The 202,059-nt window shown below is 69.1% G+C and carries 184 protein-coding genes, 2 tRNA genes and 1 pseudogene; 88 read left to right on the top strand and 99 right to left on the bottom strand.

The features are described 5' to 3' along the window. The 10 genes and pseudogenes from J5Y09_RS08690 to J5Y09_RS08645 all read left to right on the top strand — a co-directional run. Positions 1 to 277 (top strand): annotated as a pseudogene (locus J5Y09_RS08690) (hypothetical protein); the annotation flags it as partial. Positions 278 to 279: 2 nt separating this feature from the next. Continuing rightward, complete coding sequence (gene fliG, locus J5Y09_RS08685) at positions 280 to 1,275, top strand: flagellar motor switch protein FliG (RefSeq protein WP_209351351.1); 996 nt, start codon at positions 280 to 282, stop codon at positions 1,273 to 1,275. Position 1,276: 1 nt separating this feature from the next. Continuing rightward, entirely contained in the window at positions 1,277 to 1,930 is a 654-nt protein-coding gene (locus J5Y09_RS08680; RefSeq protein ID WP_209351350.1) for a hypothetical protein, read from the top strand. A gap of 4 nt (positions 1,931 to 1,934) precedes the next feature. Continuing rightward, on the top strand, positions 1,935 to 2,264 hold the full coding sequence (fliN, locus tag J5Y09_RS08675) for a flagellar motor switch protein FliN (protein ID WP_245216957.1): 330 nt from the start codon (positions 1,935 to 1,937) through the stop codon (positions 2,262 to 2,264). Position 2,265: 1 nt separating this feature from the next. Continuing rightward, entirely contained in the window at positions 2,266 to 3,678 is a 1,413-nt protein-coding gene (locus tag J5Y09_RS08670) for a sigma-54-dependent transcriptional regulator (RefSeq protein WP_209351349.1), read from the top strand. A 3-nt stretch (positions 3,679 to 3,681) separates the two neighbouring features. Further along, positions 3,682 to 5,742 carry a flagellar biosynthesis protein FlhA gene (flhA, locus tag J5Y09_RS08665; RefSeq protein WP_209351348.1) on the top strand — a complete coding sequence of 687 codons (2,061 nt, stop codon included), beginning with the start codon at positions 3,682 to 3,684 and terminating at the stop codon, positions 5,740 to 5,742. After that, positions 5,742 to 6,689 (top strand): flagellar biosynthesis protein FlhF, encoded by a 948-nt coding sequence (locus tag J5Y09_RS08660; RefSeq protein WP_209351347.1) that lies wholly within the window; start codon positions 5,742 to 5,744, stop codon positions 6,687 to 6,689. The genes flhA and J5Y09_RS08660 overlap by 1 nt, the downstream gene beginning before the upstream one ends. A gap of 1 nt (position 6,690) precedes the next feature. Continuing rightward, the gene (locus J5Y09_RS08655; protein WP_209351346.1) at positions 6,691 to 7,458 is read left to right on the top strand and encodes a nucleotide-binding protein; all 768 of its coding nucleotides are present in this window, start codon (positions 6,691 to 6,693) and stop codon (positions 7,456 to 7,458) included. 53 nt (positions 7,459 to 7,511) lie between these two features. Then, on the top strand, positions 7,512 to 8,675 hold the full coding sequence (locus tag J5Y09_RS08650) for an OpgC family protein (protein ID WP_209351345.1): 1,164 nt from the start codon (positions 7,512 to 7,514) through the stop codon (positions 8,673 to 8,675). 5 nt (positions 8,676 to 8,680) lie between these two features. Further along, positions 8,681 to 9,433: an SGNH/GDSL hydrolase family protein gene (locus tag J5Y09_RS08645; protein WP_209351344.1), complete on the top strand. Its 753-nt coding sequence runs from the start codon at positions 8,681 to 8,683 to the stop codon at positions 9,431 to 9,433. Between the two features lie 315 nt (positions 9,434 to 9,748). Here J5Y09_RS08645 and J5Y09_RS08640 read toward each other — a convergent pair whose 3' ends face one another. Beyond that, a complete protein-coding gene (locus J5Y09_RS08640; RefSeq protein ID WP_209351343.1) occupies positions 9,749 to 11,419 on the bottom strand; it encodes a formate--tetrahydrofolate ligase in 1,671 nt (556 codons plus the stop codon). 134 nt (positions 11,420 to 11,553) lie between these two features. Between J5Y09_RS08640 and J5Y09_RS08635 the strand changes: the two genes are divergently transcribed. The 4 genes from J5Y09_RS08635 to J5Y09_RS08620 all read left to right on the top strand — a co-directional run bounded on the left by J5Y09_RS08635 (position 11,554) and on the right by J5Y09_RS08620 (position 15,303). Further along, on the top strand, positions 11,554 to 12,366 hold the full coding sequence (locus J5Y09_RS08635) for a MipA/OmpV family protein (protein ID WP_209351342.1): 813 nt from the start codon (positions 11,554 to 11,556) through the stop codon (positions 12,364 to 12,366). A gap of 127 nt (positions 12,367 to 12,493) precedes the next feature. Further along, on the top strand, positions 12,494 to 13,153 hold the full coding sequence (locus J5Y09_RS08630) for an OmpW/AlkL family protein (protein WP_209351341.1): 660 nt from the start codon (positions 12,494 to 12,496) through the stop codon (positions 13,151 to 13,153). Between the two features lie 81 nt (positions 13,154 to 13,234). Further along, complete coding sequence (locus J5Y09_RS08625; RefSeq protein ID WP_209351340.1) at positions 13,235 to 14,200, top strand: Bug family tripartite tricarboxylate transporter substrate binding protein; 966 nt, start codon at positions 13,235 to 13,237, stop codon at positions 14,198 to 14,200. 89 nt (positions 14,201 to 14,289) lie between these two features. Beyond that, positions 14,290 to 15,303 carry a glycosyltransferase family 2 protein gene (locus J5Y09_RS08620; protein WP_209351339.1) on the top strand — a complete coding sequence of 338 codons (1,014 nt, stop codon included), beginning with the start codon at positions 14,290 to 14,292 and terminating at the stop codon, positions 15,301 to 15,303. On the opposite strand, the gene J5Y09_RS08615 is transcribed toward J5Y09_RS08620, so the two are convergent. Continuing rightward, complete coding sequence (locus J5Y09_RS08615; RefSeq protein WP_209351338.1) at positions 15,222 to 16,925, bottom strand: DUF6311 domain-containing protein; 1,704 nt, start codon at positions 16,923 to 16,925, stop codon at positions 15,222 to 15,224. The two genes, J5Y09_RS08620 and J5Y09_RS08615, sit on opposite strands and share 82 nt — an antisense overlap. 172 nt (positions 16,926 to 17,097) lie before the next feature. Between J5Y09_RS08615 and J5Y09_RS08610 the strand changes: the two genes are divergently transcribed. From J5Y09_RS08610 to J5Y09_RS08570, 9 genes are all read left to right on the top strand, one after another. After that, positions 17,098 to 17,790, top strand: coding sequence for a sugar transferase (locus J5Y09_RS08610; RefSeq protein WP_209351337.1), 693 nt, complete (start codon positions 17,098 to 17,100; stop codon positions 17,788 to 17,790). A 220-nt stretch (positions 17,791 to 18,010) separates the two neighbouring features. Further along, positions 18,011 to 19,522, top strand: a complete 1,512-nt coding sequence (locus J5Y09_RS08605) for a flippase (protein ID WP_209351336.1) — start codon at positions 18,011 to 18,013, stop codon at positions 19,520 to 19,522. Further along, positions 19,519 to 20,595, top strand: a complete 1,077-nt coding sequence (locus J5Y09_RS08600; RefSeq protein WP_209351335.1) for a glycosyltransferase family 4 protein — start codon at positions 19,519 to 19,521, stop codon at positions 20,593 to 20,595. Before J5Y09_RS08605 ends, J5Y09_RS08600 begins: the two co-directional genes overlap by 4 nt. Next, positions 20,592 to 21,692 (top strand): glycosyltransferase, encoded by a 1,101-nt coding sequence (locus J5Y09_RS08595; protein WP_209351334.1) that lies wholly within the window; start codon positions 20,592 to 20,594, stop codon positions 21,690 to 21,692. The genes J5Y09_RS08600 and J5Y09_RS08595 overlap by 4 nt, the downstream gene beginning before the upstream one ends. Beyond that, the gene (locus J5Y09_RS08590; RefSeq protein WP_209351333.1) at positions 21,689 to 22,564 is read left to right on the top strand and encodes a glycosyltransferase family A protein; all 876 of its coding nucleotides are present in this window, start codon (positions 21,689 to 21,691) and stop codon (positions 22,562 to 22,564) included. Before J5Y09_RS08595 ends, J5Y09_RS08590 begins: the two co-directional genes overlap by 4 nt. Next, a complete protein-coding gene (locus J5Y09_RS08585; protein ID WP_209351332.1) occupies positions 22,564 to 23,433 on the top strand; it encodes a glycosyltransferase family 2 protein in 870 nt (289 codons plus the stop codon). The genes J5Y09_RS08590 and J5Y09_RS08585 overlap by 1 nt, the downstream gene beginning before the upstream one ends. 70 nt (positions 23,434 to 23,503) lie before the next feature. Further along, complete coding sequence (locus J5Y09_RS08580) at positions 23,504 to 23,920, top strand: Zn-ribbon domain-containing OB-fold protein (protein WP_209351331.1); 417 nt, start codon at positions 23,504 to 23,506, stop codon at positions 23,918 to 23,920. Positions 23,921 to 23,924: 4 nt separating this feature from the next. Further along, complete coding sequence (locus J5Y09_RS08575; protein ID WP_209351330.1) at positions 23,925 to 25,076, top strand: thiolase C-terminal domain-containing protein; 1,152 nt, start codon at positions 23,925 to 23,927, stop codon at positions 25,074 to 25,076. A gap of 70 nt (positions 25,077 to 25,146) precedes the next feature. Further along, the gene (locus J5Y09_RS08570) at positions 25,147 to 26,109 is read left to right on the top strand and encodes a tripartite tricarboxylate transporter substrate binding protein (protein ID WP_209351329.1); all 963 of its coding nucleotides are present in this window, start codon (positions 25,147 to 25,149) and stop codon (positions 26,107 to 26,109) included. Here the strand turns inward: J5Y09_RS08570 and J5Y09_RS08565 are convergent. Both J5Y09_RS08565 and J5Y09_RS08560 read right to left on the bottom strand, forming a co-directional pair. Then, positions 26,090 to 27,310, bottom strand: coding sequence for an LLM class flavin-dependent oxidoreductase (locus J5Y09_RS08565; protein WP_209351328.1), 1,221 nt, complete (start codon positions 27,308 to 27,310; stop codon positions 26,090 to 26,092). The genes J5Y09_RS08570 and J5Y09_RS08565 overlap by 20 nt on opposite strands. A 13-nt stretch (positions 27,311 to 27,323) precedes the next feature. After that, a complete protein-coding gene (locus J5Y09_RS08560; RefSeq protein WP_209351327.1) occupies positions 27,324 to 28,031 on the bottom strand; it encodes an NUDIX hydrolase in 708 nt (235 codons plus the stop codon). Positions 28,032 to 28,127: 96 nt separating this feature from the next. On the opposite strand from J5Y09_RS08560, the gene J5Y09_RS08555 reads away from it, so the two are divergent. Beyond that, entirely contained in the window at positions 28,128 to 29,666 is a 1,539-nt protein-coding gene (locus tag J5Y09_RS08555) for an AMP-binding protein (protein ID WP_209351326.1), read from the top strand. Here J5Y09_RS08555 and J5Y09_RS08550 read toward each other — a convergent pair. The 12 genes from J5Y09_RS08550 to J5Y09_RS08495 form a co-directional block, all read right to left on the bottom strand. After that, complete coding sequence (locus J5Y09_RS08550) at positions 29,653 to 30,621, bottom strand: Bug family tripartite tricarboxylate transporter substrate binding protein (RefSeq protein ID WP_209351325.1); 969 nt, start codon at positions 30,619 to 30,621, stop codon at positions 29,653 to 29,655. The two genes, J5Y09_RS08555 and J5Y09_RS08550, sit on opposite strands and share 14 nt — an antisense overlap. Positions 30,622 to 30,652: 31 nt before the next feature. After that, positions 30,653 to 31,813, bottom strand: coding sequence for an acyl-CoA dehydrogenase family protein (locus J5Y09_RS08545; protein ID WP_209351324.1), 1,161 nt, complete (start codon positions 31,811 to 31,813; stop codon positions 30,653 to 30,655). A 31-nt stretch (positions 31,814 to 31,844) separates the two neighbouring features. Further along, on the bottom strand, positions 31,845 to 32,978 hold the full coding sequence (locus tag J5Y09_RS08540; protein ID WP_209351323.1) for a CaiB/BaiF CoA transferase family protein: 1,134 nt from the start codon (positions 32,976 to 32,978) through the stop codon (positions 31,845 to 31,847). Positions 32,979 to 32,981: 3 nt separating this feature from the next. Continuing rightward, positions 32,982 to 33,722 carry an enoyl-CoA hydratase/isomerase family protein gene (locus tag J5Y09_RS08535; RefSeq protein ID WP_209351322.1) on the bottom strand — a complete coding sequence of 247 codons (741 nt, stop codon included), beginning with the start codon at positions 33,720 to 33,722 and terminating at the stop codon, positions 32,982 to 32,984. Positions 33,723 to 33,753: 31 nt separating this feature from the next. Next, a complete protein-coding gene (locus J5Y09_RS08530) occupies positions 33,754 to 34,626 on the bottom strand; it encodes an MBL fold metallo-hydrolase (RefSeq protein ID WP_209351321.1) in 873 nt (290 codons plus the stop codon). After that, entirely contained in the window at positions 34,623 to 35,843 is a 1,221-nt protein-coding gene (locus J5Y09_RS08525; protein WP_209351320.1) for an MFS transporter, read from the bottom strand. The genes J5Y09_RS08530 and J5Y09_RS08525 overlap by 4 nt, the downstream gene beginning before the upstream one ends. Before the next feature lie 64 nt (positions 35,844 to 35,907). Continuing rightward, positions 35,908 to 37,224 carry a TRAP transporter large permease gene (locus J5Y09_RS08520; RefSeq protein ID WP_209351319.1) on the bottom strand — a complete coding sequence of 439 codons (1,317 nt, stop codon included), beginning with the start codon at positions 37,222 to 37,224 and terminating at the stop codon, positions 35,908 to 35,910. Between the two features lie 4 nt (positions 37,225 to 37,228). Continuing rightward, positions 37,229 to 37,783 (bottom strand): TRAP transporter small permease subunit, encoded by a 555-nt coding sequence (locus J5Y09_RS08515; protein ID WP_209351318.1) that lies wholly within the window; start codon positions 37,781 to 37,783, stop codon positions 37,229 to 37,231. A gap of 21 nt (positions 37,784 to 37,804) precedes the next feature. Beyond that, positions 37,805 to 38,878 carry a C4-dicarboxylate TRAP transporter substrate-binding protein gene (locus tag J5Y09_RS08510; protein ID WP_209351317.1) on the bottom strand — a complete coding sequence of 358 codons (1,074 nt, stop codon included), beginning with the start codon at positions 38,876 to 38,878 and terminating at the stop codon, positions 37,805 to 37,807. Positions 38,879 to 38,903: 25 nt separating this feature from the next. Then, positions 38,904 to 41,300, bottom strand: coding sequence for a xanthine dehydrogenase family protein molybdopterin-binding subunit (locus tag J5Y09_RS08505; RefSeq protein WP_209351316.1), 2,397 nt, complete (start codon positions 41,298 to 41,300; stop codon positions 38,904 to 38,906). After that, complete coding sequence (locus J5Y09_RS08500) at positions 41,297 to 41,779, bottom strand: (2Fe-2S)-binding protein (protein ID WP_209351315.1); 483 nt, start codon at positions 41,777 to 41,779, stop codon at positions 41,297 to 41,299. The genes J5Y09_RS08505 and J5Y09_RS08500 overlap by 4 nt, the downstream gene beginning before the upstream one ends. Then, positions 41,776 to 42,648 carry an FAD binding domain-containing protein gene (locus J5Y09_RS08495; protein ID WP_209351314.1) on the bottom strand — a complete coding sequence of 291 codons (873 nt, stop codon included), beginning with the start codon at positions 42,646 to 42,648 and terminating at the stop codon, positions 41,776 to 41,778. Before J5Y09_RS08495 ends, J5Y09_RS08500 begins: the two co-directional genes overlap by 4 nt. A 109-nt stretch (positions 42,649 to 42,757) precedes the next feature. On the opposite strand from J5Y09_RS08495, the gene J5Y09_RS08490 reads away from it, so the two are divergent. Further along, positions 42,758 to 43,366, top strand: a complete 609-nt coding sequence (locus tag J5Y09_RS08490) for a TetR/AcrR family transcriptional regulator (protein WP_209351313.1) — start codon at positions 42,758 to 42,760, stop codon at positions 43,364 to 43,366. A 9-nt stretch (positions 43,367 to 43,375) separates the two neighbouring features. Here J5Y09_RS08490 and J5Y09_RS08485 read toward each other — a convergent pair whose 3' ends face one another. The 20 genes from J5Y09_RS08485 to J5Y09_RS08390 all read right to left on the bottom strand — a co-directional run bounded on the left by J5Y09_RS08485 (position 43,376) and on the right by J5Y09_RS08390 (position 65,905). Continuing rightward, the gene (locus J5Y09_RS08485; protein ID WP_209351312.1) at positions 43,376 to 45,553 is read right to left on the bottom strand and encodes a serine/threonine-protein kinase; all 2,178 of its coding nucleotides are present in this window, start codon (positions 45,551 to 45,553) and stop codon (positions 43,376 to 43,378) included. A gap of 88 nt (positions 45,554 to 45,641) precedes the next feature. After that, positions 45,642 to 46,091, bottom strand: coding sequence for an ATP-binding protein (locus J5Y09_RS08480; protein ID WP_209351311.1), 450 nt, complete (start codon positions 46,089 to 46,091; stop codon positions 45,642 to 45,644). Then, a complete protein-coding gene (locus J5Y09_RS08475; RefSeq protein WP_209351310.1) occupies positions 46,088 to 46,426 on the bottom strand; it encodes an STAS domain-containing protein in 339 nt (112 codons plus the stop codon). The genes J5Y09_RS08480 and J5Y09_RS08475 overlap by 4 nt, the downstream gene beginning before the upstream one ends. 16 nt (positions 46,427 to 46,442) lie before the next feature. Further along, positions 46,443 to 48,524 (bottom strand): PP2C family protein-serine/threonine phosphatase, encoded by a 2,082-nt coding sequence (locus tag J5Y09_RS08470; RefSeq protein ID WP_209351309.1) that lies wholly within the window; start codon positions 48,522 to 48,524, stop codon positions 46,443 to 46,445. Beyond that, positions 48,524 to 49,519: an ABC transporter substrate-binding protein gene (locus tag J5Y09_RS08465; protein WP_209351308.1), complete on the bottom strand. Its 996-nt coding sequence runs from the start codon at positions 49,517 to 49,519 to the stop codon at positions 48,524 to 48,526. The genes J5Y09_RS08470 and J5Y09_RS08465 overlap by 1 nt, the downstream gene beginning before the upstream one ends. Next, entirely contained in the window at positions 49,516 to 51,561 is a 2,046-nt protein-coding gene (locus J5Y09_RS08460; RefSeq protein ID WP_209351307.1) for an MFS transporter, read from the bottom strand. The genes J5Y09_RS08465 and J5Y09_RS08460 overlap by 4 nt, the downstream gene beginning before the upstream one ends. Continuing rightward, on the bottom strand, positions 51,558 to 52,298 hold the full coding sequence (locus J5Y09_RS08455; protein WP_209351306.1) for a hypothetical protein: 741 nt from the start codon (positions 52,296 to 52,298) through the stop codon (positions 51,558 to 51,560). The genes J5Y09_RS08460 and J5Y09_RS08455 overlap by 4 nt, the downstream gene beginning before the upstream one ends. Further along, on the bottom strand, positions 52,298 to 53,113 hold the full coding sequence (locus J5Y09_RS24590; RefSeq protein ID WP_209351305.1) for a formyltransferase family protein: 816 nt from the start codon (positions 53,111 to 53,113) through the stop codon (positions 52,298 to 52,300). Before J5Y09_RS24590 ends, J5Y09_RS08455 begins: the two co-directional genes overlap by 1 nt. Positions 53,114 to 53,190: 77 nt before the next feature. After that, the gene (locus J5Y09_RS08445; protein WP_209351304.1) at positions 53,191 to 53,565 is read right to left on the bottom strand and encodes a PilZ domain-containing protein; all 375 of its coding nucleotides are present in this window, start codon (positions 53,563 to 53,565) and stop codon (positions 53,191 to 53,193) included. Then, on the bottom strand, positions 53,565 to 54,815 hold the full coding sequence (locus J5Y09_RS08440) for a methyl-accepting chemotaxis protein (RefSeq protein WP_209351303.1): 1,251 nt from the start codon (positions 54,813 to 54,815) through the stop codon (positions 53,565 to 53,567). Before J5Y09_RS08440 ends, J5Y09_RS08445 begins: the two co-directional genes overlap by 1 nt. A 20-nt stretch (positions 54,816 to 54,835) precedes the next feature. Beyond that, positions 54,836 to 55,204 (bottom strand): response regulator, encoded by a 369-nt coding sequence (locus J5Y09_RS08435; protein WP_209351302.1) that lies wholly within the window; start codon positions 55,202 to 55,204, stop codon positions 54,836 to 54,838. Then, complete coding sequence (locus tag J5Y09_RS08430; RefSeq protein WP_209351301.1) at positions 55,201 to 55,443, bottom strand: hypothetical protein; 243 nt, start codon at positions 55,441 to 55,443, stop codon at positions 55,201 to 55,203. The genes J5Y09_RS08435 and J5Y09_RS08430 overlap by 4 nt, the downstream gene beginning before the upstream one ends. Next, positions 55,443 to 57,722 (bottom strand): chemotaxis protein CheA, encoded by a 2,280-nt coding sequence (locus J5Y09_RS08425; protein ID WP_245216954.1) that lies wholly within the window; start codon positions 57,720 to 57,722, stop codon positions 55,443 to 55,445. Before J5Y09_RS08425 ends, J5Y09_RS08430 begins: the two co-directional genes overlap by 1 nt. Beyond that, on the bottom strand, positions 57,719 to 58,099 hold the full coding sequence (locus J5Y09_RS08420; RefSeq protein ID WP_245216953.1) for a response regulator: 381 nt from the start codon (positions 58,097 to 58,099) through the stop codon (positions 57,719 to 57,721). The genes J5Y09_RS08425 and J5Y09_RS08420 overlap by 4 nt, the downstream gene beginning before the upstream one ends. A gap of 14 nt (positions 58,100 to 58,113) precedes the next feature. After that, positions 58,114 to 58,971, bottom strand: a complete 858-nt coding sequence (locus tag J5Y09_RS08415; RefSeq protein ID WP_245216952.1) for a CheR family methyltransferase — start codon at positions 58,969 to 58,971, stop codon at positions 58,114 to 58,116. Continuing rightward, the gene (locus J5Y09_RS08410; RefSeq protein WP_209351299.1) at positions 58,968 to 59,519 is read right to left on the bottom strand and encodes a HEAT repeat domain-containing protein; all 552 of its coding nucleotides are present in this window, start codon (positions 59,517 to 59,519) and stop codon (positions 58,968 to 58,970) included. The genes J5Y09_RS08415 and J5Y09_RS08410 overlap by 4 nt, the downstream gene beginning before the upstream one ends. A 60-nt stretch (positions 59,520 to 59,579) precedes the next feature. Then, a complete protein-coding gene (gene cheB / locus J5Y09_RS08405) occupies positions 59,580 to 60,674 on the bottom strand; it encodes a chemotaxis-specific protein-glutamate methyltransferase CheB (RefSeq protein ID WP_209351298.1) in 1,095 nt (364 codons plus the stop codon). Between the two features lie 15 nt (positions 60,675 to 60,689). Beyond that, a complete protein-coding gene (locus J5Y09_RS08400) occupies positions 60,690 to 62,216 on the bottom strand; it encodes a chemotaxis protein CheW (RefSeq protein ID WP_209351297.1) in 1,527 nt (508 codons plus the stop codon). A 16-nt stretch (positions 62,217 to 62,232) separates the two neighbouring features. Beyond that, positions 62,233 to 64,227: a methyl-accepting chemotaxis protein gene (locus J5Y09_RS08395; protein WP_209351296.1), complete on the bottom strand. Its 1,995-nt coding sequence runs from the start codon at positions 64,225 to 64,227 to the stop codon at positions 62,233 to 62,235. A 364-nt stretch (positions 64,228 to 64,591) separates the two neighbouring features. Continuing rightward, positions 64,592 to 65,905 (bottom strand): NAD(P)/FAD-dependent oxidoreductase, encoded by a 1,314-nt coding sequence (locus J5Y09_RS08390; protein ID WP_209351295.1) that lies wholly within the window; start codon positions 65,903 to 65,905, stop codon positions 64,592 to 64,594. A 326-nt stretch (positions 65,906 to 66,231) separates the two neighbouring features. Here J5Y09_RS08390 and hisD point away from each other — a divergent pair, with 326 nt between their 5' ends. Together hisD and J5Y09_RS08380 are read left to right on the top strand one after the other, a co-directional pair. Next, positions 66,232 to 67,539, top strand: coding sequence for a histidinol dehydrogenase (hisD, locus tag J5Y09_RS08385; protein ID WP_209351294.1), 1,308 nt, complete (start codon positions 66,232 to 66,234; stop codon positions 67,537 to 67,539). A gap of 3 nt (positions 67,540 to 67,542) precedes the next feature. Next, complete coding sequence (locus J5Y09_RS08380) at positions 67,543 to 68,307, top strand: SDR family NAD(P)-dependent oxidoreductase (RefSeq protein ID WP_209351293.1); 765 nt, start codon at positions 67,543 to 67,545, stop codon at positions 68,305 to 68,307. 6 nt (positions 68,308 to 68,313) lie between these two features. Here J5Y09_RS08380 and J5Y09_RS08375 read toward each other — a convergent pair whose 3' ends face one another. Continuing rightward, positions 68,314 to 69,288, bottom strand: a complete 975-nt coding sequence (locus tag J5Y09_RS08375; protein ID WP_209351292.1) for a Bug family tripartite tricarboxylate transporter substrate binding protein — start codon at positions 69,286 to 69,288, stop codon at positions 68,314 to 68,316. Between the two features lie 149 nt (positions 69,289 to 69,437). Between J5Y09_RS08375 and J5Y09_RS08370 the strand changes: the two genes are divergently transcribed. After that, on the top strand, positions 69,438 to 70,382 hold the full coding sequence (locus J5Y09_RS08370; protein ID WP_209351291.1) for an aldo/keto reductase: 945 nt from the start codon (positions 69,438 to 69,440) through the stop codon (positions 70,380 to 70,382). A gap of 172 nt (positions 70,383 to 70,554) precedes the next feature. On the opposite strand, the gene J5Y09_RS08365 is transcribed toward J5Y09_RS08370, so the two are convergent. Beyond that, positions 70,555 to 71,274, bottom strand: a complete 720-nt coding sequence (locus tag J5Y09_RS08365; protein WP_209351290.1) for a hypothetical protein — start codon at positions 71,272 to 71,274, stop codon at positions 70,555 to 70,557. Between the two features lie 186 nt (positions 71,275 to 71,460). After that, on the bottom strand, positions 71,461 to 72,438 hold the full coding sequence (locus J5Y09_RS08360; protein ID WP_209351289.1) for a LysR family transcriptional regulator: 978 nt from the start codon (positions 72,436 to 72,438) through the stop codon (positions 71,461 to 71,463). 100 nt (positions 72,439 to 72,538) lie between these two features. Here J5Y09_RS08360 and J5Y09_RS08355 point away from each other — a divergent pair, with 100 nt between their 5' ends. The 3 genes from J5Y09_RS08355 to J5Y09_RS08345 all read left to right on the top strand — a co-directional run bounded on the left by J5Y09_RS08355 (position 72,539) and on the right by J5Y09_RS08345 (position 75,883). After that, a complete protein-coding gene (locus J5Y09_RS08355) occupies positions 72,539 to 73,537 on the top strand; it encodes a formylglycine-generating enzyme family protein (RefSeq protein ID WP_209351288.1) in 999 nt (332 codons plus the stop codon). Next, a complete protein-coding gene (locus J5Y09_RS08350; RefSeq protein ID WP_245216951.1) occupies positions 73,534 to 75,156 on the top strand; it encodes an arylsulfatase in 1,623 nt (540 codons plus the stop codon). The genes J5Y09_RS08355 and J5Y09_RS08350 overlap by 4 nt, the downstream gene beginning before the upstream one ends. A gap of 157 nt (positions 75,157 to 75,313) precedes the next feature. Then, positions 75,314 to 75,883: a DUF502 domain-containing protein gene (locus tag J5Y09_RS08345; RefSeq protein WP_209351287.1), complete on the top strand. Its 570-nt coding sequence runs from the start codon at positions 75,314 to 75,316 to the stop codon at positions 75,881 to 75,883. A 371-nt stretch (positions 75,884 to 76,254) separates the two neighbouring features. Here J5Y09_RS08345 and J5Y09_RS08340 read toward each other — a convergent pair whose 3' ends face one another. After that, positions 76,255 to 76,998: a bestrophin-like domain gene (locus J5Y09_RS08340; protein WP_209351286.1), complete on the bottom strand. Its 744-nt coding sequence runs from the start codon at positions 76,996 to 76,998 to the stop codon at positions 76,255 to 76,257. A 611-nt stretch (positions 76,999 to 77,609) separates the two neighbouring features. On the opposite strand from J5Y09_RS08340, the gene J5Y09_RS08335 reads away from it, so the two are divergent. From J5Y09_RS08335 to J5Y09_RS08325, 3 genes are all read left to right on the top strand, one after another. Further along, positions 77,610 to 78,608: a helix-turn-helix domain-containing protein gene (locus J5Y09_RS08335; protein WP_209351285.1), complete on the top strand. Its 999-nt coding sequence runs from the start codon at positions 77,610 to 77,612 to the stop codon at positions 78,606 to 78,608. 172 nt (positions 78,609 to 78,780) lie between these two features. Then, positions 78,781 to 81,297, top strand: a complete 2,517-nt coding sequence (locus J5Y09_RS08330; RefSeq protein ID WP_209351284.1) for an arylsulfatase — start codon at positions 78,781 to 78,783, stop codon at positions 81,295 to 81,297. A 75-nt stretch (positions 81,298 to 81,372) separates the two neighbouring features. Further along, on the top strand, positions 81,373 to 82,227 hold the full coding sequence (locus J5Y09_RS08325) for a hypothetical protein (RefSeq protein WP_209351283.1): 855 nt from the start codon (positions 81,373 to 81,375) through the stop codon (positions 82,225 to 82,227). Positions 82,228 to 82,983: 756 nt separating this feature from the next. On the opposite strand, the gene J5Y09_RS08320 is transcribed toward J5Y09_RS08325, so the two are convergent. After that, a complete protein-coding gene (locus tag J5Y09_RS08320; RefSeq protein WP_209351282.1) occupies positions 82,984 to 83,427 on the bottom strand; it encodes a CBS domain-containing protein in 444 nt (147 codons plus the stop codon). Positions 83,428 to 83,735: 308 nt separating this feature from the next. Here J5Y09_RS08320 and J5Y09_RS24585 point away from each other — a divergent pair, with 308 nt between their 5' ends. Together J5Y09_RS24585 and J5Y09_RS08315 are read left to right on the top strand one after the other, a co-directional pair. Then, positions 83,736 to 83,861, top strand: coding sequence for a hypothetical protein (locus J5Y09_RS24585; protein WP_280845343.1), 126 nt, complete (start codon positions 83,736 to 83,738; stop codon positions 83,859 to 83,861). 85 nt (positions 83,862 to 83,946) lie between these two features. After that, positions 83,947 to 84,972, top strand: coding sequence for an amino acid ABC transporter substrate-binding protein (locus J5Y09_RS08315; RefSeq protein WP_245216950.1), 1,026 nt, complete (start codon positions 83,947 to 83,949; stop codon positions 84,970 to 84,972). A 436-nt stretch (positions 84,973 to 85,408) separates the two neighbouring features. Here the strand turns inward: J5Y09_RS08315 and J5Y09_RS08310 are convergent, their stop codons facing one another. From J5Y09_RS08310 to J5Y09_RS08260, 11 genes are all read right to left on the bottom strand, one after another. Beyond that, positions 85,409 to 85,870, bottom strand: coding sequence for a DUF411 domain-containing protein (locus J5Y09_RS08310; protein WP_209351281.1), 462 nt, complete (start codon positions 85,868 to 85,870; stop codon positions 85,409 to 85,411). After that, on the bottom strand, positions 85,867 to 86,289 hold the full coding sequence (gene copM, locus J5Y09_RS08305) for a CopM family metallochaperone (protein ID WP_209351280.1): 423 nt from the start codon (positions 86,287 to 86,289) through the stop codon (positions 85,867 to 85,869). Before copM ends, J5Y09_RS08310 begins: the two co-directional genes overlap by 4 nt. A gap of 97 nt (positions 86,290 to 86,386) precedes the next feature. Continuing rightward, positions 86,387 to 87,685 carry an ATP-binding protein gene (locus J5Y09_RS08300; RefSeq protein ID WP_209351279.1) on the bottom strand — a complete coding sequence of 433 codons (1,299 nt, stop codon included), beginning with the start codon at positions 87,683 to 87,685 and terminating at the stop codon, positions 86,387 to 86,389. Further along, positions 87,682 to 88,434: a response regulator transcription factor gene (locus J5Y09_RS08295; protein ID WP_209351278.1), complete on the bottom strand. Its 753-nt coding sequence runs from the start codon at positions 88,432 to 88,434 to the stop codon at positions 87,682 to 87,684. The genes J5Y09_RS08300 and J5Y09_RS08295 overlap by 4 nt, the downstream gene beginning before the upstream one ends. Continuing rightward, entirely contained in the window at positions 88,431 to 88,826 is a 396-nt protein-coding gene (locus tag J5Y09_RS08290; RefSeq protein WP_209351277.1) for a hypothetical protein, read from the bottom strand. The genes J5Y09_RS08295 and J5Y09_RS08290 overlap by 4 nt, the downstream gene beginning before the upstream one ends. Before the next feature lie 15 nt (positions 88,827 to 88,841). Beyond that, positions 88,842 to 91,985, bottom strand: a complete 3,144-nt coding sequence (locus tag J5Y09_RS08285; RefSeq protein ID WP_342451439.1) for an efflux RND transporter permease subunit — start codon at positions 91,983 to 91,985, stop codon at positions 88,842 to 88,844. Positions 91,986 to 91,988: 3 nt separating this feature from the next. Continuing rightward, the gene (locus J5Y09_RS08280; RefSeq protein WP_209351276.1) at positions 91,989 to 93,686 is read right to left on the bottom strand and encodes an efflux RND transporter periplasmic adaptor subunit; all 1,698 of its coding nucleotides are present in this window, start codon (positions 93,684 to 93,686) and stop codon (positions 91,989 to 91,991) included. Between the two features lie 567 nt (positions 93,687 to 94,253). After that, positions 94,254 to 94,832 (bottom strand): hypothetical protein, encoded by a 579-nt coding sequence (locus tag J5Y09_RS08275; RefSeq protein ID WP_209351275.1) that lies wholly within the window; start codon positions 94,830 to 94,832, stop codon positions 94,254 to 94,256. Positions 94,833 to 94,988: 156 nt separating this feature from the next. Beyond that, positions 94,989 to 95,064, bottom strand: a tRNA-Glu gene (locus J5Y09_RS08270). A 41-nt stretch (positions 95,065 to 95,105) separates the two neighbouring features. Next, positions 95,106 to 95,288, bottom strand: a complete 183-nt coding sequence (locus J5Y09_RS08265; RefSeq protein ID WP_209351274.1) for a DUF2256 domain-containing protein — start codon at positions 95,286 to 95,288, stop codon at positions 95,106 to 95,108. A 6-nt stretch (positions 95,289 to 95,294) separates the two neighbouring features. Further along, positions 95,295 to 95,546 (bottom strand): hypothetical protein, encoded by a 252-nt coding sequence (locus tag J5Y09_RS08260; RefSeq protein ID WP_209351273.1) that lies wholly within the window; start codon positions 95,544 to 95,546, stop codon positions 95,295 to 95,297. Positions 95,547 to 95,634: 88 nt separating this feature from the next. Between J5Y09_RS08260 and J5Y09_RS08255 the strand changes: the two genes are divergently transcribed. Further along, positions 95,635 to 96,561, top strand: a complete 927-nt coding sequence (locus J5Y09_RS08255) for an RluA family pseudouridine synthase (protein WP_209351360.1) — start codon at positions 95,635 to 95,637, stop codon at positions 96,559 to 96,561. Positions 96,562 to 96,788: 227 nt separating this feature from the next. After that, positions 96,789 to 97,673, top strand: a complete 885-nt coding sequence (gene rpoH / locus J5Y09_RS08250; protein ID WP_209351272.1) for an RNA polymerase sigma factor RpoH — start codon at positions 96,789 to 96,791, stop codon at positions 97,671 to 97,673. Between the two features lie 134 nt (positions 97,674 to 97,807). Here the strand turns inward: rpoH and J5Y09_RS08245 are convergent, their stop codons facing one another. The 7 genes from J5Y09_RS08245 to J5Y09_RS08215 all read right to left on the bottom strand — a co-directional run bounded on the left by J5Y09_RS08245 (position 97,808) and on the right by J5Y09_RS08215 (position 106,015). Further along, a complete protein-coding gene (locus tag J5Y09_RS08245) occupies positions 97,808 to 98,836 on the bottom strand; it encodes an amino acid ABC transporter substrate-binding protein (RefSeq protein ID WP_209351271.1) in 1,029 nt (342 codons plus the stop codon). 89 nt (positions 98,837 to 98,925) lie between these two features. Then, positions 98,926 to 100,620, bottom strand: a complete 1,695-nt coding sequence (locus J5Y09_RS24740) for a GMC family oxidoreductase (RefSeq protein ID WP_209351270.1) — start codon at positions 100,618 to 100,620, stop codon at positions 98,926 to 98,928. Positions 100,621 to 100,641: 21 nt separating this feature from the next. Then, on the bottom strand, positions 100,642 to 101,880 hold the full coding sequence (locus tag J5Y09_RS08235) for a M28 family peptidase (protein WP_209351269.1): 1,239 nt from the start codon (positions 101,878 to 101,880) through the stop codon (positions 100,642 to 100,644). After that, positions 101,877 to 102,893 carry a tripartite tricarboxylate transporter substrate binding protein gene (locus J5Y09_RS08230; RefSeq protein ID WP_209351268.1) on the bottom strand — a complete coding sequence of 339 codons (1,017 nt, stop codon included), beginning with the start codon at positions 102,891 to 102,893 and terminating at the stop codon, positions 101,877 to 101,879. The genes J5Y09_RS08235 and J5Y09_RS08230 overlap by 4 nt, the downstream gene beginning before the upstream one ends. Then, entirely contained in the window at positions 102,833 to 104,113 is a 1,281-nt protein-coding gene (locus J5Y09_RS08225; protein WP_209351267.1) for an ArgE/DapE family deacylase, read from the bottom strand. The genes J5Y09_RS08230 and J5Y09_RS08225 overlap by 61 nt, the downstream gene beginning before the upstream one ends. 59 nt (positions 104,114 to 104,172) lie before the next feature. Next, complete coding sequence (locus J5Y09_RS08220) at positions 104,173 to 105,741, bottom strand: ABC transporter substrate-binding protein (protein WP_209351266.1); 1,569 nt, start codon at positions 105,739 to 105,741, stop codon at positions 104,173 to 104,175. 70 nt (positions 105,742 to 105,811) lie between these two features. Beyond that, entirely contained in the window at positions 105,812 to 106,015 is a 204-nt protein-coding gene (locus tag J5Y09_RS08215) for a hypothetical protein (protein ID WP_209351265.1), read from the bottom strand. Positions 106,016 to 106,177: 162 nt separating this feature from the next. Here J5Y09_RS08215 and J5Y09_RS08210 point away from each other — a divergent pair, with 162 nt between their 5' ends. The 5 genes from J5Y09_RS08210 to J5Y09_RS08190 are packed head-to-tail and all read left to right on the top strand — an operon-like array spanning position 106,178 to position 108,515. Continuing rightward, complete coding sequence (locus J5Y09_RS08210) at positions 106,178 to 106,792, top strand: TetR/AcrR family transcriptional regulator (RefSeq protein ID WP_209351264.1); 615 nt, start codon at positions 106,178 to 106,180, stop codon at positions 106,790 to 106,792. Next, a complete protein-coding gene (locus J5Y09_RS08205) occupies positions 106,789 to 107,262 on the top strand; it encodes a VOC family protein (protein ID WP_209351263.1) in 474 nt (157 codons plus the stop codon). Before J5Y09_RS08210 ends, J5Y09_RS08205 begins: the two co-directional genes overlap by 4 nt. Positions 107,263 to 107,283: 21 nt before the next feature. Beyond that, the gene (locus J5Y09_RS08200) at positions 107,284 to 107,637 is read left to right on the top strand and encodes a DUF1428 domain-containing protein (protein ID WP_209351262.1); all 354 of its coding nucleotides are present in this window, start codon (positions 107,284 to 107,286) and stop codon (positions 107,635 to 107,637) included. 3 nt (positions 107,638 to 107,640) lie between these two features. Next, a complete protein-coding gene (locus tag J5Y09_RS08195) occupies positions 107,641 to 108,060 on the top strand; it encodes a VOC family protein (protein ID WP_209351261.1) in 420 nt (139 codons plus the stop codon). Beyond that, positions 108,057 to 108,515, top strand: a complete 459-nt coding sequence (locus J5Y09_RS08190; RefSeq protein WP_209351260.1) for an SRPBCC family protein — start codon at positions 108,057 to 108,059, stop codon at positions 108,513 to 108,515. The genes J5Y09_RS08195 and J5Y09_RS08190 overlap by 4 nt, the downstream gene beginning before the upstream one ends. A gap of 120 nt (positions 108,516 to 108,635) precedes the next feature. Here J5Y09_RS08190 and J5Y09_RS08185 read toward each other — a convergent pair whose 3' ends face one another. The 12 genes from J5Y09_RS08185 to J5Y09_RS08130 form a co-directional block, all read right to left on the bottom strand. Next, positions 108,636 to 108,983, bottom strand: coding sequence for an arsenate reductase (locus tag J5Y09_RS08185; protein ID WP_209351259.1), 348 nt, complete (start codon positions 108,981 to 108,983; stop codon positions 108,636 to 108,638). 17 nt (positions 108,984 to 109,000) lie between these two features. Continuing rightward, positions 109,001 to 109,474 carry a Cys-tRNA(Pro) deacylase gene (gene ybaK, locus J5Y09_RS08180; RefSeq protein WP_209351258.1) on the bottom strand — a complete coding sequence of 158 codons (474 nt, stop codon included), beginning with the start codon at positions 109,472 to 109,474 and terminating at the stop codon, positions 109,001 to 109,003. A 3-nt stretch (positions 109,475 to 109,477) separates the two neighbouring features. Further along, on the bottom strand, positions 109,478 to 110,035 hold the full coding sequence (locus J5Y09_RS08175) for a DNA-3-methyladenine glycosylase I (RefSeq protein ID WP_342451438.1): 558 nt from the start codon (positions 110,033 to 110,035) through the stop codon (positions 109,478 to 109,480). Between the two features lie 389 nt (positions 110,036 to 110,424). Beyond that, positions 110,425 to 112,503, bottom strand: a complete 2,079-nt coding sequence (brxL, locus tag J5Y09_RS08170; protein WP_209351256.1) for a BREX system Lon protease-like protein BrxL — start codon at positions 112,501 to 112,503, stop codon at positions 110,425 to 110,427. Positions 112,504 to 112,514: 11 nt separating this feature from the next. Beyond that, positions 112,515 to 115,016 (bottom strand): BREX-1 system phosphatase PglZ type A, encoded by a 2,502-nt coding sequence (pglZ, locus tag J5Y09_RS08165; protein WP_209351255.1) that lies wholly within the window; start codon positions 115,014 to 115,016, stop codon positions 112,515 to 112,517. Between the two features lie 2 nt (positions 115,017 to 115,018). Further along, positions 115,019 to 118,549 carry a BREX-1 system adenine-specific DNA-methyltransferase PglX gene (pglX, locus tag J5Y09_RS08160; protein ID WP_209351254.1) on the bottom strand — a complete coding sequence of 1,177 codons (3,531 nt, stop codon included), beginning with the start codon at positions 118,547 to 118,549 and terminating at the stop codon, positions 115,019 to 115,021. After that, positions 118,549 to 119,100, bottom strand: coding sequence for a hypothetical protein (locus J5Y09_RS08155; protein ID WP_209351253.1), 552 nt, complete (start codon positions 119,098 to 119,100; stop codon positions 118,549 to 118,551). The genes pglX and J5Y09_RS08155 overlap by 1 nt, the downstream gene beginning before the upstream one ends. After that, entirely contained in the window at positions 119,097 to 120,269 is a 1,173-nt protein-coding gene (locus J5Y09_RS08150; protein WP_209351252.1) for an AAA family ATPase, read from the bottom strand. Before J5Y09_RS08150 ends, J5Y09_RS08155 begins: the two co-directional genes overlap by 4 nt. After that, positions 120,269 to 123,802, bottom strand: a complete 3,534-nt coding sequence (gene brxC / locus J5Y09_RS08145; RefSeq protein ID WP_209351251.1) for a BREX system P-loop protein BrxC — start codon at positions 123,800 to 123,802, stop codon at positions 120,269 to 120,271. The genes J5Y09_RS08150 and brxC overlap by 1 nt, the downstream gene beginning before the upstream one ends. Positions 123,803 to 123,809: 7 nt before the next feature. After that, positions 123,810 to 124,421: a DUF1788 domain-containing protein gene (locus tag J5Y09_RS08140; protein WP_209351250.1), complete on the bottom strand. Its 612-nt coding sequence runs from the start codon at positions 124,419 to 124,421 to the stop codon at positions 123,810 to 123,812. Next, on the bottom strand, positions 124,421 to 125,041 hold the full coding sequence (locus tag J5Y09_RS08135; RefSeq protein WP_209351249.1) for a DUF1819 family protein: 621 nt from the start codon (positions 125,039 to 125,041) through the stop codon (positions 124,421 to 124,423). The genes J5Y09_RS08140 and J5Y09_RS08135 overlap by 1 nt, the downstream gene beginning before the upstream one ends. Then, on the bottom strand, positions 125,041 to 125,964 hold the full coding sequence (locus J5Y09_RS08130; RefSeq protein WP_209351359.1) for a BrxR family helix-turn-helix transcriptional regulator: 924 nt from the start codon (positions 125,962 to 125,964) through the stop codon (positions 125,041 to 125,043). Before J5Y09_RS08130 ends, J5Y09_RS08135 begins: the two co-directional genes overlap by 1 nt. Before the next feature lie 293 nt (positions 125,965 to 126,257). Here J5Y09_RS08130 and J5Y09_RS08125 point away from each other — a divergent pair, with 293 nt between their 5' ends. From J5Y09_RS08125 to J5Y09_RS08115, 3 genes are read left to right on the top strand one after another with little or no spacing between them, the layout of a single operon-like run. Continuing rightward, positions 126,258 to 128,912: a PD-(D/E)XK nuclease family protein gene (locus J5Y09_RS08125; protein ID WP_209351248.1), complete on the top strand. Its 2,655-nt coding sequence runs from the start codon at positions 126,258 to 126,260 to the stop codon at positions 128,910 to 128,912. An 8-nt stretch (positions 128,913 to 128,920) separates the two neighbouring features. Next, positions 128,921 to 132,304, top strand: coding sequence for a UvrD-helicase domain-containing protein (locus tag J5Y09_RS08120; protein WP_342451437.1), 3,384 nt, complete (start codon positions 128,921 to 128,923; stop codon positions 132,302 to 132,304). A gap of 14 nt (positions 132,305 to 132,318) precedes the next feature. Continuing rightward, a complete protein-coding gene (locus J5Y09_RS08115; protein ID WP_209351247.1) occupies positions 132,319 to 135,660 on the top strand; it encodes a DEAD/DEAH box helicase in 3,342 nt (1,113 codons plus the stop codon). Positions 135,661 to 135,690: 30 nt separating this feature from the next. Here the strand turns inward: J5Y09_RS08115 and J5Y09_RS08110 are convergent, their stop codons facing one another. From J5Y09_RS08110 to J5Y09_RS08095, 4 genes are read right to left on the bottom strand one after another with little or no spacing between them, the layout of a single operon-like run. Further along, the gene (locus J5Y09_RS08110; protein WP_209351246.1) at positions 135,691 to 138,888 is read right to left on the bottom strand and encodes a helicase-related protein; all 3,198 of its coding nucleotides are present in this window, start codon (positions 138,886 to 138,888) and stop codon (positions 135,691 to 135,693) included. After that, positions 138,885 to 140,738 carry a phospholipase D-like domain-containing protein gene (locus tag J5Y09_RS08105; protein ID WP_209351245.1) on the bottom strand — a complete coding sequence of 618 codons (1,854 nt, stop codon included), beginning with the start codon at positions 140,736 to 140,738 and terminating at the stop codon, positions 138,885 to 138,887. Before J5Y09_RS08105 ends, J5Y09_RS08110 begins: the two co-directional genes overlap by 4 nt. Next, entirely contained in the window at positions 140,735 to 141,937 is a 1,203-nt protein-coding gene (locus J5Y09_RS08100) for a DUF6361 family protein (RefSeq protein WP_209351244.1), read from the bottom strand. The genes J5Y09_RS08105 and J5Y09_RS08100 overlap by 4 nt, the downstream gene beginning before the upstream one ends. 31 nt (positions 141,938 to 141,968) lie before the next feature. Further along, a complete protein-coding gene (locus tag J5Y09_RS08095) occupies positions 141,969 to 143,189 on the bottom strand; it encodes an ATP-binding protein (protein ID WP_209351243.1) in 1,221 nt (406 codons plus the stop codon). Between the two features lie 257 nt (positions 143,190 to 143,446). On the opposite strand from J5Y09_RS08095, the gene J5Y09_RS08090 reads away from it, so the two are divergent. From J5Y09_RS08090 to J5Y09_RS08060, 7 genes are all read left to right on the top strand, one after another. Next, a complete protein-coding gene (locus tag J5Y09_RS08090; protein ID WP_209351242.1) occupies positions 143,447 to 144,415 on the top strand; it encodes an ArdC family protein in 969 nt (322 codons plus the stop codon). A 160-nt stretch (positions 144,416 to 144,575) separates the two neighbouring features. Further along, a complete protein-coding gene (locus tag J5Y09_RS08085) occupies positions 144,576 to 146,720 on the top strand; it encodes a ParB/RepB/Spo0J family partition protein (RefSeq protein WP_209351241.1) in 2,145 nt (714 codons plus the stop codon). Positions 146,721 to 146,825: 105 nt separating this feature from the next. Then, positions 146,826 to 147,242: a hypothetical protein gene (locus tag J5Y09_RS08080; RefSeq protein WP_209351240.1), complete on the top strand. Its 417-nt coding sequence runs from the start codon at positions 146,826 to 146,828 to the stop codon at positions 147,240 to 147,242. Next, positions 147,235 to 147,879, top strand: coding sequence for a DUF8835 domain-containing pootine (locus J5Y09_RS08075; protein WP_209351239.1), 645 nt, complete (start codon positions 147,235 to 147,237; stop codon positions 147,877 to 147,879). Before J5Y09_RS08080 ends, J5Y09_RS08075 begins: the two co-directional genes overlap by 8 nt. 119 nt (positions 147,880 to 147,998) lie before the next feature. Further along, positions 147,999 to 152,333, top strand: a complete 4,335-nt coding sequence (locus J5Y09_RS08070; protein ID WP_408904052.1) for a strawberry notch-like NTP hydrolase domain-containing protein — start codon at positions 147,999 to 148,001, stop codon at positions 152,331 to 152,333. Continuing rightward, positions 152,333 to 153,394: a DUF7146 domain-containing protein gene (locus J5Y09_RS08065; RefSeq protein ID WP_209351238.1), complete on the top strand. Its 1,062-nt coding sequence runs from the start codon at positions 152,333 to 152,335 to the stop codon at positions 153,392 to 153,394. The genes J5Y09_RS08070 and J5Y09_RS08065 overlap by 1 nt, the downstream gene beginning before the upstream one ends. A gap of 354 nt (positions 153,395 to 153,748) precedes the next feature. Beyond that, entirely contained in the window at positions 153,749 to 154,672 is a 924-nt protein-coding gene (locus tag J5Y09_RS08060; RefSeq protein WP_209351237.1) for a DUF2493 domain-containing protein, read from the top strand. A gap of 9 nt (positions 154,673 to 154,681) precedes the next feature. On the opposite strand, the gene J5Y09_RS08055 is transcribed toward J5Y09_RS08060, so the two are convergent. After that, positions 154,682 to 155,086 (bottom strand): hypothetical protein, encoded by a 405-nt coding sequence (locus tag J5Y09_RS08055; RefSeq protein WP_209351236.1) that lies wholly within the window; start codon positions 155,084 to 155,086, stop codon positions 154,682 to 154,684. A gap of 278 nt (positions 155,087 to 155,364) precedes the next feature. Between J5Y09_RS08055 and J5Y09_RS08050 the strand changes: the two genes are divergently transcribed. From J5Y09_RS08050 to J5Y09_RS07970, 18 genes are all read left to right on the top strand, one after another. Further along, the gene (locus J5Y09_RS08050) at positions 155,365 to 155,529 is read left to right on the top strand and encodes a hypothetical protein (RefSeq protein ID WP_182296925.1); all 165 of its coding nucleotides are present in this window, start codon (positions 155,365 to 155,367) and stop codon (positions 155,527 to 155,529) included. 51 nt (positions 155,530 to 155,580) lie between these two features. Beyond that, complete coding sequence (locus tag J5Y09_RS08045; RefSeq protein WP_245216949.1) at positions 155,581 to 156,111, top strand: hypothetical protein; 531 nt, start codon at positions 155,581 to 155,583, stop codon at positions 156,109 to 156,111. A gap of 611 nt (positions 156,112 to 156,722) precedes the next feature. Beyond that, positions 156,723 to 157,049, top strand: coding sequence for a DUF736 domain-containing protein (locus J5Y09_RS08040; protein ID WP_011579875.1), 327 nt, complete (start codon positions 156,723 to 156,725; stop codon positions 157,047 to 157,049). A gap of 189 nt (positions 157,050 to 157,238) precedes the next feature. Then, positions 157,239 to 157,502 carry a helix-turn-helix domain-containing protein gene (locus J5Y09_RS08035; RefSeq protein ID WP_011579874.1) on the top strand — a complete coding sequence of 88 codons (264 nt, stop codon included), beginning with the start codon at positions 157,239 to 157,241 and terminating at the stop codon, positions 157,500 to 157,502. Between the two features lie 120 nt (positions 157,503 to 157,622). Beyond that, positions 157,623 to 157,889, top strand: coding sequence for a DNA -binding domain-containing protein (locus tag J5Y09_RS08030; RefSeq protein WP_209351235.1), 267 nt, complete (start codon positions 157,623 to 157,625; stop codon positions 157,887 to 157,889). Positions 157,890 to 157,899: 10 nt separating this feature from the next. Beyond that, complete coding sequence (locus J5Y09_RS24290) at positions 157,900 to 158,328, top strand: transcriptional regulator domain-containing protein (protein WP_342451436.1); 429 nt, start codon at positions 157,900 to 157,902, stop codon at positions 158,326 to 158,328. Further along, positions 158,255 to 158,779 (top strand): DUF2285 domain-containing protein, encoded by a 525-nt coding sequence (locus J5Y09_RS24285; RefSeq protein WP_342451435.1) that lies wholly within the window; start codon positions 158,255 to 158,257, stop codon positions 158,777 to 158,779. The genes J5Y09_RS24290 and J5Y09_RS24285 overlap by 74 nt, the downstream gene beginning before the upstream one ends. Positions 158,780 to 158,904: 125 nt before the next feature. Further along, positions 158,905 to 159,186 (top strand): helix-turn-helix transcriptional regulator, encoded by a 282-nt coding sequence (locus J5Y09_RS08020; protein WP_209351234.1) that lies wholly within the window; start codon positions 158,905 to 158,907, stop codon positions 159,184 to 159,186. A gap of 37 nt (positions 159,187 to 159,223) precedes the next feature. Further along, entirely contained in the window at positions 159,224 to 160,255 is a 1,032-nt protein-coding gene (locus tag J5Y09_RS08015; RefSeq protein WP_342451434.1) for a replication initiator protein A, read from the top strand. Further along, the gene (parA, locus tag J5Y09_RS08010) at positions 160,255 to 160,893 is read left to right on the top strand and encodes a ParA family partition ATPase (protein WP_209351354.1); all 639 of its coding nucleotides are present in this window, start codon (positions 160,255 to 160,257) and stop codon (positions 160,891 to 160,893) included. The genes J5Y09_RS08015 and parA overlap by 1 nt, the downstream gene beginning before the upstream one ends. After that, positions 160,890 to 161,129 carry a ribbon-helix-helix protein gene (locus tag J5Y09_RS08005; RefSeq protein WP_094472449.1) on the top strand — a complete coding sequence of 80 codons (240 nt, stop codon included), beginning with the start codon at positions 160,890 to 160,892 and terminating at the stop codon, positions 161,127 to 161,129. The genes parA and J5Y09_RS08005 overlap by 4 nt, the downstream gene beginning before the upstream one ends. Continuing rightward, on the top strand, positions 161,126 to 161,641 hold the full coding sequence (locus J5Y09_RS08000; protein WP_209351232.1) for a DUF2840 domain-containing protein: 516 nt from the start codon (positions 161,126 to 161,128) through the stop codon (positions 161,639 to 161,641). The genes J5Y09_RS08005 and J5Y09_RS08000 overlap by 4 nt, the downstream gene beginning before the upstream one ends. Beyond that, entirely contained in the window at positions 161,638 to 162,183 is a 546-nt protein-coding gene (locus tag J5Y09_RS07995; RefSeq protein WP_209351231.1) for a S26 family signal peptidase, read from the top strand. Before J5Y09_RS08000 ends, J5Y09_RS07995 begins: the two co-directional genes overlap by 4 nt. Positions 162,184 to 162,228: 45 nt before the next feature. Continuing rightward, a complete protein-coding gene (locus J5Y09_RS07990) occupies positions 162,229 to 162,567 on the top strand; it encodes a DUF736 domain-containing protein (protein ID WP_209351230.1) in 339 nt (112 codons plus the stop codon). A gap of 3 nt (positions 162,568 to 162,570) precedes the next feature. Then, positions 162,571 to 163,323, top strand: coding sequence for a lytic transglycosylase domain-containing protein (locus tag J5Y09_RS07985; protein WP_245216947.1), 753 nt, complete (start codon positions 162,571 to 162,573; stop codon positions 163,321 to 163,323). Between the two features lie 247 nt (positions 163,324 to 163,570). Next, the gene (locus J5Y09_RS07980; protein ID WP_209351229.1) at positions 163,571 to 165,334 is read left to right on the top strand and encodes a relaxase/mobilization nuclease domain-containing protein; all 1,764 of its coding nucleotides are present in this window, start codon (positions 163,571 to 163,573) and stop codon (positions 165,332 to 165,334) included. 29 nt (positions 165,335 to 165,363) lie between these two features. Further along, positions 165,364 to 167,352 carry a conjugal transfer protein TraG gene (locus J5Y09_RS07975; RefSeq protein ID WP_209351228.1) on the top strand — a complete coding sequence of 663 codons (1,989 nt, stop codon included), beginning with the start codon at positions 165,364 to 165,366 and terminating at the stop codon, positions 167,350 to 167,352. Positions 167,353 to 167,359: 7 nt separating this feature from the next. Further along, complete coding sequence (locus tag J5Y09_RS07970) at positions 167,360 to 167,782, top strand: CopG family transcriptional regulator (protein ID WP_094472262.1); 423 nt, start codon at positions 167,360 to 167,362, stop codon at positions 167,780 to 167,782. Positions 167,783 to 167,800: 18 nt separating this feature from the next. Here the strand turns inward: J5Y09_RS07970 and J5Y09_RS07965 are convergent, their stop codons facing one another. The 3 genes from J5Y09_RS07965 to J5Y09_RS07955 are packed head-to-tail and all read right to left on the bottom strand — an operon-like array spanning position 167,801 to position 169,892. Next, positions 167,801 to 168,337 (bottom strand): gamma-glutamylcyclotransferase family protein, encoded by a 537-nt coding sequence (locus tag J5Y09_RS07965; RefSeq protein ID WP_209351227.1) that lies wholly within the window; start codon positions 168,335 to 168,337, stop codon positions 167,801 to 167,803. Then, entirely contained in the window at positions 168,334 to 169,653 is a 1,320-nt protein-coding gene (locus J5Y09_RS07960; protein ID WP_209351226.1) for a type II toxin-antitoxin system HipA family toxin, read from the bottom strand. The genes J5Y09_RS07965 and J5Y09_RS07960 overlap by 4 nt, the downstream gene beginning before the upstream one ends. Continuing rightward, a complete protein-coding gene (locus J5Y09_RS07955) occupies positions 169,650 to 169,892 on the bottom strand; it encodes a helix-turn-helix transcriptional regulator (protein WP_094472265.1) in 243 nt (80 codons plus the stop codon). The genes J5Y09_RS07960 and J5Y09_RS07955 overlap by 4 nt, the downstream gene beginning before the upstream one ends. Before the next feature lie 302 nt (positions 169,893 to 170,194). On the opposite strand from J5Y09_RS07955, the gene trbB reads away from it, so the two are divergent. Genes trbB through J5Y09_RS07900 form a run of 11 tightly spaced genes read left to right on the top strand, consistent with a single transcriptional unit; the run spans position 170,195 to position 179,758 of the window. Then, positions 170,195 to 171,184 carry a P-type conjugative transfer ATPase TrbB gene (gene trbB, locus J5Y09_RS07950; RefSeq protein WP_342451433.1) on the top strand — a complete coding sequence of 330 codons (990 nt, stop codon included), beginning with the start codon at positions 170,195 to 170,197 and terminating at the stop codon, positions 171,182 to 171,184. Next, entirely contained in the window at positions 171,181 to 171,513 is a 333-nt protein-coding gene (locus J5Y09_RS07945) for a TrbC/VirB2 family type IV secretion system protein (protein ID WP_209351225.1), read from the top strand. The genes trbB and J5Y09_RS07945 overlap by 4 nt, the downstream gene beginning before the upstream one ends. Then, on the top strand, positions 171,513 to 171,794 hold the full coding sequence (locus J5Y09_RS07940; protein ID WP_066664194.1) for a VirB3 family type IV secretion system protein: 282 nt from the start codon (positions 171,513 to 171,515) through the stop codon (positions 171,792 to 171,794). Before J5Y09_RS07945 ends, J5Y09_RS07940 begins: the two co-directional genes overlap by 1 nt. A 9-nt stretch (positions 171,795 to 171,803) precedes the next feature. Next, positions 171,804 to 174,242 carry a conjugal transfer protein TrbE gene (trbE, locus tag J5Y09_RS07935; RefSeq protein WP_209351224.1) on the top strand — a complete coding sequence of 813 codons (2,439 nt, stop codon included), beginning with the start codon at positions 171,804 to 171,806 and terminating at the stop codon, positions 174,240 to 174,242. Further along, entirely contained in the window at positions 174,242 to 175,000 is a 759-nt protein-coding gene (gene trbJ, locus J5Y09_RS07930) for a P-type conjugative transfer protein TrbJ (protein WP_432761234.1), read from the top strand. The genes trbE and trbJ overlap by 1 nt, the downstream gene beginning before the upstream one ends. Positions 175,001 to 175,010: 10 nt before the next feature. Further along, positions 175,011 to 175,292 carry a putative entry exclusion protein TrbK-alt gene (trbK-alt, locus tag J5Y09_RS07925; RefSeq protein ID WP_209351222.1) on the top strand — a complete coding sequence of 94 codons (282 nt, stop codon included), beginning with the start codon at positions 175,011 to 175,013 and terminating at the stop codon, positions 175,290 to 175,292. A gap of 3 nt (positions 175,293 to 175,295) precedes the next feature. After that, entirely contained in the window at positions 175,296 to 176,645 is a 1,350-nt protein-coding gene (trbL, locus tag J5Y09_RS07920) for a P-type conjugative transfer protein TrbL (RefSeq protein ID WP_209351221.1), read from the top strand. Then, entirely contained in the window at positions 176,642 to 177,331 is a 690-nt protein-coding gene (gene trbF / locus J5Y09_RS07915; RefSeq protein ID WP_209351220.1) for a conjugal transfer protein TrbF, read from the top strand. Before trbL ends, trbF begins: the two co-directional genes overlap by 4 nt. After that, complete coding sequence (gene trbG / locus J5Y09_RS07910) at positions 177,328 to 178,308, top strand: P-type conjugative transfer protein TrbG (protein ID WP_209351219.1); 981 nt, start codon at positions 177,328 to 177,330, stop codon at positions 178,306 to 178,308. Before trbF ends, trbG begins: the two co-directional genes overlap by 4 nt. Further along, positions 178,305 to 179,504, top strand: a complete 1,200-nt coding sequence (locus tag J5Y09_RS07905; RefSeq protein WP_209351218.1) for a TraB/TrbI/VirB10 family type IV secretion system protein — start codon at positions 178,305 to 178,307, stop codon at positions 179,502 to 179,504. Before trbG ends, J5Y09_RS07905 begins: the two co-directional genes overlap by 4 nt. Further along, on the top strand, positions 179,504 to 179,758 hold the full coding sequence (locus J5Y09_RS07900; protein ID WP_011579845.1) for a DUF2274 domain-containing protein: 255 nt from the start codon (positions 179,504 to 179,506) through the stop codon (positions 179,756 to 179,758). Before J5Y09_RS07905 ends, J5Y09_RS07900 begins: the two co-directional genes overlap by 1 nt. Here the strand turns inward: J5Y09_RS07900 and J5Y09_RS07895 are convergent. Further along, a complete protein-coding gene (locus tag J5Y09_RS07895; protein ID WP_209351217.1) occupies positions 179,676 to 180,674 on the bottom strand; it encodes a LysR family transcriptional regulator in 999 nt (332 codons plus the stop codon). The genes J5Y09_RS07900 and J5Y09_RS07895 overlap by 83 nt on opposite strands. A gap of 412 nt (positions 180,675 to 181,086) precedes the next feature. Between J5Y09_RS07895 and J5Y09_RS07890 the strand changes: the two genes are divergently transcribed. Continuing rightward, on the top strand, positions 181,087 to 181,362 hold the full coding sequence (locus J5Y09_RS07890; RefSeq protein WP_209351216.1) for a helix-turn-helix transcriptional regulator: 276 nt from the start codon (positions 181,087 to 181,089) through the stop codon (positions 181,360 to 181,362). Here the strand turns inward: J5Y09_RS07890 and J5Y09_RS07885 are convergent. Both J5Y09_RS07885 and guaA read right to left on the bottom strand, forming a co-directional pair. After that, positions 181,337 to 182,593, bottom strand: coding sequence for a tyrosine-type recombinase/integrase (locus J5Y09_RS07885; RefSeq protein ID WP_209351215.1), 1,257 nt, complete (start codon positions 182,591 to 182,593; stop codon positions 181,337 to 181,339). The genes J5Y09_RS07890 and J5Y09_RS07885 overlap by 26 nt on opposite strands. Before the next feature lie 294 nt (positions 182,594 to 182,887). Next, the gene (gene guaA / locus J5Y09_RS07880; protein WP_209351214.1) at positions 182,888 to 184,468 is read right to left on the bottom strand and encodes a glutamine-hydrolyzing GMP synthase; all 1,581 of its coding nucleotides are present in this window, start codon (positions 184,466 to 184,468) and stop codon (positions 182,888 to 182,890) included. A gap of 355 nt (positions 184,469 to 184,823) precedes the next feature. Here guaA and J5Y09_RS07875 point away from each other — a divergent pair, with 355 nt between their 5' ends. Further along, positions 184,824 to 185,891 (top strand): AraC family transcriptional regulator, encoded by a 1,068-nt coding sequence (locus tag J5Y09_RS07875; RefSeq protein WP_209351213.1) that lies wholly within the window; start codon positions 184,824 to 184,826, stop codon positions 185,889 to 185,891. 572 nt (positions 185,892 to 186,463) lie between these two features. Then, a complete protein-coding gene (locus J5Y09_RS07870) occupies positions 186,464 to 187,429 on the top strand; it encodes a hypothetical protein (protein WP_209351212.1) in 966 nt (321 codons plus the stop codon). A 63-nt stretch (positions 187,430 to 187,492) separates the two neighbouring features. Here the strand turns inward: J5Y09_RS07870 and J5Y09_RS07865 are convergent, their stop codons facing one another. The 4 genes from J5Y09_RS07865 to guaB all read right to left on the bottom strand — a co-directional run bounded on the left by J5Y09_RS07865 (position 187,493) and on the right by guaB (position 191,657). Further along, positions 187,493 to 188,056 carry a GNAT family N-acetyltransferase gene (locus J5Y09_RS07865; protein WP_209351211.1) on the bottom strand — a complete coding sequence of 188 codons (564 nt, stop codon included), beginning with the start codon at positions 188,054 to 188,056 and terminating at the stop codon, positions 187,493 to 187,495. Next, the gene (locus J5Y09_RS07860) at positions 188,053 to 189,378 is read right to left on the bottom strand and encodes an RsmB/NOP family class I SAM-dependent RNA methyltransferase (protein WP_209351210.1); all 1,326 of its coding nucleotides are present in this window, start codon (positions 189,376 to 189,378) and stop codon (positions 188,053 to 188,055) included. The genes J5Y09_RS07865 and J5Y09_RS07860 overlap by 4 nt, the downstream gene beginning before the upstream one ends. 25 nt (positions 189,379 to 189,403) lie before the next feature. Then, on the bottom strand, positions 189,404 to 190,081 hold the full coding sequence (locus tag J5Y09_RS07855) for a haloacid dehalogenase type II (protein WP_209351209.1): 678 nt from the start codon (positions 190,079 to 190,081) through the stop codon (positions 189,404 to 189,406). A gap of 70 nt (positions 190,082 to 190,151) precedes the next feature. Then, the gene (gene guaB / locus J5Y09_RS07850) at positions 190,152 to 191,657 is read right to left on the bottom strand and encodes an IMP dehydrogenase (protein WP_209351208.1); all 1,506 of its coding nucleotides are present in this window, start codon (positions 191,655 to 191,657) and stop codon (positions 190,152 to 190,154) included. 237 nt (positions 191,658 to 191,894) lie between these two features. Between guaB and J5Y09_RS07845 the strand changes: the two genes are divergently transcribed. Beyond that, positions 191,895 to 192,635 carry an FkbM family methyltransferase gene (locus J5Y09_RS07845; protein ID WP_209351207.1) on the top strand — a complete coding sequence of 247 codons (741 nt, stop codon included), beginning with the start codon at positions 191,895 to 191,897 and terminating at the stop codon, positions 192,633 to 192,635. 30 nt (positions 192,636 to 192,665) lie between these two features. Then, positions 192,666 to 193,277 (top strand): cysteine peptidase family C39 domain-containing protein, encoded by a 612-nt coding sequence (locus J5Y09_RS07840; protein ID WP_209351206.1) that lies wholly within the window; start codon positions 192,666 to 192,668, stop codon positions 193,275 to 193,277. 6 nt (positions 193,278 to 193,283) lie between these two features. On the opposite strand, the gene J5Y09_RS07835 is transcribed toward J5Y09_RS07840, so the two are convergent. Beyond that, complete coding sequence (locus tag J5Y09_RS07835; protein WP_209351205.1) at positions 193,284 to 193,964, bottom strand: RlmE family RNA methyltransferase; 681 nt, start codon at positions 193,962 to 193,964, stop codon at positions 193,284 to 193,286. A gap of 13 nt (positions 193,965 to 193,977) precedes the next feature. Continuing rightward, positions 193,978 to 195,036: a Ppx/GppA phosphatase family protein gene (locus J5Y09_RS07830; RefSeq protein ID WP_209351204.1), complete on the bottom strand. Its 1,059-nt coding sequence runs from the start codon at positions 195,034 to 195,036 to the stop codon at positions 193,978 to 193,980. A gap of 267 nt (positions 195,037 to 195,303) precedes the next feature. Between J5Y09_RS07830 and J5Y09_RS07825 the strand changes: the two genes are divergently transcribed. Beyond that, positions 195,304 to 195,377, top strand: a tRNA-Gln gene (locus J5Y09_RS07825). A 142-nt stretch (positions 195,378 to 195,519) separates the two neighbouring features. On the opposite strand, the gene J5Y09_RS07820 is transcribed toward J5Y09_RS07825, so the two are convergent. The 11 genes from J5Y09_RS07820 to J5Y09_RS07775 form a co-directional block, all read right to left on the bottom strand. Beyond that, a complete protein-coding gene (locus J5Y09_RS07820; RefSeq protein WP_209351203.1) occupies positions 195,520 to 195,705 on the bottom strand; it encodes a hypothetical protein in 186 nt (61 codons plus the stop codon). An 81-nt stretch (positions 195,706 to 195,786) separates the two neighbouring features. Beyond that, positions 195,787 to 196,242 (bottom strand): DUF6481 family protein, encoded by a 456-nt coding sequence (locus J5Y09_RS07815; protein ID WP_209351202.1) that lies wholly within the window; start codon positions 196,240 to 196,242, stop codon positions 195,787 to 195,789. 50 nt (positions 196,243 to 196,292) lie between these two features. Further along, entirely contained in the window at positions 196,293 to 196,427 is a 135-nt protein-coding gene (locus tag J5Y09_RS24565; RefSeq protein WP_280845314.1) for a hypothetical protein, read from the bottom strand. A gap of 92 nt (positions 196,428 to 196,519) precedes the next feature. Continuing rightward, positions 196,520 to 196,726, bottom strand: a complete 207-nt coding sequence (locus J5Y09_RS07810; RefSeq protein ID WP_209351201.1) for a cold-shock protein — start codon at positions 196,724 to 196,726, stop codon at positions 196,520 to 196,522. A gap of 240 nt (positions 196,727 to 196,966) precedes the next feature. After that, positions 196,967 to 197,419 (bottom strand): hypothetical protein, encoded by a 453-nt coding sequence (locus J5Y09_RS07805; RefSeq protein WP_209351200.1) that lies wholly within the window; start codon positions 197,417 to 197,419, stop codon positions 196,967 to 196,969. 28 nt (positions 197,420 to 197,447) lie between these two features. Next, entirely contained in the window at positions 197,448 to 197,750 is a 303-nt protein-coding gene (locus J5Y09_RS07800) for a hypothetical protein (protein WP_209351199.1), read from the bottom strand. Continuing rightward, entirely contained in the window at positions 197,747 to 198,358 is a 612-nt protein-coding gene (locus J5Y09_RS07795) for a hypothetical protein (RefSeq protein ID WP_209351198.1), read from the bottom strand. Before J5Y09_RS07795 ends, J5Y09_RS07800 begins: the two co-directional genes overlap by 4 nt. A gap of 31 nt (positions 198,359 to 198,389) precedes the next feature. Continuing rightward, a complete protein-coding gene (locus J5Y09_RS07790; protein WP_209351197.1) occupies positions 198,390 to 199,166 on the bottom strand; it encodes a C39 family peptidase in 777 nt (258 codons plus the stop codon). Positions 199,167 to 199,175: 9 nt separating this feature from the next. Next, positions 199,176 to 199,508, bottom strand: a complete 333-nt coding sequence (locus tag J5Y09_RS07785; RefSeq protein ID WP_209351196.1) for a hypothetical protein — start codon at positions 199,506 to 199,508, stop codon at positions 199,176 to 199,178. Between the two features lie 77 nt (positions 199,509 to 199,585). After that, complete coding sequence (locus J5Y09_RS07780) at positions 199,586 to 200,581, bottom strand: FapB/FapC family functional amyloid domain-containing protein (protein ID WP_209351195.1); 996 nt, start codon at positions 200,579 to 200,581, stop codon at positions 199,586 to 199,588. A gap of 418 nt (positions 200,582 to 200,999) precedes the next feature. After that, positions 201,000 to 202,059 (bottom strand): outer membrane protein (locus J5Y09_RS07775; protein WP_209351194.1); only part of this gene is annotated, 1,060 nt, incomplete at its 5' end.

Here is a 202,059-nt window from a genome sequence, read left to right as displayed (position 1 = left end):
GCCGGCGCTGGCCGGCGCCGCGGGCGGCGCGGCGGCGATCGCGGGCGGCGCGGCCGGCGCGGTCAACGCCGACGGCACCCCCGCCCTGCCCGGCCAGGCAGGTGCCGCGGGCGCGCTCGCCGCCGGCGGGGAGGGCGGCGACGCGATGGTCTCGATCTCGATGGTCGAGGGCCAGATGCGCGCCTCCTCCATCGCCAAGCTGCAGGAACTCGTCGACCGCCACCCGGATGAGGCCATGGCCGTGGTCCGCCGCTGGTTGACGCCGGACGGAGCGTGACCATGGCCGAGCTCAAGGGACACCAGAAGGCCGCGACCTTCATGCTGGCGATCGGGGAGGAGCACGCCTCGCGGCTCTTCGCCAAGATGCACGAGGACGAGATCCGCGACATCTCCACCGCCATGGCCAATCTCGGCACCGTGCCCGCGACCGTGGTCGAGGACCTGTGCAAGGAGTTCGGCGACAGCCTCGGCCAGACCGGCAACCTCGTGGGGTCCTGGGAGACCACCGAGCGGATGCTGATGAAGACGCTGCCGCGCGAGCGCGTCGCCCAGATCATGGAGGAGATCCGCGGCCCGGCGGGCCGGACCATGTGGGACAAGCTCGGCAACGTGAACGAGGCCGTGCTCGCGAACTACCTCAAGAACGAATACCCGCAGACGGTCGCCGTCGTGCTGACCAAGGTGAAGCCCGACCACGCCGCGCGCGTCCTGTCGCTGCTGCCCGAAGGCTTCGCGATGGAGGTCGTGATGCGCATGCTGCGCATGGAGACCGTCCAGAAGGAAGCGCTGGACGGCGTCGAGAAGACGCTGAAGGCCGAGTTCATGTCTAACCTGGCCCGCGCGCAGCGCCGCGACGCGCACGAGATGATGGCCGAGATCTTCAACAACCTCGACCGCCAGTCCGAGACCCGGATCCTGGCCGCGCTCGAGGAGCGCAACCGCGACGCGGCCGAGCGCATCCGCGGCCTGATGTTCACCTTCGACGACCTCGCACGCCTGGACAGCCAGGGCGTGCAGATCCTGATGCGCGCGGTGCCCAAGGACCAGCTGACGCTGGCCCTGAAGGGCGCGTCGGAGGCGCTGCGCGACCTGTTCATCAAGAACATGGGCGAGCGCGCGGCGAAGATGCTGAAGGAGGACCTGGCGAATATGGGCCCGGTCAAGCTGCGCGAGGTGGACGAGGCGCAGTCCGCGATCGTGCTGATGGCCAAGGACCTCGCCGCCCAGGGCCAGATCCAGATGCAGGACGGGCGCGAAGACGAGATGGTCTACTAGGATGGCCGACGGCTTCACCCGCATCGCACCCGACGCGCTGGCCGGCGCCTTCACGCCGACGGTGCTCATCGCCGCCCTCGACGCCGCGCGGCGGGAGGCGGAGGCGATGCCCCCGCCCCTGCCCGCCGGCCCCGACCCGGACGAGATCGCCAACCTGCTCGCCGAGGCGCGCCGCGCCGGCCATGCCGAAGGCCGCGCCGAGGGCATGGCCGCGGCCGCCGCGGCGCGGGAGGCCGAGGTGGCGCGCGCCGCCACGCTGGCGGCCGAGGCGCTCGCCGCCGCGCAGCAGGAAGCCCTGCGCGCGGCCGAGGAGACCGCCATCGGCCTCGCGCGCCTCGCCCTGTCCATGATGGATGCCGCGCTGCCGGGCCTGGCGGCCGACAACGGCGCGGCGATCGCCGCCGCCTTCGCCCGCCGGATCGCGCCCGCGCTGCAGAGCATGCCGGAGCCGCGCATCCTCGTCGCACCCGGCTTCGCCGAGGAGGTCGCCGCGCTGCTCGGCGCGCCGGGCCTCTCGGTCGCCGAGGACCCCGCCCTGGCGCCGGGCGATGCCCGCGCCGAATGGCGCGGCGGTGCGGCCACCCTCGATCTCGCGGCACGCCGGCAGGACATCGCCCGCGTGCTGGATGCAGCCGGCCTCGGGCCGAAGGAGTAGAGACATGTCGGGCAACGCGACCTTCGAACCGGCCTCCCCCGCCACCGCCACCGCCGAGGAGGCGCGCCCCGCCGCCGTCCCGGTGCGGGAGCTGGAGGCGGTCTACGACATCCCCGTGCAGATCAGCGCCGTGCTCGGGCGCGCGACGATGCAGGTCTCCCAGCTGCTCAAGCTCGGCCGCGGCGCGGTCGTGGAGCTGGACCGCAAGCTCGGGGAGGCGGTGGACATCTACGTCAACAACCGCCTCGTCGCGCGCGGGGAGGTGGTGATGGTCGACGACAACCGGCTCGGCGTGACGATGACCGAGATCGTGAAGTCGGACCGGGGCGTCTGAGATGGCCCGCGTCCTGATCATCGGCTCGCTGGAGGCGGAGCTCGGCACCGCCGCGCGCATCGCGGTCGCCCGCGGCGCCCGGCTGATCGTCGCGGAAGGGGCGGCCGCGGGCCTCGCCAGGCTCCGCGGCGAAGGCGCGGACCTCGTGCTGTGCGACGTGCTGCACGATGTCGGCTGGCTGGTCGCGCAGATGGATGCCGAGCGCATCGCCTGCCCCGTGGTCGCCTGCGGCCGGCCGGACGATGCCGAGGCCGCGGTCCGCGCCATCCGCGCGGGTGCCAAGGAATTCCTGCCGCTGCCGCCGGATGCCGACCTGATCGCGGCGATGCTGCAGACCGTGGCGGGCGAGCCCGACAAGCCCGTGGTGCGCGACGCGTCGATGACGACGCTGCTCGCCCGCGCCGAGCAGGTCGCGCGCGCCGATGCCTCCGTGCTGATCACCGGGGAAAGCGGCACCGGCAAGGAAGTGCTCGCACGCCACATCCACGCGGCATCGCGCCGCGCGCGCGGGCCCTTCGTCGCGCTGAACTGCGCCGCACTGCCCGAGGCGCTGCTGGAATCGGAACTGTTCGGCCATGAGAAGGGCGCCTTCTCCGGCGCCGTCGCGTCCCGCAAGGGCAAGTTCGAGCAGGCCGAGGGCGGCACGCTGCTGCTCGATGAGATCGGCGAGATGGACCCGCGGCTGCAGGCCAAGATCCTGCGCGCGATCCAGGAGCGGGAGATCGACCGCCTCGGCGGCTCGGCGCCCGTGAAGGTCGATGTGCGCATCCTGGCCGCGACCCATCGCGACCTGACGATCGAGGTGGCCAAGGGCCGGTTCCGGGAGGACCTCTACTTCCGCCTGGCCGTGGTGCGCCTGCGCATCCCCGCGCTGCGGGAACGGCGCGACGACATCCTGCCGCTCGCCCGCCACTTCGCCGCCCGCTACGCCCATGCCAACGGCCTGCCGGAACGCGGCCTGACGCCGGCGGCCGAGGCCGTGCTGATGGCCCATGCCTGGCCGGGCAATGTGCGGGAGCTGGAGAACACGCTGCACCGCGCCGTGCTGCTGGCCGAAGGCCCGTCCATCGGACCGGACGCGATCGACCTGCTGGAAGCCGCGCCGAGCTTCGCGCCCGACGCGCCGCCCCTGCCCGCCGCCTTCGCCGCCGCGACCGCGCCGCTGGCCGCCGCCGCCGCCGCCATCGCGCCGGCCCAGCCGGTCGCCGCCCTGGTCGGCCGGCGGGTGGAGGAGGTCGAGCGGGAGCTGATCCTCGAGACGCTGTCCCACTGCCTGGGCAACCGGACGCGGGCGGCGGAGATGCTCGGCATCTCGATCCGCACGCTGCGCAACAAGCTGCACGAATACCGCGCGGCGGGGGTCACCGTTCCGCCGGTGCCCGGCCAGCCGCCCTACGCCATCGCGGCCGGATAGCCCATGGGATCGATCGCGATTCCCGGCTGGCTGCGCCGGGCCCAGCCCGGCAACGACGTCTCGCTCGCGCTTGGCGTCGTGGCGCTGCTGGCCGTGCTGGTGGTGCCGCTGCCCGCGGTGCTGCTCGACATGGGGCTCGCCATCTCCATCACCCTGTCGGTGCTGATGTTGATGACGTCGCTGTTCCTCAAGCGGCCGCTCGACTTCACATCCTTCCCCCAGCTGCTGCTGCTGACGACGCTGCTGCGGCTGGCGCTGAACGTCGCGACGACGAGGCTGATCCTGACGCATGGGCATGAGGGGCCGCAGGCGGCCGGCCATGTCGTCTCGGCCTTCGGCGGGTTCCTGATGGGCGGCGACGTGGTCGTCGGCCTCATCGTCTTCGCGATCCTGCTCGTGGTGAACTTCATGGTCATCACCAAGGGCTCGGGGCGCATCGCGGAAGTGGCCGCGCGCTTCAGCCTCGATGCCCTGCCGGGCAAGCAGATGGCGATCGACGCCGACCTGTCCGCCGGCCTGATCGACGAGAGCGAAGCCCGCCGCCGGCGCAAGGAACTGGAGGAGGAGACCGGCTTCTTCGGCGCCATGGACGGTGCCGCGAAGTTCGTGCGCGGCGACGCGATCGCCGGCCTGATCATCACCTTCATCAACCTGCTGGGCGGCATGGCGATCGGCGTCGCGCGGCACGGGCTTTCCTTCGCCGACTCGGCGCAGACCTTCTCGCTGCTGACCGTCGGCGACGGCCTCGTCAGCCAGATCCCGGCGCTGCTGACCTCGGTCGCGGCAGGCATCGTCGTCACCAAGGGCAACACCGAGGGCACCGCCGACCAGGTCATGATCGACCAGCTCGGCGCGGGGCCGAAGCCGCTCGCGCTCGCGGCCGGCGCGGCGGGCTTCATGGCGCTGATGCCGGGCATGCCGATGCTGCCCTTCCTGGCGATCGCCGGCGCGGCCGGCGCGGGCGCCTGGGCCAAGCATCGCGCGGCGAACGCGCCCCCGCCGCCGCCCGCGGCACCGCCGCCGCCGGGGGATGCGCCGATCGCGGACGCGCTGCGCATCGACCTGCTGCGGCTGGAACTCGGCTACGGGCTGCTGTCGCTGGCCGCCGGCGACGCGCCGCGGCTGACGGAACAGATAAAGGGCCTGCGCCGGTCGATCGCGCAGGAGATGGGCTTCGTGCTGCCCTCCGTCCGCATCCAGGACAACCTCTCCCTCGCCCCCGACACCTATGCGATCCGGGTGAAGGAGATCGAGGCCGGGCGCGGCCAGCTGCGCCCGCCGCTGCTGCTGGCCATCGATCCGACCGGCGGCGTGCCGAACCTGCCGGGCGAACGCTGCAACGAGCCGACCTTCGGCCTGCCCGCGCTGTGGATCGAGGAAGCGCGGCGGGAGGAAGCCCTGGCCCGCGGCTGCACCGTGGTGGACGCGGCCGGCGTCGTCGCGACCCACATCACGGAGCTGGTGCGCGAGAACATGGCCGAGCTGCTCTCCTTCGCCGAGACGCAGAAGCTGCTCGACGAATTACCGGCCGAGCACCGCAAGCTGGTCGCCGACCTGGTGCCGCAGCAGATCGGCGTCGGCGGCATCCAGCGCGTGCTGCAGGCCCTGCTGTCCGAGCGCGTGTCGATCCGCGACCTGCCGACCATCCTGGAAGGCATCCAGGAGGCCTGCGCGGCGGGGGCGCGGACGGTGCCGGGCATCCTCGCCATCGTGCGCGTGCGGCTGGCGCGGCAATTGTCCGACGCGGCGCGCGGCCCGCAGGGCTACGTGCCCATGGTGACGCTGACCGCCGACTGGGAAGTGGCCTTCACCGAGGCGCTGATCGGCCCGCCGGAGGAACGCCAGCTGGCCATGGCGCCCTCGCGCCTGTCGGAATTCATGGAGCGCATCCGCGCCGTCTTCGATGCCGCGACCGCGGCGGGGGAACAGCCGGCGCTGGTCTGCTCCGGCCCGATCCGCCCGCATGTGCGCGCCATCGTGGAACGGTTCCGGCCCTCGACGATGGTGCTCGCGCATACCGAGATCCATCCGCGCGCGCGCATCCGCACCGTGGGTAGCCTCTGATGCGGCTCAAGACCTTCCGCGCCCCCCGCATGGCGGATGCGATGGCGATGCTGCGCGAGGAACTCGGCGTCGAGGCGATCATCCTCGACACCCGCCGCAGCGGCGGCATGGTGGAGATCACCGCGGCGCTGGAGGCCGAGGAGCCGGTGCTGATCCCGCCGGCCGCTGCCATCGCGACGCTGCCGACGCCGCAGCCGGCGGCCGCACCGCCGCAGCCCAGCGGCCCCCTCGCCTTCCACAACGCCCCGCCCGGCCTGGCCGCGGCGCTGTCGCGCGGGCCGCTGGAGGAAACGCTGGGGACGGTGTTCCGCTTCGGCCCGCTGCCGGACGGGCGCGACAGGCCGCTGCTGCTGGTGGGTCCGCCCGGCGCGGGCAAGACGCTGACCTGCGCCAAGATCGCCGCGCGCATGGTGCTCGCCGGCACGCCGCCGGTGATCGCGACGACCGACGGGCAGCGCGCGGGGGCGGCGGCGCAGCTCGCCGCCTTCACCGGCGTGCTCGGCCTGACGCTCGCCGTCGCGACCTCGCCCGGCGCGCTGGTGAAGGCGCTGGCCCGGCGCACGCCGGACCAGCCCGTGCTGGTGGACAGCACCGGCTGCGATCCCTTCGACCCGCGCCAGGCGATGGCGCTGCACGGCTTCGCCGCGGCGATCGGCGCGGAACCGGTCCTGGTGCTGCCCGCCGGGCTCGATGCGCTGGAGGCGGCCGACCTCGCCCGCGCCTTCGCCGCACTCGGCGCACGGCATCTTGTGCCGACGCGGCTCGATTCCGCGCGCCGGCTCGGCGCGGTGCTCGCCGCCGCCGAGGCCGGGCCGCTGCTGCTGACCGAAGGCGGCACCAGCCCCGAGGTCGTGCAGGGCCTCGAACCCCTTTCCCCCGCGCGGCTGGCCGCGCGCCTCGCCGCGCCACGGCGCGGGGACGCCACGTCACCGCTGGAGGCCGCCTGACATGACCCTTCCCGCGACCCGGCCCACCCCCGCGCCAGGGCGGATCGTCGCCATCGCCTCCGGCAAGGGGGGCGTGGGCAAGACCTGGTTCGCCATCACGCTGTCCCAGGCGCTGGCCCGCCAGGGCGGATCGGTGCTGCTGGTCGATGCCGACCTTGGCCTTGCCAATGTGGACGTCCAGCTCGGCTTCCAGCCGGCGCAGGACCTGTCCGCCGTGCTGTCCGGCCGCGCGCCGGTGGAAGCCGCCGCCGTGCGCCACCCGGGCGCGGGCTTCGACATCCTGGCCGGGCGGTCGGGATCCGGCGCGCTGGCCGGTCTCGGCGGGACGGCGCTCGATGCGATGCTCTCGATGCTGGCGCGCGCCGCGGGCCGCTGGGGGCATGTGGTGGTCGACCTCGGCGCGGGGCTGGAGGCGCCGCAGCGCCGCATCGCCGCCCTGGCCGATACGCTGCTGGTCATCGCGACCGACGAGCCGACCAGCCTGACCGACGCCTATGCCGTGCTGAAGCTGCACGCGCAGGACCGCCCGGGGGGCGATGCGCGCATCGTCGTAAACTTGGCCGCCGATGCCGCGTCGGGGGCGCGCACCCATGCGACGCTGGCGCGCGCGGCGAACACGTTCCTCAAGCGCGATATCCCGCTGGCCGGCGTGGTGCGGCGGGATGCGAAGGTGCGCGACACGATCCGCCACCAGACGCCGCTGCTGACGCGCCATCCGGCCTGCAACGCGGCGCAGGATGTGGAGGCGGTCGCGCGCGGCCTCGGCTGAGGCGCCGCAACTCCGCCCTTGCGGCGCGGGCGCGGGGCGGTGTTCATCCTCCCATGCGCTCGCTCATCCGCCTCGACCGCGACCTGCGCGTGGACATCGTCCGCGGCTTCGCGCTCTGGGCGATCTTCGTGAACCACACGCCGGGCAACGTCATGGGCGCGGTCACGCCGCGCAACTACACGCTGTCCGACGCGACCGAGGCCTTCGTGCTGCTCGCGGGCTACGCGGCGGGCCTGGCCTACGGCATCGTGATGGACCGGCAGGGGTGGTTCTTCGCCGCCTCGCGCGTGCTGGGGCGCGTCTTCACGCTGTATGTCGCGCACATCTTCCTGCTGGTGGTCTTCACGGCGCAGGTGGGGTTCTCCGCCGAGCGGCTGGACGCGGCGGCCTACCTGGACGAGCTGCACCTCGACCCCTTCGGCGCGGACCCGTACCGCGCGCTGCTGGAAGCGCTGCTGCTGCGCTACCAGCCCTCCTTCCTCAACATCCTGCCGCTGTACATCGTCGTGCTGGCGATGTTCGCCCTGGCGATGCCGCTGATGCGCCGGCCCTGGCTCATGCTGGGGCTTTCGGCCGCGCTGTGGCTGGTGGCGCGGGAGATGGGGCTGTCGCTGCCCTCCTGGCGGGGCGAGGACTGGTTCTTCAACCCGCTCGCCTGGCAGCTGTTGTTCTTCATCGGCTGCGCGCTGGGCTACCGGCCGCCGGGCGGAAGGCCGATCGTCCTGCCGTGGCGGCGCTGGGCGGGCGCGCTGTGCTGGCTGCTGCTCGCCGCCGGGGCGGCGCTGACGGTGCTGATCCATTTCCAGTGGGACTTCACCCTGGCGCGGCTGCCCGCCTTCGCGCCCTGGCTCGCGGCGATCGACAAGGCCTCGCTGCATCCGCTGCGGCTCGCGACCATGCTGGCGCTGACATACCTGATCGCGCACCTGGTCAGCCGGGACGCCGCGTGGCTCAGGAGCGATCCGGGGCTGCTGCTCGCCCTGCTTGGCCAGCAGGCGCTGCCGGTGTTCTGCGCGGGCATCGCGCTGTCCTTCCTCGGCCGGCTGGCGCTGGAGGCATCGGATGCCTGGTGGATGCAGGCGGTGGTGAACCTGCTCGGCGCCGCCGCGCTTGTGGCGCTGGCGGTGCTGACGGCCTGGTACGGGGCGGAAAAGCGCGCCCCGCGGCGCCCCTCCACGCCGGGCTTGCCGGCCGGCGCGCCGGCCGATAGGGGTTGAGGGCGATGCGCCGCGCCCTGACGATCCTGCTCGGGCTGTGCCTCTCGCTGCCGGCCGCGGCGGCGGAGCGGGCCGCGCCGCCCATGGGGCCGGGCTGCGGCGCGCCAAACGAATTCCTGCAATCCCCGCCGCTGCGGGCGACCGCGACGGGCATCGCGACCGGGCGGCTGCGCATCCTCGCGGTGGGGTCGGCCTCCGTCGCCGGGCCGGGCGTCAGCGCCCCCGCCGCGGCCTGGCCGGCGCGGCTGGAGGCGCTGCTGCGTGAAAGGCGGCCCGACCTCGACCTGCGGATGGAGGTGCGCGGCGGGCGCGGCAGCACCGCTGCCGACCAGCTGCGGCTGATCGAGGACGCGATGCGCGCGGGCGGCATCGACCTTGTCATCTGGCAGGCCGGCATGACCGAGGCGGTGCGCGGCCTGCCGATCGAGGACCTGGGCGCCGCGCTGGTGCAGGGGCTGGAGAGGCTGTCGATGCGCGGCGTCGACACCGTGGTGATGGGCATCCAGTTCAGCCGCTTCCTGCGCGCGAATGCCGAGGTCGATCCCTATCGCGACGCGCTGCGCATGCTGGCCGCGACGGGCGGCGGCGCCTTCTTTTCCCGCTACGACGTGATGAAGGCCTGGGCCGAGGCCGGCACGGTCGATGTCGAGCGCACGCCCCGCGAACGGCGGACGGCGGAGATCGACCGGCTGAACGACTGCCTGGCCCGCGCGCTGGGCGCCTTCATCCGCGACGGCGTGGAGGAGGCGCGGCGCTAGGCGCCCGCGGCGAGGATGGACGGATCGAGGCGAAGCCTCGGTCCGGGAGCGCAAAGCCCGACCGCGCCCAGACCGACATCAGCCCAGGCGCATCAGTGCACGGCGCGCAAGCCAAGCCCGCGCATGCGGGCGCCGGCGCCTGGGGCCCAGAAAATCGGCTCGAGGCTTCAGCCTCGAGCCGGGAGCGCAAAGCGCGACCGCGCCCAAACCGACATCCGCGCCCGGCGCATCAGCGCACGGCGCGCAAGCCAAGCGGCCGGATGGCCGCGCCGGCGCCTGAGGTCAACCAAGACTCTCGCCGGCGCCTGTGGTCCGCTAAAACAACCCCTCGATCCGCCCCTGCGCATCGAGCCGGATGCTCTCCGCCGCCGGCACGCGCGGCAGGCCGGGCATCGTCATGATGTCCCCGCAGACCGCGACGACGAAGCCCGCGCCCGCGGACAGCCGCACTTCGCGCACCGGCAGCACATGGCCTTCCGGCGCGCCGAGCCTGGTCGGGTCCGCGCTGAAGGAATACTGCGTCTTGGCGATGCACACCGGCAGGTCGCGGAAGCCCTCCTCCTCGAAGCGCTTCAGCTTCGCCGCGACCGGCGCGGGAATGGACACGGCGCTCGCGCGATAGACCTCCCGCGCAATGGTCTCGATCTTGCCGGCGAGCGAGACATGGTCGGTGTACAGCGGCGCGAAATCCGCGCGGCCCGCATCGATCATGCCCTTCACCGCGCGCGCCAGCGCTTCCGCCCCCTTGGCCCCGTCGCCCCAGTGCGTGCAGAGGATCGCGTCGGTGCCGAGCGCGCGCATCGCCTCCTGCACCGCCGCGATCTCGGCCTCGGTGTCCGAGGTGAAGCGGTTGAGGCCGACGACGACGGGCACGCCGAACTTGCCCACGTTCTCGACATGGCGGGCGAGGTTGACGACGCCGCGCCTGACCGCCGCCACATCCTCCCGCCCCAGCTCGGCCTTGGCGACGCCGCCATGCATCTTGAGCGCGCGGACGGTCGCGACGACGACGCAGGCGGCCGGCTTCAGCCCGGCCTGGCGGCACTTGATGTCCATGAACTTCTCGGCACCGAGGTCGGCGCCGAAGCCCGCTTCCGTCACCACCACGTCGGCGAGCTTCAGGCCGAGCCGCGTCGCCATGACGGAGTTGCAGCCATGCGCGATGTTGGCGAAGGGCCCGCCATGCACCAGCGCCGGCGAGCCCTCGATCGTCTGCACGAGGTTGGGCGCGAAGGCGTCGCGCAGCAGCACGGCCATGGCGCCATCGGCCTTGACGTCGGCCGCCGTCACGCTGCGCCCGTCGCGCGTCTGGCCGACGATCATGCGCCCCAGCCGCGCCTGCAGGTCCGAAAGGTCCCGCGCCAGGCAGAACACCGCCATGACTTCCGAGGCGACGGTGATGTCGAAGCCGTCCTCGCGCGGGAAGCCGTTGGCGACGCCGCCGAGGGAGGAGACGATGCCGCGCAGCGCCCGGTCGTTCATGTCGAGCGCGCGGCGCCAGGAGACGCGGCGCGCATCGAGCCCCGTGCCGTTGCCCCAGTAGATGTGGTTGTCCACCATGGTCGCGAGCAGGTTGTTCGCGCTGGTGATGGCGTGGAAGTCGCCGGTGAAGTGGAGGTTGATGTCCTCCATCGGCAGCACCTGGGCGTAGCCGCCGCCCGTCGCGCCCCCCTTCACGCCGAAGCAGGGGCCGAGGGAGGGCTCGCGCAGCGCGATCATGGTCTTCACGCCGATGGCGTTCAGCGCGTCCCCCAGCCCGACCGTGGTGGTCGTCTTGCCCTCCCCCGCCGGGGTCGGGTTGATGCCGGTGACGAGCACCAGCGCGCCGTCCGGGCGGTCCTGGAGCGAGGAGACGAAGTCGAGCCCGACCTTGGCCTTGTACTTGCCGTAGGGTTCCAGCGCGGCGTCGGGGATGCCGGCGCGGGCGGCGATCTCCCCGATGGGCTTCAAGGTCGCGGCGCGCGCGATCTCGAGGTCGGTCGTCATGGCGCGGCGTCTCCCCTGCGGTCCTGGCGTTCCAGCGGCGCTTATCGGGGCGCCGTTGAAAGGTAAAGCGGGCAGGGCCAAGTCCGGCGCTCCGCGGGGCCGGGCCCGCCACCAATAAGGGAGCCTTCCTCGCCATGCGTCGCCTTCTTGCCGGTCTCGCGGCCCTGCTGCCCTGCGTTCTTGCCCAGCCGGCCGCGGCGCAGACCAACCTCGCGCCCCAGGCCGCGCCCGCGATCGGCGCGCCGGGCTTCGACCGCTGGCGCGTGGGGATCGGCGCGGGAATGCTGTTCTCGCCGGACTATCTCGGCTCCAACGACTGGCGGGTGACGCCGGTGGTGGCGCCCGAGATCCGCGCGCCCTTCGACACCTTCTTCCTGTCCTTCCGCGACGGGCTCGGCGTGTCGCTGCTGCGGGAAGGGCCGGTGCAGGCGGGGCTCGTGCTGCGGCCGCGCTTCGGCCGCGACCAGGACGACAACGCGGCTCTGCGCGGCATGGGCGACATCCGCCTGGCGGGCGAGGCGGGCGGGTTCATCTCCTATTCCGACGGAACCTGGCTGATCCGCGGCGAGGCGCGGCAGGGCTTCGGCGGACATTCGGGCGTGCTGGCCGAGGCGCGGCTCGACCGCGTGTTCCGCGTGCATGAGCGCGTGATCCTGTCCGCCGGCCCGCGCCTGTCCTGGGGCAGCCGCGGCTTCGCCGAGACCTTCTTCGGCGTGGACGAAGGGCAGTCCGCGCGCAGCGGCTACGGCGTGTTCCGCCCGCGCGACTACTGGTTCGCGGCGGTGGCCGCCGGCGCGACCTGGCTCGTCGCGGATCGCTGGACGGTGATCGCCTTCGGCGAGGTGGGACAGATCCTCGGCCAGTCCGCCGACAGCCCGCTGGTCGAGCGCGGCAGCGCGACGCAGGGGATCGTCGGCCTGACCCTCGCCTACCGCTTCTTCCCCTGATGAATCGCGCGTGGCGTCCGCGCCACGCGTGACGCGGCGCAGCATGCCGCTTGAGACACATCAAGGACGTTACGGAGGCATCGCCATACCTCGGCCCTCGTCGGGAACCCGAGGGAATCCAGAGACGATGATCCGCAAGACCTTGCTGCTGGCCGCGACCGCCGCCATCGGCCTTCTCGCCCAACCCGCCTTCGCGCAGTCCGCCGGGCCGCGCGGCAAGCAGGCCGGGGACTTCATGATCGGCGCCAGCGTCATCGGCGTGCTGCCGATGAGCGGCGGCAACGTCGACACGATCGGCGGCACGCCGCACGCGTCGGACGCCTGGACCGGGCAGCTCGACTTCACCTACTTCCTGACGCCGAATTTCTCGCTGAACCTGATCGCGGCGACGACGCAGCACGACCTCGAGGTGCGCGACAGCTCGCTCGGCACGGTCGATCTCGGCCATGTCTGGGCGCTGCCGCCGACGCTGACCTTCCAGTACCACCCGCTGCCGGCCGAGCGCTTCAGCCCCTACATCGGCGCCGGCGTGAACTGGACGATGTTCTACAGCGAGGGCGGTGGGCGGACCGCGGCGGTGACCGGCGTCGACGTGCGCAACGCCTTCGGCTTCGCGCTGAACATCGGCATGGATGTGGAAGTCGCGCCGAACTGGCTGGTGAACTTCGACGTGAAGAAGCTGTTCCTGCGGCCCGACCTGGCGGTCGACACCACGCTCGGGCGCATCAATGCGCGGGCGGACCTCGATCCCTGGATCGTCGGCGTCGGCGTGCGCTACCGCTTCTGATCCGTGGGGCCCCGGGGTGGTTCCACCCCGGGCGCCTTCCGGCCTAGGCTTCGCTCCAAGACGACCAGGGAGGAAGCCGGAATGCGGCGCAGGACCATCATCGGGGCGGCGGCGGGCCTTGCCCTCGCGCGCCCCGCCATTGCCCAGGGAAGCTGGCCGGACCGGCCCATCCGCTGGATCGTGCCCTTCCCGCCGGGCGGTTCGACGGATCTCTGGGCCAGGCTGGTGTCCGAGCCCATGGCGGCCGAGCTCGGCCAGCCCATCGTGATCGACAACCGCGGCGGCGCGGGCGGGCTGATCGGCACGGAAGCCGCGGCCAAGGCCACGCCCGACGGGCACACGATGCTGTTCACCATCACGACGCATGTGCAGTCGCCGGTCGTGCTGCGGCGCTTCCCCTACGACCCGGTCGCGGATTTCGCGCCGATCGGCAAGCTCGGCGTCACGCCGCTCGTGCTCTGCGCCTCGCCCGCCACGCAGGGCGGCACGGTGCAGGATTTCGTCGCCTGGGCGCGCGGGCGGGACCTGTCCTACGGCTCCTATGCGCCGGGCTCCTCCGGGCATGCCTATGGGCAGATGTTCTCGGACGAGGCGCGGCTCGGCATGACCCATGTCGCCTATCGCGGCGAGGGACCGATGCTGCAGGACATGGTCGCCGGCACCGTCGCCTGCGCCTTCCACTCCATGGCCGCGAGCGGGGGCGCGATCCGGGCCGGGCGGATCCGCCCGCTGGGGCTGTCCGGCACGCGGCAGTTGCCATCGCTGCCCAGCGTGCCGCTGCTGCGCGCCTCGGGCTTTTCGACGCGGTTCGAGTTCTCGGGCTTCATCGGGCTGCTCGCGCCGGTGCGCACGCCGCAGCCCATCCTCGACCGCGCCGTCGCCGCCTTCCGGAAGGTGGTCGAGGCAGAGGCGGTGCAGCGCCGGCTGGTCGAGATCGACACCATCCCCGCCTATCTCGGCCCCGACGCCTTCCGGGAGGACATCGCCCGCTGCCTGCGGGAATGGACGGCGCTGGCGACGGAACTCAACCTCTCCGTCCAGGGCTGACCGCAATCGCGCCTTGATTTGGCCGGCCCGGCATGGTCCTGCGGGGTGATGGGCGGCGCGTGCCGCCCGCGCCCTTCCCGGACCCCGCCATGACCGCCCCCGACGCCCCCGCCCTTTCCGTCGTCGTCCCCGCCTACAACGAGCAGGAGGTGCTGCCGGAATTCCACCGCCGCCTCGCCGCGGCGATGGAGGGCATCGGCCTCGCCTGGGAGGTGGTCTACGTCAACGACGGGTCCCGCGACACGACGCTGGAGGTGATGACCGGGCTGCAGCGGCAGGACCCGCGCGCCGCCGTGCTGAACCTCTCGCGCAACTTCGGCAAGGAGATCGCGCTGACCGCGGGGCTCGACCACGCCCGCGCGACGGAGGCCGTCATCGTCATCGACGCCGACCTGCAGGACCCGCCGGAGGTCATCCCCGCCCTGGTCGCCGCCTGGCGGGAGGGCTTCGACATCGCCTACGCCCAGCGCAACACGCGCGAGGGCGAGACCTGGCTCAAGAAGGCCACGGCGGCCGGCTTCTACCGGGTGATGCAGCGCCTGGGCGGCAAGGTGAAGCTGCCGCAGGACACCGGCGATTTCCGCCTGATGTCCCGCCGCGCCGTCGACGCGCTGCTGAAGCTGCGCGAGCAGCACCGCTTCATGAAGGGGCTCTTCGCCTGGATCGGCTTCCCCGCCACCGCGGTGCGCTACGACCGCGCGCCGCGCGCGGCCGGCGAGACCAAGTGGAACTACTGGAAGCTGTGGAACTTCTCGCTGGAAGGCATCACGAGCTTCACCGTGGCGCCGCTGAAGGTCGCGACCTATGTCGGCTTCGCGATCGCGGTGCTGGCCTCGATCTACCTCTTCACGCTCGTCGTGCGCACGCTGCTCTTCGGCAACCCGGTGGCGGGCTATCCGAGCCTGCTCGCCGTCACGCTGTTCCTCGGCGGGGTGCAGATGATGATGCTCGGCATCATCGGCGAGTATCTCGGGCGCATCTTCAACGAGACGAAGCAGCGCCCGCTCTATTTCGCCGAGCGCTACCTGCCGAGCCGGCAGGCGAGCACCTCGCCCAGCGGGGCGCAGAGCGCGGCGGCCCCGGGCATCGACGCCAACGCCTGATCCCGCGCGCCGGGCAGGACGATCCTGAGTTCCCCCGGGGCGAGCGGCGCGGCGATCGCGGCCGCGTCGTCGCAGCGCGGGCGTTCGCCGCGCCAGCGGGCGACATACATGGTGTTGGCCGTCACGCCGCGCTCGGCGGCCAGGTTCAGCACCTGCAGCTGCCGGCCATGGTCGCCGAGCGTGTCGGGCTTCGGCACGCAAGGCCAGGTGGGGAAGATCGCGACGCTGCGCGCCTCGGCCAGCAGGGCGCGCAGCGGGGTCGCCTCGACCGTCCAGGGCTGGCGCTGACCGGCCCAGGCGGCGAGCGCCGCGCGATTCGGCGCGGCGTCGGCGAATTGCAGCAGGCCGAGCGCGAGCACCGCGACCGGCCCGAAGCGCGGCAGCCGCGCGAGCAGCGCGGCGGCCCCCACCAGCAGCGCCAGCCCCACCGGCCAGAAGAACCGCCCCGAGGCGCGGAACTGCTCGAGGAACCCCGGCGGATCGCCCAGGTCGACCAGCACCGCGCCGCCGGCGCCGACGCGGAAGGACAGCGCGAGCAGCGTCAGCCCGGCCAGCGCCAGGGCCAACCCGGCATGGCGGCGCAGCGCAGAACCCACCGCCCGCGGCGCCGCCGCGACCAGCAGCACGAGGCCCGCCAGCAGCCCGAGCCCGAGCCAGTTGTAGCCTTCCCAGCCGCCATGGCCGGTCGCGTCCACCTCGCGTTCCACCAGCCAGCCGAGGACCAGCGAGCGATAGGGCCAGACGGGCGAGAGCAGGTTCAGGGCGAAGTCGCCATAGCCGCCATCCCCGGTCGCGCCGAGATAGCCGAGCATCGCCATGGTGCCGAACACCGCCGCGACGGTCGCGACCAAGCCCCCCGCGGCGCCGATCCAGCGCCGGTCGCCGCGCAGCAGCAGCGTCGTCGGCACCGCGGCGAGCAGCGCCAGCGCCATCGCCGCGAGATAGGGATGGACCAGCAGCGTGCCGACCGCGAGCCCCGCCGCCCCGGCCCAGCCCGCGACCCCGCCGCCGCGCACCAGCCGCGCATAGGCCCCGAGGGCGAGCAGCAGGCAGAAATGCCCGGTCAGCGCCGCATGCCCGTAGCGGTTGACGAAGGACGGCATGGCGGAGGCCGCCAGCGCCACGCCGATCGCCGGCAGCAGCCGCGTCTCCCCCGCCCCGCGCAGCGCCCAGACGGCGGCGACGGGCTGGAGCGTCCAGGCGATCGCGTACCAGAGCCCGATGCCGTGGAAGCCTTCCGGCAGCAGGGGGAAGGCCGCCTTCAGCAGCAGGGCGAGCAGCGGGATGCCGTCCACGAAGGCGATGTTCACGCCTTCCGGCGGGCGGAGGTTCGCCGCGGTCAGCAGCGGCCAGCGCCAGTCATCGGCCAGGAAGTAGCGCTGCGCGATCGCGTGCTGCGCCGCGTCGCCCTGCGGGGCGAAGGCGCCCCCGGCGCGCGGGACCAGCATCTCGGCCGGGAACAGCGCCAGGGCGAGGCCGGCGCCGAGCAGCAGCGCGAAGCCATAGGACAGGGCGGCGGCGAGCCTGGGCGACAGGGGCTGGATCCTCGGGACGACGGCGGGCGGTTTTGCGGCCGGGCGGACGCCAGGACAAGTGCGGGTTTGCTGCGCCGCCACAATCATGCCGCAACCCGGTCCCACATCCGCCCGCGCCAAGGGCGACAACCCGCGTCAACCGAGGTCCGGCCTCGTTCCCCACGACAGAGAAAAGGGGGGGCGATCCGGCCCGCGGGCCACCTTTGGCCGCAGCCGGCCCCCACCGGCGGCGGTTACCCCCCAGAAGGCCGCTCCGCTCATGTCCAGCGTCCCGGTTGGTCCCCTTCCCCCGCAGAATGCGGCGGTGCGCCTGTTCGGCGGGCGCGTCGCCGCGCCGCGCCTGCTGCCGCTGGCCAAGCGCGCGATGGACATCGCCATAGCCGGGCTGGCGCTGCTGGTCGCCCTGCCCTTCTTCCTGGTCGTCGGCGCGATGGTCCGCGCGGATGGCGGCCCGGCCTTCTACGCCCATCCCCGCGTCGGCCGCGGCGGGCGGATCTTCGGCTGCCTCAAGTTCCGCTCGATGGTCATCGACAGCCAGGCGCGGCTCGAGGCCCTGCTGGCCACCGACCCGGCGGCGCGGGCCGAGTGGGAGCAGACGCGCAAGCTGAAGAACGACCCGCGCATCACGCGCATCGGCCGCTTCCTGCGCGCCACCTCGCTCGACGAGCTGCCGCAGCTGATCAACGTGCTGAAGGGCGAGATGGCGATCGTCGGCCCGCGCCCGGTCACGCAGTCCGAGCTCGACGGCTACTACGGCGCCGCCGCCGCGCATTACCTGTCGGTGCGCCCGGGCATCACCGGCCTGTGGCAGGTGAGCGGCCGGAGCGAGACCTCCTACGACCAGCGCGTCGCGCTCGATGTCGCCTATGTCTCCCAGCCTTCCCTGCTGGCCGACATCCGCATCCTGCTGAAGACGCCGGTCGCCGTCCTGTCGCGCCGCGGCGCGCACTGATCCCTGCGGCCGATTTCATCGTCCTCAGGGATCAGAGTCTCATGGGACCTCAGTCGCCGGGCGCCGCCTCCGGCGGCTTGGCTTTCGCGCCCTGGGCTGGTGCGCCAGGGGCGGCGGGCGGTCTGGGCGCGGTCGCGCATGCGCGCCCCCGGATCGAGGCTTGGCGTCGCTCCGAGGTTCGGCTGATTGCCCCGGCTGCCCCGGCCGCGGGGCTCCTCCGATGACAAGCGCTTCGCCCGAAGGCCCGGAGGACCGGGCCGGCGGGCGCAGGCTCGTCTCCGGCGTGGCGTGGAACGCGCTCGGGCGCGGCGTGCCGCTGCTCCTCGCCCTCGTCCTGACGCCGGTGCTGGTGCACCTGATGGGGACGGATCGCTGGGGCCTGTTCACCTTGGCGCTCGCCATGGTCGGCATCTTCGGCGTCTTCGACCTCGGCCTGGGCATGGCGCTGACGCGCGCGGTCTCCGAACGCATCGGCGAAGGCCGTGGCGCGGAAGCCCCGGCGCTGGTCGGCGCGACGCTGATCGCGCTGCTCGGCCTTTCGGGGGTGATGGCCGGGATCGCCTGGGCGCTGATGCCGCTGCTGATCGGCCGCGTGCTGATCGTCCCCCCGGCGCTGGAGGCCGAGGCGCTGGCCGCCTTCCGCGTCCTGGCGCTCGCCGCGCCGCTGGTGGTGCTGAACGCGGCGCTGTGGGGGGTGCTGGCGGCCTGGCAGCGCTTCCGCGCGGCGAACCTCGTGAACATGCCGGTCAGCGTCTTCTACTACCTGGGGCCGGTGCTCGCGCTGCTGGCCTGGGACAGCCTGGTCGGCGTGATGCTGGCGCTGGTCGCGGTGCGCCTCGTCAGCGGCATCGCCTATGCGTGGCTCGCCTGGAAGGACGTGCCCGGGCTGGGGCTGGCGGCGCCGCGCTTCGCGCTGCTGCGGCCGCTGCTGCGGCAGGGCGGCTGGATGAGCCTGTCCGGCGCGCTGACGCAGGTGCTGCTCTATGCCGACCGCTTCCTGATCGGGGCGCTGATCGGGCTGACCGCGGTCGCCTTCTACGCGACGCCGCTCGACCTCGTCATCCGCATGTGGATCCTGCCGGTGGCGGTGGCGCAGGCGCTGCTGCCGGCCTTCGCGGGCGCCTTCCGCACCGCGCCCGACAAGACCGTGCTGCTGATGCGCCGGGGCGCGCTGATCGTGGCGGGGCTGGTGCTGCCGGCCTGCCTCGTGCTGGTGGCGCTGGCCGAATGGCTGCTGTGGCTCTGGCTCGGCACCGCCTTCGCCGAGGGCGGGGGGATGGTCCTGCGCATCCTGGGCGTGGGCATCTTCTTCTCCTGCCTCGCCTTCGTGCCCGGCACGCTGCTGGATGCGATCGGCCGGCCCGAGGTGACGGCCACCTTCTCGCTGGTCCAGGCCGCGGTCTTCCTGCCGCTGGGCGCGCTGCTGCTGGTGCTGGTCGGAATCGAGGGCGCGGCCGTCGCCTGGGCGCTGCGCGCCGCGGCGGATTGCGCCGGGCGCTTCCTGCTCGCGGCGCGCTTCTATCCGCCGGCGGCGCAGGCCGGGCGCGCGCTGCTGCCCTTCCTGGCCGTGACAGGCGCGGGGCTCGCCGCCATGGTGCCGCTGCCGGGGCATGTCGCGCCGGCGCTGCTGGGCATGGCGACGATGATCGTCGCCGCCGTGCTCGGCTGGCGGCTGGCCCCGGCGGAAGACCGGGCGCGGCTGCTCGGACGGATCGGACGGGCTGGGGCATGAGCGGCATCGCCATCAATGGGCGTTTCCTGACGCAGGGCATGACGGGCGTGCAGCGCTTCGCGACCGAGATCGTCGCCGCCGCCGATGCGTTGGCCGCGCGCGGCGAATGGCCGGCGGCGCGGCTGCTGGCGCCGCAGGGCGCGCGCGAGGCCGGGCTTGTCGCCTTTCGTTCGCAGCCGGTCGGCACGCGCGGCGGCCAGGGCTGGGAGCAATGGGACCTGCCCCGCGCCCTCGGCGGGGATTTCCTCATCAACCTCGGCAACACCGCGCCGCTGCTCGCGGGCGCGCGGCAGGCGGTGGTGATCCACGATGCCGGCGCCTTCGACACCCCCGAATCCTATTCCTTCGCCTTCCGCAGCTGGTACCGGCTGCTGCAGCGCGGCCTGTCCGCGCGCGGGGCAAGGCTGCTGACGGTCTCGGAATTCTCGCGCGGGCGGATCGCGGCGGCCCTCGGCATCGCGCCGGCATCCATCGGCGTGCTGCCCGAAGGCGGGGAGCACATGCTGCGCATCGCGCCCGAGGCCGGCGTGCTGGCGAAGCACGGGCTGGCGCCGGGGCGCTACGCGCTCGTCGTCGGCAATCCGGCGGCGCACAAGAACCTCGCCGTGCTGACCGCGGCGGCGGAGACGCTTGGCGGGCATGGGCTGACGCTGGCCGTGGCGGGGGCGGCGGACCCGGCCGTGTTCCGCGCCGGCGGCGGCGTGGCGGCGGACGCCGCGCGGCTGCTCGGGCGCGTATCGGATGCCGAACTGCGCGCGCTCTACGCCGATGCGCTCTGCCTGGTCTTCCCGTCCCGCTACGAAGGCTTCGGCCTGCCGCCGCTGGAAGCCATGACCTGCGGCTGCCCCGTCGTCGCCGCGCGCGCGGGCGCGGTGCCGGAGGTCTGCGGCGATGCCGCGCTGTGGTTCGACCCGGCGGCGCCGGCGACGCTCGCCGCCGCACTCGACCGGCTGGCCACGGAGGATGGGCTCGCCGCATCGCTGCGCGCGGCGGGGCTGGCGCGCGCGCGGACATTCACCTGGGAACGGGCGGCGCGGGAATTGCTCGCGCAGGTCCGGGAGCGCCTCGCATGAAGGTCGCGATCGTCCATGAATGGCTCGACACCTATGCGGGGTCCGAGCGCGTCGTCGAGCAGCTGATCGCCGAATGGCCGGAGGCGGACCTGTTCGCCGTCTGCGACTTCCTGCCCGAGGCCGAGCGCGGCTTCCTGCGCGGTAAGCCGGTGACCACCAGCTTCATCCAGCGCCTGCCCTTCGCGCGGAAGCATTTCCGGAAATTCCTCGGGCTGATGCCGCTGGCGATCGAGCAGCTGGACCTGTCCGGCTACGACCTAGTGCTGAGTTCCTCCCACGCCGTCGCCAAGGGCGTGCTGACCGGGCCGGGGCAGCTGCATGTCTCCTACGTGCACAGCCCGATGCGCTACGCGTGGGATCTGCAGCACCAGTATCTGCGGGAAGCGGGACTCGAGCGCGGCATCATGGGCGCATATACGCGCTGGCTGCTGCACCGGATGCGCATGTGGGACCGCGCGAGCGCGCTCGGACCCGACGTGCTGATCGGCAACTCCACCTACATCGCCGAGCGCATCCGCAAGGTCTGGCGGCGGGATGCGCTGGTGGTCCATCCGCCCGTCGACGTGGACCGCTTCGCGCTGAAGGCGGAGAAGGAAGGCTTCTACCTCGTCGCCTCCCGCATGGTCCCCTACAAGCGGATCGAGCTGATCGCCGCGGCCTTCGCGCGGATGCCCGACCGCCGGCTGGTCGTGGTGGGCGACGGGCCCAACGCGCCGCGCGTGCGCGAGGCCGCTTCGGGTGCCGCGAACATCGAGCTGCGCGGCCGCGTGTCCAACGAGGAACTGGTGCGCCTGACGCAATCCGCCCGCGCGGCCATCTTCGCGGCCGAGGAGGATTTCGGGATCGCCACCGTCGAAGCGCAGGCCTGCGGCACGCCGGTGATCGCCTTCGGCAAGGGCGGCGCGCGCGACATCGTGCGTGAGGGCGAGACCGGCCTGTTCTTCGCCGAGCAAGCGGCGGAAGCCATCATCGACGCGGTCGGCCGCTTCGAGGCGATGTCCATCGACCCCACCGCCTGCCGCGCCAATGCCGAGCGCTTCGGCCATGCCGCCTTCCGCGCCGCCATGCGCCGCGTGGTGGAGGAGGCACGGGCGTGAGGTTCTCCCTCGTCGTCGCGACCCTCGGGCGGGACCGGGAGATCGCGGAGCTGCTCGACAGCCTGCTTGCCCAGGGGCGGCAGGATTTCGAAGTCATCATCGTCGACCAGAACGAGGATGACCGCGTCGGTCCCGTGGAGGCGGCCTTCGCGGGGCGCCTGCCGCTGCGGCGCATCCGGTCCTCGGTGCGCAACGCCAACCACGCGCGCAACCTCGGGCTGCGCCATGCCCGGGGCGAGATCGTCACCTTCCCCGACGATGACTGCCTCTATCCGGCCGGGGTGCTCGATCGCGTCGATGCCGCCTTCGCGGCCAGCCCCGCGCTGCATGTGCTGACGGGACCGGCGGCCTCCCCCGCAGGCGGGCTGGGCTCGGGGCGCTGGCGGCTGGAAGGCGGGGCGATCGACCTCGCGAATGTCTGGACCAGCGTGATCGAGTTCAACCTGTTTCTCCGCCGCGAGACGGCGATGGCGCTCGGCGGCTTCGACGAGCGGATGGGGCCGGGCACGCCCTTCGGCTCGGCGGAGGGCAACGACCTCGTCTGCCGCGCCATGGCGAAGGAGCTGCATGCGCGCTACGACCCGGACCTGCGCATCATCCATCCCGACAAGCGGCTGACAGATGTCGCGGTGGAGCGTGCCGAGCGCTACGGCCGCGGCCTCGGCTTCGCGCTGCGCCGGCATGGCGCGCCGGCCTCGGCCTGGGTCGCCTTCCTGGTCCGTCCGCTCGGCGGCGTCGCGCTGAGCCTGCTGCGCGGGCGGATGCACGATGCGGGCTACTACTACATGACCTGGCGCGGGCGGATGGCCGGCGCGCTGGCGGCCGAGGCGCGCGCGCCGGCCGTGCTGCCGGCGCTGACGGAGGCAGGCTGATGCGCATCGCCATCGGCATCGCCACCCGCGGCCGCGCGGCCATCCTCGCCGCCGTTCTGCGCGACCTCGAACGGCAGTCCCGCCGCGCCGACCGCGTCATCGTCTGCCACGTGACGGCGGAGGACGTGGCGGGGTGCGACGCCATCCCGGGCATCGAGTTCATCACCGCCCCGGCCGGCCTGCCGCGCCAGCGCAACGCGATCCTGGATGCCGCGGCGGATTGCGACGTCGTGCTGTTCCTCGACGACGATTTCCTCTGCGCGCCCGACTATCTGGCGGTGACGGAAGCGGCCTTCGCCACGCGGCCGGACATGGTGGTCGCGACCGGCACGGTGGTGGCGGATGGCGCGAACGGGCCGGGCTTCTCGGTCGAGGAAGGGGCGGCGCTGCTCGCGGCCGACATCCCGCCCGCGGACCGCATGGCGATGGCGCCGCACTTCAACGGCTATGGCTGCAACATGGCCTTCCGCATGGCGACGGTGCGCGCGCATGGCATCCGCGTCGATGAACGCCTGCCGCTCTATGCCTGGTACGAGGATATCGACGTGACGCGGCAATTGGGCCGGCATGGCGCGATCCTGCGGCTGGCCGGCGCGCGGGGCGTGCATCTGGGGTCGAAGTCGGGGCGCGTGGCGCAGGTGCGGCTCGGCTATTCGCAGGTGGTCAATCCCGTCTATCTCGCGCGCAAGGGGACCTTCCCCTGGAACCACGCCATCCCGAGCGCGGCGCGGCATTGCCTCGCGAACCTCGTGCGCTCGATCCGGCCGGAACCCTGGGCGGACCGATGGGGCCGGTTCCGCGGCAACATGATCGGGCTGTGGGACCTGATCCGCGGCAAGGCTGCGCCGGAGCGCATCCTGGAGCTGTAGCCCGCCCCCCTTCCCCTTCCCGCCGCGCCGGGCGACGATGCCGGCAAGAGAGGAAGGAGGAAGCGCAGAGATGACCCTGGAACCAGGCCGCCCGCGGCCCGAGCCCACGCCCGAGACCAAGCATTTCTGGGACGGCACGAAGGACGGCAAGCTGCTGCTGCAGCGCTGCGGCGATACGGGGAAGGCCTATTTCCCCCCGCGCCCCTTCAGCCCCTACACCGGCACGCGCAACGTCAGCGTGTTCGAGGCGTCCGGCCGCGCGACGCTGCATTCCTACGTCATCCACCATCGCCCCGTGCCCGGCTTCAAGCCGCCCTACGCGATCGCCGTGGTGGAGCTGGAGGAAGGGCCGCGCATGATGACCAACATCATCGACTGCCCGCAGACGCCCGAGGCGCTGCAGCTCGACATGAAGCTCGAGGTCGCCTTCGTGCCGATGGACGATGCCGTCACCCTCCCCCTGTTCCGCCCCGCGAAGGAGGGTTGAGACCATGACGATCAAGCCAGGCGAGATCGCTATCGTCGGCGCGGCCGAGAGCACGCGCATCGGCGCCGTGCCCGAGATGTCGCAGATCATGCTGCATGCCGACGCAGCGCTGAACGCGATGGCGGATGCGGGGCTCAAGCCCTCCGACATCGACGGCTTCGCCTGCGTCGGGCCGATGATGCCGCAGCAGCTGGTGCACTACCTCGGCATCACGCCGAAATGGGTGGACGGCACGGGCGTGGGCGGCTGTTCCTTCATGCTGCATGTCCGCCATGCCGCGGCCGCCATCCATGCGGGCTACTGCAAGACCGTGCTGATCACGCATGGCGAAAGCGGCAAGTCGCGCATCAACGCCACGCCGCGCCCGCCCGAGCCACAGAGCCTGCAGGGCCAGTTCGAGGCGCCCTTCGGCCCGATGGGCCCGCCGACGCTGTTTCCCATTCCCGTGCTGCGCTACATGAAGACCTACGGCGTCACGCATGAGCAGCTGGCCCAGGTCGCGGTCGTGCAGCGCGAATGGGCGGGGAAGAACCCGCGCGCGGCCTTCCGCGACCCGATCACGATCGACGACGTGCTGAACAGCAAGATGATCGCCTATCCGTTCCGGCTGCTGCAATGCTGCCTGGTGACGGATGGCGGCGGCGCGCTGATCCTCACCTCCGCCGACCGGGCGAAGGATTTCCCGCAGAAGCCGGCCTACATCCTGGGCAGCGGCGAATCCGCCGAGACGACGATGGTCAGCCAGATGGAGGACTTCACCTCCAGCCGCGCCTTCCGCGTCGCGGGGCCCGAGGCCTTCCGCATGTCGGGCATCAAGCATGCGGACGTGGACCACCTGATGATCTACGACGCCTTCGCGCATCTGCCGCTCTATGGGCTCGAGGATCTCGGCTTCGTCGGGCGGGGCGAGGCGAAGGACTTCATCTGGGAAGGCAACACGCGCCCGGGCGGCAAGCTGCCGCTCAACACCAATGGCGGCGGGCTGTCCTACACCCACACCGGCATGTACGGCATGTTCGCCCTGCAGGAGAGCGTCCGCCAGGTGCGCGGCATCGCCCCCGCGCAGGTGCCGGACGTGAAGGTCAGCGTCTGCCACGGGGTGGGGGGGATGTTCTCCGCCTCCGGCACCGTGGTGCTGTCGAACGAACGGCCCTGAGCCGCCCTCCGGCCCCGCGCGACGCCGCGCGGGGCCGCCAGAAGGACCCGATACGGGAGGACGACGACGCATGATGAACCGCCGCACATTGCTCGGCGCCGCCGGCGCGCTGCTCGCAGCCCCCGCCGTGGCGCAGTCGGGCTTCCCGACCCGTTCCATCCGCCTGATCGTGCCCTGGCCGCCCGGCGGTTCGACCGACGGGCAGCTGCGCGCGCTGGCCGAGGTCGCGACGCGCCATCTGGGTCAGCCGGTCATCATCGAGAATCGCGGCGGCGCGGCCGGCACCATGGCAGCGCAGATGATGGCGGCGGAACAGCGCGGCGACGGCTACCTCGTCGGCCAGTTGCCGGTGACCGCCTTCCGCTACCCGATGATGTCGAGCCGCCCGACCTGGGATCCGATGCGCGACTTCACCTACATCATCCACCTGACAGGCTACCTGTTCGGCGTGGTGGTGAAGGCGGACAGCCCCTGGCAGACCTGGCAGCAATTCCTCGACTACGCGAAGGCGAACCCGGGCAAGGTCGCCTACGGCTCGCCGGGCATCGGCAGCACGCTGCACATCACCATGGAACGCATCGGCGCCGAGCGCGGCATCGAGTTCCTGCATGTGCCCTTCCGCGGCGGCGCGGACAACGCGCAGTCGCTGCTCTCGGGCCAGACCCAGGCGATGGCGGACAGCACGTCATGGGCGCCGCTGGTCGATGGCGGGCAGTTCCGGCTGCTGGTCACCTGGGGCGCCGAACGGGCGAAGCGCTACCCCAACGTGCCGACGCTGCGGGAGACGGGCATCGACATCGTCTCGGCCTCCCCCTACGGCCTCGCCGGCCCGAAGGGGATCGACCCGGGGATCGTCCGCGTGCTGCACGACGCCTTCAAGGCCGCGCTGCACGACCCGGCGCATCTCGCCGTGCTGGAACGCTTCGACATGCCGGTCGTCTACATGAACAGCGACGACTACCGTTCCGCCGTCCAGCGCACGATCGAGGAGGAAGGGGCGGTGATCCGCCGCCTCAATCTCCGCCTGAACTAGATGGCACCTCGACCTTCCCGGTGTGGAGCTTGAGGCGCGAGAATTCCGGCGCCTCCTGCCCCGCATCGCGGAAGGCCTGCTTCAGCGCCGCCATGTTGGGCGCGAAGATGCTCTCCCGGTTCGCGCTGACCCATTCGCGCGACGCCGCCGGCATGGCGAGCGAACCCTGGAAGCGCGGCATGACCCAGCGGGCGAACAATTCGAAGGACCGCCAGGTCGCTTCCCGGTCCGCCCATTCATGCGCGCGGAACAGGATGCCGCCCGTCCCGCCTTCGGTGTAGGCGAGCAGCCGCTCGATCCCCGCCGCGACCGTCTCGGGCGAACCGACCAGCGTCGAGCCCTGCGCGAGACCGTCGCGCAGCGGATCCTCCGAGCGCATCGGCGGGCGGCCGAGCGTCTCGCTGAAATAGGTCAGCGTCTCCAGCGTCTCCCCGTGCCGGACGTCGCGCAGCGCGGTCTCGTCATCCACCGCGCAATGCAGGTTGACCACGAGCCGCCAGTTGCGCCGGTCCATCCGCTTGCCATGCTTCGCGGCTTCCGCTTCCGCCATGCGCCACTGCTCGGCGAGCGACTTCGGCCCGCCCGGCAGCCCGGCGCCGAGCGAGAGCAGCCCGAGCCCGTGCTTGGCCGCCGCCAGCGCGCCCGATGGCGTGGTGGAGGACGCGACGGAGATCGGGAAGCAGGGGTCCGAATAGGGGGCGAGGTGCAGCCGCGCCTCGCGCAGCGTGAACCAGTCCGTCTCCATCGTGACCGGCTCCTCGCAGGCCAGCAGACGGGTGATGGCGGTCAGCGCCTCATCCATCCGGCGGCGCTGATGCGCCGCGTCGATGCCCATCATGTAGGCGTCGGAGACGAGCGCGCCGGGCCCGCAGCCCAGCATGACGCGCCCGCGCGTCATGTGGTCCAGCTGCACGAAGCGCTGCGCGACCAGCAGTGGGTGGTGGTAGGGCAGGCTCGTCACGCCGGAGCCGAGGCGGATGTGCTTCGTGCGTTCCGCGACGGCGCCGATGATGATCTCCGGGCTCGCGATCGTCTCCCACCCCGCGGAATGGTGCTCGCCGATCCAGGCCTCGTCGTAGCCGAGCTCGTCGAGCCACTCGATCAGCTTCATGTCGCGCTCGATCGCGAGCGTCGGATTGTCCCCCACGCGGTGGAAGGGGGCGAGGAAGATGCCGAAGCGCAGGCGGCGCGGTGCGGTCATGGGGCGGTCCTCATCACATCGACGGCGGATCGCCCGCCAGGAATTCCTCCCCGCCATAGCCGGCGGCGGCGGGGATGCGCAGGATGCGGCCTTCGGGCGCCATGCGCATCTCCGGCATCACGGTCACCACGGGCGTGGCGCGCGCGGCGGCGAAGGCATCCGCCACGCTGTCGTGGCGGGCCAGCTTCAGCAGGTTCATCCGCGTCGGGAAGACGATCTTGCGGCTGCCATCCTCGGCCGCGGCGAGCGCGTCGCGCGGCCGGATCCAGACGCTGTCCACCGCTTCATGCCCGTCATGCAGCGCGTCCTGGTCGGCCGGCGCGGCGGCGAGGAAGAAATGCGTGTCGAAGCGCTTCGGCACGGGGATGGGCGTGATCCAATGGGCGAAATGCGCCATCGCCTCGATATCCGGCACAAGCGCGCGCGCGGCGAGCATGGCGGCGAATTCGCCTTCGGCCGGCGGCGGCGCGCCGGGGCGGGCGAGCAGCACGCCGCATTCCTCCCAGGTCTCGCGCACGGCGGCGACGCGGAAGGCCGCCTGGTCGTCGCCGCCGGCGATCACCGCATCGGCGGGCTCCACGCGGCCGCCGGGAAAGACCAGCGCGCCGGAGGCGAAGTCGATCTGGTGGTGCCGCACCACCATGAAGACTTCCATGCCCGCCGCGCCGTCGCGCAGCAGCAGCACGGTGGAGGCGGGTCGGGCGGGGGCGGGTTCGGCCATGGCGCCATTGCAGCGCGCCCGCCCGCCGCCCGCAAGGCGCGTTGACGCGGCGGGAGCGCCACAGCAGGCTTGCGCCAAGCACAGGGGAGGAAGCGGATGGACCGGCTCGCGCGCTGGGCGCGGGAACAGCCCGGCAAGGTCGCGGCGCATTTCCCGGACCTCGGCATCGAGGTGACCTACGCGGCGCTCGATGCGCGCGCCAACCGCATGGCGCAGTGGCTGGTGGCGCAGGGCCTCGCCCCTGGCGACGGCATCGCGCTGCTGATGGACAACCGGCCGGAGTTCTTCGAGATCGCCTTCGCCTGCCGGCGGGCGGGGCTCTACTACACGCCGCTGTCGGTGCATCTGCGGCCGCAGGAAGTGGCCTACATGCTGGGCGACGCGGCGGCGCGGCTCGTCATCGTCTCGCCCGGGCTCGCCGACCTCGCGGCGACGCTGCTGCGCGAAGGGGCCTTCGGGGATGTGCCGCGCTTCGCCGCGGGCGAAGGGCTGCCGGGCTATGCGCGGCTGGAGGATGGGCTCGCCGCCTTCCCCGCGCCGGCCGAATTGCCGCCGCGCCCCGTGGGGCGGGAGTTCCTCTATTCCTCCGGCACCACCGGCCTGCCCAAGGGCATCAAGCGGCCCATGCTGCCCTGGGAACAGCGCGAGGCGCCGGAATGGGACATGACTTGGAAGACGCTCTACGGCTTCGACGAGAGCGTCACCTACCTCTCCCCCGCGCCGCTCTATCACGCGGCGCCGCATGGCTATACGCGGCGCGCGCTGATGGAAGGCGGCACGGTCGTGGTGATGGCGAAGTTCGATCCGCTGCGCGCGCTGGAGTTGATCGAGCGCTACCGCGTCACGCACAGCCAATGGGTGCCGACCATGTTCGTGCGCCTGCTCGCGCTGCCCGAGGACCATCGCGCGCGTTTCGACCTTTCCTCGCATCGCTGCGCCATCCACGCCGCGGCCCCCTGCCCCGTCGCGGTCAAGCGGCGGATGATCGAATGGTGGGGTCCGATCGTCTGGGAATACTATGCGGGGTCGGAAAGCGTGGGCACCTGCGTCGTCTCCCCGCAGGACTGGCTGGCGCGCCCGGGCACGGTCGGGCGGCCGGTGAACGGCGTGAAGCTGCACATCTGCGACGATGACGGCAACGAACTGCCGCCGGGCGAGGTCGGCCGCATCTGCTTCGAAGGCGCGCCGCGCTTCGCCTACCACAAGGCGCCGGACAAGACCGAGGCCGCCTACAACCGCCATGGCTGGGCGACGCTGGGCGACCTCGGCCGCGTGGACGAGGATGGCTGGCTGTTCCTGTCGGACCGTCGCGCCGACCTGATCCTGTCGGGCGGCGTCAACATCTACCCGGCGGAGGTGGAGGCCGCGCTCGCGCGCCATCCCGACATCGCCGAGGTCGCCGTGGTCGGCATACCGCACGAGGAATTCGGGGAGCAGGTGCACGCCGTGATCGTCCCGCGCGACCCGCGCGCCGACCAAGCGGCGCTGCGCGCGGGGCTGGAGGCGCTGGCGCGCGAGCATCTCGCCGGCCCCAAGCGCCCCCGCTCTTACGAATTCGCCGAGGAGTTGCCGCGCAGCGAGGCGGGCAAACTCCTGCGGCGCATCCTGAAGGAGCGCTACCTCAGCCCGTCCTGAGGCCGAGGCGTTCGACGCGCTGGCGTTCCTGCTCGTAGACCTCGAGCATGTTCCGCGCATAGGCCTCGCTGTCGAGGTATTCGAGCGGCTGGTCGAGCCGCCGCAGCGTCGCGATATGCGCGGGGTCGTGCAGCGCCGCCCTGAAGCCGTCATGCAGCGCGCGGCGGATCGCCGGGTCGAGCCCGGCCGGCGCGACCAGCCCATAGGGCGAGGTCACCGCCATCCCCTGGTAGCCCAGCTCGATCAGCGTCGGCACGGTCGGCCAGCGCGGCGAACGCTCGCGCGACCAGACGTTCAGCATCCGCAGCCGGCCTTCGTCGACCAGCTGGCCGACGCCAGACCCACCCGCGCCGCCCTCGATATGGCCGCCGAGCAGCGCGGGCACCATGTCGCCCTCCCCACGGAAGGGGACATGGACGATGTCCATGCGCTCGCGCTCGGCAAGGTCGACCAGCGTCAGGTGCGGCGTGCCGTTCGCGCCCGTGTTGCCGAGCCGCACCTGGCCCGGCCTGCGCCGCGCATCCGCGATCAGGTCCTGCCAGGTCTGGTAGGGGCCGTCGGCGCGGACGATGACGGCGAACAGGTAGCCCGTCAGGTGGATGATCGGGGTGAAGTCCCTCGTCACGTCGTAGGGCATGCGCTGCATGTGCGGCAGGCGCAGCGCCGGCAGCGTCATCTGCGCCACCAGGTAGCCATCGGGCCGCGCGCGCGCGACCGCCGCGGCACCCAGCGTGCTGCCGGCGCCGGGGCGGTTCTCGACCAGCACGGGCTGGCCGAAATGGCGCGTCGCCGCCTCCGCCAGCGCGCGCATCTGCACATCCGTCGCCCCGCCCGCGGGGAAGGGCACGAGGAGGGTGATAGGCCGGTTCGGAAAGCGCTCCTGCGCCGCGGCGCCGCGCACCATCGGCACGGCGAGGGCTGCGCCGAGCGTGGCGCGGCGGGTGATCCTGTTCATGTGTGTCCTCCCGGTTGACCTTCGGCGCGGTTCAGAGCGCGCGCGCGATGATTTCCTTCATGATCTCGGAACTGCCGCCATAGATGCGCCCGACGCGCGCATCGGCCCAGGCGCGGCCGATCTCGTAGTCGGCCATGTAGCCGTTGCCGCCATGCATCTGCAGGCAGTCGTCGAGCAGCCGGTTCTGCATCTCGGTCCCGAGCAGCTTGGCCATCGCCGCGGTCTCGATCGACAACCCGCCCTGCATGTGGCTGGCCAGGCAATGGTCGACGAAGACGCGGAACATGGTCGCCTGCGCCTTCAGCTCCGCGAGCTTGAAGCGGTTGTGCTGGAAGTCGAACACCGTCTGCCCGAAGGCGCGGCGGTCCTTCGCGTATTCGATCGTCTTCTGCAGCATCGCTTCCATCGACGCCGCGGCGCGGATGGCGATGACGAGCCGTTCCTGGGGAAGGTTGCGGATCAGGTAGGAGAAGCCCGCATTCTCCTCGCCCAGCAGGTTCTCCGCCGGCACGCGCACATCCTCGAAGAACAACTCCGAGGTGTCGGCCGCGTGCAGGCCGATCTTCTCGAGGTTGCGGCCCTTCACGAAGCCCTTGGTGCCTTCCTCGACGCAGATCAGGCTGATGCCCTTCCGCCCCGCGCCAGGATCGGTCTTGCAGACCACGATCACCAGCCCGCAATTCTGGCCGTTGCTGATGAAGGTCTTGGCGCCGTTGATGATCCAGTCCGACCCGTCGCGGCGCGCATGGGTCTTCACCGCCTTGAGGTCGGACCCCATGCCGGGTTCCGTCATGGCGATGGCGGTGATGATCTCACCCGCCGCCATCCGCGGCAGCCATTCGCGCTTGCGGGCCGGGGTCGCGAATTCCTCGATGTAGGGCACGACGATGTCGGAATGCAGCGGGAAGCCGACGCCGGTCGCGTTCGCCCGGCCGATCTCCTCGGTGATGACGGCGGAGTAGCCGAAATCGGCACCGGCGCCGCCCCATTCCTCGGCCATCATCGGGCAGAGCAGGCCTTCCGCGCCCGCCTTGCGCCAAAGTTCCCGCGGCACGATGCCGGCGCGTTCCCAGTCGCGGTGGAAGGGGACGATCTCGCGGTCGAAGAAGCGCCGGACCTGGGTGCGGAAGATCTCGTGCTCGGCGGTTAAGACCGTGCGCGCGGCACCCGGCAGGGGGGCGTTCGTGTCCATAGGGCGGTTCCTCGACTTTGTTGCGTCGAGCCTAGACCGCGGCGCCCCCCGGTTCCAGCAGTGCGGCGATCTCGTCGGGCGCGAAACCCCAGTCGGCCAGCGCCGCCGCGCCATCTGCGCCGCGCCTGGGCGCAGGGGCGGGTTCGGCCGCGGGCGTGCGGGAGAAGCGCGGACTCGGCGCCGGCTGCATCCCGCCGCGGTCGAAGAAGGTGCCGCGCGCGGCGTTGTGCGGGTGGCGCGGCGCTTCCTCGAGGTCGAGCACCGGCGCCACGCAGGCATCCGTGCCCTCGAACACCGCGGCCCAGTGGTCGCGCGGCTGGGAGGCGAAGATCGCGGCGAACCCCGCCTTCATCGCCGGCCAGCGCGCCGGGTCCGTGCGGTCCGCGAAGCGCGACGGATCGAGGCCGAGGCCCTTCAGCAGCAGGGCGAAGAACTGCGGTTCCAGCGCGCCGACCGCGACATACTTCCCGTCCGCGCATTCATAGGTGTCGTAGTAGGGGCAGGCGCCGTCGAGCAGGTTCGCCTCCCGCGCATTGCGCCAGCGCCCTTGCGCGACTTGCCCGAAGAATGCGCCCATCAGCGTGGCCGACCCGTCCGTCATGGCCGCGTCGACCACCTGGCCGCGGCCGCTGCGGGAGGCCTCATGCAGCGCGGCCATGATGCCGAAGGCGAGCAGCATGCCGCCGCCACCGAAATCCCCCACCAGGTTCAGCGGCGGCACCGGCCGCTGCCCCGCGCGCCCCATCGACCAGAGCGCGCCGGTCAGCGCGATGTAGGTGATGTCGTGCCCCGCCGCCGGCGCGAGCGGCCCGTCCTGCCCCCACCCCGTCATGCGGCCGTAGACCAGTCGCGGATTGCGCGCGTGGCAGGCCTCCGGCCCCAGGCCGAGCCGTTCCGTGACGCCGGGGCGGAAGCCTTCCACCAGCACGTCGGCGCGCTCGACCAGGCGCAGCACGGCCGCGACCGCGGCGGGCGACTTCAGGTCCAGCGCCAGGCTTCGCCGCCCACGTCCGAGCACGTCCGCCGAATGCCCGCCCGCCGGGCCTTCGGGGCGGTCGATGCGCAGCACCTCCGCACCCTGGTCGGCCAGCATCATGCAGCAGAAGGGGCCCGGGCCGATGCCGGCGAGTTCGATCACGCGCAGCCCGGCAAGCGGCCCGGGCACGGCTCAGCGCCCCTCGAAGCGCGGCGGGCGCTTCTCGCGGAAGGCGGCCTTGCCCTCGGCGAAGTCGGACGACGCCCGGATCGCGCCCATGCGCTGCATGTGGATCGCCATCTGCTCCGACGGGCCGCGCGGGAGGATCTCCTCCGTCACCATGCGCTTGATCTCGTGCAGCACGAGCGGCGCCATGCCGGAAAGTTCCAGCGCCCACTCCTTCGCCTTCGCCAAGGCCTCCCCTTCGGGCACCACCTCGTTCACCAGCCCGACGCGTTCGGCGCGCGCGGCGTCGATGGTGCGGCACAACAGCATGATCTCCATCGCCACCTTGTGCGGGATGCGGCTGACGAGGCCCGAGATCATCCCGCCGGTCAGGCCGAGCTTCGCCTCCGGATAGTAGAACTTCGCCGTGGCGCCGCAGACCATCAGGTCGCACATCATGGCGAGCACGATCCCGCCGCCGACGCACCAGCCTTCGACCGCGCAGATGACGGGCTTGAGCGGCCGGAAGCCCACGGTCGGCACGGCGCGCCAGAGTTCCGGCGGGTCGGCGACATCGGCGCCGAAGGTGAAGGCGCGCGTGCCGGTGGCCGTCAGGATCGCGACGCGGAGGTCGTCGCGGCCCTCGAATTCCTTCATCGCCGCCTGCACCGCCTCGGCCATCGGCTTGCTGATGGCGTTGCCCTTGGCCGGGTTGTTCAGCGCGACGATGCGGATCGGGCCCTCATCGGTGACGGTCACATGCTCCACGTCGGGTCTTCCTTGTCCTGGACGTCGTTGTTCAGCCGACCGCATCGGCGCGGAAGCCGCTGCCCCAGCGCGAAAGGCGCGCGCGCGAGGGCGAAGGGAAATGCGCGAAGCAGAGCAGCGTCCGCGCCTCGCAGGCGCATTCCAGCACGCGCCGGCGCGTCGCCGCGGCCTGGACGGGGTCGAAGTCGGCACGCATGGACAATTCCGGGTAGCGCGCCTGCAGCGGCGAATGGATCAGGTCGCCGGTGAAAAGGGCTTCCGCATCGCCACGGCCCACGCGCAGCGCGACATGGTGCGGGGTGTGGCCGGGCGTGGGCTCCAGGCGGATGTCGTCCGCGATCGCGTGATCGTCGGCGACCATCTCGGCGCGCCCGGCCTCGACCACCGGCAGGACGGAATCGGCGAAGGGCGGCACCGGGGCCTTCGCGTTCTCGGCGTTCCAATGGGCGAATTCCTGCGCCGAGAAGACGTAGCGCGCCTTGGGGAAGGTCGGCACCCAGCGGCCGTTCTCGAGCCGCGTGTTCCAGCCGACATGGTCGACATGCATGTGGGTGCACATGACGATGTCGATGTCCTCCACCCGCAGGCCGAGTGCCCCGAGCCCGCGCATGTAGGATTCGCCCCGCAGCCGGTTCCAGAAGGGATGCGCGGGCCGGTCCTTGTCGTTGCCGACGCAGGTATCGACCAGGATGGTGTGGTGGCGCGTCCGCACCACCCAGGACTGGATGGCGAGCACCAACTTGCCCGTGGCGAGGTCGAGCGCCGAGGGCGCGAGCCAGTCGCGGTTCTCCTCCAGCAATTCCTTCGTCAGCGTCGGGAAGAAGGTGAGCGGGTCGAAGAGCGGCGCCTCCTGTTCCACGATCCGTTGGATGGTAACGTCGCCGAGCGCGAAGCCGTCGGTCATCGATTTTCCTCCTCCCCTGGTTCGCCGCGCGGCGCGGCGCGCAGCAGCACGATCCCCACCACCAGCGCCGGCAGGCCGCAGGCGGCGAAGCCCCAGCCATGCCGGCCGGTCGCCACCAGCACGCCGGCGTAGCAGAGCGGCAGCAGCAGCCCGCCCAATTGGCCGAAGGACAGCACGCCGCCCGTCGCCGAGCCCGCCCTGCCCTTCGGCGCCAACCGTGCCGCTTCCGACAGCAGCACCCCGTGCCAGGACATCGCCGTCGCGCTCAGCACCGTCGCCACCACGCCGATCAGCACCAGCGACCAGGATTCACCGAGCAGCCCCATCGCCGCGCTGCCCCCGGCCATGCCGAGCGCGAGCCAGGACATGACAAGCCCGGGATCCACCCGCCCGCTGCCCAGCCAGCCCCAGAAGATGCGCCCCGGCACGGCGATGACCATGGCGACCGAGAAGACCAGCCCCGCGGCCGCGAGCCCGTGGCCGAGTTCCGTCAGCGCCACCACGAAATAGGAGGTGAAGACCGTCTGCAGCCCGTTGAAGGCGAAGCAGGCGAAGGCGAGCCGGCGCAGCGGCGCGGCCTGCAGCACCGCGGCGACGGTGGTGTGGAAATCCGACAGGTGGAAGGCCTGGCCCGGCACGCGGTCCGCGTCGAACTCCGCGCGCAGCGGTTCCAGCATGACGGCGAAGACGATGCAGCCGGCGGCCGCGATCAGCAGCGCCCCGCGCCATCCCGTCAGGCCGGTCAGCCACGGCCCCAGGATGCCCGCCACCAGCAGGCCCGCCGGCACCGCCGTCTGCTTGATGGAAAAGACGAGCGGCGCCTGGCGGGGCGGGGAATAGCGACCGAGCAGGTGAGAGCTCGCCGGCGTGGACATCGCCGCGGCCCCGCCGCCGATCACGGCCGACACCAGGAACAGCAGCAGCGGCCCTGTGGTCGCCACCGCCAGCCCGACACCGAGCAGCACCAGCGCGACCTGGCTCATGCGCATCGCGCCGTAGCGCAGGATGAAGGACCCGCAGCCGAGTTGGAACAGCAGCGCCGACAAGGCCGCCGCGCCGACATAGACGCCGAGCCAGGCGGGATCGAGCGCCAGGTCGTCGAGGATGGCCGGCGCGATGATCGGCGGCAGCGACCGCCCCAGCGTCGCGAAGGCCTGCTGGACGAACATCGCCACGAGCACGATCAGCAGCAGCTTCGTCGTTCGGTCGGCGCGCATCCCATCCCGTCGCGGCATCGGTGGCCGCGACGATAGGCCCGGCAATGCCCAGCTGCGAAGCCCCCTACCGGACCAGGGCGGTCGCGAGGTCCGGTACCATGGCGATGAGCAGCAGGGCGATCCCCATCACGACCACGAAGGGCAGCGCGCCGGCGAAGACCGTCTCGATCGACACGCGCGGGTCCGCGAGCGTCGCCTTCACGGTGAAGACGGAGATGCCGAAGGGCGGCGTCAGCAGCCCCATTTCCACCGCGATGATGACCACGATGCCGAAATGGATCAGGTCGAAGCCCATCGCCTGCGCGATCGGCACGCCGATCGGCACCATGATGAGCAGGATCGAGGTGGAATCGAGGATCATCCCCATCAGCAGGATGATGACGACGAAGGCCGCGAGGAAACCGTACGGGCCGAGGCCGAGATGCTCGACCATGTCGCCGATCGCCTGCGGCACGCCGGCCATGGCGAGCATGCGCGAATACAGGCCGGCGGCGATCAGCAGGAACAGGATGGCCGCGGAAACCAGCCCCGTTTCCTTCAGCACGCGCCAGAACTGCCCCAGGCTGAGTTGCCGGCGCGCCAGCGCGATGACGAGCGCGCCCGCCGCACCGACCGCGCCCGCCTCGGTCGGCGTGAAGAAGCCGGTGTAGAGCCCGCCGAGGATGAGCGCGACCAGCGCCATGATCGGCACCGACTTGGCCGCCATCTCGGACGCCGGCATGACGCGTTCCGTCACCGCGACGGGCGCGTCCGCCGCCATGATCCGGTGCGGGAAGAAGGTGGCGTAGCCCCAGATCATCGCCGCGAAGCCGAAGGCGATGATGATGCCCGGGATAACGCCCGCGATGAACATCGCGCCGATCGAGACCTCGGCCAGCACGCCATAGACGATCATCAGCAGCGAGGGCGGGATCAGCATTCCCAGGATCGAGGACCCCGCCACGGTGCCGGTCGCGAAGCGCATCGTGTAGCCGTGACGCACCATTTCCGGCACCGCGACCTTGGTGAAGACCGCGGCGGAGGCGATCGACACGCCGGTGACCGCGGCGAAGACGGCGTTGGCACCGACCGTCGCCATGCCGAGGCCGCCGCGCACGCGGTGCAGCAGCGCCTGCGCGACCTCGAAGGTGTCCCGCCCGACATTCGATATGCTGACGAGCAGGCCCATCAGCACGAACAGCGGGATGGTCGCGAACAGGTAGTCCTGGATGCCCGAATAGGTCGCCATCGCGGTGAAGCGGAAGGCGAGGTCGGGGTTCTCCCGGATCAGCCAGACGCCGACCGCGCCGGTCGAGATCAAGGTGATGCCGATCGGCAGGCCCATGATGATCAGCGCCACCATCACGCCGATCAGCGTGAAGCCGAGAGTCACGTCTTCCATGGCCTCAGCCCTTCGCCGCGCCGGGGCGGCGCATGTCGTGCACGAACAGCGCGAGGTAGGCGATGGCCCCCGCCGCGCTGCCGAGGATGATGAGGGCGCGGAACGGCCATGTCGGCACGGTGAACAGCCCCTGCACGCCGAAGAACTCGCCGCGCGCGAGCGCCGTCTCAAGCCCCGGCCAGGAGGATTGCGCGATGAAGGCCATGACCGCCGCGCCGGCCAGATGGAACAGCATCTCGATAACGCGGCCAAGGCCCGGCATGTGCGTGGCGATGCGCGCGATCAGGAAGTCCGCGCGCGTCATGCGGCGATGGTGGATCGTCGCGCCGATCTGCAGGAAGACAATCGCCACCACCGAATGCGCGGCGATCTCCGCCACGCCGGTGATCGGGGCGTTGAGGAAGGAGCGCCCGATCACGTCCGCGCAGATCAGCAGCATCAGCCCGAAGGTCCAGATGGTGCCGATGGCGGCGAGCCCGTCCAGCACCATCCGCACCGGGTCGAAGGGTTGCGGCGCCTGCGCGGCGTCGAGCGCCGCCATGTCGATGTCGTCAGCCATGGCGGCGTCCCTTTCGGCGGGTCAGGCGGTGACTTCGCGGTCCCAGTTGCGCCCCGGCGTCTGGCCGGCGGCGCGGATCGCCGCGAAATAGGCCGTCAGCACATCGCGCGAGGCCGGGCCCGAGCTGTCGACCCAGGTGCGGGCGATGTTCGGCAGGCCGCGGATCCAGCGCTCGCGCTCGGCCGCCGGCAGGGTTGTGACGATCGCGCCCTTCTGCACCATCTCGGCCTCGCTCGCCGCGACGCGGGCGGAGACGTCCTCGATGTGCTTCTGGGTGGAGATCTTGCCCGCGGCGACGAGCGCGGCGCGCACCGGTTCGGGGTAGCGGCCGAAGCGCTGGCGGTTCACCGCGATGCCGCCGACATACATCGCGCCGACGTCGCACTTCGTGATGTACTTCGCGACCTCGTAGACGCGGGTCGGCAAGATGCCGACGAAGAAGGACAGCGCGCCTTCCGACACGCCGGTCTGGATGTCGGTGTAGTAGGTGGTCAGCGCGCCGTCGACCGGCGTGGCACCCGTGCCCGTCAGCCAGTTGGCACTCGTGCCCGGCGCCGAGATCTTGCGGTTGCGCAGGTCGTCCAGCGTGCGGACCGGGAAGTTCGACCAGATGTGGTAGGTGTCGGTGATGTAGGAGGAGAGCGGGATCATGTTCAGCCCCTCCCAGTTCTGGCGGATCGCGGGGACCGTCTCGTTCAGCCGCTCGAAGGCGTTCGCTACCACGCCGTGGTCGCCGGTCGCGAAGGGCGTGAAGTAGGTGACGTTCTGGAGCGGCATGGTGCTGCCTTCCCAGAGCGTGCCGACGTAGCCGATGTCGGTGATGTTGTCGCGCACCGCCTCCATCGTGTCCTGGAAGCGATACAGCGTCCCGCCATAGGCCTCGCGCCAGTTGATGCGGTGGGTGTTGCCGTTGTCGCGCAGGTGCTTGTCGACCTCCGGCTGGAACACGTTCTTCATGTTCGACACCCAGTAGTTCGCGACCGGGTGGGAGGAGGCGATGGTGACGTTCACCGCCGACTGCGCTTGCGCGGCGCGGATGGCGAAGAGCGGCAGCGCGGAAGCGCCGAACAGCAGGCTGCGACGGGGTGCGTTCATTGGTTCGGTTCCTCTCCCAGGATCTTCAGATCGTGCCGAGCGCGCGCAGGATGCGCGCCGGGGTGAAGGGCTGTTCCGTCACGACGGCGCCGAGCGGCGCCAGCGCGTCGTTGATCGCGTTCATCAGCGCGCCGGGCGCGCCGGCCGTCCCGGCCTCCCCCGCGCCTTTGGCGCCGAGCAGGCTTTCCTTGGTCGGCGTCTCGACATGGCCGACATGGATCTCAGGCATCTCGGCCGACATCGGCACCAGGTAGTCGGCCATGGTGGTCGTCAGCAGGTTGCCCTCGGCGTCGTAGACGCAGTGTTCGTACAGCGCGCCGCCGAGACCCTGGACGATGCCGCCGCGCACCTGTTCGTCGACCAGCAGCGGGTTGATCACGCGCCCGCAATCCTCAACGCACCAATGCTCCAGCAGCTTCACCATGCCCGTCGCCGTGTCGACCTCGACCCAGCAGGCCTGGATGCCGTTGGTGAAGGCGAAGGGGTATTCCTTGGTGATGAAGTGGCGCGTCTGGACGAATTCGCGCGGCAGGTCCTTGGGCAGCGTGTCGCCGCGGAAATAGACGATGCGCCCGATCTCGGCGAGGCTGATGCGCTCCGCCCCCGTCGCCTTGTCCACCACCTGGCCGAGCACGATGTCGAGCGTCTCGGGCGCGGCCTGCAGCATCGCGCCGGCCACGACCAGGATCTGCTGCTTAAGCGCCACCGCGGATTGCAGCGCCGCTTCTCCACCGATGCCCGCGCCGCGGCACGCCCAGGTGCCGCCGCCATAGGGCGTGTTCTGCGTGTCGCCGGTGATGACCTTCACGCGACCCACCGGGACGCCCACGCCATGCGCCACGATCTGGGCGAGGATCGCCTCCGTCCCCTGCCCCTGCTCCGTCACGCCGGATGCGACGACGACCGAACCGTCAGGGTCCATCCGCACCGTCGCGCCGTCCTGCGCCGAGATGCGCGCGCCGCCGATGCCGTACATGAAGGGCGAGGGGTTGGTCAGTTCGATGAAGGCCGCGATGCCGAGGCCGCGATACACGCCCTTCTTCCGCTGCTCCGCCTGGTCGGCGCGGATGCGCTCGACCGGAACCATCTCCAGCAGCTTGTCCAGCGACGCGTGGTGCGACAGCCCCTCGAACCGCATCCCCGCGGGCGAGGTGAAGGGATAGGCGTCGTCGCGCAGCAAGTTGCGCCGGCGCATCTCGATCGGGTCCATCCCGATCGCCCGAGCGGCGAGATCGACCAGCCCTTCCGTCACCGCCGTCGCGATCGGGTGACCGACCGCGCGATACTGGCAGGTCGGCGCCTTGTTCTGCAGCACGACGGTGGTGGTGCAGCGGTAATTGGCGAAGTCGTAGGGCCCGCCGCAGAGATTCACCACCTGGTTGCCCTCGATGGCGCTGGTCCGCGGATAGACGGAATAGGGCCCGATGCCCGTCAAATCGTCGATGTCGAAGCCGAGGATCTTTCCCTGCGCATCGACCGCGATGCGGCCCTTGATGCGGTGGTCGCGGGCGTGGATGTCGCTGGAAAAGCTCTCGAAGCGGTCGGCCACGAACTTCACCGGCCGGCCGAGGATCCGCGACATGGCCGCGACCGCGACCTCGTCCGGATAGACATGCACCTTGATGCCGAAGGACCCGCCGACATCCTTGCAGATGACGCGGACATCGCCTTCCTCCATGCGGAGGTGCTTGGCGAAGACCGTCTGCATCATGTGCGGCGCCTGGGTCGAGTGATGGACCGTCAGCGTGCCGTCGGCGCGGTTGTAGTCGGCGATGATGGATCGCGGCTCCAGCGTCACGCCCGTGTGCCGGCCGGTGACGAAGGTCGCCTCCACCACCTTGTGCGCGGCGGCGAAGGCTGCGTCCACGTCGCCCTGCGCCGCGGTGCGGGTGAACACCAGGTTGTCGCCGAGTTCCGGATGGATCACGACCGCGCCGGGGGCGAGCGCTGTCTCCATCTCCACCTGGACGGGCAGCGGGTCCCAGTCGACGCGCAGCGACGCGACGCCATCCTCCGCCGCGGCGCGGCTGTCCGCCACCACGGCCACCACGGGTTCCCCCTGCCAGGTCGCGCGGTCGAGCGGCAGCGGATGCTGCGGCGCCGACTTCATCCCCTTGAGATGCGCGAGCACCGCGACCCAGGGGTCGCAGACCTTGGCGATGTCGGCGCCGGTGAAGACGCGGATGACGCCCGGCACCTGCATCGCGGCGGACGCATCGACGGATACGATCCGCGCATGGGCGTAGGGGCTGCGCAGGAAGGCGGCGTGCAGCATGCGCGGCAGTACGACGTCGTCCGTGTAGGTCGCGCGGCCCTGCACGAGCTTCGGCACGTTCGGCCGCGGCACGGACCGGCCGATGTAGGAATTGGGCAGGTCCTCGCGCGACAGGCCGATCGAGGCCGGGGTCGGGATCTCGTTCATCGCGCGCCCTCCCGCGCCTTCAGCGTGGTCTCGACCGCATCGACGATCGCCTGGTAGCCGGTGCAGCGGCAGTAGTTGCCCGAAAGATGCTCGCGGATCTCCTCCCGCGTCGCGCCGGGATGGTGGCGCAGGATGTCGGCCGCCGCCATCACCATCCCCGGGCTGCAGAAGCCGCATTGCGCGGCGTTGCGCGCGACGAAGGCGTCCTGCAGGTCGGCGACCTCGCCGCTGTCCGTCAGCCCCTCGATGGTCGTCACCTCGGCGCCGTCGAGCGAGGCGGCCAGCACCAGGCAGCCGCGCACGATCTCGCCATCCACCCGCACCGTGCAGGCGCCGCAGACGCCGTGTTCGCAGCCGGCGTGGGAGCCGGTCAGGCCGAGGTCGATGCGCAGGAAGTCGATCAGGTGCCGCCGCGCCTCCACGGCACGGGACACGCGTTCGCCGTTCACGGTCAGGGTGATGTCCACGCGCGCGCTCATGCCGCCTTCTCCGCTTCGGGCAGGAAGCGGCCCAGCGCGCGGCCGAGCAGCACGCGCGCGAGATGCCGCTTCATCTCCGGCGGCCCGTGCAGGTCCGCCGGCGGGTCGAGATCCGCATCCAGCGCCGCCTGCGCCGCCGCGATCGCCGCGCCGTCCAGCGCGCGCCCCGCCAGCGCCGCGCCGGCGCCCGCCGCCAGCGCCGGCACCGCGCCGACGCCAAGGAAAACAAGCCGCGCCGTCGCGATGCGCGGCCCGTCCATCTCGAGGCAGGCCGCGAGCCCCGCCATGGCGTAGTCGCCCGACCGGCGCGCCACCTCGACGATGGCGCTGCGCGTGGCCGGCGTCGCGACCGGCACCTCGACGGCGGCGATCACCTCGTCGTCCCGCAGCGCGGTCGAAAGCAGGCCGGTGAAGAAGGCGGCGGCCGCGATGCGGCGTTCCCCGGCGGGCGATGCGGCGACGATGGTCGCGCCGAGCGCCACCACGCAGGCCGGCAGTTCCGCCGCCGGGTCGGCATAGGCAAGGCTGCCGCCGATCGTGCCGCGGTTGCGGATGGCGGGATGGGCGATCAGCGGCGCGGCCTCGGCCAGCAGCGGCGCGTGCCGCGCCACCAGCGGGTCGCGCGCGAGTTCCGCATGCCGCGTCAGCGCGCCGATCCGCAGCACGCCGGCCTGCACCGCGATGCCGCGCAGCGCCGGAATGCGCGTGATGTCGATCAGGATCTTCGGTTCGGAGAGGCGGAAGGCGAGGGTCGCGAGCAGCGTCTGCCCCCCGGCGAGGATCTGCGCCGCGGCGCCGTGCTCGGCGCGGGCGCGCCAGACATCCTCGAGGCTCCCGGCGCGCAGATACCCGATGGCCGGCCACTTCATCGGCGGTCCTCCCTGGCGGACCCGGCCCAGGGCCGGACGCTTCGCTTGTTGATCAATTGATCAACAGAGTGCGACCATGGTGTCAAGAGTCAGCGGAGGAGGGCGCGAGGTGGACGGGACGCAGGGCAGGATCGCCGGGCGCCGCCTCGCCTCGCCCGCGCGGCGGGAACAGATCCTCGACGCCGCCGTCGCCTATTTCGCCGAGGTCGGATTCGGCGGCACCACGCGCGACCTTGCGCAACGGGCAGGCATCACCCAGGCGCTGCTCTACCGCTACTTCGCGAGCAAGGCGGAACTGACCGAGGCGGTGTTCGAGCGCATCTATCTCGGCCGGCTCGACCCGCGCTGGATCGACGAGATCCGCGACCGGTCCGTGCCGCTGCGCGCGCGACTGCTGCGCTTCTACGGCGCCTACACGGGCGCGATCTTCACCTATGAATGGATGCGGATCTTCATGTGGGCGGGCCTCGCGGGGGATGCGCTGAACAACCGCTACCTCTCGCGCGTGGCCGACAGCCTGCTCGCGCCCATCGCTGCGGAGATCGGCGCGGAACCCGGCCTCGCGCCGCCCGGGATGGAGGACATGTGGAACCTCCATGGCGGCATCGTCTACATCGGCATCCGCCGCTTCATCTATCGCCTGCCGACACCCGAGGACTGCGCCCCGGCGATCGAAGCCGCGATCGACCGCTTCCTCGCCGGCTGCCGCGCCGCCTGACGCGCGCGTTCAGCGCGCCGGATCCGCGAGGTCGATCACCACGCGGTTGCCGAGCCGGAAGTCGCGCGGCTGCGCGCCCGGCGCGATCCGCAGCACCAGCGCGGCGCCCTGCCCTTCCGCATCGGCGCCGCGCAGGTTGCGCGCGGGACGAATGCCGTTCGCGGCCGGCCTGCACCCCGCATCGGGAAAGACGATGCCGAGCCCTTCCACACCCGGCGTCAGCCGATAGGCGACCGGCCCCGACCAGTCGAAGACGACGCGCCCGTGCCCGTCATGCGATCCGGTGCGGATGCGCAGCCGGTCGGGCCCGCAGGCCGGCAGGGGTCCGGCCGGCGGCGCCACCATCGCGACGGAGGGCGGCGTCGCGCCGACCAGCCGCGGGGCGGGGGGCGGAGCGGCCGCCGCGCTCGCGACCCGCGCCGGCGTGCCGCCGGACAGCCCTGCACCGCCAGCATCCGCGCCCTGCGCGGCCGCCGCGGGGATAGGCGCGGCATGCGGCGTCGGGGCCGCGCCGATCGGTTCAGGATGCGCGTCGGCGGGCCGCGCCGCGGCCACCGTGGTCACCGGCGGATCGAGGACAGGGCGTGCTTCCACGACGAACTCCGGCAGCGCGGGCACATCGCGCGCGACCGAAGGAGGCGGCATCTCCGCCTCGGCGGGTGTGGCCGCCGCGACCGGCACCTGCGCGCCGCGCGTCGATGCCGCGATGTCCGCCGGCGCCTCGCCATTCGGCCTGTCCGCGGATTGCGGCATGTCGGATAACGGCGTGGGATCCGGTTCGGCGGGCCGCGCCTGCGCGACAGGCTCGGGCGCGGCGATGGCATTCGCTTCGGCCAGGGTTCCCGTCGCGGCAGTCGCCACAGGGGGCATCGCTGCGTCCGCGACGGCGGCGCGGACGTCCCGCGATGCGGGCACGGCCCTGATCGCCTCCTCCGGCTCCGGCATCCAGGCCAGCGCGGCCGCGGGCGGGCGCGCGGCGCCGGCATCGCCCACCGCAACAGGCACCGCTGGAGAGGACGCATGCGGCCCGGGCGCGGCCAGGCTGGGCGCGGCCGGCGGGCCGACACTCACGGCGACGGCGCCGGCCATGCCCGCGACATGGCTGGCGCCGATGCCGAGCGCGAGGCCGGCGACCATGCCGACGGCGATCCCCTGCCCGAAGCGGCCGCGCGCCGGCGCTGGCGCCGGCGGTGGCGGCAACGGCATCGTGGGCACGAGCGCGCCGGCCGCAGGCGCCTCGATCCCCAGCCCCGGCAAGGGCGGCGCATCCTGCCAGCGCTCCACCTCGACCAGCGCGGCGCGGATCGCGGCCGCCATCTCCTCCGCCGTCGCGAAGCGATCCTCCGGCGCCTTGGCCAGGGCGCGCGCGACCAGCGCATCCGCCGCCGGCGGGAGTTCGGCGCGCAGGCGCGTCGGCGCCGGCGGCTCCTCATGCTGGATGCGATGGAAGATGCCCGGCATCGAGCCCTTGAAGGGCCGCTCGCCGGTCAGCATGTCGTACAGGATGACGCCGGCGGCCCAGAGGTCCGTACGGCGATCCACCGCTTCCCCGCGCAACTGCTCGGGCGCCATGACCCAGGGCGTGCCGATCATCTGGCCCACCACGGTGCGGTCCTCGGCATCCGTGCGCGCGATGCCGAAGTCGGACAGACGGACTTCGCCGAGCCCATCCTCCAGGTTCATCTCCAGCAGGATGTTGCCCGGCTTCACGTCGCGATGGACGATGCCGCGCTCATGCGCCGCATGCAGGGCGGACAGCAGCGCGCAGAGGATGCGCGACGTCTCGGCCAGCGGCGGCGGCCCGGTGCGGCGCAGCGCATCGGCCAGCGTCTCGCCGATCACGAGCTCCATCACGATCCAGGCGAAGCGCTCGCCCTGGCCGAAATCGTGCACCGTGATGATGTTGGGGTGGGTGAGGCGGGAGACGGCGCGCGCCTCCACCTGGAAGCGGCGCAGGCTTTCGCGCCCCTCGGCGCCGAGGTTCTGCGCGATCGGCATGACCTTGACCGCGACGAGCCGCCCCAGCACGCGGTCATAGGCCTCGAACACCTCGCCGAAGGCGCCGCGGCCGATCGAATCGCGCACCTCGTAGCGGCCGGCGATCAGCGCCGGCGTGCCATCCGCCGCCGGCGCGAGGGAGGCGAGGGTCGGATCGTCGTCCTGCAGATGCTGCTCGGCGTGGCTCACCTGGCGGTTCCCATGCTTCGGCGCCCGGGCGTCAGGACCGGGACGCGCCATCCTAGGGCGCCGAACGTGAACAACAGGTTTGCCGCGCTCACGCCCCTGCCGGGCAGCGCCTTTCCAGCCGCAGCCGGTTGCGCCCGCCGATGCGCGCGTAGCTCTGCCGGTCGGTCATCTGCCGCATGAAGTGGATGCCGAGGCCGCCGATCGCGCGGTCATCCAGCGGCGCGTCGATGTCCGGCGCCTCCGCCCCGGTCGGGTCGAAGGGGATGCCGTCATCCTCCGTCTCGATCGCGACCTCGACCGCATCGCCGGCCGGCGCGGCGCGGAGAGCGAGGGTGAAGACGCGCCCCTGACCCGCCCCGCCGGGCCAGGCGTTGCGCAGGATGTTCACCACGACTTCCTCGAGCACCAGCAGCAGTTGCATCCGCGCCGGCATGGCGCAGCCCGCCTCCGCGAGCAGCGCCTCGGCGCGGTCGAGCAGCGCCGGCACCTCCTCCGCCGCGCGCGGGCCGTCGCAGGCGATGCCGGCGGCCTGGATCATGCGCCGAGCATCGCCGCCGCCTCGGCCTCGCCCGGCGCGATCGCGAGGATGCGCGAGAAGCCCGAGATGTCGAACACGTCGCGCACCGCAGGCTGCAGCCCGAACAGCGCCACGCCGCCGGCCGCCGCCTTGGCGTGCTTGGCCGCGAGCAGCACCACGCGCAGCCCGGCGGAGGAGACATAGGCGACCTCCCGCATGTCGAGCAGCACGCGTGACTGCCCGGGCGCCATCGCGCCCAGGATGCTGCGTTCCGCCGCCGCGCTGGTGGCGGTGTCGAGCCGCCCGGCAATCCGGTGGATCACCGCCCCGCCCTTGCGTTCCGTGATCAGGTCCATCGTGTCCGTCTCCATCTCAAGCCATGGCCGCCGCCGGGACGTCCGGGGCGCGCGCCGCCGCCGCGCCATGGAAGGCGAGACAGAGCAGCGTGATGTCGTCCGCCTGCGGCGCGCCGGCCGCGAAGGCCTCGACCGCGTCGGCGATGCGCAGCACCGTCTCGGCCGGCGCGGCGCCGCGCGACGCGGCCAGCGCCTCGCCCAGCCGCGCCTCCCCGAACAGCGCGCCATCGGCGCGGTCGGCCTCGGTCACGCCGTCGGTGAACAGCAGCAGCGTCTCCCCTGGCGCGAGGCTCGCCGCGTGGTCGGCATAGGCGAGGTCCTCCATGACGCCGAGCGCCACGCCCTGCCCGCCGCGCCCGTGCAGCGGGACCTCCGCGCCATCCGCGCGGAGCAGCCGCGGCGCGTCGTGACCCGCGCTCGCATGGACCATCGCGCCGGTCCGGCAATCGAGAATGGCGACGAAGGCGGTCGCGAACATCATGGACGGGTTGTCGGCGGCGAGGATGTCGTTCGCCTGCGCCAGCGCCTCGGCCGGGCTCGCGCCGCGCGTCACCGCCGCGCGCAGCAGGCTGCGCGTCATGGCGACGAAGATCGCCGCGGCCACGCCCTTGCCGGAGGCGTCGCCCACCATCAGCGCCAGCCTTTCGCCCGGCAGCATCAGCACGTCGTAGAAATCGCCCCCCACCTCCTTCGCCGCGCGCATCTCGGCATGGAGGGAGAAGGAGGGGCGCGTCGGGAATTCGGTCGGCAGGCTCGCCATCTGCAGGCGGCGCGCGACCTCCAGCTCCTCGACCATGCGGTCGAAGGCGACGCGTTGCGCCAGCGCGGCGCGCACCGTCTCGAGGTCCCGCGTGCGCTCGGCGAGCAGCCCGTCCATCCGGCCATGGCGGTCCAGCACGCCCTCGGCCATGCGCCCGAAGGCTTCCGCCAGGACCTGGCCGCCGCCCTCGGCCCCGGTCTCGGCCCGGCGCAGCAGGGCTTCGACCGCGGCGCGCTCGGCCGGGTCCAGCACGGCGGCGAGCCGGGCGAGGTTGCCGCGAATCACCGCGATCACTCTCTCGCGCGCCAGCCTGTCGCGCGTCTCGTGCCGACCCAGGGCAAGGCCGCTCGCCCGCAGCGCCTCGAAGGCGGCGGCGATCTCGCCCACCTCGTCGCGCCGCGCCGGCACGCTGGTGCTGGCATAGGGATCGCCCGCCGCGACGGCGCGCAGCACGCCGGCCAGGCCGGTCAGCGGGTCGAGCGCGGCGCGCAGCATCCGGTGCAGCAGCACGCCCGCGGCAAGGCCGATGCCGATCAGCAGCGCGAGCGCCGAGAGCGTCGCGAGATCCTCCCGCCGCGCCTCCGCCGTCGCGTCGCGCAGCACCATCAGCCGCGCGACCGGCAGCCCGGCAGGGGAGCGCAATTCGGTCGGCACGACCAGCACCGCGCGCCCCTCATGCTCGACCAGCCGCGGCGAGGCCGTATCCGCGCCGCCGGGGCCGAGCAGCGCCCAGCCCGCGGCCTCCGGCGCGGCCAGCGGGCGGCCTTCCAGGTCAGCCAGCAGAACCTCCGCGCGCAAGGACGCGGCGAGCGCGCGCAGCGCCCCATCGAAGGGCACGGCAAGGGCGAGCAGCGCGGTGTCGAGCCGGCGCACGGCGACCAGCCGCAGCGCGCCATCGGTCGCGGCGGTCTCGACGCCGAGCGCCTCCCGCCCCGGGGCGAGTTCGCGGAACAGCGCCGCCCCGGCCAGCATCGGCTCGCCCGAGCGCGGGCCGGGGGCCGCGGCGATCAGCTGGTCGCCACGGCCGATCGCCTCGATCCGCCCCTCGGGCACCGTGGCGACGAGGCGCGCGAGCCGCGCGCGCGCCGCCTCGGCATCCCGTCGTGCCAGCGCGGCGGCAAGCTCCTCCTCCACCGCCGCGCCGTGCAGCGCGACGCCGAGCGGGCGCGCTGCCGCGTCGAGCACGCGCGCCACCTCCGCTTCCTGCTGGGCCAGCCGCAGGGTCGCGATGCGCGCCCCGCGTTCCTCCAGCAGCAGCCAGGCGGGCAGCGCCACGGCCGCCGCGACGATGGGCAGGGTGACGGCGGCGAGGATGGCGATGCGCGTGCGCAGCAGCATCACACCGGCTCCGCGATGCGCAGCAGGCCGACCGGGGGATAGGCGCCGAGCAGCCGCGCCGTCTCCATGCGGATCTGGTAGGAAAAGCGCGTCAGCGTCTCGACCGGGATGCTGCCCGGGTCGCGTCCGCCCGTCAGGATCTGTTCCGCCTTGAAGGCGGTGAAGGCGCCGACGCTGGTGTAGCGGCTGACCAGCCCGGCGAGCCCGTCGGCGAAGGCGACAAAGCGCTCGGAGGCCGAGAAGGTCGGCAGGCCCTCGGCGATCGCGGTCTGCGTCAGCAGGGCGCGATGGTCGTTGAGGAAGGTGTCGGGCGGGATGTAGAGCCACTCCGCGCCGCCGGCCCGCGCTTCGCGCAGCAGGGCGGGAATGGCGGAAGGATCCGGCCGGCCATCCGCGCGCACCGGGACGGGAAGCTTCTGCAGCGCGGCGCCGCGCGCGGCGAGCAGCTGGCCCATCTCCTCGACCACCCGCGCGGAGTTCTGTTCCAGCGGGTTGAAGGGCGCGGCGATGCGGCGGAAGGGGCGGTAGGCGGCGATCGCCTCGACCTGCACCGCCACGGGGGCGATGTATTCGGTGCCGGTCACCGGACGCCCGGGCGCGGCGCGGGACCGCACGATGCGGTTGCCGACCGGGTCGGTGACGATGTTGAACACCGCCGGAATGCCGCTGAGGTGCCGGTCAGGGTCATGCGCATCCCACGGCCCGAGCACGGCCATCGTCAGCGTCGTGCCCCACAGGTACACAAGGTCGGGGCGCATCGTCCTGGCTTCGCGCACCAGCGCGGGCACGCGCGACAGGTCCTGCGCCACGTCGCGCACCACAAGGTCGACTGGCATCCGCCGCGCGGCGAAGTAGTCGCGGAAGCCATCGCAGGCTTCCTCCCACCCGCGGAACAGGATCATCAGGATGCGCGGCGGCCGGCCGGTGGCGAGCGCCGGCGCGGCCAGGCCAAGCCCCGCCGTGGCTAGCAGCGCGCGGCGCGAGGCGGGCATCATGCCGGCACCCCGATCGCCGGGCGGACGGCCCGGCGCAGCAACATGGCCAGCGCATAGACCACGCCCGTGGCGGCCGAGACCACGCCGATCGCCGCCAGCGCCTGCCCCATGCCCGCGCCGGCGAGCAGCGCCGCCGCCGCGAAGGGCCCGAGCATGCTGCCGAAGCGCTCGCCAAGGCGCAGGAAGGCGAGCAGCACGGGCGCCGTCGCCCCTTCCTCCGGCCGCGCGGCGGCGGCGACCGCGGCCAGCATCGGCGCGGCGGCAAGCCCCTGCGCAAGCCCGGTGATGGCGATGGCAACAGGCAGCGCGAGTTCGAGCGGCGCGGCGAAGGGCAGCGCGAGCGCGATGCCGTTCGCCACCGCCGCGCCCCAGATCAGCGCGGGGCCGAGCCGCGTGCGGTCGGCGATCCAGCCGCCCAGCGCGATCGCCGGCAGCATGCAGAAGCCGTACAGCATCACGTAGCGCCCGACCGCGGACTGGCTCAGCCCCAGGTCGTTCAGCGCGATCGGCGCGAGGTAGAAGACGAAGCCGGTCAGCACGAGCTTGGCCGGCACGGCGGCGAGCAGCAGCAGCGCGAGGAAGGCCGGCGCGCGCAGCGCGAGCCGCGCTTCCTGCGCCAGGCCGAGCGGCATCGCCAGGGTGGCCGGCGCCCCGCGCGGGAAGCCGCGCAGCGCGAGCAGCAGCACAAGCCCGACCATCGCGGCCGAGACGAGGAAGGTCGGCCCCTGCCCGATCCTGTCCGCCAGTACCGCGCCGATCGCCGTGCCGCAGACCGCGCCCGTCATCACCGCCCCGGTGAAGCCGCCGAGCGTGCCGGCCAGCCGCCCGCGCGGCGCGACCGCGACCATCTGTGCCTGGCAGGCGATGCTGACCAGCGCATAGCCCACGCCGCACAGGATGCGCGCGAGGATGAAGCCCCAGATCGTCGTCGCCAGCGCCGCGCCGAGGAAGCCCAGGGCCGCGATGACGCCGCCGGCCAGGATGGTCGCGCGCGGCCCGCGCCGCGCCGCCATGCGCCCGCCCGGCGGCGTGGCGAGCGCGACCGCGGTGACGAAGGCCGCGATCGCGACGGCGGCCAGCATCCCGGGGTCAGCCGCCCCGCCCGCGCGGGCGAGGTCGCGCCCCAGCAGCGGGATGAAGGAGGTGGAGAGCTGTTCCGCCGCGACGAAGAGGAACAGCGGCAGCCGTGCCGTGGCCGCGCCCGGCATGGCGGGTTCGGCCGCGCCCATGCCGAAGCGCGCGGCGACGCGGGCCAGCACCGCGGCCGCGCCGCGCGCCGCCGCCGCGCCACCCGACGCGACTTCCTGCGCCAGCCATTCGAGCCGCGCGCGGCGATCCGCCAGACGCCGCGCCAGGGCATTCGCGAGCCGCGCGAGGCGCCCGGCCTCGTCCGGCGCCGCATCGTCCGCCGTCACCGCGAGGTCACCCGCGGCGAGCCGCGCCGCGAGCCTGTCCGCGGCGGCAAGCGGCCCGGTCACGGCGCGTTCCAGCACATAGCGCAGCAGCTCGATCGCGAGGATGGCGCCGACCAGCATCACGATCAGCACGTCCCAGCGCGTATCCGCGATGGCGGCTTCCAACGGCGCGCGGCTCATGCCGACATGCAGGAAGGCGCGCGGCGCTTCCGCCACCGGGCCCAGCCGCAGCCGCGTGTCGTAGGCGGCATCCAGGCGCCGGGCCGCCGCGCCTTCCGGCGGCGCGGGCTCGAAGGCCTCCGCGCGCGGGCCGGCGCGGACCATCGGCGTGCCGTCGGCGCCGGCGAGCACCAGCCAGGCCACGCCCTGCCGCCCGGCCAGCACCGTCTCGAAATAGGCCGCCACGCCCGGCAGGGCGTCGAGCGGGACCCCGAGCGAGATCGCCGTTTCGATCGGCGCGGCGACGACGCCGCCCAGCGCGGCGGCCTCCTGCTCCAGCGCCGGGCGCACCTCCCGCTCGAAGGCGGAGAGCGCGGCGGCGGAGACGAGCGCCACGCAGGCGAGCAGCATCGCGACCGAGACGGCGACGAGGGTGGCGACGAGGCGCCGGATCACGGGCGCTGTCATGCCGGCGTCTCCTGCCCCGGGGGCAGGGCGACAAGCGCCTCGAGGTCGCGCTCCGCGCCGTCGAGCAGCGCCTCGGTCTCGGCAAGGCTGGCGTCGAGCGCGGCGAAGGCGGGCGGGGCGCCGCCGCCGCCGCGCGCCAGCACCTGTCCGAAGGCGTCGAAATGCCGCCGCACCGGCCGCGCCGCGAGGAAGGTCAGCAGCACCACCAGCGGCACAGCGACCCCCAGCACGAGCAGCGTCGGGCGCAACATCCCCAGCGCGATGGCATCGAGCCGCGCGCGGATGCTGTCCCGCGCATGGCCGAGCAGCAGCGTGCCTTCCGTCTGGCCGAAGCCGTTGACGATGGGCGCGGCGCGCCAGCCGGCGGTCGCGGCGCCGCCCGCGGCGGCGGCGAGCGCGGGGGGCAGGTCCTCCCCGATCCGCCCGCGCTCGGTATCGAACAGGATGCGCCCGCGCGCATCGGCGACCAGCGCGCGGTGAAGGTCCGGGTCGCTCGCCAGCGCGCGCTCGACCAATGCCTGGCCGCCGGGCACGCCGGGCAGCCGGACGCCGAGGTTGATGCCGCGCTCGAAGCCCTCCGCCGCGTCGGCGGCGATGATGCCGAGCACGCGCGCCTGCTGCGCGACCAGCAGGCGTTCGAACTTCAGGTAGTTCAGCACCGCCACCAGCGCGCAGGCGAGTACGAGCAGCAGCGCCAGCAGCAGCGCGACGCGGGAGGCGAAGGAGGATCCGCGCATCAGGACGCGGCCGCGATGGCCCCTTCCGGCAGGGCGGGCAGCAGCGCCTCGCCCAGCAGGTCGAGGTAGTCGGCGGTGGTCACCACCGGCATGGGGCCGCGCAGGAAGGCATCCGCCGCCGCTTCGCCGGGGATGCACCAATAGCGCCCGCCCGGGGGCTGCGTCGCGCCGATCGGCGCCTGGCCGCGCATCGCGCGGCGCACCGCGCGCGCGGCGAGAACGGCGCCGCCGCGATAGAGTTCGCCCATGTGCCACAGCAGCGAACGGCCCGGCCGCCGAGCGATGCGGTGTTCGGCCAGCACCGCGCCGGTGTCGATGCCGGGATCGACCAGGTGCAGGGTCGCGGCGAGTTCCGCCTCCCCCTCCAGCACCTGCCAGAAGGGGGCGAATAGGCCGCGATAGCCGGGCAGCGGGCCGGGATGGACGTTCAGGATCCCGCCCGGCACGGCCGCGATCACGGCGCGCGGGAAGATCAGGCTGAAGCGCATGGACACGACCATGTCCGGCCGCCAGGCCAGCAGGTCCGCCGCGCCGCCGCCGGGCGCGAGGTCGGCGAGCGGCCGCCAGGCATCCGGGCGCAGTTCGGGCGGCAGCCCGGCGCGCTCATCAGCCGTGGCCGCCAGCAGCGTGTCGATGGGAATGTCGCGCTCCAGCGCCTTGAGCAGCAGCGGCAGGCGATGGCCCGTCTCGGCCGGCCGCGTGCGCGTGCTGCAGAAGAAGGCAAGCTCGGGCGCAGGCGCGCCGAGCGCCGTGACGAAGGCGCGCGCCGCGAGCATGCCGAACAGATCCCGCTTCACGCACACCGCGACCCGCACGCCGAGGCCCCCTTGTCCAAGCCGCGAAAGAGTGCGGTCGGGCCGGTAAACAAACCTTCAGCGCGCAGGGCGGCGGATCAGCGCCCCTGCGCGATCCGCTGGTCGAGCCGCGCGAGGAAGGCCTCCAGCCCCATGCCTTCCAGCTCGAAGGCGATGTGCAGGCTGGAATCCGCGCCGACCGCGACGACGCGGCACGGGACCGGCAGGGCGATTCCCTCGATGCGCAGCGTGCCGATGCTTCCGGCCGCCTGCGGCGGAACGCCGACCAGCAGCGCACCGCCATGGGAGACGTTGCCGACCCGTCCCTCCACGGCAATGCCGCCCCGCCATTCGGCGCGGGCCGTCCAGTCGACCGGGTAGCGGGGATGGACCCGGCGCTCCCGGCCCGCCGTCACCACGCCGTGGCTCTGCATGGCGCCCCGCGGCGCCGTCGGCATCTGCGGGCCGGGCATCAGAACAACTCGATGGCCGGACCCGAGGCCCGGGCCGATCCGTCATGCGCCGCGCGTTGCGAATCCATCACATACCCTGCTTCCATCGGCGCGAGCAGCGCCTCGCCCACCGGCTGGACCTCCCGCCCCATGTGCAGCGCCTCGGCCAGCCAGGCGGCGTGCAGGCCGATCCGCTCGAGGCCGGCGCCGACATGCATCAGCCGCTGGCGAACGATGTCCTGGACCTGCGTGCCGCCCGCGGCGCGGGTGGCATGCCGGGCGATGTCGCCACCCGCGGCCTGGATGGCGGTCAGCGCCGTGCCGGTGGTCCGCGCCAGCAGGGCGAAGGCCTCCTCCGCCGCGACCGCCTCGCGCTCGGCGCTGGCGAGCAGCGCTTCCTCGGCATCGTTGTCGAGCGCGTCCGACAGGCGGCGGCGCATCAGGTCCCGCAGCCGGGCAAGGCCCTGCGACACGCCGTCGGCGACTTGGGAGGCCTCCCCGGCCAGCGTCCGCACCTCCTGCGCGACGACGGCGAAGCCGCGCCCGGCCTCGCCCGCGCGGGCCGCCTCGATCGTCGCGTTCAGGGACAGCATCCTGGTCTGGGACGCGATCCGGCCGATGGCGCCGACCGCGGTGGCGAAGCCCTCCGCCTCCGCGGCGATGCCGGCATAGATCTGCCGGTCGTCGCGGATCTGCGCCGTGCGGCTCTGCAACCTTTCGCGCAGCGCGTTCATGGCGCGGCGCATGGTCTCGACCTCCTGCGTGCCGGCCTCGGTCAGCGTTCCCGATTCCCGCTGCGCGGTCTCGAGCGTCGCGAGCAACCCGCGGAGCCCGGCATCGATGCTGTCGAGGTCCCCGATCAGCGACAGCGCCGCGCCCTCGGTCTCCTCGATCGCGCCATCCACCTGGCGCCGCATGATGTCGGCGACCTCCCTGTAGCGGTTCAGCTCGCCGGCGACCTGCTGCGCCGTGGCGGGTTCGGTCCGCACGGATGCGGGCTGCGGTTCCGGCATGGGCATGGATGGAACGTCGGCGGGCGGCGCCGCGCGCGACGCCGCCTCGCCGCGGAGGAACAGCGGCAGCAGAGCGAGCGCGAAGCCGAGCGCGCCGCACAGATCGGCGGCCAACCCGGGCCCCATCGCCGCGCGGCCGAGCTGTGCGCCCGCCACGCCGAGCACGGCGCCGGTCAGCACGCAGCCGGCAAGCCAGGCGTGGCTGCGCGCGGGGGCCGGCGTGCCGCGGGCCGGAGGTGTCGCGAAATCGAAGGGCATGGTGGCGGGTGCCTTTCCGGTCAGGCCGGCGCGACCTGGCGCAGCACCTGCATGAGCTTGTCGCTGTCCACGGGCTTCACGAGCCAGCCCGTGGCGCCGGCGGCCCGCGCCTCGTCGCGCTTGGCCTGTTCCGATTCCGTGGTCAGGACCAGGATCGGCAGGAATCGATAGGCGGGGATCTTGCGCATCTCGCGCACCAGCGCGGCGCCGTTCATCCCCGGCATGTGGTAGTCGGTGATCATCGCGCGGAGCGCCGGCATGGATTTGAGCTTCACGAGCGCCTCCTCGGCGGTCGCGGCCTTCTCCACGGGCTGGCCGGATCGGCTCAGCATGCTCTCCATGCTCGCAAGGATCGTCGGGCTGTCGTCGACGAGGAAGACGGGCTTCATCGCGTCACCTTCTGGATGGGGGCCAGCGCGGCTGCCAGCAGCGGATCGGGCGGCGGCGCGGCAATTCGCGGCCCGATGGCGAGGATCAGCTGCACCACGGCGCTGTGCGGCGCGGCGCAGTCGGACAGGTCGATGGACGGCTCGGGCGTGGTCCGCAGCCAGTCGAGCAGCGGCTCCGCCTCCTCCACCGTGCAGGCGCCAGAGAAGGTCGCGAGCCCGTCGGCATAGGTGATCGGCATCAGCGCACGAGCTCCGGCAGGTCGAGGATCAGCAGCACGCGGCCATCGCCGAGCAGCGTGGTCCCGGCGAAGCCGGGCAGGCCGGCGATCACGCCTTCCAGCGGCTTGACGATCGCCTCCATGACCTCGCGGAAGGCGCCGACGACGAGGCCGAGGCGTTCGCCGCCCACGCGCACGACGAGCACCGCCTCCTCCTCCGCGCGACTGTCCTCCTCGGGCAGGTCGAGCAGGTGGGCGAGGCGCAGCAGCGGCACCACCCGGTCGCGCAGCACGAAGGCCTCACGCTGGCCGATGCGGCGCACGGCGGCGCGCGGGACGCGCACCGTCTCGATGACGAGGCCCATGGGCACGCCGAACAGGCGTTCCCCGCAGGCGACCGTCATCAGCCGCGTCACCGCCATGGACAGCGGCAGGGTGATCTCGACGACCGTCCCTTCCCCCTTGCGGGAGGAGAGGGAGACGCTGCCGCCGGCCTTCGCGATGGTGCTGCGCACCACATCCATCCCGACGCCGCGGCCGGACAGGTCGGATATCGTGGCGGCGGTCGAGAAGCCGGGCAGGAAGATCAGCTCGCAGGCTTCCTGGTCGGTCAGCGCCTCGACGCGCTCGGGCTCCATCAGCCCCTTCTCGAGCACGCGGCGCCGCAGCTTCTCGGGATCGAGCCCTCGCCCGTCGTCGACGACGCGGATGACGACCTGGTCGTTGCCCTGCCGCGCCTCGAGCCGCAGCGTCCCGTGCTCGGGCTTGCCCGCGGCGAGGCGCTCAGCCGGCGGCTCGATGCCGTGGTCGAGGCTGTTGCGCACCATGTGGATCAGCGGGTCGGCGAGCGCCTCCACCACCGTCTTGTCGGCCTCGGTCTCGCCGCCCTCGATCAGCAGCTCGACGCGCTTGTCGAGCCGGCGCGCGGTGTCGCGCACGAGGCGCGGGAAGCGCTGGAAGACGTTTTCGACCGGCATCATCCGCACGGCCATCACGGCCGTCTGCATCTCCTCGGCGATGCGGCTGACGAGCGCCTGGCGGTCCTTGATCTCCCGCGCCAGCTCGCGCACGCCGAGGCTGCCGTCCTCCGCGCGGCGCGACAGCCAGGCCAGCGCGTTCTTGGCGACGACAAGCTCGCCGATCAGGTTCATCAGCGCGTCGATCTTCGCCTGCTCGACGCGCAGGGTCGTCGCGGGACCGCCGCGCGCAGTGTCGGCGCCGGCGGGCCGCTGCGCGGCCGTCTCGGGCGCCTCGGCCGCCTGGAGCGGTGCGGGCGCGTCGAGCCGCGCCTCGAGCGTCGCGATCAGGCCGAGCAATCCGGCCGCGTCCTGAGGCACCGGATCGCTCCATCCGGCATGGGCGATGGCCGCACCGATCGCGCTGCGCGCCGCGGCGATGCGCCCGGCGGCGATCGGATCGGCCGCCCCCTCCCCGCCACCGGCTTCCAGAAGGCGCCGCTGCGCCGCGAGCAGCGCCCGCACCGTCTCCGACACCTCATCCGCGGGCGCGGCGAAGGCGCCGGGCGCCGCCATGCGCGGGCCGATCGCCTCGGGCGGCAGGGCCGCGATCTCCACCTGGTCCGGCACGTAGCGGAAAAGGTCCTCGACCACGCCCGGCTCGGCCGCGGCGATGGCGAGGTAGCGCAACTGGCTGCGATAGGGATCGATCTCCGAGGCCGCCGGCCACGGTGCGCAGGGCTCGAGCGCCAGCCAGGCGAGCCCCGGCACGAGACGCACGAGGCCGAGCGGGTCCTCGCCGCGGAAGAAGCAGTGCTCGTCCGGCGTGTAGCGCAGCGCGACGAAGCCCTGGCCGGGCGGCAGCGCCGCCAACACATCCGGCGGCAGCGCGGCAAGCCAGGCAGGCGGCGGCGCCGTCGCGGCGGCCGCGGCCGCACCTTGCCCCGCGCCGCCGAGATGCGCGCGCAGCCGCGCCGAAAGGTCGGCCGACGCGGCTTCCGCCCCGTCGGGCAGCAGCGACGCCTCGGCGAGGGACTCGATCCATTCCGCGAGACGGTCGAGGGTCGCGAGCAGCAGGTCGGCATGCGCCGGAGCCAGGTCGAGCCGCCCGGCCTGGGCGGCGCAGAGCAGGTCCTCCGCCGCATGCACCAGCCGCGTGAAGGGCCCGATCTCGAAGAGACCGGATGTGCCCTTGAGCGTGTGCATCGCGCGGAACAGCGCGTTCATCGGCTCGGCCGCGGCGGGATCGCGTTCGAGCAGGAGGAGGCTGCGCCCGGCCTGCTCCAGCAGGTCGCGCGCCTCGGGGATGAACTGCGGCAGCAGCGGGCTGTCGATGACGGTCATGCGCTGGCCCCATGGAGCGGCACGCCGGCGAGCACCGAGGCGAAGCGCGCCAGCACCTCCGGGCGCACCGGCTTCGAGAGGAACAGGTTCGCCCCGGCGGCGAAGGAGCCCTCGACATCGCCCGCGGCGCGCTCGCTCGTGACGATGATGGCCGGGATGGCGGCGAGCGCGGGTTCCGCCCGCGCGGCGCGCAGGAAGGAAAGGCCGTCCATCTGCGGCATGTTCACATCGACGAGGAACAGGTTCGGCGGCGCGGCCAGCGCGCGTTCCAGGGCCTCGAGCCCGTTCATCGCCTCCTCCACCCGCATGCCGGCCTTCTCCAGGGTGTCGCGATGGAAGCTTCGGATCGTGGCGGCGTCGTCCACGATCAGGGCCAAGGGAGTTGTCGCAGTCATGCGGGTGCCCTCTGGTAGACAATCGCATCGCGGAACTTCCGAACCGTAAAGAGCGAGCAGATCCGGCTCATGGCTTCGGAATGGCCGAGGCAGACGAAGCCGCCCGGACGCAATGCCTCATACAGCGCGGTCCCGGCCTGGCGGCGGGACGCGTCGTCGAAATAGATCAGCAGGTTGCGGCAGAAGATCACGTCGTAGAGGCCGCGATGGCGCGCCATCTCCGCCGGATCGCTGAGGTTCGTCGCCGTGAAGCGCACCGCGCCGCGGATCGGCGCCGCGATGCGCCAGCGCTCGGGCCCGGCGGACTCGAAGTAGCGCGCGCGCATCTCGGGCGGCAGGTTGTGCAGCGCGCGTTCGCCATAGACGCCGGCACGGGCGCGGGACAGCGCGCGGGTGTCGATGTCGGAGGCGACGATCTCGACATCGACCGTCTCGAGTCCAGGCCAGTTCTCGGTCAGGTGCAGCGCGATCGAATAGGGCTCCTCGCCCGTCGAGCAGGGCAGCGACCAGATGCGCAGCGTCTCGCCCCGCCGGCGCGCGGCGAGCTCTGGCATCATCTCGGAGGCGAGGGCGCGGAGCTGGTAGTCCTCCCGGTAGAAATAGGTCTCGTTGACCGTCATCTCGTTGATGAGGAGCTGCATCTCCTCGCCGTCGCGATCCTCGTAGCGCAGCTTCAGCATGTAGGCGCGCAGCGTCGGCTGGCCCGTCGCGGCGACCCGTTCCGCGAGGCGTCGGTCGACGAAGTAGCGCTTGCCGGCGCCGAACTGGATGCCGGTGCGCGTGTAGAAGAACTCACAGAAGCGGAGGTACTGCTCCTCATCGAAGGGCATGGCCGGACCGTTCGCGGCGCTCATGGCGCGGCGCCGATCTGCCCGAGTGCGGCGCGCACGGCGAAACGGACCATCGGCTCATGCTCGAAGCGCGCGGCGAAGCCGCGCAGCGCGTCCGCATCCTCGATCGAACCGGCCTGGGCCAGCACCTCGACGGCGGCGAGCCCGACATTCGCTTCCGGATCCTGGGCCAGGACGGCATGCAGGGTGCCGCGCACCGTCCCGGCGGGGAAGGCCGACAGCACGCCCGTCGCGAGCAGGCGCAGATCCGCATCCGGGCGGCCGAGCAGCCCGAGCAGCGGCGGCAGCGCGACCTCGGCCGGCATGCGGCGCAGCCCGTCGAGCGCGGCGTTGCGCAGCGCCGCGTCCTCGCTGCCGACCAGCGCGGCGAGGCCCTCGGCCGCGGCGGGGTCGCCGGTCGCGGCCAGCGCGGTGACGATCGCGTCCCGCACAACGGCGACGGGTTCGCCCGGCAGCGCCGCGAGCAGCGCCGGCGCCGCCGTGACGTCGCCCGCGCAGGCCAGCGCGGCTTCGCGTCGCCGGTCGGGCGGCGCGTCGCGATCGAAGGCCAAGCTGGTCCGCCTGGCGCGGGGGGATGCGGGCGGCTTGCCCCGGACGAGCGGCATGGCCTGTCAGCGCCCCCGCCGCGACCAGGCAAGCAGCTGGCGCGCGACATCTTCGGCCGGCAGCACGATGTCCGCGCCGCCGCGCTTGATCAGTTCGGCGGGCATGCCGAAGACCACGGCGCTCTCCTCGGATTCCGCGATGGTGCGGCCGCCGGACTTGCGCAGCGCGGCCATCGCCTCCGCCCCGTCATTGCCCATGCCGGTCAGCAGCACGCCGGTCAGCAAGGCGGCCGGCATCGCCGCCATGGCGGAGGAGACGAGCCGGTCCGCGCTCGGGTGCCAGAGGCTGGCATCGGCCGGGACCGAATTCGCCACCAGCCGGCCGAGACGCTTTTCCACCACGATGTCGCTGTCGCCGCGGCCGATATAGACCCGCCCTGGCTCCAGCGGGACCGGACGGTCTACCTCGGTCACGTCCAGCGCGCACAGGCTGTCCATCCGTCGGGCGAAGACGCCGGTAAAGCTCGAGGGCATGTGCTGGGCGACGAGCACGGGCCAGGGATAGTCCGCCGGCAGCGCGGGCAGGATCTCCTCCAGCGTCCGCGGCCCGCCGGTCGACACGCCGATCAGCACGAGCCCCGCCACGCCGGCGCGGGTCGCGACGCGATGGCCGGCGACGTTCGTCGCGCCGTGCTCGACGGCGCGGCGCTGGGCGCCGATCCGCTCGCGCAGGCCACGGGCGCGCCGGGGCCGTGCGCGCGCCGCGGCGCGCACCTTGCCGACCAGTTCCATGCGAATCCGGTCGATGCTGAGCGAGACGGTGCCGTCGGGCTTGGCGATGAAGTCCACCGCGCCGAGGTCGAGCGCCTGCAGCGTCACCGCCGCCCCCGCCTCGGTGAGCGAGGAGACCATGACGACGCGCGCCGGCGAGCCGCCGCGCGAGAGGCGCTCGAGGCAGGAGATGCCGTCGAGCTCGGGCATGTTCACGTCGAGCGTGACCACGTCCGGCGCGAATGCTTCCGCCTGTTCCAGCGCCTCCCGCCCGTTCCGGGCGAAGGCGAGCGTGAAGTCGCCCTCCGCCTCGAAGATCTGGCGCATGTGCTTGCGCATCAGCGCGCTGTCATCGACGACGAGAAGGCGTATCCCCCCTGCATGCGGCATGCTGCGCGGCCCCGCTCAGGCTGCTTCCAGGGCTTCGATCTCGCGCGCCTCAAGCAGGTCGCCCGGGTCGATCAGCAGCAGCATGCGGCGCTGCGCGGGCAGGTTCGCGACCCTGCGGATCAGCCGCGCCTGCGCCTCGGACAGGTGGGGCGTCCGCTCGATCGCCCCGTGCGGAATCTTCAGCACCTCCGAGACCTGGTCGACGATGAAGCCCGTCCGCATGCCGCCGATCTGCAGCACCATGATGCGCTGGCGGTCGTTGCGGTCCTGCGCCGGCAGCGCGAAGCGCCGCCGCTGGTCCACGACCGGCAGCACCGCGCCGCGCAGGTTCACCACGCCCTCGATGAAGTCGGGCGTGCGCGGGATGTGCGTCAGCGCGTCCGGAACGCGGACGATCTCCTGCACCGCCCCGATCGGCACGCCGTATTCCTCCCCGGCAAGGCGGAAGACCACGACCTGTTCCTCGTCCTCGGCCGAGATGCGGCCCGCCGCGCCTTCGTCGTCCATAGCGCCCTCATCCGCTGCCTCGCCGCCCGTCACCTCGGCCACCGCCGAGCGGAGCGACGCGTCGTGGAACATCCGTCGTGCCGACAGGATCGTGACGAGCCGTCGGCCCTGCTCCAGCCGGCAGATCCCCTCGAGCCATCCGTCCTCTTCGCCGGCCAGCAGCGGGGGGACCGGCTCCACGAGGCCCCGCGGCACGCGCAGCACCTCCTTCACCTGGTCCATCACGATGCCGATCGACGCGCCGGCGGCGCCATCGGGCGAGACCACCAGCACGCGGCAGCTCTCGCCGAGATCGCCTTCCGGCAGGCCGAAGATCCGCCGCAGGGAAACCAGCGGCAGAAGCCGCTCGCGCAGCGTGATGACGCCGACGACGTGGGATCGCGCCTGCGGCACGCGCGTGACCGCGCCGGGCAGCTGGACGATCTCCTGCACCTCCTCGATCGGCAGGGCGTATTCCTCCCCCGCCGCGGCGAAGCTGACGAGCTGGACGTCGTCCTCCGGCACCGCGGCGTCCTGCGCCTCGTCGAGGCCCGCCGTCCCGCCGCCGGCGGTGCCGGACCGCTGCGACATGCCGTCGAGCGTGAGCAGCCGCGCGGGATCGAGCAGCTGGATCAGGCCCGCCTCGCGCTTGACCACGCCGCGCAGCAGGTCGCTGCGCACCGTCGCCTCGATCGTCGTGGCGTCCTCGATCTCGCCCGCCTCGGCCGTCACGACCGACGCCATGCGGTCGACGACGAAGCCCGCCGGGCGGTCGCCCAGCCGCACCACGACGACGCGGGTCGCGTCGTCATGCGCAGCACCTTCGCATCCGAAGACGCGGCGCAGGCTGCTCACCGGCAGCACCGCGCCGCGCAGGTTGGCGATGCCCTCGAGGCTCGGCGGCGCCAGCGGCACCTGGACGAGCTCCGGCATCCGGATGATCTCCTGCACCTCGGCGAGCGGGACGCCGAAGATCTCCCGCTCCACCTGGAAGGTGACGAACTGGCGGCCTTCCGCCGCCGCGCCGGCATCGGGCGCCTCCGCCGTCGCGCTCATGGCTCGCGCTCCCCGCTCAGGCGGCTTCGCTGTTCTGCAGCTCGTCGGCGAGCGAGGCGATCTCCTCGACCGCCGAGGCGAGTTCCTCGGCGCCCTTGGACTGCTCGCGCGCCGCCTGGGAGGCCTGGCCCGCCGCGGTGCTCGTCTGCGTCGCCGCCGCGGCGACTTCCGCCACGCCCTGCCTCGCTTCCTCGAGCGCCGCGAGGATCTCGGCCGCACCCGTCGTGATTGCGCGGTTGCCGTCGAGCACCACGGCCATGTCGGTCGCCGCCACCGCCAGGTTCTCGGTGATCGCCTTGTTCTTCTCGACCTCGGCCGCGGCGAGCGCGGCGGTCTCCTCCAGGTCGCGCCGGACGGCGACGATCTGGTCCTGCACGGACTTCACCAGGTCCTTGATCCGGTCGGCGTTCTCGCTGCTGTCGCGGGCGAGGTTGCGGATGTCGGTCGAGACGACGAGGAAGCCCTTGCCGAACTCCCCGGCGCGCGCGGCCTCGATCGAGCCGCTCACGGCCAGCATGTTGGTCTGGATCGAGACGGTCGTGATCGCGTCCACGATCTTGTCGATCCGACGGCCAAGCTGCTCGAGCGCGGTGATCTGCGTGCGCGCGGTGGCGTTGTCGCGCACGGACTGCTCGACGCCCGCGATCATCTTCTCGACGGCCGCGGCGTTCGACTTGAGCGCGACGCTCATCGCCTCGCCCTTCTCGAGCGATTCGACGGCCCGCGCATTGGCGAGCTCGGCGCTCTTCTGGATCTGGACGATGGCGGCGGAGGATTGCTGCGTGGCGGCGGCCTGCTGCTGCGCGCCGCGGCTGATCTGCTCGATCGCGGTCATGATCTCGGCGGCAGCACGGTTGATCTCCTCCACCGCAGCGGACAGTTCCTCCGAGGCGGAGGCGACTTCCTCGGCGCTCTTGGAGATGTCGGTGCTGCTGCGCAGCTCGTCGGACAGCTCGGACAGCTCGGTCGCGGCCTGCTCGGACTGGGCGAGCGCGGTCGTCTGCTGCTCGACCGTCTTCTGCGCTTCCTCGCAGGCGGCGGACTGTTCCTGGGCGGCGGCGGAGATGGCCTCGGCCCCCTTCTGCGCCTCGGCGGCGGCGGCGTCCGATTCCTCGGCGGCCTTCAGGATGTCGCTCGCGCCGTCGAGGATCGCGACGATGTCGGTGCGAAGGGCCTCGAGCTGCACGGTCACCGCTCGGCCGCCTTCGACCTCGGCCTGCGCCGCGGCGCTGGACGCGGCGATGCCCTCGGAGATGACCTTCACGTCACGCTGGATCTGGGCGACGAGGTCCTGGATGTCGCGGGCGCTCTTCTCGCTGGTCTCGGCGAGGGTGCGCACCTCGTCGGCGACCACGGCGAAGCCCTTGCCGTGCTGGCCGGCGCGGGCCGCCTCGATCGCGGCGTTCAGGGCGAGGAGGTTGGTCTGGTCGGCGATGCGCGCGACCGCCTTGACGATCTCGCCGATGTTCGCGGCCTCACGGTCGAGTTCGGCGACCATCGCGACCGAGCCGCCCTGGCGTTCGGCCGCGCGGCCGACGCTCGCGACCGAGCCCGTGATCTGCGCGCTGACCGCGGTCAGCACGTCCTGGAGCGCGGAGGTCTTGCGGCGGGACACGTCGGCGGATTCGGCGGAGGAGCGGATCTGGCCGGCGATGCGCGTCACGGCGCGCTGCGACTGCTCGGCGGCCGAGGCGGCCTCGGCCGCGCCGCTCGAGATCTGGGTCATCGCGCTGCGCAGTTCCTCGCAGGCCGAGGCGGCCTCGGCGATGCCGCTCGAGACCTGCGTGGTGGCCGAGGCGACGCGCTCGGCGGCCTTCTGCTGGCGCGCGAAGGTGCGCTGGCGGCGCTTGGGTTCGGTCGCCGCGGCGGCGCGGCGAGGCGGGGCGGCCGGCGCCCGGACGGGGGTGCGCGCCGGCTCGGCGAAGGACACCGCCTTGCCGTTGGCGTGGCCGTTCAGATGCCCGTTCGCCGGGGCGGACGCAGGCTTGGTCGGAGCGCTGACGAGAGGCATTCCTGGGGGTTCCCTGAAGGTGAGGACAGGCACGGCGTTCGATCGTGTTTTCGAACAATGTTATTAAAGAAGGCTGACCCTTCCGGCAGGTTTGTGCGGCGGCGTGACGAAACGTCGCAGCACGCGCACCAGACAGGGCGCGCGGCGGCAGGATCGAGACGAAGAACGCTGGGCGGCGGGTACGGGCCGGAGCCGGATCAGGGCATTCGAAACGCATCGCGCAGGGTCAGGCGGTCGTCCCCTGGCTTTGACCGGCGCGCGTTCAATCGTGGCAGGATGCGCCGGGCGCTGCCGCGGCCCGTCATGCCGGCGATGGGCTGGCCCGGCCGCGCGGAAGACAGGCCCCGGGCGAGGCCGCGCGGGATCAGGCCGCGCGGTCGAAGCGGGACAGGGCGAAGGGCGCCGGGTCGACGACCGGCGGCGCGCCCGTGGCGAGGTCCGCGGCAAGCCGCCCCGCGCCCGGCCCGATGCCGAAGCCGTGCCCGCTGAAGCCCGCCGCGACGACGAGGCCGGGCAGCGCCTCGACCCGCGAGATGACGGGGACGGCATCGGGCGTGGAATCGATCCAGCCAGCCCAGAGGCGTGCGGCCTGGATGCCGGCCATGTCGGGATAGGCGGCGACGATCTGGCGCAGCGCGGGCTCGACGATCCCGGCCTTGGGCTTCGCCTCCAGCACGCGCATGCGCTCGAACACCGTCGGCCGGTCGAAGGACCAGGCGCCATGCAGCGCGTCGGGTCCCTCGAAGAAGGATCGCCCGAAGCGCAGTTCCACGAGTTTCCAGTTCTTCCGCAGCGCCGGCAGGAAGTCCCGCGCGTAGCGGATGCCGGCCGGCGTCAGTTCCAGCCGCCCGCGCGCCTGGGCCGCGACGAGATAGCCGCCGTCCAGCAGCGGCGTGAGGATGAAATCGGGCGTCCGAAGCGGGCCCGGGCTGACCTGGCGCGCCGGCGTGGTCGCGAAGATCGTCGAATGGACCGAGGATTGCGGCATGCGGATGCCATGCCGGCGCAGGAACATCGACGCCCAGGCCCCGCCCGAGAGCACGACCGCCTGGGTGCGGATGCGCCCCTTCTCGGTGAAGACGCCGGCGATGCGCCCGCCTGTGGTGTCGAGCCCGCGCGCGGCGCAGTTCTGGTGCAGCGTGACACCCAGCGCGCGCGCCGCCTTCGCCAGCGCGGGCGCCGCCATGGCCGGTTCCGCCCGCCCGTCGCGCGGGGAGACGATGCCGCCGATCCACTCCTGCTCGTTGCCGGGCGTGAGGCGCTTCGCCTCCGCCGCGTCGATCATGCGCGCGCCCATCTGGTAGGGCTGCGCCATGTCGAGCCAGGCGCGCCACTCCGCCAGTTCCTTCGGGTCCTTCGTCACATAGACGAGGCCGTCGCGGCGGAAGCCCATGTCGGCGCCAATCTCGGCCGGCAGGCTGTCCCACAGCCCCTGGCTGTGCTGCATCAGCGGGATTTCCCGCTCGTCGCGGTTGAAGGTGCGGCACCAGCCCCAGTTGCGGCTGGACTGCTCGCCCGCGACGACGCCCTTTTCCAGCAGCGCCACCGAGTGTCCTGCCTTGGCGAGGTGATAGGCGGCCGCGACGCCGATGATGCCGGCGCCGATGACGACGACATCCGCCGCCTCGGGCAGGCGGTCGTCGCCGTCGACCGGATCCAGGGCGCGGGTCGCGACCATCAGCCGATGCTCCCCGGATGGCCGGCGCCGCGCGATGGCGGCCGGGCGCACGCAAGGCCTGCTCCGTCCACCCCGATTGAGGCAAGGTTGCGTGTCGCGGGGGCGAGGCGCCGGTTGCTGTACGGGGACATCATGGCCTCCCTCATCGCCGCGCCGGCCGCACCTGTCCAGAGTGAGCCGGACCATCGCAGCCGCCATCCCCCCCTCCCCGGCGCGGCCGATCCGGCGTCCGGGGTTCGCCGCTCCCGCATGGCGCGATGGCGACCGGAAGGTTGACACGCCCCCGCCCGCCGCTACGCCTTGCCCCAACGTAGCAGGAGGACGCCATGGCGCGACATCTCAAGAAGGGCCGCGATGCCGAGGCGCGCGCCGAGGACGACGCGAAGGTCCGCGCGACGGTCGAGGGCATCCTCGCCGACATCGCCGCGCGCGGCGACGCCGCGGTGCGGGAGATGTCGATCCGCTTCGACAAGTGGGACCGCACGGATTTCCGCCTGACGGATGCCGAGATCCGCGACTGCCTGTCCCAGCTTTCGGCCCGCGACCTGGACGACATCCGCTTCGCGCAGGAACAGGTGCGCAACTTCGCGCAGCACCAGAAGGACGCGCTGCGCGACATCGAGGTCGAGACGCTGCCCGGCGTCGTGCTCGGCCACAGGAACATCCCGGTCAATTCCGTCGGCTGCTACGTGCCGGGGGGCAAGTATCCGCTGCTCGCCTCGGCGCATATGTCGGTCGTCACGGCGAAGGTCGCGGGGTGCAAGCGCATCGTCACCTGCGCCCCGCCCTTCGAGGGCCGGCCCGCGCCCGCCATCGTGGCGGCGCAGCACCTGGCGGGGGCGGATGTGATCTACTGCCTGGGCGGCATCCAGGCGGTCGGCGCGATGGCGCTCGGCACGCAGACCATCGAGCCGGTGGACATGCTGGTCGGCCCCGGCAACGCTTTCGTCGCGGAAGCCAAGCGGCAGCTCTACGGCCGCGTCGGGATCGACCTGTTCGCCGGGCCGACCGAGACGCTGGTGATCGCGGACGAGACGGTGGACGGCGAGCTCTGCGCCACCGACCTGCTCGGCCAGGCGGAGCACGGCCCCAATTCCCCCGCCATCCTGCTGACCAATTCCGAGAAGCTGGCGCGCGAGACCATGGCCGAGGTCGAGCGCCTGCTCGCCATCCTGCCGACGGCGGGCATCGCGCGGCAGGCCTGGGAGGACTACGGCGAGGTCATCGTCTGCGACAGCGAGGAGGAGATGGTGCGCGAGGCCGACCGCATCGCATCCGAGCATGTGCAGGTCATGACGCGCGACCCGGACTACTTCCTCGCGCACATGACGAACTACGGCGCGCTCTTCCTCGGGCCGCGCACCAATGTCTCCTACGGCGACAAGGTCATCGGCACCAACCACACCCTGCCGACGAGGAAGGCGGCGCGCTACACGGGCGGGCTCTGGGTCGGCAAGTTCCTCAAGACCGTCACCTACCAGCGCGTGCTGACCGATGCGGCGAGCGCGATGATCGGCGAATACTGTTCCCGGCTGTGCATGCTGGAAGGCTTCGCCGGCCATGCCGAGCAGGCGAACATCCGCGTGCGCCGCTATGGCGGGCGCAACATCCCCTACGCGACCGCGGCGGACTGAGCGATGGACCTGCCGAGGACGCCATCCTTCCGCCTGGACGGCAAGCGGGCGCTGGTCTCCGGCGCGGGGCGCGGCATCGGGCTGGCCGCCGCCGCGGCGCTGGCCGATGCGGGGGCGCATGTCACGCTGCTCTCCCGCACCGCGCGGGAGATCGAGGAGGCGGCGGCGGCGATCCGCGCGCGCGGCGGGGCGGCCGGCACGCTGGTGCTCGACGTGCTGGACGCGGACGCCGCCGCGCGCGCCATCGCCGAATGCGAGCCCTTCGAGGTGCTGGTGAACAACGCCGGCACCAACCGGCCCAAGCCCTTCGCCGACGTCACGCATGACGATTTCGACGCGGTGATGGACCTGAATGTCCGCGCCGCCTTCTTCCTCGCGCAGGCGGTGGCACGGCGGCTGCTGGCGGCCGGGCGCGGCGGGTCGATCATCAACGTATCGTCCCAGATGGGCCATGTCGGCGCGGCGAACCGGACGATCTACTGCGCGTCCAAATGGGCGATCGAGGGGCTGACCAAGGCGATGGCGGTGGAACTCGCCCGGCATGGCATCCGCGTGAACACGCTCGGCCCCACCTTCATCGAGACGCCGCTGACGAAGCCCTTCTTCGACGACGCCGCCTTCAAGGCCAGCGTGCTGACGAAGATCAAGCTCGGCCGCATCGGCCAGGTCGAGGACCTGATGGGCGCGATCCTGTTCCTCGCCTCCGACGCCTCGGCGCTGATGACCGGCTCGGCGCTGGTGGTGGATGGCGGCTGGACGGCGGACTGAACCCGTTCAGGACGGGCGCAGCCCGGCGAGCTGCGCCGCGCGGCGGGCGTTGTCGAGTTCCTGCGCGAGGAAGGCGGCGAAGCCTTCCGGCGTGCGCTGCGCGGGCGCGCTCGGCACGGCGCCGACCTCGGCGATGCGCGACACCACGCCCGCATCCTCCAGCGTCGCGAGCAGGGCGCGGCTGAGCGCCGCCGTCACATCGGCCGGCACGCCGGCCGGGGCGAGCAGCCCGCCATAGCTGCCGGCGGTGAAGCCGGGCAGCCCCGCCTCGATGAAGGTCTGCACGCCGGGCAGGACGGGCGAGCGCTCCATCGCCGCGATCGCCACGATCGGCGCCGATCCGTCGCGATGCTGCGGCAGGGCGGAAGGCAGTTCCACCATGCCGGCATCGACCGTGCCGTTGATCAGGTCCGGGATCATCGCGCTGCCGCCGCGATAGGGCACGTGGGTGGCGCGCACATTCGCCCCGGCCATCACCAGTTCCAGGGCGAGATGCGCCGCACTTCCGCTGCCGGGCGTGGCCACCGTCACCTGCCCCGGCCGCGCGCGCATCAGCGCCAGCAGGTCGGTCAATGAGCGCGCCGGCGTCCGCGCGCCCACCTGGCAGATCATCGGCAGGATGCCGACCAGGCCGATGGGGCGGAAGTCGCGCAGCACGTCGTAGGGGATATTGGCCTGCAGCACCGGGTTCGCGGTGAGCGGCCCGCCGGCGCCGAACAGCAGCGTGTAGCCATCCGCCGTCGCCTTGGCGACGAATTCGGCGCCGACGCTGCCGCCCGCGCCGGTGCGGTTCTCGATGACCATCGGCCGGCCGAGCCGCTCGGCCATCTGCGCGGCGAGGATGCGCGCGAGGATGTCGGTGTTCCCGCCCGCGGCGAAGGGCACGATCACGCGGATGGGCCGGTCGGGATAGGCCGCGAGCGCGGGCCTGTGCAGCGCGATAAGCGCGGGTGTCGCGAGCAGCAGGCGGCGTGACAGCATGGCAATTTCCCCATCCGGCATCTGCGGCCGTTGGCGGCAGCCTTGCATCGGGGGGGCCGCGCCGCAATGGTGCGCGCCTGCCGCGGCATCGCGGCCGATCGAAGGGACGGGAACGGATGGAACAGCGGCGACTTGGACGGACCGGAATCATGGTCTCGGTCCTCGGCTACGGGTGCGGCGCGATCGGCGGGCTCATGGTCAAGGGCACGGCGGCCGAGCAGGACCGCGCCATCGGCCGCGCCATCGACCAGGGCGTCACCTATTTCGACACCGCCGCCGCCTATGGGGATGGCGTGTCGGAGACGAATCTCGGCCGCGCGCTGAAGGCGCTGGGCGCCAAGGTCACGGTCGGCACCAAGGTGCGCATCCGCGGCGAGCAGCGCGACGACATCGGCGGCGCCATCGTCGCCTCGGTGGAAGCGAGCCTCGCGCGGCTGGGGCGCGACAGCGTCGACATCCTGCACCTGCACGAGCCCATCACGCGCGACGGCGCGCCGCCAACCTTCACCGCCGACGCCATCCTGCACGACGCGGTGCCCGTGCTGCAGCGGCTGCGCGATGCGGGGAAGTTCCGCCACTACGGCATCACCGGCCTGGGCGAGGCGCCCGAGATCCGCCGCGTGCTGGAACAGGGCGGCTTCGCGACGGCGCAGATGCCTTACAACATCCTCAACCCGAGCGGCCTCGCGCCGCTGCCGGCGGGCTCGGCCATGCCGGACCTGGGCGGCTGCATCCGGCACGCGGCCTCGATCGACGTCGGTGTCATGGCGATCCGCATCCTGGCCGGCGGCGCGCTCAGCGGTAGCGAGGCGCGCAGCCCGCTCGGCGTGCCCTCGGTCGCGCCGATCGCCTCCGGCGCGTCCTATGCCGCGGATGTTGCCGCGGCGCGGCGGCTGATGCCGGTGATCGAGGCCGGGCACGCGGCCGACCTGGTGGAACTCGCGCTGCGCTACGCGGCGATGCCGCGGGAGATCCCGACGGTGCTGGTCGGCACCTCGAGCATCGCGGAACTCGACCACGCGGTCGCCGCGATCAACAAGGGACCGCTGCCGGCCGAGGCGCCGGCGATGATCGCGGCGATCCAGGCGGGCTGACGCGCCGGGCGGCACCGTCCCCGGCGAAGCGATGGGGGGTCGGTGCGCAACCGCGATCCGATGCCGGGGCGCGGCCCGGGCGCGCGCTTGCGTTGCGATGCGCTCGACCGTGCCGGTCGCCTGGCCACGGCATGCGATCCGATCAGCCGTCCCCGGCCGATCGAAGATGGCTCTAGGACGACGGAAGCGACGGACTGATCTGCGTCCAATCCAACAACTTCATGATGTTCTTGAAGCTTCCATCCGGCATCCGCACGTAATGGTCGCCGGATTCGATCATCCTGTTGTTGATCGCGAGGCCGGCGCTCTTGCTTGTGCAATACGCCTCCAGGACCGTGCCGTCCTTGTAGATGAACTCGAACTTGTCGTCGGTGCGCTTGATCATGACGACATCGCGAATGCGTATGAGTTGGAAAAGGGTCTGATTGTAGGGATTGCCCCGCGGGTTCGGGTTCATCGCGACCACGGTTGGCAGCGCGGCATAGGCGGCCGGATTGTGCCGCGCCACATGCAGGTTCAGCAGGTAGATGGCGTAGACCGTCCGCGAGACCGAGGAGGTGCTGCCGAAGGCGCGGTCGAACCGTCCATCGACGAGGACCTTGTTGCCAAGCGCCGCCATGTCCTTCTGGAACGTGCTGATCCAGGCATTGGTCGCGGGGCCGCCCCAGCCATCCATCGCAAGGCCGCCCGCGCGCGACCCGTAGTAGGCGCGCAGCAGGTACTGCACGAGCCGGACGTCGCCGCGCTCGTTCACGCCATTGGCGCCGACCGACTGCTCGATGTTGAAGAGGGCCGCCTCGCCCGCCCCGAAGCCCACGACATCGACATACGCCATCCCGCTCGATCCTTCACGGCTCCGGGAGACCGTGACCACCGCGCGACTGATGCGCAAATCGAATAGTCTCGCCATCGGTGCGATGGATCACACCCCGCGCGATCGAGGCCGGTCGGGACGTGTGCGCGAGGCGCCGGCGCGCAACGGGATGATGGGCTGACGCGCCCGGGAAGGCCCGGCAACACGCCGGGGCTCACGCGATGGCGGTCGTGGCCAGGCGCGCGCCGACCCCGCCGCGCGACGTCACAGGCACGCCGCGGGCAGCCCGAGGGCCTCGCACAAGGCCAGGGACGCCGCCTCGCCCTCCCGGTCCGCGGTGCGCAGCAGGTCCAGGAAGGCTTCCTCCGCCTCGCCGAGCGCGCGGTTCCTCAGCCGCACGATCCCCGGATGGATCGACACCCAGGGTTCGCGCCACGCCAGGGCGACCACCTCGCCCGCCTGCAGCGCGGGCGCGGCGATGGCGAGCGTCACGGCCGCCACGGCGTCGGAATGCGGCAGGGCGCGCAGCGCGACGGTCGGGCTTTCGTGGATCAGCGCCGGGAACGCCGCATGGGAACGGCCGGCCGCCCGCGCCTCGGCGCGCGCCGCGGCGATGGGTGCCTGCACCGCCGTGGGGATCCGCCCGATCAGGATGAACGGAAAGGACACGATGTCGGCCAGCCCGATCGCCCTCTGCCCCGCGAGCGGATGCCCCGGTCGGACAACGAAGACGCCCGGCTGCGGCTGCAGCGGCTCGACGACCAGCCCCTCGCCCATCTCCGGGCCGAAGCCCCGCAGGTCGAGCAGCCCGAGCGACGCCTCGCGCTCATGCACCGCGCGGGGCACCTCGGCCCAGTTCGACGAGACGAGCCGCACGCGCACCTGGGGATAGAGCGACAGCATGCGCGACGCCGCCGTGATGCAGAGCGTCTCGGCGATGTAGGCGCCGGCGGCGATGTTGAGGTCGCGCACCTGGTCCCCGCGCGCATCGGACGCATGGCGGCCGAGCCGGTCCAGCCGGTCGAGGATGTCGACGGAATCCGTCACTACCGCGCGGCCCAGGTCGGTCATCGTCACGCCGCGCGGGCTGCGCTCGAAGAGCGGGCCGCGCAGCCGCGCCTCCAGCGCCGCGAGCTGACGCGTGAGCGCTGGCTGCGTGATGCCCAGGACGCGCGCGGCCCGGACCAGGCTGCCATGCTCTTGGATCGCCCGCACCATCCGCAGGTCGCGGACCTCGAACATATGCCTCCATGAGCAAGCGAAGATTGCCGAAGCGGCATTGGGCACCGCCGCCAGGGGGATGGCAACATGCGCTGACAAGAACGTGAGGGAGGAGGCAGGCATGGGAAACGCCGCAGCCGCCGCCCCGGTCCCGCTGGACCGGGCAGTGCCGGGCGCCATGGTGCCCATCCCCGGCGGCACCTTCCTGATGGGGTCGGACCATCACTATCGCGAGGAACAGCCGCAGCATTTCGCGCGCGTCGGCGCCTTCGAGATGGACGCGACGACGGTCACGAACGCCCAGTTCGCTGCCTTCGTCGCCGCGACGGGGCATGTGACGGTCGCCGAGCGGCCGCTCGACCCGGCGCTCTACCCGGGTGCGGATTCCGCCATGCTGGTGCCCGGCGCGCTCGTCTTCCGCATGACGGACGGGCCGGTCGACACGCGCGACGTCTCCAACTGGTGGCACTGGACGCCCGGCGCCCATTGGCGCGCGCCGGAAGGCCCGGGCAGCAGCATCGAGGGGCGGGAGGACCACCCGGTCGTCCAGGTCGCCTTCGAGGATGCCGAGGCCTATGCGCGCTGGGCCGGCAAGCAATTGCCGACCGAGGCCGAGTGGGAATTCGCCGCGCGCGGCGGGCTCGAGGCCGCGGAATTCGCCTGGGGCGACGAGCTCGCGCCGGGCGGCGTCCACCTCGCGAACACCTGGCAGGGCCCCTTCCCCTGGCGCAACTTCGCCGCCGACGGCTTCGAGCGGACCTGCCCCGTGCGCTCCTTCCCGCCCAATCCCTACGGCCTGTTCGAGGTGTGCGGGAATGTCTGGGAATGGACCACCGACTGGTGGGGCACGCGGCACGCGGCCGATCCGTCCAAGCCGTGCTGCGCGCCGCTCAATCCGCGCGGCCCGGCGGTCGAGGGATCCTTTGACCCGGCCCAGCCGGCCATCCGCATTCCGCGCAAGGTGGTGAAGGGCGGCTCCTTCCTCTGCGCGCCGTCCTATTGCCGGCGCTACCGCCCGGCCGCGCGCCACGCGCAGATGGTGGAAACCGGCATGAGCCACATCGGCTTCCGCTGCATCCGCCGCCAGACCACGCAACACGCAGACGAGGACAGGACATGAGCCAGAACGGAAACGGCCAATCGCGCCGCGGCATGCTGCTCGGGGGCGCCGCCGGGCTCGCCGCCGGCACGCTGCCGGGGGGTGCCACGCTCGCGCAGACGACGCGGCCCGCCGCGCCCGCCGCTACCGCGCCCGCCGCCGCCGCGCAGGGCCGGCCGAACATCCTGGTCATCTTCGGCGACGATGTCGGCTGGTCCAACATCTCCGCCTACAACATGGGGATGATGGGCTACCGCACGCCCAACATCGACCGCATCGCGCGCGAAGGCGCGATGTTCACCGACCACTACGCCGAGAATTCCTGCACCGCCGGCCGCTCGGCCTTCATCACCGGCCAGAGCCCGATCCGCACCGGCCTGTCGAAGGTCGGCCTGCCCGGCGCGGCCGAGGGCATGCGGCCCGAGGACCCGACCATCGCCGGCCTGCTCAAGCCGCTCGGCTATGCCACGGGCCAGTTCGGCAAGAACCACCTCGGCGACCGCGACGAGCACCTGCCGACGATGCACGGCTTCGACGAGTTCTTCGGCAGCCTCTACCACCTGAACGCCGAGGACGAGCCCGAGAACCCCGACTACCCGCGCGACCCGGAGTTCCGCCGGCAGTTCGGTCCGCGCGGCGTGCTCAAGACCTGGGCGAACCCGGACGGCACGCAGCGCATCGAGAACACCGGCCCGCTGACGATGAAGCGGATGGAGACGGTGGACGAGGAGTTCCTCGCCGGCGCGCTCGACTTCATCGACCGCGCGCACCGCGCGAACCGGCCCTTCTTCACCTGGTTCAACTCGACGCGGATGCACATCTGGACGCGGCTGAAGCCCGAGAGCCGCGGCGTCACCGGGCTCGGCGTCTATGCCGACGGCATGGTCGAGCATGACGGCCATGTCGGCCAGCTGCTGAAGAAGCTCGACGACCTCGGCATCACGCAGAACACCATCGTCATCTACACCACGGACAACGGCGCCGAGGTGATGAGCTGGCCCGACGGCGGCAACACCCCGTTCCGCGGCGAGAAGGCGACGGCCTGGGAAGGCGGCTTCCGCGCGCCCTGCGCGATCCGCTGGCCGGGCCGCATCCAGCCGGGGCAGGTGATCAACGACATCGTCTCCCTGCAGGACTGGCTGCCGACGCTGATGGCCGCGGTCGGGGAGCCGGAGATCAAGCAGAAGCTGCTGGCCGGCCACCAGGCGGGCGCGCGGACCTACAAGGTGCATCTCGATGGCTACAACCAGTTGCCGCTGCTGACCGGCGCCGGTCCCGGCGCGCGGCAGGAGATGTTCTACTTCACCGACGACGGCGACCTTGCTGCGCTGCGCCACGGCAACTGGAAGGTGCATTTCCTGATCCAGGAGAACCACGGCTTCGGCGTCTGGGAACGCGGCTTCACGCCGCTGCGCCTGCCGATGCTGTTCAACCTGCGATCCGATCCCTTCGAGCGGGCGACCGAATCCTTCGAGCACAATCGATGGCGGGTCGAGCGCGCCTTCGCGCTCGTGCCCGCGCAGGCCTTCGTCGCGCGCTTCCTGGCCACCTTCCGCGACTTCCCGCCACGGCAGGCGCCCGGCAGCTTCAGCCTCGGCGATGCGATGAACCGCCTGCGGCAGGGCGCCGCCAGCCGGTGATCGTCATGGACCGCCGCCGCCATCTCCTCGGCGGCGGCGGACATGAAGGCCGGCGGGCATGGGGAGCCCGCCGGCCGTGGCGACCAGCGCGACGACCGGTCGCGCCTGTTTGCGGAGGAATGAGCATGCGCCACATCGCACGCGGGCCGTGCCGGCCATGAGGACGCTGCGCCGCGCGCTGCTCGACGGCGCGATGGTGGTGCTGCCGCTCGGCGCCGTCGCGCTGCTCGTCCTTGGCATCGTCCACAAGCTGCAGGAGGCGGCGGACCCGCTGTCGCGGCACTATGGCCACCCGGCCATCGTCGCGGTCGTACTGCTGGTCGTGCTCTGCCTGCTGATCGGCGTGCTGGTGCGTTCCGCACCCGGCGGCTGGGCGCGCCGCAGGCTCGAAGGCGCGCTGTTCGAGCGCATCCCCGGCTACCGCCTGGTGAAGGCCTTCTCCGGCGACGGGCCGCTGGCCGAAGGCGGCGCCCGCGCGCTGAAGCCCGCGCTGGCCGAGATCGAGGACGGGCTGTGCCCGGCGTTCGTGATGGACACCTTCGCCGATGGCCGGCTGCTGGTCTTCGTGCCCGGTTCGCCGGCGCCGATGTCGGGCGCGCTCTATGTCTTCGCGGCGGACCGCGTGCGGTACCTCGACGTGCCGCTGCTGCCGTTCATGAAGGCGATTTCGTCCTGGGGCCTCGGCCTGCGGGAGATGATCGAGGCCGAGGAAGCGCGGCAGGCTTAGCGAGGGGGGACGGACCCTGCATCGGCCTGCGACCAAAGCGGGAGAGCGATGCAGGGGCTTGCGACTTCGTCGAGGACCGGACGCGGGATGACCGCAGGTTCAGGATCCCGCGCGTGGTCGATGCCGAAGGCGATCCGCGATGCGCCGAACCGGCGCGCGGACCTTGTCCCGTTCGTCGACGACGGCCGCATCGGGTTCGTGACCTCCGGCGTCGAGCGCGCCGAGGCCCGGGCCGCCAGCGCCGCGTTGATCGAGACCGGGAAGCTCAGCCAGGTCGATCCGCGTGCCGGGCGAAGACACCTCAGGCCTGACCCGCCCCGGTTCCTCGGGCCCACGCCAAACAGGAGGGCCGTTTGCCCCGCGCTCGGCAGTCACCGGACGCCGGCGACCGTCGCCAGGGCTTCGCGCATCGGTGCGTCCGACACGGCCATCATGCCGTGGAACGGTCGATCGAGTTCGAGAACAAGCAGCAGCGCGCTGGCCACCGCGGCGCTGCCCAGCACCATCGCGCCGATCGCCAGCCTATCGGGCTGGCCGTAGAGGCCCGCCAGCAGGAACAGGAAGACAAACCACAGCACCAGCATCACGACCACCTGCACCTGGATCGCACCGCCATGCTCGGCCGTGGCAAGCGTCGCTCGGGTGCGGGCCAGGGTGACCACCTGGCCCTGCGCCTGCCCCTGGAGGAAGGCCTGGCCGGGCGTCGCCGCCTCGAGCCGCATGACCATGTCGAGCATGTTCGGGCCTGGCGGCATCGTCATTCGCCTGGCCTCGCCCGCCCAGATCTCGTTGATCGAGTGTTCGATCGACCCGTGGAGCACGCGCCTCACCTCCGCCGCCTCGGGCCCGAACTGCGCCAGCGCGCGGTCGAGCACGATCACCTCGGCCGCCATGCGCCGGACCTGCTCGCTTTGGCTGCGGTAGTGGTCCGTCGCGCCGGCCACGAGAAGCCCCAGCACCAGCGCGGAGATCGAGGCGACGATGCCCTGGGTGAAGCGCACCATGTCACGCACGGGCTCGGCCTTCTGCGTCTCGTGCGGACGCAGCGCGAGGCCGAGAAACCCAGCGCCGGTGATGAAGACGAAGGCCAGGACGGCGATGGACAGGGGCGTCATGCGCTCGAACCTTTTCCCGAGGAGTGACCGAACGGGCCGCTTCGGCCGTGCCGCGGGATGCCGTCCGGAAGCACGGGCGACCTGCCTTCGGCGGGCGGGCGATCCACGAACGCGCCAAGGCCCGGTCGCGGCGAACACTCGACGGCGGCGTCGACGGTCGCTGCGCGCCGCCGGACATCGACGCCCGCATCCCGCCTGACACGGACAGGGGCTTGGCCGTCGGGGGCGATCGGCGCCGCGACGGCCGCGCACGCGATGGACCGCCCCCGCCGTTCCGGCCCGAGGGCGGCGCGCAGGCCGCGTCGAACGGGAGGCCGGCGATCCCGTCCCATGCGGCTTCCAGGATGTCTTCCGATCGGGCGAGGCGCGTGCACCCCTTCGGCCTCCCTGCGTCCGTCCTCGAAGCGACAACCCTAGACGCCGCGAGGCCGCGCGGTATGTGCGGGGCGTATCCGAAATCGGCACCGACCCTGCCACGCCCGTCACGGCGCGCGAGCCTCAAGGCCGCCCTTCCTTGCAGGACTCACGAAGGCGTGGGCTAATTCGGGGCAAGCGCCGGCGTTGCCTCTTCACGAAGGCCCCCGCGCCGACCTTGCCGGGGGACGCGCGGCATGAGCACCTTGAACCATCCGGCCCCCGCAGCCGGCCTGATGCACAGTTTCGCCGAACCGGACCGCTTCTCCGCCGCGCTTCTCGGCGGAGAATTCGAGATCACGCCCCTGCATGACGAGCCCTTCTCGGCGACGCTCCGCGTGCTGAGGGTTGGCGACCTTGTCGTGCAGCACGCCGACACCTCGGCGCATGTCACGCGCGGCGGCATTGCGTCCGGCATCGCGGTTCTCATGCTGAACATGCAGATCACGGATCGCCCGGCGCGGGTGAACGGCGTGGAGGTGGGGAGAACGGACGCGGTCCTGGCCACGGGCGGCGCCGAGATCGCCGGGCACACCCCGCGACGGCTGCGCTGGGCAGCCCTCGCGCTGCCGCTCTCGCTGCTCGAGGAACTGGCCGAAATCGCAGCCCCGGATGTGCACGTGCCGGGCGCGGTCAGCGGGGTGGCGCTGCCGCCCGACCGGGCGGCGCGCCTGGTCTCCGCCCTGTCGGCGGCGGGCGAGTTTGCGGAACGCCTGCCGGAGCGGCTGCACAAGCCCGATTGCGCGGCCGGCCTCGCCATGGCGCTGCGCGACGAGATCGCCGGCGCCTTGACCGCCGAGGCAGCCTTCAGGCCGCGCCCGCGCGCCGTGGGCCAGGCGCTGCGCCTCGTCCGGGAAGCCGAGACTTTCATGGAAGCGCGGGTGGCACGGCCGGTCTACACGGAGGAATTGTGCGCGGCGCTGGGCGTCTCGGCGCGGCGCCTGCACGACGCGTTCCGCGCGGCGCTGGGAACGAGCCCGCACGCGCACCTGAAGTCCCGCCGCCTGACGCTGGCGCGCCGGGCCCTGCAGCGCCAAGCGAACGGCCCGGAATTGGTGAAGTCCGTCGCCCTCGGCCACGGCTTCTGGCACCTCGGTCACTTCGCGCGCGACTACCGGGCGTTGTTCGGGGAACTGCCCTCGGAAACGCTCGCCACGGCCGGCACCCGGGCTGGGCCGGGGTGCGAAGGCGCCTGACCCGTCCGCCCGGTCGCGCCAACGCCACCGGCAGCGACGCGCGGCTTGCCGAATTTGGATAGCGCGCCCCGGGGACGACGCGCGATGCCTGGCGCATGCTGCGGGCGGGAGACGGGACACGCGCGCGACGCGCGTAGGCCTGCCTTGCTGATCTGGAAGAAGGAAACGCCCGATGAGACTCCTCGGAGTGCTCGCGACCGGGGCCGTGGTCACGGCCTTCGCCTTCGGCTTCTGCGCCCCAGGTGCGGTGGCGCAACAGATCCGCGGCGCCCCTGGCGCGCCGGACGCGCTGATGACGCCGAATCCATTCAGCCTGCCAGGCCCGACGCCGCCGTTCACCGGCACGATCATGCCCAATGCGGGCGACAGCCGGACCGCCTGGCCGCCGCAGGTCATGCCGCCGGAAGGCGCGCCCAACGTGCTGGTGATCCTGACCGACGATGTCGGCTTCGGCGCGCCATCGACCTTCGGTGGGGTCATCCCGACGCCGGCGCTCGACCGCGTGGCGGAAGCGGGGCTGCGCTACACGCAATTCCATACCACCGCGCTCTGTTCGCCGACGCGCGCCGCGCTGCTGACGGGGCGCAACCACCACTCCGTCGGTTCGGGCGTGATCTCGGAACTGACGACCGGCTTCCCGGGCTACAATTCGATCATCCCGCCGGAGACGGCGCATGTCGCGGCGACGCTGCGGCAGACCGGCTACGCCACCGCATGGTTCGGCAAGAACCACAACGTGCCGACCTGGGAATCAAGCCCTGCCGGCCCCTTCACCAACTGGCCGACAGGCCAGGGCTACGACTACTTCTACGGCTTCGTCGGCGGCGACACGAGCCAGTGGCAGCCGGGCAACCTGTTCCGCAACACCACGCCGATCCACCCCAATGTGGGCGCCAGGCCGGACTGGAACCTGACCACGGCGATGGCCGACGACGCCATCGACCACATCCGTCTGATCACCTCGGTCGCACCGAACCGGCCATGGTTCATCCACTACGCCCCGGGGGGCACGCACGCGCCGCACCACCCGACCCGCGAATGGGCGGAACGCTTCCGCGGCCAGTTCGACGCGGGGTGGGATGTGATGCACCGGCGCATCTTCGAGAACCAACGGCGTCTCGGCGTCATTCCCGCCAATGCGCAATTGCCGCCCCTGCCGGACTTCATCCCGCGCTGGGAAAGCCTGACCGACAACCAGCGCCGGCTCTATGCGCGGCAGATGGAGATCTACGCGGCCTATCTCGCCTACACCGACCATGAGATCGGGCGCGTCATCCAGGCCGTCGAGGATGCCGGCCAGATCGACAATACGCTGATCATCTATATCAGCGGCGACAACGGCGGCAGCGCGGAGGGCGGGCCGGACGGGACGGTGAACGAGGTGGCCTGGTTCAACGGCCTGCTGTTCAGCGCCGACCAGATGATGCCCTTCCTCGATGCCTGGGGCACCGACCGCACCTACAACCACATGGCGATCGGCTGGACCTTCGCGCTGAACTCCCCCTATCGCTGGACCAAGCAGATCGCTTCGCACCTGGGCGGCACGCGCAACGGCATGGCGATCTCCTGGCCGCGGCGCATCGCCGACCGCGGCGGCATCCGCCACCAGTTCCACCACGTGATCGACGTGGTGCCGACCATCCTGGAGGCCGCCGGCATCCCAGCCCCCACGATGGTCAACGGCATCGCGCAGCGCCCGATCGAAGGCCTCAGCATGGCCTACACCTTCGACGCGGCGAACCGCGACGTGCCGACGCGCCGGCGGACCCAGTATTTCGAGATCATGGGCAACCGGGCCATCTACCACGATGGCTGGATGGCCAGCACGACGCCGCCCGTGCCGCCCTGGGATTCACAGTCGCCCAAGCCGTCCGATGTGCTGAACGGCTACACCTGGGAACTCTACAACCTCACTGATGATCCGACGCAGATGAACGACCTGGCGGCGCGCGAGCCCGCAAGGCTGCGCATGATGCAGGAGATCTTCCTGATGGAGGCGACGCGCTACCAGGTCCTGCCGCTCGACAACAGCGCGCTGACGCGGCTGATCTCTGCCCGGCCGGGCCCGGCGGCGGGGCGGCGGCAGTTCACCTACAACGGCCCGGTCTCCGCCATCCAGGGCAGTGCCGCGCCGAGCCTGCTGAACCGCTCCTACCGGATCACCGCGGAGATCGAGGTGCCTGAGGGCGGGGCGAACGGCGTGCTGGTGACGCAGGGCGGGCGCTTCGCCGGCTATGGCTTCTATCTGCAGCAGGGCCGGCCGGTCTTCACCTGGAACTTCCTCAATGCCGCGCGCCATCGCTGGGAAGGGCCCGCCGCGCTGCCGCCCGGCCGCCACACGCTGGTCTTCGACTGGCAGATGCAGCCGCAGGGCCTGCCCTTCGGCCGCGGCGGAACGGGCACGCTGACGGTCAACGGCACGCAGGTCGCCCAGCAGGCGCTGCAGACCACGCTGCCCTTCACCCTCGCCTGGGACGAGACCTTCGATGTCGGGCTCGATACCGGTACATCCGTCGACGACCGCGACTACACCTCGCCCAACCCCTTCACCGGGCGGATCGCACGGCTGACGATCGACCTGGGCGACAGCACGGTCACGCCGGCCGCGCTGCGCCTGCTGCAGGAGGAGATGGAGCGGCGCGAGAGGGCATCCGCACCGGCGGCCACGCCGGCGGCGCGTCGCAACTAGGATCGGCGGTTCCGCGCGGCCCCGGCGGGTTGCCGCGGGCCGCGCGCGTGACGGCATCTCAGCAAAGGCCACGACATGAAGCGTAACCATTGGCGGCTCGGCGCCGCGGCCACGGTGCTCGCCGTCGGCATCGGCACCGGCGCCGCGGCGCGGGACACCGGCCTTCGTCCGGGCTGGAGCTTCGAGGTCGCGCCCTATGCCTGGCTCCCCTCGGTCGACGCGAACCTGCGCTACTCGCTTCCGCCGGGCATCGGCGGATCGGCGGACGTCAAGGCGGATGCCGCCGACTATTCCGCGCAGTTCAACTTCGCCATGGCCGTCGGGGCGACCGTTCGCTACGACCGGTTCACGCTGCTGACGGACATCATGTATGTCAGCGCCGATGCGGGTGCGAGCCGCGTCGAAGGCGCCGACATCATCGGCGTCGGTCGCAACCCGATCTCGAGCAGCGTCAACGTCTCGGGCAGCACCAACCTCAAGACGACGCTCTGGACCCTTGCGGCCGGCTACACGCTGGCGACGGGCAGCTGGGGCAATGTCGATGTGCTGGCAGGCTTCCGCTACCTCGGGGTCGAGGCCACGACCGACTACAACCTCGCGGTCACGCTGCTCGGGCCACGCGGCAATGCGGGGCCGAGCTTCGGTGGCGTCGGCCGGGTGTCCGGCCGCGACGATATCTGGAACGGCATCTTCGGCGTGCGCGGACGCATCAACATCGCGCAGAGCGGCTTCTTCGTTCCCTACTACCTCGATATCGGCGCGGGGGATTCGAACCTCACCTGGCAGACCTTCGCGGGCATCGGCTACCAGAGCGGATGGGCCGGCGTGCAGCTCGGCTGGCGCTACATGTCCTACGACCAGGGCCGCAGTTCGCTGGTGCAGGACATGACCATGAGCGGCGCGTATCTGGCGGTGAATTTCAGCTTCTAGGTGTTCAGGCCCGGCGCTCTCGTGGCGGCCGGGGCCTTCAATCTTGCGGCGCGCGGCGCTGCCACGGGCAGATGACGCGCACGCGGCGGGTGGAGCCCGCGCCTGGCTCGGCCGCGTCGGCTCCAAGCACGCGTCCACCCGCCCCGGGCAGTCGGGCGCCAGACGTGTGGTCCGATGCGAGACCATCGCGGGCGAGATTGCGATGCGGTGCGGGGGGCATGGGGTCTTGCTGGGCCGAAAGGCGCCGAAACCTCAGCCGTTGGCGTCCCCCGTGCGACGAACCAGAGAACTGGTGCGAATGCGTAGCGATGGGAGCGTAGGAGATCAGACGCGTACGGAAGACTCGAATCATGTGTCGCCCCGCCCGAACGCTGGCTCGACATGCTGCGGCCGCCGCAGGAGGTTGATCCCGTCGATCCGCGGACCAGGGCCCGGATGAATGCGATGGTCGGGGCGGGGTTGTTCAGCATCGAAAGGGTGGAAGCGGTGCTGCCCTAACCGGCGCCCTGCAAGGCGAGAGGCATGCCGGCCGCGTCGCTACGTCGGGCACGCTCGCGGCTCTCGGCTAGGCCGATACCGGCCAGCCTGGTGGGCAGCAGCGGGTTCGCCGCCATCCTCGCCACCGCCCTCGATCCGCCCGGCCGTGCGGCGTCTCCGGCGGTCCCCGGGCTTCCGGGGTGGGGTCCCCAACTCCAGTGCCATCACCATGGCGCGTCACCGCAAGATGACGCCGGCGACGGCGCCCCGCTTCGTTCCTTAGCCGCCGGGGCTGTCCCGCATGACGTATCCCATCAGATCGCCCACGTTGCGCTCCAGATCCCGGATGATTTCCTTGACGACGTCTCCGATGGAGATCACGCCCACGACCTTGCCCGCGTCCAGCACCGGCAGATGGCGAAAGCCGCGCGCAGCCATCATCGTCATGCAGCCTTCGAGACGGTCGTCAGGCTTCACCGTCACCGGGTTACGCGTCATCACCTGGCTCACCGGCGTCTGCTTCGCATCGAGCCCGGGCAGCAGCACCTTGATGGCGCAGTCACCCTGGGTGACGATACCGACCAGAACGTCGTCATCGATGACCAGCACCGACCGGACCCGGTTGTCGCGCATCTGGCGCAGGGCCTCGACGACCATGTCGCCGGAATGAACATGGATCAGGGCGCCGCTCTTCTGGGCCAGTGCGTTCTTGACAGTGTTCATCGATCTCCTCCCGTAGGCCTTGTCCCGGATCCCTCGGTAGTCTGCGTCGAAGATCGGTGTATCGGCAATGTCGACGGCACGGTGCCTGGCGCACGGCGCGGAGACGCGTACGCCTCGCGCGACACCAGCAGCATTGCCTTCGTACTCCGGGCGGACAACAGCGTGCGCGTGACGGCGCGCAACGTCAGCGTGGCGACGGTGGATCTGGCTGCGTGCGGTGCAGGCGGTGAAGCGACGCGTGGCTTGGCAATGCATCGAGGTGGCGCCGAGCGCTCGAAGCAGGCCAATAACGGTTCGGCGGGATCGAGATGGTGCTGTCGGCCGTCGTGCTGCTGCTCCCCCTGGGCGAGGTCAGCGTCGTCGCGATGACGCGCAGGATGCTCCGCGGAAAAATGCCTGTGCTGAATGACATGGATCAAACCCCCACGCGCTGAACGGGTAGCTGATTGCGAACCGCCGCACGCGAGTGGTTGCGTCCCCTTCCACTCCGCCGGCGAGAGCAGGTAGGGGAGGAATCGGATGATGATGCGGGTGGCCTCTGCGGCAGCAGCCCTTCTTCTTTCCGCAGCAACTGCCTCGGCCCAACCGGCCGCGCCCGGCCCGACGCTGAGCCAGGTGCGCCAGCGCGGCACGCTCGCCTGCGGAATCCCGCCCGGCGTGCCGGGCTTCGGGGCCCAGGCCGCAGACGGTACGTGGCAAGGTCTCGAGGTCGACATCTGCCGTGCCATTGCCGCGGCCGTGCTGGGCGACGCACAGCGCGCCAGGTTCACACCCCTCAGCAGCCAGGCCCGCTTCCCCGCCTTGCAGCAGGGGCAAGTGGACGTGCTCACGCGTGCTGTGACCTGGACGCAGTCGCGCGACACGCAGCTCGGCTTCAACTTCGGCCCCGTCACCTTCTACGACGGGCAGGGCTTCCTGACCCGCCGCGCGAACATCAGCCGCGCTCAGGACCTGCAGGGCAGCGCCATTTGCACGTTCTCCGGCTCCACCAGCGAGGCGAACCTCGCCGACTGGGCGCGCGCCAATCGCGTGACCTATACCGCCGTCCTGGTGAGCGAGCCGGCGGCCATGCGCACTGCGTACGAGGAAGGCCGCTGCGCGGCGATGTCCACCGACGCCTCGCAGCTGGTCGGCATCTTGACCACGCTGCGTAACCCGGCCGAGCACCAGGTCCTGCCCGATCGCATCAGCAAGGAGCCGCTTGCTCCCGTGGTGCGCCACGGCGACGAGCAATGGACCGAGGTCGTCCGCTGGACCGTCTTCGCCTTGATCGAGGCCGAGGAACTCGGCGTTACTTCGGGCAATGCGGAAGCCATGCTGGCCAGCGACAACCCGGCTATCCGCCGCCTGCTTGGCGCCAATGGCGACCATGGTCCGATGATGGGCCTTGACGCTCGCTGGGCCTTCAATGCCATCCGCCAGGTAGGCAACTACGGCGAGATCTTCGAGCGGAACCTTGGCGCTGGATCGCCCATTGGCTTGGCGCGCGGCGTCAACGACCAGTGGACACGCGGCGGTCTCATGTACGCGCCACCGATCCGCTGACGCAGACGTGGAACTGCGGGTCGCTGCCTGCGGGGACATGCCGAAGAACCGAGTGGAACGTTGATCGTAGGGGTGCCTTTGCCGTGGCTACGCCCAGGGGCAGATATCCTCGGTGCGAATGACGACCGATACAGAATAGTCAGGGCGAATACCTCTTCCCGGGGATCCTCGCCACCACTCCACATGGGCCGAAGACGGCGAGGCAGAGTTCCGCCGATGGGCGTCCCCGGACCGCGGCTGGCCTCCGCGCCGCAACGCTGCGCGAGGCACCTCCCCGTGCCTAGGCGCGGGGAGCCTCCATGCAGGACGGCCAGCCAGCTTTCTCGGTTCAGATCGGCCGAGAGGCCGCCCTGGATATGGCGGGGAATCCCGACGCCTTCTGGCCGCAGGAAGCACCTGCGGGCGGCGTTGCCGGCATTCCCCGCCGAACTTACCGTCAGGCCGGCTCCGCGCCGACGAAGCGCATGAAGGGCTCATGCGTGCCGTCGGCACGCCAGGCGATCACGTCGTAGGTGTCGGGCGACTGCCCCGGAACTTCCATCCCGGGCGATCCGACGGGCATGGCCGGCACGGCAAGGCCACGGATGCCGGCCGGTGGTGCCGTCAGCAGGCGACGGATCGCCAGCGCGGGCACATGACCCTCGAGGGCAAAGCCGGCAATCCGGGCGGCATGGCAGGACAGCAGGTCGGCCGGCGTGCCCAGCATCCTGCGGAACGGCGCGACCGAGGGGACGACGCGGTCGTCGACGGCGAAGCCTTCCCGGCGCAGATGCGCGACCCAACCGGAGCAGCAGCCGCAATTCGGATCACGCCAGACTTCGACACGTGCCACGCCCTGCGCCAGCGCGGGCGCGGCCACGGTCGCGAAGGCCGCGACAAGGAGGCCGCGGCGCCTCATCGCGCAGGGATCCGGGCCAGGATCGCGCGCATCTGCACGATCTCGCGTTCCTGCTCGCGGATGACGGCCTCGGCGATGGCCCTCACCTCCGGATCGCGGCCGTGTTCCAGCACGACCCGCGCCATGTCGATCGCACCCTGGTGGTGCGGGATCATGCCGACGACGAAGTCACGGTCGGCATTGCCCGAGTAGGTGATGGACATGTCGCGGTGCATCCTGTCGTTCGCGGCGATGAAGGCGCGCGTCGCGGGCGTCGCATTCGCGGGAACCGCCGTGGCAGCGTGCCCTGTCGGGCCGTGACCCTGCATCATCGGCATGCCGTGGCCGGGTCCGTGCTGCGGCTGGGCATCAGCCCGCACGAGTGCCCCGGCGCCAAGCAGCGTCATCGCTGCGGTTGCGGTCAGAAGCGTGCGACGCATGGGACGGGCTCCATCGTTTCCACCCCTTCAGGATGCGCGCGGAGGCGCTGCGGAGCCTCTCCGCGGCATGACAAAACATGTCGTCGCGGCGCGGCCATCAGCCCCCCTGCCGCGGAAGAAGAAGCCTCGCCAGGAGCCCACCGGCACGGGACTCGCCGAGTTCCAGCCTGCCCTGGCTCGCCTGCGCGAAGCGCTGGGCGATCGCCAGCCCGAGCCCGACGCCCGAACCGCCGCGCGCCCGATCGAGCTGCACGAAAGGGGCCATCGCCCGCGCGCGGTCGGCCTCGGCGATCCCGTCGCCGGCATCCGACACCTCGACGACGAGCATCGGTCCTTCCTCGATGATCCGCAGGCGCACCGGCGGGCGGCCGTGGCGCAGTGCATTTTCGACGAGGTTCGACAGGGCGCGCTTCGCGGCGACGCGCCGCAGCGGCAGCACGGCGCGCCCCGGCCCTTCGTAGACGACGTCGTGCCCCGCATCGGCGGCGTCGGACGCCAGCGTCTGCAGGATCGCCGCGAGATCGGCGGGCCGCACCGGCTCCGCATCGCGGCCCTCGCGGATGTAGTCGAGGGTGCGCGCGATCATCGATTCCATCTCGGCGATGTCGGCCTCGAGCCGCGCCCGGTCCTCGCCTTCCGGCAGGAAGCCGACGCGCAGCTGCAGGCGGGACAGCGGGGTTCGCAGGTCGTGGCTCATCGCCGCCAGGGCTTCCGTCCGGTCCTCCAGCAGCCGCGCGATGCGGTCCTGCATGGCGTTGAAGGCCGCCGCGGCGTGGCGGACCTCCTCCGGCCCCTCGGTCGCCACGGGCCGGGGGCTCGGATCGCGGCCGATGCGGTCCGCCGCGCTGGCCAGGCGCCGCAGCGGTCCGGTGATCCAGCGGACCACGAGGATCGAAACGAGCCCGATGCCGAGCGCCATCGCCACCATCGACGCGATCGCGCCATGGTCGAGCGCCCCGCCGCCGGCGCCGAGCCAGGGCGCCGAGAAGACGATCCAGCCGCCGCCGACCGCCGGCAACGCGCCGAGCACGCGATGGCCGGGTTCGGCCTTCGGGTCCCAGCCGATCCGCGCGCCCGGGCCAAGGCGCGTCGCCGCAGCGGCCAGGGCTTCGGGCGGCGCGGCCTCCGGCAATGGGGCCACGCGGTCCCAGTGGATGTCCAGGCCCGGGCGAGAGATGGCATGCGCCGCGGCGTCCCGCGCCGCCTCGGGCAGCGGGGCCACCGCCGCGCGCGCCGCGGCCAACTGGTCGGCCATGCGCTCGATCCGCGCGCCCTGTTCCGTGTCGCGCAGCGCGCGTTCATGCACCCACATGCTGCCGATGTGCAGCAGCATCAGCCCGCCCAGCAGCAACAGCGTGATGCGTCCGGCCAGGCTCGCGGGCCACCGCACCCTCATGCCCGGGTCACGTCCGCCACAAGCACATAGCCGGCCCCGCGCACGGTCTTGATGAGGGAGGGGCTGTCCTCCTCCGGCTCGATCTTCCGGCGCAGGCGGCTGACCTGGACGTCGACAGTCCGGTCGAAGGGGTCGGCGCCGACGCGCCGCTTGGCGACTTCGAGCAGCTGCTCCCGCGACAGGACCCGCTGCGGATGCTCCAGGAAGGCGATCAGCAGGTCGTATTCGGCGCCCGAGAGATCGACCGCGACGCCTTCGGGGGAGGTGAGCTCCCGTCGTGCCGTGTCCAGCACCCAGCCGGCGAAGGCCAGCCGCCGCGAGCGCGGATCGGGTTGCGCCTCGGCCGGCGCGGCGCGGCGCAGCAGGGCGCGGACCCGCGCGACCAGTTCACGCGGCGCGAAGGGCTTCGACACGTAGTCGTCGGCGCCGAGTTCGAGGCCGAGGACGCGGTCCATCTCCTCCCCCCGCGCCGTCAGCATCAGCACCGGCACGCGCGAGCGTTCCCGGATGCGGCGCAGCAGGTCGAGGCCGGACGCGCCGGGCAGCATGACGTCGAGCAGGATCAGGTCCGGCTGGCCGGCCGGGCTGTCCAGCACCTCCCACATCTCGCGCCCGTCGCGCGCGGTCGAGACGCGGAAGGCCGCTTCGCGCAGCAGGCGCGCGACGAGGTTCCGCATCTCGCCATCGTCCTCGACGATGAGGAGATGCGCCTCGGGGTCGAGCAGGCGGCGTTCCGCGGCGTCGCTCATCTGGCCGCTTCGACGGGCGCGTAGCGCGCCTGGATGCGCGGCTGCCCGGCGGCCGGCACCAGCTGCACGACGACGCGCAGGCTGGGTTCCGCCCGGAACTCTCCGCTCGCGACCAGCGCCGCGCCGTCGGGCCGGGGCGCGAAGGTCAGCGTCTGCTGGCGCCCCCCGGCCAGCACGATGGCCGTCGCGGTCGCGCCGGTCGCCGAGAGCGGCCGGTCATTCACGTCGAACAGGAAGAAGGTCAGCCGCCCGTCCTGCGCCAGCAATTCCCCGTGGTAGGTGCCGATGTCCTGCATCTGGCCGCCATTCGGGCCGCGAGAGGGGCCATGCGCCAGCGCCAGGGAGGGCGGGACAAGAAGGGCGGCGGCGATCAGGCTGCGCTTGGTCGGCATCGAAATCTCCAGGGCTCAGAATGTCTCGGGGGCGAGCGCCCCGCCAGCGCGGCGTTCCTCGGCCTCGGCGCGCAGCCGTTCCAGCGCCGGGCGACCGAAGCGGTGGAACAGGATGGGCGTCACCAGCGTATCCAGCAGCGTGGCGCTGACCAGGCCGCCCAGGATGGTGATGGCGACCGGATGCAGGATCTCCTTGCCCGGCGCGTCGGCGCCGATCGCCAGCGGGATCAGCGCCAGCCCGGCGGACAGCGCGGTCATCAGCACCGGCGTCAGCCGTTCCGCGCTGCCGCGCAGCACCAGCGCGAGGCCCCAGCGCTCACCCTCGTGCAATGCCAGGTTCAGGTAGTGGCTGACCTTGAGGATCCCGTTGCGCGTGGTGATGCCGGTCAGCGTGACGAAGCCCACCAGCGTCGCGACCGAAAGCGGCTGCCCGGCGATCCAGATCGCCGCGACCGCGCCGATCAGCGCGAGCGGAACGTTGCCCATGATGATCGCCGCGAGCATCGCCGAGCGGTAGCGCGAGTAGAGCACGACGAAGATCAGGCCGAGCGAGATCAGGGTGAGCACGGCGATGGTCCGCATCGCCTCCTCCTGCGCCTGGAAGGTGCCTTCCAGCGCCGTGGTGTAGCCGGTCGGCATCCGCATGCGGGCGATCTCGGCGCGGATGCCGGCGATCACCTGCGCCATGTCGGCCTCCGGCGTGGTGTTGGCGAGCACCACGATGCGGCGCCGCGCGCCTTCCCGCAGGATCTGGTTCGGGCCGTCCCCTTCCTCGACGCGGGCGAGCAGGCCGAGCGGCACGCGGCCATGCGGGGTGGGCACAAGTGCCTCGACAAGGCGCGCGGTGGTGCGGTCCTCGTCGGCCAGGCGGAGCACCACGTCGAAGCGGCGCGCGCCGTCCAGGATCTGGCTGACGACCGTGCCGCCGGTCAGCGATTCCAGTGTCTCGGTCAGCGCCGCCGCCGAGACGCCGTAGAGCCCCGCGCGCTCATGATCGACGGCGATGCGCAGCTGCGGGATGCGCACCTGGCGCTCGAGCTGAAGGTCGGTGAGGCCGGGCACGTTCTCCGCCAGCCGGCCGCGCAGCGTCTCGGCCAGCGTCCGAAGCGTGTCGAGGTCGTCGCCGAATATCTTGAGCGCGACCTGCGCCCGCACGCCGGACAGCATGTGGTCCAGCCGGTGGCTGATCGGCTGGCCGATATTGACCGCGGCCGGCAGGGCGGCGAGCCGCGCGCGGACGTCGGCCAGCACCTCGGCGCGCGGGCGGCCGCCTTCCCGCAGGTCGAGGTCGAGTTCCGAGGAATGCACGCCCTCGGCATGCTCATCCAGCTCCGCGCGGCCGGTGCGCCGGCCCACGCCCTTCACTTCGGGCACCTGCATCAGCAGCCGTTCGGCGACGCGGCCGAGCGCATCCGATTCCGCGAGCGAGATGCCGGGCTGGTAGGTGACGTTGATGACGAGCGTGCCCTCGTTGAAGGGCGGCAGGAAGGCGCGCGGCAGGAAGGGCACGCTGGCCGCGGCGAGGGCGACGCTCCCGAAGGCGAGGCCGAGCACCAGCGGCCGGTGCGCGAAGGACCAGAGCAGCAGGCGCTGCTGCGCCGCCTTCAGCCCCCGCACCAGCGCCCCATCCCCTGCGTGCATCCGCCGCATCCGCGGCAGCAGCCAGTAGGACAGCACCGGGGTGACGGTGACCGCGACCAGCAGGGAACACAGGATGGAGACGATGTAGGCGATGCCGAGCGGCGCGAAGAGCCGGCCCTCGATTCCCGTCAGGGCGAACAGCGGCAGGAAGACCAGCACGATGATCAACGTGGCGTAGACGATGCCGGAGCGGACCTCGGCGCTTGCGGCGGCCACCACCCGCATCGCCGGTTCCGGCACCGCGCGCGCGGCGTTCTCCTTCAGGCGGCGGAGGATGTTCTCCACGTCCACCACGGCGTCGTCCACCAGTTCGCCGACTGCGATGGCGAGCCCGCCCAGCGTCATGGTGTTGATGGACAGCCCGAAGGCCGCGAAGACGATCGCCGTCAGCAGGATGGAAAGGGGGATCGCTGTCAGCGAGATGAGCGTGGTGCGCGTGTTGAGCAGGAAGGCGAACAGCACGATCGCCACGACGACGAAGGCCTCCGCCAGCACCTGCTGCAGGTTGGCGATGGACTGGGCGATGAAGTCCGCCTGGCGGAACTTGATCCGGTCCGCGACCACGCCGCGCGGCATGCCCGCCTGCAGTTCGGCCAGCGCCGCCTCGACCGCGCGTGTCAGGCGGATGGTGTCGGCCCCCGGCTGCTTGGCGATGGCGAGGATGACCGCAGGCTGGCCGTCCACCCCTGCCTCGCCGCGCTTGAAGCGCGGGCCGTATTCCACGCGGGCGACCTGCCGCAGCGCGATGGGCTGGCCTTCGCGGAAGCCGACGGTGGCGTTGCGCAGATCCTCGAGCGACGTCGTGCGGCCGATGTTGCGGATCAGGAACTCCCGTCCCGCCTGGTCGACATAGCCGCCGCCGGCATTGCCGCCGAACTGGCGCAGCGCGGCGATGAGCTGCTCGTTCGTCAAGTCCAGCGCGTGCAGCCGGTCGAGGTCCGGCATGACGCGGAACTGGCGGACCTCGCCACCGATCGGGATGACCTGGGAAACTCCGGGGATGGTCAACAGCCGCGGCCGCATGACCCAGTCCGCCAGGTCGCGCAGTTCCATGGGACCGACCGAGCCATCCACAGGCGCGGTCATCGCCACGAGCATGATCTCGCCCATGATGGAGGAAACCGGCGCCATGGCCGGCATCACCCGTGGCGGCAGCTGCGCCTGGATCTGGCCGAGGCGCTCGCTCACCTGCTGGCGCGCGCGCCAGATGTCCGCGCCCCAATCGAACTCCACGAAGACGATCGAAAGCCCGACGGAGGAGACGGAGCGGACGCGGGTCACGCCGGGCAGGCCGTTCACCGCCGTCTCGATCGGGAAGGAGACGAGTTGCTCGACCTCCTCCGGCGCGAAACCCTCGACCTCGGTCATCAACGTGACGGTCGGCTTGTTGAGGTCGGGGAAGACATCGACCGGCATGCGCGACAGGGTGAAGAGCCCGTAGAGGCTGACCAGCAGCGCCGCGACCAGCACGAAAAGCCGGTTGCGCAGCGAGAATCCGACGATGGCGTTGAACAGCATCGCTCAGCGCACCTGGGCGATGAGTGCGGCGCCCTGCACCACGACACGCTGCCCGGCGTCGAGACCGGCGGTCACCACCACGCGCGTGCCGTCCAGCGGCTGCACGCGGACCTGGCGGGGAATGAACCGTTCGGCGGTCGCATGCTCGAAGACCACGGGCGGGCCCTCTGCGCTGCGCACCACCGCGTCGGCCGGCAGCACGATGCCTTGCACCGCGCGCGCCGTGCGCAGCGTGACGAGGACCGAGATGCCGATCGGCGCGTCCGGCGGCGGGTCGTTCACCCGGAAGTTCACCGGCACCGCCTGCTGCCGCACCGTCAGCCCCCGCCCCATGAAGACCAGGTCCAGCACGCGGCCATCGGGCAGGGTGGCATTGGCGCCGGTGACGCGTTCCAGCGCCGCGCGGTCGAAGGCGAGTGCTTCCACCCAGAGCCGGCCGGGATCCACGATCTCGACGACGGTGGTGGCGCTATCGACCAACTGCCCGACGGCGCCGCGCACGGTCGAGACGATGCCGGAGACGGGCGCAACCAGAGGCTCGCGCCCCGACAGCGCGGGCTGGATCGCGGTGCGCCGCTGCCGCGCACCCGCGAGTTCGGCCTGGGCGTCGACGATCTCGCGTTCGGCCACCGTGCCGCGCAGCGATGTCAGCCGGCGCACGCGGGCTTCGAGGATGGTGATCTGCGCATCCAGTTCCGCGGCGTTCTGGATGAGGCTGCCGCGCTCGGCGGCGCTGTAGGTCGGCGTGACATAGGCGAGCACCTGCCCACGCTCGACCCGCTGGCCGAGCGTCGGGAAGCCGGCATCGCCCGGCTCGAGCCGCCCGTTCTGGCTGGCCTGGACGCGGCCCGAGGCGTTCGGGTCGGGCACCAGCGTCCCGATCATGCGCAGCGCGGCGGATGCCTCGCCGCTTTCCGTCAGTTGCGTGCGCACGCCGAGGAGACGCTGCGAGGGCTTCGGAACGAAGATCGCGCCGTCCTGCAGGCGGCGCGGGGCTTCCCCCGTGACCAGCGCCTGCTGGCCGGCGGCCGGCCCGGCGGCGACGAGCGCGACGAACAACGCCGCGGCGGCGCGCCGCGTGTCGGCCGGCAGGGCCTCCACCGGGCGGATGGCGGGTGTCTCCTCGACCATCGGCGGCAGCGGGCGGCGGACAGAGGCGCGCCCAAGCAGCAGGCCGAGCAGGAGAAGGCCGAGCCCGATGCCGATCTGGACGGCGCCGTTCCGCAGCAGAGCCAGGGCCTCGACCATCGTGCCGGACGCCGCCGGCGGGGCCGGCACCTCCAATGTCGCGGTCAGCAGGTCCATCTCCTCGCCGGCGGTCACCGTGAAGACCAGGTCGAGCCGCCCCGGCCGTTCCAGCAGCGGATGCCGCGCCACGAAGAGCCCGATGCCCTGGCGCTCGGCCGCCACCTCCTGGCCATCCAGGGTGAGGGTCACGGAGCCATCCAGGGGGCTGTTGTCGGCGTAGCGGTCGAGGGTGAGGGTCAGGGCGCCGCCCGGCTGCAGGATGGCGACGATCTCGAACAGGTCGCTATGGGCCTCGGCGCGCGGCAGGGCGGTCGCCACCGGCTCGGGCACCGCGCCGTGGTCGTGCCCTTCGTGGGCGGCGGCGGGACGGAGGCAAAGGACCACGGCGAGCAGGGCGAGAACGGCATGCCGAAGGACGGCGTGCAGAGGACTCGGCACTGGGCGATAGGGCATGGAGGGCTCCTGGACGCCTACTCCTTGCCGTCGCATGTGCGACGGTGCCCCGCGGATGCATGACAAAATATGTCAGCGTCGGACGATGTCCGCAGAGGCACTGTCCTGGTGGTGAAAGGCGGCGGGCAGCCGTTGGTTGTTGTGCCCGAGCGCGCCGTCCGGCCCCCGGGCTGTCTCGCAAGCGGTGGGGCATGTGGGGCACGCCTAGAACGGGCTGGCGTGGAGGCTGCCCCACATGCGCGCCGGTATGGCTGAGGAACCGACCTGCGCCGTCAGGTCTTTGATGTGAGGGCTTGGAAGGGCAGCTCAATCCTCGCCAGATATTCCGAATACGGCTCAATGCCAGCCCGGCGATCGAGAAAATCTGCGTACCATGCGAGAAAATTACCAAGGCATCGCAATACAAGCCAAGTTGACAGCATAGAAAAAATCGTCCAAGCGGCTGTTCCGAGAATGAACATCTTCATCTCCGTCGCGCGTATCTTACAAGATGCTTGGTTCCGCTCGCTTCCGAAGCGGCATCCATCATCTGTAAAGGGGCATTGCAGCCGCTGTGCCACAGCGCGATCAGTGGAGGAGTGAGAAGGTAGGATTTTGTCTGTTTTGGTAGCCGTGAAACAGGCAAGCTCCTGAAATCGCGTCGAATTTCGTGGCCGTGGCGTGATCGGTCTCGCTCTGGAATTTCAGCCTGCGGACGAAGTTGCGCGCCGCACCAAGCCGAGCACGCGGTCCGGACAACAGATGAAGTCCGAGAACAACCAGTCGACCGGCACTTCCTGCCGGGGGGACTAGGCCGAAGGCGCTCGCCTGCCGGCAAGAAACGCCGGGCGTGGCGGAAACGGCCGCATCGAGCGGAGCCTTGTGCACCGCCATCACCGTGAAACGGGTATTCGTTCTCGATGGATCGCCGCGCGTAGCACTCCCGTCCGACGAATGGATGGCGCGCGTACCACTCGCGACGCGACTCCCGATCGAGCCGCTGCCGCTGACCGGGTTCGGCGGCGGCGGCACGCGACGACGGACGGCGCGCGCTGTCGCGTGACGGACATCGCAAGCCGACTTCGCTTTTCCCGATGTCGCGAGCAGCCGGTGGTAGCGTTGGTGGACGATGCGCGAGGGGCGGGCGAGACGGGAAGCCGCGTCCATGGACAGGCCCGGCGAGTGCCAGTGCCCCGCGTCGACAGAACACATACGTCTGGCGGAATGCAGCCCTGGCCCGCTCGGTCATGGGGGTAAGGTTGGGTGCCGTACCAACCGACTCCATGCGAACCGCACGAAAATCAATGCGCTGGGCGGGCTGGATGGCGTCCCATAGGGGATTCGAACCCCTGTTGCCGCCGTGAGAGGGCGGTGTCCTAGGCCTCTAGACGAATGGGACCCTGGCCGGAGGCGCGCTTCTAGACCCGGCGCCGCGTCCGATCAAGCGCCCTTCTTGCGCCCCGCCCCGCCGCCCGCCCGCGCCGCCGCGCGACGGCCGTCGCGGCAGGCGTCGGAGCAGAAGCGCACCTCCTCCCACACCCGCGCCCATTTCTTCCGCCAGGCGAAGGGGCGCGCGCAGGCGGCGCAGGTCTTCTCCGGCAGGTTCGGCTTGCGGTGCGCCATGGCAACTCAGTCGGTCAGCCGGATCTCGCCCATGCGGCGCCCGCTGCCGGGGTCGACCATGATCACGCGCTCGCCGCCCTCGGGCCGCGTCACCCAGATCGCGAGCGCGCGCTCGCTCATCGCGATGCCGCCGATCCGCGACCCCGCCGGTTCCCCGAGCGTGACCGCCGCGACCGCCCCGCCGCGCGCCGGCGCGCCTGCACGCTGGACGAGAAGCACCACCAGCGTCACGGTGCCCGCCACGATCAGCACACCCATACCGATAACCAGAGCCTTGAGCGCCGCCACGCCATCTTCTCCCGAACCCGAACGCCTCGACGCGGTAGCGCCGCCCGAGGCCGCCGGCATGCGCGCCGACCGCTTCCTCGCGGACGCCATAGGTTCGCTCTCCCGCTCCCGGGTCAAGGCGCTGATGGAAGCCGGCCATGCCTTCCGCGACGGCGCGACGCTGACCGACCCGTCCGAGACGGTGCGCGCCGGCGCGCGCTACACGCTGCTCGTTCCCCCGCCCGTCGCGGCCACGCCGCAGGCCCAGGCGATCCCGCTCACCATCCTGTTCGAGGACCGGGACCTCATCGTGCTCGACAAGCCGGCGGGCCTCGTGGTCCATCCGGCGCCGGGCAACCCGGACGGCACGCTCGTCAACGCCGTGCTCGCCCATGCGGGCGATGACCTGTCGGGCATCGGGGGGGAAATGCGGCCGGGCATCGTCCACCGGCTCGACAAGGACACCTCCGGCGTCATGGTCGTGGCGAAGTCCGAACGCGCCCATCGCGTGCTGTCGGATGCCTTCGCGGCGCGGGATCTCGACCGGGCCTATCTCGCGCTCTGCTGGGGGTTGCCGGAACCGCTGGCGGGGGAGGTTTCGGCCCCGATCGGGCGGCATCCGGCCGACCGCAAGCGCATGGCCGTCGTGGAACGCGGCGGCAAGGCGGCGACCACGCGCTATGCCGTGAAGCGCGCCTGGGGCGCGGCCGCGGCGCTTGTCGAATGCCGGCTGCTGACCGGCCGGACGCACCAGATCCGCGTCCACATGGCCCATATCGGCCACCCGCTGGTGGGCGACCCGGTCTATCTGCGGCGCACGCCGGCCGCGGCGCGGCTGCTGCCCGCCGCGGCGCGGGACGCGCTGCTGGCCTTCCCCCGCCAGGCGCTGCACGCGGCGAGCCTCGGCTTCAACCATCCCGTAACCGGACAGGCGCTGAACTTCGAAAGCCCGCTGCCGGCGGACATGGAAGGGCTGCTCCTGTTGCTGGACGGTAACAGGGCGTAACCCGACTATTGAGGTCGGTTTTTCTTGCGCCGCGGCGCGGTGGCGGCTACATAAGTCGTGTCGGATTCCGAAGGGTGCCAGCAAGTGCCCCGTCCGGCCGGCCCCGACGTGACCGGGGCGGACGGCCCGGGTCAGGGCCCTGAGGAAGGCGACATAACCGAGGCTTTTGGCCGCTCGCGGACCCCGCCGTCACGGGGAGTCCGCCCGGCCCAGGAGGCAGGTGAACCATGGCTTCCAGCATGGCCATCCCGATGGCGACCGAGGGCAACCTCTCGCGCTATCTTCAGGATATACGCAAGTTCCCGATGCTTTCGCCGGAGGAGGAGCTGTCGCTCGCTCGCCGCTGGAAGGAAAATGGGGACGAACGAGCCGCACACAAGCTCGTGACATCCCATCTGCGCCTCGTCGCGAAGATCGCCATGGGCTACCGCGGCTACGGCCTGCCGGTGGGCGAGCTGATCTCCGAAGGCAATGTCGGGATGATGCAGGCGGTCAAGCGCTTCGACCCGGAGCGCGGCTTCCGCCTGGCGACGTACGCCATGTGGTGGATCCGCGCCGCGATCCAGGAATACATCCTGCACTCCTGGTCGCTCGTGAAGATGGGCACCACGGCCGCGCAGAAGAAGCTGTTCTTCAACCTGCGCCGGCTGAAGGCGCAGATGTCCGCGCTCGAGGAAGGCGACCTGAAGGACGAGCAGGTGGCGAAGATCGCCCATGTCCTGCAGGTGCCCGAGCAGGACGTCATCAACATGAACCGCCGGCTCGCCAGCCCCGACAACAGCCTGAACGCGCCCGTGCGCGCGGACAGCGAGGGCGAGTGGCAGGACTGGCTGGTCGATGACACCGAAAGCCAGGAATCGGCGCTCGCCGAGCGGGAGGACATGTCCAACCGCCGCGACCTGCTGAACGGCGCGCTCAAGACGCTGAACGAGCGCGAGCGCCACATCCTGATCGAACGCCGCCTGAAGGAGGAGCCGACGACGCTCGAGGAACTGTCCCAGCAATACGGGATCAGCCGCGAGCGCGTCCGCCAGATCGAGGTGCGCGCCTTCGAGAAGCTGCAGAAGTCGATGAAGCAGCAGGTGACGGAACGGCGCCTCAGCGTCGGCTGAACCCGGTCCAGCTTCGGCTCACGGAAACGGGCGGCAGGTCATCCTGCCGCCCTTTTTCTTTGGCCTCCGTCCCCCGGACATGAAGAAGGGGGCGTTGCCGCCCCCTGCCCCAGGCCGCGAAGGTCGCCCGCGCGTCAGCGGATCGGCGGCGCGTAGTGCAGGCCGCCATTGTTCCACAGGTTGTTCACGCCGCGCGGAATGCCGATCGGGGTGATGTTGCGCTCGTACATCTCGCCGTAGTTGCCGACCTGGCGGATGATCCGCACCGCCCAGTCGTTGTCCAGGCCCATGGAGCGCCCGAGGTCGCCCGTGCGGCCCAGCAGGCGCTGGATGTCCGGGTTCGTGCTGGTGCGCTGCATCTCCTCGACATTGGCGCTGGTCACGCCGAGTTCCTCGGCGGCGATCTGCGCGTACAGGCTCCAGCGCACGATGTCGAAGTAGCGCCAGTCGCCCTTGCGCACGACGGGGCCGAGCGGCTCCTTGGAGATGATCTCGGGCAGCAGCACGAAGGAATTCGGGTCCTGCTGCGTCGCGCGGAAGGAGGCGAGCGAGGAGGCGTCGTTGGTGTAGGCGTCGCAGCGGCCGGAGACGAAGGCCGTGCGGATTTCCTCGACGCTCTCGATCACCACCGGCGTGAAGCGCATCCGGTTGGTGCGGAAATAGTCGGCGAGGTTGAGTTCCGTGGTGGTGCCGGGCTGCACGCAGACCGTCGCGCCGTCGAGCTGGCGGGCCGAGGTCACGTTCGCGTTGCGGCGCACCATGAAGCCCTGGCCGTCGTAGAAGTTGATGCCGGCGAAGGCGAGGCCGAGCGAGGATTCACGCCCGAGCGTCCAGGTCGTGTTGCGCACCAGGATGTCGAGTTCGCCCGACTGCAGCATCGGGAAGCGCTGCACCGAAGTGTTCGGCACGAAGCGCACCTTCGTCGCGTCGCCCAGGATGGCGGCGGCGACGGCGCGGCAGGTGTCGACGTCCAGGCCGCGGAACTCGCCGCGGCTGTCAGGCAGCGCGAAACCGGCCGAGTTGATCGCGACGCCGCAGACCAGCGTGCCGCGGGCGCGGATGGCCGCGACCGTATCGGGCGCCGACTGCGCGACCGCCTGCCCTGCGAAAGCCATGACCGCCGCGGCGGCCACACCCGCGATGCGGGTGCCGAGATTGCTCATTCCCTGTCTCCCAATACCTGACCAGAAGCCGCGCCGGTGCCGGCTGGCTCGTTGCGAGTTTGGCCTCCCCCCCACAGCCCGCCAAGGCCTTATGCGAGGATGGCGTCGGCCATCTTCTCGGCGACCATCAGGGTCGGGAAGTTGGTGTTGGCCGACGGCACCACGGGGAAGACCGAGGCATCGACCACCCTCAGCCCCGCGACCCCGCGCACCCGCCCGGCCGTGTCCACCACCGTCATCGGGTCCGCCTCCGCCCCCATGCGGCAGGAACAGGAGGCATGCCAGACCCCGATCGTCGCCTTGCGGATGAAGGCTTCCAGCGCCTCCTCATCCTCCATCACCTCGCGGAAGCGGAAGCCCTCGATAACGAAACGATCGATGAAGGCCGAGCGCAGGAAGCCCGGCCCGTCGAGGAACCTGGCGATGATGGACGTCAGGATCCGGTTCTTCTTGTTCACCACGCCGATCCGCCGCACCCGGTCCGAATAGGCCGCCGGGAAGGGGTCCGCCGTGACCGCGGCGAGCGGCGGGCTGAGGTTGAGCGCGGCGGCGAGGCGGAAGCCGATCATCAGCCGCTCGAGGTCCCGGCGGTCCGACAGCAGGTTGAACTCGACCTCCGGATGCGCCCGCCAGTCGGTCGATGCCAGCCGCACCTGGCCGCGCTGGGAATAGGTCTTGTTCACCCAGGTCAGCATGGATCCGACCTGCTCGCCCACCGCGTGCCAGGCGGATTTGCTCGCCACCGCCATGAACATGTCGCCCGCCGGCGCGTCCTCGATGCCCGAGGAGAAGCGCAGCCCGACCAGGATGTGCCGGCGCAGCCTGGTGCGGTTCAGCCGCGCCTCCGGCCGGATGAAGGAGGACAGCGAGATGGCCGGATGGTCCATCAGCCCCTGCCCCACCCCGGGCAGGTCGGCGCGCACCTCGATGCCGAGTTCCTTCAGATGCGCCGCCGGCCCGATCCCCGCGCGCATCAGATGCGCGGGGGAATGGATCGCGCCGGTGCAGAGGATGACCTCCCGCGCGCGGAACTCCCGCTCCTGCCCCGCCACCAGGGCACGCACGCCGACGCAGCGCGCGCCCTCGAAGACCAGCGACATCACCTGGGTGTCGGTCGAGATCGTCAGGTTCGGGCGCCGGCGCGTCTCGGCATCGAGATATCCCATGGCGGCCGAGACGCGCGTCTCGGTGACGTTCACCGTGATCGGGAAGTAGCCGTCCTCGAAGGCGCCGTTCTGGTCTTCGAGCCGCTTGAAGCCGGCCTGGCCGAAGGCTTCCGCCGCGGCCCTGGAATGCGCGGGCCATTCGGATTCCGGAATGCGGCGGACGGGGATGCGCCCGTCCCGCCCATGCCATTCATTGTCGAAGTCGAGGTCGCGCTCGACCTTCCTGAAATAGGGCAGCACCGCGTCCCAGTTCCACCCGGCCGCGCCGCGCTGCGCCCATTCGTCGTAGTCGTGCGGCGCGCCGCGATTGGCCATCTGCCCGTTGATGGACGACCCGCCGCCGAGCACGCGCGCCTGTTCGTACTTGCGCAGCGGCGGCTTCTCGGACGGGTTGTTGTGGGAGACGACCTGGGTGCGGACCTTCAGCTCCGTCCAGTGGAAGCGCGGGTCGAAATAGGCCTGTCCCGGATAGGTATCGAGCACCGTCGCCGGTTCCTGGCCCGGCGGCGTGTCGGGCCCGGCCTCGCAGAGCAGCACCTTGTTCGCCGACGGCGCGGACAGGCGATGCGCCAGCACGGAGCCGGCGGACCCGCCGCCGACGATGATGAAGTCGTACACGCGTCTCCCCTTCTTCTTCCTTCAGCGCAGCGCGGCGATCGCCTCGTCCGGCGCCGTCAGCGCCGCCCACAGCAGCGCGGCCGCGGTGATGGCCGCGCCCTTCAGCTCCTGCGCCGGCACGATGGCGCGGGTGTCGCCCGCGGTCAGCAGGTAGCGCAGCGCGCTGCCCGGCTCGTCGAAGCCGGCCACCAGCCGCGCGGCGGGAATGCCGTGGGCGGCGAAGTTCGCATGGTCGGAATTGCTCATCAGCGGCAGGTGCACGCCGAGCGGCAGCCCCGCGCGTCCCGCCGCGTCCCGCAGGAAGGGGCCGAGCGCCGGGAAGCCGCTCGTCAGCGCCGTCAGCCGCGACCCGCCGGCGATGGAATCTAGGTTGAGGTTGACCGCCATGCGCGCGCGCCGTTCGGCCGGCATCCCGGCCAGCCAGGCGCGCGAACCCGACAGCGCCCATTCCTCCGCCCCGAAGATGCAGAGCGTCAGGCCGCGCGGGCAGCCTTCCACGAAGCGCGCCGCCGCGCGCGCGAGGGACAGCGCCGCGGCGAGGCCCGTCGCGTTGTCGATCGCGCTCTCGCCCAGCGGATGCCCGTCCAGATGTGCCGACAGCATGACGCGGCCAGGCCCGCGCCCGGGCAGGTCGAGCAGCAGCGTCGGCGTTGTCGCTTCCATGTCCTCGCCGGCGAGCGTGATGCGCACGCGCCGGCCCTCGGCCAGCAGCGCGCCGGCCTCCGCGCTGATGCCGAGCGCCGGGATGCCCGCCCCGCCATTGCGGCCGGAGGAGCCCGAGACCGGCCCCACGCCCGGTTCCGGCTGCACGATGAGGAAGGCGGCCGCGCCCGCCTCCGTCGCCGCGGCCAGTTTGAACCGGCGATGCACCGTCCAGGCGGCGAAGGGATATTCGTGGCGCGCGAGGGTGGCGCGGCCCGCCGCATCGCCATAGGCGCCGGGCGCGCCGCGGCCGCAATCGAGCGTGTCGAGCACGATCCCGCCGGGCGGCGTCGCCGCGGCGCCGAGAAGCGGCGCGCAGGCGAGGTCGCGGCCGCTGGCGAGGTCCGTCACCCGCGCCTCATGGCAGCGCCAGCCGGCATAGGGCACGGGCTCGTCCGTCACGGCGCCGATCGCGGCCATGCGATCGTGCAGCAGCGAAAAGCCGCACGCCGCGCTGTCGCTGCCCTGCAACCGGCCGCCCGTGTCGCAGATGGCGGCGAAGTCCGACGCCAGCGCGGCATCGGCCGCGACGGCGCCGAGGAAGGCTTCGAGCGTCACTGCGCGGTGATGCCGCGGCTCCGCGCGATCTCCCCGTAGCGGCGGATGTCCTGGCGGATGCGCTCGCCGAAGGGCGCGGGGCCGTCGCTGCGCGGGATGACGGCCAGCGCGTCGAGCCGCTCCGCCATCCCTGTGCCGCCGAGCACGCCCGGCATCGCCGCCGCGATGCGCGCGATCACCGGCTCCGGCGTGCCGCGCGGTGCCAGCAGCCCCCACCAATGTTCCGCCACCAGGTCGATGCCCTGTTCGCGGAAGGTCGGGATGTCGGGATGGCTGCGCATCCGCTCCGTCGCCATCACGCCGAGCCCGCGGATCTGCCCCGACGACAATTGCGGCGCCGCCGAGGCCACCGTCACGAACACGGTGTTGAGGTTGCCCGCCGCGAGGTCCTGGATGGCGGGCCCGCCGCCGCGATAGGGCACGTGCGTGAGCTGCGTGCCCGTGGCGATCTGGAACAGCTCGCCCATCATGTGCGACGCCGCGCCGACGCCGCCCGAACCGTAGGTGTAGTGGCCCGGCCGCGCGCGGGCGAGTGCGGCGAACTCGGCGGCGTTGCGCGCCGGCAGCGACGGATGCCCGAAGATCAGCAGCGGCGCCGCGCCGACCATCACCACGGGCACCAGGTCACGCTCGACATCGTAGGGCATGCGCGCCTGAAGTGCGGGCACGATGGCGTAGGGCAGATCGGCCAGCAGCAGCGTGTAGCCATCGGCGGGCGAGCGGGCGACCGCTTCGGTGCCGAGCATGGATCCCGCGCCGGAGCGGTTCTCGACGATCACGGACTGGCCGAGTGCCGCGCCGAGCCCCGGCTGGATCAGCCGCGCCAGCACGTCCGAGGATCCGCCCGGCGCGAAGGGCACGATCAGGCGGATCGCGCGGTTCGGCCAGTCGGATTGCGCCAGCGCGGGTGCCGCGAGCGCGGCGCCGGCGGCACCGAGCAGCGCGCGCCGCGTCAGGCCCGTGGCTTGAGGCCGCACCAGTCGGCGATGAAGGTCGCGATGGTTCTCGTGCATGTGCGGAGATCCTCGATCGAGGTGCGTTCGTCGAAGCCGTGCGCCACTTCGCCCTTCGGACCGTAGCAGAGGCCCGGAAAGCCGAAATAGAGCCCGTAGTAGCGCGTGTCGTTCACCGCGGTGGTGCGGCGTTCCGGCATCGCACCACCATGCACGCTGGCATGGGCGGCGGCGAGCACGGCTTCCGCCTCGCTGCCGGGTTCGAGCACGTAGGGGTCGGTCTGGAAGCCCGTCCAGATGATCTCCGGCGGGTTGTTCGCCATGAAGGCGTCGCCCGTCGCGGCGGCCTTCACGCAGGCCTCAATGCCGGCCATCGCCTGTTCCGGCGTCGTGCCAGGCACGAGGCCGATGCGGCAATCCACCTCGCACCAGGCGGGGGTGGACGACGCCCAGTCGCCGCCCCGGATGATGCCCGGGTTGAACTTGATCGGGTCCTTGATGTCCGCATACCAGGGGTTCGAGCGCGCCGCCGCGTTCAGCCCGCGGGTGTGCTCGTACAGCGCGTTGATCAGCGCATAGGCCGACATGATGGCGTTGGTGCCGTCCTGCGCCACCGCGACATGCACGGGCACGCCGCGGACGCGCAGGCGGAACCAGATGGTGCCGGTCTGGGTACGGGTGATGGTGTGGCCCGTCGGCTCGGGCACCAGCGCCGCTTCGGCCCGGTAGCCGCGCAGCAGGGCGGCGAGCGCGCCGTTGCCGGTGCTCTCCTCCTCCGTCACGGTCTGGAGGTAGACGTCGGCGGCGGGCTCGAAGCCGGCGGCGCGGATCGCGTCCATCGCGAAGACCATGCAGGACACGCCCGACTTCATGTCGTGCGCGCCGCGGCCGTACATCCAGCCGTCGCGGATGGTCGCGGAATAGGGCGGATGGGTCCACATCTCGTGCGGGCCTTCCGGCACCACGTCGATGTGCCCCTGCAGGATCAGGCTGCGGCCCGTGGGGTTCGGCGCGCGATGGGTCGCGACCACCTGCACGCTGCCGGCGGGATCGACATCGACCATCGGCGCCATCTTCGGATGGTCCGGCACGTCGGCGATGGTGAAGCGGTCCACCGCATAGCCGCGCGCGGCCATCTGGCGCGCGAACCAGTCCTGCAGCGGCGCTTCCCGCCCGCGCAGGGAGGGGAAGCGCACTAGGTCCTGCAGGAAGGCGACCTGCTTGTCGAAGCCCGCGTCGATCGCGGCGAAGATCTTCTGTCGGGCTTCGGTGTCGGGCATGGGTCGCGTCCTCGCTGTGGCTGCGGCGATGCTAGCCCCTTCGCCGCGACGCGCCAGCCTCAGTTCGCGGGGTGCGACAGCATCGCGTTGGTGTACCAGCGCGGATCGGGCTCGTAGCGCACGCGGGCGCGCTGCGTCGCCCAGGTCAGGCGCAGGAAATGCACCGGGATGACGCCGAGTTCCTCGACCGCGACCCGATGCGCATCCGCCGTGACCGCATCCCGCCGCGTCCTGTCCATGGTGACCATCGCCTGCGCCACCAGCGCGTCCATGCGCGGGCTTTCCCAGCGCTGGCGGTTGAAGGGGCCGGTGCCGGCCTCCGGGTTCCGGCTCATCACCACCTGGCGCAGCATGTTGGCGCCGTAGTTCGCGGTGAAGGTCGTCATGAACATCGAGAATTCGCGGTTGGTCGCGCGGCTGAACAGGTTGGCCGGCGGCAGGATCTCGACCCGCGTCTCGATGCCGATACGCGTCCAGCCCTGCGCGATCGCCTGCATCACTTCCGAATCGCCCGCGAACCATCCGTTCGGACCATGCAGCGTCAGGCGGAAGCCGTCGGGATAGCCCGCCTCCGCCAGCAGGCGCCGTGCGCGGTCGGGGTCATGGGGCAGCGGCGGCAGGCCGGGCGCGCGCCCTTCCAGCGCCGGCGCGGCGAACTGGTCGGCCGCCTTGCCCTGCCCTTGCAGCAGCCGATCGACGATCGCCTGTCGGTTGATGCCGAGGGAGAGCGCCGTGCGCACGCGCTGGTCGGCCAGCGGGTTGCGCGGCAGCGGCCTTCCCTGCTTGTCGGTGACGAAGGGCGACGCATCCCTCATCGCATCCGGGAACAGGTAGGAGGTGGTGTTGGCCTCCACGCCGAAGACGGCGATGCGCGGTTCGCGTTCCAGCCGCGGCACGTCCTGCGATGGGACGGAATCGATCACGTCCACATCGCCGGACAGCAGGGCGGCGGAACGCGCGCCGGAATTGGAGATGACGCGCGTGATCACGCGCTCCCAGGGCTGGGCCGGGCCCCAGTACTCCGGGTTGCGCACCACCTCCTGCCGTTCCCCGATCTGGTAGGAGACGTGGCGATAGGGCCCGGTGCCGATCATGGCCCGCCCGCCGTTGAAGTCGGCGAGCGTCGCGGTCGCGTGGATGGTGCGGGAGAGGATGAAGACCGCCGCGATGTCGTGCTCGAGGAAGGGATGCGGGTCGCGCGTGTGGAAGCGCACCGTGCGCGGGTCGACCACCTCGACGCGGGAGATCAGGCGGACGGCCGGCGTGAAGGGGCCCGGGCTGTTCGGCACGGTGGGCACGCGGGCGTAGGAGAAGGCGACGTCCTCGGCCGTCAGCGGCGTGCCGTCGTGGAAGCGCACGCCTTCCCGCAGGCGGAATTCCCAGGTGTGGTCATCGACCGCGCGCCAGGATTCCGCGAGCCGCGGGACGAAGCGGCCGCTGCTGTCGAGGTCGATCAGCAGATCGAACACCTGGCGCAGCTGCGCATTGTTCATGTTCGAGGAATGGTAGTGCGGGTCCATCCCCGTGGGCGCGGATGACGCGCCGATGGTCAGCGTGCGCTGCGCCATGGCCGGCAGGGCGGCAAGCGTGAAGGCGGCGGCGAGCAGTGTCGCGCGGAAACCCGGCATCGGAAGCCCCTCTCCCTTTTCTTGGAAGGGAGCCTCAGGCCCGCGGCGCCGCCGCGTCAAGCGCGAAGGGTCAGTCGAGCGGCCGGCGGAAGAAGAAGTGCGGCACCGCGACGGCGAGCAGCAGCGCGCCGCCCATGATGTGCAGGATGTAGGGCGTCCAGGCCGCGACGCGGAAATTCTCGAGGAAGATGCAGAGCGTCACCGCGCTGCCGAGGATGCTCATGCTGACGAGCTGGCCCTTGATGCTGACCGGATCACGCGTGCGCTCAGCCATGGCGATGGTCCTCCTGAGACGGCCGAGCCTTCCGTGCCGGCGCCGCAGCGTCAAGAAAAGAATGACGGATGAAAACGTCACATTCAGTAGACGTATCGTTTGAAGCATTCGCTTGCGCGACATACCAACCGGTTGGTACGTATATCGATAGAAGACGACGCCATGCCCCAGATCGCGACACCCCGCCCCGACACCCGCGCCCGCATCCTCGACGCCGCCATGCGCGTCCTGCGCACCCGCGGCTACGAGGGCAGCTCCGTCGACGACATCTGCGCCGCCGCCGGCGTCACCAAGGGCGCCTTCTTCCATCACTTCCGCAGCAAGGAGGACCTCGCCGTCGCCGCCGCGGCGCATTTCTCCATCTGGCTCGAGGCGCTGTTCGACCGGCTCGCCTGGCGCGACCACGCGGACCCGCGCGACCGGCTGCTCGCCTACATCGATGCGCGCATCGCCATCCTGCGCGGCGACATCGCCCACTTCACCTGCCTGCTTGGCGCGCTGGTGCAAGACAGCTACGCGACGCGCCCGGCCGTCCGCGCCGCCTGCGAGGACGGCATCCGCCACCACGCCGCGGGGCTCGAAAGCGACATCGCCGCGGCGATGGACCGGCATGGTGTGGGGGGCTTCACGCCGGAAGGGCTCGCGCTGCACATCGTCGCCGTCATCCAAGGCGCCTTCGTCATGGCCAAGGCGACCGGCGGGCCGGACCTGGCCGTCGACACGCTGCGCCACCTGCGCCGCTACATCGAGATGCTGTTCCGGGAGACCGCGCCATGACCCAGATGTCCACCTGCCTGTGGTTCGCCAAGGACGCCGAGGCCGCCGCACGCCAGTACTGCGCCGCCATCGCCGGATCGAGGATCGACGCCGTGATCGCCCGCCCCTCCGGCGTGCCCGGCAAGGAAGGCGAGGTGATGATGGTCACCTTCACCCTGGCCGGCGCGCCGATGCTCGCCTTCAACGCGGAGCCGCCGCCGGGCTTCACCAACGCCGTCTCGCTGGTCGTGAGCTGCGACGACCAGGCCGAGCTCGACCGCGTGTGGGACGCGCTGCTGGATGGCGGCGAGGCCCAGGCCTGCGGCTGGCTGAAGGACCGCTTCGGCGTCGCCTGGCAGGTGGTGCCCGAAGCCCTGCCCCGCCTGATGACGAGCGGCACGCCGGACCAGCGTGCCCGCACCATGGCCGCGCTCATGGACATGGTGAAGATCGACGCGGCCGCACTCGAAGCCGCGCACGCAACCGCCTGAACCCGGGAAGGAGGAAACCCCATGCCCTACATCGACGGATTCGTGCTCGCCGTGCCGACCGCGCGCAAGGAGGAGTATCGCCGCCACGCGGCCGAGATGGCGCCGATGCTCAAGGAACACGGCATGACCGCGATGGTCGAGTGCTGGGGCGACGACGTGCCGGAGGGCAAGCTGACCTCCTTCCGCATGGCGGTGAAGCAGGCGGAGGACGAGACCGTCGTCTTCTCCTGGATGACCTGGCCGTCCAAGGCGGCGCGCGACGAAGGCTGGAAGAAGATCATGGAGGATCCGCGCATGAAGATGGACCCCGCCAGCATGCCCTTCGACGGCAAGCGCATGATCTTCGGCGGTTTCTCCGTGCTGCTGGAGGCCTGAGCCATGGCGATCCTCCCCTACCTGTTCTTCGAGGGCCGCTGCGAGGAGGCGCTCGCCTTCTACGCGCAGGCGATCGGCGCGAAGACCGGCCACATGATGCGCTTCCGCGACGCGCCGGACCCGCCGCCGCCGGGGATGCTGCCGCCGGGCAGCGAGGACCGCGTGATGCATGCCGAGGTCACGATCGGCGAGGCGAAGATCATGGCCTCCGACGGGCATTGCAGCCAGGCGGCGCGCTTCGCGGGTTTCGGCCTTTCCCTGCCCGCGCGCGACGCGGCGGAAGCGGGGCGCCACTTCGCCGCGCTGTCGGACGGCGGCGAGGTGCGGATGCCGCTCGGCCCCACCTTCTGGAGCCCCTGCTTCGGCATGGTGCAGGACCGCTTCGGCATCCTCTGGATGATCGGCGTCGAGGGCACGGCATGAACCCCGCGCTCGACCTCGAACTCCGCCGCGACATCGACGTCGCGGCGGAGAAGCTCTGGGCCTGCTGGACGGACCCCGCGCTGATCGAGCGCTGGTTCTGCCCCGTGCCCTGGCGCGCGACCGACGTGGAGGTCGACCTGCGCCCCGGCGGGCGCTTCAACTCCGTCATCCGCGGGCCGGAGGGGGAGGAGATGCCGGGTCGCGGCTGCTACCTCGAGGTCGTGCCGCAGCGGCGCCTCGTCTGGACGGACGCGCTGACGGAAGGGTTCCGCCCCGCGGCCTCGTCCTTCATGACGGGCATCATCGCCTTCACCCCGATCGCGGGCGGCACGCACTACCACGCGCTGGTGCTGCACGCGGACGCGGCGGCGCGAGAACGTCACCTCGCCATGGGGTTCGAGGATGGGTGGAACGCGGCGACGGACCAGTTGGTGGCGCTGGCGCGCACGCTGTGAAGTCCGAGGGGGGCGCCGCCCCCCTCACCCCCCGCCAGGGGCCGAAAGGCCAAGGTCATGACGAGGTGGGCGCCGCCCCCCTCACCCCCCGCCAGGGGCCGAAAGGCCCCTGGGACCCCGTCACTTGAGCGTCGCTGACCAGCGGTCGGGATCGAAGCCGACCAGCAGCGCGTCGCCGGCGACGACGACCGGGCGCTTGATCATCGAAGGCTGCGCCAGCATCAGCGCCATCGCCTTCGCGGCGTCCAGATCGGCCTTCTCGGCGTCCGGCAGTTTCCGGAAGGTGGTGCCGGCACGATTCAGCAGCGCCTCCCAGCCGACGCGCGCCACCCAGCCTTCCAGCAGCGCGGGCGCGATGCCCTCCTTCTTGTAGTCGTGCAGCCGCCACTCGAGGCCCCGCCCATCCAGCCAGGCGAAAGCCTTCTTCATCGTGTCGCAGTTGCGGATGCCGTGCAGGACGATGCTCACGCGGGTCTCTCCGATGGTCAGGCCACGATGGGGGCGACGATGGCGCCGAGCACCGCCACCGCATCGCGCGGCGCGAGCCGCACCTGCAAGCCGCGCTGGCCGCCATTCATGTAGACAAGCTCGTGCGCCACCGCCTCCTGCTCCAGCACCGTGCGCACCGGGCGCATCTGGCCGAAGGGGCTGATGCCGCCGACCTTGTAGCCGGCGATGCGCTCCGCCTCCGCCGGCTTCATCATCTGCGCCGCCTTGCCTCCGAAGGCGGCGGCGAGCCGCTTCATCGAGACCTCCCGGTCCGAGGGAAGGATGACGCAGGCGGGCTTGCCGTCGACCAGCGCCATCAGCGTCTTGAGCACGCGCCCCGGATCCTCCCCCAGCGCCGCGGCCGCCTGCAGGCCGATGCTGTCCGCGTCGGGGTCGTAGTCGTACGTATGGACGGTGAAGGCGATGCCCGCCTTGCCCAGCGCCACCGTCGCGCGCGTCGCCTTCGACATGCCTCAGCGCCGGTCGCGATGCAGGAAACAGCCCGGCGCATGGTCGTCGACCAGCCCGACCGCCTGCATCCAGGCATGCACGATCGTCGGCCCGACGAACTTGAAGCCGCGGCGCTTCAGGTCCTTGGAGATGGCGCGGGAGAGGTCGGTCTCGGTCGCGCGGCCATCGCCCGGCACCGGCACGCCGCCGGTGAAGGACCAGCAGTAGCGGGAAAAATCCTCACCCCGCGCCTGCATCGCGTTGAAGATGCGCGCGCCCTCGATCGTCGCGGCGATCTTGGCGCGGGACCGCACGATTCCGGGGTCGGCGAGCAGGCGGAGGATGTCGGCCTCCTCGAAGGACGCGACGCGCTCCGGGTCGAAGCCCGCGAAGGCCGCGCGAAAATTCTCACGCTTGCGCAGGATGACGGTCCAGGACAGCCCGGCCTGGAACCCTTCCAGCATCAGGCATTCCCACAGCGCGCGCGCGTCGCGCACCGGCACGCCCCATTCCGTGTCGTGGTAGTGGCGCTCGAGCGGATCGCGCTCGGCCCAGGCGCAGCGGACGATGGCGTCCGTCACTCCCACTCGATTGTCTAAATTCCCCATAAGTCTCTGAAAACTCGATGGTAAGCGCCCATTCTGACGGCCATTCTCCGACTGCGAGGCCGTCAAAATGCTACGCTTCTGATTTCATTAGGAAAACTGCCAGAAAAAATATTTTCATGGTTCCGGTATCTATCGGCGTCGATTGCCGCCAAAAAGCATCTTCAGGCGCATCTACGGGTGCTCAAACCGTGCCAAGAAAGTACCGTCGCACGTGTTCCGATACCAGTTCTGTGACGCCGACGCGAGGCCCGCAGTTCATGCCTCGGCTCCCGTCGCCAACTTGCCCCCTGACGGTACCAGGCGACGGACGGCGAAGCCAACTGAGCCCGGCGGTCCATGATTGATCACTCCTCCTGACAGACTCATTCTGATCGTATACCGCTTCGCAGATACGTAACCTCAAAGGCTTTTACTTGCCGAAAGCGCTGTAGCCTATTTGCGAGGCTGAAAGCATCGTTCATTTCGAACTTCTGATAGATGTCCAAGCCTCGATCGAGACTGATTTTCCAGCCCGTGTCGCTTAAAATGTGGCGCGCATGGATTGTGTTTGTTCCGTCGAACTCCCAAGAAAACTTGATCCCGGCTGCCGTGCAGGCGCTTTCAACGGAAGCCAAGTTCGCTTGCTGCTTTTCCGGGTAATTTTCGTCTGGCGAGGTGATGAGGCGCACGGTGACCTCATCCTCCGGCGCTTTCCGCACGGCAATCATCTCTATGAACTCCATCAGATTCCGCACCTGATGAAACATTCGGATATAGGGATCAGTGATTACGATCTTTGTCGCGCCCTCGAGCCAGGGCCAGAACAAATCAGCGAAGGTGATGCCCTTCTGGTTTTCGGTGAAAACCTTGTGACCCTCTCTCGGGCCGACTGGATTGCCCGCAGTCTCGGCCGGGCCCTTCGCTGCCGTCGACAAGGGCTTGTCACCGCGCTCCTTCCCTTCATCAGGCACCGGCTCCTCATGCGTGGGCGTCCGCTTATGATAGTGTTGTGGATACTCCGTCTCCTCGAGTGTCTTCACGACCACCTTTCGACCGTCGCGAGCAGTAAACGAGAATTCTGCCTCGGGATAAGTGCTGTCGATGCGAAGAAGCTGGTCCTTGACCCGCTTCCGTCCTTCAACGGCGAGATGCAGGATCTCCTCCACCTCAGCCTCTGTTGCATTGTCCGCTGGGAAAAGCAGCTTCATCATCCCGGAGAACGTCTTGTTTACCCCATCGCGGTCGCGCGTCGAGATATCCGATGAGAGCGCGAACAGCGGCTGGTAGCGATTGGAGTAGTCATCATTGCGCATGTGCCGAAGGATTTCGGCGAGGTAATCGACGACGAAACCGTACCCGGAAGCGAACATTTCTCCGCGGATGATATCGATCTCCCAACCTGGCACGTAGGTGTGGAGCCGATCGATGAAGGCCGAATCGTAATATTTCTCTGGAAGTTCCTCAAATAAGTCGGTGTGCTTCAGCATGTACGGGACATTGTGCTTGGTGTTGCCGACAAAAACCATCGACGCTTCAGCGCCAAGTGTCTCTACTCCGCGCGAGAAGGTTTTATTAGCCATGTAGTTTTTCATGATATCGACAAGCGCCTTGTCGACCCGCTTTTGCCGGCCAGCAAACTCATCGAAGGCTACAACATCCCAGTAGCCGACCAATCCGATCTTTCCCGAGCTGTTGTTGACGAACAGCTTCGGCACAGTCACTTCGCCGCCAGAAATCAGGATGCCATGCGGCGAGAACTCCGAGAAGATGTGCGACTTGCCAGTCCCCTTCGGCCCCAGCTCAATCAGGTTGTAGTTCCGCTCGACGAATGGAATGAGGCGCATCAGCTGAAGGAGCTTGCTGCGCCGACCGAACATCTCCGGGTCAAAGCCAACCGTCTGGAACAGCAGGTCGATCCACTCGTCGGTTGTGAACCCCGTGCGTGCACCGAGAAAAGCCTCATAGTCAAACTTAGAGAGCTGTATCGGCTTGATGCTCCCCATAATCCAGGGTTCGACGTTCTTGTCCTCGCTGTGCTCATATTCGACGTCGGCAATACACCAAACACCGCTAACTAGCAGCTTGGGATGAGCCTTCACGGTGTCGGAGTCGATGATGACCTTCTTGATGCCCAAATTAGCGAAGGTCGCCTCATAGGCGTCCTTATCGGTGTTGAGATCGACGCTGATCTTGTCGATCACCTTCCATCGCCCCTTTTCCCGGATGTTCGATCGGATCAGCCCCGCCTCGTTGCGATGGACGTAGTGCTTCCGAAGGATTTCCTTGACGGTCTCGATCCCTGATTGGATCGAGCTCTCATCATTGGTGGCGCAGTATTGCCCGAGCAGGAACTCCAACACATAGGACGGGACAATGGCATTACCCTTTACCGCCTTGACCAAGTCCTTCCGAACCACGAGGCCCGGGAAGCGTTCGTTAATTTTGTCATCCAGCGCGGTCATCGCTTCCCCCGTCAAAAATCGAAATCACTCGAGAAGCTGCGACGCAGCGTATAGCGAGCCGTGCGGTACTCCCTGAAGTGGGACGTATCGCCATGCCGCTCTTCCAGCTTCAGGATCACCTCCTGGCCGTTGAATTCGTCGGCCCGGCGGAGAAGGAGAAACCGGACTGGGACTTCGCGCTCGCGCGCGTTTTCGGATCGGAAGTCGAACACAAGCTCGTGGCTGTCCGAGATCAATTCGCCCGACTGGGCATAAATCCCCGCCCTGAGCGTGCGCGCCTGGGTTTTTTCCGTGACCGCCTCAACCTGATAGAAGCGAACAGAGATCTGGCTCGACGTGATCAACTGGTTGGAGCTTCCAATGATCTCAACCTCAACAGCGGTCGTGTCGCTCTGCCGCTTCTTGTTGATCTTGACGACTGGAACGACAACCTCTTGAAGGGTCGCGCCGCCATGCACAAACCGGCTCCCCGATCCCTGCCGGCGAAGCCGGTTGATGGATTTCGGGATGAGCAATTCTACCGAGCCTTCCAGACCGGCCTGCTCCGGCGTAAAGCGTCGCAGACCGTGATTGGCCTTCAGGCCGTGGCCGAGAATGAAACGCCGGTCGCGGAAAAGGATCGCGTCACCTTCGACCTGCGCAGAGGAGAAGTCGCTCTCTTCGATGGGGCGGTGTTGGTAGATGAAGCCATGATCGGACGTCACGATCATGTTGTTGGCGTTCGCGCCGTTTAGCTTTTTGACGATCCGCACGATCTCCTCGATCGTGTCTTCGGCGGCCTCGAAAACGCGCTCCTCTGAATCCCGCTTGTCGCCGATTGCGTCGATCAGATTGTGATAGACGTAAACAACATCATGATCGCGAACGAGTGCTCGCGCCTCGTCCTTGTCCAGAGCCATGAGGTCTTCCGCCTTCACGGCCGTGGTTCGGTCGCCCGTCCTTCCTGTCGCCAGGATTTTCTTGCGGTTCTCGGTTCCCTGCGAGCTCTGGCCATTCACCAGCACGGTGCCGCTATCGTTGTCCGCAATCTGCAAGTCGCCATTGGGTAGCAGTGCTGCCATCCCGAGCTGTGTATAGCTCGGCAGGCAGCCGAACATCGGATCGATGCCAGCCTCGTAGCGGTCCAGGCTGAGGATGCGTCCCCGCAGCTCCTCTGCTACCTCGTAGCGAAGAGCGTCGGAAATGATGACACACACCTTCTGATCGCGCCGGCGAAACTCGCCGACATGCTCCCTGTAGAATGTGCGCTGCGCGGGGATCGGGGAAGCCGACCAGGTTTCAGCCCCATCGACGTGCGTCTGCCAAGCCTCGTTCAGGGGCAGGAGATAGCTGTTTACGTAGTGGTTCTCGACCTGCTCGAACAACTCGCGCATGAGCGTCGCCTGGCCCGACTTCTGCATACGCCAGATGAATTTCCGGTAGAGTTGATCGATCCGGAACCAGCTCTTCGCATAGCGTTGCACACCTTCCGCGAGGCTCGTCATGCCGAGCGTGACCTGCGCCATCCCTTTCTGGAACTCAGCGGCGAAGCCGATCGCTTCGTAGAGGTCGCGGTACGCGCCATACCAATGGCTCTGCCGACGTTGGCGGATCCAGTTCAGTACATCTCCCTGCGCCACTGTTTGGCTGCCGACCTCATGGACCAACGCGCGGATGATGGCGCGGTCGACCTCCTCGAAGTAGTCCACGTCGATGAGCGTGCGGAAGTCGCGCTTGGCGAGATCCTGGGCCACCCCCAGTGCCTCGGCATACTCGGCCGAGAGGCTCGCAAAAGCCTCCTCTGCGTTCCGGTTGTTCTTCCAGCGACGGAAGAACACCAGAGCCTCGGGAGCCAGCATCGCTTCGCCGCCGACCGCGCTCTGGTAGCAGGATTTGAACAGCGTGATCGCGAAGTCGCTGACGCTCGCCATTTCAGTGCGGTAGCCGAATAGCCTTTGCATCTGTTCCCAGAGGAAACCGCTTAAGCCGACACGATCGATCAACCGCAGGCTGTCATCCTTTCCGACAGCTAGCTCTCCCAACAGCGCCTCGACGACCGTGTCGAAGTCACCATCGGCCCCGGCGCACACGCTGAGCATCCTCAGGCGTAGCTTCGCTTTCGTGTCGTCACCCCGGACGGCAACCTTGAGTTTCTCCAGCCTCCGACCTGACCGAAAGAATTCCTGGTGTTCCCGAACCACGTCCTCGAAACTGATCGGCAATCCCAGGTCCGCCAGCCAGATCGCGACCTGATCGCTCTTGAACACCCCATGTGCCAACTCGATGTCGAGCAGCCAGTTATCGATGTCGGCGGGGCGCGGCCCGTTCCGATAGAGCAGGAACCGCCGCTTCGGCTCTTCACGCAGGACGCGATGCTTCACCGCGAACTCGGTGTTCGCCACCTCGATCTTTTCCACGCCGTCGAGCGTCAGGGCCTCAAACGCCTGTCGGAATTCTTGCGCCGGATCGTACCAGAAGACGATCCGGTGCTTGTCGAATTGGGCTTCGAGCCCCTTGGCGATCCGGTCCTGCATGCTCAGTCGTCCGAATCGTTGAGGCCCTTGATGGGCTTCAGAGCAGCGCCGAACTTCGGGTAATTCGCCTTCACCCCATCATCGAGGTCGATCTCTATCTTTTGGGTCGCCAACGGGAACAGGACATCACGCTCCCAGCCATCAAGCTCCTCGATTTGGCGGGCTGTCGCCTCGATCTCTTTCAGCGCCTTGGTTTTCTGCGCAGGCGACGCATCTCCGCTGATGCTGAGTGCTTCCTGCGCCCGGCGATAGGCCTCGAGCTTGGACCGGAACTCGCGAAGATAATCGTTCAGCACCACGCTCACCGTATCGGGGCGGTAGCGGTGCATGTAGATCAGCGCGTTGAAAGTGCCCTTGGGGCTGGAGAACAGCCAGTAGATGGGCCGCTTCTTGTAGCGCTTCACGTGATCGTTGAAAAAGTCGCGCGTGAAGTACCGGCGGATATCCTTGCCCAGCGCCTCCTCTACGAAGGCGAGGTTTTGCTGGAAATGCTCCTCGCCAAAGGTAACGCGCAGGAACCGGCGGAAGCGTTCGGTGACGTCGTCGGCGAACCAGTCGCCATCGAGCACCGGGATAACGTTGTCTTCATCCGGCAAAAAGGACGGCTTCGGCACTCGGGCCAGGTAGTCGGCCAGTGCCTCCCCTTGATTAGCAAGAACCAGGCCGGGCACGTCGAGGCTGTAGCGGCCGAACATACAGCCCACAGCATAGGAGATGAACTCAGCCATTGTGTCGGCAAGCAGGCGTGTTTCGCGGTCTTCCTCGGCACCATTCAAGCCATAACGGTAGGCGGGGTTGCACGTGAGAGTGACTTCCTCGATCGGCACCTGCGGAGTCAGCTCGTCCTGGAGGCCGTAGGCGTCGATGAAGATGCGATTATTCACTTCCTCCAGCCGCTGCATCCCGTCCGTCATGCCCTGCCAGTGGGCGCGCAGACGGGCATAAGTTGCCTCCAGCGTCCCGGCCCGGAGATCAGGCGAGAGCAATGGGAGGGTATCGAAATCCCAGGAGGTTTCGTAGGCGTCCCAGTCGGATTTCGCCGTGGTAATCGCGCTTTCAACGATCTGCGCGAGCGACGTCCTCGATTGAACCGAGAAAGGCAAACTCAGTACGTGCGTGAGCTTGAAATCTAGCGTTGGAGCCAGCATCCGCAGCAGAAAGCTTGCAACTCGACTATTCAAGAAACCTTGTACCGGCGCCTCCAGATCTAGTTCATCGATGAACCCCATGGGGCCTTTTGCGTCGAACATGAACCCGGACGGCACGAAGCGGATTGCGAAGTCATTGCCGGAGATCCCAGACCAAGTGAATCCTCGCCTGAATCCGAATTCACCGTTGTAATTGTGCGACCGTACCCTCCCCGTCTTCTGGTCCTTGAAGTTTCGAAGCTCAGCGCCATCGTCATACCAGTTTACAAAATGCTCGAGGTTACCATACCAGCGACGAGAACCACCGCCTTTGACGTAAGGGAACCAACGCATCTGGGATAATTTGGCTTCTTGGTTGTTGGCCATTCCGAAGCCTGCATTGCCTAAGCTGACTTCGTGCCACTCTCTGAGGAAAATGGCGTTGCTACCAGTAGCTAGACCTTCTCGCGTGACTATGGAGTCCGAGATGGGGCTGTGGCTACCAAATAAATCTCTAATCCTCTCTTGCGCCCAGTAGACTAACGGGTCCCCTGGAATCTTCTCAAACTGCTCAGCCGAAACGCGGAACCTGAGCGGATTCCGCTTGTCTCTGGCGGCATTCAGTAGGTCGCGTTCCTTTTCTGACTCGTCTTGTCCGTCAGTCAGCTTTAAGAAATCACCTTTGAAATCGGGGGCTGCTACGTTGGCGAGCAAAAAGGAGGTTGTGGTGACAACTTCACCTCCGATCGAGTCAAACGCACGTTCTCCGAGTTGGGCCATGCCACGAATGGTTGCGCGGGAAAGAAGCGTAGACCGAATAGATTCGTATCGAGGTGCGAACATCCATCCTTGCATTGTGATCATCCCAACCAGTCCGAACCGGCGTGCGAGATCCAAATTTCGCAAGATGAAGGCCTGATAAAGGTCATATTTGCCGTCCTTGAAGTTCTCCTCAAGGAAAGCCTGCAATTTGTCATTAAGGTCCGCCTTCTTTTTGTACGGCGGGTTGGCCACCACCACATGATACTTCGGCGACAGCGTCTCGGCCATGCGCAGCACGGCCACAACGCGCGCCTGCACCTCGTTCAGCAGCAGATCGGAGCCAAAGTCCCGCGCCTCAACCACCCGCAGCGCCTCGGTTGGGTCTCGCAGCTTCGGCACAATCAGCGAACCGAAGTTCTTGGCCTGCTCGAACTGCAGCAGCGTCTCGCGCAGTTCGTCGGTGAACAGGTCGCGCCCCACCACAGCGGCCACGTCCCGCAACTCGGCGGGGGTGAAGGTCACGTTCTGCAGCACGCAGATGTCGGGCTTCGCCTCCATCCGTAGGAACCGCCGCCGCCCCAGTCGCGCCGCCGCCTTCATCGCCACCGCAAAGGCCGCCAGCGCGCCTGCGCGGTCGTCGATTTCGACTCCGGTCAGGTTGTGCTGCAGGATCAGCGCGGGGATCTTGTCGGCCTCGTATCCTTCTTCTTCGTAGATCGCATAGAGCAGGTCGAAGGCATACGTCAGCATGTGCCCCGATCCGCAGGCCGGATCACAGACTTTGATCTCCTCCGGCTTGCCGATCTTCAGAAAATCCGTCTCGGGTTCTTCCGGCGCGATGTAGTAGTCCATCTGCCCGGCCAGCCTCGACCCCGGCCGGTTCAGCAGCCACAGCCGCCCCAGCGAGTTCTCGACCAGGTAACGGACGATCCAGTGCGGAGTGAAGAGTTGCGTCGCGGCCGGGATGTTCTCGGCCGTGATCTTCACGTTCTTCTTCAGCCCTGCGAAGACCTCATCCTTCTTCTCGCTGATGTAGAACTGGTAGAGCCAACCGATGACCTCGACGTCCTCGCAGACGTCCGGTGTCATCGCCTCGCGCAAATAGGCGAGGATGGATCCGTTCGATAACAGATCCTCGGGCAACAGCAGCTCGGTGTAGTCGTCGATCCGCTCAAAGAGGAAAGGCATGACCCGATGCCAATCGTTGCAGATCGCAACGAGCAGGAGCCGGTAAGCCTCGGCCTGTGCATCGGGGCTGGGCGCTCGACCATCCAGAAGGGCACGGACCTGAGCGCGAACCTTATCGGGGACGCGGTCCTCGTCGATGTTCCCGGCTTTGGCCTCGGCCAGGATTTCCGGCTGGAATTGACCGGACAAGGGTGAGATCACGCGAACGGGATTGAGGTCGTTTACGTCCATGAAGCGCAAGGCCGTAAAGCGGTTGAACCAAATATAGGCCACCCGCTCGATCACCTGGGTCTTGCCGTCCCGGGCGATAGCCGCATCGAGCTTCTTCATCGCTTCGGGATGCTCTCGTCGCGCCGGGGCGCCAGGAGCAAGCACGGAATCCAGCTTGGCGCTTACCTGGCCGATCAAGGTACGGCGGGCAAACTGCGCGAACTTCTTGAGCTTTGAGGTATCCATCAGGCGGCTGCCTCTCCATTTGCGGCCGCAGCAGGAACCCGAGTTACGGGCCAGTCGGCGAAGGTTTTGTTCCAGATGTCTACGGAAAGCACGACGCAATCCGCGATGTGTTGGCGTCGCCAGGGCGTATCCGTCTCACAACGAATGTCGGCAAGCAGCCGATCCTTGAAGCCGGTGAGGAGCGCCTTCTGTTGCGCGCCATCGAACGCGTCGAGACCTAGCAGCACGACATACTTGAAGGGCTTCGCATCGCGCTCCATCAGGTGGAGAAAAGTGTATGAACTGCGGGCCTTGGGCGTCAGCTCCTGCGTAAGGATTGAATTGTCCGATAGCCGCTTGAAATACGCCTGCTGTTCCTCAGCGGGCGCCCTCTTGTTGGACGGGTCCTTGATCTCGACCAGTAGCACGTCGTCGTCTCTCTCGATCACGAGATCGACGAACTTCATTTGGATCGGCAGCTTAACGCCCTGACGGTCCAGCTCCTCCCAAACGAGCTCGTCGGGAAATGAGAATTCCAAATCGGCGTTCGGTTCAGCCTTGTAAGCCTTCATGGTTTGGCACCGCCGAGAGCCCGCGCCACATCCTCGTCAAACAGCTCGGCAAAGGTGTCGGAGATTGCCGATTTTGAGATCAGCGAGTAGCTGTCGGCACTCTCCACCGCCAGTTTCTGAGAGTCTGGATCGCGATAGAGGGCGTGAAACCGAACATGGTCGTCCTTGCCTTTGTCGATCAGCAGGTCCAGCCATTTCAAAAGGACGTAGTCGTGTGTGGCGAGGACGATCTGCTGGCCATTGCGTGACAACTCCAGCAGGACCTGCACGAGCTTCTTCATCAGCTTCGGATTGAGATTTGCCTCCGGTTCGTCCCACAGCAGAACACCAGTGGCGCCGGGGCTGATCGACCCGTTGCTGAGCAGTCGATGCAGCACACCGATTTTTCTGTACCCCTCGGCGGTCATGCCGCTCGACAGCGATTGCTCGCCTCTCGGCACGAAGCGGGTGACCGTCGAATCCTGGTAGGCCTGCGCTGCCTTCGACTTTGACCGCGCCGGATCGGCCTTCTCCTCGTAGCGGCCAGGCTCGAAGCGGAAAGCGCCTTCGCGTGTCCAGCGATACCGTCCGCCGACTAGGTCGACCAATTCGCGGACAACGCTCGATAGCCTCGGATCCTCATCCAGGCTCGCAGCCTCGTCCTCGAAACCCGGACGGACGAGAAGTTCCGCGAGGTCGATATAGCCGTCGTCGAAGATCATCTCCACGGTAGCGCGATCATGATCCGGGTGGCGCATGCCACGGACGAGCGACAGTACCTCCTTCGTCGGAATGAATACCGGCTGGAGTTCATGGCCCGTGCCGCCCGCATCCACGTTGATCTGCACCGCTTGGGAGCGGCTGCCGAAAGAGATCGCTACGCGGGTCTCATCGCTGCTTACCAAGCTAAGCCGCGTTAATGCATTCGCGCCGCTGGCTCGCAGTGCGCCTATCTTGCTTTCCTCGGGAGAGAAGAGCCGCAGCAGCTTCCCTGATATGTCGGCCGCTACCTCCTTGGCCGAACGATCGGCGGATGCCGGCAGGCCCGCCAGCGCCAGGCCATAGATCGCCTTCAGAAGGTGTGTTTTGCCCGTCCCGTTGGAACCAATGACGACATTCACGCGCGGAGACAGCGATAGCTGCAGCCTCCCAAACGCCGTGAAGTTCTCGATCTCGACGCCGGCAATCATTACACGGTCACCCGCTTGCCCGAGCGAATTTCGGAGATCAGCGTCTCGCGCAGGGTCTCCAGATAGGCGTCAATGTCCCGTTCGTCGGCTAGGTACGCCTTCGCATAGGTGACGCGCAGCGCACTGGCGGCCACATATTCCGGTTGGGTCTGCGCCGCCGGTGCGCCGCTCGAACTGTCGCTGAAGCCGCCCGGCTTGTCGTCGTCACCGTCCTTCTTCGCAGAAGGCGGCGCCGTTACGCGGCCGAGCAACGTCGGGTAGCCCGAGGCTCGGAATCCGCTCACGCGCTCCCGGATCACCGCGATCAGCTTGCTGGTCCCGATGGTATCAAGAACATTTGTGAAGGCCGCCTCGATTTCGCGGCGGTCAGGCTCCGTCAAAGAAGCGAACTCGGGGAGCGCTCGAAGCTTGGCGCGAAGCTCCTCGACATCGGAAATCGCTGTCTTACGTTCCGCCGCAAGCCGATGGTCAACCTCAGCCCTCAGGGTATCAAGGGTACCCTTGATCTGCTGGATTGCGTTGCCCTTGAAGCAATTGGGATCAACCAATACCTCTTGGATGGCGCGGGCCTGATCTTCGCCGCCATAGCCGAAATTGGCATTCTGATCGGCCAGATAGCTCCGCGCCTCGTCATAAATCGCCTTTTGACCGCCCCCCATGAAGCGACGGATCGGATCGAGAATGCCCTCCTTAAGATCGAGTAGTCGATCTTCGTGCCGGCCAAGCTCCTGCAGATACCAGGCGTAGGGCTTGCCCGTGACCTCGCGGAGGGCGTCCTGAAGCTGACCCAGGGCAGACAGAAAGGGGTAACGCGAGGATTGTCCTTCCAGGACCGCGAGCTCGGTCTTGAGCGTGCCGAAGGCTTCGGCTGTCTCGATTCCGAGTGCTTTGCCCTCGGTGCCTGCCGGCTGCGCATCAAAAAACTCGCGGAAAAATTCCTTGAGCTTGCGCGTCTGAGCCGGCGTGAACTCCACCTGGAGCTCGAGCACGATATTGCCGAGGGCGTGGGCGTTCTGGAGCCCGCGCAGCAAGGCATCGCCTTCCAACGGGCTGCCGTCAGAGCGCGCTTCGATCTTGCCACGGCCAAGCAGGCTAGCCGTGGTGCAAAGGATGGCGGCGTAGGACCAGCCATAGGGCTTGCGTTCGAAGCGCTCGACGACGGCCTTTACCGTCGTCCTGATGCCGTTGCGCGCGTTTGACTGCGCGAAGTTGAGAATCTCCTGCTCGGCCTCCGTGAGATTGGCAGCATCCTCGCCGAACATGCCGTCGTTGCCGTGCGTGAGGAACCGGCCGATCTCGTTATCGGAATAGGCAGCACCGCGCAGCATTCCGAGATTGACGTGGACCTTATCGACAAGGGTCTGGAACGCACGCTCGACCCGCGCCTGAGCATCCTCGGAGCGAACCTCGATTTCCTCCCCGCGCACGAAAAGCCGCGCATCGCCCACCAGAGCGCGAGCCTTGAGGGCGAGATCGCGCTGCCGGCTGTTATTCTGCTCGCCCTTCTCGCGGACGATACGTTCGATGCTCGCCTGCTGCGTCACTGACCGCGCCTGACGGACATATTTATCCGTCCGCTTGAAGGTCATCAGGTCGCTCACGAAGCGGTTGTCGGCATTGAGAACAATGGCGAGTTCGTCCCTCGACATGGTGCGCATGGCGGTCGCTTCGGCGTTGCCGCTCTGTTCGTGAAAGGGCGTGATGACGTTGATCGCCAGCTCGTAGTCGCGGCCGAGCAGCCGGTCATCGAGGTAGCGCGCAAAGGCGTAGTCCTGCGAGGACGCCTCGTGCTTGAGCTTACGGCTCTTGATGACGCCATCGAAAATCAGCGTCTCCAGCTCCTTGGCGATTTCCGCCGTGTCGACTTCGATCGCTTTGATCTCCTGTTCGACGTCCTTCTCCTCATCAGTCAGGAATTCGAACAGCTCGCTATTGCGCTGGATGTAGGTGTTCTGCTCAAGCAAGCTCAGCGCTTCATCAACCCGCCGCTTATGCTTCGTGAGGTCCGTGTCGAACCTATCAAGCATCAGTACGGCGACATTGCGGGCCGTGGGCTTGAAGCCCTTGACGTATTTGACCAGAAACAGCGCCTTCAGAATCCGTGTGGCGAATTCGTCACCCAGGTTCTTCTCGGCAATCAGGATCGATTGCTGGACATTCGATTTGAGCGCAGTGCGGATGCCCTCGAACATCTGATCGAACGTCGCAAGCCCGCCGAGCGGCAGTTCCGCCAGCCGCACCGCGACTTCTTGGAAAACGCCCAGCATGGACCTTTCACCGACCGAGCTATGCTTTCCCTCGAAAGCGTTGTGCTGGGAAAGGTTCTGAATCGCCAACTGGAAAAGCGGATATTGGTAAGGAACAAAAGGATAGCTGTGAATGAAATGATCGCGGTCGCGGAAGTTCTCTAGCCGGATCGAACCATCCGTGAAGTCGAACAGCGTCTTCAGGTTATTCGACTCGCGGTGGTAGAGGTCGGAAAGGCTGGTGATGCCGGACTCGGTCTTTTTGAGCAGCCGCTTCTGGATCACCTCGGCGACATCGGCGCTGTTGAGTGGCATCCGATTTGCAAAGCGTGCCTGAATCTTGGAGAAGTCGTTCTCCTGTCGCTGGTTCATGTCGCCGATGACCGACGCCATATCCTGCTGCGCCGTCACGATGATCCAGGCCCGACCGCGGCACTTGGTGTTCAAGCTCTCCGCGATGGTCTGGAGGTTCGTCATGAGCTTGACGTTGTCGGCGATGTACTGCCCCACCTCATCGACGAAGAAATTCAGCCGGAAGCCCGGCTTCTGGGATTCGATGTAAGCCCTGACCTTCTCGGCAAAGTCCTCGATTGACGACCGGAAGTCCTGCCGATACCGCGTCAATATGCCTTCGCCTTCGGAGGGATTGGCGCCGGTGGCTTGGGCATAGGCCTTGGCGACATTCGCGTTCTCCAGCAGTGCCTGCTCGCGTCCGCGCTCCCAGGGTTTACCAGCAACAGCTTGATAGGCCGCCCTGAACGCCTCAAGTACCTCGCGACTGTCGAGATCGCGCTCGAACTGCGCGATGTGCGGCTGCTTGCCATAATAGCCGCCCACTTCGTCGAAGACTTTCTGGAATACGGACAGCAGGGCGTCGGTCTGCCCCTTCGAAATCACGTCGGCTTTCTGGTCGATATTGAACAGGATGCTCTTCGACGGGATCGAAACGGCCTTGCGCAGGTCGGCCGCGAGAATCTCATTGTGCGCGCACTTCTGTTTGAAAACCTCGTAAGCTGGGCTTCCGCCGATGTCCCGGTTCTCCAAAAGGAGCGCGAGCATTTTCAGCAGATGCGATTTGCCTGAGCCGAAGAAGCCAGAAATCCAGACTCCGTTTGCCGTGCCATAGTTATTGTAAGCATCGAGGAACTTTTCGAACTGGCGCTCGATCTCGTTCGTGATGACATATTCCTCAAGCTCAACCTTGAGGCTGGCTTCGTCATCGGCCTTTATGACCCCTTCGATCGCACGATCGACGGGCTTTTCGAAGATATCGCGAAGTGTGATCATGCGCCCCTCAGACCTCATAGTGCGTTATGTCGAACGCCCGGTAGTATTTGTCGTCGTGCAGGATACCGAACAAATCAAGTGAAGCACCGGCATCCAAACTTTGTGTGTATTTGCCGGGAAAGAACATCACCGTTGGCTTTTCCTTGGCGGTGCTCTGGAGGTTGTTCAACACATTGTGGGATCGGATGTAGGGGTAGACCTCGCCAACACCGGAAAGGAACAGGACGTCGAACTGCTGCTTCTCAAGAAGGGCACCAATTTCCGGAATGAGATGAGTTTCCGGATCGAGAACCCCTTGCAAAAGCTCTTTGAGCTCGTCCTTTCCAATGCTTGGCTCCACCGCGAGAACGTCGTCCCAGATGCCGCGGTTGTGCAGCAGGGAGATGCTGAGGTCATAGAGATTGATCTCAAACACGCGTACGCCGCGGTTCTCGAGTTGCTTCACGAGGCTCGCGCGCAACGTCTCCATGCCCTGCGCTTCCTCAGCCGGATATGGGCAAATGAAGAACGGCACTTCATTGCCGAGGCCCTGCTTCTTCAAGAATCTGTCGCTGGCGATCACTCTGAGAAGGTGGTCGAAGCGGTCCTTAGCGGTTGCTGTCTTGCTCAGCCGCGCCATTATCCCTGCCTCCCCACCAGCCGTGCGGACCCTGGGAAGTATCCGAGTTCATCGAGGTCTCCGGCCTCGATGACAGCCAGAACTCGCGGCGACAACATTGCCCCGAGGATCTGGTTGTCCTGCGAAAGGATCCCGGCTTCTCGCATCAGACGAAACAGCACGGCACGAAGCTTGGCGCGCGTCGATACCGACAACGCAGAGAGCTTCGGCGACCATTCCTCCTTTGCCGACAGAAAAGCGTCGAAATCGTCGTAAGTAAGGGTCGTGCGAAGCGATAGGAACCTATCGCCCACCACCTCAACGGCAAACTCGGCGATGAACCGGTAAGTACGACAGGCCGCGAGCCATAGCAGCGCCGCCTGTTCGCTCCGCTCGCCTTTAATCAGCAGCGCTAGTTCATATCCAGATAGTCGCCTCAGGCGGTTTACGATCTCCCGAATGGAACGGCGCGCGGAACTGGCCTTGCGCACGGGAAACGCCCCCCTCTCTTGGGCGACGATCACGGTCGCTTCCCAATCGCTCCCGGATGTATGCAGGCGGGCAATGGCCACGCTTTCGTTGATGTAGAGACCGCCGGTCCCAAAGGACATCAGATACGGCTGTTCCCGCGAACGCTCCATCAAGCCTCTCCGACCGTTTTCGGAGTCTGCTCGACCTCGCCGAACTCAAAATCCGCGCGGCGCAACGCCCGTTCTGTCTCATGGGGATTGAGCGCAACGATATGCTGGGCGCGCGCATTCTGCTGGCTTGCGTCCCCCAAGAGACCGAGCCGCTTGAGTACGTAGAACAGCATGGCATAGCGAACCGAGAGGACGGCACGCTCATTCGTCATCCCATAGTCCTTCGCAACCACGGCACGTTGACTTTGGGTCAGCCCTGGATGCGGGCCGATTTCAATATCGAATGTCTTTTTCCACAAGACATCCTGATCACCACCTGGGCCAGGCACGTCCATCTGGCGCACGCCGAGAATCCTCGGCAGCAGGAAATCCTTGTACTTTTCATCGATATGACAATAGCCGCGCACATGCCAACGGAAGCCATCGTAGCCGAAGGCATGCGGCGTCATGCGCCGCCACATTGGATCGGTTCGCCTGCTCCCCATCGACTGATAATAGATTTCGAGCGAACGGTTCTCGCGGACCGCTTGGAGAACGGCCTTCAACACACCTGTATCCACCTCGCGGCGCGGCGTCAGTGCAATGTCGGTCTCAGGCGGATTCGCGATCCAGGAGTCGCCGGGATCAGCAAGGCCTTCCGCCAATGATCGTAGACGCGACAGATACCCGTCTGGATCCGGCTTAAGGAAAACCGGCGAGAACTGGGGCCCAGCGACATACCGCTTTGCGCTCTTGTCATAGATCGCGTTCTGGGGCGCTCGCTCCTGATAGAGCGTCAAGTCCTTCGAAGCCTGGGGAACGGACACGTCGAACGTCTCGATGATGTCGGAGCGGTTGACCCCGCCCTCCCAGAGCAGCCGAAATTCGATGAACTCCAGCCGGCGCTCCACCCCCCATTTCAACGTCGCAGCGACCGCTCGCATCACCTTCAGTCTCTCCGTATGACGATGGGGATAAAATCTATATGGACAGATCATAACGACCCGTGTAATTATTATTCTCATCAGCGGCGCTCGTCAATGGTGATCAGCGTTCGGATGGGAAGGCGCCAGATGCCGAAGCACGGTTCGAAAGGCGAAGTCACCAGCAGGCCAGCAGGCACGGCAACCTTGAAGGTTTTGCGGGACCCCAAGGGCGACAAGATTGCGAAGACGGCCGCCGCGTCGGTGCTAACCCAGCGTCCCAATAAGAAGAAGCACCAGTAAGGAGGGTGGCAATGACCATCGCGCTTCGTTCCACCCTGGTCGTTCACGGTCGTCTCGCCATGCGGGAGCGCCGGCTGGCGGCTGGCCGTGACCGTCGTCACGGCCTTCAGATCATGTCGTTCGAGCAGGCCGCCGTCCGACTGGCTGGCGGCTTCGTTCGCCCTATCGACGAAGAGAGCCTGCGTGCGGCCATCCAGGCCGTCCTGCCCGCCACGCCGATGGGCGAACTTGAGGGCATCAAAGCTCTTCCCGGAATGATCGGCGCGGCGGCCGACACGCTCCACAAAGTCTGGCGCGCGGGTGTCGATCTTGCCGCATGCGCGGGTGTCCATCCGCGTCTCGCCGCCATCGCGCGCCTAGAATCGGCCGTCCTCGACCAGCTTCCGCCCGGGATGATGCGGCCTCACGACATCGTTGCAGCCGCGACCGCCCGCATCGCTCATGCGCCAGCCGTCCTCGGACCGATGGAAATCGTCGGTCTTACCGAACTCTCGCCCTGCTGGCGGCCACTGCTCCAGGACCTAGCTGCCCATATCCCGGTGCAGTGGACGGCCGGCCCGAGAAGCGTTCCCGCCTGGCTTGACGGCATCGGCGTCACGGTCGCGCATGCACCGGCGCAAACGCCAGGGATCAGCGCCGTCAGCGCCGCGACCGCCTATCATGAGGCCATCGAGGCGATGCGCTGGGCGCGCAGCCTGCTCGCCAATGGCGTCTCGCCCTCGGATATCGCCATCGCAACCGCATCGCCCGCCGACTATGACGATTATTTCCTGGCCCTGCGCGCCGACGCCAATATCGACCTGCACTTCGTCCACGGCGTCCGCACGGTCACCACCCGCGAGGGCCAGGCGGCCGCAGCGCTGGCCGTCATCGTGGTCCGTGGCCTGTCGCAATCGCGGCTGCGTCGCCTCGCGGCGCTCTGCCGCGACAGCGGGCCATTCGAGACCCTGCCTGAAGGCTGGCTGCGTGTCCTGCCGACCGATGCGCCGCTCTCGACGTCGGGCGCCTGGAACCGCCTGCTGAGCCGGTTGGCGCCCGAAGACTGGCCCGACGGCGCCGACCATGTTCCAGCGCTGCGCGCAGCGGCCGAGACTCTGGCGAAAGGGCCGGACGCCGCCGGCGAGATCGGAGAAGCCTTCCTGAGGGGCCGCGCGCTCGCGATCTGGCGCAAGGCGCTGCTCGCCGGCCCTGCTGCCTCGATCGACGCGACTCTGGAAACCCTGAAGCAGGACGACGGGCTGGAGGCATGCGTTTCCGTCGCCTGGATGCCCGCCAGCGCGCTCGCAGCGTCGCCTCGCCGCTTTGTCCGGCTCCTCGGCCTGAACTCCTCGCGTTGGCCGCGTGGGATCGCCGAGGACCGCCTGATCCCGGACCACATCATCCCGACCCCAGTGCTCGACCCGCTGCCGGTCAATCTCGCCGACCGCCGCGATTTCGAGACAATCCTCGCCACGACGGCCGATACCATCGTTCTCTCGCGCGCCCGGCGCGACAGCGATGGGCGTCTCCTGGGTCGTAGCCCCCTGCTCGCCGGACATGGCGACGAGACTTATCTGCGCCGCAATGCGCCGCCGGTCCACGCCTTCAGCGAGACCGACCGCCTCATGGCCCGGCCCCAGGAGTTTGCCACTGATCCGCAGGCGGTCAGCGCTCGGGGTTGCTGGCGCGACTGGCGGCAGGCGCAGATCACCCCCCATGACGGGCTCGTGCGGGCGGATCATCCGCTCATTCTCGCCATCCTCAGCCGCACCCAATCGGCCAGCTCGTTGCGCCGCTTGCTGCGAAATCCGCTGAGCTTCCTCTGGGTCTATGCGTTCGGATGGCGTGAACCTCAGAGCAGCGCAGAACCGCTTGTGCTCGACGCGCTCGGGATCGGTGACCTCGTCCACATGGTTCTCGACCGCGCCTTGCGCAAACTCGAAACCGGAGGCGGCCTTGTTTCCTCCGATATCGAAGCCATCGAAGCGGCGGTAGCAGAGGCCGCGCAGGCCGTCGCCGCCGATTGGGAAAGCGAACGTCCGGTTCCACCGGCCGTCATCTGGCAGCGCACACTCGAAGACGCTCGCGTGATGGCGGGCCGAGCCCTGTCCTATGGCGAAGATGTACTGCCGGGCGCGCGCTCCTACGGTGAGGTACCCTTCGGTCGATCGGAGCCGAAATCCGACGCTGAAACGCCTTGGGATGCGCGCAAGCTGGTCACGATTCCCGGCACGGGCTTCAACATCGCCGGTTATATTGATCGGCTCGACATCTCGGGCGACGGCAAACGTGCGCTGGTGCGTGACTACAAGACAGGCCGCCCCCCGCGGAGCGACATCCGGCTGAACGGCGGGCGGGAACTTCAACGCTGCCTCTATGCTTTCGCGGTGAAGGCGCTCCTCGGCGACGACGTCGCCATCAGCGCCTCGCTGCTCTATCCGCGCGAGCCCGTGGATCTTCAGCTCGACGATCCCGAAGCCGTGCTGGCCGACATCACAGGCTATCTGCGCGCGGCAAGGGCGAGTCTCGCCGGCGGTGCGGCACTGCCTGGCCCGGACACCGGCGGCGACTATGACGACCTCGCCTTCGCCCTGCCGGCCAACGCCAGCGCCACCTATTGCAAACGCAAAATGCCGGCAGCCACGGAGCGGCTTGGCGATGTCGCTCAGGTCTGGGAGGCGGAATGATGAGCAGCGTGTCCAAGGTGCTGAAGGACGACGGCGCACGCCGCGATGCGATCAGCCTGCATGATCGCTCGATCTTGGTCGAGGCCGGCGCAGGTTCGGGCAAGACTGCCGTCATGGCTGGCCGCATCGCCGCGATGCTGGCCGAAGGCGTCGCGCCGCGTTCCATCGCCGCCGTCACCTTCACCGAACTCGCCGCTAGCGAGCTACTGTCGCGCGTCCGCGAGTTCGTCGCCGATCTCTCGGACGGTATCATCGCAACCGAACTGCGCGTCGCGTTCCCCGATGGGCTGACCGAGGTCCATCGAAACAATCTCGCCGCCGGCAGCGCGGGGATCGACGAGATCACGTGCTCGACCATCCACGGCTTCTGCCAGCGCCTCATTAAGCCCTATCCCGCGGAGGCCAACATCGATCCCGGCGCACGGGTCATGGATCGCAACCAGGCCGATCTTACCTTCCTCGAGATTGTCGATGGCTGGCTGCGCGAACGCCTGTCCGGCGGCCAGGGCGGCATCCTTGCCGAGATGGTGCTGCACAGCCCCGGCGAAACCGTGGCGCTCATCCAAAAGATCGCCGAAAACCTACGTCGCCGCCCCACGCTCGCGGCCCCGGCCGTCTCCCCGCTTGACGGCCACCTGACGGCATTCCGACAGGCCGCTGCGGATTTCAAAGGCTTCATGGATGGTGTGACGGCGGCCGAGCCGGAAACGGTGACGATCGTCGAGCGGCTGGCCGAGATGGCGACCGCCTTGGCCAACGGTCCCGATCCCGCAACGCCTGCGGGCCTCGTCCGCCTCCTGACCTTGCGGCCACATCCGGACCTTTGCACCAAGGCCGGGGCCTTCGCCTCCTATCGCAAGAAGGGCAAATGGGCCGCTGCCGCCAAGCAGGCCGGTCTCTCCAAGGCCGATGGCGACCGGCTGAACGACGGCGCCGAGTCCCACTACACCAGCTGCTGCGATGCCTGGCTCGCGCTGGCGCAGGCCGCCGCCGGCCATGCCCTAGCGGCGCTAATCGAAGAAGCGCGTCCGATCCTTCAACGCTATCGCGACCACAAACGCTCCAGCGCCCAGCTCGATTTCGACGATCTGATTTTCGCCGCGCGCGACTTGCTGCGCGACCATGATGCCGTGCGCCGGGCGCTGGGGCAGCGTTTTGCCCATGTCCTCGTCGACGAGTTCCAGGACACAGATCCCCTGCAAACCGAAATCTTCTGGCGGCTTTGCGGCGAACCGGCCGATGGCGATGACGACTGGACCCGCTTCCGCATCCGGCCGGGCGCACTCTTCCTGGTCGGCGACCCGAAGCAGGCGATCTATCGCTTCCGGGGTGCCGACGTCGGCGCTTATGTGCAGGCGCGCGACGCCTTCCGCGCCCAGGATCCCGGCAGCCTCCTGTCAATCTCGACCAATTTCCGCTCCTGCGCCTCGATCCTCACCTTCGTCAACGAACGCTTCGAGGCCGTCCTCTCGTCCGATGGGCAGCCGGGCTTCAACGCTCTCGACCCGTTCCATGACGACACGGGCGGCCTGTGCGTCGCGGCCTTAGACATCGCCGTGGCTGACGAACACGGCAAGGCAAGCGCCGAACGGCAGCGCGACGCCGAAGCGGATGCCGTCGCCGAACTGTGCGCCAGGCTGATCGAAAGCCATCCCATCATCGACCGTCGCAGCGGCGAAGAGCGTCCCTGCCAACCGGGCGACATCGCCTTGCTGGCGCCGACCGGTGCGGAGTTGTGGCGCTATGAAGAAGCCCTGGAACGCCGTGGCATCCCCGTCGCGACACAGGCCGGCAAGGGGCTGTTCCGCCGTCAGGAAATTCAGGACCTGATCGCCCTGACCCGAGTTCTCGCCGATCGCCGCGACACGCTGGCGCTCGGTGCGCTGCTGCGGGGGCCTTTGGTCGGCCTCACTGAAGAAGAATTGCTGGATATCATCTGGGCGCTTCCGCGCTCGGAGGAACAGCCGGATCGGATCCCGCGCCTAGATCTCAGCATCGACTCAGCGGTTGTCGCGCACCCACTCGCGCGCGAAGTCATCGAGCGGCTGCAATCGCTTTCCCGGCGCGGCAACAGCACGACACCGCACGCACTGCTCTCGCAAGCAGTGGACGTGATGCGCGTCCGTCCGCTCCTCCTTGAGCGTCATCGCGGCCAGGCGGAACGCGCGCTCGCCAATGTAGATCTCTATCTAAGCCTATCGACCGGCTACGCCGTGCGCGGCCTGCGCGCCTTTGCCGAGGCGATGGCAGCGGCATGGTCCGACGAGGCACGCGCCGTCGAGGGACGACCCGACGCCCAGGAGGAAGCCGTCGCGCTCTTCACAATGCACGCGGCCAAGGGGCTGGAATGGCCGATCGTCATTCCGGTCAACACCATGACCAGCGTCATGGCGCCCGACAGCGCCGTCATCGACCGCCAGGCCGAGACCTTCTATTGCCCGGTCCTGGGCGTCACGCCTGAGGGCTACGAAACCGCCCGCCAAGCGGAAAAGGAGGAGCTGGACCGCGAACGCATCCGGCTCTGGTATGTCGCAGCCACCCGCGCTCGCGAACTCCTCGTCCTTCCCCGGCTCGACGCCACACCGTCGAAATCGGCCTGGATCGGCCTCGTCGATCTGTCGCTCGCCGGCTTGCCCGGACTGGACGTCTCTCACCTGCCTGCCGGCCTCACGGCGGCAGGTGCGGGCGCGGGCAACACCCAGACGCGTGCGAGCTTCGCCGCCGAAGCCGAAGCCATCGCCGCCGCGCAGACGCGGTTGACCTGGCTTGCACCCAGTCGCGATGAAAGCGCCACCGGGACCGTCTTGCAGGAAGAAGAGGCCGCGCTCTGGACGGGGGCGGCCGACGAGCAGCCTCCCGAATTGGAAGCCGCGATTCTTGTGCAGGGCGGCCGCGAACGTGGGCTAATCCTCCATAAGCTCATGGAAGAGGTTCTGACCGGCGAAATCCTTGAGACGGAGGCTGCCCTCATCGAACGGGCAGCCGAACTTATCCGTGCTCTCGGCCAATCTTCGGTCGCCGACCCGGCGAAAGGACTGTCGGCGCAGGAACTGGCGGCCTGTGTAGCCCGGACCCTGGCATTGCCTGACATCGCAGCCCTGCGACCGGGGCTACTGGCCGAATTTCCCGTTTATTCCGCGCAAGCAGCCGACGGCGTGGAAAACGTAACGGCCGGGATCGCCGATGCCCTGACTGTCGGGAAGGATGGCCGACCGGTCGTGGTCGTCGACTGGAAGAGCGACGTGAATCCCGAGGCTCAGATACTCGAGCACTATCGGGCTCAGGTCCGCGCCTATCTCGATATGACCGGCGCCGAGCGCGGACTCGTCGTTCTGATGACGAGGGGAACGGTGATTGCCGTCTTGCCCTCGCCGCAGACGGTGGCGGCCTGACGGAAGGGAACACGATGGCCTCCCGCAAGCCCCCGACCGGCTCCAACCAGGACGATCTCTTTAATCCCGAGGTCGAACTCCTGCTGCCGGCTCGGCTTGCCATCGACGGCAAAGTGCTGGGAAGCCTCACGCGCCAGTTGGCGGTTCCGGCCCGACGCGTGCGTTGCCGACTGCGCCCCTTCGCCATCCGCCGCGTCAATGGCTACGAGACGACCTTGGAATCCGGCGAGACTCTAAAGATCATCAGTGCGAAGACGGCAACGCCCCTGGAAGCCGATCTTATTCTCATTGCGCCCGGAGCAACGGAGCCGGAACGGATCGCCGAAGTACTGGAACTCGGTGAATCCCGGTGGATGAATGCCCCGCCGACCAGAATCGACACATTAGATCGATCTGCGCGCGCCGAGCGTCTGAAGGTAGTCTCCGCATCCTGGATCGATGCGGTTCATCTGCGCGAGGGACGAACTGCCGCGAACGGCGAGGCGGCGCAGCCCGGCCTGCGGCGCCCACAGATCGGCGCGCTTCATGCTGCGCTTGCCCACGCGACGCGATCGACGGATCCGGCCACCATCGTCATGCCAACGGGGACGGGCAAGACGGAGACAATGCTGGCGCTCAATGCCAATCAGAGGTTCGAGCGCCTGCTGGTGGTGGTGCCTACCGACGCGCTGCGCGAGCAGATCGCGAGCAAATTCGAAACCTTCGGCGTCTTGAAGCAGCAGAAATGCCTCGATGAGACGGCAGCTTTCCCTCTGGTCATGCGGCTCTCGCATATCCCGACCAGCCAGGCCGAAGTCGATGAAATATTCGACAGCGCCAATGTCGTCGTCACCACAATGCAAATTGCTGGCCGGGCGGATGCCCCAGTTCAGGAACGGATGGCTGCCCGCGCATCGGCATTGTTCATCGACGAAGCACACCATATCGGCGCACCTACCTGGTCGCGATTCCGTGGCCTTTTCATCGACCGCGACCCGCCGCTTCCGATCGTCCAGTTCACCGCCACGCCCTTCCGGGAGGACGGCCGGCGCGTCGACGGTGAGTTCATCTACACCTACCCGCTCAAAAAGGCGCAGGCCGAGGGCTATTTCAAGCCGATCCGGTTCGAGGCGGTATTCGGGCTCGATCAGCCCGATGCAGACCTTGCGATCGCCGAAAAGCTCGGCGAAGTCCTCCAGGCCGATCTAGCGGCCGGCCTCAATCATCTGGCAATGGCGCGTTGCCAGACGATCGAGCGCGCCAAGTATCTCCACCAGCTCTACAGCTCGATGTTCCCCGAGTTCCGCCCGGTCATCGTTCATAGCCAGCAGTCGATCCGCGAGCGCCGCGCGAACCTTGCCGCGCTGCGGCGTTTCGAGAGCCGGATCATCGTATGCGTCGACATGTTGGGCGAAGGCTTCGATCTCCCGGAACTGAAGATAGCGGGTCTGCACGATCCGCACAAAAGCATCGCCGTCACCATCCAGTTTGTCGGCCGCTTCACCCGGCAAGATCCGCGCCTGGGCGACGCGACCGTTATCGCCAATACCGGCGTGGATGACATCGATCGGTCGCTCGCCAAGCTCTATGCCGAGGACGCTGACTGGAATGCCCTGGTCGAAGCGCTCAGCACAGCCAAAATCGACCGGCAAGTTCGACGCGCCGAGATGTTCAAGGGCTTTGTCGGCGATCTCAGCGACATTCCCTTGCAGACCCTCGAGCCGAAGATGAATGCCGTGGTCTATCGCACGGCTTGCGACGCCTGGGAGCCGCTGCGTGCCGAAGACCTGTATAATCCCGGCGTCTATCTCGGCATGAAGGTCAACCCGCATCAGCGCGTGGCCATCTTCGTCACCCGCTCGGAGGAGCAAGCGGGCTGGACGACCGCGCAGCATGCCACCAACGTCGTCTGGGACCTGCATATGATGCACTGGGACCCCGACAAGAGGCTCCTCTACATCAGTAGCTCGGCAAAGGGCCCCTATGACCGGCTGGCCAAGGCCGTCTGCGGCGACACGACGCGGCGCGTCGAAGGTGAGGACGTTTTTCGAAGTCTTCACGGCTTCAATCGCCTCATCCTGCGCAACCTTGGGCTCACGCACCATCAGGGCCGTGGCGTGCGCTATTCAATGTATATGGGCGTGGACGTCGCCGATGGATTGGACACTGCGAAATCGCAGTCCCGTATCAAGAACAACGTCTTTGCGACCGGCTTTCTCGATGGCGTGCCGGCCTCGCGCGGCTGCTCGGCAAAAGGAAAGTTCTGGTCGATCTCCCCGGTTCGCGACCTCACCGACTGGGTCGAGTGGTGCAACGACATCGGCACAGCCGTCAACGATCCCGGCATCACCACCGATGGCGTCTTCAAGAGCGCCATGCGCCCTCGCCAGATCAGTGAGCGGCCGAGCGTTCCACCCGTTGCAATTCACTGGCCGGAATCTCTGCTGACACAGATCGAGGACCGGATCGAGATCAGCTTCGACGACATCGCCGCACCGTTCGCGGAATGCGACATCGAACTCCTAGACCACCAAGCTACCGGGCCGCTGCGCTTCGCGGTGCGCAGCGATTCCCAGAGCGCCGAGTTCGAAATCGTGTTCGCGGAAGGCGGCGCCCGCTATCCGCAGCGATCAGGGCCGAAGGCGACGATCAAAGTCGGCGGCAAGGTGAAGACGCTGTCGGAATCCTTTGGCGAAGACTCCCCGCAGATTGATTTCGGAGATGGCTCTCTCCTGATCTACAGCCACCTCTATGCCCTGCCCGATGGCGTTCGCGTCGAGCCCTATCCTTCAGACCGGATCGAAGTTTGGGACTGGTCGGGCACAAATATCCGAACAGAATCGCAAGGATCCGAAAAGCGTGCGGATTCCGTCCAACGGCGCGTCATTGAGACCCTACTCGCCGACGGAGACGCCTACGATCTGGTTTTCGACGACGATGGCGCCGGCGAGATCGCCGATGTGGTTACGCTCCGCGTCACAGAGGGCCTTGTCCAGGTCACGCTCCATCATTGCAAATTCTCGAGCGCCGACACACCCGGCGCCCGCGTGAAAGATCTCTACGAAGTGTGCGGGCAGGCCCAAAAATCCGCCCGCTGGCGCGACCGTCCGAACCGGATGTTCACGCATATGCTAAGGCGCGAGAAACTGCGCCTCGACAAGGGGCAAAACTCTCGCTTCGAACATGGGAACGCCGCGTTCCTCAAGCGGCTGAAAGCGACCTGGCAGGACTATCGCTACGAATTTGACGTCCGCATCATTCAGCCCGGCCTGTCACGGGCGGCGATCACCGAAGAGGGGCTGCACTTGCTCGCTGGGGTCGAGACCTACTTGCTGGAGACCCGCGCGATGAAATTGCGGGTCTTAGGCAGCGCATAGCCATCATAGTGCCGCCTCGCGTCTTCCCGATCAGCCACGCATGAGCCGCTGCTGGGCATCAATGTCGGTTATCGGTGGGTTGGTTGCCGACGCAGCCGCCATTATATCGCCTTGATTTAACACAGGAACGCCGGTCGCCGTCATCTGCCCATGTCCGTTGGCCAATGTGTCCGGCGCAGTCATGTGTTGTTGCCGAAGACCCATGGCGGAAAAATCTAGGACCAGCGGTTGCAACAGCGCGCGGGTCGCTTCCCCGCCGCGCGACAGCACGTCGATAAAGTCTTCCTGGTTGGGCTGGCCGAGGGCCAGTCGATAGATCATGCGCTGTTCCCGAAGTTGCGCGAACCGCAGCATATCCCGACCAAAGGGACGCTCAAAAACGTGCCGCCGGATTTCAGCGCCATCGAGTACCCACCACGGGCGAAGGCCGCTCTTATCAACAAAGCGCTGCGCGTGCCGCTCCACGCATTGCCAGGGAGAGCGTTGAGCCACGGCGGGATCCCTAAGCACTTCATCGCGCAGCTCTTCCGCCAGCTTCCGTCTGACCGACAGACCCGCATAGCGCTGGATGCGGCCTTCGCGTTGCTCGAGGTCGAGCGGGTTGGAAGAAAGGTCCCAATGAACCACATGCGAACACCACGGATGAAAATCCAGTCCCTCCTGCCCAACGGATGTCGTTGCCAAGACATGCGGCCAAAAGGGCGTGTTGAAGCTTCGGCGCACTTCGTCCGGACGCGCCGGGATGGCCTGCGCCACGCCTCCCTCCACCTTGGCCACCGGCTCGGCTTCCGCGTCCCCAAAGGGGACGGCGACATGGCAACGGACAGGAATCTTGTGCGGCTGTCCGCCGATCCCATGAAAACTGAAACTGCCGGCACGGAGCCCGAGCGACGCCTTCAGATCCCTGGCAAGACCCGCAGCGCCCTCATGGAGATTCTGGGCGCGGAGCCAAAAATGCTCGTCGAGAACGCTCTCGAAACCGCCGTCAACCACCGCTCCCATGACCTGCTCGACCGCGTTTCTGCCTGGCAGCGATGACAATATAACCGGGTTGTCGAGATAGGCGCGCAGGCCCTGCCAACTGAGCTGGACCAATTCGGGGTATCGCGGGCCATCCAGGATCGTCGGGTCATAGCGCCGCATTGCCCGGCCAAGCACGACGCCCGGCGCACCAATTGCGTAATCCACGAGGTCGGAAAGCTCGGCCGGTGAAAGCCTGTCGATCGGCAGCGTCTGGCGCCACTTTCGTACCGCCGATTGCGCGGCGCGATCATCACCGATCGCGCTGCTCCATCCCGTCGCCGACTGTTCCGCAAAACCTGCCATGCGTTCGATGGACGCCAAGACGCGGGCAATCGATCTGTGGCGTCGGCGGGCCCTGACGGTGTCCCGTTCTATGATGCCTCTCGGCAAAGCAGCGAGAATCTGTCGGCGAACTTCCTTGCGGACAGCACCCAGCGGCGCCCCCGCTTTTGCGAGCGGGTCGGTGTTACGGATCAACCATGGTGAGGGATGAAACGCCGCCATGACGGGGCCAGGAACCGCCGCCAGCTTGAAGCGCCGCCGCCTATAGGCTTTTTCGTATCCCCCTTGTTTCTTGGGAAGGCAGCGTGCCTCGACCCCGAAGCTGAGAAGCGCGGCGACGCTGGGGGGCGTTGCGCGGAACCGGCTGAACATAAGGAGCTTGGGATCAGCCCCGCCTTTCTGATCGGCCGCCGCCGCCGCCCACCCCCCGCGAAGCGGCCACCATGCAAGCGATGGGGCGACCCAGGGCAACGACAACAACGCGGGCGGAGAAACACCGTTAAGCGCACGAAGCTTGGCGTCCGGCCAGTCGGCCGGCGCATTGAGCTTGTTGCGGCGCTCGCGCGTCATCCGCGTGAGCTTCGGCGCAGCCTTGATCCTAGCCTTCTTCCAGGCCGCATAGCGCGGCCCGAGGGACTGGGCCGGCAACGGAACCGACGACCAGTAGGGCAACGCCTCGTAGCGCACTTGCTCGGCGAAGCTCTCCGCCAAATGGCGATACACCTGAAAATCCTCGGGCAGCGGGTCCGCATGGAGAAACTTGGTACCTGCGAGCGGATCGGATGAAGCCACGCTGTCCCGCTCCGTGCGCGACATCACCGGCGTCATAAGCCGCCGAAGCTCATCCCTGAGCCGACGTGCCTCTGCCACCTCTTCCATCAGTTCCGGGCGGCTTGCATCGGAATGGGCGGAGATGGCGCGCAACTTGTCCCCAAAATCCGCAAAGAGATTCTTTGCGCGATCACGCGCGTCCGGGCCGGCGAGAAACTCAATCAATTTCAGAAGCTCCGCGTGAGCGAGCGCGCCGCGCGCTTCCTCCCATCGCGTGGTCAGATACGGATATGGCGTGGCGCTCAGCAGCAGGATCGCCGGACGCCTGGCCGAGCCTTCAGGCTCCAGCAGCGCCTTCAGGAGCGGGTCGGCGTCCTTCTCGTCCAGAAGCTGCCGGTAGCGCTGGAACTCGTCGAGAATGACAAGGTCCGGGGGTTGATGGCGCAACGTCGCCAAGGCCAAGGCTCGCCGGAGACGGCCAACGAAGGTGGTAGGCCTGAGCGGCTTGATTCTGCGCTCGGTGTCGCCGTGCAACGCCAGATCGAGCATCGCACGCACAGGTTCGCCAAACTCAACCTCCAGCGCCTCACGAAACCTCTGCCGCAAGCCAGGTGGCGACGCCGCAAACTTCTTCTCGGCCTCTGTAACGGCCCAGTCCCAGGAGCCGCGCGCACTAAGCCGCAAGAGGTCGGGATCGAGATCGCGAGCGAAAGCCGGGTAGCTCTGTTCGAGCAGCACCTTCAGAAACGCCCGTTCTTCCTTGCGGCCGCCGGTCAGGCGAGCCTTCGCGCCCGGAAACGAGGTCGCAGGGGTTAGGGCATAGATCAAAACCGGGCTGGCAGGCCGCTTCTCGACGGCGATCAGCGAAAGCCGATCGGGCGTCTTGATCGCATCCCGTAGCTGCAAGTCGCTCAGGAAGCCGACAACCCGGCTCTTGTTCTGGAACGACACAGCGTGTCCGTTGGCGATGTAGTAGATGGTAAGGGGCCGGCGACCGCCATCAGCCATGCGGCAAGCCAACTCCTTCGCCACGACGGTTTTTCCAAGGCCGACTTCATCAGCGACAAGAAAGCGCCGTCGGCCGTCAAGGTCGGCAAAAGCCGCAAACGCAGCATCGACGGCCGCCTTCTGAAATGGCTTTGGGGCGCTCATGGGCGTTTGCCCTTGATTTCGGCAACGCCGAGCCCGCGGCGGAGCTTGCCCCACAAATCATCGAACCGGCGCAGCAAATCCGCAGTCTGAGAGTCTTCCCGCCTGGCCTCCTCAAGCACAGCAGGCAGATACTGAGATACCCGCCGTTCGATCTGACGAAACTTCTCGGGATCACGCGCCCAAGCCGCCAACATCTCCTCCAGTGTCGGCAGCGAGGAATCGAGCGCCGGATTTATTCCCGGATCGGCGCGATTCCGTGGTTCGTCATGCGTCCAGTCGCCTTCCCCCTCGCGGCCGTCGTCCGCCAGCAATCCGGCGAGCCACAAGAGGAACCCTCTGGCGCCCAAAAAGCGAACGAACGCCGCGCGGTCACGATCCTCCCCAAATGGCGGATCTGCGGGCGCGCGTTGCAGCCAAGAAAGCCCCTTTCCAGCACGGCTCACGCGCAGCCGCACGAACTCGCTCCGCTCCGCTGGAGGCATCGGCCCCAGAGGCACGATATTTTGCCCGCAGGGCCACCCAACCAATTCGCCGTGGAGCGTGCCCACCTCGAGCGCGATGTTCCGCTCATCTGGATGTGGCCCGCTTGGATGAAGATCGGAACGATGCGCGAGGCGCGCGCCTTCGTCGTCAAAGCCGAGCTGAGCGGCCCATCGGGCCGCGACCTGCGCGCGCGCGCGCTCGAGCGCCTCCTCCTCCAGGGCTATGGCGTCGGGCGCATGTTCCACGAGAGGCGCCTCTACCAACCGAGCTGATCCGATAAGTGCTTTCAGTCCTCTCTCGACAGGCTCCGTGACGACCAGCTCGGCGGTCACTTCGACGTTGCGGCCAGTCCAAGCGCGCATGGTCGCATTCGCGCTGCCGAGCCACAGCCGCCGCTTTTGTCCCGATCGCATGAACAGCAGCTTCGCGTGAAGGCCACGACCAAGTTCTTCTTCCTCGTCATCAGACGGATCACGATCGGAAGCCGCCACGGCGATGTCTGCATCAGGCTCGGGGTCGCCGACTGGATATTCCGGTGCATCCAGCACGAGGATATCATCAAACGCCGCAAGCGAGGGACCAATCCGCTCGATCTCGCGAATGGTCGTCAACAATACGAGGTGCGCCGGTTTCGACCCCTGTGCCGCTTGTCGAGCGAGGAACGCTTTGTCGATGAACGGACTCACCACCACGACTTCATCAGTACCCGCCGTGGGCACGGGAACCGCCATGTTTCCAGTTCCGTCCGACCAGTGAAGCCGCTCGACACGGACGCCGGCCGGAGCGCGCCAGCCTAGCTTTGCAACGGCAGCGCCCAATGAAGCAGGCCGTACGCCTTGGAACCCTGCTCTCTCGGCCAGGGCACGCGCCAAGTTCTCTACGCCTGGGATAAAGGCGCCGCCTTTCTCCGCGGACAGGAGCAACAGTCCGATGTCCCGGTTTATATTTTCGGTGAGATTGCGGCTCCCGATCCAAAGACGCCAGCCAACGCTACCGCCCGCATCGCGCGTGCGAACAAGGGCTGCTTTGGGATGCCAACTATGAATAGCTTCATCAAAATCGACTTCGCGCACGAACTGGTCGAGGACCGCCGCGATACGCGGTGTTCGACGCATCTTCGCCAGCCGCCCTCGCTGAATGATGATGCGCACCTTTCCACGAAGGCGTTCGACCGCATCAGCGAAATCGGAGGGGCTTCCACTGCCTGCATCTGTGTCCTTGCCGGCCAAAGCAAGCAGCGTTGCGCCAATAGTCCCGAGATCCGCCGAATAGGAGGCCAGCAAGGCCAGTTCGACATTCTCGTCGGGGCCAGGACGAAGGCACTCGAGAAACGAGAGCGCCGGCCAGCTGTCGACCGCCCCGCTCATTCGGCTTCCGCCAGATCGTTAAGGAGCGTGCTGACCTGCTCCCATCTATAGTGGAGAGGTCCAGCTAGACCATGTTCGTCGTTCGCCCATTCGAGCCGCCGCGCGCGACCATTAGGCGTCAAGGGGAGCCGCGCGCGGGGCCCCTTTCGGGCTTCGGCCGCCTCATAGACCTCGAAAAGCGGTCGGGGATCAGTCAGCTTCGAAGCGATCCACTCCTTCGTCGCCGCTACGACGGCGCGCAACTTCGACGGCAGTACGCCAATGTCTGCCTCAAGCGCGTCGACATCGAGTTTGGCTGCGACGGCGCCGTATTCGGCAACGGTCGAGGCGAGGTGATCGCGATGTCGGGTTGACGTCTCCCGTTTGTCGTAGGCCTCGACGATATGTTCGAGGAGAGCGTCATAGATGGCGCGCCCCACGCCAGCCAGATTGGCCGCCTGATGCGCACGCACCAGCGGCGCCCGGTCGGGACCGGCGATCGCACGGGTTTCATCGGCCCACATTCCCGGCGGTGATGCGGCCTCTGTCCGAACAAGGCGAGCGAGCAAGGAAAGCTCATAACCTCCGCTGCCGCGCAATTGCGCAAGGCGGTCGCGAAGAAATGTGGCCTCCGCGGCCGCCAACCGGAGAGTGATCGATCCATCGCGCCAGCCAGCCGGGCGGTTGGGTAGCGGAACGAACGGCAGATCGAAGCCGAGGAGGGGCTGTCCATCATCGTCAGTCGCCAGGCTCACGCTCTTCAGCAACCTATGCGCGTGCGCCCGAGAAATCGTCCGCCCGTCAAGACGCGGGCGCAGGATTCCCCACACCGCGAGAGCATTCCAATAAACGGTCGATGGCGGCTGACTGGAAGGCTTGGGAAAAACACGACTCCCAATCACCTGGGATTCGCCGGCATCCCGAAGCCGCCCTGCCAGCACCCTTTCGCGTTCGCGTAGTGCACGCTCAGCAGCTGGTCCCGTCAAACCCGCGAGATCCTCGAATAACCAAGGCACGAAGATCGCGTAGCGCACCCGAGTGTGCAGGACGGACGTGCCTGGGAAGAAGTGATCCGCGTATCGCTGATGGATAGTCAGAAAGCCGATCTCGTCACGCACGCCCATGGATTCTACGTCCATTTGCGCCTTGGCGCGCGCCAGCGACTCGCGGGACAGATAGGTCCATCCCAAGGATGGCTCGACGAGCGCCGCGCGCTGCACCTGCGGTGATCTCATAGGCCGAGACACCGGGTCACCTCCAAAGAGACGACAGGGGCGCCGCTGCCAACCGATCGCCAAACGGCACGACGTCCGTGCTGTCGTAGAGGACAACGCCAAACGCGAAGCGGTCCCCACAAGCCTCTGCCAATGCGCGCAAGCCCGAGAAGTCGCTGGCCTTGACCGTTGCGCTCGCCTTCACCTCGATGGCAGCAATCATGCCGTCGTCGCGCTCGAGCACGATGTCGACCTCGCGCATGTCCCTATCCCGGAAGTGGTGAGGCGTCAGACGCAGGTCTGAGGCCGTCATCAGCTTCAGCACTTCGGAGAACACGAAGCTCTCGAGCAGCGCGCCAAACGTCCCCCGATCCGCCTTGATCCGATCGAAAGTCAGCCCGCGCGCGGCAGCCAGCAGGCCGGAATCAAGGAAATGCAGCTTGGGCGTCTTAACGATGCGCTTGAGCGCATTGGTGAACCATGGCTGCAGGGTCGCGATCAGGAACACCTGTTCGAGCAGACCGACATAGCGCTGACCGGTCCTGTGGTTGACGTTGATGCCGCTCGCAAGCTGGGAATAGTTGACGAGCTGCCCGGAATGTTCGGCGAGAAGACGCACGAACTTGGGGAGTTCGGTGAGCTTCTCAACTTCAGCGATATCGCGCAGATCACGGGTCAGGATCGAGGTGAGATACGCACGCGCCCAGTCTTGTCGCCGGCGTTCGCTGTCGCGGCTAATCGCCTCAGGAAAGCCGCCGCGCAACGCAAGCTGGACCAACTCGTCGCCGACAATGGCGGCGCTTTGACTCTCTAAATTCCCCTCGAACAAGCGTTCCAGAAAGGTTGGTGCTCGGCTTTCGATTTCCGCCCGAGCCAAGGGCAGCATCCGAATGGTTTCCATCCGGCCAGCGAGGCTGTCAGCGACGCGCGGCAAGGTCAGCACATTGGCCGAGCCGGTCAGCAGGAAACGGCCCGGGCGATAATCTTCGTCGACCGACTTCTTGATCGCCAGCAACAGATTGGGCGCGCGCTGGATCTCGTCGATGATGGCGCGATCCAGACCTCGGATGAACCCGGCCGGGTCGGACTGGGCGGCCTCAAGGACGGTCTGGTCGTCGAGTGTGCTGTAGGTCCAGCCGGTTTCTCCCATCTTTCGCACCAGCGTCGTCTTGCCGGCCCGGCGCGGTCCGACGATGAGGACGACCGGCGTGTCTGCAAGCGCCTCCTCCGCCCTCCGCTCAACGAATCGCTGAAACATAACATCTCCGACTACCGGCTGATTGGCATCATCAGTCTCGGCAGATTTGTAGTCAATGGTCCGCTGATTGGTATCGTGAGCATTCCCAGAATCTGAGGGAAAAGTCTTCCCCTGCGGCGGGGCTTTGTCTCTGCCGACCCTTGTCTAGCGGCGAGTGCCCCCGCAACGCCCCCCGAGAGTGAGAGTGCAGGCTGGCTGTGCCGTGACGGGTTGAAGGCTGGGAGAGAGGCTTCCGGCGCCCGTCGTGGAGACCCGCGATGTCGAAACGTGATCCACGCGGCCGGCCGAGCGCCGACCGGACGAGCCTGTACGACGAAATCACCGGCAAGATCCTGGCCGAACTGGAGGCCGGACGGTTGCCCTGGGTCCAGCCCTGGGGGACGGCCGCGGCCAAGGCGCCACTCGCCATGCCGACCAACGCTGCGACCGGGCGCGGCTACTCGGGGGTCAATGTGCTGATCCTCTGGGGCGCGGTGATTTCGCTTGGCTTCCCGAGCCAAGGCTGGCTGACCTTCCGCCAGGCCCTGTCGCTCGGCGGCAATGTCCGGAAGGGCGAGCGCGGCACCACCGTCGTCTATGCCGACCGCTTCGTACCGGACGATGAACGCCGTCGTGCGCGAGAGACCGGCGACGAGGCACAGGCGATCCCGTTCCTGAAGCGCTTCACGGTCTTCAACGTCGCTCAGTGTGACGGCCTGCCGGAGGACCTCGTGGCGGCCGTGCCGGCGCCTGAACCTGGGCTGATCGAGCCCACGGTCGACGCGCTGATCCGGGCGAGCGGGATCGATTTTCGCATCGGCGGCGACCGGGCTTACTACGCGCCGGCGCCTGACTATGTGATGGTGCCGCCGCCCCAGGCCTTCTTCGAGCCCATCAACTGGCATCGCACGGCGCTGCATGAATGCGCCCATGCCAGCGGCGCGGCCCATCGGCTGGGACGCGATCTCACAGGATCGTTCGGCTCCAAGAAATACGCGTTCGAGGAACTGGTGGCCGAAATCGCCTCGGCCTTCTGCTGCGCCGCCCTCGGCATCGCACCGACCGTCCGCCACGCCGACTACATCGGATCCTGGGCCGAGGTCCTGCGCGAGGACAATCGCGCCATCGTCCGGGCAGCCAGTCAGGCAAGCAAGGCAGCGGACTGGTTGCTGGCCTTCGCCCCAAACGCCGGAGAACCGGGTCAGGCAATTGCCACCACCCCCGAGGCCGCACGCCAGGCGGCCTGACCCACTCGTTATCTCTCCAAGCATCGGCGCAGTCCCGTCTTTCTGGCTTTACGGCGTTCCGGCGTTCCGGAAGCGATGAGAGGAAGAGGGCTGCGCCGATTTTCGTGACGGGTTGGAGGTCGGGAGAGAGGCTCCCGGCCGCCCGTCGCGGAGACCTGCCATGTCCACTGCCATTCAGAAGATCACCCTGTCGCCGTCGCGCGACATCCCCTTCCACAAGCTCACGCTCTCGCAGGCGAACGTCCGGCGCATCAAAGCCGGTGTGTCGATCGAGGAACTCGCCGAGGACATCGCGCGCCGCGGTCTGCTGCAGAGCCTCAACGTCCGGCCCGTCCTCGATGCCGACGGCGCAGAGACCGGCCTGTACGAAATCCCGGCCGGCGGGCGTCGCTACCGGGCGCTCGAGCGCCTGGTGAAGCAGAAGCGCCTCGCCAAGACTGCCCCCGTGCCGTGCGTCGTGCGCGATCCCGCGTCGCCTATCATGGCCGAAGACGACTCCCTCGCCGAGAACCTTCAGCGTGCCCCGCTGCACCCGCTCGATCAGTTCCGGGCGTTCCAGGCGCTGCGCGAGAAGGGCCAGTCCGAGGAAGACATTGCTGCGGCCTTCTTCACCTCCGCCCATGTCGTGAAGCAGCGTCTGCGCCTTGCAGGTATCTCGCCGAAGCTTCTCGACATCTATGCCGAGGACGGCATGACGCTGGAGCAGCTGATGGCCTTCACGGTCAGCGCCGACCATGCAAGGCAGGAACAGGTCTGGGAAACGATCGCAAGATCCTGGTCCAAGGAGCCGTATCAGATCCGCCGGATGCTGACCGAGAAGACGGTGCGCGCGTCGGACCGCCGCGCCATGTTCGTCGGGCTCGATGCCTATGAAGCGGCTGGCGGCACGGTCCTGCGCGATCTCTTCCAACAGGACGATGGCGGCTGGCTCGCCGATGTCGCCCTGCTCGATACCCTGGTCGCCGCCAAGCTGAAGACAGAGGCCGAGGCCATCGCGGCCGAAGGTTGGAAGTGGATCGAGGTCGCTGCCGACTTCCCCTACGGTCACACCCACGGTCTGCGCCAGATCGACGGTGTCGCCGCCGAACGATCGGCTGACGAGCAGGCCACGATCGACGCGCTCAACGCCGAGTATCAGCGGCTCGAGGCCGAGTATGAAGATGCGGACGAATTGCCAGACGAGGTCGATGCGCGGCTCGGCGAGATCGAGGCCCTGCTGGACGAGCTCGACAACCGGCCGGTGATCTTTGATCCGAGCGACATCACCCGTGCAGGCGTCTTCGTGAGCATCGGCGCGGACGGCAGGCTCATGGTCGACCGCGGCTATGTTCGCCCGGACGACGAGGCGCCCCTCGCGCTGCCCGATGACGAGACCGATGGCGCTACGGCGGCGACCATCGCCCGAGCCGGCGAACCCGGACCGAGCGGCACGTCCCGCACCGTCATCACGGTCGGCGGGCAGCAGATCGAAAGCGAGGACGACGAGGACGACGTGATCAAGCCGTTGCCCGAGCGCCTGGTGATCGAATTGACCGCCCATCGCACGCTTGCGCTGCGCGACGCCGTGGCGAGCAACCCGCAGATCGCGTTGACGGCGCTGCTGCACAAGCTCGTCATCGACACGTTCCAGCGCACCAACATCGGGGGCGGATGCCTCGAAGCGTCCGTGCGGCACGTCTTCTTCCCAGCGCAGGCCGCCGACCTCAAGGACAGCCCCTCCGCACGCGCGATCGCGGAGCGTCAGGACGCCTGGAAGGCCGATCTTCCGCAGGACGATCGGGCGCTCTGGGACTGGCTGTCGGCACTCGACGATGCGAGCCGACTCTCGCTGCTCGCTCATTGCGTGAGCTTCGGCGTCAACGCGCTTTACGAGAAGCCGAACCCCTACGGGGGGAACGGCGTGTCCCAGCACGGGCTCCAACGCCGTCTCACCCAGGCCGACCGGCTCGCGCGGGCGACTGGTCTCGATATGGTGGAGGCCGGATGGCGTCCTTCGGTCGACAATTATCTCGGCCGGGTGCCGAAGCGTCGCATCGTCGAGGCCGTGCGTGAGGGCGCGGGAGAGCGGGCGGCGCAGCTCATCGAGCATCTGAAGAAGGCTGAGATGGCCAAGGAAGCCGAACGCCTTCTCGCCGACGCCCGGTGGCTCCCCGAGCCGCTGCGGCTCGCTGAGACGGACACATCGTCCGAAGCGGGCGAACCCGAAGCTCAGGCAAGCTCCGTGGATCTTCCGGCGTTCCTGTCTGGCGACGAGGAAGCCTCGGACGAGGATGCGGAGCCGCTCCCGGCCATTGCCGCCGAGTAGCCGATCCAGGCGGGACCGCTCCGGCGGTCCCGCATCTTTCCTCACACGCCCGTTCCATCAGCCCGGTCGCCACGCCGGGCTTTTCCATGTTCGTGGGAGACTGTCATGGCAGACTATTTCACGCACTTCTCGTGCCTGCTCGACGTCGGCACGCCACAAAATGCCGCGCGTGCGCTCGATCTCTACAATGCCTTGTCCGAGGCCGGCGCGTCAGAAGAACCGCCGTCGGAGGGCTTCCTTCTCTCCATCCAGCCGGAGCACGGCGGCTCGCAGCTCTGGCTACGGGATGACGTCTCCGGCGATCCCGAACGGCAGATCCAGTTCGTGAAACTCTGCGCGGCGGAATTCAGCCTGAAAGGCCGTTGGGGCTTCCAATACGCCAATACCTGCTCGCGGCCCCGGCTCAGTGCGTTTGGCGGCGGCGCGCACGTCCTCGACCTCGGGACGGGCGAGACCGTCGGATGGATCGACACCGATGGCTGGCTCGCCGCCGCGGTGGATGGAGGTGATCACGATGCCTGAGGTCATCGAAACCATCGTCTATCGCCTCGACGAACTCTCCGATGCGGCGAAGGACGCCGCGCGCGGATGGTACCGCGAGGGCGGCCTCGATTATGACTGGTTCGAGTTTGTCTATGACGACTTCGAACGTATCTGCGCGATCCTCGGCATCCGCCTCAGGACGCGCCCCGTCCGGCTGTTCGGCGGCGGCACCCGCTCGAAACCCTGCATCTGGTTTTCCGGCTTCTGGAGCCAGGGCGACGGGGCCTGCTTCGAGGGCGACTACAGGCATTTGAACTCCGCCGCCCGCCGCATCCGGGCCTATGCACCAACGGATACCGCGCTTCACGGGATCGCCGACACCCTCCAGACCGTTCAGCGCCGCAACTTCTACCAGCTACGCGCCGCCGTGACCCACCGGGGGCGCTACTATCACGAGCATTGCATGGCGATCGCGGTCGATCGCGACAGTCCCGTGGGTCAGGACATGACCGCCGATGCGGAAGATGCCGTCTCGGAAGCGCTCCGCGATCTGGCCCGCTGGCTCTACCGCCAGCTTGAACGGGCATACGAGCATATGACCTCGGTCGAGGCGGTCGACGAGGCGATCGCGGCGAACGGCTACACCTTCACGGAAGCGGGCCGGCGCTTCGGCTGATGCAGCCTGCCGCTCTTACGTCGAGAGGCAGAGGAGGCCGGGACGGGTTTGAGCCCGGACGGTCGAGAGAGAGCGCCCAAGGGCTCGCCCCGTTTCCCGCTCTCCTCGAGGTCTTCCCCATGCACGATCGTTCCGCATCTTGCGCGCAAGAATACATGCCGGCGTCTTATCCGCAACGTGTCGACCGGACGGCCGCCCTGCTCGATGCCGCCCGATCCATTCTCGTCCATCTCGAAGCAGGCCGACGTGTCGACGCCACCCTGCTTCGTGACGCGATGGAAGCGAGCTTCAACGCGGGCGACGCAACCGGAGCCTGGGACTGGAAGCTGGCCTACGACGCCTGCGAGGCAGCGACTGTTCTCTTCCTCCGCAAATACGGCAAAGTGCTTTTGCACAAAGCCGGCTCTCCGGCAGCAGCCCTGCCGCTTTTCGCGAAAGTCGCCGGCCTGCTCCCCACGCATACCCGCCGCTCCCTCGAAAGCGAGACGTTCCAGCAATTCTCAACGCCCATCCCCCTCGGATTCATCGCGTTGCGCGCGGCAGCTATCTCACCTGCCGACCATGTGCTCGAACCGTCCGCCGGGACCGGCCTGCTCGCCATCCTGCCCGAGATTGCGGGCGCGACCTTGATCCTTAACGAACTGGCGGAGACCCGCGCCAGCCTCCTCTCCTCCCTCTTCCCGGCCGTCGGAGTCACATGCTTGGACGCGGCGCAGATCGACGATCATCTGCACCCAGCCTTGGTCCCGACGGTCGTGCTGATGAACCCGCCATTCTCAGCGATGACGAACGTCTCCGGACGCATGGCCGACGCAGCGCTGCGACACATCGCATCCGCGCTTGCCCGCCTCGCCGAGGGTGGCCGCCTGGTGGCCATCACCGGTGCCAATATCAGTCCGGAGCATCCCGCCTGGCGCGAGGCGTTCATCCGCCTGCAGGAGCGCGGGCGCGTCGTATTCACCGCGAGCATCGACGGCTCCGTCTACGCCAAGCACGGCACCACCATTGAGACGCGGCTCACCGTCTTCGACAAGCTGCCGGCAGACGATCCGGCCCGGTTTCCCGCATCACCGGGTCAAGCACCCGACACGCAGACCCTTCTAGGCTGGGTCACCGAGCACGTTCCCCCAAGGCTCACGCTGGCCGGTTCCATTGCCCCTCCAGCGCCGTCGGCAATGGTGCCGAAGCGGGTTGCCCGTCCGATCGCGCGCGGCACTGCGAACGCGCCGCAGAGGTCATCACTCGAGGAGCCGGGTTACCTGGACCTCGCCTATGAGACCCTCGACTGGAAGCCGGCCGAGGGTGGTCGGCTGACCGACGCCATCTACGAGGAATACGGACTTCAGACGATCCGCATTCCCGGCTCTCAGGCCCATCCGACCAAGCTTGTGCAATCGGCGGCCATGGCATCGGTCGCGCCGCCCAAGCCAAGCTATCATCCACGCCTGCCCGAACGGCTCATCAACGAGGGCGTACTGTCGGACGCCCAGCTCGAAACCGTGATCTATGCCGGCGAGGCCCATACGGGCTTCCTCAGCGGCGCCTGGACTGTCGACGCGACGTTCGATGTCGTCTCTGCCGCACCTGACAAAGCGGCATCCGCCGTGCGCTTCCGGCGCGGCTTCATGCTCGGCGACGGCACGGGAGCGGGTAAGGGCCGTCAGTCCGCCGCCATCATCCTCGACAACTGGCTGCACGGTCGGCGCAAGGCCGTCTGGATCTCGAAGTCGGACAAGCTGATTGAGGATGCGCAGCGCGACTGGTCGGCCCTGGGGATGGAGCGCCTGCTCGTGACGCCGCTCTCCCGCTTCCCGCAGGGACGATCGATCACACTGGCGGAAGGCGTCCTATTCACCACCTATGCCACGCTGCGGTCCGACGAGAAGGCCGACAAGGTTTCGCGCGTCCGCCAGATCGTCGATTGGTTGGGCTCCGATTTCGACGGGGTGGTCATCTTCGACGAGAGCCATGCCATGCAGAATGCCGGCGGCGGAAAGGGAGAACGAGGCGATGTTGCGCCGTCGCAGCAGGGCCGTGCCGGCTTGCGCCTCCAGCACGCGCTCCCGGTCGCTCGGATCGTCTACGTCTCGGCGACAGGTGCCACCAGCGTCCACAATCTCGCCTATGCCCAGCGTCTCGGCCTGTGGGGCGGCGAAGATTTCCCGTTCGCAACCCGGGCCGAATTCGTCGCTGCCATCGAGGCCGGCGGTGTCGCAGCGATGGAGGTGCTGGCCCGCGATCTTCGCGCCCTCGGCCTCTATACCGCCAGATCCCTGTCCTATGACGGGGTCGAGTACGAGCTGGTTGAGCACGCGCTCACCGACGAGCAACGCCGCATCTATGACGCCTATGCTGGCGCGTTCTCGATCATCCACAACAACCTCGATGCCGCGATGCGCGCCGCGAACATCACCAGCGAGACCGGCACGCTCAACCCGCGCGCCAAATCTGCCGCCCGTTCGGTCTTCGAAAGCACCAAGCAGCGCTTCTTCGGGCACCTGCTGACCTCGATGAAGACCCCAACGCTGATCCGCTCGATCCAGCGCGATCTCGATGACGGGCACGCGGCTGTCGTCCAGATCGTCTCCACCGGCGAGGCACTGATGGAGCGGCGACTGGCCGAGGTGCCGACCGAGGAATGGAACGACGTGCGCGTCGACATCACGCCGCGCGAATATGTGCTGTCTTACCTTCAACACTCCTTCCCGGTGCAGCTCTACGAGCCGTTCACCGACGCGGATGGCTATCTCTCTTCGCGACCTGTCACCCGCGACGGCCAGCCCGTCGAAAGCCGTGAAGCGGTCGCCCGGCGTGACCGGCTGATCGAGAAACTCGCAAGCCTGCCGCCGGTGCCTGGCGCGCTCGATCAGATCGTCCAGCGCTTCGGAGTGGACTTGGTTGCCGAGGTGACCGGGCGATCGCGGCGCATCATCCGCAAAGGTGATCGGCTCATGGTCGAGAACCGTCCGGGCTCCGCCAACCTCGCCGAGACCGCTGCCTTCATGGATGATGCCAAGCGCATCCTCGTGTTCAGTGATGCTGGCGGCACCGGGCGCAGCTATCACGCCGATCTCGCGGCGCGTAACCAGCGTCTTCGCATCCACTATCTCCTCGAGCCGGGCTGGAAAGCCGACGCCGCCATTCAGGGCCTTGGTCGCACCAACCGCACCAACCAGGCGCAGCCGCCGCTGTTTCGTCCGATCGCAACCGACGTGAAAGCCGAGAAGCGCTTCCTGTCGACCATTGCCCGGCGGCTCGACACGCTCGGGGCAATCACCCGCGGCCAGCGCCAGACCGGCGGACAGGGCCTCTTCAGACCCGAGGACAATCTCGAAAGCCCCCACGCGCGCGACGCGCTGCGCCAACTTTACCTGCTGATCGTCCGCGGCAAGGTCGATGGCTGCCCGCTCCAGCTCTTCGAGAGCGCCACCGGCCTCAGCCTGATGGACGACACGGGCATCCGCGACGAGCTGCCGCCGATCACGACCTTTCTCAATCGGTTGCTGGCGCTGACGATCGATCTGCAGGGCATATTGTTCACCGCCTTCGAGCAGCTTCTCAATGCCCGGATTGCCGGAGCACTGGCCAGCGGCACCTATGACATCGGGCTGGAAACGCTGAAGGCCGAAAGCTTCATCGTCACCGACCGGCACACCATCTACACGCATCCCGCCACTGGCGCGGAAACCCGCTTGCTGACGATCACCCAGCGCGAGCGCAACCGGCCCCTGTCGCTCGACCAAGCCTTCGAGCTTCTCGCCGATCCACGTGCAGCTCTGCTGATCAACGAGCGATCCGCCAGGGCGGCGGTTCAGGTGCCTGCCCCGAGCATCATGCTGGATGATGGCGAAATCGAACGCCGGGTGCGCTTGCTCCGGCCGATGGAACATCACCATGCATCGCTGGCGTCGATGGCGGAAAGCCATTGGCGGGCGGCCGATCGCGAGGTCTTCGCGGCGGCGTGGCAGCGCGAACTGGGTCAGATCCCCGAGTTCACCGACAGCACGATCCATGTCGTCGCCGGGCTCCTGCTTCCGATCTGGAAGCGTCTCCCGGATGAGTGCACGCGTGTCTATCGCCTCCAGACGGACGACGGCGAACGCATCATCGGGCGACGCGTTTCTCCAGCCTGGGCGGCCAACGCGCTCGCGATCGGAGCGCCGACGCTGACGGCTGCAGATGCCTTCGGAGCCCTGGTGGCCGGCAGCACCGTCCTCGATCTCACTGAGGGCCTCCAGCTTCATCGCGCGCGGGTGATGGGCGTCCACCGCATCGAGCTATCGGGCTTCTCCGACACGATGCGCGATCGCCTCCGGTCCTACGGCCTGTTCCACGAGATCATCTCCTGGAAGCTCCGGATGTTCGTTCCCACCGATGCGACCGGCGTGGCCGTCCTTGCCAAGGTGATGGAGCGCTATCCGGTCACGCGGATCTCCGAACGGGAGGCCGCGTGATGGCCAGCTTTGACGCATCCGATCTGGCCGCCCGCCTCGCCGGCCAAGCCGAAGCCGTGTGCCGGCACTATCTGTTTAACGGCACAAGGCAGGGAGGCTACTGGCTGGTCGGCGATGTTCGCAACACGCCGGGCCGCTCAATGTTCGTGCGGCTCAAGGGGCCGCAGACGGGTAAGGGCGCCGCCGGCAAGTGGACCGACGCCGCGACTGGCGAGCATGGCGATCTGCTCGATGTCATTCGCGAAACCTGCGGCCTTCCTGACTTCAAGCAAATCGCCGATGAGGCGCGGCGCTTCTTGAGCCTCCCGCATCCAGAGCCCGCACGAGAGTCGCGGCGGGCTAAGACGTCCTTGGCGCCAATGGGTTCACCAGAAGCCGCGAAGCGTCTCTTCGCGATGGCACGGCCAATCAGCCGTACACTCGGCGAGACGTATCTGCGTAGACGCGGCATTACATCTTTGCACGAAACCGGATCGCTGCGCTTTCATCCCCGCTGCTTCTTCCGCCCCGATGAGCATTCCCCGACCGAGATCTGGCCGGCGATCATTGCCGCCGTCACGGATCTCAATGGCGAGCTCACCGGCGCACATCGCACCTGGCTGGACCCTGACGGCTTCAACGAAGCGACCTTAGGCAAGGCGCCAGTCGAGACACCGAGACGGGCGATGGGCAATCTCCTCGGTTCTGCCGTGCGCTTCGGGCTGCCGGGCTCGGTGATGGCGGCCGGCGAAGGCGTCGAGACCATGCTGTCGCTGCGCTGCGTCCTGCCGACCATGCCGATGGCGGCCGCGCTGTCGGCGGCACATCTTGCCGCCATCCAGTTCCCCGACACCCTGCACCGGCTGTATGTCGCGCGTGATGACGATCCCGCCGGCGATGCAGCGGTGAGGACCCTGATGACCCGCGCGGAGGAAGCCGGCATCGAGGCGGTCATCCTGTCTCCGACGCGTGGCGACTTCAATGAGGACCTACGGCTGCTGGGACTCGCGGCGCTCCGGGCGGCCATCCGTGTCCAGATCGCGCCCCAGGACGTCGCACGCTTCATGGAGCATGCAGCCTGACCGGGATAGAGGCAGGCGGCTGCCGGTCGAGCACTTCGATCAACGCCCGCATCTGGGATGACCGTTCGCCAGAGGACCGCGCCCCGGCCTTCCAGAGGGCGTTCGGCCATCAGACGGTCCATCCAGGCAACCTTGTGGCCGACTATTTTCCGGCGGCCCGTTCCACCCCACGCAGTCAAGCCGCGCGGGGACCCCGGCTCGGGCCTTTCCATCGCGAGACAAAATAGCCGGCCCCTGCGGTCCTTCGCTCACGCTGCGGCCCCTCGCTGTCGCTCGGGGTGCCAGCCCAGCCCGTCCGACGGCTTCGTCGCCATGAAGGCCGCGGCGGTCGCGGTCCAGCGAACGGAGCTTCCCATGAGCGAGCATGACGAATTTGAGCCCGACCACATCTCTTCTTCCACCGACCACGTTCTGACCGAGCTTCAGCTCTACGGCTTCCTTCCCCGCGACGATGAACCCGATCCTCGACCGATCCCGGAAGATCGCGTGATCACCGGCGCCGTCGCCGACATCTTCGACGCGCTGATCGCCACCATCGCCGATACCGGCCTCGACGCAGATCTCGACGACCTGCTGTGGTCAACGGTCAACACCTTCCACCGCGCCGTCGAACGGGTCGAACGCACACTCGACGACAACGAGCAGGCGCAAAAGCAGGGGCAGCGCGAACAGGACGGCTCCGAGGTGAAGGCCGTGCAACTCGAAGCGCTGATCGCCACGGGACAGCGGCTCATCGAACGCCGTGACGCCCTCGAGCTCTTCCGTGACACCGGCGCCGACCTCTACCGGAAGACAACCGGCTCGAACTGGTCGCCCCGCCACGGCTCTCGCGTCAACCATCGCCAGCTCACCTCCGCGATGATCGACAGCCGCGACTTCATCGCCGCCCGCAAGCGTGCCGATCGCGAGGTGCTGCTGCCGGCCGGGCCGAAGATCGCGCTGACCGGCGGGCTCGACTTCAACGACCATCAACTGATCTGGGCCAAGCTCGACCAGGTCCGCGCGAAGCACCCCGACATGGTGCTGATGCACGGCAAGTCTCCAAAAGGGGCCGAGAAGATCGCGGCCCGCTGGGCCGACCACCGCGGCGTCGCGCAGATCGGCTTTGCCCCCGACTGGACCAAACATGGCCGCTCCGCCCCGTTCAAGCGCAACGATCAGATGCTGGACGTGCTGCCGATCGGGGTCATCGTGTTCCCCGGCACCGGCATCCAGGACAACCTGGCCGACAAGGCGAAGAGGCTCGGCATCCCGGTCTGGAGGTTCGGCGGCGCATAAGCGCCGCCTTCAGCCGAACAGAAGCTGTGGCTGCGTGGGCAGCATGATCCACTCTACGATGTTACCCGGCTTTATCGTGAAGCCACGTGCTCGCAGGGCGGCGGCATCTGCATCGCTCAACCGGCATTGGGTCCCGTGACTTGATGAGCCGTCCAAATTCACCACGCCTACTTCTGTCCCTCTGCGCCCGTATACATGCGCATGCGTCTGACCAACGCCGTGTGTCGGCTGGTCGATACGGATGTTTTTGTCGAACCGACCGTTCACCCATTTGCCTTCGTCAAGCCGCTCGAAACTCTCGTTATCTTTGGACACAATTACTTCGGTCAGCGTCGGCAGATTTACAAAATCACGAAACCTCAACATCCCTCTCCCTTTGGCTTTGGAATACCGCTCTCTGCCCTCCTTATCCATGAGGGAGATCGCATACGGGATACCGCAACCTGATATGGCCACGCTACTGGTCGTCGACCGGCTGCACTGGCGCCAGAGGCAGAGCCACCGCCCCGCTTTTTTCTGCGCTTATCCTTGATCCAACCGAGGGCCTGACGCCATCAACCCGTGAAGGGTCAGCTACGCCTTGGCGTGCCGCCGCTTCGTCTTCGCCACCGCGGTGATTGCGGCCCTCGGCCGGACACATCGGGCGCCTGTCAGCGGGGGATGGTCCTCCGCTCGGAACAGGAGCCGGACCGATGTCCCTCGACGCCGCTTATGCCTTCGCAAACAGCCTCGCTGGCACCCTGATGGTCGCCATCATCATCTTCCGGGCGGGCGACGGCACGCTGTCCGTCACGCCCTGCAACGAGTTCGACGGCGATGCCGAGATCGTGGCCGAGATCGATCCGTTCGACGTCTGACGTCCGGCGGAACTGCTTCGCGGGCGGAGATCGGTTCGATTTCCGCTCCCGATGCTCATCGAAACTGGCTATACTTTCAATCGCGCCTTGGTGGTGGTGGTCGGCGCAGCCGTCAGACCTATTCTCACGGAGGCCACCACCATGATCGTCTTCGCCATTCTCGGTTCGCTCGCCGCCATCGGCGTGCTTTGCTGGTTACTGTTTACACTCGCTGTCTTTGCGCTCCCAGCCTTCGTCGGCGTCAGCGTCGGCATCTGGGCGCATCAGACCGGCGCCGGCCTGCTCGGTGCCATTGTCATCGGCGCCGTTGGTGCCGGTACCGCACTCGGCGTCGGCCAGCTTCTGCTCGCAGTTCTGCGGCCGGTCTGGCTGAAAATCCTCGTCGCCTTGGCTTTCGTCGCGCCCGCAGCCATCGCGGGCTTTCACGCGACGCATGGCATCGTGAAGCACACCATGCCCTCGGAAACCTGGCAGCTCGTGTTCTCGGTCATCGGGGCGATCGCCTTTGCAGTCACGACCTTCATCCGCGTGACGTCACTCACCCCGCCAGGATCGACCGGACGGGGCGTTGCCAATGCCTGAGTGTCGAGCTGACCGCAGAGCCGGACCAGAGAGTGGACGTGCACCACGCACCAGCCATCGACCGAACTGATGTGGGATCGGGCGAATATGCGCACGGCAGCGCGCAACCTGTCATGCCGCAGGGCTCGCTGAACGTCTGATCTCAGGCTGATCAACTGCCGACCGACCAAACGCAGGCCGATCGGCGTCATCGGTCAGGCGTTCCTCATCAGCAGGACGCGACGTGCCAGGTCCGGGCTCAAAAAACGCCGATCACGTAAACCGCGCGCGTGCCAACTCGGCCGATGCCCTGCGCCGCCACGTCATCCCCTCGGGATCTAGCCGGATCGAGCGCACCCGAGCGGCCTCTTCAATGGCCTGATCTGGCCGAAGACCGGCTCATGCCTCGCTCGCCTATGGCGCAACAGCGGCGTCGCAACTTTCTTCCCCTGCCGGCTGCGCCGACATTCCTCGCGGGACAAGAAAGTTCCTCCTTTGCTGTCAGGCCCCAAGCCTACCCCGGCAAACCGGGGACCCCTGGCTGGGGTGCGCCGCCGAGCGTCTCCGGCCCGTCGATCGCCATCGAGGCCGCAATGGTGCGGGCTCGAGACTTCAGATCGAGGAGAAATGACATGGCCACCATCGGCACCTTCAAGAAGACCGGCACGAACGAGTTCACCGGCGAGATCGTCACCCTGAGCGTTCAGGCCAAGAACGTCCGCATCGTCCCCGAGACCCGGGCCACTGGCGAGAACGCCCCCAGCCACCGCGTCCTGGTCGGTCGCGCCGAAATCGGCGCCGCCTGGTCCAAGCGCTCCAACGAGGGCCGCGACTATCTTGGTCTCAAGCTGGACGACCCGAGCTTCAACGCCCCGATCTACGCCAACCTCTTCGACGACGAGGACGGCGAAGCTTTCAGCCTCATCTGGTCCCGCCCCAGCCGCCGCAACGGCGACTGAGGCTCCGGCGACGCCCCGTCCGGTCGATCCGGACGGGGCCTTCGTCAGCCAAAGCATCCGAATCAGGTTGCGGCCTGAACTACTCGAACGACCGCAATAGACGCTCTTCAGTCTGGCCTGAGAAGCCAAGAACGACTATTATAGTCGTAGTTCTGGCGTGCGCTGAGGTCCGAGTGGAGGTGATCATGCATGATCACCGCCCGACTGTCGCGGGCCGCACGCGCGTTGCTGGGTTGGACACAGGAGACGCTCGCTGACGAAGCCCGTGTGTCACTGACCGCGCTCAAGCGCCTCGAGTCGGAGAGCGACTTGAAGGTCTACGAGAGCACGCGCGATCAGGTGCGCCGGGCATTCGAAGCGCATGGCATCGTCCTCTTGCAGTCCGACCAAGGTGAAGGGGTGATGCTCGTCCATGGCCGAAAAGCCGCCAGCGACATGCGGAAGAGAAACTAGCGCCGTTCCCCGACGTCCGAGCAACGTTGAGGGCCAGCAGCTATCCCAGTTGCCGTCGAAGTCGGGCTTGGTTAACGCCATGTCGACACGCAGGGGCTCTGCGATTCCAGGTGGGGCGTCGTGACCAAGGCAGACTTCCTCGAACGACCGCCCGAGAGCGCGTCGGTCACCGACTATGATCGGGCGCACATGACGCTCTACCTTCGCCTCCTCGATGCCGCGTCGGACGGCGCGGCCTGGGAAGAAGCCGTGTCGATCTTGTTCGGCATCGACCCGGCCGCCGAGCCGGAGCGCGCCCGCCGCATCCATGACAGCCATCTCGATCGTGCCAAATGGATGACCCAGCACGGCTACCGCGAGCTCGCACACGAGCACCCGCGTCGTTGATGCGGGGGTGATGCCGCGGCGGCATCGCCCGTTTCCATTTCTCCGGCTTCCGCTGGCACTCGCATGGCGGAATCCTGCGCAGCGAGGCTACTGCAGCTTTGCTGGCGGAGGATGCATGACCCCCGACATCTCGCATTGGCGATCATCCGAGCGCTACGAGTACGTCCAAGACCTCGTCTCGCCTGAACTCGCCTGGGAATGGCTACGCCGGAACGAAGACTATCAGCGCGACTTCGAGGCCGCTCAGCTGGAACCGAACGCCGACACCGCAGCAACCGAGGCCGCGAGGTCTCGATGGGGGCTGCGATTTCCTGTTGCCGCCGGCCCTCGACGCCAAAGAGGCCGCTCCCATCTGGGCACCCACCGTGAACACTGGCGTCATACTTCTGACCGCACCGCCCGCCATCCTGCCGAAGGACGAGACGTCACAATCCATTGACGCGCAGGCGCCCGGCCAATCAGACGCGCAAGGCTCCCACTTCGTCCACTCCCTCACGAATGGCGAACGGCTCCAGATCCTGCGTCTCGGCGGATCAGGCGCGGACGAAGGCGCGGCGGCCGTCATCCCGCTCGGCCCCGAAGGCTTCGATCGGCTCGAGGCCGTCGCCCGTCTCCTGAGTTCGCTTCATGGTCGCGCGATCCCTGCCGACACGCGGCTGACCAAGCAGCAGCGTCACCGTGCGCGACGGATGTTGCAGGCCGTGGACGGTCGCCTCAGCGGCGCCAGTTACCGCGAAATCGCGGTGACCCTGTTCGGCACGCGCGACCTCGCCGATGAACCGTGGAAAACATCCTCGCGCAGGTTTGCGACGATGGACCTCGTGCGCGGCGGCCTCGCCATGATCGCCGGCGGCTATCGACGCCTGCTGAGCCATCGCCGTCGACGCTAGCACGCCTGGTGTGGCGATGTGCTCCCGCCAGCTTCCCACTCCCTCTGCAAGTTCGCGCTCCGCCAGGGTAGCCGCCAACCGCCGCTGTCCCCCTGCGGCTCTCGCGCAAACTCGGAGGCCCGATCATGTCACCCAATGGCGCCGGCGTGCCGCAACGCTTTCTCCGCACGCCTGAAGCGGCCCGCTTCCTCGGTCTCTCGGATCGCACGCTCGAGAAGCACCGGACCTACGGCACCGGTCCCGCCTATCGCAAGCTCGGCGGGCGCGTCGTCTACGCGCTCGAGGACCTGAAAGCCTGGGCCGACCGCGGCTTCGTCACCTCGACGTCCGATCCGCGCGGGAATGTCCTTCCCGCCAAGCGCCATGCCGCCGTCACGCCTGCCTTCGGCGGCGGCCAAGCCCGCTGAGCCATCCGACATGTCCCCGCGGCAGCGCCCCCTCTCCTTGAGCGAACGATCGCGGCTCGACCCCTTCGTCGTCGCCACCGGCGACGCCAGCCCGCGCGACCAGCGCGATCTGATGGAACGGCCCTTCTTCTCGCTCGCCAAGACCAAGCGTACCTCACCAATCCACTACGAATCCGGCGACGTCCGCGTCGAAGTCTTCGCGGTCCCCGAACATGGCATGGCGACAATCTGGGACGCCGATATCCTGATCTGGGCTGCGAGCCAGATCGTCGAAGCCGCGAACCTCGGGTTCCAAACCTCACGCTTCCTGCGCTTCACGCCGTATCAGCTCCTAACCGCCATCGGGCGCCAGACCGGATCGCGCGACTATCGGCTTCTCAAGGGCGCTCTCGCGCGCCTTCAGTCGACGGTCATCCGCACCACGATCCGCAACGGCGAGCATTGGCGGCGTCAGCAATTCTCCTGGATCAACGAATGGGGGGAATGCATGACGCGCGACGGCCGCGTGGAGGGCATGGAATTCGTCCTGCCCGACTGGCTCTATCGCGGTGTCATCGATCGCTCGCTCGTGCTCGCCATCGATCCCGCCTATTTCCGACTGACCGGCGGCATCGAGCGCTGGCTCTATCGGGTCGCCCGCAAGCATGCCGGCCGTCAGCCCACAGGCTGGACCTTTGAAATCGCACACCTTCACGCCAAGTCGGGCAGCCAGGCGCGTATCTCCGACTTTGCCATCGACATCCGCCGCATCGTCGCCCGCCAGCCGCTGCCCGGCTATCGCTTGGCGCTGGAGCGCGCCGGTCGTCAGGAACGCCTGCATATCCGCCCCATCAATTTGTCCACAGGCCCTGTGGATGGCGTTGTGGATGCGTTCGGGACTTCGGGCGCAAAGGGTATCGGGATTTCGGGCGCAGCCGCATCGGGACTTCGGGCGCGCGGATCGCAGCTAACCCTCTGGCCTGAAACGGCGATTCCGAGCCTTAACTTAGAGTCTAACAAGGAATCTAACTTCTTGTTGGAGCGGGGCGACGGAGGAAAACCGCCCCGCGGCCGACGGAGCGCGCGGTGATGATCGTCGCGTTGCTCAACCAGAAAGGCGGCGTCGGCAAAACGACGCTCGCCCTCCATCTCGCCGGCGAATGGGCCAGCCGGGATCAACGCGTCATGCTCATCGACGCCGATCCGCAGGGCTCTTCACTCGACTGGTCCGAAGCGCGCGCCCGTGAAGGCCTGCCCCGCCGGTTCGCCGTCATCGGACTTGCGCGCGACACCTTGCACCGCGAAGCGCCCGAACTGGGGCGCGGCGCCGATCATGTGGTGATCGATGGTCCCCCGCGCGTCGCCGGCCTCATGCGCTCGGCCCTGCTCGCCGCCGATCTCGTCCTCATCCCGGTTCAGCCGTCGCCCTTCGACGGATGGGCGTCAGCCGAGATGCTGGCGCTGCTCCGCGAAGCACGCCTGTTCCGCCCGTCGCTTGTCGCTCGGTTCGTGCTCAACCGCTGTGGCGCGCGCACCATCATCGCACGCGAGACTGCCAAGGCGCTCGCCGAACACGATCCGCCGGTGCTGGCGAGCGCGATAGGCCAACGCGTCGGCTTCGCGGATGCCGCGCAATCCGGCCGCCTGATCTCGGAGCTCGATGGCCAGCGTGCCGGTACGCGCGAGATCGCCGCGCTCTGCGCCGAAGTTGGAAGGCTCGCACCATGACCAGGCGCAGTTTCGCCGCACGGCCCGGCGACCCGGACACCTGGATCAAGGCCGCCGACGATCCGCGCGGCCGCAGGGCTGACGCCATCGCCTACACGGCGCGCCTCACGATCGACGTCACGCCGGACCTGCGCGGTCGGATCAAGGTCACTGCGTTCCAGCGCGGCCAGACTGTGGCGGACATGCTGCGCGATCTCCTCGCGGACGCGTTTCCTGCCGAGGGGGACGCGCCATGAGCGCAACGGCAATTCATGGCGCAGCGGGCGTTCGGACGTCATCACCTCCGGGCGCGCTCACCGAGGTTGAACTGGTCTGGCGCGAGAAGCAGATCGAACACTGGATCCGCTTCGGCCATGCGGTCCACGAGCAGATCCTCGACCGACGGCGCCGCGTCCTCAGCTTCCCCGCCGGGGCTGTCTTCGCCTTCGTCCGCTGGGCATCGAATGGCTTTGGCACCGTCGTCTCGCGCATCGACATCCTGCGCGCCGTCAGCGCGAGCGAAGGCTATCAGACGCTGCCCTCGGTGCGGCCCGGTGGTGAAATCCTGCTGCAAACGAGCGGCTGGCCGAGCGTCGAGCATGTGCTGCTTCTGATCGACGCGATCGAAGCGCTTGACATCGATCCCGCCGAAGCTGCGCCTGACTATTGGCGCCATGTCCATAACCGGCTCGCCGCCGGGGACGCCCCGCGATCCTACTCCCGACAGCAGCATCGCGCCTGGCGCTTGCGACAGAGGGCCGAGCCATGACGCGCGCCGGCTACCTGCTGACGGCCACTGGCGCCGCGCTCCTGCTGATCACGCTGGCGATGGTGCACGTTGCACCGCGGCTCGTCTGGAACGCATCGGCCAGCGTCCCGGTCGGCCTCTATGAGATCGGTTCGGCGACACCGCTCGAGGTCACCGACCTTGTCGCCGTCAATGCGCCGGAGCCGCTTGCCGCATTCCTCGCGGACCGGGGTTATCTGCCGCGCGGCGTGCCGCTCTTGAAGCGCGTTGCCGCACTTCCCGGACAGACGGTCTGCCGTTCGGGTGCCGCCATCACCGTCGACGGAATCGCCCTCGGCAAGGCGCTCGACCGCGATCGTCTGGGGCGCACGCTGCCCATCTGGAAGGGCTGCCACCAGATCGGCGCGAGCGAACTCTTCCTCATGAACATCGGCGTCCGAGACAGCCTGGACGGCCGCTACTTCGGGCCTCTCGCCGTCACAACCGTGATCGGGCGGGCCACGCCTCTCTACACCGACGAAGACGGCGACGGTCGCTTCGTTTGGCGCGCGCCGACGCGGTGACGGCGCAGCCATGACCCGTTCCACCGCATCGCCAAGGAGGTTGCCATGAGCCTGATCGGAGAATTCACCCGCACCAAGAGCGGCTATGGCGGCCGCATTCGCACGCTCGCCCTCGACGCCGCTCTGGTGCTCGTGCCGGCGGAGCACTCCGACGCCGAGAACGCGCCCGACTATCGCGTTCACCTCGGCGATGACGCCGATGGGCCTGAAGTGGGCGCGGGATGGAAGCGCACCGGCGAGAAGGCCGGCGAGTATGTGTCGTTGCAGCTCGACGATCCGACTTTCGCACAGCCGATCCGGGCCAGCCTGTTCCAGTCGGCCGACGACAAGTCAGCATGGGGTCTCTACTGGAACCGGCCGATCAAGCGCAGCGAGCGGGACTGACCGATGCGCGTCTCCCATCGCCAGCCCGCCGCCGGAGCGAAAGGGGCCGCCCGCCGACTGCCCTTCCTTCTCCTTTCCGGCCTGGCCTTTGCTGGCGCGATGCCCGCGCCGTCTCTGGCGCAGACCTCGGTCATCGAGCGACCCGCTGCAGGCTCGCCCTACACACAAGCGGTCGCCGAGGCAGCGCAGCGGTTCGGAATTCCCGAGCGCTGGATCTGGGCAGTCATGCGCGTCGAGAGCGGCGGTCGTGTCCGCGCGGTCTCGCCCAAAGGCGCGATGGGACTCATGCAGATCATGCCCGCGACCTGGGCAGTTCTGCGGGCGCGCCACGGTCTGGGGGCCGATCCCTTTGACCCGCGCGACAACATCCTCGCTGGTGCAGCCTATCTGCGCGAAATGCACGACCGCTACGGCGCGGCGGGCTTCCTTGCGGCCTACAATGCCGGCCCCGGGCGCTACGATGAATATCTCTCGGCTGGCCGCTCGCTGCCCGCCGAGACCATCGCCTACGTGGCCGCGATCGCGCCGTTGATCGGCAGTGAGCCGCTCGCTGTCGCGACCGTCGACCCGCTCGCCTGGACTCGGTCTCCGTTGTTCGTCGCGCGCTCCAACGGCAGCGTTGCAGCAGACCGATCGCAGCCCGATCGTCAAAGGAACGGCAGCCGAACGGCAGATCCGCAGCAACCCCCAATCGCTGGTTCGACGCAGACGGCAGGCATCTTCGTGACCCGCGCCGATGATGGGGGGCGCCCATGACCAGAATCGCACTCCGGCGCGGTGTAGCGAGCTCCGGGAAAGAGGCGGTATGGGGCGGTTGGGGCGAGGCAGACACGACCAACAGACGGCGAGATAAAAGCGGCTCGCCACTCTCACGCAAGCCATTGCTTTCGCATGGCTTTTCACGTGCCGGTCGGTCGTGGGCAGTGCCGCTTCCGGCTATTTTCCACGCTTTTACAAGGACATTGCCGGCACTGTCCGGCGTTTGGCCCGCTGGAGGCCGACGATGAGCGGCGGCGACAGCGACTTCCGGGTCCGGCCAGGCCGCATCGGTTCGACGCGGGCGCCGAAGCCCAAGAGCTTCATCAACCAGGTCCTGCGAGCCGCCAAGCGCTCGGGGCATGTCGGCACCGGCGGCGGTCCGGGCCGCAAGGCATCCGGCTATGGCCGTTCGAGCTTCGGGCGCGGACGGATCGCGTTCAGCCGCGCGCGGCTTTTCAGCTCGTCGCGCCGCGTCGTCGTCAAGGCGCGGATCGCCCGCCATCAGGGCCGGGCCTTCCGGTCTGCGCCGCTCAATGCCCATCTCTTCTATCTCAAGCGCGACGGCGTCACGCGCGACGGCGAAAAGGCCGTGATGTTCGATGCCGACAGCGACCGCGCCGACGACGCTGGTTTCGCCGCGCGCTCCAAGAACGACCGGCACCATTTCCGCTTCATCATCTCGCCCGAGGACGCCGGCGAGATGACGGACCTGCGCGCCTTCACCCGCGACCTCGCGCGCCAAATGGAAGCCGACCTCGGGACCCGGCTCGATTGGGTCGCGGTCGATCACTGGAACACCGACAATCCCCACGTCCACCTGCTGGTGCGAGGCGTCGACACCCAAGGCGCCGACCTCGTCATCTCACGCGACTACATCAGCCGCGGCTTGCGATCCCGGGCCGAGGATCTCGTGTCGATCGAACTCGGCCCGAAGCCGGAGCACGAGATCAAGACGGCGCTCGAGCGCGAAATCACGGCCGAGCGCTGGACGCGCCTCGATGTCGAGATTCGCATTGCCGCCGACGAAACCGGCTTCATCGACCTTCGTCCCGAGCAAACCGGCACCGCTGATCCCCAGACCCGCCGGCTCATGATCGGCCGGCTCCAGCACCTGGAGAAGATGGGCCTTGCGTCATCCGCCAGCCCCGGCGAGTGGATGGTCGGCCTCGACGCCGAACGCCATTTGCGCGATCTCGGGCTTCGCGGTGACATCATCAAGACCATGCACCGCGCCTTTGCCGAGCGCGGTGAAGATCGCGCCGTCGCCGACTATGTCATCGAAGGCGGGAGCGGACAGGCACCGATCATCGGGCGGCTGGTCGATCGCGGCCTGCACGACGAGCTGACGGGCGAAGCCTATGCGGTGATCGACGGCACCGACGGCCGCGCCCACCACGTCCGGTTCCGCGGTATCGAAGCCTTCGAGCATGCGCCTGCGATCGGCGGCATCGTTGAGGTTCGGCGCTTTGGCCAAGCCGATGAGCCGCGCCCGACGCTTGTTCTCGCGAGCCGGTCAGACCTCGAACTCGGCCAACAGATCAAGGCGCCGGGGGCCACCTGGCTGGACCATCGGCTCGTGGAGGCGGACCCCATGCCGCTGTCGATGGGAGGCTTTGGGCGAGAGGTGCGCGACGCCATGCAGGCACGGGCCGAGCATCTCGCCGACCAAGGCCTCGGTCGCCGCCAAGGCCAGCGGATCATCCTGCAACGCGACCTCCTCGCCACGCTGCGGCGGCGCGAACTGGATGCGGTCGGGGCGCGCCTCTCCGCCGAGACCGGTCTGGCGCACATGAAACCGACCGCCGGTGATCAGGTCGCGGGCACCTATCGCCAGCGTCTCGACCTCTCCTCCGGCCGCTTCGCGATGATCGACAACGGCCTCGGCTTCCAGCTCGTGCCCTGGTCCCGCGAGATCGAGCGCAAGCTCGGCCAGCATGTCGCCGGCGCCGTGAAGGACGGCGGCGGCATCGAATGGGGCCTCGGTCGCAAGCGCGGGCTCGCCCTCTAGGCAACAAGGAAGAAAGGACTCCGCCGCCGATGTCTGCGACGAAAATCCTCTGGGGCCAGATCACCACCGTGTTCCTCATCGTGCTGCTCACGACCTGGGGCGCGACCCAATGGACTGCCTGGCGGCTTGGCTTTCAGGCGCAGCTCGGCACGCCCTGGTTCGAGCTGGCGGGTTGGCCGGTCTACTACCCCCCCGCCTTCTTCTGGTGGTGGTATTTCTACGACGCCTATGCCCCTCCGATCTTTGTCGAAGGCGCGGTGATCGCCGCCTCAGGCGGCTTCATCTCCATCGCCGTCGCCATCGCAATGTCGGTATGGCGTGCCCGTGAGGCGAAGAACGTCGAGACCTACGGCTCGGCCCGCTGGGCTGAACTCCGGGAGGTGAAGGCAGCGGGCCTGCTCGGACCCGATGGCGTCGTCCTCGGCAAGATCGGCGACGCCTATCTCCGGCACGACGGGCCTGAGCATGTCCTGTGCTTCGCGCCGACCCGATCGGGCAAGGGTGTCGGCCTCGTCGTTCCCACGCTCCTCACCTGGCCGGGCTCCGCTATCGTCCACGACATCAAGGGCGAGAACTGGCAGCTGACCGCCGGCTTCCGCGCCAGGCACGGCCGCGTCCTGCTGTTCGATCCCACCAACGCCAAGTCGGCCGCTTACAACCCGCTTCTGGAAGTGCGTCGCGGCGAGTGGGAAGTCCGCGACGTGCAAAACGTCGCCGACGTGCTCGTCGACCCCGAGGGCTCGCTCGACAAGCGCAATCACTGGGAGAAGACGAGCCATTCTTTGCTCGTCGGCGCCATCCTGCATGTGCTGTACGCGGAGGAGGAGAAGACGCTCGCCGGCGTCGCCGCCTTCTTGTCGGACCCGCGCCGTCCGATCGAAGCGACGCTGAAGGCGATGATGACGACGCCGCATCTCGGACCCGGCGGCCCTCATCCGGTCGTGGCGTCAACAGCGCGCGAACTTCTCAACAAGAGCGACAACGAGCGCTCGGGCGTCCTGTCCACCGCCATGTCGTTCCTGGGTCTCTATCGCGACCCGGTGGTGGCGGAGGTGACGCGCCGCTGCGACTGGCGGATCGCCGACCTGATCGCCGATGAGAAGCCGGCGACGCTCTACCTTGTGGTTCCGCCATCCGACATCTCCCGGACGAAGCCGCTCATCCGGCTCGTGCTGAACCAGATCGGCCGACGCCTGACCGAGGATCTGCATACGCGAGACCGGCGGCATCGCGTGCTGATGATGCTGGACGAGTTCCCGGCGCTCGGCCGCCTCGACTTCTTCGAGAGCGCGCTCGCTTTCATGGCCGGCTATGGCCTGAAGTCGTTCCTCATCGCCCAGTCATTGAACCAGATCGAGAAGGCCTATGGCCCGAACAACGCGATCCTCGACAACTGCCATGTGCGCGTGAGCTTCGCCACCAATGACGAACGCACCGCCAAGCGCGTCAGCGACGCGCTCGGCACCGCGACCGAGATGAAGGCGATGCGGAACTATGCCGGGCATCGGCTCAGCCCCTGGCTGGGTCATCTGATGGTCTCGCGCTCGGAGACGGCGCGGCCGCTCCTCACGCCCGGCGAGGTGATGCAGCTGCCCGCGACAGACGAGATCGTCATGGCCGCCGGTGTCCATCCCATCCGAGCCAAGAAGGCCCGTTACTTCGAGGATCGCCGCTTCAAGGAGCGCGTCCTGCCATCGCCGGACCCGGCGAAATCCGGGCGTTCGACCCGAAAGGACGCCTGGTCCGAGTTGAAGCCGCAGCGGCCGGACGCAGACCTCGCGGCCCAGCTCGACAAGGCGGAAGATGCCGCCAATGGCGGGCTGCGGCGCGAGCCGGAGCTGCCCGACCATGTCGCGATCGCCAAGGAAACAACCGGACCTGCCGCGGCCGACGAGTTTTCCATCATGCTGGACGATGAGCCGGAAGACGCAGCGCGGCAGCGGCAGGCGCTGCGGCAGCAGATGCGCGGCGTCGCGCGACAGGTGGCGCTCGATCCGAATGATGGCATCGATTTGTGAGGCGGCCATGCGCGACCGGATGAACGTCTATTTCCCGCCCGAGATGCTCCGCCAGATCGCCGATCTCGCCGACCGCAAGAAGCTCTCCCGCTCCGCAATCGTCGAAGCGGCGGTTGCGTCGTTCCTGTCACCCGATGGCGCCGACAAGCGCGAGGCCGCGTTCGCGCGCCGCCTTGATCGGCTGTCGCGTCAGGTCCAGCGTCTCGAGCGCGACCTCGGCGTCACCGCAGAAACCCTCGCCCTGTTCGTCCGGTTCTGGCTGACGATCACGCCGCCTTTGCCGAACGATGCTCAAGCGTCAGCACAGGCCAAAGGGCGGGAACGCTATGAAGGCTTCATCGAGACGCTGGGGAGGCGCCTGCAGAAGGGGCAAAGCTTCTTGAGGGAGATTCCGGACGATATCAGCGGGGTGGACGCACAAGATGGCTAAGGTACCGTTCGGAACGGCTCATCCCAGGCGTTCAAGAAGCGTTCGGTAATCCTCAATGCCATGCTCTCGCATCGCCTCAATGGCTTCGACGCGAGTCCTTCGACCCAATTCAGTATCCTCGACGAAGCGCGTGCCCCTCAGTGCGGCGACATGAGCTGTATCCAGCCCATGATATTCCGCGCCGGCAATGACGGTCGCGAGGTACCAATCGAAAGGCCGCAATGTGTTGTCCAACGAGGTGCCAAGATAGCTGCTTGCCGGAACGCTGCTTCCCTCGATGGCGAAGGTGTCGTCGCGCCGGTAGCCATAGCCGACCCCCTCGTGCCGGTCCAACTGCTCTCGTTCGGCCAGATCAATCTCGAAAATGACTCCGGGCACGGCCGAATTCGGGTCGGTCACCAAGGTCGCTTTTCCTGAGCCGTCCTTACTCGCCTTCGAAAACGCAAGACTCCAGGCGCGTGCAACTCCCGTCCCTACGACCCTCGCAGACGGGCAGCGGCCAAGCAGGCGGGCCGGCAACATGTTGGAGCCATACGCGAAGTAGAGAAATGTCATTCGCCATTGCTCCCTTCGACATTCCCTCCATCGCGCTGTTGATTGGCCGAGCGGCCGGATTCCGCCACCGTCAGCGCGCAGCGCTCCGCTCGTTCGCGGACCATCGCGGCAAGACTTTCGATCGACGTCCGATCGAAGCCAGGGCGGACCAAATCGGCCGCAACCTCGCCTGTTCTCGCGATCACGCCCTTGCTGATCTCCGCGACCCGCCTGCGTATCAGCGGCAGGCCGACACCCGCGTCCGCCGCGAACGCTGCCCACCCCCTCGCGTCCAGTTCGGCAAGCGTCGCCCGCTTCCCAATCTTCATGGCGAACTTCGGCGAGAGATCGGGGTAGGCAACCGTTGCCAGCAAGTCATAGAGCGGGGCGAGGCGCGGGCCTTCAGCGTCATATAGTATCGAGAAATTCTTGCCGTGGGCGTCGGCGTTCCCGGCGATCACATTGAAGATCACGGCATCGAGGAGCTTCAGCACATCCACAGCGGGCCTTGCGGCGACGCGGCGGAGCAGCGCGAAGCAGTCCTTGAACGTCGGGCCGCCTTCGCTGGCGTACTTGGTCTCCGGCGGCACGCCGAGCGCCTGGCAGAAATCCTCCTGATGGATCCGGCGCACTACGCCATCGTCGCCGACGGCGCGGTCATAGCGATTGACCAGCAGAAATGTTCGATCCTTGACGGTGCGCGCTTCCACCGGCGCGACATCGAGACCAATGGCGGCGGCAAGACGCAACACGAAGGCCTCGTTCTCGGTCGTGGCCGCAAACCGCGATATCGGAGGCTTCAGAATATGCGTCGTCGGCTGGCCCGGCGCAGGCAAGGCGACCGCGCCATCCACCAGAACCACCGGAACCTTCGATTGCGCGCCGGCGAGCGAGAGACGCAGGCCTTCCTCGCCTGCGAGCAGTGGGCGGACGGGCAGCGCGTCCAGCACCCGGATCAAGCCCGCATCGTCAAGCCGGGTTGGCCGTTGATCGGGGGCAAGAGGGGCCGGACCTTCGCCGGGCGGCAGAAGCTGGAGCGCGCCCGCCACATCCCCGCCGAGGCGATCAAGAAGGGCGAAATCATTGGCGCGCGACACGCCAAGTGCCTGAGCCGCGGCATCGCGCTGGCTTTCCTCCGGCAGAAGACCGCCGAAAAACGGGCGGCACTCGCGGCGGGTGAACGGCTCCGCCCGCTTGGGCAGCGAGGCGGACAAGGACTGCGCCTCCTCATCGTCAAGCCAAGCCGGCGCATAGGCGAAGCCGAGTTCACTATGCCGGTCCTGCGTCAGCTGGCCCACCAGGCGCCCGTCCCACCAGATATCGAGGGTGCGCGTCATGCCTTGCGCGCTCCTTTGGTGTCGGGCGGCGGTGTGATATCGAGTGAGCATCCGAGCGCCGCCAGGACCTGAAGCGTCTTGCCGATCTGCGCGGTCGGCTTGCCGGCCTCGAGATCGACGATGAAGCGCAGGCCGACGCCCGCTGCACCCGCAAGCTCGTCCTGCCGCAGGCCAGCGGCCTTGCGGGTGGTTCGGACGATGTCGCCGATCTCGGCGGTGGTGAGGTTGCGTCTGGCCATGATATTTACCGAACGGGAAAGTATCATGGATTCCTGAAGAATGTCTATCAGAATTTCCCGCTCGGGAAAGCCTGCGCTTGGGGGTGGCTCCCGCACCTGAATTATTCCCGCTCGGGAAAATGGACTCATCGGAAGCCTCAGACGCTGCTGTGGCTCGACGCCGGTCCGCCGATCACCTGTCTTTCTTCGCCACAGTACGATGACCCCTTGAGCGTTGTTGCAACGCCCCAATTCCTGCCTTTCTTACTCATCCCCGATCCAGGGCCGCGCATCGCGCGGGCCCGCAAGCGAACGGGGACGACGTGGCGGTCAACCATCAGCAATCGGAAGCAGCCTCACGCGGCGCACGCATGTTGCGCACCGCGCTGGGGCCTGCGGTCGCCCGATTCCTTGAAGACCCCGCGATCGTCGAGGTCATGCTCAACCCCGATGGACGGCTCTGGGTCGACCGGCTCTCTGACGGCCTGTCCGATACGGGGGAACAGCTTTCGGCGGCCGATGGCGAACGCATCATCCGCCTCGTCGCCCATCATGTCGGCGTCGAGGTACATGACCGTCGACCGCGCGTCTCGGCCGAGCTCCCCGAAACCGGCGAGCGCTTCGAAGGCCTGCTGCCGCCGGTCGTAACGGCACCGGTCTTCGCGATCCGCAAGCCCGCGGTCGCCGTCTTCACGCTCGACGACTATGTCGCCGCCGGCATCATGACGGCGGAGCAGGCCGTCATCCTCCGGCAGGCGGTCGCAGCGCGCGCCAACATCCTCGTCGCCGGCGGAACCAGCACCGGCAAGACCACGCTGACCAACGCCCTGCTGGCCGAGGTCGCGAAGACTACTGACCGCGTCATCGTCATCGAAGACACCCGCGAGCTGCAATGCAGGGCGCAGAACATCGTCGCCATGCGCACCAAGGACGGTGTCGCGACGCTGTCAGACCTGGTGCGCTCCTCGCTGCGGCTGCGGCCGGATCGGATCCCGATCGGTGAAGTGCGTGGGGCCGAGGCGCTCGATCTCCTGAAGGCCTGGGGCACCGGCCATCCCGGCGGGATCGGCACGATCCACGCCGGCACCGCACTCGGCGCGCTACGCCGCCTCGAGCAGCTCATCCAGGAAGCTGTCGTCACCGTCCCCCGGGCGCTCATCGCCGAGACCATCGATCTGGTGGCCGTGCTCTCCGGCCGCGGCGCTGCGCGGCGTCTTGCCGAACTCGCCCGCGTCGAAGGGCTCGGGACGGACACCGACTACCGCCTTTCCCCCGCAACCCAGCCTCCCGACCCACAAGGAGAACCCGCATGATCCGACATATCGCGCGCGGCCATCAGCGCCTCGCGACCGCCACCACTGCGCTGACCCTGAGCTTTCTTCTGGCGCCCGCCGCCCATGCATCGGGCTCCTCGATGCCCTGGGAAGCGCCACTGCAGTCCATCCTCCAGTCGATCGAGGGGCCAGTCGCCAAGATCATCGCGGTGATCATCATCATCGTCACCGGCCTGACGCTGGCATTCGGCGACACGAGCGGAGGATTTCGGCGCCTCATCCAGATCGTCTTCGGCCTGTCGATCGCCTTCGCGGCCTCCAGCTTCTTCCTGTCGTTCTTCTCGTTCGGCGGCGGGGCGCTCGTCTGATGGCGGGCCTCCTGCATCATCCCGATGAGGTCGCGGGCTTCTCGGTTCCGGTCCACCGCGCGCTGACCGAGCACATCCTGCTGGGCGGCGCACCGCGCAGCATCGCCATCATGAACGGCACGCTCGCCGGCGCTGTCGGTCTCGGCTTGCGGCTATGGCTGGTTGGTCTCCTCATCTGGGCGATCGGCCATTTCGCCGCCGTCTGGGCAGCAAAGCGCGATCCGCTCTTTGTCGAAGTCGGCCGCCGGCATCTGCGCATTCCGGGCCATCTCACGGTCTGAGGCATGGCCATGATGAACCTCGCCGAATATCGCCGAACCGCGACCCGCCTTGCTGATTTCCTGCCCTGGGCGGCGCTGGTCGGCGAAGGGGTTGTGCTCAACAAGGATGGCAGCTTCGAGCGTAGCGCGCGCTTTCGTGGTCCCGATCTCGACTCTGCTGTGGCCGCCGAACTGGTGGCCGTCGCCAGTCGCCTCAACAACGCCTTCCGGCGTCTGGGCTCGGGCTGGGCGATCTTCGTCGAAGCGCAGCGCCACGAAGCCGCCTCCTATCCGGCAAGCCGCTTCACGGACGCCGCCTCCGCCCTCCTTGATGCAGAGCGCAAGGCCGACTTCGAGGAAGCGGACGCGCATTACGAGTCGAGCTACTTCCTGACCTTCCTCTATCTCCCGCCTGCCGAGGACGCCGCGCGGGCGGAGACCTGGCTCTACGAGGGTCGCCAACAGTCCGGCGTCGATCCCCATGAAGCCCTCGCGGCCTTCATTGACCGCACCAACCGCGTCCTCCAGCTCGTCGATGGCTTTATGCCGGAATGCCGGTGGCTCGATGACGCCGAGACCCTGACTTACCTGCACTCGACTGTCTCGACGAAGCGCCACCGCGTCCGCGTGCCCGAAACGCCGTTCTACCTCGATGCGCTTCTCGCCGATGAGCCGCTGACCGGCGGCCTCGAGCCGCGGCTCGGCGCCGCCCATCTGCGCGTGCTGACGATCAACGGCTTTCCGACGGCGACGACGCCAGGGATTCTCGACGATCTCAACCGGCTCGCCTTTCCCTATCGCTGGTCCACGCGGGCGATCCTCCTCGACAAGACGGACGCCACGAAACTGCTGACGCGCATCCGGCGGCAGTGGTTCGCCAAGCGCAAGTCGATCGCCGCAATCCTGAAGGAGGTGATGACCAACGAGGCCTCCGCGCTTGTCGACACGGACGCTGCGAACAAGGCGGCCGATGCCGACATGGCCTTGCAGGAGCTAGGCGCCGACTATGCCGGTCAGGCCTATGTGACCGCCACCGTCACCGTCTGGGACGCCGATCCGCGCACCGCCGACGAGAAGCTGCGCCTTGTGGAAAAGGTGATCCAGGGCCGCGACTTTACCGCGATGTCCGAGACCATCAACGCCGTCGATGCCTGGCTCGGTTCGCTGCCCGGCCACGTCTACGCCAACGTGCGGCAACCACCGATCTCCACCCTGAACCTCGCCCACATGATTCCGCTATCGGCGGTCTGGGCCGGGCCGGAACGGGACGAGCATTTCGGTGCGCCGCCGCTGCTCTACGGCAAGACCGAAGGCAGCACGCCGTTTCGCTTTTCGCTGCATGTCGGCGACGTCGGCCACACGCTGGTGGTCGGACCGACAGGCGCGGGCAAGTCTGTGTTGCTCGCGCTCATCGCGCTTCAGTTCCGGCGCTATCCGGACGCCCAAGTCTTCGCCTTCGACTTCGGCGGCTCGATCCGCGCGGCCGCGCTCGCCATGGGAGGCGATTGGCACGACCTCGGTGGCAGCCTGACGGACGGCGCCGCGTCGTCGGTCTCCCTCCAGCCACTCGCGCGCGTTCACGAGACCCATGAGCGTGCCTGGGCAGCCGACTGGGTCGCGGCGATCCTTGCCCGCGAGGGCGTCACGATCACGCCGGAGGTGAAGGAACATCTCTGGACGGCGCTGACCTCGCTGGCGTCCGCGCCGATCCCAGAGCGCACGTTGACGGGCCTCGCCGTCCTCCTCCAGTCGAACGATCTCAAACAGGCGCTGCGACCCTATTGCGTGGGCGGTGCCTATGGACGGCTGCTGGACGCCGAAGGCGAGCAGCTGGGGGAAGCCGCAGTCCAGGCCTTTGAAACCGAGGGACTGATCGGCGGCGGCGCGGCGCCGGCGGTCCTCACCTATCTCTTCCATCGGATCGGCGACCGTCTGGATGGACGGCCCACGCTCCTGATCGTCGACGAAGGCTGGCTCGCGCTCGACGACGAGGGCTTCGCGGCGCAACTGCGCGAATGGCTGAAGACGTTGCGCAAGAAGAACGCGTCCGTCGTCTTCGCCACGCAGTCGTTGGCCGACATCGATGGGAGCGCGATCGCTCCGGCCATCATCGAGAGCTGCCAGACGCGCCTTTTGCTGCCGAACGAACGCGCGATCGAACCGCAGATCACCGCGATATACAGGCGCTTCGGCTTGAACGACCGCCAGATCGAGATCCTCGGCCGGGCCACGCCCAAGCGCGACTATTACTGCCAGTCGCGGCGCGGCAACCGGCTGTTCGACCTGGGGCTCTCCGAAGTCGCCCTCGCGCTTTGTGCGGCATCCTCGAAAGCTGATCAGGCAGCGATCGAGGCGATCCTCGCCGAGCATGGCCGCGACGGCTTTCTGCCCGCCTGGCTGCGCGCCCGCGATATCGGATGGGCTGCCGATCTCATCCCCGACCTCACCAACCTGGAGCCCAACCCATGATGATCCGACGCTCTCGCTCTGCGCTGTTCGCTGCAACCATCCTGTCGCTGCCCGTCGCCTTCTCGCCCGTGTTCGTCACCCCGGCAGCGGCGCAGTGGGTGGTCTATGATCCGACCAACTACGTCCAGAATGTCCTATCGGCTGCGCGGGCGCTCGAGCAGATCAACAACCAGATCCAGAGCCTCCAGAACGAAGCGCAGATGCTGATCAACCAGGCCCGAAATCTCGCAAGCCTGCCCTATTCCTCGCTTCAGCAGCTCCAGCAATCGGTGCAGCGCACGCAAGCGCTTCTGGGTCAGGCACAGCGCATCGCCTTCGACGTGCAACAGATCGATCAGGCCTTCCAGAGCCAGTACGGCAACATCTCGCTGTCGACTTCGGATCAGCGTCTCGTCTCCGATGCACGATCGCGCTGGCAGAACACGGTCGGCGGCCTTCAGGACGCGCTGCGCGTGCAGGCCGGTGTCGTCGGCAATATCGACACCAACCGCGCCGAGATGGCGGCTCTGGTCGGGCAGAGCCAGGGTGCGACCGGCGCGCTTCAGGCAACCCAGGCCGGCAACCAGTTGCTCGCATTGCAGGCGCAGCAACTTGCAGACCTGGTCGCCGTGGTCGCTGCGAACGGCCGAGCGCGGGCGCTTGTCGATGCCGAGCGCGCCGCAGCCGCCGAACAAGGCCGTGAACAGCGCCGCCGGTTCCTGACGCCCGGCTCCGGCTATCAGCCCGGCAACGCCCGGATGTTCCCGAACGGCAACTGAGGACAGCAGGATGGACGGCAAGACGCTGGCCCGCGTGGGCGCAATCATCTTCGTCTCCGTCGCGATCACCGCAACGGCGATCGAGATGACCCGGAAAGAGGATAGGCCAGCGGTTCGGCCGACGCCCGTGCTTGAGGAGGCGGAGGACCCGCTGCGCGAGGGCCAGCGTCGGTGCCAGCAGATGGGGGAAGCCGCAGCCAGAGACAGTGAGTGTCTGCGCATCTGGGCCGAAACCCGCGACCGTTTCCTTGGCAGCCGCACCGTGCCGCGACGCGCCGACGAAGGGCGGTGAGCCATGGGCGGCAGCGGCGTCATCGACAATTTCCTCGGGGTCTTCACCTCCTACATCGACAGCGGGTTCGGCCTGCTCGGCGGCGAGGTGGCGTTCATCGCGACGACGCTGATCGTCATCGACGTCACGCTGGCCGCCCTGTTCTGGAGCTGGGGCGCGGACGACGACATCATCGCACGCCTTGTGAAGAAAACGCTGTTTGTGGGCGTCTTCGCCTACATCATCGGCAACTGGAACAACCTCGCGCGGATCGTCTTCGAAAGCTTCGCCGGCCTCGGACTTCAGGCGTCTGGCACCGGGTTTTCCATCCAGGACCTGATGCGCCCGGGCCGGGTCGCGCAGACGGGTCTCGATGCAGCAAGGCCGCTGCTCGAATCCATCTCAAACCTGATGGGCTGGATCGCCTTCTTCGAAAACTTCATCCAGATCGCCTGCTTGCTCTTCGCCTGGGCGCTGGTGCTGCTCGCCTTCTTCATCCTCGCCATCCAGCTCTTCATCACGCTGATCGAGTTCAAGCTGACCACTTTGGCCGGCTTCGTCCTGATCCCGTTCGGCCTGTTCGGAAAGACCGCCTTCATGGCCGAGCGCGTGCTGGGCAACGTCATCTCGTCAGGGATCAAGGTGCTGGTGCTCGCCGTCATCATCGGCATCGGCTCGACTCTGTTCAGCCAGTTCACGGCAGGCTTCGGCGGCCAGCCACCGACCATCGACGACGCGATGGCCGTCGTATTGGCGGCGCTGTCGCTTCTTGGTCTCGGCATCTTCGGGCCTGGTATCGCCAACGGCATCGTTTCCGGCGGCCCGCAACTCGGCGCAGGCTCCGCCATCGGCACCGGCCTCGTCGCGGGCGGCGCAGCCATGGCTGCCGGGGGCGCGGCCGGGCTCGCCCTGCGCGGTGGCGCGAGCGCTATTTCCGGCGGCGGCGCCGCCGTGCGCGGTGGAGCCAGCGCGGCGGGAGCCGCCTCCGCTGCCTACAGTCTCGGTTCCCTCGGCCAGTCGGGCGCCGCCGGCGTCGCGTCCGGCCTCGGCGGCGTCGCACGAGCGGCCGGCGGCGCGGCAGCCTCTCCGCTGCGCCGGGCCGCGCAAAGCGTTCGCTCGAGCTTCGCCGACGGCGTCAAAAGCGGCTTCGGCGCCACCGGCGGCTCCTCGAGCATGGGAACGGTCGCGAATGATGCCGGTTCGGCCGCACCAGCTGCGACAGGCTCTGCCGCCAACCCGCCGGCTTGGGCGCAGCGCATGCGGCGTGGGCAGACCATGAGCCACGGCGTCACGCTCGCGGCACACGCGATCCGATCGGGCGACAGCCATGGCGGCGGCTCTTCCATCAATCTCTCCGGAGGCGACCGCACATGAGCTTCTTCAAGCGACCCGCAACCCACTATGGCAAAACGCCCGAGCCCGAGACGCCGTATCAGCGCGCAGCGCAGATCTGGGACGATCGGATCGGTTCAGCGCGTGTCCAGGCCCGAAACTGGCGGCTCATGGCCTTCGGCTGCCTGATCCTCTCCGCCGGCTTCGCCGCCGCGCTGGTCTGGCAGTCGGCGCGCGGGACCATCGTCCCGTGGGTGGTCCAGGTCGACAATCTCGGCCAGGCGCAGGCGGTCGCGCCAGCGCAGGCCGACTACCGCCCCACCGACCCGCAGGTGGCCTGGCATCTGGCGCGGTTCATCGAGCAGGTCCGCTCGATCCCCGCCGACGCCATCGTCGTGCGGCAGAATTGGCTGCGCGCCTACGAGTTCACGACCGATCGCGGCGCGGCGGCCCTCAACGACTTCGCCCGCGCCAACGATCCGTTCACCCGCGTCGGGAAGCAGCAGGTATCGATCGAGGTGTCGAGCGTTATCCGCGCGTCGCCTGATAGCTTTCGCGTCGCCTGGACCGAACGCCAGTACGAGAACGGCCAGCTCTCCACGACACAGCGCTGGACGGCCATCCTGACCATCGTGATCCAACCCCCGCGCGATGCAGAGCGGCTGCGGGCCAATCCGCTCGGGATCTACGTCAACGCCATCAACTGGTCGCGGGAGATGGGGCAATGAGAGATCATCTCCGCCGACCCGCGAGCCGTGGCGTCCGCCTATCAGGCTCTGCGCTTTTGCTGATCTCCGGATTGGCGCTGGCCGGCTGCGCGACCAACCGACCGCCGCAGATCAGTTATGACGCCGATGTACCGCCGCTTCCCCCGGTGCCGGCTGCCGTCACGGAGGCGCCACCAAGGCCGCTTCACACACCGCCCGCCTGGACGCCCGCGCGCGGTGGTGCTGCCGCAGGGACGCCGGCGGCCCGCGTTGAGAATGCCAATGCCGCCGCGCGCGTCGAGCCACGTCGCGAGGGGTATTACAACTCGATCCAGATCTATCCGTGGAGCGAGGGCGCGCTCTATCAGGTCTATGCCGCCCCCGGGCAGATCACCAACATCGCGCTGGAACCCGGCGAAAGCCTGACTGGCGCCGGCCCGATCGCTGCGGGCGACACGGCGCGCTGGATCATCGGCGACACCGAGAGCGGCTCGGGGATCACGCGCCGCGTCCATGTTCTCGTAAAGCCGACCCGGCCAGACATCACGACCAATCTGGTCATCACCACCGACCGTCGCATCTACATGATCGAGCTGCGCTCGGGCGAACGCCCCTATATGCCGGCCGTCGCCTGGGCCTATCCGCAGCCGCCCGCCTCGCAGAGACAGGCAGTGCCCGCTACGCCAGTGATCCCGGCCGTTGCGGCACGGAACTATCGCTACGGCCTTACGGGCGACACGCCGCCGTGGCGGCCAATCTCGGTCTACGACGACGGGCGCCGCGTCTATGTCGAGTTCCCGCGTGGGATCGTTCAGGGTGAGATGCCGCCGCTCTTCGTCATCGGCGCAGATGGCGAACCGCAGATCGCCAACAGCCGGATCCACCAGAACATCCTGATCGTCGACCGCATGTTCGGCGCCGCCGAGCTCCGTCTCGGCAGTGGCGAGCGCCAGCAGACGGTCCGGATCGTTCGCACCGATGGGAGGCCCGCGTCATGAGCGAGCGCGACGCGTCCAACGAAACCAACGCACCGCTGGTCGGCACACAGCCCGGCGACGCCGCTGCGCCAATGCGGCTGCGCGCCGAACCGCCCCGGGTCACCCGACTGTCGAGAAAGGTGCTGGGCGGTATCAGTCTCGTCGCCGCCCTTGGGGTCGGTGGCGCGCTCATCTATGCGCTTCAGACGCGCAGTATTGGCCATGGCAGTGAGGAGCTTTACTCCACGCAGAACCGGCGAACCGCGGACGGGCTCGCCGGCCTGCCACGCGATTATACCGGTCCGGTGCTTGGGCCTCCGCTTCCTGGGGATCTGGGGCGCCCCATCCTCGATGCGCAGAATCGTGGCCAGCCCGTCACGCCGCCGATGGCGGCAGCGCCCGCCGTCGATCCGGTTGAGCAGCGCAGGCGCGCGGAAGAAGAAGCTGCCCGAACGAGCCGCGTCTTCTTCCAGACGGAGGCGCGCGCCGCAGCTCCGATTGCGACAGCTGGCGGACCGGGCAGCCCGAGCCTCGCCGGTCTGGGCCTTCCGGGCCAGCCAAGCGCACCAACGGCGCAGGATCGCCAGCTCGCATTCCTGAATGCGGGCGTGGACCGCCGCACCGTCTCGCCCGATCGCGTGATGGCTCCGGCATCGCCCTATGTGCTTCAGACTGGCGCCGTCATCGCCGCGGCCCTCATCACCGGCATCCGATCCGACCTTCCGGGCCAGATCACCGCGCAAGTCACGGAGCATGTCTACGACAGCCCCACCGGGCGCATCCTGCTCGTCCCGCAGGGCACGCGGCTCATCGGCGAGTACAGCAACGACGTCGGCTTCGGTCAGCGCCGGGTGCTGCTGGTCTGGAAGCGGCTCATTCTGCCGAACGGCCGTTCGATTGTCCTGGAACGTCAACCCGGAGCCGACGCGCAAGGCTATGCGGGTCTTCAGGATGGCGTCGACTATCATTGGTGGGATCTCGCCAAGGCTGCCGGCCTGTCGACACTGCTGTCAGTCGGCGCCGAACTCGCCGTTGACGATCAGGATCGGCTGCTCCGGGCGATCCGCAACGGCGGGCAGGACACCATCAACGACGCAGGCCAGCAAATCATCCGTCGGCAACTCAATGTCGCGCCAACCCTGACGATCAGACCGGGGTTCCCTGTGCGCGTCATCGTCACCCGCGACCTCGTGCTCGAACCTTATGGAGGGTTGTGATGACCAAGCTGAAGCTCGGCCCGATCATCGACGACAAGCCGGTGAAGGTGACGATTGAACTCCCTGCGCCACTGCATCGCGACCTTGTCGCCTACGCCGCAGCACTCGGCCGCGAACAAGGCCAGACCATCGGCGACCCGACCAAGCTGATCGTGCCCATGCTCGAGCGCTTCATTGCAACCGATCGGGGGTTCGCCCGCGCGCGCCGCGATGGGAGTCAACGTGCGGCACGCGCCGATGCTCAGGGCGCATGAGCCGTTGCCGGGCGAACCAAGCGTCATCTCGCTCCGAGAAAGACTTTGCCAGCGCCAGCAGGCGCTCGAGGTTCCGATGGAGCTCCCCTCGCGGGTGGACAGCACCATAGCGAAGAACAGCATCCTCGATCCGGCGAAAAGCAATGCCTGGCAGTCCGTGACGGACATGCGCGCTGCCTGCGATGGTGACGCCGTCCCCATGCGCGACGATCTGCATCAGAGATTCCCGAGTGACGGACAATTGCTCGATCTGGAGGTCTCCGGTCGAAGTCTGGAGGTTTCGCATCAGGTAACCCTTCGCGAAATCGCCGGTCGGTAAATCAGTCACCACAAAGTGCCGATCACGCAGGTCATTCCACCGGAGCGCCTTCTGATCGGCGAGTGGGTCGCCGTCCGGCAATGCCACGTACACGGGCTCAGCCCACAAATGCGTCACGTCAAAGCCCTTCCCGGGCGATGCTTCGGCGACGACACCGACATCAAGCTGCCCTCGCCGCACGGCCGCGATGAGTTCGGGACAGCTGCCCTCGCTGAACCGCAGCTTGACCCCCGGGCGGTCACCCCGAAAGGCCCCGAAGAGCTCAGACAGAAAGCCCATGGTCAGAGGCCCGAACACGCCGATCCGAAGATGCCGTCCTCTGTTCGCCACCGTTCTTGCGCCGTAGAGCGCCGATCCGATCTGGCGCGCCCCAGGGGCGGCCTGATTCAGAAATTGTTTGCCGATGTCTGTCAGGTCGACGCCGGCAGTATGACGGCGGAACAGCTGTGCGCCGATCTCATCCTCGACATCCCGGATGCGGCGGCTGATCGCCGACTGCTCGACGCCGAGATCTTGCGCCGCACGCCGGAAGCTGCCGCTTTCCGCAGCAGCGATGATGTAACGCACATGGCGTAGCTCGATCTTCGATCTCGGCACGATGGTTCCCCATGATGCAAAGGTCTTTGCAAACGTAGCCCCGTCAGCCCCCGAGAACTGTTCCGATCAGATTATGGGTCTTCTCCGTCTCCTCGCTACCGCCGCCCACGAAATCCTTAGGTGTCACACATTCGACTGTTGCTACGTCGCTAGCGGACTTCTGGATCGCATCTCGCCGGTGAAAGCAGTAAATGGTGCGTGATCTGAACAGCGCAATTACGGCGCGGAACGCGTGCGGCGAGTCGTGCAGATTCTGTGGGCTGACGGATGTCCGGCCGCGCTGTCAGGACTGAAAATGACCCGCCGTTTTCTACGCCAGAGCCCGAAATTGCCGCACGCCACTCGGGAGGGACTTCCGGCATCGGCACCTATCGTTCTCAATCGCCAGCGACAGCCGCTAAGGAGATTGGGTATGGGTCACCGCGAGCCTTTGGAGATCAGGAAGACAATCCGGCGGCACCAACTGCGCGAGATGGTGCCCCTAGCCGACAGCACAATCTACGAGATGGAGCAGCGCGGCGAATTCCCACGCCGCTTCGCGCTGTCGCCGCGCTGCATCGTCTGGGACCTCGCCGAGGTCCACGCTTGGTTGCTGGCGCGGCGCGCGAAGCCAATCCCTCGCGCACAGCATCCCGACGTCACCAAGCGCAAGTCCCGCCCGGTCAAAGGGCAGGATCAAGCGCGATAGACGGCATGGCTGTCGGCAGCAGCGTCGGAACATACTTCCGGCCCTCGACCCAGGCATCGACGGTGTCAGCCCATTCCTGCATCATGTGGCGACGCTGAACCTCATATTCAGCCTTGTTGTAGACGCCGCGTGATGAACGCCCGTCCTCGTGCGCCAGGCACTTTTCGATCCAGTCGCGGTTGAAGCCCAGCTCATTGAGCAGCGTCGAGCCCGTGCGGCGCAGGTCATGCACGGTGAAAGGCTCCAGTGGCAGCCCCTCCTTCTTGGCCTGTTCGACGACAGCGTAGGTGACCCGGTTGAAGGTCGCCCGCGACATCGGCGCATCCGCATCGTAGCGGGACGGCAGCAGATACCTTGAATTGCCGGCGCAGGTCTTGAGCGCAATCATGATGTCGAGGGTCTGCCGGCACAGGTAGACATTGTGCGGCTTCGACCGCTTCATGCGCTCCTTCGGGATCGTCCAGACGGCGTTCTCGAAATCCACCTCATCCCAGACCGCGTCCTGCAATTCGCTCTTCCGGACCATGGTGAGGAGGTAGAGCTTCATGCCGAGACGGATCGTCGGCAGCGTCGCGACATGCTCGAGCTGCTTGAGCATGATGCGGATCTCGGTCGGCGACAGCGCCCTATCCTTCGGCGTAAAGGTGGCGATCGAGGCAGGACCAACGTCATCGGCCGGGTTCGCGACCTTTTCGCCGTGGAGAATTGCGAAGGCGTAGATCTGCTTCAGGATATCCCGCACATGGATGGCCGTCGCCGGCGCGCCCCGTTCGACGATCTTGGCGCAGTGGGCGCGCAGGTCGTCAGGCGTGATCTCGGTCAGCAAACGGTTTCGCCAGACGGGCTTGAGTTCACGCTCGAAGATCGCGCGGCGCATGGCTCGTGTGCTGTCGGCCATCGGGGCGCCCGTCAGCCACTTCTCGCCGAACTCGCCGAAGCTCTTAGCCTCCTTGATCCGGCGCTTCTCCCGCTGCTTCTCTATGGCGGGGGACCGCCCCTCGGCGATCATCCGTTTCGCGTCCAGGCACAGCTCGCGCGCCCGGGCGAGTGAGATCCCATCTCGGGCATACTTGCCGAGATGGACGGTCTCCCGCCTGCCGTTCAGCCGGTAGTCGAGCCTGAACGAGATGCCGCCTGTCGGCGCGACGCGCACATACATGCCGTCACGATCGGTCACCTTGTACATTTTGGCTTTTGGTTTCAGGCACTTGAGTGCTGCGTCCGTCAACATTTGGGCCTCCTCGCGGAAAAAGGACCGTCACGCGGTTTTTGGAGGCTGCAGGCGGAGAAATCTGTTTAATTTCAGCGTGTAAGGCTGAAAAAAGTACCGTCATTGGCCTCGGTCGCTCTGACGGTACTTTCGATTTTCCGGATGATCAACGGGGGGCGGGTCCGTCACCAGACCCGACAGACGCGTTCTATGCCCACCGATAGACCTCGATAGACCTTGGCTCATTTATTTTTGTTTTTCAGTGTATTAGAGCGTATTCCGGCGTAGTTTCGGATACCCTCGGATGGGCACAAATTATTCCCACTCGATCGTCCCCGGCGGCTTGCTCGTGATGTCGTAGGTCACGCGGTTGATGCCGCGGACCTCGTTCACGATGCGGTTCGCCACGCGCGTTAGGAATTCCATCGTGAAGGGATAGACATCGGCCGTCATGCCGTCGGTCGAGGTCACGGCGCGCAGCGCGCAGGCCTGGTCGTAGGTGCGGCCATCGCCCATCACGCCCACCGTGCGGACCGGCAGCAGCACCGCGAAGGCCTGCCAGATCGCGTCGTACAGCCCCGCGGCGCGGATCTCCTCGAGGAAGATCGTGTCCACGCGCCGCAGCACATCCGCCTTCTCACGCGTCACCTCGCCGGGGATGCGGATGGCCAGCCCCGGCCCCGGGAAGGGATGGCGGCCGACGATCTCCTCGGGGATGCCGAGTTCGCGACCCAGTTCGCGCACCTCGTCCTTGAACAGGTCGCGCAGCGGCTCGACCAGCTTCATCCGCATGCCTTCGGGCAGGCCGCCGACATTGTGGTGCGACTTGATCGTCACCGAAGGCCCGCCGGTGGCCGACACGCTCTCGATCACGTCGGGGTAGAGCGTACCCTGCGCCAGGAAGTCGGCGCCGCCGATCTTGTTCTGCTCCTCCTCGAACACCTCGATGAACAGCCGCCCGATCGTCTTGCGCTTCACCTCGGGGTCCGTGACGCCGGACAGCTGGCCGAGGAACAGGTCGGACGCGTCGCGGTGCACCAGCTTGATGTTGAAGCGGTCGCGGAAGGTGGCGACGACCTGCGCGCTCTCGTTCGCGCGCATCAGCCCGTGGTCCACATAGATGCAGGTCAGCTGGTCGCCGATCGCCTCATGGATCAGCACCGCCGCCACCGAGGAATCGACGCCGCCCGAAAGCCCGCACACCACGCGGCCGGAGCCGACCTGGGCGCGGATGCGCTCGATCATCTCGGCGCGGAAGGCGCCCATGGTCCAGTCGCCGGTGCAGCCGCAGACCAGGTGGGTGAAGTTGCGCAGCAGCGCCGCGCCATGCGGGGTGTGCACCACCTCCGGATGGAACATCGTGCCGTAGTAGTGGCGCTTGTCGTCGGCGATCAGCGCGAAGGGCGCGCCTTCGGAACTCGCCACCACGCGGAAGCCCGGCGGCAGTTCGGTGATGCGGTCGCCATGGGACATCCAGACCTGCTCGCGCGCGCCCGGCGCCCAGACGCCTTGGGTGATCGCGCAGTCGCCCGTCACCTCCACATAGGCGCGGCCGAATTCCGCCGCGTGCCCGCCTTCCACCGTGCCGCCCAGCTGGTGCGCCAGCGTCTGCTGCCCGTAGCAGATGCCGAGGATGGGCAGCCCCATCTCGAACACGCAGTCCGGGGCGCGGGGGCTCGCGCCCTCGGTGACCGAGGCCGGCCCGCCCGAGAAGATGATGCCCTTGGGCGCGAAGGCGCGGATGCGTTCCTCCGGCGCGTGGTGGAACGGCCAGACCTCGCAATAGACGCCGGACTCGCGCAGGCGGCGCGCGATGAGCTGCGTCACCTGGCTGCCGAAGTCGAGGATCAGGATCCGGTCGTGCCGGAGGACGGAATCAGCGATCTGGTCGGCCATGGCGGCGTGAAGCATGAAGGCGCGGCGCGGGCAAGACCGACCCCGCCTTCCCCCGCCCGCAGGCCGGGCTGCTTCCCGCCGGACCAGGCCGCATCGGGCACCCGCCTCCCCCGGAACAGCCCATGCGCGGAAGGATCGCGCGAACCGCTTTTGCGCCGGGCCGCGAAGCGCCATCATCGCGCCTGTGTGGTGGCGCGCCGGCCCGGACTTCCGGGCGGCATCGCGCCCTGGGGGGCTTGCCGATGCCAAAGCCGATCCCGTGGCGACAGTCTTCGCGGCTCCGGGCGCGCCCGCCTCGGCCGTGCCCTGATGCGCGGCCCGCGCGCAGCCGCCGATCAGCGGGCCGCGGCCAAGGATGAACGGCGAGACCGCCAGCCCGCCCCAGGGGTTCAAGGCCGCGCGCATCGGCGACCTGCGGGAGTTGGAGAGCGGCGTCTACTGGCCGCAGCTCGAGCCCCACTTCCTCGCGCCGAAGTTCAAGTCGCTGCGGTATCGCATCCAGGATCGCGCCGGCACGCTCGACGCCCCCGGCGGGACCGTCGCCCTCCGCGGCGCGAGCGGCGTGGGGGAGTTCGACGTCGCCTACATCGCGGACCGGTTGGCCGCGAAGCTGATGATCGCGAATGACGGCCTGCCCGACTATTGCCTGACCGCGGTGCGCCGCGGCGCGCTTGACTGCACCGGCATTCCCGGCGCGAAGTCGCTGCCCCGGATCGACGAGAAGCTCGGGCTGATCTACCGCGGCGTGCCGGGCACGAGCCTTGCCGCCACCGGCGATCACGAGAGGCTGGCGATCTGGATCCCCGCCGCGGCGCTGGTCCAGCGCCTGTCGGCCGCGCTGGGTGGTCCCGTCGGGAAGGACCTGGCCTTCGAGCCCGTCTTCGACTGGTCCACCGGCCCGGCGCAGAGCCTGCAGCGCGTGCTGCGGCTGATGGCGGAGGAAATGGCGTCGCCCCTGCCCTTCGCCGGCAACGCGATCGCCAGCCGGTCCTTCTCCGACCTGCTCGTCTACACGCTGCTGCACGCCGTGCCGCACAGCCATTCGCAGCGCCTGCTGCAGGCGTCGAGCCCCGCCATCCCCGCCACCGTGAAGCGCGCGGAAGCGTACATCAGGGCCAATGTCGAGGCACCGATCGCGCTTCACGACGTCGCCGACGCGGCGGGCTGCAGCGTGCGCAGCCTGCAACAAGGCTTCCAGCGATTCCGCGACATGACGCCGCTGGAGGCCATTCGCCGGGCGCGGCTCGAGGCGGCGCGGCAGGCCCTCCGCTCGGGCGAGGCGCGCGGCACGGTCACGGAGCTCGCCCTGCGCTTCGGCTTCACCAATCCTGGCCGCTTCGCGCGCATGTACCGTGCCGCCTATGGCGAGAGCCCCGTCGGGGATCTCCGCCTGCCACCGCCGCGGCCGCGCCGAACGGACTGATCCCGATCCGGCCGGCGCGTTCGCGCGCCGCGGCGCGCGGACGCGATGTCTGCGCGATCGGTCCGCGATCTTCGCAATCGACATAGAAGGCCGGGCCTCGCGGCCCGAAGCTCACCCGCGCGCCACCAGGCCGGCTGCGGCGCGCGCGTGGCAGCCCGCCGCGACACTGCGCCATGCGACGGAGAGTGCCGTGGGAGCGAGGCGAGCCATGCGGTCGGACGCCTCGTCCGTGATCCGCCTCCGTCGCCCCGGCGCGGAAAGCCCCGGGGCCGCGGATTGACCAGGCCCTCTTCGCGCCACGCGCATCATCCCTTGGCCTCGCGCGCCATGCCGGCGCGTGCCGGCACAGTCGCTTGGCCGGCCGGTATGCGCCGCCTCGGCGCGCGCGATGAACGGACCGCGGTCGTCGTGGCCGCGATCGTGGGAGGCGCGTCGTCCGCACCCCCGCGCCCGGCGACGGTGCCCGGCGCCACCGGCCGGCCATACCGCCCCGCCTTCGCCCCGGCGCGGTCGGGCAAGGCGGCCGCCGATGCGGCTGCGTCACCTGTCGCGATCCCGCCCGGCCGCGACCATTGAGGGCCGCGCTGGCGGGCATCCTCGGCCGCATCGGTGATTTCGGGCTCTTCGCGCCGCCGGTCGTGTTCGTGCTCGGTCTCGCCGTGCCGCCGCTGGCGCTGCTCGGCCAAGCGGTCCTGATCCCCTGCGTCATCCTGCTGCAGGCCATGAGCGTGGGCCTGGCCGAGCCGGGCAGGATCCATGGCCGGGAATGGCTGCCCGTGCTGCTGCTCGCGGCCTGCAACCTGCTCGGCACCCCTTTGCTGGTCCACGGCATCGCCCTGGCCACCGGGCTGGACGAGGCCGGCGGATGGCTGGTGCTGGTCGCGGCCTGTCCGGCCTCCGGCGGCGCGGTGCTGGTCGCCTCGCTGCTGCGCCTGCCGGTCCGGCCGCTGCTCCTGAGCCAGCTGCTGTGCTTCTTCGCCCTGCCGCTGACCGCGCCGCTCGTCGCCGGCTTCGTGCTGCAGGGCAAGGTGGTCAGCCCCTTCGAACTGCTGTGGCGCGTGGTGCTGATGGTCGCGGCACCCGCGCTGCTCGGCTTCCTGATGTGCCGGCTGCTGGGCGAGCATCGGCGGGCGGTGCTGGCGCGACCGATGCGCGGGCTGGGGGTGGTGGCGCTGTGCGGCATCACGCTCTCCCTCGCCGCCGGCCTGCCGCGGCTCGCTGTGATGCCCGCGGTCCTGGGCGAGGCGATGGTGGGGCTGTTCCTGGCATCCCTGGTCGGCGCGGCGCTGGGGATGCTGTCGGCCGCGATGATGGCGCGGGGATTCGTCGCGAGCTTCGCCCTGGGCGGCGCCGTGCGGAATGTCAGCCTGCTCTGGACCGCGGCGATCGGCCTCGCCCCGCCGGAGGGCGAGCTGGTGCTGATGCTCGGGACGCTCTGGACGATCCTGCTGCCGGCGCTGCTGGGGCTGCGCTTCTGGCGGCCGTTGCGGCTGGGCTGGGGGGCGACGCTGGCGCTGCTGGCGCGGATCCGCACCTGATGGCCAGGATCGACCCGGGCCGGAACGGGGGCGGCCTTCGCGTCGCGCGCGGCGGCCCTGCCCCTACCCTTCCCCGGCCGGCGCCGTCGCTGCCAGCAGCGCCTCGATCGGGTCCCAGGTGAAGGCCGCCTGCTCCACCGCCTCGCCGCCGACGCGGATCGTCTCCCGCGCCGTCTCCCGCCCGCCGAGATGTTCGTAGAACCACCGCGTCGGGTTGTCCCGCAGCACCCAGAGCATGGCGGACCGGCAGCCCACCGCGCGCAGATGCGCCCCCATGGCGCGCATCAGGCGGCGCCCCGCGCCCCGCTCCCGCCAATCCTCGAGCAGGTAGAGCGTCTCGACCTCGCCCTCCGCGATGCCCTGCCGCCGGGCCCGCCCGCCGGAGGCGAAGCCCACCACCTTCGGCCCGCCCGTGGAATCGGCGCCTCCGGCCACCGCGACGAACACCGCATGGCCTTCGCGCCGGTCGAGGATGGCGCGCTGGTAGAAGCCGGCCAGCCGCGCCTCGGACAGGGCGGACAGGAAGGCATCCGGCAGGATGCCCGCATAGGTCGAACGCCACACCGCGGCGTGGATCGCGCCGATCGCCACGGCGTCGCCGGGCCGCGCGCGGCGGATGCTGATCACGACGCGCGCTCCAGCACCGCGCAGAAGAAGCCATCCGTCCCTTGAGCGGCGGGGGAGAGCGCGAGCCATGGCCCCTCGCACGGCGCCGGCACGCCCGGGCGCAGCGCCGGCCAGAGCCGATCGAACGGCACCGGGGCGAAGCGCGCATCGAGCGCCAGGAAGCGGGCCATCTGCTCCTCATTCTCCTGAGGCAGGAGGGAACAGGTAGCGTAGATCAACCGTCCGCCGGGGCGCACCAATTCCGCCGCCCTCCGCAGAATGTCATGCTGCACCGCGGTAAGTTCTTGAAGATCCTCGATTCGCGTGCGCAGCCGCGCATCCGGATTGCGCCGCCAGGTGCCCGTGCCGGTGCAGGGCGCATCCACCAGCACCCGGTCGAAGGTCCCGCCGCGCCGCTTCGCCCAGCGATCGCCGGGCTCCAGCAGGTGCCGCTCGGCATTGTCCACGCCCGCGCGCCGCAGCCGCTTGCCCGCCCCTTCCAGCCGCACGGCGGAGGTGTCGCAGGCCGTGATCTTCCCGCGATTGCCCATGGTCGCGGCCATGGCCAGCGTCTTGCCCGCAGCGCCGGCGCAGTAATCCGCGACCCGCATGCCGGGCCGGGCATCGGCCAGCAGCGCGATGAGCTGGCTGCCTTCGTCCTGCACCTCGACCAGCCCGTCGCGATAGGCCTTGGCGCCGGTGACCGGCCGGCGGGAAGGCAGGCGCAGGCCCCAGGGGGAAAAGGGCGTGGCCTGCGCCTCGATCCCTTCCGCCGCCAGGGCGACGGCAGCGGCGGCGAGATCGGTCTTGAGCAGGTTGGCGCGCAGGTCGAGCGGCGCCTCGCCCTCCAGCGCCGCCGCCTCCTCGGCCAGGCGGGCGCCGAAGCGCGTCGCGAAGCCCGGCAGCACCCAGTCCGGCAGGTTGAGCCGCGGCCCCTCGGGCATGGCGGGATCGACCAGCGCGCGCCCGGCCAGCGCCGCGGCGGCACGCCGTTCCACGGCATCGAGCGCGGCCGGGCCGAAATGCGTGTCGTCGAACAGCGCCTCGGCCTCCTGCCGCGGCCGCCGTTCGACCAGCAGCAGGTAGGCGATCACGAGCAGCCGCGGCGTCGGGACGAGCCCGATGCGCGCGATGTGCCAGTCGAGCCGCAGCCGCTGGCGCACCACGCCCCAGCCCAGCTCGGACACGGCGCGACGGTCGCCCCCGCCGATGAAGCGGCGGGCGCGGAAGAAGTCGCTCGCCACCGCATCGGCGGGGCGGCGCCGTGCGTCTGGCGCGAAACACTGCGCCTCCAGCTCGACGAGCAGGGCGATGGCTGCCGCGACGCGGCCGGAGGGCGTCATGCCGCGCGCCCGTTGTGTGGAAGGGTCACGCGAGGAGGTCTGTCAGCCCGGACAGGTCCGTCAGCACGGCGACGCCCGCGGCGCCGAGGCCATATTCGTCCGGCGCGCCGGCGCGGTTCACCCGCGCGACGCGCATGTTGAAGGCGTGCGCCGCCTGCGTGTCCCAGGCATTGGCCGAGACGAAGAGCAGCCGGTCCGGCGGGCAGCCGAACTGCCGCGTGGCGAGGCGATAGACGCGCGGGTCGGGCTTGAAGGTGCCGACCTCCTCCACGCTCAGGATCTCGTCCACCAGGGATGCGATGCCGGCCGCCTGCGCCGCGGCCTCGAGCATCCCCGGCGTGCCGTTGGACAGGATTGCGGTCGCGATCCCCTGTTCCCGGATCGCGGCGAGCGTCGCCGGCACCTCGGGATAGACGGGCAGCTTCCGGTAGGATTCCATCAGGTCCTTCGCCAGGGCCGGGTCGTCGATGCCATGCCGGGCGAAGACGAAATCGAGCGCGTCACGCGTGCAGAGCCAGAAATCCTCGTGGTACGCGGCGCCGGTCAGGCTGCGCACCCAGGTGTATTCCAGCTGCTTCGCGCGCCATTCCTCGGACAGGCGCGGCCAGCGGTCGCCGAGGCGACGCGCATGCGCCTCCATCGCCGCGTTCACATCGAACAGCGTGCCATAGGCATCGAAAATGACCGCTTCAGGCGCGGACATGCGTGCGAACCCCCAACCCGATTCGCAGCATGGCCGAGAAGATGCGGCCTCGCCAACAGGTCAGCAGCGATCAGCCTTCGAGCCGGTAGTTCGGCGCTTCACGCGTGATGGCGACGTCGTGGACATGGCTCTCGCGCAGGCCGGCGCCGGTGATGCGCCGGAAGCGCGCATTGGTCTGCAGTTCGGCAACCGTCGCGCAACCCGTATAGCCCATCGCCGCGCGCAGCCCGCCCACCATCTGGTGCACCACGGTCCCCACCGGGCCCTTGTAGCCGACGCGTCCCTCGACGCCTTCGGGCACGAGCTTCAGCGCGTCCTGCACCTCGGCCTGGAAGTAGCGGTCGGCCGAACCGCGCGCCATCGCGCCCAGGCTGCCCATGCCGCGATAGGATTTGTAGGAGCGGCCCTGGTAGAGGAAGACCTCGCCCGGCGCCTCGTCCGTGCCGGCGAAGACGCTGCCCATCATCGCGCAGTCGGCGCCGGCCGCGATCGCCTTGGCGAGGTCGCCCGAGGACCGGATGCCGCCATCGGCAATCACCGGCACGCCCTTCTCCCGCGCCGCGGAGGCGGCTTCCATCACGGCGGTCAGCTGCGGCACGCCGACGCCCGCCACGATGCGCGTCGTGCAGATCGACCCCGGGCCGATGCCGACCTTCACCGCGTCCGCACCGGCCTCGATCAGCGCGAGCGCGCCTTCGGGCGTCGCGATGTTGCCGGCCACGACCTGCACGGAATTGGACAGGCGCTTGATGCGCTCCACCGCCGCCATGACGCCGTGCGAATGGCCATGGGCGGTGTCCACCACGACGACATCGACCTCGGCGGCGACGAGCAGCTCGGCGCGGCGCAGCCCGTCCTCCCCCACGCCGGTGGCGGCGGCGACGCGCAGGCGCCCCATCCCGTCCTTCACCGCGTTCGGGTTGGCCTGGGCCTTGTCCATGTCCTTGACGGTGATGAGGCCGACGCAGCGATAGGCCTCGTCCACCACCAGCAGCTTCTCGATCCGGTGCTTGTGCAGCAGGGTGCGCGCCTGGTCGGGCGTGACCTCGGGCGGGGCCGTGATCAGGTTCTCCCGCGTCATCAGTTCATAGACGCGGAGGTTCGGGTCGGTCGCGAAACGGACGTCGCGGTTCGTGATGATGCCGACAAGCCGCCCGGATCCGCGTTCGACCACCGGAATGCCGCTGATGCGGTGGCGTTCCTGCAGCGCGCGCACCTCGGCCAGCGTCTGGTCGGGGTGGACCGTCATCGGGTTCACCACCATGCCCGACTCGAACTTCTTCACCTGGCGGACCTGGGAGGCCTGCTCCTCGGGGCTCAGGTTCTTGTGGATCACGCCGATGCCGCCGGCCTGGGCCATGGCGATCGCCATGTTGCCCTCGGTGACCGTGTCCATCGCCGCCGAGATCAGCGGGATGTTCAGCGCGATCTCCCGCGTCATGCGCGTGCGCGTGTCGGTCTGCGCCGGCAGGACGGTGGAATAGGCGGGCACGAGCAGCACGTCGTCGAAGGCGTAGGCCTCCTCGATCATGCGCATGCCGCGCCGGGGGGATTCAGATGTGGTGTCGGGTGCCATGGGGGACCTTTCGCGATCCGCGACCTTGGCGGCCCTCCTTAGTGCCGGCGGCCACGCCGGGCAAGCGCCCCTTCGCGACAAGCCTGTCGGAAAGGACCGCCGCCGGGATCCCGGCGGGGCGAAGCTCAGGAGAAGTTGCGCACGGCACCCGGGGCCTCGCCGCGCCGATGCTGCTATATCCGGGCCTCACGCGCGGGGCCGCCGGGGCGCCCGGAACAGGCCGGATCAGGGGTTGGCATGTCCTTCCGTCACGCAGCGAAGGTCCCGGTGGCGATCTCCAACGACGCCGCGCGGCTCGAGGTCGAGCTGCGCAACGACACGAGCTCCAGGCTCGTGCTGCGGGAAGTGTTCGAGCACGGGACCTACGCCCCGATTCCCGGCGCCGCCGCGCCGCGGGCCATCCTCGATGTCGGCGCCAACCAGGGGATCACCGCCGCCTTCTTCCGGCTGGCCTATCCGGAGGCGACGATCGTCTGCGTCGAGCCCGACCCGGCGACCTTCCCCATCCTCGCCGAGAATGCGCGGCGGATCGGCCGCTGCACGGCGCACCAGGTCGCGCTGCTCGACCGGGATGGGCAGGCGCCCTTCGCCTCCTCCTCGATCTCGGTCGTCAGCACGCTCTACGACCTTCCGGCGCCCGGCATCGCGAATGAGCGCGTCGACGTCGCACTGCGCCATGCCGGCCGCTTCGCCGAGGAAGCCGCCACGGCCATCGGCTGCGCCGGCTTCGACCTGCTGAAGATCGACACGGAAGGCGCCGAGCTGCCCATCCTTCGCGCGCTCGGCGGACTGCTCGCCGAGGTCGGGACGGTCCACCTCGAATACCACAGCCTCGCGGATCGCGCGGCGATCGAGGCGCTGCTCGCGCCGACCCACACCCTCGCGCGGGAGCGCGTCGACGCGCCGGAGCGCGGCACGCTGTCCTTCCTTCGGCGCCCCGCTGCAACGCTTCATGGCGCAGAGACGAAAATGGCCTAGGTTAGGCTGACCCGATGGGACGCACCCGCCATGGCCTGGTTCATCCGCTTCACGCGCTTCCTGACCGCCCATGTGGTGCACAAGCAGGAGAACGTGAATTCCTGCGGCATCGCCTGCATCCTGATGGCGAACTTCAAGATGAAGAAGGGGATGATGTTCGCCGGCATGGCGGCCGGCGCGCAGGTGTCGGTCGTGCCCATCGTGGGCAAGTACATCGGACCGACGCTGGCCAAGTCGGCGATCGACTACGCCGTGAAGTCCGAGCCTGAGGTCTACAAGATCTATGGCGAGGTGATCGGCAGCACCTATGACGGCACGTCCTACACCAACGCCAAGAAGCACCCCGAGGTGCTGGCGAAGCTCGGCCTCGGCGCGTGGGAATGCCACTGGGCGGGCGAAGCGGGCATGGGGGCGGCGATCAAGGGCGCGGTCGCAGCCGGCGCGCCCTGCATCGCGCATGTCATGTGGGACGGCGGCGGCGCGCATTTCGTGCTGGTGGACGAAACATCCGACTTCGGCGGCAAGAGCTACGCCATGATCAACGACCCCGGCGACGGGGACGTGCACCCGACGGAACTCAGCGCGGGGACGATACGGTTCAAGACCGGAAAGATGTCGGGCTGGATCGTGCGGCGGAAATAGCCGCGGTCAGGCGCCGCCGCGGAAGCCCGTCGCCACCACGTACATCTCGGCGCTGTCCTTCCGGCTGGCCGGCGGCTTGACGTGCCGCACGGTCGAAAAATCCCGCTTCAGAACGGCCAGCATCTCGGCTTCCGTGCCGCCTTGCAGCACCTTCGCCGCGAAGGCCCCGCCCGGCGCCAGCACGCGCCGCGCGAAATCCAGCGCGATCTCGGCCAGCGCCATGATGCGCAGGTGGTCCGTCGCCTGGTGCCCGGTGGTGTTCGGCGCCATGTCCGACAGCACCAGGTCGGCCTTGCCGCCCATGGCGGCGATGGTGCGCTCCTCGGCCTCCTGCTCCTGGAAGTCGCCCTGCAGCACCGTGGCGCCGGGCACCGGGTCCATCGGCAGGATGTCGATCGCGACGACCTGGCCGCGCGCGCCGACCGCCTTCACCGCCACCTGCGTCCAGCCGCCCGGCGCGGCGCCGAGGTCGACCACCCGCATCCCGGGCTTCAGCAGCTTCAGCCGCTCATCCATCTCAAGCAGCTTGAAGGCGGCGCGGGACCGCAGCCCGCGTTCCTTGGCGGCCTTCACATAGGGGTCGTTCAGCTGCCGCGTCAGCCAGCGCTGGGACGCGGTGCTGCGGCCCTCCGCCGTGCGCAGGCGGGTCGCCATGCCGCGCCCGGCGGCCGGCGGCTTCTTCGCCATTCCTCGCTTCCTTCTATCGTGCGCGGCGGCGCGGCGCGGCGCGCTCGGCCCGCATCATGCGGGTCAGCATCCCTTCCCGCAGCCCGCGATCCGCCACCGTCAGGCGCGGCGTCGGCCACACCCGGCGGATCGCGGCATACACCGCGCAGCCCGGCAGCACGAATTCCACCCGGTCAGGCCCGACGCAGGGATGTTCCGCGAGCCCCTTGCGACCGAGCGCGAACAGGTCTCCCAGGGCGAGGTCCGCCGCCTCGCAATCCAGCGTCTTGCCATCGACCAGCGGCCGCCGGTAGCGCGGCAGCGCCATCGCCACGCCGGCGAGGGTCGTCACGGTGCCGGAGGTGCCCATCAGCCGCACGCCGCCGGCGCGGATCTCCTGCCCGATGCGGTGGATGCGGTCGAATTCGGCGAGATGCGTCGCAACCTCCTCCACCACCTCGAAGAAGCCGCGTTCGGTGAAGCAGTCCTGCCCTGCCCTTTCGGCGAGCGTCACGACGCCGAGCGGCAGCGAGACATAGCCGATCAGGTCCGGCGGCGCGCCATCGGCCGCGCCCGCGGGCACGCGGATCCAGGCGATCTCGGTGCTGCCGCCGCCGATGTCGAACAGCAATGCGCGCCGGTCCACCGTCTCGAGCAGCGGCGCGCAGGATTCCATCGCGAGTTCCGCTTCCTCCCGCGCCGAGATGATGCGCAGGCGGAGCCCCGTCTCCTCGGCAATGCGGGCGAGGAAGGCGGGCCCGTTCTCCGCGCGGCGGCAGGCTTCGGTCGCCACCGCCTCCAGCCGCCGCACCGGGCGGCGGCCGAGCTTGTCGGCGCAGGCGCGCAGCGCCGCCGCGGCGCGGTCCATCGCGGTGTCGGACAGCCGCCCCGTCTGGGCGAGCCCTTCCCCCAGCCGGACGATCCGGCTGAAGGAATCGAGCACGCGGAACCCGCCCGGGCCGGGCGCAGCGATGAGCAGCCGGCAATTGTTGGTGCCGAGGTCGAGCGCGGCGAAGGCCGGCGGCGCATGCTCGGCGCGCGCCGGCCGCTCGGGCGGGGCATCGGTCGCGCAACGGGGCAGGATCTCGGGCATCTCGCAATCCGGACCGGCGACGGGAGGCGCGGGTCGCCGCAGAATGATCCGGACATGTGGGGCGCGGGGCAAGCGCTTTCCACGGTACGTGGCCAGTGGCGGCGGATCGGCGCGCCGAGCGGGGGCCGAGGAACCTTGGCCGGCGGGCCCGCGCGCCGCGGGCCGGCGCGGTGACGGCGGCGGCGCGGGAGGCGTCCCGCATGGCGGAGGTTGCCGGCGGCGCCCGGTTTTGCTATGTGCCCGCTCCCGACAGAGATCGGGACCCGTTGGGGGATAGTTTAGCGGTAGAACTCCCGGCTCTGACCCGGGCAGCCTTGGTTCGAATCCAGGTCCCCCAGCCACCCTTCCCATCATCCCAGCCACTGCCCCGCCGATGCGGGACGCAACGCGGCATCGCACGGCGCGGCGTTCAGCCGGCCATGCGTGCCTTCGTGACGATAGGAATGCCGCCGGCGCGCGGGGATGCGCGCGTGGCAGCCGATGTCAGCGGCGCGCCTTCCCCTTGGCGATCTCCCGTTCCACCTGGGAACGGTCGGTCGTGCCCGTGCGGCGCATGATCTCCCGCACGATGGCGGGCGAGATGCGATGCCGCTTCGCGAGCACCGCGACGTCTTCGTCCGTCATGGCGTCCGGCTTGGCCGATGCGGCGTCGATGGCGGGATGTGCCATGGGGGGAGGTCCTGTTCGAAGGCGGCCGTGGACCGGCCACCCGGATGAAGCAGCGGCGCCCTGGGGCGCCGCCGCCCTGTTCTACTTGCGGCGGGCCTGGCGCGCGGCGTAGCGCGCGTCCCGCAGCGCCTTCTGCTCGGCGGCCAGCGCAAGAGCGCGGGCCTTCTTCTCGGCATCCAGCAGCACGGCGCGCTGTTCGCTCTCCATCGCCGCCTCGGCGGCCTGGCGGGCGGCCTCGGCCTGGCGCTGCGCTTCCTCCGCGGCGAGGCGGGCGAGCTCGGCCTGGCGCGCGGCTTCCTCGGCCTCAAGGCGCCTCGCCTCGGCGGCGGCGGCCTCGGCCTGGGCCGCGCGCTCGGCGACCCGTTCGGCGCGGCGCTGGTCGCGCGCTTCGGCGAAGGCGCGCTGCGCGGCCAGCCTTTCCTGCACCACGGGATCATCCGGGCGCGGCTGGGTGCGGAACCGCTCGATCATCGCCTGCTTGGCGAGCGCCGCGGTCTCGCGGCGGGTGTTGAAGTCGTCGCGCTTCGAACCTTGCATCTTTGCTTACTGCTGTCCTTCGTCAGTGGGCGTGGCTGGCTGGCGCCGGATCATCCAAGGATATCGAGGACGATCTGGCGGATCTCGGCGGCCGAGAGGCCCGTGCCGGGGCGCGGGGACTTCGGTGCCGGGATGGAGGCGCCGCGCGCCGGGGTGGCGCGCGGGCTGGTGATGGTGATGGTCATGGATTTCGTTCGTTCTTCTTGGCGGCGCCGTCCCTGAAGGGCGGCGCCGCGTTCGGTGCGATGGGGCGGCGCGCGATGCGCGCCGCGGCCCGTCAGGCCTTGCGCAGGTTGGTCGCGGACATCTTGCCCTGCTGACCGCGCTGGATGTCGTATTCGAGCTTGTCGCCTTCCTGCGGCGACGCGATGCCGGAGCGTTCGACATCGGAGATGTGCAGGAACACATCCTTCGTGCCGTCGTCAGGCTGGATGAAGCCGTAGCCTTTGGTGGCGTTGAACCACTTGATGGTGCCAGTGGACATGATTGTTCCGTTCGAGCGTCGTGCGACGGCCGCGCCCGATGGCGCGTCCGATCAATCTTCCGATGGAGGGCTTGCGGGCTCGGCGCTCGATCAGGAGCAAGGAGAGCGCGGCGATACCAAGAAAAGCTGACGCGCAGTTCATAGAGCATCCCGCGCCAGGATGGAAGCAAATCCGTGTCGCGGTGCCACTACGCCGGCGCGGGCACCGGCCCGCGCCGCCGCGCAAGCGCCTCGCCGCCGTCAGATCCGTTCCGGATTGCCGCGCAGCACCTCGAAGCGAGTCGGCTCGATCTGCCCCGCGAGGTCGATCGCGACGAGCGAGGCGCCCAGGCGGAAATAGGCGAAGCAGGTCGGCTGGCCCTGGTCGATCCGTTCCCATGAGGAGCAAATCTCGTTGCCGCGGATCTCGATCCGGCCACGATCGGCCCCACGCTGGCCGCCCGGCGCCGTCAGGCGCAGCCGCTGCGACCCGTCCGCCGCGACATGCATCGTCAGCCGCGCACCGTTCGGCAGGCGGCGGTCGAGCGTGTTGCCGAAGACCGCCGCGCGGAACTCCTCGCCGCTCATCCGCTGGCCACCCGTGACTTCCGGCTCGAGCCGCGCGGGGGCGGCGACCGTCTCCGGTCCCGGCTGGGCGCAGCCGGCGGCGAGCAGGCCCAGCAGGCCGAGTGCGAGCGTCGCGGACATCCTCATGGGCGAACTTCCTCCTGTTGCGTGGTTTTCAGCGCGCGCCGCGATGGGTCGAAGTCACGACGCCCTGGGAACCGGAGTCCTGCGGGCGGGTCGGCCGGCCGATCTCGTCCCACAGCCGCAGCATCGGCGCGGGCGCCTGCATCCCGGGCGTCACCGCGGGCAGCCGCCCGCCGCGCTGGCGGCCGAGATCCTGCGCATCGAGCGGCTTCAGCACCTCGAGCCCGCCGATGCGCGCGATCGCCCCGGGCTCGGGCTCGAAGGCGCGCGCGCCGCCCGCGGCGGCGGCCAGCGCCGCGGCGACCAGCAGCGACGCGAGAAGGACGCGCCTCACCGTGCCCACCCGCCGCGCCGCGGCAGCGCCTGGTCCATGACGCGACGGTTCGACGTCGCGTCGAGCAGCCGCCCCATGCCGGAGATGTCCACCTGCAGGTTCGACCGCTGCTGCACGACCTGCCCGTCCCGGCTGTTCTGCACGACGCCGAGGACGGTTCCGATGCCCGCCTGCGTCACGATGCGCGTCGCGCCGCCGTTGAAGACGCCCTCGGCCACCGCGGGGCCGGCGGCGGGATCGGCGAGCCGCGTCGCGCTGCCCTCGACGATGCGGATCGCCTCCATGCGCCCCCCGGGGCCGAGGACCGAGGCCGGCAGGGTCAGGCGCTGCACAACCTGCCCGCCGAGTCGCGTCTCGATGTCGAAGCCGAAGGCGACGGACAGGCCGCCGGGCAGCGCGAAGCCGCCGCGCATGTCGCCGAGTTCCTCCTCGGGCACCGCGGCGGCCACGATGTCCAGCGCTTCCGCCTGCCCGCCGATGTCCAGGCCGAGCGCGCGGGCGTAGGCATCGGCCATGTCGCGCCGCCCCGGCGCATCGGCCGCCATGGCGGCGCCGCCGGCGAGCGTGATGGCGAGAAGCGACGCCTGGAACACGGTCCCTCGGGTCATGACAGCTTCTCCTCTCCCTTCAAGGCAGGCGTTAGGGAAGAAAGCCACGCGTCGGCGGCACGCCCGAATTGAGGACGAGCGGCGCCGGCATGCCGAGGCCGGATATGCCCCGGTCCATCTGGTCGCGCACGAGCAGGCCGGGCGCGCGCGACCGCACGCCCCAATCCTCGGCCAGGCCGAAGCTCGCCTGGCCCAGGTCCGGGCGGTCGAGGATGACGAACAGGACGCCGTTCCAGGCCTCCTCGAACCGCACGCGCGGCATAGTGCGCGTGCCGAGGTTCGGATCGCCGATGAGCACGCGGTCGGCGGTGACGCCGCGCACGACGACGAAATGGCGATAGCCGTTCGTGTCGATCAGCGCGATCGCCGGCACGCGCACTTCCGCCAGCCTGTCGAGCGGCAGGCGGTAGCCGTTGGACCGCAGCCCGCGCCGCGCCAGATAGGACTGCATGTCGAGCAGCGAGAAGCCCGCGCTGCGGATGCGCTCCACGTCGCCATGCTCGATCATGTCGCGCAGCACCGCCTCCTCCCCTGTCGGCATGCCGTAGTGGAAGGTCAGCAGCGTCGCGAGTGCGGCCGAGCCGCAGGAGAAGTCGAAGCGCTGCTTGATCGTGCGCGCGAAGCGGCGGGCGAGCACGCTACGCACCGGAACGGAGAGGTTGGCGCCGCCGGTGTCGAGGTCCGGCAGGGAGAGCTCCACCTGCCCCGCGCGCATCGGTTCGACCGGCAGCGTGGCGTCGCCGCGCCCGGCCGCGCAGGCGGCGAGCAGCGCGGGGAGCATCAGCACGGCGATACGCGGCGGCAGCATCGGCGCGTCTCAGCGCATGTTGATCGTGATGGATGTCGCGGACTGGAACACGCTGTTGTTGCCCGTGTTCTGGAACACGGTGGTCACGCCCGCATTGCCGCTGAGGGAGCCCGAGATGCTGTTGCTGCCGGTGACGCTGTGCGACCCGACATGGTTGCCGTGCACATTGGCGAGGTTCGCCGAATCCTGGTCGAAGCCGGCGCGGCCCGAGGAACGGGCCAGTTCGCCCTGCCCCACGGGGGTGAGGCGTTCGAACAGCGCGGCGGGGTCCGAAGCATGGACGGTTTGCGCCGAGGCCGCCGTGCCGAGCAGCGCTGCGGTGACGATGGTCGCGATCTTCATGGCGTCGTCCTCGTTCTGCTTGGGCAGGGGGACGCCGGCGGCCCATTGGGCGGGCCGCCGGCGCCGTCAGGACAGGATCAGCGGTTGTAGACCGCGCCGACCGCCACGGAGTTCTGCATCAGGCTGTTCGCGCCGGCGTTCTGGTTGACCTGCGTGATGCCGGTGATGCCGTTGAACGAACCGCCGATCGTCGCGAAGGCGGCGCCGCGATCCGCATCGGCGCGGTTGTAGGAGACGGAGCCGAGATTGGCCGCGGCCGCCACGACCGTGGACAGGTCGCGCGTGGCGCAGTTGCAGTACTCCACCGCCGACAGCGCCGCGGCGTTCTGCTGCAGGCTGTTCGCGCCGACGTTCTGGTTCACGTTGGCGACGCCGGTGAAGCCGGCGAAGGCGCCCTCGATCGACCCGTTCGCGCGGTGGCGGTAGTCGTCCGAGCTGTTGCCCGAACCTGTCACGCGGCCGGCATTGCCGGCGATGGCCCAGGCGTCGCGGTCCTGCCTGCGGGTGCCGGACACGTTGTCGATGTAGGCAACCGCCGTGGCGTTCTGTTGCAGGCTGTTGGCGCCGGCATTCTGGTTGACCTGGGCGATGCCGGTGGCGCTGCCGAAGCTGCCGGCGAGCGTCGCGCTGGCGCTGGTGCCGTCGTCGCCGTGGTGGTGGCGGCGCGAGTATTCGCCGTTCGCGCTGTTGTTGCCGACGACCTGGCCGCCATTGCCCGCGACCGCGTTGGCGTTGCCGTCGCCATACTTGAACTCGACCCGGCAGTCGCAGCCTTCGATGTAGGCGATGGCGACGGCGTTCTGCTGGGCGCTGTTCGCGCCGGCGTTCTGGTTCACGTTCATCACGCCGCGCGCGCCGCCGAAGCTGCCGGTCGTGGTGACGCCGACGGCCTGGCCACGGCCGGTGGTGGAGCTATTGCCCCGGACCTCGCCGATGTTGACGCCGAGCGCCGCCGCGTAGTGGTCCATGATCGCGGGCTGGTAGCGTCGATGGTGGTTGCCGCGGTCGCCTTCGGCCATGGCGGCGCCGCCGAAGGCGACGATGCCGACACCCGCAAGAAGAAGTGCACGCATCTCTCTCTCCTCGTCCCGTGTTGTCACGTGCCGCCGCGGCGTCGCGGCGGGGTTGCGCACTGCGGAGCGGGAGGAAGGCGTCGCCAGACGCGTTGGCGAGCCATGCACCGACTTCCTTCCCCAACACTCTTCTTCGCGCATGTCGGAGAGAGCAACGCGCGTGCCACGGCGCGGGCGTTTGCGGGACGTCGTGCGATGCGAGGTTTTCCGCCGCGCGGCCGTTGGCCTGCGCGAGCAGCGAATGAAGCGGCGCCCGGCGAATCGTTAACGCCGACACACACGGCGCGTGTTCACGGCGTAAAGGTTAACGGGTGGTTAACAGGTGCAGGACGCGGCGTTCCACACCAATCGCGTGCATGACGCATCATGCCGCGGCGCAACACGCCGCGGCCTCCGCCCAGCGGCACGAAAGGCCGCGTCAGATCAGGTTGAAGCGCACCGGCACGCGCAGGATGATCCGCGCATCCGGCGCCGAATCCGTCACGCCGATGCCCACGCCGAGATTGACGCTGACGCTGTCGGAGACGCGATAGGCGAGGCCGAAGTTGAAGGTCCCGATATCGGCCGTGGACCCCGCGATGGCACGCCCCTCCTGGCTCGACCGCATGACGAAGACATGCTCGTAGCCAAGGCTGATCGAGGTGCGCTCGTTCATCGCGAAGCCCACGCCGAAGTTCACGCCGATCGCGTCGCCGGGGTCGAGGCGCGTGCGCGTCGCGGGACCACCGGACGGATTCTGCAGGTCGACCGTATCCGCGATGTTCCAGATGTAGCGGATGCCGCCGAAGAACACCGCCGGGTCGGACGCCCAGGCGACGGTCACGCCGGGTTCGACCGACCAGAAGCCGGTGCCCGTCGGCAGCTCGCGCTCGAGCCCGCGGATGAAGCCGCCCTGCGGGTCGTTCGTCGTGTAGATCGGCACCTCGAAGGGGCTGCGGCCGGTCGTCGACTTGACGCGGAGGTTGGCGATGAAGATCGGCCAATCGTTCATGCCGGCGTTGATCTGGTAGGAGGCGCCGAACTCGATGTCGCCGATGCCGTTGCCGCGCGGGCTGATCAGGATCGGGCTCGCGTTCACGTCGGCCGGGCCGGTCTCGATCGTGTCGTTGCGGAACACGTAGGGGATGCGGGTGTTGATCTCGAAGCGGTCGGTGATGCCGTAGCGGAGCGTGACCGAGGCCGTCGTCGCGCGCTGCGTGTTCTGCCGGATGTCGACCGTGCCGAAGGTGATGCCCGGCACGATCGAGAAGCCGTTCACCGTCGCCTGGGTGTTCTCGCCATAGCCGTATTCGAGGGTGGGTTCGACGGACAGCGCGCCGCGCGGCGTCAGCACGCCGCCGACGCGCGCGAGCGTCGGGTCGGTCGACAGGATGCGCTGTTCCTCCCGCCGCGCCGCCGCGGCGGCCTCGGTGGCCGAGGACGGGCCGCGTTCCCCTGCCGCGGGCCCGGCGGCGGGCGCGGGCGTGACGACGGGCGCG

Source organism: Roseomonas nitratireducens (assembly GCF_017813355.1).
GTDB lineage: Bacteria > Pseudomonadota > Alphaproteobacteria > Acetobacterales > Acetobacteraceae > Neoroseomonas > Neoroseomonas nitratireducens.
Note: the sequence above shows the minus strand (reverse complement) of the source record. Positions and strands in the feature narration are given on the sequence as shown.

Coding starts and splice junctions, on each gene's coding strand:
- fliG (WP_209351351.1), top strand. CDS start 280: ATGGCCGAGCTCAAGGGACACCAGAAGGCCGCGACCTTCATGCTGGCG.
- J5Y09_RS08680 (WP_209351350.1), top strand. CDS start 1,277: ATGGCCGACGGCTTCACCCGCATCGCACCCGACGCGCTGGCCGGCGCC.
- fliN (WP_245216957.1), top strand. CDS start 1,935: ATGTCGGGCAACGCGACCTTCGAACCGGCCTCCCCCGCCACCGCCACC.
- J5Y09_RS08670 (WP_209351349.1), top strand. CDS start 2,266: ATGGCCCGCGTCCTGATCATCGGCTCGCTGGAGGCGGAGCTCGGCACC.
- flhA (WP_209351348.1), top strand. CDS start 3,682: ATGGGATCGATCGCGATTCCCGGCTGGCTGCGCCGGGCCCAGCCCGGC.
- J5Y09_RS08660 (WP_209351347.1), top strand. CDS start 5,742: ATGCGGCTCAAGACCTTCCGCGCCCCCCGCATGGCGGATGCGATGGCG.
- J5Y09_RS08655 (WP_209351346.1), top strand. CDS start 6,691: ATGACCCTTCCCGCGACCCGGCCCACCCCCGCGCCAGGGCGGATCGTC.
- J5Y09_RS08650 (WP_209351345.1), top strand. CDS start 7,512: ATGCGCTCGCTCATCCGCCTCGACCGCGACCTGCGCGTGGACATCGTC.
- J5Y09_RS08645 (WP_209351344.1), top strand. CDS start 8,681: ATGCGCCGCGCCCTGACGATCCTGCTCGGGCTGTGCCTCTCGCTGCCG.
- J5Y09_RS08640 (WP_209351343.1), bottom strand. CDS start 11,419: ATGACGACCGACCTCGAGATCGCGCGCGCCGCGACCTTGAAGCCCATC.
- J5Y09_RS08635 (WP_209351342.1), top strand. CDS start 11,554: ATGCGTCGCCTTCTTGCCGGTCTCGCGGCCCTGCTGCCCTGCGTTCTT.
- J5Y09_RS08630 (WP_209351341.1), top strand. CDS start 12,494: ATGATCCGCAAGACCTTGCTGCTGGCCGCGACCGCCGCCATCGGCCTT.
- J5Y09_RS08625 (WP_209351340.1), top strand. CDS start 13,235: ATGCGGCGCAGGACCATCATCGGGGCGGCGGCGGGCCTTGCCCTCGCG.
- J5Y09_RS08620 (WP_209351339.1), top strand. CDS start 14,290: ATGACCGCCCCCGACGCCCCCGCCCTTTCCGTCGTCGTCCCCGCCTAC.
- J5Y09_RS08615 (WP_209351338.1), bottom strand. CDS start 16,925: ATGATTGTGGCGGCGCAGCAAACCCGCACTTGTCCTGGCGTCCGCCCG.
- J5Y09_RS08610 (WP_209351337.1), top strand. CDS start 17,098: ATGTCCAGCGTCCCGGTTGGTCCCCTTCCCCCGCAGAATGCGGCGGTG.
- J5Y09_RS08605 (WP_209351336.1), top strand. CDS start 18,011: ATGACAAGCGCTTCGCCCGAAGGCCCGGAGGACCGGGCCGGCGGGCGC.
- J5Y09_RS08600 (WP_209351335.1), top strand. CDS start 19,519: ATGAGCGGCATCGCCATCAATGGGCGTTTCCTGACGCAGGGCATGACG.
- J5Y09_RS08595 (WP_209351334.1), top strand. CDS start 20,592: ATGAAGGTCGCGATCGTCCATGAATGGCTCGACACCTATGCGGGGTCC.
- J5Y09_RS08585 (WP_209351332.1), top strand. CDS start 22,564: ATGCGCATCGCCATCGGCATCGCCACCCGCGGCCGCGCGGCCATCCTC.
- J5Y09_RS08580 (WP_209351331.1), top strand. CDS start 23,504: ATGACCCTGGAACCAGGCCGCCCGCGGCCCGAGCCCACGCCCGAGACC.
- J5Y09_RS08575 (WP_209351330.1), top strand. CDS start 23,925: ATGACGATCAAGCCAGGCGAGATCGCTATCGTCGGCGCGGCCGAGAGC.
- J5Y09_RS08570 (WP_209351329.1), top strand. CDS start 25,147: ATGATGAACCGCCGCACATTGCTCGGCGCCGCCGGCGCGCTGCTCGCA.
- J5Y09_RS08565 (WP_209351328.1), bottom strand. CDS start 27,310: ATGACCGCACCGCGCCGCCTGCGCTTCGGCATCTTCCTCGCCCCCTTC.
- J5Y09_RS08560 (WP_209351327.1), bottom strand. CDS start 28,031: ATGGCCGAACCCGCCCCCGCCCGACCCGCCTCCACCGTGCTGCTGCTG.
- J5Y09_RS08555 (WP_209351326.1), top strand. CDS start 28,128: ATGGACCGGCTCGCGCGCTGGGCGCGGGAACAGCCCGGCAAGGTCGCG.
- J5Y09_RS08550 (WP_209351325.1), bottom strand. CDS start 30,621: ATGAACAGGATCACCCGCCGCGCCACGCTCGGCGCAGCCCTCGCCGTG.
- J5Y09_RS08545 (WP_209351324.1), bottom strand. CDS start 31,813: ATGGACACGAACGCCCCCCTGCCGGGTGCCGCGCGCACGGTCTTAACC.
- J5Y09_RS08530 (WP_209351321.1), bottom strand. CDS start 34,626: ATGACCGACGGCTTCGCGCTCGGCGACGTTACCATCCAACGGATCGTG.
- J5Y09_RS08525 (WP_209351320.1), bottom strand. CDS start 35,843: ATGCGCGCCGACCGAACGACGAAGCTGCTGCTGATCGTGCTCGTGGCG.
- J5Y09_RS08520 (WP_209351319.1), bottom strand. CDS start 37,224: ATGGAAGACGTGACTCTCGGCTTCACGCTGATCGGCGTGATGGTGGCG.
- J5Y09_RS08515 (WP_209351318.1), bottom strand. CDS start 37,783: ATGGCTGACGACATCGACATGGCGGCGCTCGACGCCGCGCAGGCGCCG.
- J5Y09_RS08510 (WP_209351317.1), bottom strand. CDS start 38,878: ATGAACGCACCCCGTCGCAGCCTGCTGTTCGGCGCTTCCGCGCTGCCG.
- J5Y09_RS08505 (WP_209351316.1), bottom strand. CDS start 41,300: ATGAACGAGATCCCGACCCCGGCCTCGATCGGCCTGTCGCGCGAGGAC.
- J5Y09_RS08500 (WP_209351315.1), bottom strand. CDS start 41,779: ATGAGCGCGCGCGTGGACATCACCCTGACCGTGAACGGCGAACGCGTG.
- J5Y09_RS08495 (WP_209351314.1), bottom strand. CDS start 42,648: ATGAAGTGGCCGGCCATCGGGTATCTGCGCGCCGGGAGCCTCGAGGAT.
- J5Y09_RS08480 (WP_209351311.1), bottom strand. CDS start 46,091: ATGATCCAGGCCGCCGGCATCGCCTGCGACGGCCCGCGCGCGGCGGAG.
- J5Y09_RS08475 (WP_209351310.1), bottom strand. CDS start 46,426: ATGGACCTGATCACGGAACGCAAGGGCGGGGCGGTGATCCACCGGATT.
- J5Y09_RS08470 (WP_209351309.1), bottom strand. CDS start 48,524: ATGCTGCTGCGCACGCGCATCGCCATCCTCGCCGCCGTCACCCTGCCC.
- J5Y09_RS08465 (WP_209351308.1), bottom strand. CDS start 49,519: ATGATGCCCGCCTCGCGCCGCGCGCTGCTAGCCACGGCGGGGCTTGGC.
- J5Y09_RS08460 (WP_209351307.1), bottom strand. CDS start 51,561: ATGACAGCGCCCGTGATCCGGCGCCTCGTCGCCACCCTCGTCGCCGTC.
- J5Y09_RS08455 (WP_209351306.1), bottom strand. CDS start 52,298: ATGCGCGGATCCTCCTTCGCCTCCCGCGTCGCGCTGCTGCTGGCGCTG.
- J5Y09_RS08445 (WP_209351304.1), bottom strand. CDS start 53,565: ATGCCCGGCCCGCAGATGCCGACGGCGCCGCGGGGCGCCATGCAGAGC.
- J5Y09_RS08440 (WP_209351303.1), bottom strand. CDS start 54,815: ATGCCCTTCGATTTCGCGACACCTCCGGCCCGCGGCACGCCGGCCCCC.
- J5Y09_RS08435 (WP_209351302.1), bottom strand. CDS start 55,204: ATGAAGCCCGTCTTCCTCGTCGACGACAGCCCGACGATCCTTGCGAGC.
- J5Y09_RS08430 (WP_209351301.1), bottom strand. CDS start 55,443: ATGCCGATCACCTATGCCGACGGGCTCGCGACCTTCTCTGGCGCCTGC.
- J5Y09_RS08425 (WP_245216954.1), bottom strand. CDS start 57,722: ATGACCGTCATCGACAGCCCGCTGCTGCCGCAGTTCATCCCCGAGGCG.
- J5Y09_RS08415 (WP_245216952.1), bottom strand. CDS start 58,971: ATGAGCGCCGCGAACGGTCCGGCCATGCCCTTCGATGAGGAGCAGTAC.
- cheB (WP_209351298.1), bottom strand. CDS start 60,674: ATGCCGCATGCAGGGGGGATACGCCTTCTCGTCGTCGATGACAGCGCG.
- J5Y09_RS08400 (WP_209351297.1), bottom strand. CDS start 62,216: ATGAGCGCGACGGCGGAGGCGCCCGATGCCGGCGCGGCGGCGGAAGGC.
- J5Y09_RS08395 (WP_209351296.1), bottom strand. CDS start 64,227: ATGCCTCTCGTCAGCGCTCCGACCAAGCCTGCGTCCGCCCCGGCGAAC.
- J5Y09_RS08390 (WP_209351295.1), bottom strand. CDS start 65,905: ATGGTCGCGACCCGCGCCCTGGATCCGGTCGACGGCGACGACCGCCTG.
- hisD (WP_209351294.1), top strand. CDS start 66,232: ATGGCGCGACATCTCAAGAAGGGCCGCGATGCCGAGGCGCGCGCCGAG.
- J5Y09_RS08380 (WP_209351293.1), top strand. CDS start 67,543: ATGGACCTGCCGAGGACGCCATCCTTCCGCCTGGACGGCAAGCGGGCG.
- J5Y09_RS08375 (WP_209351292.1), bottom strand. CDS start 69,288: ATGCTGTCACGCCGCCTGCTGCTCGCGACACCCGCGCTTATCGCGCTG.
- J5Y09_RS08370 (WP_209351291.1), top strand. CDS start 69,438: ATGGTCTCGGTCCTCGGCTACGGGTGCGGCGCGATCGGCGGGCTCATG.
- J5Y09_RS08360 (WP_209351289.1), bottom strand. CDS start 72,438: ATGTTCGAGGTCCGCGACCTGCGGATGGTGCGGGCGATCCAAGAGCAT.
- J5Y09_RS08355 (WP_209351288.1), top strand. CDS start 72,539: ATGGGAAACGCCGCAGCCGCCGCCCCGGTCCCGCTGGACCGGGCAGTG.
- J5Y09_RS08350 (WP_245216951.1), top strand. CDS start 73,534: ATGAGCCAGAACGGAAACGGCCAATCGCGCCGCGGCATGCTGCTCGGG.
- J5Y09_RS08345 (WP_209351287.1), top strand. CDS start 75,314: ATGAGGACGCTGCGCCGCGCGCTGCTCGACGGCGCGATGGTGGTGCTG.
- J5Y09_RS08340 (WP_209351286.1), bottom strand. CDS start 76,998: ATGACGCCCCTGTCCATCGCCGTCCTGGCCTTCGTCTTCATCACCGGC.
- J5Y09_RS08335 (WP_209351285.1), top strand. CDS start 77,610: ATGAGCACCTTGAACCATCCGGCCCCCGCAGCCGGCCTGATGCACAGT.
- J5Y09_RS08330 (WP_209351284.1), top strand. CDS start 78,781: ATGAGACTCCTCGGAGTGCTCGCGACCGGGGCCGTGGTCACGGCCTTC.
- J5Y09_RS08325 (WP_209351283.1), top strand. CDS start 81,373: ATGAAGCGTAACCATTGGCGGCTCGGCGCCGCGGCCACGGTGCTCGCC.
- J5Y09_RS08320 (WP_209351282.1), bottom strand. CDS start 83,427: ATGAACACTGTCAAGAACGCACTGGCCCAGAAGAGCGGCGCCCTGATC.
- J5Y09_RS24585 (WP_280845343.1), top strand. CDS start 83,736: ATGGTGCTGTCGGCCGTCGTGCTGCTGCTCCCCCTGGGCGAGGTCAGC.
- J5Y09_RS08315 (WP_245216950.1), top strand. CDS start 83,947: ATGATGATGCGGGTGGCCTCTGCGGCAGCAGCCCTTCTTCTTTCCGCA.
- J5Y09_RS08310 (WP_209351281.1), bottom strand. CDS start 85,870: ATGAGGCGCCGCGGCCTCCTTGTCGCGGCCTTCGCGACCGTGGCCGCG.
- copM (WP_209351280.1), bottom strand. CDS start 86,289: ATGCGTCGCACGCTTCTGACCGCAACCGCAGCGATGACGCTGCTTGGC.
- J5Y09_RS08300 (WP_209351279.1), bottom strand. CDS start 87,685: ATGAGGGTGCGGTGGCCCGCGAGCCTGGCCGGACGCATCACGCTGTTG.
- J5Y09_RS08295 (WP_209351278.1), bottom strand. CDS start 88,434: ATGAGCGACGCCGCGGAACGCCGCCTGCTCGACCCCGAGGCGCATCTC.
- J5Y09_RS08290 (WP_209351277.1), bottom strand. CDS start 88,826: ATGCCGACCAAGCGCAGCCTGATCGCCGCCGCCCTTCTTGTCCCGCCC.
- J5Y09_RS08285 (WP_342451439.1), bottom strand. CDS start 91,985: ATGCTGTTCAACGCCATCGTCGGATTCTCGCTGCGCAACCGGCTTTTC.
- J5Y09_RS08280 (WP_209351276.1), bottom strand. CDS start 93,686: ATGCCCTATCGCCCAGTGCCGAGTCCTCTGCACGCCGTCCTTCGGCAT.
- J5Y09_RS08275 (WP_209351275.1), bottom strand. CDS start 94,832: ATGGACGCGGCTTCCCGTCTCGCCCGCCCCTCGCGCATCGTCCACCAA.
- J5Y09_RS08265 (WP_209351274.1), bottom strand. CDS start 95,288: ATGGCGCACCGCAAGCCGAACCTGCCGGAGAAGACCTGCGCCGCCTGC.
- J5Y09_RS08260 (WP_209351273.1), bottom strand. CDS start 95,546: ATGGGTGTGCTGATCGTGGCGGGCACCGTGACGCTGGTGGTGCTTCTC.
- J5Y09_RS08255 (WP_209351360.1), top strand. CDS start 95,635: ATGCGCGCCGACCGCTTCCTCGCGGACGCCATAGGTTCGCTCTCCCGC.
- rpoH (WP_209351272.1), top strand. CDS start 96,789: ATGGCTTCCAGCATGGCCATCCCGATGGCGACCGAGGGCAACCTCTCG.
- J5Y09_RS08245 (WP_209351271.1), bottom strand. CDS start 98,836: ATGAGCAATCTCGGCACCCGCATCGCGGGTGTGGCCGCCGCGGCGGTC.
- J5Y09_RS08230 (WP_209351268.1), bottom strand. CDS start 102,893: ATGCACGAGAACCATCGCGACCTTCATCGCCGACTGGTGCGGCCTCAA.
- J5Y09_RS08225 (WP_209351267.1), bottom strand. CDS start 104,113: ATGCCCGACACCGAAGCCCGACAGAAGATCTTCGCCGCGATCGACGCG.
- J5Y09_RS08220 (WP_209351266.1), bottom strand. CDS start 105,741: ATGCCGGGTTTCCGCGCGACACTGCTCGCCGCCGCCTTCACGCTTGCC.
- J5Y09_RS08215 (WP_209351265.1), bottom strand. CDS start 106,015: ATGGCTGAGCGCACGCGTGATCCGGTCAGCATCAAGGGCCAGCTCGTC.
- J5Y09_RS08210 (WP_209351264.1), top strand. CDS start 106,178: ATGCCCCAGATCGCGACACCCCGCCCCGACACCCGCGCCCGCATCCTC.
- J5Y09_RS08205 (WP_209351263.1), top strand. CDS start 106,789: ATGACCCAGATGTCCACCTGCCTGTGGTTCGCCAAGGACGCCGAGGCC.
- J5Y09_RS08200 (WP_209351262.1), top strand. CDS start 107,284: ATGCCCTACATCGACGGATTCGTGCTCGCCGTGCCGACCGCGCGCAAG.
- J5Y09_RS08195 (WP_209351261.1), top strand. CDS start 107,641: ATGGCGATCCTCCCCTACCTGTTCTTCGAGGGCCGCTGCGAGGAGGCG.
- J5Y09_RS08190 (WP_209351260.1), top strand. CDS start 108,057: ATGAACCCCGCGCTCGACCTCGAACTCCGCCGCGACATCGACGTCGCG.
- ybaK (WP_209351258.1), bottom strand. CDS start 109,474: ATGTCGAAGGCGACGCGCGCGACGGTGGCGCTGGGCAAGGCGGGCATC.
- brxL (WP_209351256.1), bottom strand. CDS start 112,503: ATGACCGCGCTGGATGACAAAATTAACGAACGCTTCCCGGGCCTCGTG.
- pglZ (WP_209351255.1), bottom strand. CDS start 115,016: ATGCAGGACCGGATCGCCAAGGGGCTCGAAGCCCAATTCGACAAGCAC.
- pglX (WP_209351254.1), bottom strand. CDS start 118,549: ATGGATACCTCAAAGCTCAAGAAGTTCGCGCAGTTTGCCCGCCGTACC.
- J5Y09_RS08155 (WP_209351253.1), bottom strand. CDS start 119,100: ATGAAGGCTTACAAGGCTGAACCGAACGCCGATTTGGAATTCTCATTT.
- J5Y09_RS08150 (WP_209351252.1), bottom strand. CDS start 120,269: ATGATTGCCGGCGTCGAGATCGAGAACTTCACGGCGTTTGGGAGGCTG.
- brxC (WP_209351251.1), bottom strand. CDS start 123,802: ATGATCACACTTCGCGATATCTTCGAAAAGCCCGTCGATCGTGCGATC.
- J5Y09_RS08140 (WP_209351250.1), bottom strand. CDS start 124,421: ATGGCGCGGCTGAGCAAGACAGCAACCGCTAAGGACCGCTTCGACCAC.
- J5Y09_RS08135 (WP_209351249.1), bottom strand. CDS start 125,041: ATGGAGCGTTCGCGGGAACAGCCGTATCTGATGTCCTTTGGGACCGGC.
- J5Y09_RS08130 (WP_209351359.1), bottom strand. CDS start 125,964: ATGCGAGCGGTCGCTGCGACGTTGAAATGGGGGGTGGAGCGCCGGCTG.
- J5Y09_RS08125 (WP_209351248.1), top strand. CDS start 126,258: ATGACCATCGCGCTTCGTTCCACCCTGGTCGTTCACGGTCGTCTCGCC.
- J5Y09_RS08115 (WP_209351247.1), top strand. CDS start 132,319: ATGGCCTCCCGCAAGCCCCCGACCGGCTCCAACCAGGACGATCTCTTT.
- J5Y09_RS08110 (WP_209351246.1), bottom strand. CDS start 138,888: ATGAGCGCCCCAAAGCCATTTCAGAAGGCGGCCGTCGATGCTGCGTTT.
- J5Y09_RS08105 (WP_209351245.1), bottom strand. CDS start 140,738: ATGAGCGGGGCGGTCGACAGCTGGCCGGCGCTCTCGTTTCTCGAGTGC.
- J5Y09_RS08095 (WP_209351243.1), bottom strand. CDS start 143,189: ATGTTTCAGCGATTCGTTGAGCGGAGGGCGGAGGAGGCGCTTGCAGAC.
- J5Y09_RS08090 (WP_209351242.1), top strand. CDS start 143,447: ATGTCGAAACGTGATCCACGCGGCCGGCCGAGCGCCGACCGGACGAGC.
- J5Y09_RS08085 (WP_209351241.1), top strand. CDS start 144,576: ATGTCCACTGCCATTCAGAAGATCACCCTGTCGCCGTCGCGCGACATC.
- J5Y09_RS08080 (WP_209351240.1), top strand. CDS start 146,826: ATGGCAGACTATTTCACGCACTTCTCGTGCCTGCTCGACGTCGGCACG.
- J5Y09_RS08075 (WP_209351239.1), top strand. CDS start 147,235: ATGCCTGAGGTCATCGAAACCATCGTCTATCGCCTCGACGAACTCTCC.
- J5Y09_RS08070 (WP_408904052.1), top strand. CDS start 147,999: ATGCACGATCGTTCCGCATCTTGCGCGCAAGAATACATGCCGGCGTCT.
- J5Y09_RS08065 (WP_209351238.1), top strand. CDS start 152,333: ATGGCCAGCTTTGACGCATCCGATCTGGCCGCCCGCCTCGCCGGCCAA.
- J5Y09_RS08060 (WP_209351237.1), top strand. CDS start 153,749: ATGAGCGAGCATGACGAATTTGAGCCCGACCACATCTCTTCTTCCACC.
- J5Y09_RS08055 (WP_209351236.1), bottom strand. CDS start 155,086: ATGGATAAGGAGGGCAGAGAGCGGTATTCCAAAGCCAAAGGGAGAGGG.
- J5Y09_RS08050 (WP_182296925.1), top strand. CDS start 155,365: ATGTCCCTCGACGCCGCTTATGCCTTCGCAAACAGCCTCGCTGGCACC.
- J5Y09_RS08045 (WP_245216949.1), top strand. CDS start 155,581: ATGCTCATCGAAACTGGCTATACTTTCAATCGCGCCTTGGTGGTGGTG.
- J5Y09_RS08040 (WP_011579875.1), top strand. CDS start 156,723: ATGGCCACCATCGGCACCTTCAAGAAGACCGGCACGAACGAGTTCACC.
- J5Y09_RS08035 (WP_011579874.1), top strand. CDS start 157,239: ATGATCACCGCCCGACTGTCGCGGGCCGCACGCGCGTTGCTGGGTTGG.
- J5Y09_RS24290 (WP_342451436.1), top strand. CDS start 157,900: ATGCCGCGGCGGCATCGCCCGTTTCCATTTCTCCGGCTTCCGCTGGCA.
- J5Y09_RS08020 (WP_209351234.1), top strand. CDS start 158,905: ATGTCACCCAATGGCGCCGGCGTGCCGCAACGCTTTCTCCGCACGCCT.
- parA (WP_209351354.1), top strand. CDS start 160,255: ATGATCGTCGCGTTGCTCAACCAGAAAGGCGGCGTCGGCAAAACGACG.
- J5Y09_RS08005 (WP_094472449.1), top strand. CDS start 160,890: ATGACCAGGCGCAGTTTCGCCGCACGGCCCGGCGACCCGGACACCTGG.
- J5Y09_RS08000 (WP_209351232.1), top strand. CDS start 161,126: ATGAGCGCAACGGCAATTCATGGCGCAGCGGGCGTTCGGACGTCATCA.
- J5Y09_RS07995 (WP_209351231.1), top strand. CDS start 161,638: ATGACGCGCGCCGGCTACCTGCTGACGGCCACTGGCGCCGCGCTCCTG.
- J5Y09_RS07990 (WP_209351230.1), top strand. CDS start 162,229: ATGAGCCTGATCGGAGAATTCACCCGCACCAAGAGCGGCTATGGCGGC.
- J5Y09_RS07985 (WP_245216947.1), top strand. CDS start 162,571: ATGCGCGTCTCCCATCGCCAGCCCGCCGCCGGAGCGAAAGGGGCCGCC.
- J5Y09_RS07980 (WP_209351229.1), top strand. CDS start 163,571: ATGAGCGGCGGCGACAGCGACTTCCGGGTCCGGCCAGGCCGCATCGGT.
- J5Y09_RS07975 (WP_209351228.1), top strand. CDS start 165,364: ATGTCTGCGACGAAAATCCTCTGGGGCCAGATCACCACCGTGTTCCTC.
- J5Y09_RS07970 (WP_094472262.1), top strand. CDS start 167,360: ATGCGCGACCGGATGAACGTCTATTTCCCGCCCGAGATGCTCCGCCAG.
- J5Y09_RS07965 (WP_209351227.1), bottom strand. CDS start 168,337: ATGACATTTCTCTACTTCGCGTATGGCTCCAACATGTTGCCGGCCCGC.
- J5Y09_RS07960 (WP_209351226.1), bottom strand. CDS start 169,653: ATGACGCGCACCCTCGATATCTGGTGGGACGGGCGCCTGGTGGGCCAG.
- J5Y09_RS07955 (WP_094472265.1), bottom strand. CDS start 169,892: ATGGCCAGACGCAACCTCACCACCGCCGAGATCGGCGACATCGTCCGA.
- J5Y09_RS07945 (WP_209351225.1), top strand. CDS start 171,181: ATGATCCGACATATCGCGCGCGGCCATCAGCGCCTCGCGACCGCCACC.
- J5Y09_RS07940 (WP_066664194.1), top strand. CDS start 171,513: ATGGCGGGCCTCCTGCATCATCCCGATGAGGTCGCGGGCTTCTCGGTT.
- trbE (WP_209351224.1), top strand. CDS start 171,804: ATGATGAACCTCGCCGAATATCGCCGAACCGCGACCCGCCTTGCTGAT.
- trbJ (WP_432761234.1), top strand. CDS start 174,242: ATGATCCGACGCTCTCGCTCTGCGCTGTTCGCTGCAACCATCCTGTCG.
- trbK-alt (WP_209351222.1), top strand. CDS start 175,011: ATGGACGGCAAGACGCTGGCCCGCGTGGGCGCAATCATCTTCGTCTCC.
- trbL (WP_209351221.1), top strand. CDS start 175,296: ATGGGCGGCAGCGGCGTCATCGACAATTTCCTCGGGGTCTTCACCTCC.
- trbF (WP_209351220.1), top strand. CDS start 176,642: ATGAGCTTCTTCAAGCGACCCGCAACCCACTATGGCAAAACGCCCGAG.
- trbG (WP_209351219.1), top strand. CDS start 177,328: ATGAGAGATCATCTCCGCCGACCCGCGAGCCGTGGCGTCCGCCTATCA.
- J5Y09_RS07905 (WP_209351218.1), top strand. CDS start 178,305: ATGAGCGAGCGCGACGCGTCCAACGAAACCAACGCACCGCTGGTCGGC.
- J5Y09_RS07900 (WP_011579845.1), top strand. CDS start 179,504: ATGACCAAGCTGAAGCTCGGCCCGATCATCGACGACAAGCCGGTGAAG.
- J5Y09_RS07890 (WP_209351216.1), top strand. CDS start 181,087: ATGGGTCACCGCGAGCCTTTGGAGATCAGGAAGACAATCCGGCGGCAC.
- J5Y09_RS07885 (WP_209351215.1), bottom strand. CDS start 182,593: ATGTTGACGGACGCAGCACTCAAGTGCCTGAAACCAAAAGCCAAAATG.
- guaA (WP_209351214.1), bottom strand. CDS start 184,468: ATGGCCGACCAGATCGCTGATTCCGTCCTCCGGCACGACCGGATCCTG.
- J5Y09_RS07875 (WP_209351213.1), top strand. CDS start 184,824: ATGAACGGCGAGACCGCCAGCCCGCCCCAGGGGTTCAAGGCCGCGCGC.
- J5Y09_RS07860 (WP_209351210.1), bottom strand. CDS start 189,378: ATGACGCCCTCCGGCCGCGTCGCGGCAGCCATCGCCCTGCTCGTCGAG.
- J5Y09_RS07855 (WP_209351209.1), bottom strand. CDS start 190,081: ATGTCCGCGCCTGAAGCGGTCATTTTCGATGCCTATGGCACGCTGTTC.
- guaB (WP_209351208.1), bottom strand. CDS start 191,657: ATGGCACCCGACACCACATCTGAATCCCCCCGGCGCGGCATGCGCATG.
- J5Y09_RS07845 (WP_209351207.1), top strand. CDS start 191,895: ATGTCCTTCCGTCACGCAGCGAAGGTCCCGGTGGCGATCTCCAACGAC.
- J5Y09_RS07840 (WP_209351206.1), top strand. CDS start 192,666: ATGGCCTGGTTCATCCGCTTCACGCGCTTCCTGACCGCCCATGTGGTG.
- J5Y09_RS07835 (WP_209351205.1), bottom strand. CDS start 193,964: ATGGCGAAGAAGCCGCCGGCCGCCGGGCGCGGCATGGCGACCCGCCTG.
- J5Y09_RS07830 (WP_209351204.1), bottom strand. CDS start 195,036: ATGCCCGAGATCCTGCCCCGTTGCGCGACCGATGCCCCGCCCGAGCGG.
- J5Y09_RS07820 (WP_209351203.1), bottom strand. CDS start 195,705: ATGGCACATCCCGCCATCGACGCCGCATCGGCCAAGCCGGACGCCATG.
- J5Y09_RS07815 (WP_209351202.1), bottom strand. CDS start 196,242: ATGCAAGGTTCGAAGCGCGACGACTTCAACACCCGCCGCGAGACCGCG.
- J5Y09_RS24565 (WP_280845314.1), bottom strand. CDS start 196,427: ATGACCATCACCATCACCAGCCCGCGCGCCACCCCGGCGCGCGGCGCC.
- J5Y09_RS07810 (WP_209351201.1), bottom strand. CDS start 196,726: ATGTCCACTGGCACCATCAAGTGGTTCAACGCCACCAAAGGCTACGGC.
- J5Y09_RS07805 (WP_209351200.1), bottom strand. CDS start 197,419: ATGAGGATGTCCGCGACGCTCGCACTCGGCCTGCTGGGCCTGCTCGCC.
- J5Y09_RS07795 (WP_209351198.1), bottom strand. CDS start 198,358: ATGACCCGAGGGACCGTGTTCCAGGCGTCGCTTCTCGCCATCACGCTC.
- J5Y09_RS07790 (WP_209351197.1), bottom strand. CDS start 199,166: ATGCTGCCGCCGCGTATCGCCGTGCTGATGCTCCCCGCGCTGCTCGCC.
- J5Y09_RS07785 (WP_209351196.1), bottom strand. CDS start 199,508: ATGAAGATCGCGACCATCGTCACCGCAGCGCTGCTCGGCACGGCGGCC.
- J5Y09_RS07780 (WP_209351195.1), bottom strand. CDS start 200,581: ATGCGTGCACTTCTTCTTGCGGGTGTCGGCATCGTCGCCTTCGGCGGC.